Annotated in this window: 207 protein-coding genes, 7 tRNA genes and 2 pseudogenes (1 of these 216 cut by a window edge); 54 read left to right on the forward strand and 162 right to left on the reverse strand. The window is 49.1% G+C overall.

The features are described from left to right. Nucleotides 1-672 carry the 5' portion of an OmpW/AlkL family protein gene (locus tag KXJ70_RS01935; protein WP_219041771.1) on the reverse strand. The gene continues 162 nt to the left of window position 1, outside the view, so only the first 672 of its 834 coding nucleotides appear in the window; the start codon lies at nt 670-672; its stop codon lies beyond the left edge, outside the window. Nucleotides 673-1,268: 596 nt separating this feature from the next. Here KXJ70_RS01935 and KXJ70_RS01940 point away from each other — a divergent pair. From KXJ70_RS01940 to KXJ70_RS01950, 3 genes and pseudogenes are all read left to right on the forward strand, one after another. Further along, nucleotides 1,269-2,177: a LysR family transcriptional regulator gene (locus KXJ70_RS01940; protein WP_219041772.1), complete on the forward strand. Its 909-nt coding sequence runs from the start codon at nt 1,269-1,271 to the stop codon at nt 2,175-2,177. Between the two features lie 54 nt (nt 2,178-2,231). Beyond that, nucleotides 2,232-2,549, forward strand: coding sequence for a response regulator transcription factor (locus KXJ70_RS01945; protein WP_219041773.1), 318 nt, complete (start codon nt 2,232-2,234; stop codon nt 2,547-2,549). Nucleotides 2,550-3,224: 675 nt separating this feature from the next. Beyond that, nucleotides 3,225-3,458, forward strand: a pseudogene (locus KXJ70_RS01950) (IS66 family transposase); the annotation flags it as partial. A 279-nt stretch (nt 3,459-3,737) separates the two neighbouring features. Here KXJ70_RS01950 and KXJ70_RS01955 read toward each other — a convergent pair. From KXJ70_RS01955 to guaB, 3 genes are all read right to left on the reverse strand, one after another. Then, nucleotides 3,738-4,466, reverse strand: coding sequence for a methyltransferase domain-containing protein (locus KXJ70_RS01955; protein WP_219041774.1), 729 nt, complete (start codon nt 4,464-4,466; stop codon nt 3,738-3,740). 111 nt (nt 4,467-4,577) lie between these two features. Then, on the reverse strand, nt 4,578-6,161 hold the full coding sequence (guaA, locus tag KXJ70_RS01960) for a glutamine-hydrolyzing GMP synthase (RefSeq protein WP_219041775.1): 1,584 nt from the start codon (nt 6,159-6,161) through the stop codon (nt 4,578-4,580). Nucleotides 6,162-6,264: 103 nt separating this feature from the next. After that, a complete protein-coding gene (guaB, locus tag KXJ70_RS01965) occupies nt 6,265-7,731 on the reverse strand; it encodes an IMP dehydrogenase (RefSeq protein ID WP_219041776.1) in 1,467 nt (488 codons plus the stop codon). A gap of 109 nt (nt 7,732-7,840) precedes the next feature. Between guaB and xseA the strand changes: the two genes are divergently transcribed. Further along, a complete protein-coding gene (xseA, locus tag KXJ70_RS01970; RefSeq protein ID WP_219041777.1) occupies nt 7,841-9,193 on the forward strand; it encodes an exodeoxyribonuclease VII large subunit in 1,353 nt (450 codons plus the stop codon). Nucleotides 9,194-9,214: 21 nt separating this feature from the next. Here xseA and KXJ70_RS01975 read toward each other — a convergent pair whose 3' ends face one another. From KXJ70_RS01975 to KXJ70_RS02030, 12 genes are all read right to left on the reverse strand, one after another. Then, nucleotides 9,215-9,403 (reverse strand): hypothetical protein, encoded by a 189-nt coding sequence (locus KXJ70_RS01975; protein ID WP_219041778.1) that lies wholly within the window; start codon nt 9,401-9,403, stop codon nt 9,215-9,217. 302 nt (nt 9,404-9,705) lie between these two features. Further along, complete coding sequence (locus KXJ70_RS01980; RefSeq protein ID WP_219041779.1) at nt 9,706-10,359, reverse strand: Crp/Fnr family transcriptional regulator; 654 nt, start codon at nt 10,357-10,359, stop codon at nt 9,706-9,708. Nucleotides 10,360-10,516: 157 nt separating this feature from the next. Next, nucleotides 10,517-12,013, reverse strand: coding sequence for a lysine--tRNA ligase (gene lysS, locus KXJ70_RS01985; protein ID WP_219041780.1), 1,497 nt, complete (start codon nt 12,011-12,013; stop codon nt 10,517-10,519). Nucleotides 12,014-12,175: 162 nt separating this feature from the next. Further along, a protein-coding gene (prfB, locus tag KXJ70_RS01990; RefSeq protein WP_219041781.1) for a peptide chain release factor 2 occupies nt 12,176-13,274 on the reverse strand; the annotation gives its coding sequence in 2 pieces (ribosomal slippage) (nt 12,176-13,198 and nt 13,200-13,274; 1,098 coding nt in all). A gap of 125 nt (nt 13,275-13,399) precedes the next feature. Then, complete coding sequence (gene recJ, locus KXJ70_RS01995; protein ID WP_219041782.1) at nt 13,400-15,172, reverse strand: single-stranded-DNA-specific exonuclease RecJ; 1,773 nt, start codon at nt 15,170-15,172, stop codon at nt 13,400-13,402. Continuing rightward, nucleotides 15,135-16,532, reverse strand: a complete 1,398-nt coding sequence (gene thrC / locus KXJ70_RS02000; protein WP_219041783.1) for a threonine synthase — start codon at nt 16,530-16,532, stop codon at nt 15,135-15,137. The genes recJ and thrC overlap by 38 nt, the downstream gene beginning before the upstream one ends. Before the next feature lie 145 nt (nt 16,533-16,677). Continuing rightward, entirely contained in the window at nt 16,678-17,985 is a 1,308-nt protein-coding gene (locus tag KXJ70_RS02005) for a homoserine dehydrogenase (protein WP_219041784.1), read from the reverse strand. Nucleotides 17,986-18,247: 262 nt separating this feature from the next. Next, nucleotides 18,248-19,231 (reverse strand): NAD(P)H-dependent flavin oxidoreductase, encoded by a 984-nt coding sequence (locus KXJ70_RS02010; protein ID WP_219041785.1) that lies wholly within the window; start codon nt 19,229-19,231, stop codon nt 18,248-18,250. 27 nt (nt 19,232-19,258) lie between these two features. After that, nucleotides 19,259-20,494: an acetyl-CoA C-acetyltransferase gene (locus tag KXJ70_RS02015; RefSeq protein ID WP_219043061.1), complete on the reverse strand. Its 1,236-nt coding sequence runs from the start codon at nt 20,492-20,494 to the stop codon at nt 19,259-19,261. Nucleotides 20,495-20,526: 32 nt separating this feature from the next. After that, entirely contained in the window at nt 20,527-21,291 is a 765-nt protein-coding gene (locus tag KXJ70_RS02020; protein WP_219041786.1) for a crotonase/enoyl-CoA hydratase family protein, read from the reverse strand. Between the two features lie 54 nt (nt 21,292-21,345). Then, nucleotides 21,346-22,128 (reverse strand): enoyl-CoA hydratase/isomerase family protein, encoded by a 783-nt coding sequence (locus tag KXJ70_RS02025; RefSeq protein WP_219041787.1) that lies wholly within the window; start codon nt 22,126-22,128, stop codon nt 21,346-21,348. A gap of 64 nt (nt 22,129-22,192) precedes the next feature. Then, nucleotides 22,193-22,966: an SDR family NAD(P)-dependent oxidoreductase gene (locus KXJ70_RS02030; protein ID WP_219041788.1), complete on the reverse strand. Its 774-nt coding sequence runs from the start codon at nt 22,964-22,966 to the stop codon at nt 22,193-22,195. A 592-nt stretch (nt 22,967-23,558) separates the two neighbouring features. Between KXJ70_RS02030 and KXJ70_RS02035 the strand changes: the two genes are divergently transcribed. Beyond that, nucleotides 23,559-23,762, forward strand: a complete 204-nt coding sequence (locus KXJ70_RS02035) for a hypothetical protein (RefSeq protein ID WP_219041789.1) — start codon at nt 23,559-23,561, stop codon at nt 23,760-23,762. On the opposite strand, the gene KXJ70_RS02040 is transcribed toward KXJ70_RS02035, so the two are convergent. The 6 genes from KXJ70_RS02040 to ffh all read right to left on the reverse strand — a co-directional run bounded on the left by KXJ70_RS02040 (nt 23,759) and on the right by ffh (nt 28,480). Then, on the reverse strand, nt 23,759-24,697 hold the full coding sequence (locus KXJ70_RS02040; RefSeq protein ID WP_219041790.1) for a DsbC family protein: 939 nt from the start codon (nt 24,695-24,697) through the stop codon (nt 23,759-23,761). The two genes, KXJ70_RS02035 and KXJ70_RS02040, sit on opposite strands and share 4 nt — an antisense overlap. A gap of 113 nt (nt 24,698-24,810) precedes the next feature. After that, a complete protein-coding gene (rplS, locus tag KXJ70_RS02045) occupies nt 24,811-25,173 on the reverse strand; it encodes a 50S ribosomal protein L19 (RefSeq protein ID WP_219041791.1) in 363 nt (120 codons plus the stop codon). A 48-nt stretch (nt 25,174-25,221) separates the two neighbouring features. Further along, nucleotides 25,222-25,962 carry a tRNA (guanosine(37)-N1)-methyltransferase TrmD gene (trmD, locus tag KXJ70_RS02050; RefSeq protein ID WP_219041792.1) on the reverse strand — a complete coding sequence of 247 codons (741 nt, stop codon included), beginning with the start codon at nt 25,960-25,962 and terminating at the stop codon, nt 25,222-25,224. A gap of 26 nt (nt 25,963-25,988) precedes the next feature. Further along, nucleotides 25,989-26,534 carry a ribosome maturation factor RimM gene (rimM, locus tag KXJ70_RS02055; protein WP_219041793.1) on the reverse strand — a complete coding sequence of 182 codons (546 nt, stop codon included), beginning with the start codon at nt 26,532-26,534 and terminating at the stop codon, nt 25,989-25,991. After that, nucleotides 26,535-26,783 (reverse strand): 30S ribosomal protein S16, encoded by a 249-nt coding sequence (rpsP, locus tag KXJ70_RS02060; RefSeq protein WP_219041794.1) that lies wholly within the window; start codon nt 26,781-26,783, stop codon nt 26,535-26,537. Between the two features lie 317 nt (nt 26,784-27,100). Continuing rightward, on the reverse strand, nt 27,101-28,480 hold the full coding sequence (ffh, locus tag KXJ70_RS02065) for a signal recognition particle protein (protein ID WP_219041795.1): 1,380 nt from the start codon (nt 28,478-28,480) through the stop codon (nt 27,101-27,103). Nucleotides 28,481-28,681: 201 nt separating this feature from the next. On the opposite strand from ffh, the gene KXJ70_RS02070 reads away from it, so the two are divergent. Both KXJ70_RS02070 and KXJ70_RS02075 read left to right on the forward strand, forming a co-directional pair. Continuing rightward, the gene (locus KXJ70_RS02070) at nt 28,682-29,479 is read left to right on the forward strand and encodes a cytochrome C assembly family protein (protein ID WP_219041796.1); all 798 of its coding nucleotides are present in this window, start codon (nt 28,682-28,684) and stop codon (nt 29,477-29,479) included. A gap of 74 nt (nt 29,480-29,553) precedes the next feature. Next, nucleotides 29,554-30,822 (forward strand): HlyC/CorC family transporter, encoded by a 1,269-nt coding sequence (locus KXJ70_RS02075; RefSeq protein ID WP_219041797.1) that lies wholly within the window; start codon nt 29,554-29,556, stop codon nt 30,820-30,822. A 19-nt stretch (nt 30,823-30,841) separates the two neighbouring features. Here the strand turns inward: KXJ70_RS02075 and KXJ70_RS02080 are convergent, their stop codons facing one another. Genes KXJ70_RS02080 through queA form a run of 5 tightly spaced genes read right to left on the reverse strand, consistent with a single transcriptional unit; the run spans nt 30,842 to nt 34,084 of the window. After that, entirely contained in the window at nt 30,842-31,039 is a 198-nt protein-coding gene (locus tag KXJ70_RS02080; protein ID WP_219041798.1) for a DUF1289 domain-containing protein, read from the reverse strand. Next, nucleotides 31,036-31,566 carry a gamma carbonic anhydrase family protein gene (locus KXJ70_RS02085; protein ID WP_219041799.1) on the reverse strand — a complete coding sequence of 177 codons (531 nt, stop codon included), beginning with the start codon at nt 31,564-31,566 and terminating at the stop codon, nt 31,036-31,038. The genes KXJ70_RS02080 and KXJ70_RS02085 overlap by 4 nt, the downstream gene beginning before the upstream one ends. 27 nt (nt 31,567-31,593) lie before the next feature. Continuing rightward, nucleotides 31,594-31,905 carry a YqfO family protein gene (locus KXJ70_RS02090; protein ID WP_219041800.1) on the reverse strand — a complete coding sequence of 104 codons (312 nt, stop codon included), beginning with the start codon at nt 31,903-31,905 and terminating at the stop codon, nt 31,594-31,596. Beyond that, a complete protein-coding gene (tgt, locus tag KXJ70_RS02095; RefSeq protein ID WP_439655073.1) occupies nt 31,898-33,007 on the reverse strand; it encodes a tRNA guanosine(34) transglycosylase Tgt in 1,110 nt (369 codons plus the stop codon). The genes KXJ70_RS02090 and tgt overlap by 8 nt, the downstream gene beginning before the upstream one ends. An 18-nt stretch (nt 33,008-33,025) precedes the next feature. Beyond that, on the reverse strand, nt 33,026-34,084 hold the full coding sequence (gene queA / locus KXJ70_RS02100; RefSeq protein WP_219043062.1) for a tRNA preQ1(34) S-adenosylmethionine ribosyltransferase-isomerase QueA: 1,059 nt from the start codon (nt 34,082-34,084) through the stop codon (nt 33,026-33,028). A gap of 162 nt (nt 34,085-34,246) precedes the next feature. Here queA and KXJ70_RS02105 point away from each other — a divergent pair. The 4 genes from KXJ70_RS02105 (at nt 34,247) to KXJ70_RS02120 (ending at nt 38,040) form a co-directional block, all read left to right on the forward strand. Further along, a tRNA-Leu gene (locus KXJ70_RS02105) sits at nt 34,247-34,333 on the forward strand. Nucleotides 34,334-34,520: 187 nt separating this feature from the next. Beyond that, nucleotides 34,521-35,204: an SOS response-associated peptidase family protein gene (locus KXJ70_RS02110; RefSeq protein ID WP_219041802.1), complete on the forward strand. Its 684-nt coding sequence runs from the start codon at nt 34,521-34,523 to the stop codon at nt 35,202-35,204. A gap of 165 nt (nt 35,205-35,369) precedes the next feature. After that, nucleotides 35,370-35,963 carry a PaaI family thioesterase gene (locus tag KXJ70_RS02115; RefSeq protein ID WP_219041803.1) on the forward strand — a complete coding sequence of 198 codons (594 nt, stop codon included), beginning with the start codon at nt 35,370-35,372 and terminating at the stop codon, nt 35,961-35,963. A 31-nt stretch (nt 35,964-35,994) separates the two neighbouring features. Beyond that, the gene (locus KXJ70_RS02120; RefSeq protein WP_219041804.1) at nt 35,995-38,040 is read left to right on the forward strand and encodes a TonB-dependent receptor; all 2,046 of its coding nucleotides are present in this window, start codon (nt 35,995-35,997) and stop codon (nt 38,038-38,040) included. Nucleotides 38,041-38,263: 223 nt separating this feature from the next. On the opposite strand, the gene trpS is transcribed toward KXJ70_RS02120, so the two are convergent. Together trpS and KXJ70_RS02130 are read right to left on the reverse strand one after the other, a co-directional pair. Further along, nucleotides 38,264-39,268, reverse strand: a complete 1,005-nt coding sequence (gene trpS, locus KXJ70_RS02125; protein ID WP_219041805.1) for a tryptophan--tRNA ligase — start codon at nt 39,266-39,268, stop codon at nt 38,264-38,266. A gap of 118 nt (nt 39,269-39,386) precedes the next feature. Beyond that, entirely contained in the window at nt 39,387-40,490 is a 1,104-nt protein-coding gene (locus KXJ70_RS02130) for a tRNA-queuosine alpha-mannosyltransferase domain-containing protein (protein WP_219041806.1), read from the reverse strand. A 105-nt stretch (nt 40,491-40,595) separates the two neighbouring features. Here KXJ70_RS02130 and KXJ70_RS02135 point away from each other — a divergent pair, with 105 nt between their 5' ends. Next, the gene (locus KXJ70_RS02135; RefSeq protein ID WP_219041807.1) at nt 40,596-41,390 is read left to right on the forward strand and encodes an enoyl-CoA hydratase/isomerase family protein; all 795 of its coding nucleotides are present in this window, start codon (nt 40,596-40,598) and stop codon (nt 41,388-41,390) included. A gap of 83 nt (nt 41,391-41,473) precedes the next feature. Here the strand turns inward: KXJ70_RS02135 and KXJ70_RS02140 are convergent, their stop codons facing one another. From KXJ70_RS02140 to tsaB, 4 genes are all read right to left on the reverse strand, one after another. Continuing rightward, nucleotides 41,474-42,775, reverse strand: coding sequence for a M18 family aminopeptidase (locus KXJ70_RS02140; RefSeq protein ID WP_219041808.1), 1,302 nt, complete (start codon nt 42,773-42,775; stop codon nt 41,474-41,476). Between the two features lie 96 nt (nt 42,776-42,871). Continuing rightward, on the reverse strand, nt 42,872-43,765 hold the full coding sequence (locus KXJ70_RS02145) for an NAD(P)-dependent oxidoreductase (protein ID WP_219041809.1): 894 nt from the start codon (nt 43,763-43,765) through the stop codon (nt 42,872-42,874). A 21-nt stretch (nt 43,766-43,786) separates the two neighbouring features. Further along, nucleotides 43,787-44,587, reverse strand: a complete 801-nt coding sequence (locus tag KXJ70_RS02150; RefSeq protein ID WP_219041810.1) for an undecaprenyl-diphosphate phosphatase — start codon at nt 44,585-44,587, stop codon at nt 43,787-43,789. A gap of 25 nt (nt 44,588-44,612) precedes the next feature. Beyond that, on the reverse strand, nt 44,613-45,296 hold the full coding sequence (gene tsaB, locus KXJ70_RS02155; RefSeq protein ID WP_219041811.1) for a tRNA (adenosine(37)-N6)-threonylcarbamoyltransferase complex dimerization subunit type 1 TsaB: 684 nt from the start codon (nt 45,294-45,296) through the stop codon (nt 44,613-44,615). A 178-nt stretch (nt 45,297-45,474) separates the two neighbouring features. Here tsaB and mobA point away from each other — a divergent pair, with 178 nt between their 5' ends. After that, complete coding sequence (mobA, locus tag KXJ70_RS02160; protein WP_219041812.1) at nt 45,475-46,059, forward strand: molybdenum cofactor guanylyltransferase MobA; 585 nt, start codon at nt 45,475-45,477, stop codon at nt 46,057-46,059. 72 nt (nt 46,060-46,131) lie between these two features. Here mobA and KXJ70_RS02165 read toward each other — a convergent pair whose 3' ends face one another. From KXJ70_RS02165 to adk, 3 genes are all read right to left on the reverse strand, one after another. Continuing rightward, nucleotides 46,132-47,070 (reverse strand): histone H1-like repetitive region-containing protein, encoded by a 939-nt coding sequence (locus KXJ70_RS02165; protein ID WP_255558163.1) that lies wholly within the window; start codon nt 47,068-47,070, stop codon nt 46,132-46,134. Nucleotides 47,071-47,176: 106 nt separating this feature from the next. Further along, nucleotides 47,177-48,175 carry a ferrochelatase gene (hemH, locus tag KXJ70_RS02170; protein WP_219041813.1) on the reverse strand — a complete coding sequence of 333 codons (999 nt, stop codon included), beginning with the start codon at nt 48,173-48,175 and terminating at the stop codon, nt 47,177-47,179. Between the two features lie 105 nt (nt 48,176-48,280). Next, nucleotides 48,281-48,928, reverse strand: coding sequence for an adenylate kinase (adk, locus tag KXJ70_RS02175; RefSeq protein WP_219041814.1), 648 nt, complete (start codon nt 48,926-48,928; stop codon nt 48,281-48,283). 406 nt (nt 48,929-49,334) lie between these two features. Here adk and KXJ70_RS02180 point away from each other — a divergent pair, with 406 nt between their 5' ends. Then, nucleotides 49,335-49,670: a type 1 pili tip component gene (locus tag KXJ70_RS02180; RefSeq protein WP_219041815.1), complete on the forward strand. Its 336-nt coding sequence runs from the start codon at nt 49,335-49,337 to the stop codon at nt 49,668-49,670. A gap of 51 nt (nt 49,671-49,721) precedes the next feature. Here KXJ70_RS02180 and mazG read toward each other — a convergent pair whose 3' ends face one another. Genes mazG through cysM form a run of 3 tightly spaced genes read right to left on the reverse strand, consistent with a single transcriptional unit; the run spans nt 49,722 to nt 53,718 of the window. After that, the gene (gene mazG, locus KXJ70_RS02185; RefSeq protein WP_219041816.1) at nt 49,722-50,531 is read right to left on the reverse strand and encodes a nucleoside triphosphate pyrophosphohydrolase; all 810 of its coding nucleotides are present in this window, start codon (nt 50,529-50,531) and stop codon (nt 49,722-49,724) included. A gap of 3 nt (nt 50,532-50,534) precedes the next feature. Beyond that, nucleotides 50,535-52,766, reverse strand: coding sequence for a GTP diphosphokinase (gene relA / locus KXJ70_RS02190; protein WP_219041817.1), 2,232 nt, complete (start codon nt 52,764-52,766; stop codon nt 50,535-50,537). 46 nt (nt 52,767-52,812) lie between these two features. Next, nucleotides 52,813-53,718, reverse strand: coding sequence for a cysteine synthase CysM (gene cysM, locus KXJ70_RS02195; RefSeq protein ID WP_219041818.1), 906 nt, complete (start codon nt 53,716-53,718; stop codon nt 52,813-52,815). A gap of 204 nt (nt 53,719-53,922) precedes the next feature. On the opposite strand from cysM, the gene KXJ70_RS02200 reads away from it, so the two are divergent. Continuing rightward, complete coding sequence (locus KXJ70_RS02200; RefSeq protein ID WP_219041819.1) at nt 53,923-56,547, forward strand: ATP-binding protein; 2,625 nt, start codon at nt 53,923-53,925, stop codon at nt 56,545-56,547. Between the two features lie 44 nt (nt 56,548-56,591). Here the strand turns inward: KXJ70_RS02200 and recO are convergent, their stop codons facing one another. The 10 genes from recO to rpoE all read right to left on the reverse strand — a co-directional run bounded on the left by recO (nt 56,592) and on the right by rpoE (nt 64,851). After that, nucleotides 56,592-57,320, reverse strand: a complete 729-nt coding sequence (recO, locus tag KXJ70_RS02205) for a DNA repair protein RecO (protein ID WP_219041820.1) — start codon at nt 57,318-57,320, stop codon at nt 56,592-56,594. Then, nucleotides 57,320-58,243 (reverse strand): GTPase Era, encoded by a 924-nt coding sequence (gene era / locus KXJ70_RS02210; RefSeq protein ID WP_219041821.1) that lies wholly within the window; start codon nt 58,241-58,243, stop codon nt 57,320-57,322. The genes recO and era overlap by 1 nt, the downstream gene beginning before the upstream one ends. Further along, a complete protein-coding gene (gene rnc, locus KXJ70_RS02215) occupies nt 58,240-58,917 on the reverse strand; it encodes a ribonuclease III (RefSeq protein ID WP_219041822.1) in 678 nt (225 codons plus the stop codon). The genes era and rnc overlap by 4 nt, the downstream gene beginning before the upstream one ends. Nucleotides 58,918-58,919: 2 nt before the next feature. Further along, nucleotides 58,920-59,291 carry a DUF4845 domain-containing protein gene (locus KXJ70_RS02220; RefSeq protein WP_219041823.1) on the reverse strand — a complete coding sequence of 124 codons (372 nt, stop codon included), beginning with the start codon at nt 59,289-59,291 and terminating at the stop codon, nt 58,920-58,922. A 15-nt stretch (nt 59,292-59,306) separates the two neighbouring features. After that, complete coding sequence (gene lepB, locus KXJ70_RS02225) at nt 59,307-60,362, reverse strand: signal peptidase I (RefSeq protein WP_219041824.1); 1,056 nt, start codon at nt 60,360-60,362, stop codon at nt 59,307-59,309. A 15-nt stretch (nt 60,363-60,377) separates the two neighbouring features. Beyond that, the gene (gene lepA, locus KXJ70_RS02230) at nt 60,378-62,177 is read right to left on the reverse strand and encodes a translation elongation factor 4 (RefSeq protein ID WP_219041825.1); all 1,800 of its coding nucleotides are present in this window, start codon (nt 62,175-62,177) and stop codon (nt 60,378-60,380) included. A gap of 89 nt (nt 62,178-62,266) precedes the next feature. After that, complete coding sequence (locus KXJ70_RS02235; protein ID WP_219041826.1) at nt 62,267-62,758, reverse strand: SoxR reducing system RseC family protein; 492 nt, start codon at nt 62,756-62,758, stop codon at nt 62,267-62,269. After that, nucleotides 62,755-63,675, reverse strand: coding sequence for a MucB/RseB C-terminal domain-containing protein (locus KXJ70_RS02240; protein WP_219041827.1), 921 nt, complete (start codon nt 63,673-63,675; stop codon nt 62,755-62,757). Before KXJ70_RS02240 ends, KXJ70_RS02235 begins: the two co-directional genes overlap by 4 nt. Nucleotide 63,676: 1 nt before the next feature. Beyond that, nucleotides 63,677-64,258, reverse strand: a complete 582-nt coding sequence (locus KXJ70_RS02245) for a sigma-E factor negative regulatory protein (RefSeq protein WP_219041828.1) — start codon at nt 64,256-64,258, stop codon at nt 63,677-63,679. Further along, nucleotides 64,255-64,851 carry an RNA polymerase sigma factor RpoE gene (gene rpoE / locus KXJ70_RS02250; RefSeq protein WP_219041829.1) on the reverse strand — a complete coding sequence of 199 codons (597 nt, stop codon included), beginning with the start codon at nt 64,849-64,851 and terminating at the stop codon, nt 64,255-64,257. Before rpoE ends, KXJ70_RS02245 begins: the two co-directional genes overlap by 4 nt. Nucleotides 64,852-65,067: 216 nt before the next feature. Between rpoE and nadB the strand changes: the two genes are divergently transcribed. Further along, entirely contained in the window at nt 65,068-66,672 is a 1,605-nt protein-coding gene (gene nadB, locus KXJ70_RS02255; protein WP_219041830.1) for an L-aspartate oxidase, read from the forward strand. On the opposite strand, the gene KXJ70_RS19500 is transcribed toward nadB, so the two are convergent. Then, entirely contained in the window at nt 66,669-67,121 is a 453-nt protein-coding gene (locus tag KXJ70_RS19500) for a protein YgfX (protein WP_369409740.1), read from the reverse strand. The two genes, nadB and KXJ70_RS19500, sit on opposite strands and share 4 nt — an antisense overlap. Continuing rightward, on the reverse strand, nt 67,084-67,344 hold the full coding sequence (locus KXJ70_RS02260; protein ID WP_219041831.1) for an FAD assembly factor SdhE: 261 nt from the start codon (nt 67,342-67,344) through the stop codon (nt 67,084-67,086). The genes KXJ70_RS19500 and KXJ70_RS02260 overlap by 38 nt, the downstream gene beginning before the upstream one ends. Nucleotides 67,345-67,486: 142 nt before the next feature. On the opposite strand from KXJ70_RS02260, the gene ygfZ reads away from it, so the two are divergent. Then, nucleotides 67,487-68,530, forward strand: a complete 1,044-nt coding sequence (gene ygfZ, locus KXJ70_RS02265) for a CAF17-like 4Fe-4S cluster assembly/insertion protein YgfZ (protein ID WP_219041832.1) — start codon at nt 67,487-67,489, stop codon at nt 68,528-68,530. A 47-nt stretch (nt 68,531-68,577) separates the two neighbouring features. Here ygfZ and KXJ70_RS02270 read toward each other — a convergent pair whose 3' ends face one another. From KXJ70_RS02270 to KXJ70_RS02300, 7 genes are all read right to left on the reverse strand, one after another. After that, nucleotides 68,578-69,417 carry an SDR family NAD(P)-dependent oxidoreductase gene (locus KXJ70_RS02270; protein WP_219041833.1) on the reverse strand — a complete coding sequence of 280 codons (840 nt, stop codon included), beginning with the start codon at nt 69,415-69,417 and terminating at the stop codon, nt 68,578-68,580. Between the two features lie 15 nt (nt 69,418-69,432). Further along, a complete protein-coding gene (locus tag KXJ70_RS02275) occupies nt 69,433-70,968 on the reverse strand; it encodes a flavin-containing monooxygenase (RefSeq protein ID WP_219041834.1) in 1,536 nt (511 codons plus the stop codon). A gap of 3 nt (nt 70,969-70,971) precedes the next feature. After that, entirely contained in the window at nt 70,972-71,973 is a 1,002-nt protein-coding gene (locus KXJ70_RS02280) for an alpha/beta fold hydrolase (protein ID WP_219041835.1), read from the reverse strand. Next, on the reverse strand, nt 71,970-72,827 hold the full coding sequence (locus KXJ70_RS02285; protein WP_219041836.1) for a metal-dependent hydrolase: 858 nt from the start codon (nt 72,825-72,827) through the stop codon (nt 71,970-71,972). Before KXJ70_RS02285 ends, KXJ70_RS02280 begins: the two co-directional genes overlap by 4 nt. 100 nt (nt 72,828-72,927) lie before the next feature. Then, nucleotides 72,928-73,881 carry an alpha/beta fold hydrolase gene (locus tag KXJ70_RS02290; RefSeq protein ID WP_219041837.1) on the reverse strand — a complete coding sequence of 318 codons (954 nt, stop codon included), beginning with the start codon at nt 73,879-73,881 and terminating at the stop codon, nt 72,928-72,930. Between the two features lie 42 nt (nt 73,882-73,923). Continuing rightward, complete coding sequence (locus tag KXJ70_RS02295; protein ID WP_219041838.1) at nt 73,924-74,589, reverse strand: START domain-containing protein; 666 nt, start codon at nt 74,587-74,589, stop codon at nt 73,924-73,926. A gap of 93 nt (nt 74,590-74,682) precedes the next feature. Further along, the gene (locus tag KXJ70_RS02300; protein ID WP_255558164.1) at nt 74,683-77,091 is read right to left on the reverse strand and encodes a TonB-dependent receptor; all 2,409 of its coding nucleotides are present in this window, start codon (nt 77,089-77,091) and stop codon (nt 74,683-74,685) included. A 330-nt stretch (nt 77,092-77,421) separates the two neighbouring features. On the opposite strand from KXJ70_RS02300, the gene KXJ70_RS02305 reads away from it, so the two are divergent. Further along, a complete protein-coding gene (locus KXJ70_RS02305; protein ID WP_219041840.1) occupies nt 77,422-78,267 on the forward strand; it encodes a MerR family transcriptional regulator in 846 nt (281 codons plus the stop codon). Between the two features lie 18 nt (nt 78,268-78,285). Here the strand turns inward: KXJ70_RS02305 and ung are convergent, their stop codons facing one another. The 3 genes from ung to KXJ70_RS02320 form a co-directional block, all read right to left on the reverse strand. Next, on the reverse strand, nt 78,286-78,957 hold the full coding sequence (ung, locus tag KXJ70_RS02310) for a uracil-DNA glycosylase (protein ID WP_219041841.1): 672 nt from the start codon (nt 78,955-78,957) through the stop codon (nt 78,286-78,288). Nucleotides 78,958-79,020: 63 nt separating this feature from the next. Further along, the gene (locus tag KXJ70_RS02315; RefSeq protein ID WP_219041842.1) at nt 79,021-79,713 is read right to left on the reverse strand and encodes an EthD domain-containing protein; all 693 of its coding nucleotides are present in this window, start codon (nt 79,711-79,713) and stop codon (nt 79,021-79,023) included. Nucleotides 79,714-79,740: 27 nt separating this feature from the next. Then, nucleotides 79,741-80,517 carry an SDR family oxidoreductase gene (locus KXJ70_RS02320; protein WP_219041843.1) on the reverse strand — a complete coding sequence of 259 codons (777 nt, stop codon included), beginning with the start codon at nt 80,515-80,517 and terminating at the stop codon, nt 79,741-79,743. Between the two features lie 188 nt (nt 80,518-80,705). Between KXJ70_RS02320 and KXJ70_RS02325 the strand changes: the two genes are divergently transcribed. Both KXJ70_RS02325 and KXJ70_RS02330 read left to right on the forward strand, forming a co-directional pair. Continuing rightward, nucleotides 80,706-81,404, forward strand: coding sequence for a DUF1499 domain-containing protein (locus KXJ70_RS02325; protein WP_219041844.1), 699 nt, complete (start codon nt 80,706-80,708; stop codon nt 81,402-81,404). 376 nt (nt 81,405-81,780) lie between these two features. Continuing rightward, nucleotides 81,781-84,546: a putative bifunctional diguanylate cyclase/phosphodiesterase gene (locus KXJ70_RS02330; RefSeq protein WP_219041845.1), complete on the forward strand. Its 2,766-nt coding sequence runs from the start codon at nt 81,781-81,783 to the stop codon at nt 84,544-84,546. A gap of 26 nt (nt 84,547-84,572) precedes the next feature. Here the strand turns inward: KXJ70_RS02330 and glpK are convergent, their stop codons facing one another. After that, nucleotides 84,573-86,057, reverse strand: coding sequence for a glycerol kinase GlpK (gene glpK / locus KXJ70_RS02335; protein WP_219041846.1), 1,485 nt, complete (start codon nt 86,055-86,057; stop codon nt 84,573-84,575). A gap of 97 nt (nt 86,058-86,154) precedes the next feature. Beyond that, the gene (locus KXJ70_RS02340; RefSeq protein ID WP_219041847.1) at nt 86,155-86,904 is read right to left on the reverse strand and encodes an SDR family NAD(P)-dependent oxidoreductase; all 750 of its coding nucleotides are present in this window, start codon (nt 86,902-86,904) and stop codon (nt 86,155-86,157) included. 330 nt (nt 86,905-87,234) lie between these two features. Between KXJ70_RS02340 and KXJ70_RS02345 the strand changes: the two genes are divergently transcribed. Beyond that, nucleotides 87,235-88,425, forward strand: a complete 1,191-nt coding sequence (locus tag KXJ70_RS02345) for an acyl-CoA dehydrogenase family protein (RefSeq protein WP_219041848.1) — start codon at nt 87,235-87,237, stop codon at nt 88,423-88,425. Nucleotides 88,426-88,479: 54 nt separating this feature from the next. Next, a complete protein-coding gene (locus tag KXJ70_RS02350) occupies nt 88,480-89,601 on the forward strand; it encodes an acyl-CoA dehydrogenase family protein (protein WP_219041849.1) in 1,122 nt (373 codons plus the stop codon). Nucleotides 89,602-89,676: 75 nt separating this feature from the next. On the opposite strand, the gene gspN is transcribed toward KXJ70_RS02350, so the two are convergent. From gspN to KXJ70_RS02425, 15 genes are all read right to left on the reverse strand, one after another. After that, a complete protein-coding gene (gene gspN / locus KXJ70_RS02355; protein ID WP_219041850.1) occupies nt 89,677-90,399 on the reverse strand; it encodes a type II secretion system protein N in 723 nt (240 codons plus the stop codon). Next, complete coding sequence (locus tag KXJ70_RS02360) at nt 90,396-90,878, reverse strand: type II secretion system protein M (RefSeq protein WP_219041851.1); 483 nt, start codon at nt 90,876-90,878, stop codon at nt 90,396-90,398. Before KXJ70_RS02360 ends, gspN begins: the two co-directional genes overlap by 4 nt. Then, nucleotides 90,875-92,056: a type II secretion system protein GspL gene (gspL, locus tag KXJ70_RS02365; protein ID WP_255558260.1), complete on the reverse strand. Its 1,182-nt coding sequence runs from the start codon at nt 92,054-92,056 to the stop codon at nt 90,875-90,877. The genes KXJ70_RS02360 and gspL overlap by 4 nt, the downstream gene beginning before the upstream one ends. Nucleotides 92,057-92,061: 5 nt before the next feature. Next, nucleotides 92,062-93,045, reverse strand: coding sequence for a type II secretion system minor pseudopilin GspK (gene gspK, locus KXJ70_RS02370; protein WP_219041853.1), 984 nt, complete (start codon nt 93,043-93,045; stop codon nt 92,062-92,064). After that, nucleotides 93,042-93,668 carry a type II secretion system minor pseudopilin GspJ gene (gspJ, locus tag KXJ70_RS02375; RefSeq protein WP_219041854.1) on the reverse strand — a complete coding sequence of 209 codons (627 nt, stop codon included), beginning with the start codon at nt 93,666-93,668 and terminating at the stop codon, nt 93,042-93,044. Before gspJ ends, gspK begins: the two co-directional genes overlap by 4 nt. Beyond that, a complete protein-coding gene (gene gspI, locus KXJ70_RS02380) occupies nt 93,665-94,051 on the reverse strand; it encodes a type II secretion system minor pseudopilin GspI (protein ID WP_219041855.1) in 387 nt (128 codons plus the stop codon). Before gspI ends, gspJ begins: the two co-directional genes overlap by 4 nt. Nucleotides 94,052-94,054: 3 nt before the next feature. Further along, nucleotides 94,055-94,570, reverse strand: a complete 516-nt coding sequence (gspH, locus tag KXJ70_RS02385; protein WP_219041856.1) for a type II secretion system minor pseudopilin GspH — start codon at nt 94,568-94,570, stop codon at nt 94,055-94,057. Then, the gene (gene gspG / locus KXJ70_RS02390) at nt 94,545-95,027 is read right to left on the reverse strand and encodes a type II secretion system major pseudopilin GspG (protein ID WP_219041857.1); all 483 of its coding nucleotides are present in this window, start codon (nt 95,025-95,027) and stop codon (nt 94,545-94,547) included. Before gspG ends, gspH begins: the two co-directional genes overlap by 26 nt. Before the next feature lie 14 nt (nt 95,028-95,041). Then, nucleotides 95,042-96,262 (reverse strand): type II secretion system inner membrane protein GspF, encoded by a 1,221-nt coding sequence (gene gspF / locus KXJ70_RS02395; RefSeq protein WP_219041858.1) that lies wholly within the window; start codon nt 96,260-96,262, stop codon nt 95,042-95,044. Further along, on the reverse strand, nt 96,249-97,730 hold the full coding sequence (gspE, locus tag KXJ70_RS02400) for a type II secretion system ATPase GspE (protein WP_219041859.1): 1,482 nt from the start codon (nt 97,728-97,730) through the stop codon (nt 96,249-96,251). Before gspE ends, gspF begins: the two co-directional genes overlap by 14 nt. Before the next feature lies 1 nt (nt 97,731). Continuing rightward, nucleotides 97,732-99,789, reverse strand: a complete 2,058-nt coding sequence (gene gspD, locus KXJ70_RS02405) for a type II secretion system secretin GspD (RefSeq protein WP_219041860.1) — start codon at nt 99,787-99,789, stop codon at nt 97,732-97,734. Beyond that, nucleotides 99,786-100,661, reverse strand: coding sequence for a type II secretion system protein N (locus tag KXJ70_RS02410; protein WP_219041861.1), 876 nt, complete (start codon nt 100,659-100,661; stop codon nt 99,786-99,788). Before KXJ70_RS02410 ends, gspD begins: the two co-directional genes overlap by 4 nt. A 181-nt stretch (nt 100,662-100,842) precedes the next feature. Further along, entirely contained in the window at nt 100,843-101,010 is a 168-nt protein-coding gene (locus KXJ70_RS02415) for a DUF3012 domain-containing protein (protein ID WP_219041862.1), read from the reverse strand. Nucleotides 101,011-101,123: 113 nt separating this feature from the next. Beyond that, complete coding sequence (locus KXJ70_RS02420; protein ID WP_103684774.1) at nt 101,124-101,297, reverse strand: rubredoxin; 174 nt, start codon at nt 101,295-101,297, stop codon at nt 101,124-101,126. Nucleotides 101,298-101,421: 124 nt separating this feature from the next. After that, nucleotides 101,422-102,198 (reverse strand): hypothetical protein, encoded by a 777-nt coding sequence (locus KXJ70_RS02425; RefSeq protein WP_219041863.1) that lies wholly within the window; start codon nt 102,196-102,198, stop codon nt 101,422-101,424. Nucleotides 102,199-102,360: 162 nt separating this feature from the next. On the opposite strand from KXJ70_RS02425, the gene KXJ70_RS02430 reads away from it, so the two are divergent. Continuing rightward, nucleotides 102,361-103,332: a tRNA-dihydrouridine synthase gene (locus tag KXJ70_RS02430; RefSeq protein WP_219041864.1), complete on the forward strand. Its 972-nt coding sequence runs from the start codon at nt 102,361-102,363 to the stop codon at nt 103,330-103,332. Nucleotides 103,333-103,362: 30 nt separating this feature from the next. Here the strand turns inward: KXJ70_RS02430 and KXJ70_RS02435 are convergent, their stop codons facing one another. From KXJ70_RS02435 to KXJ70_RS02480, 10 genes are all read right to left on the reverse strand, one after another. After that, the gene (locus KXJ70_RS02435) at nt 103,363-103,836 is read right to left on the reverse strand and encodes a DUF2505 domain-containing protein (protein ID WP_219041865.1); all 474 of its coding nucleotides are present in this window, start codon (nt 103,834-103,836) and stop codon (nt 103,363-103,365) included. 113 nt (nt 103,837-103,949) lie between these two features. Then, the gene (locus KXJ70_RS02440; protein WP_219041866.1) at nt 103,950-104,360 is read right to left on the reverse strand and encodes a DUF6691 family protein; all 411 of its coding nucleotides are present in this window, start codon (nt 104,358-104,360) and stop codon (nt 103,950-103,952) included. Next, nucleotides 104,357-104,797 carry a YeeE/YedE family protein gene (locus tag KXJ70_RS02445; RefSeq protein WP_219041867.1) on the reverse strand — a complete coding sequence of 147 codons (441 nt, stop codon included), beginning with the start codon at nt 104,795-104,797 and terminating at the stop codon, nt 104,357-104,359. The genes KXJ70_RS02440 and KXJ70_RS02445 overlap by 4 nt, the downstream gene beginning before the upstream one ends. A gap of 249 nt (nt 104,798-105,046) precedes the next feature. Beyond that, nucleotides 105,047-106,537 carry a DUF3336 domain-containing protein gene (locus tag KXJ70_RS02450; protein ID WP_219041868.1) on the reverse strand — a complete coding sequence of 497 codons (1,491 nt, stop codon included), beginning with the start codon at nt 106,535-106,537 and terminating at the stop codon, nt 105,047-105,049. A gap of 146 nt (nt 106,538-106,683) precedes the next feature. After that, the gene (locus KXJ70_RS02455) at nt 106,684-107,979 is read right to left on the reverse strand and encodes a serine hydrolase domain-containing protein (RefSeq protein ID WP_219041869.1); all 1,296 of its coding nucleotides are present in this window, start codon (nt 107,977-107,979) and stop codon (nt 106,684-106,686) included. Between the two features lie 236 nt (nt 107,980-108,215). Then, nucleotides 108,216-109,889: a putative bifunctional diguanylate cyclase/phosphodiesterase gene (locus tag KXJ70_RS02460; RefSeq protein WP_219041870.1), complete on the reverse strand. Its 1,674-nt coding sequence runs from the start codon at nt 109,887-109,889 to the stop codon at nt 108,216-108,218. A 2-nt stretch (nt 109,890-109,891) separates the two neighbouring features. Beyond that, complete coding sequence (locus KXJ70_RS02465; RefSeq protein ID WP_219041871.1) at nt 109,892-111,115, reverse strand: sensor histidine kinase; 1,224 nt, start codon at nt 111,113-111,115, stop codon at nt 109,892-109,894. Then, nucleotides 111,112-112,095: a DUF3369 domain-containing protein gene (locus KXJ70_RS02470; protein ID WP_219041872.1), complete on the reverse strand. Its 984-nt coding sequence runs from the start codon at nt 112,093-112,095 to the stop codon at nt 111,112-111,114. The genes KXJ70_RS02465 and KXJ70_RS02470 overlap by 4 nt, the downstream gene beginning before the upstream one ends. Then, nucleotides 112,088-113,638 (reverse strand): ATP-binding protein, encoded by a 1,551-nt coding sequence (locus KXJ70_RS02475; RefSeq protein WP_219041873.1) that lies wholly within the window; start codon nt 113,636-113,638, stop codon nt 112,088-112,090. The genes KXJ70_RS02470 and KXJ70_RS02475 overlap by 8 nt, the downstream gene beginning before the upstream one ends. Before the next feature lie 309 nt (nt 113,639-113,947). Continuing rightward, complete coding sequence (locus KXJ70_RS02480; RefSeq protein WP_219041874.1) at nt 113,948-115,315, reverse strand: ABC1 kinase family protein; 1,368 nt, start codon at nt 115,313-115,315, stop codon at nt 113,948-113,950. Nucleotides 115,316-115,503: 188 nt separating this feature from the next. On the opposite strand from KXJ70_RS02480, the gene KXJ70_RS02485 reads away from it, so the two are divergent. Beyond that, complete coding sequence (locus KXJ70_RS02485) at nt 115,504-116,346, forward strand: acetoacetate decarboxylase family protein (RefSeq protein WP_219041875.1); 843 nt, start codon at nt 115,504-115,506, stop codon at nt 116,344-116,346. Between the two features lie 18 nt (nt 116,347-116,364). Here KXJ70_RS02485 and KXJ70_RS02490 read toward each other — a convergent pair whose 3' ends face one another. From KXJ70_RS02490 to KXJ70_RS02525, 8 genes are all read right to left on the reverse strand, one after another. After that, a complete protein-coding gene (locus tag KXJ70_RS02490; protein WP_255558166.1) occupies nt 116,365-117,027 on the reverse strand; it encodes a MarC family protein in 663 nt (220 codons plus the stop codon). Then, on the reverse strand, nt 117,027-118,052 hold the full coding sequence (locus tag KXJ70_RS02495; protein WP_219041876.1) for a quinone-dependent dihydroorotate dehydrogenase: 1,026 nt from the start codon (nt 118,050-118,052) through the stop codon (nt 117,027-117,029). The genes KXJ70_RS02490 and KXJ70_RS02495 overlap by 1 nt, the downstream gene beginning before the upstream one ends. Before the next feature lie 89 nt (nt 118,053-118,141). Continuing rightward, nucleotides 118,142-118,774: a phosphoadenosine phosphosulfate reductase domain-containing protein gene (locus KXJ70_RS02500; protein WP_219041877.1), complete on the reverse strand. Its 633-nt coding sequence runs from the start codon at nt 118,772-118,774 to the stop codon at nt 118,142-118,144. A 211-nt stretch (nt 118,775-118,985) separates the two neighbouring features. Beyond that, complete coding sequence (gene pepN, locus KXJ70_RS02505; RefSeq protein ID WP_219041878.1) at nt 118,986-121,649, reverse strand: aminopeptidase N; 2,664 nt, start codon at nt 121,647-121,649, stop codon at nt 118,986-118,988. 15 nt (nt 121,650-121,664) lie between these two features. Beyond that, nucleotides 121,665-122,507, reverse strand: coding sequence for a DUF2797 domain-containing protein (locus KXJ70_RS02510; RefSeq protein ID WP_219041879.1), 843 nt, complete (start codon nt 122,505-122,507; stop codon nt 121,665-121,667). Between the two features lie 3 nt (nt 122,508-122,510). Beyond that, nucleotides 122,511-122,789: a YeaC family protein gene (locus KXJ70_RS02515; RefSeq protein WP_219041880.1), complete on the reverse strand. Its 279-nt coding sequence runs from the start codon at nt 122,787-122,789 to the stop codon at nt 122,511-122,513. Between the two features lie 62 nt (nt 122,790-122,851). Then, nucleotides 122,852-123,703 (reverse strand): rhomboid family intramembrane serine protease, encoded by an 852-nt coding sequence (locus KXJ70_RS02520; RefSeq protein WP_219041881.1) that lies wholly within the window; start codon nt 123,701-123,703, stop codon nt 122,852-122,854. Then, a complete protein-coding gene (locus KXJ70_RS02525) occupies nt 123,696-124,589 on the reverse strand; it encodes an NAD(+) kinase (protein WP_219041882.1) in 894 nt (297 codons plus the stop codon). Before KXJ70_RS02525 ends, KXJ70_RS02520 begins: the two co-directional genes overlap by 8 nt. Nucleotides 124,590-124,732: 143 nt before the next feature. Between KXJ70_RS02525 and KXJ70_RS02530 the strand changes: the two genes are divergently transcribed. Further along, the gene (locus KXJ70_RS02530) at nt 124,733-125,614 is read left to right on the forward strand and encodes a DUF1853 family protein (protein ID WP_219041883.1); all 882 of its coding nucleotides are present in this window, start codon (nt 124,733-124,735) and stop codon (nt 125,612-125,614) included. Nucleotides 125,615-125,629: 15 nt separating this feature from the next. Here KXJ70_RS02530 and KXJ70_RS02535 read toward each other — a convergent pair whose 3' ends face one another. Next, the gene (locus KXJ70_RS02535; protein WP_219041884.1) at nt 125,630-126,514 is read right to left on the reverse strand and encodes a 1-aminocyclopropane-1-carboxylate deaminase/D-cysteine desulfhydrase; all 885 of its coding nucleotides are present in this window, start codon (nt 126,512-126,514) and stop codon (nt 125,630-125,632) included. A 36-nt stretch (nt 126,515-126,550) separates the two neighbouring features. Beyond that, nucleotides 126,551-127,924, reverse strand: a complete 1,374-nt coding sequence (locus KXJ70_RS02540) for a hypothetical protein (protein WP_219041885.1) — start codon at nt 127,922-127,924, stop codon at nt 126,551-126,553. A gap of 107 nt (nt 127,925-128,031) precedes the next feature. Here KXJ70_RS02540 and KXJ70_RS02545 point away from each other — a divergent pair. Beyond that, nucleotides 128,032-128,172 (forward strand): annotated as a pseudogene (locus tag KXJ70_RS02545) (transposase); the annotation flags it as partial. 41 nt (nt 128,173-128,213) lie between these two features. Here the strand turns inward: KXJ70_RS02545 and KXJ70_RS02550 are convergent. From KXJ70_RS02550 to KXJ70_RS02560, 3 genes are all read right to left on the reverse strand, one after another. After that, nucleotides 128,214-128,290 (reverse strand) — tRNA-Asp (locus tag KXJ70_RS02550). Between the two features lie 76 nt (nt 128,291-128,366). Beyond that, nucleotides 128,367-128,443 (reverse strand) — tRNA-Asp (locus KXJ70_RS02555). Between the two features lie 19 nt (nt 128,444-128,462). Next, a tRNA-Val gene (locus tag KXJ70_RS02560) sits at nt 128,463-128,538 on the reverse strand. Between the two features lie 260 nt (nt 128,539-128,798). Between KXJ70_RS02560 and queD the strand changes: the two genes are divergently transcribed. Together queD and KXJ70_RS02570 are read left to right on the forward strand one after the other, a co-directional pair. Continuing rightward, nucleotides 128,799-129,155, forward strand: coding sequence for a 6-carboxytetrahydropterin synthase QueD (gene queD / locus KXJ70_RS02565; protein WP_219041886.1), 357 nt, complete (start codon nt 128,799-128,801; stop codon nt 129,153-129,155). A gap of 618 nt (nt 129,156-129,773) precedes the next feature. Further along, complete coding sequence (locus KXJ70_RS02570; RefSeq protein WP_219041887.1) at nt 129,774-131,216, forward strand: OprO/OprP family phosphate-selective porin; 1,443 nt, start codon at nt 129,774-129,776, stop codon at nt 131,214-131,216. 96 nt (nt 131,217-131,312) lie between these two features. Here the strand turns inward: KXJ70_RS02570 and KXJ70_RS02575 are convergent, their stop codons facing one another. Together KXJ70_RS02575 and KXJ70_RS02580 are read right to left on the reverse strand one after the other, a co-directional pair. Next, complete coding sequence (locus KXJ70_RS02575; RefSeq protein WP_219041888.1) at nt 131,313-132,950, reverse strand: SulP family inorganic anion transporter; 1,638 nt, start codon at nt 132,948-132,950, stop codon at nt 131,313-131,315. After that, nucleotides 132,947-133,615 carry a carbonic anhydrase gene (locus KXJ70_RS02580; RefSeq protein ID WP_219041889.1) on the reverse strand — a complete coding sequence of 223 codons (669 nt, stop codon included), beginning with the start codon at nt 133,613-133,615 and terminating at the stop codon, nt 132,947-132,949. The genes KXJ70_RS02575 and KXJ70_RS02580 overlap by 4 nt, the downstream gene beginning before the upstream one ends. A 119-nt stretch (nt 133,616-133,734) precedes the next feature. Between KXJ70_RS02580 and KXJ70_RS02585 the strand changes: the two genes are divergently transcribed. Then, nucleotides 133,735-134,676 (forward strand): hydrogen peroxide-inducible genes activator, encoded by a 942-nt coding sequence (locus KXJ70_RS02585; RefSeq protein WP_219041890.1) that lies wholly within the window; start codon nt 133,735-133,737, stop codon nt 134,674-134,676. On the opposite strand, the gene KXJ70_RS02590 is transcribed toward KXJ70_RS02585, so the two are convergent. From KXJ70_RS02590 to KXJ70_RS02620, 7 genes are all read right to left on the reverse strand, one after another. Continuing rightward, the gene (locus KXJ70_RS02590) at nt 134,673-136,844 is read right to left on the reverse strand and encodes a PQQ-dependent dehydrogenase, methanol/ethanol family (protein WP_219041891.1); all 2,172 of its coding nucleotides are present in this window, start codon (nt 136,842-136,844) and stop codon (nt 134,673-134,675) included. The genes KXJ70_RS02585 and KXJ70_RS02590 overlap by 4 nt on opposite strands. A gap of 59 nt (nt 136,845-136,903) precedes the next feature. Beyond that, the gene (locus KXJ70_RS02595; RefSeq protein WP_255558167.1) at nt 136,904-137,410 is read right to left on the reverse strand and encodes a lysophospholipid acyltransferase family protein; all 507 of its coding nucleotides are present in this window, start codon (nt 137,408-137,410) and stop codon (nt 136,904-136,906) included. 204 nt (nt 137,411-137,614) lie between these two features. Continuing rightward, on the reverse strand, nt 137,615-138,445 hold the full coding sequence (locus tag KXJ70_RS02600) for a crotonase/enoyl-CoA hydratase family protein (RefSeq protein ID WP_219041893.1): 831 nt from the start codon (nt 138,443-138,445) through the stop codon (nt 137,615-137,617). Nucleotides 138,446-138,447: 2 nt separating this feature from the next. Further along, entirely contained in the window at nt 138,448-139,005 is a 558-nt protein-coding gene (locus KXJ70_RS02605) for a nitroreductase family protein (protein WP_219041894.1), read from the reverse strand. Then, nucleotides 139,005-139,523: an SRPBCC family protein gene (locus KXJ70_RS02610; RefSeq protein ID WP_219041895.1), complete on the reverse strand. Its 519-nt coding sequence runs from the start codon at nt 139,521-139,523 to the stop codon at nt 139,005-139,007. Before KXJ70_RS02610 ends, KXJ70_RS02605 begins: the two co-directional genes overlap by 1 nt. A 120-nt stretch (nt 139,524-139,643) precedes the next feature. Then, the gene (locus KXJ70_RS02615; protein WP_219041896.1) at nt 139,644-140,060 is read right to left on the reverse strand and encodes a PilZ domain-containing protein; all 417 of its coding nucleotides are present in this window, start codon (nt 140,058-140,060) and stop codon (nt 139,644-139,646) included. A gap of 131 nt (nt 140,061-140,191) precedes the next feature. Then, complete coding sequence (locus KXJ70_RS02620) at nt 140,192-142,069, reverse strand: beta-ketoacyl synthase (protein WP_219041897.1); 1,878 nt, start codon at nt 142,067-142,069, stop codon at nt 140,192-140,194. Between the two features lie 104 nt (nt 142,070-142,173). Between KXJ70_RS02620 and KXJ70_RS02625 the strand changes: the two genes are divergently transcribed. The 4 genes from KXJ70_RS02625 (at nt 142,174) to KXJ70_RS02640 (ending at nt 145,938) form a co-directional block, all read left to right on the forward strand. Then, nucleotides 142,174-143,163 carry a GlxA family transcriptional regulator gene (locus KXJ70_RS02625; protein WP_219041898.1) on the forward strand — a complete coding sequence of 330 codons (990 nt, stop codon included), beginning with the start codon at nt 142,174-142,176 and terminating at the stop codon, nt 143,161-143,163. Between the two features lie 156 nt (nt 143,164-143,319). Continuing rightward, entirely contained in the window at nt 143,320-144,498 is a 1,179-nt protein-coding gene (locus KXJ70_RS02630) for a thiolase family protein (RefSeq protein WP_219041899.1), read from the forward strand. A 144-nt stretch (nt 144,499-144,642) separates the two neighbouring features. Next, nucleotides 144,643-145,476, forward strand: coding sequence for a CvfB family protein (locus KXJ70_RS02635; protein ID WP_219041900.1), 834 nt, complete (start codon nt 144,643-144,645; stop codon nt 145,474-145,476). A gap of 45 nt (nt 145,477-145,521) precedes the next feature. Continuing rightward, nucleotides 145,522-145,938, forward strand: a complete 417-nt coding sequence (locus tag KXJ70_RS02640; protein ID WP_219041901.1) for a pyridoxamine 5'-phosphate oxidase family protein — start codon at nt 145,522-145,524, stop codon at nt 145,936-145,938. A 26-nt stretch (nt 145,939-145,964) separates the two neighbouring features. Here KXJ70_RS02640 and KXJ70_RS02645 read toward each other — a convergent pair whose 3' ends face one another. Then, on the reverse strand, nt 145,965-149,081 hold the full coding sequence (locus tag KXJ70_RS02645) for an efflux RND transporter permease subunit (RefSeq protein WP_219041902.1): 3,117 nt from the start codon (nt 149,079-149,081) through the stop codon (nt 145,965-145,967). Further along, nucleotides 149,078-150,307 carry an efflux RND transporter periplasmic adaptor subunit gene (locus KXJ70_RS02650; protein ID WP_219041903.1) on the reverse strand — a complete coding sequence of 410 codons (1,230 nt, stop codon included), beginning with the start codon at nt 150,305-150,307 and terminating at the stop codon, nt 149,078-149,080. The genes KXJ70_RS02645 and KXJ70_RS02650 overlap by 4 nt, the downstream gene beginning before the upstream one ends. Before the next feature lie 118 nt (nt 150,308-150,425). Here KXJ70_RS02650 and KXJ70_RS02655 point away from each other — a divergent pair, with 118 nt between their 5' ends. Continuing rightward, entirely contained in the window at nt 150,426-151,055 is a 630-nt protein-coding gene (locus tag KXJ70_RS02655) for a TetR family transcriptional regulator (protein WP_219041904.1), read from the forward strand. Between the two features lie 20 nt (nt 151,056-151,075). Here the strand turns inward: KXJ70_RS02655 and KXJ70_RS02660 are convergent, their stop codons facing one another. Continuing rightward, on the reverse strand, nt 151,076-153,445 hold the full coding sequence (locus KXJ70_RS02660) for a CHASE domain-containing protein (RefSeq protein ID WP_219041905.1): 2,370 nt from the start codon (nt 153,443-153,445) through the stop codon (nt 151,076-151,078). Between the two features lie 332 nt (nt 153,446-153,777). Between KXJ70_RS02660 and KXJ70_RS02665 the strand changes: the two genes are divergently transcribed. The 3 genes from KXJ70_RS02665 to KXJ70_RS02675 are packed head-to-tail and all read left to right on the forward strand — an operon-like array spanning nt 153,778 to nt 156,581. Next, a complete protein-coding gene (locus KXJ70_RS02665; protein WP_219041906.1) occupies nt 153,778-154,911 on the forward strand; it encodes an NAD(P) transhydrogenase subunit alpha in 1,134 nt (377 codons plus the stop codon). A gap of 9 nt (nt 154,912-154,920) precedes the next feature. Then, nucleotides 154,921-155,208, forward strand: coding sequence for an NAD(P) transhydrogenase subunit alpha part 2 (locus KXJ70_RS02670; protein WP_219041907.1), 288 nt, complete (start codon nt 154,921-154,923; stop codon nt 155,206-155,208). Then, nucleotides 155,208-156,581, forward strand: coding sequence for an NAD(P)(+) transhydrogenase (Re/Si-specific) subunit beta (locus tag KXJ70_RS02675; RefSeq protein WP_219041908.1), 1,374 nt, complete (start codon nt 155,208-155,210; stop codon nt 156,579-156,581). The genes KXJ70_RS02670 and KXJ70_RS02675 overlap by 1 nt, the downstream gene beginning before the upstream one ends. Nucleotides 156,582-156,650: 69 nt before the next feature. On the opposite strand, the gene KXJ70_RS02680 is transcribed toward KXJ70_RS02675, so the two are convergent. Further along, on the reverse strand, nt 156,651-157,118 hold the full coding sequence (locus KXJ70_RS02680) for a MarR family winged helix-turn-helix transcriptional regulator (RefSeq protein ID WP_219041909.1): 468 nt from the start codon (nt 157,116-157,118) through the stop codon (nt 156,651-156,653). After that, nucleotides 157,115-157,597, reverse strand: a complete 483-nt coding sequence (locus tag KXJ70_RS02685; protein WP_255558169.1) for a glutathione peroxidase — start codon at nt 157,595-157,597, stop codon at nt 157,115-157,117. Before KXJ70_RS02685 ends, KXJ70_RS02680 begins: the two co-directional genes overlap by 4 nt. Before the next feature lie 182 nt (nt 157,598-157,779). On the opposite strand from KXJ70_RS02685, the gene fliK reads away from it, so the two are divergent. Together fliK and KXJ70_RS02695 are read left to right on the forward strand one after the other, a co-directional pair. Then, the gene (gene fliK / locus KXJ70_RS02690; RefSeq protein ID WP_219041910.1) at nt 157,780-159,087 is read left to right on the forward strand and encodes a flagellar hook-length control protein FliK; all 1,308 of its coding nucleotides are present in this window, start codon (nt 157,780-157,782) and stop codon (nt 159,085-159,087) included. After that, entirely contained in the window at nt 159,084-159,368 is a 285-nt protein-coding gene (locus tag KXJ70_RS02695) for an EscU/YscU/HrcU family type III secretion system export apparatus switch protein (RefSeq protein WP_219041911.1), read from the forward strand. The genes fliK and KXJ70_RS02695 overlap by 4 nt, the downstream gene beginning before the upstream one ends. 13 nt (nt 159,369-159,381) lie before the next feature. Here KXJ70_RS02695 and KXJ70_RS02700 read toward each other — a convergent pair whose 3' ends face one another. The 18 genes from KXJ70_RS02700 to uvrB all read right to left on the reverse strand — a co-directional run bounded on the left by KXJ70_RS02700 (nt 159,382) and on the right by uvrB (nt 176,334). Continuing rightward, nucleotides 159,382-160,194, reverse strand: coding sequence for an energy transducer TonB (locus KXJ70_RS02700; protein WP_219041912.1), 813 nt, complete (start codon nt 160,192-160,194; stop codon nt 159,382-159,384). 22 nt (nt 160,195-160,216) lie between these two features. Beyond that, a complete protein-coding gene (locus KXJ70_RS02705; protein WP_219041913.1) occupies nt 160,217-161,176 on the reverse strand; it encodes a response regulator in 960 nt (319 codons plus the stop codon). 3 nt (nt 161,177-161,179) lie between these two features. After that, the gene (locus tag KXJ70_RS02710) at nt 161,180-162,943 is read right to left on the reverse strand and encodes a DAHL domain-containing sensor histidine kinase (protein ID WP_219041914.1); all 1,764 of its coding nucleotides are present in this window, start codon (nt 162,941-162,943) and stop codon (nt 161,180-161,182) included. A 412-nt stretch (nt 162,944-163,355) separates the two neighbouring features. After that, nucleotides 163,356-163,432 (reverse strand) — tRNA-Pro (locus KXJ70_RS02715). A 43-nt stretch (nt 163,433-163,475) separates the two neighbouring features. Next, a complete protein-coding gene (locus tag KXJ70_RS02720; protein WP_219041915.1) occupies nt 163,476-163,832 on the reverse strand; it encodes a MerR family transcriptional regulator in 357 nt (118 codons plus the stop codon). Continuing rightward, on the reverse strand, nt 163,813-164,115 hold the full coding sequence (gene ihfA, locus KXJ70_RS02725) for an integration host factor subunit alpha (RefSeq protein ID WP_103685879.1): 303 nt from the start codon (nt 164,113-164,115) through the stop codon (nt 163,813-163,815). Before ihfA ends, KXJ70_RS02720 begins: the two co-directional genes overlap by 20 nt. Before the next feature lie 4 nt (nt 164,116-164,119). Continuing rightward, nucleotides 164,120-166,483: a phenylalanine--tRNA ligase subunit beta gene (pheT, locus tag KXJ70_RS02730; protein WP_219041916.1), complete on the reverse strand. Its 2,364-nt coding sequence runs from the start codon at nt 166,481-166,483 to the stop codon at nt 164,120-164,122. Between the two features lie 65 nt (nt 166,484-166,548). Then, nucleotides 166,549-167,565, reverse strand: coding sequence for a phenylalanine--tRNA ligase subunit alpha (gene pheS, locus KXJ70_RS02735; RefSeq protein ID WP_219041917.1), 1,017 nt, complete (start codon nt 167,563-167,565; stop codon nt 166,549-166,551). 165 nt (nt 167,566-167,730) lie between these two features. Continuing rightward, the gene (rplT, locus tag KXJ70_RS02740; protein ID WP_103685876.1) at nt 167,731-168,087 is read right to left on the reverse strand and encodes a 50S ribosomal protein L20; all 357 of its coding nucleotides are present in this window, start codon (nt 168,085-168,087) and stop codon (nt 167,731-167,733) included. A 31-nt stretch (nt 168,088-168,118) separates the two neighbouring features. Next, the gene (rpmI, locus tag KXJ70_RS02745; protein ID WP_008247190.1) at nt 168,119-168,313 is read right to left on the reverse strand and encodes a 50S ribosomal protein L35; all 195 of its coding nucleotides are present in this window, start codon (nt 168,311-168,313) and stop codon (nt 168,119-168,121) included. A gap of 55 nt (nt 168,314-168,368) precedes the next feature. Continuing rightward, entirely contained in the window at nt 168,369-168,905 is a 537-nt protein-coding gene (gene infC / locus KXJ70_RS02750; RefSeq protein ID WP_219043066.1) for a translation initiation factor IF-3, read from the reverse strand. A gap of 2 nt (nt 168,906-168,907) precedes the next feature. Next, entirely contained in the window at nt 168,908-170,833 is a 1,926-nt protein-coding gene (thrS, locus tag KXJ70_RS02755) for a threonine--tRNA ligase (protein WP_219041918.1), read from the reverse strand. A gap of 129 nt (nt 170,834-170,962) precedes the next feature. Next, nucleotides 170,963-171,241 (reverse strand): DUF1488 family protein, encoded by a 279-nt coding sequence (locus KXJ70_RS02760; protein WP_219041919.1) that lies wholly within the window; start codon nt 171,239-171,241, stop codon nt 170,963-170,965. A 46-nt stretch (nt 171,242-171,287) separates the two neighbouring features. Next, a complete protein-coding gene (locus KXJ70_RS02765) occupies nt 171,288-171,689 on the reverse strand; it encodes a thermonuclease family protein (protein ID WP_219041920.1) in 402 nt (133 codons plus the stop codon). Nucleotides 171,690-172,135: 446 nt separating this feature from the next. Next, nucleotides 172,136-173,212 carry a helix-turn-helix domain-containing protein gene (locus tag KXJ70_RS02770; protein WP_219041921.1) on the reverse strand — a complete coding sequence of 359 codons (1,077 nt, stop codon included), beginning with the start codon at nt 173,210-173,212 and terminating at the stop codon, nt 172,136-172,138. 25 nt (nt 173,213-173,237) lie between these two features. After that, nucleotides 173,238-173,846: a hypothetical protein gene (locus KXJ70_RS02775; protein WP_219041922.1), complete on the reverse strand. Its 609-nt coding sequence runs from the start codon at nt 173,844-173,846 to the stop codon at nt 173,238-173,240. A gap of 279 nt (nt 173,847-174,125) precedes the next feature. Then, nucleotides 174,126-174,202: transfer RNA gene (locus KXJ70_RS02780), tRNA-Val, on the reverse strand. 107 nt (nt 174,203-174,309) lie between these two features. After that, entirely contained in the window at nt 174,310-176,334 is a 2,025-nt protein-coding gene (gene uvrB, locus KXJ70_RS02785; RefSeq protein ID WP_219041923.1) for an excinuclease ABC subunit UvrB, read from the reverse strand. A gap of 191 nt (nt 176,335-176,525) precedes the next feature. Here uvrB and KXJ70_RS02790 point away from each other — a divergent pair. Both KXJ70_RS02790 and KXJ70_RS02795 read left to right on the forward strand, forming a co-directional pair. Continuing rightward, a tRNA-Asn gene (locus KXJ70_RS02790) sits at nt 176,526-176,601 on the forward strand. A 149-nt stretch (nt 176,602-176,750) separates the two neighbouring features. Further along, the gene (locus tag KXJ70_RS02795) at nt 176,751-177,095 is read left to right on the forward strand and encodes a hypothetical protein (RefSeq protein ID WP_219041924.1); all 345 of its coding nucleotides are present in this window, start codon (nt 176,751-176,753) and stop codon (nt 177,093-177,095) included. A 1-nt stretch (nt 177,096) separates the two neighbouring features. On the opposite strand, the gene KXJ70_RS02800 is transcribed toward KXJ70_RS02795, so the two are convergent. The 14 genes from KXJ70_RS02800 to gyrA all read right to left on the reverse strand — a co-directional run bounded on the left by KXJ70_RS02800 (nt 177,097) and on the right by gyrA (nt 193,620). Further along, nucleotides 177,097-178,869: an SLC13 family permease gene (locus KXJ70_RS02800; RefSeq protein ID WP_219041925.1), complete on the reverse strand. Its 1,773-nt coding sequence runs from the start codon at nt 178,867-178,869 to the stop codon at nt 177,097-177,099. A gap of 1 nt (nt 178,870) precedes the next feature. Next, the gene (locus tag KXJ70_RS02805; protein WP_219041926.1) at nt 178,871-179,842 is read right to left on the reverse strand and encodes a DHH family phosphoesterase; all 972 of its coding nucleotides are present in this window, start codon (nt 179,840-179,842) and stop codon (nt 178,871-178,873) included. Nucleotides 179,843-179,884: 42 nt separating this feature from the next. After that, entirely contained in the window at nt 179,885-180,586 is a 702-nt protein-coding gene (pyrF, locus tag KXJ70_RS02810; protein ID WP_219041927.1) for an orotidine-5'-phosphate decarboxylase, read from the reverse strand. Between the two features lie 8 nt (nt 180,587-180,594). Then, on the reverse strand, nt 180,595-181,794 hold the full coding sequence (locus KXJ70_RS02815) for a lipopolysaccharide assembly protein LapB (protein WP_219041928.1): 1,200 nt from the start codon (nt 181,792-181,794) through the stop codon (nt 180,595-180,597). Nucleotides 181,795-181,800: 6 nt separating this feature from the next. Further along, entirely contained in the window at nt 181,801-182,094 is a 294-nt protein-coding gene (locus KXJ70_RS02820) for a lipopolysaccharide assembly protein LapA domain-containing protein (protein ID WP_219041929.1), read from the reverse strand. Nucleotides 182,095-182,171: 77 nt separating this feature from the next. Further along, nucleotides 182,172-182,468: an integration host factor subunit beta gene (ihfB, locus tag KXJ70_RS02825; protein ID WP_219041930.1), complete on the reverse strand. Its 297-nt coding sequence runs from the start codon at nt 182,466-182,468 to the stop codon at nt 182,172-182,174. A gap of 121 nt (nt 182,469-182,589) precedes the next feature. Next, a complete protein-coding gene (rpsA, locus tag KXJ70_RS02830; RefSeq protein ID WP_219041931.1) occupies nt 182,590-184,269 on the reverse strand; it encodes a 30S ribosomal protein S1 in 1,680 nt (559 codons plus the stop codon). 279 nt (nt 184,270-184,548) lie between these two features. After that, complete coding sequence (gene cmk, locus KXJ70_RS02835; protein WP_219041932.1) at nt 184,549-185,253, reverse strand: (d)CMP kinase; 705 nt, start codon at nt 185,251-185,253, stop codon at nt 184,549-184,551. Next, a complete protein-coding gene (gene aroA, locus KXJ70_RS19250; RefSeq protein ID WP_369409741.1) occupies nt 185,250-186,551 on the reverse strand; it encodes a 3-phosphoshikimate 1-carboxyvinyltransferase in 1,302 nt (433 codons plus the stop codon). Before aroA ends, cmk begins: the two co-directional genes overlap by 4 nt. 39 nt (nt 186,552-186,590) lie before the next feature. Beyond that, nucleotides 186,591-187,487 (reverse strand): prephenate dehydrogenase/arogenate dehydrogenase family protein, encoded by an 897-nt coding sequence (locus KXJ70_RS19255; RefSeq protein ID WP_255558170.1) that lies wholly within the window; start codon nt 187,485-187,487, stop codon nt 186,591-186,593. Next, entirely contained in the window at nt 187,477-188,595 is a 1,119-nt protein-coding gene (hisC, locus tag KXJ70_RS02845; RefSeq protein ID WP_219041933.1) for a histidinol-phosphate transaminase, read from the reverse strand. Before hisC ends, KXJ70_RS19255 begins: the two co-directional genes overlap by 11 nt. 35 nt (nt 188,596-188,630) lie before the next feature. Beyond that, a complete protein-coding gene (gene pheA / locus KXJ70_RS02850; RefSeq protein WP_219041934.1) occupies nt 188,631-189,776 on the reverse strand; it encodes a prephenate dehydratase in 1,146 nt (381 codons plus the stop codon). A 4-nt stretch (nt 189,777-189,780) separates the two neighbouring features. Continuing rightward, nucleotides 189,781-190,860: a 3-phosphoserine/phosphohydroxythreonine transaminase gene (gene serC, locus KXJ70_RS02855; protein WP_219041935.1), complete on the reverse strand. Its 1,080-nt coding sequence runs from the start codon at nt 190,858-190,860 to the stop codon at nt 189,781-189,783. Nucleotides 190,861-190,959: 99 nt separating this feature from the next. Beyond that, on the reverse strand, nt 190,960-193,620 hold the full coding sequence (gene gyrA / locus KXJ70_RS02860) for a DNA gyrase subunit A (RefSeq protein ID WP_219041936.1): 2,661 nt from the start codon (nt 193,618-193,620) through the stop codon (nt 190,960-190,962). Between the two features lie 271 nt (nt 193,621-193,891). Here gyrA and KXJ70_RS02865 point away from each other — a divergent pair, with 271 nt between their 5' ends. The 5 genes from KXJ70_RS02865 (at nt 193,892) to KXJ70_RS02885 (ending at nt 198,570) form a co-directional block, all read left to right on the forward strand. After that, nucleotides 193,892-195,220, forward strand: coding sequence for a TRZ/ATZ family hydrolase (locus KXJ70_RS02865; RefSeq protein ID WP_219041937.1), 1,329 nt, complete (start codon nt 193,892-193,894; stop codon nt 195,218-195,220). 1 nt (nt 195,221) lies between these two features. Next, a complete protein-coding gene (ubiG, locus tag KXJ70_RS02870) occupies nt 195,222-195,953 on the forward strand; it encodes a bifunctional 2-polyprenyl-6-hydroxyphenol methylase/3-demethylubiquinol 3-O-methyltransferase UbiG (protein WP_219041938.1) in 732 nt (243 codons plus the stop codon). Continuing rightward, nucleotides 195,953-196,618 (forward strand): HAD-IA family hydrolase, encoded by a 666-nt coding sequence (locus KXJ70_RS02875; RefSeq protein WP_219041939.1) that lies wholly within the window; start codon nt 195,953-195,955, stop codon nt 196,616-196,618. The genes ubiG and KXJ70_RS02875 overlap by 1 nt, the downstream gene beginning before the upstream one ends. A 15-nt stretch (nt 196,619-196,633) precedes the next feature. After that, nucleotides 196,634-197,398, forward strand: a complete 765-nt coding sequence (locus tag KXJ70_RS02880) for a YciK family oxidoreductase (protein ID WP_219041940.1) — start codon at nt 196,634-196,636, stop codon at nt 197,396-197,398. A 398-nt stretch (nt 197,399-197,796) separates the two neighbouring features. Then, the gene (locus KXJ70_RS02885) at nt 197,797-198,570 is read left to right on the forward strand and encodes an SDR family oxidoreductase (RefSeq protein ID WP_219041941.1); all 774 of its coding nucleotides are present in this window, start codon (nt 197,797-197,799) and stop codon (nt 198,568-198,570) included. Nucleotides 198,571-198,584: 14 nt separating this feature from the next. Here the strand turns inward: KXJ70_RS02885 and KXJ70_RS02890 are convergent, their stop codons facing one another. The 3 genes from KXJ70_RS02890 to KXJ70_RS02900 form a co-directional block, all read right to left on the reverse strand. Next, a complete protein-coding gene (locus KXJ70_RS02890; protein ID WP_219041942.1) occupies nt 198,585-199,427 on the reverse strand; it encodes an HDOD domain-containing protein in 843 nt (280 codons plus the stop codon). A 143-nt stretch (nt 199,428-199,570) separates the two neighbouring features. After that, nucleotides 199,571-200,749 (reverse strand): pyridoxal-phosphate-dependent aminotransferase family protein, encoded by a 1,179-nt coding sequence (locus KXJ70_RS02895; protein WP_219041943.1) that lies wholly within the window; start codon nt 200,747-200,749, stop codon nt 199,571-199,573. A gap of 119 nt (nt 200,750-200,868) precedes the next feature. Next, nucleotides 200,869-202,362, reverse strand: coding sequence for a 3'-5' exonuclease family protein (locus KXJ70_RS02900; protein WP_219041944.1), 1,494 nt, complete (start codon nt 202,360-202,362; stop codon nt 200,869-200,871). Nucleotides 202,363-202,591: 229 nt separating this feature from the next. On the opposite strand from KXJ70_RS02900, the gene KXJ70_RS02905 reads away from it, so the two are divergent. Continuing rightward, on the forward strand, nt 202,592-203,155 hold the full coding sequence (locus KXJ70_RS02905; protein ID WP_219041945.1) for a glutathione peroxidase: 564 nt from the start codon (nt 202,592-202,594) through the stop codon (nt 203,153-203,155). 12 nt (nt 203,156-203,167) lie between these two features. Then, complete coding sequence (locus KXJ70_RS02910) at nt 203,168-204,244, forward strand: DUF3080 family protein (RefSeq protein ID WP_219041946.1); 1,077 nt, start codon at nt 203,168-203,170, stop codon at nt 204,242-204,244. A 4-nt stretch (nt 204,245-204,248) separates the two neighbouring features. Here the strand turns inward: KXJ70_RS02910 and KXJ70_RS02915 are convergent, their stop codons facing one another. After that, a complete protein-coding gene (locus KXJ70_RS02915; protein WP_219041947.1) occupies nt 204,249-205,715 on the reverse strand; it encodes a RimK family ATP-grasp domain-containing protein in 1,467 nt (488 codons plus the stop codon). Nucleotides 205,716-205,934: 219 nt separating this feature from the next. Here KXJ70_RS02915 and KXJ70_RS02920 point away from each other — a divergent pair, with 219 nt between their 5' ends. Further along, nucleotides 205,935-207,044 carry a GNAT family N-acetyltransferase/peptidase C39 family protein gene (locus KXJ70_RS02920; protein ID WP_219041948.1) on the forward strand — a complete coding sequence of 370 codons (1,110 nt, stop codon included), beginning with the start codon at nt 205,935-205,937 and terminating at the stop codon, nt 207,042-207,044. A gap of 10 nt (nt 207,045-207,054) precedes the next feature. Continuing rightward, nucleotides 207,055-208,368: a flavohemoglobin expression-modulating QEGLA motif protein gene (locus KXJ70_RS02925; RefSeq protein ID WP_219041949.1), complete on the forward strand. Its 1,314-nt coding sequence runs from the start codon at nt 207,055-207,057 to the stop codon at nt 208,366-208,368. Between the two features lie 127 nt (nt 208,369-208,495). Here KXJ70_RS02925 and KXJ70_RS02930 read toward each other — a convergent pair whose 3' ends face one another. From KXJ70_RS02930 to KXJ70_RS02950, 5 genes are all read right to left on the reverse strand, one after another. Beyond that, on the reverse strand, nt 208,496-209,341 hold the full coding sequence (locus tag KXJ70_RS02930) for an OmpA family protein (protein WP_219041950.1): 846 nt from the start codon (nt 209,339-209,341) through the stop codon (nt 208,496-208,498). 305 nt (nt 209,342-209,646) lie between these two features. Then, nucleotides 209,647-209,928, reverse strand: coding sequence for a pyrimidine/purine nucleoside phosphorylase (gene ppnP / locus KXJ70_RS02935; protein ID WP_219041951.1), 282 nt, complete (start codon nt 209,926-209,928; stop codon nt 209,647-209,649). A gap of 78 nt (nt 209,929-210,006) precedes the next feature. Further along, entirely contained in the window at nt 210,007-213,120 is a 3,114-nt protein-coding gene (locus tag KXJ70_RS02940) for an efflux RND transporter permease subunit (RefSeq protein WP_219041952.1), read from the reverse strand. Nucleotides 213,121-213,199: 79 nt separating this feature from the next. After that, nucleotides 213,200-214,360: an efflux RND transporter periplasmic adaptor subunit gene (locus KXJ70_RS02945; RefSeq protein WP_255558171.1), complete on the reverse strand. Its 1,161-nt coding sequence runs from the start codon at nt 214,358-214,360 to the stop codon at nt 213,200-213,202. Nucleotides 214,361-215,177: 817 nt separating this feature from the next. Then, nucleotides 215,178-215,483, reverse strand: coding sequence for an NIPSNAP family protein (locus KXJ70_RS02950; protein ID WP_219041953.1), 306 nt, complete (start codon nt 215,481-215,483; stop codon nt 215,178-215,180). Nucleotides 215,484-216,138: 655 nt separating this feature from the next. Between KXJ70_RS02950 and KXJ70_RS19505 the strand changes: the two genes are divergently transcribed. Both KXJ70_RS19505 and KXJ70_RS02960 read left to right on the forward strand, forming a co-directional pair. After that, nucleotides 216,139-216,288, forward strand: coding sequence for an FAD-dependent oxidoreductase (locus KXJ70_RS19505; RefSeq protein ID WP_369409758.1), 150 nt, complete (start codon nt 216,139-216,141; stop codon nt 216,286-216,288). 953 nt (nt 216,289-217,241) lie between these two features. Continuing rightward, a complete protein-coding gene (locus KXJ70_RS02960; RefSeq protein ID WP_219041954.1) occupies nt 217,242-219,695 on the forward strand; it encodes a penicillin acylase family protein in 2,454 nt (817 codons plus the stop codon). A 1,043-nt stretch (nt 219,696-220,738) separates the two neighbouring features. Here the strand turns inward: KXJ70_RS02960 and KXJ70_RS02965 are convergent. After that, complete coding sequence (locus tag KXJ70_RS02965; protein WP_219041955.1) at nt 220,739-221,023, reverse strand: hypothetical protein; 285 nt, start codon at nt 221,021-221,023, stop codon at nt 220,739-220,741. Between the two features lie 257 nt (nt 221,024-221,280). Here KXJ70_RS02965 and KXJ70_RS02970 point away from each other — a divergent pair, with 257 nt between their 5' ends. Both KXJ70_RS02970 and KXJ70_RS02975 read left to right on the forward strand, forming a co-directional pair. Then, entirely contained in the window at nt 221,281-221,847 is a 567-nt protein-coding gene (locus tag KXJ70_RS02970) for a retropepsin-like aspartic protease family protein (RefSeq protein ID WP_219041956.1), read from the forward strand. A gap of 889 nt (nt 221,848-222,736) precedes the next feature. Further along, the gene (locus KXJ70_RS02975; protein WP_219041957.1) at nt 222,737-223,897 is read left to right on the forward strand and encodes a GGDEF domain-containing protein; all 1,161 of its coding nucleotides are present in this window, start codon (nt 222,737-222,739) and stop codon (nt 223,895-223,897) included. Between the two features lie 167 nt (nt 223,898-224,064). Here KXJ70_RS02975 and KXJ70_RS02980 read toward each other — a convergent pair whose 3' ends face one another. The 5 genes from KXJ70_RS02980 to KXJ70_RS03000 all read right to left on the reverse strand — a co-directional run bounded on the left by KXJ70_RS02980 (nt 224,065) and on the right by KXJ70_RS03000 (nt 230,676). Beyond that, nucleotides 224,065-225,135: an MraY family glycosyltransferase gene (locus KXJ70_RS02980; RefSeq protein WP_219041958.1), complete on the reverse strand. Its 1,071-nt coding sequence runs from the start codon at nt 225,133-225,135 to the stop codon at nt 224,065-224,067. A gap of 152 nt (nt 225,136-225,287) precedes the next feature. Beyond that, nucleotides 225,288-225,722: an arsenate reductase/protein-tyrosine-phosphatase family protein gene (locus KXJ70_RS02985; protein ID WP_219041959.1), complete on the reverse strand. Its 435-nt coding sequence runs from the start codon at nt 225,720-225,722 to the stop codon at nt 225,288-225,290. Then, nucleotides 225,719-227,188, reverse strand: coding sequence for an O-antigen ligase family protein (locus KXJ70_RS19510; protein ID WP_219041960.1), 1,470 nt, complete (start codon nt 227,186-227,188; stop codon nt 225,719-225,721). Before KXJ70_RS19510 ends, KXJ70_RS02985 begins: the two co-directional genes overlap by 4 nt. Nucleotides 227,189-227,913: 725 nt before the next feature. Continuing rightward, nucleotides 227,914-230,106: a GumC family protein gene (locus KXJ70_RS02995; protein WP_219041961.1), complete on the reverse strand. Its 2,193-nt coding sequence runs from the start codon at nt 230,104-230,106 to the stop codon at nt 227,914-227,916. Then, complete coding sequence (locus KXJ70_RS03000) at nt 230,107-230,676, reverse strand: polysaccharide biosynthesis/export family protein (RefSeq protein WP_219041962.1); 570 nt, start codon at nt 230,674-230,676, stop codon at nt 230,107-230,109. Between the last annotated feature and the right edge of the window lie 10 nt (nt 230,677-230,686).

Consider the following 230,686-nt stretch of genomic DNA (forward strand, 5'->3'; position numbering starts at 1 on the left):
TCTATCATCCAACTCCATTGCTAGACCAACATTAAATATAGGAGCGATATCAGAGTCTGCCTCGCTATCAATAAATGTTTCGCTCCCGCTTCCGGTCGCCAGCGCCAACACTGAGCCAAAGTTTTGCTTAAGACTTTGCTCAAAACTCTTATTAAGTTCAATATTGTCAAACCAGGTATACATAACACCGACCCCAATATACGGCCGCAAGCGGGCGCTAACATCTCCAAAGCAGTACTGCGCAAGTATTGCTGGGCTCCACTGCCGCACCGTTGCAAGCGGATTGTTCTGCACACCACCAAGGTCGACACTAAGCAACTCACCTGCCACACCGGTCGGACGCACAAGCCCCTGCCCCGACAATTCAAACTCAGCGGGAACGCCACCCTCCAACTTGATAACAAAGTGGTCCGTGAGAAAATACGATAAGGTTAACGCTGGAGTACTGGAGTCATTCACGGATAAAGATGTGCCGGGTGAGCTAAACTCTTGCTCTATTCCGAGCACACTACCAAGCAAGCTGGGGGCAAGTTTTGTATTAAGCGGCGTACTCGACTCCTGCGGTGAAAGAAAAAACCAGCCGCCCTGAACGACTACGTCACCCGCCTTAAGCGCCTGCGCCGTTGGCGCCGCAATAGCAAAACAACACCAGCACCAATTCCGAAGCTTCATTCTCACCCCCGAGCCTCTGCCTAAAGAGCTGATTGGGCGTCATATTGGCAAAGACTGAATATTTGCGAACCATATTATTCAGACCGCCTACTTAGAAATGGTTTACTGAGACACTAGGATTTTTCATTTTTCTATCTCTACCCCTACCGGGCGCATCAATCTGACCGAGTCAATGTGACCGAGTCAAACTAACAAAAGGCATACACTGAAGCCTCTCGCAGCAAGGTCTGCTCAGCACACACCCTGCTGCGCCCGCCAGACACGCAGCATTTGATTTAAATGACTGCTGATCCAATCTGCACTATTGACGATATAAGTATCGCAAACGTGCTACGTAACGATTGAGATGAAAGAACACACGAGTCGCCGATCGCACATCTTTTAGCGACTCACTATTGCTGGACTTGGCAAAACTGCGCGTTTATCCTGCTTATCCCCCTTAAACGGGGGGGTGAGGAGAACTAACGGCGCCCTGCGAGATGGCGGCACAAGCATTCCAAAATGATAAAAATCATGGGGTAGAAGTACGATTGTTTAATCGTCGATCTTCCAAACTTAAATAGGTCCACGGATAGCAAATCTGAGTTTTTCAGCAAATGAGTAATCAACACCTTCCCTCCCTGAATTTGATTCGTGTTTTCGAAGTGGCGGCTCGTCGTATGAGCTTCAAAGACGCGGCGGACGAGCTCTTTGTGTCGCCGCCCGCGGTCAGTCATCAAATTAGAGCTCTTGAAGAAAACCTTGGCGTTACGTTGTTCAAACGGGCAAACCGGAAAATCACGCTGACTCCTGAAGGCAAACGCTACTACCTGCACATTAAACGCGGACTTGACTTAATTCACACCGCGACCTTGGCTGTGCGCAAAGAGAAAAAGCAACGGCGCTTCGTGATTAATACCCTCCCCAATATTGCGAGCCTACTGCTATTTCCCAATATCCATGAATTCCAAGCAGAACACCCTGAATTAAACATTCAGATTGATTCCGACGTATCGAGAATCGATTTAGAGAATTCTGAAACCAATGTAGCCATTCGTCACGAATGTGGTAATGAGCCCGAGCTGACCTATCATCCATTAGTGCAAATTGCCCTCACGCCAATCTGCAGCCGCAGCTACCTTGAGCAACACCCTAAACTACGCAAAGGTGATTTCCGCAACTGCCGCCTCATCAAAATCTCGGGCGACACGTATCAGTGGCCTCGCTGGCAAACCCAATGGAACCTGCTTCCAGACACCCAAAATGAACTCGTTGTCAGCACCGTACAAGCCAGTATCGAAGCTGTTAAAAACAATATTGGCGTAGCGATGGGCTACCTCCCCACGGCGCACCAATTTATGAATAAAGACGACGACCTTGTGCTTCCTATGCCCGACAAGGTGACTCCCCACGGCGAGTGTTTTCTGACTTACTGCAATAGCAATGCTGATGACGAGATCATCAAAGCCTTCTATGACTGGATGGTAAGAATCATCGCCGAAGAATGGAAAGATAAGAAAAACTAACCCGAAGTGTGGTAACTTTTCATTTGTCAGCCCCTCGTTTGCGGGGGAAGATACTTGGCAATCGCAAACAGAAAAGTGATCGCCAAAATGCCCTTAGATAGCCACAATCCAATACAGCAACCGCTTCAAGCCCTCCCGCTCACGCCACGTGAACACGATGTCCTGAGGGAACTCGCGCAGGGTAATAGCAATAAGACAATTGCAAAAACCTTATCCATCAGCACCTATACGGTTGACGGGTATGTAAAGGACATCTTCAGGAAACTGGGGGTTAGAAATCGCTCGATGGCTGCCGTGGTCGCTTTTCATCACGGTATGCTCGAAATGGCGTCTCCGGTAAAACACACCACGCAGGCCCGCGCGAATCTGTAAAGTCAGCCATTTGCCGCTACGCGAAGAGCCAATCGCATCGCCGACGCTGCTAAGGCCATTGTTCAGCACTTGACTGGCTTGCTATAAATGCAAACCATCCGTTCCGACAGATACCTGAATTCATCAAGCGATGAATTGCACATGCGCGACCCGTCTCCCAAATACTTATTTTTACCGAGTGAAGCACACCTTATAGACCACTGTTGAGCTATCAAGTCTCTAAGCAAAAAAGAGGGCAATGCGTAGCTGTCTTATCTCCCACATTAAGCGATGAATCGATCTTAAGCCTATACCGACAGGGCTTTTCGTGCGAGCTGGCGCGAGCCTGAAGGTGCTGAACGTGAAAAGGTTTGGAACTATATGGTCGATTGTTAACCCTTTTATGCAGTCTACCAGACCCAAACCGAACGCATCATTCCTCTGCTGATGCTGAAACCTATAGCGTAAGTACCTGTGTGGCGAAACGTATTTTCAGCACATTTTCCCCATTCAACGCTCGTCCATGACCCACTGGCGCCACCGGCTAGGCGAAGACTTCTGTGCAAGCTTGATCAAAGAATGAAGGTCGCCCATCAAAGCACTTCACACTCGCCATCTCTACCGCGTGGTGGTGGATACCACGGTTCAACCAAAGGCGGTTACCTTCCCTACTGATGTAAAGCTGCGCTATCGCTGAAGTACGCCTGCAAAGTGTGTGAATCCACTGTACGCACCGCAGCATTACCTGCGCAGCCCATTCCAAAGAGCAATGCGAGCCTTGGGCTACTGGCCTATATCGCTACCGCGAAATACCAAGATGCGCTGCCACTGCACCGCCAAGAAAGTATCTTCAAGCGGATGGAGATAGACATTCCCCGCAACACCCTCGCAAACTGGATGATGCGCAGTGGGGAATTGATTGCACCGCTGATCGCCCAGCGTCTTTCACTAAGCACACAGATAACAACATGATGTTTACGCCCAACTATTTTCGGCAAACGCTAAGCACCTGCGGCCAGCGCCGCCGGTGATAAAGTTCTCTTTTCGTTATTATTTTTCCCAAGAATATCGGCACACTAGAGATAGAGTAGTTGAATGACCGCATCGTAACTAACACATGAAACTGTTAGGCTTACAGAAAATTCACGGCACATTAAAGCTGACAAGATATCGTAAGCAAATCATGCAAATTTAAATCGGCTAAGGAGCTTACTTCCTTATCGCAAAGTGAATCTCGCTCTTATTAGTAGAATCGAAATAAATAAGCTCGCCTCCACTGCGCTCCAGCACAAAACCTATCATGCCGATCACGTTTGTTTCATCGTAGGTATAGATATGATGATGACCATCATTATCTTTGAAAGCCTGAATTATATCGGCCTCAGTATGGTTATCGTAAACAACATGATTGTCCGTATTAACGTATACGTCTCGATACTCGTCTACGGTATAACCCCAATGGTTATGCACATATTTTTCTATTAAAACATCAACGTGAGTCGTCTCTCTTTTTCGGTCATAAGTGTATTTTTTATTAGGTATGATCGTGTACACAATGCCGCCAGACCTTAATACCCGTATATAGTCTATAAGGGCAGCTATCGGATTAGAAGAATGCTCAAGTGAATGCGCGGAGAACACGGTATCGACACTGTCCGATTTCACGCTAACAAGTGGAGGCTCGTTGGCGCCGAACACGATATCCACATCGACAAAGTCATCCTTGCGCTGGTGGTAATCAAAATATCCTATTTTCTCAAGCGCACCTGCAGTCTGCTCTTTACTACCAACATCAGCGTATCTAATCGATATCGCATTTGGAAAAAACGCTGGCGCAGAAAGTGCGCCGATCTCTATACACTCACCTCTGCACAACTTTGCGATCGTTTTATTAGCTTGAACTCGTAAACCAAGTCGACGTCGTAACCAATGTTTCATTTCAAGCTTCTACTCCCTCACCTGTTCTGGCTTCCATGCTGCAATACAATCCATATGCACCATTTCTTACTTTCTAATGGCTTTTTGAAAACCAATTCTATTATGTTGTCACTACTCCCATTCAATCGTAGCAGGTGGTTTACTACTGACATCATAAGCTACTCGCGACACTTGTTTGATTTCATTTATGATGCGATTTGATACCGTTTCTAAAAGCTCATAAGGCAAGTGCGCCCAACGCGCTGTCATGAAGTCGATAGTTTCCACTGCACGCAGCGCGATCACATATTCGTAGCGACGGGCGTCCCCTACTACACCGACCGATTTCACGGGCAGGAAGACAGCGAATGCCTGACTAGTCTTGTGATACCAATCTGCGCGGTGCAATTCTTCTAAAAAGATTGCGTCTGCTTCGCGAAGAATATCGGCATATTCTTTTTTTACTTCGCCAAGAATTCGCACACCTAAACCAGGGCCTGGGAAAGGATGGCGGTACACCATGTCGTAGGGCAAACCCAACTCCAAGCCAATGCGGCGCACTTCGTCTTTGAACAACTCGCGCAAGGGCTCTACTAAATCCATTGCCATATCGTCTGGCAATCCGCCCACGTTATGGTGGGATTTAATGACGTGGGCTTTACCGGTTTTTGATGCTGCAGATTCAATAACGTCAGGGTATATAGTGCCCTGCGCAAGAAAGTTAACGTCTTTAAGTTTGGTCGCTTCTTCATCAAAAATAGTAATGAAGGTATTGCCGATAATTTTGCGTTTTTTCTCTGGGTCAGCTTCGCCAACGAGCTTGCTCAAAAACGCGTCTTCGGCGTCGGCGCGAATCACCTTAACACCCATGTTTTTAGCGAACATATCCATGACCTGATCGCCTTCATTTTTGCGCAACAGGCCGTTATCGACAAATACACAGGTGAGCTGCTCGCCAATAGCCTTATGCAGTAAAGCGGCCACTACCGAGCTATCTACACCACCAGACAAACCCAATAATACTTTTTGCGTGCCGACTTGCGCGCGCACTTTTTCAATCGCGTCTTCGACAATATTAGCTGGCGTCCAAAGTGCATCGCAGCCGCATAGCTTTAATACGAAATGTTCAAATATACGCTGTCCCTGAAGCGTATGAGTCACTTCTGGATGAAACTGCACCCCGTAGAATTTCTTGTCTTCACACTGCATGGCGGCGATTGGGCAAGACGGTGTTGAGGCCAACACTTCGAAGCCTTCCGGTAGACGAATCACTTTGTCGCCGTGACTCATCCACACGTCTAATAATGTTTTGCCGTCTTTAGCATCAAGATGATCGGCAATATCCAAAGTTAAGGCACTGCTGGTTTCGAGTTTGATTTGCGCGTAACCAAACTCGTGTACTGGTGACCCTTCGACTTTGCCACCCATCTGCTCAGCCATGGTTTGCATGCCATAGCATATGCCTAATACGGGCACACCAAAATCGAACACTTTTTGCGGTGCGCGGGGCGAACCTAGTTCCGTGACTGACTCTGGGCCACCCGCCAAAATAAAACCGCTAGGATTAAATTCTTCAATATCTGCGTCATCGATATCAAAGGCGCGAATTTCACAGTACACCCCAATTTCGCGAATACGACGTGCGATAAGCTGAGTATATTGCGAGCCAAAATCTAGGATCAAAATTCGATGGGCGTGGATATCAGGGATGGACACAGTGATTCTCTCTACAGGGCTCACAACGATTGTGAGCATAAATAAAACAGCAAACCCGCTGCGTTAGCGGGTTTGTAAATTCCACACAAAAAAAACGGTTCCATTAGGTCGGGTAGTTCGGCGCTTCTTTGGTAATGCTAACATCGTGAACATGACTTTCGTTCATACCTGCAGATGTTACCCGCACAAATTCAGGAACGGTGCGCATCGCTTCCATATCAAGGCTACCTGTGTAGCCCATTGCTGAACGTAAACCGCCCATTAGCTGGTGCACAATGGCCGACAGGGGGCCTTTGTAAGCCACACGCCCTTCTATACCTTCAGGCACTAATTTTTCAGCACCGTCATCTGCGCTTTGGAAGTAACGATCACTAGAGCCCTGGGTTTTGGTCATTGCACCAAGTGACCCCATACCTCGATATGACTTATAAGTCCGGCCTTGGAAAAGTTCAACTTCGCCGGGTGCCTCTTCAGTACCGGCAAACATTGACCCCATCATAATCGCGCTAGCACCGGCGACCACCGCTTTGGACAGATCGCCAGAGAAGCGAATACCACCGTCGGCAATAAGCGGAACCCCTGTACCTTTTAAAGCCTCAGCAACATTGGCAATCGCACTGATTTGCGGAACGCCCACACCGGTTACAATTCGAGTGGTACAAATCGAGCCTGGGCCAATGCCCACTTTTACCGCGTCGGCACCCGCCTCAATCAAGGCGAGTGCAGCCGCGCCGGTAGCGATATTGCCGCCAATGACGTCAACCTGCGGGTACTTTTCTTTAATCCAGCGCACACGATTCAACACATTCATCGAATGGCCGTGCGCGGTATCGACCACCAACACATCTACACCGGCGGCAACTAAGGCGGCAACTCGGTCATCCGTGTCGGCACTGGTGCCCACTGAAGCACCTACTCGCAATTGACCCGAGCTGTCTTTGCAGGCAAACGGGTAGGTTTGCGCGTTGTTCATGTCTTTTACTGTGATCATGCCGGTAAGTTTGAAATCGTCGTTGACCACCAAGACTTTCTCGATGCGATGACGATGCAGCAACTCACGCGCTACCGCCATATCAACGCCTTCTTTCACCGTGACCAACTTTTCTTTTGGGGTCATCATGCTGGATACAGGGACATCCAGCTCTTCCTGAAAACGCACGTCGCGGCTGGTAACAATCCCAACCAGTTCACCCTTGTCTAAAACCGGTACGCCAGAAATTTTGTGGCGGCGACGCAGTTCAAATAATTCGCTCAGCGGAGCACTGGCTTCGATGGTAATCGGGTCTTTAACAATACCGCTTTCATGCTTTTTAACAGCGCGCACTTCTTGAGCCTGTTGCTCGACTGTCATGCTTTTATGGATAATGCCGATGCCACCTTCTTGGGCCAATGCAATCGCTAAGGCACTTTCGGTAACCGTGTCCATCGCGGCCGAAACCAAGGGTATGTTCAGAGAAATATTGCGAGTCAGCTGAGTCTTTAAGCTAACGTCTTTGGCGGTTACTTCGGAGTAACCAGGGAGTAGAAGTACATCATCAAAGGTGAGAGCTTCTTGGGCAATGCGTAACATATTTTGATTCCGGTGCCGGTGGCTAGAATCCTCGCAATTTTAATTGATGGGCGCCGCTGAGTAAACCGATACTTCGCGATCAAATCCCATATCTTGGTATAATGCGTCAATGACTACACAAGAACCGCCACAAACCCTAAGCGTCAGCCAATTAAACGGCTTGGCAAAACAATTGCTCGAAGACTGCTTTGCGCAGGTCAATGTCACCGGTGAGCTGTCTACCCTATCCCGCCCTAGCTCCGGGCACTGGTACTTCACCCTTAAAGATGACCGCGCCCAAATTCGCTGCGCTTTTTTTAAGGGTAAAAATATGCGGGTTAATTTTAGCCCCGAGCCAGGCCAACAAGTGAGTGTGCGCGGGAAAGTCAGCCTGTACGAGGGCCGCGGCGACTACCAGCTGATTGTCGACAGCATGCAGCCCGCTGGCGCAGGCGCCTTGGCCTTAGCCTTTGAGCAATTAAAACAAGAGTTACTAGCGGCAGGATGGTTCGATACCGACACTAAAAAGCCACTTCCCGACACCATTCGCCATATCGCCGTAGTGACATCACCAACCGGCGCCGCGATTCACGACATTCTGTCGGTATTACAGCGACGTTGGCCCAGCATGCAAATCAGCGTACTACCGGTCCTTGTGCAAGGCGAGCACGCCGCCCAGCAAATTGCTAACGCCATATTGCAAGCCAATATTTGGCAAAGTCAGGGCCGCAAAGACTTTGACGTTATCCTGGTATCTCGCGGTGGCGGATCGCTAGAGGATCTATGGCCCTTCAATGAGCGCATCGTTGCTGAGGCTATTCACAACTCCGCTCTCCCTGTGGTGAGCGCAGTCGGCCATGAAGTGGATTTTAGTATCAGTGATTTTGTCGCCGACATTCGCGCGGCAACCCCGTCTGCGGCTGCTGAATTACTCAGCCCAGATCAAAGTGAATTGGTGTCGAAATTACATTTACTCAAAGGCCGACTCGCCAATAGCCAGCTTCGCAGAATAAACCGCTGGCGAGAACAACTGCTCTCGCTAAGCCGACGTGTACGCGATCCCCGCAGCCAATTGCGGGAGCAAAGTCAGCGCTTAGACGATTTAGAGATTCGTCTTCAGCGCCAGTGGCAACAAACTCAGCGCCAGCGCCAGCAGCGACTAACTGCAGCCATTCAGCAACTGTCACTGCTAAACCCGGAGCGGCAACTCAAAGCGAAATATAAAGAATTGAGCACCCTGAACCACCGCATGCAACATGCGATGAAGCAGCTACTTCAACAACAGCGCCGCAATGTAAAAAACACAGTGCAACAATTGCGGGCACTGGGACCTGAACAAACCTTGAACCGAGGGTATGCCATTATCAGCAACGCCACCGGCACGATTGTTCGCGATGCAGCTATGCTAGAAACAAATCAGCAACTAAATGCAACATTTAGCAAAGGGAAAGCCGAACTGATCGTTCAAAAACTATCTAGCTAGAGTAAGTGCCAACCTTAATTATTATCGTTGGCGCAGTGCGCTGAAAACGGTCACAACACCGCCATCTGAAATCAAACACGGAGCGCCACAATAACTAGTGGACTCGGCCGGACAGGCGCACTCTCTAACGCCGTCACCACACACCTCAAACAAAACGTTCAAACCCAGTCCGCTGACGGTATTCGCCACGCCGGCAATATCGTAGAACACGGCAGTAAATCACGAATCAACAAGTTATCGCCAAGTGGCTCACCACAGCTGGGGGAACTTTCGATCGACCGACACCGGAAGGCATCTCTAGCGAATATCTATATTTCGAAACGAATACGCCACAAAATCTTCTGACCTCAGGGCACAAGACGCAGAAAGCCTTGGTATCGACTCGATGACGTTTGACGTGAAGGTTAGCTGGGAAGGGCTTTGAAAATACATAACGCGAACGTATGGCGCGTCAAAAAATTACGCGCCATACAAAAATTCAGCATATCTGCAATTAGCTATGCTGAATGAGTTTAGTAACTTTCTGGCAGCTTGCGTTTAATAATAATATGGCGACCATCAACATCGATGTATTCGCCGATGGTAAGGTCTTTCAAAATACGCGCTACCATTTCCCGCGAAGAACCGACCCGATCGGCAATTTCTTGTTGGGTGAGTTTTTCATCGATACGCATACTGCCATCTTCTTCCGCTGGCAGCGCCAAACCAGTCAGCACTTTTACTACGCGACCATAAACGTCTTGCAGCGCCAAGCTCTTAACATCGTTTGTTAACTTGCGAATTCGACGGGTAAGATTTTTATTTAAAATGCGCGTGATATTGGGATGCAGATCCAAAATCGCTTTGAAATCCTCTTTATAGATAATGCGAACTTTGCTGGCTTCCATAGCTCGCACCGAGGCCGAACGCTTATCGTCATCAAGCAAGGCGAGCTCGCCAAAATAGTCACCGTGCTCAAGAATATTCAGCACAAAGTCTTTACCACCTTTGTCACTGCAATAGACTTTAACGCGGCCGGACTCGACCACATAAAGTGAATCGGCAACGTCGCCTTCGTGTATTAATACGGTATTTTTTGCAAATTCACGAACCACACTGGTATCGCGTAAAATCTGAATTTCTTCCGGCATCAGACCGTCAAATAAATCGACGTTTTCGATACTCATTCCCACATTCCCCAAAGACGATAAAACGTGGAGGTCACTATAGCATAGTTGCGTAAGCAGCTGTCTAGACAGGTTTTAAGCTGGGCGTCAGAAGTCGAATGTCAGACGCGTGTAATGAGTTCTTTACACGTCCGACGCCAGACTTCCGACCTCAGTCTTACTCTGGTCGCATATGTGGGAACAACAATACATCTCTTATCGACGGCGCATCGGTGAACAGCATCACCAGACGGTCAATACCTATGCCCTCGCCCGCCGTTGGCGGCAGGCCATATTCCAGTGCAGCGATAAAGTCGGCATCGTAATGCATGGCTTCGTCGTCACCGCCGTCTTTTTCAGCAACCTGCGCCATAAAACGCTCAGCTTGATCTTCTGAATCGTTCAGCTCCGAAAAGCCGTTGGCAAGCTCACGGCCGCCCACAAAAAACTCAAAGCGATCCGTCACAAACGGATTATCGTCGTTGCGACGCGCCAGCGGAGATACTTCGGTAGGGTATTCAGTAATGAAGGTCGGCTGATCGAGCTTGTGCTCAACAGTCTCTTCAAAAATTTCGATCTGAATTTTCCCCAGACCCCAGCTATCTTTCACATCAACGCCGAGTTTTTTGGCAATGGCGGTGGCCTGCGCCATATCAGACAATTGTGCTGCGCTGATATCGGCATTGTATTGCAGTACCGAATCGAAAACCGAGAGACGGGTAAACGGTTTGGCAAAGTCGTACTCGCTGCCCTGGTAATTTATGGTGGTAGTACCCAGCACTTCCTGCGCGGTGTTGCGCAACATGGACTCGGTCAAATCCATCATGTCTTTGTAGTCAGCATAGGCTTGGTAGAATTCGATCATAGTGAATTCTGGGTTGTGACGGGTCGATAAGCCTTCGTTGCGGAAGTTACGGTTAATCTCAAAGACCCGCTCAATACCACCGACGACCAAACGCTTTAAATACAATTCTGGAGCGATACGCAAATACATATCCATGCTCAGGGCATTGTGATGCGTCACAAAGGGTTTCGCGCTGGCGCCACCTGGAATGACCTGCATCATTGGCGTTTCTACCTCGACGAAATCGCGCTGCTGTAAGAAGTTGCGAATCGAGCTGATCATTTTTGAGCGAATCGCGAAGGTGCGACGCGAAGACTCATTCATGATGAGGTCGACATAACGCTGACGATAGCGAATTTCTTGATCTTGCAGTCCATGGAATTTATCAGGCAAAGGCCGCAGGGATTTGGTCAGCAGCGAGGTTTCTTTCATGTAAACGTACAGGTCGCCCTTGCCTGACTTATGCACCGGACCGCTGGCAGAAATAATATCGCCAATATCCCAAGTTTTGATTTCGTCCGCTAATTCTTCTGGAAACTGCTTCTTATCCACATAGACCTGAATACGCCCAGTCATGTCTTGCAGCACCATAAACGGCCCGCGCTTAGCCATAATGCGACCGGCGATGCTGGCTTGACGATCTAAAGTCTCTAACTCTTCTTTGCCCTTTTCGCCCAACTCGACCAGCAGACGGTCGGCGTAATCTTCACGACGAAAGGTGTTAGGAAAGGCATTGCGCTTTTCGCGAATCGCACTTAATTTAGCGCGACGTTCAGCGATAAGGCGGTTCTCTTCCTGGGCATTTTCAATTTCGTTGAGATTGTCAGACATGTTAAGTTCCTGGGTCGGGCGTCGGAGGTCGAACGCCGGACGTATTAAAAGCAGCGTGCTGCTTATTTGTATTTGAAAACTAAAGCACCAAGCTTAGCGCTTCACTTAAAATCGTGCGTTGTTCTCGTCAGACATCAGACTTCTGACACCCGACTCGGCCTGTTAAAGACCGAACTTCAAACTTGCTTCAATAAACTGATCTAAATCGCCGTCTAGCACCGCACCGCAGTTACTGGTCTGCACATTAGTGCGCAAGTCTTTAATGCGTTGGTCGTCTAAGACATAGGAGCGAATCTGGCTGCCCCAGCCAATATCCGATTTACTGTCTTCCAGTTCCTGCGCCGCGCTGTTGCGCTTCTGCATTTCCAACTCGTAAAGCTTTGCTTTCAACATTTTCCAGGCGCTGTCGCGGTTCTGATGCTGCGAGCGCTGGTTTTGACACTGCACGACGATGTTAGTAGGAACGTGAGTTAAACGCACCGCCGAATCGGTTTTATTGATGTGCTGACCACCGGCCCCGCTGGCGCGGTAGGTATCGGTACGCACATCCGAGGGATTAATATCTATTTCGATATCATCATCAATCTCTGGTGAAATAAACACCGAACAAAAAGACGTGTGGCGACGATTGCCTGAATCGAAAGGAGACTTACGTACCAGGCGATGAACGCCGGTTTCTGTGCGCAGCCAACCAAAGGCATACTCACCCTGAATATGGATTGTCGCGCTTTTAATTCCTGCTACTTCACCATCTGACAGCTCAACTAACTCAGCTTTAAAACCGCGACTTTCACACCAGCGCAAATACATGCGCAAGACCATATTAGCCCAATCCTGTGCTTCGGTACCGCCGGAGCCGGATTGAATATCCAAATAGCAGTTATTGGGATCCATCTCGCCAGAAAACATACGGCGGAATTCTAATGTCGCTAATGAGGTTTCCAGGCGGTCGACATCAGCCTGCATACCGCTGATGGTATCGTCGTCGCCCTCTTCTACTGCCATATCCAGCAGCTCGCTGCAATCGGCGACGCCACTATCTAACTCGTCAATGGTCTCAACTACTGCCTCTAAAGACGCTCGCTCGCGACCTAAGTCTTGGGCACGCTTTGGGTCATCCCACACTTTTGGGTCACCCAGTTCTAGCTCAACTTCCGTTAAACGTTCTTTCTTGTTGGCGTAGTCAAAGGTACCCCCGAAGCACGTCGGTTCTTTCGCTCATGCTTTTAAGGGATTGGCGTATGGCATTTACTTCTAACATTAAGCAATATCCAGTCAGACGTGGAAAAGGCGGGCATTTTACCTGATGCGCGGCACTGAGCAAAGCGTAGCTATGAATCAGACGAGGCTACAAAGAGCGGAAGTAATTAGATGGCCCTAAAAGTCCTACAATACCACCCGCAGATGGTCGACCAATAATTGCACCGATAGGCGCTCTCTGAACAAATTGCTATCCAGCTTGTACACCAATTCCACTTCGTCAGCCTGCTGATTCGGCCACTGCGCGGTATCAATATTGAAGGCGATTGCATCAATTATTTGCTGATCAGCACCGATTGGAGATAACACCATTTTCAATTGGCGCTCACCCACAATGCGCTGCTGGACAAGGCGAAACCTGCCGTGGAACTTAGGCTCCGGAAAGTTTTGCCCCCACGGCCCAGCGCTGCGCAATAACTCGGCGTGCTCAATGGAAAAATCCGCTGGCAGTAACTCGCCATCGCTATGCACGGCGGCGGTGAGTTGTTCTTCGTTTGTCAGCTCCGCCACAATCGCGTCGAAGGCAATTTCAAATCGCGAGTAATCTGCCTTAGCCAAACTCAATCCGGCGGCCATGGCGTGGCCACCAAACTTATTCAGTAGGCCCGGGTTTCTCTTGGCTAAAAGGTCTAAGGCATCTCGTAAATGCAGGCCGGGAATGGAGCGCGCAGAGCCCTTCATTTCCTCGTCATCTGCGTCTGCAAACGCGATAACCGGTCGATGGTATCTGTCTTTAATCCGCGAAGCCAAAATACCGACCACGCCCTGATGCCAAGTGGGATCGTAGAGGCAAATACCATTGGGAATATGGCTGGCATCCAACTGCAAATGCGCCAACACACGCATGGCGTCATCTTTCATGCTCTGCTCGATGGCACGACGCTCGCGGTTTAAGTCGTCGAGTTCCGCCGCCAAGCTTAGCGCCACATCCTCGTCATCGGTGAGGAGGCATCGAATCCCCAAGCTGATGTCGTCCAAGCGGCCCGCGGCATTTAAGCGCGGACCAAGGGCAAACCCCATGTCGGCAGCAACTAAGCGAGCGGCCTCTTTGCCCGCAACGCGAAGTAAAGCCTTAATACCCGGACGGCAACGACCAGCGCGAATCCGTCGTAAGCCCTGGGTTACCAGCACTCTATTCACCTGCTCAAGTGGCACCACATCCGCGACGGTACCTAGGGCGACCAAGTCTAATAACTCGGCCAAGTTAGGCTCGGGGCGCTCACCAGAAAACCATGCCCGTTCGCGCAACTCGCTGCGCAAGGCCAGTAGCACGTAAAACATCACCCCGACGCCGGCTAGCGATTTTGCCGGAAACGGGCAGCCATGCTGATTGGGATTAACAATTGCCGCCGCATCTGGCAGGGCATCGCCAGGTAAATGATGATCTGTCACTAAGACCGGAATACCGAGCCTAGCCGCGGCAGCAACACCGTCAATACTGGAAATGCCATTGTCGACAGTAATAATTAAATCGGGTTGGCGCTCTGCTGCCACGGCCACAATTTCGGGTGTTAAACCGTAACCGTATTCAAAGCGATTGGGCACAAGGTAATCTACATGCTCCGCACCTAAAGCGCGCAAGCCCAACAGGCCAACACAGGTACTGGTGGCGCCGTCACAATCGAAATCACCCACGATCAACAGACGCTGATTATTTTGTATCGCGTCGGCCAACAAAGTGCAGGCCTGCGGCAAGCCTTTCATATCAGGCTTGGGAAGTTGCTCCAGGCCCGTTTCAATTTGCTTGTCGCTGACCACGCCACGCGCACCGTAGAGTTTTTGCAGCAAAGGGGGAACCGCCGCAGAAAAATCTGTGGCGGCGCTGGTACGCAAAATTATTTTAGGAAAATCAGACACCGACTCAGGCGCGGACGTTGGCAGCGATAAACGCGTGAACATCCGCAATTTTGTTATCGATTACTTCGTAGCGCTCATCCAGGTCGAACAAATCACTCATGTGATGTGGCAGCGCTGGCGCTGTCGGATAGCCCGCTTTCATAACCGCTTCAGGGAATTTCGCGGGATGCGCAGTCGCCAGAGTAATCATTGGCGTGTCCATATCGCGTCGACATTCGCGCGCCGCTTTCACACCAATAGCCGAATGTGGATCTAATAGATATTCACTGGCGTCGTAAATTGAGGCGATTGTTGCAACGGTTTCCGCGTCGTCAACACCGTAGCTGTCAAACAGACCACGCACCTTAGCGAAGGCACTGTCTGGAATAGAGACCGTCTCGGTATTCATGCGCTCCATTAGGTCCGCAATCGCTGCGCCGTCGCGGTCGTAGCAGTCAAACAGCATGCGCTCAAAATTACTGGACACCACGATATCCATGCTGGGCGACAGCGTGTGTTGCAGCTCATGCTTTTCAAATTTATTGCCGCTGATAAAACGGTGCAGAATATCGTTTTGGTTGGTGGCAACCACTAGCTGGTCTATCGGCAAGCCCATACGTTTAGCCAAATAGCCAGCGTAGATATCACCAAAATTACCTGTCGGCACAGAAAAACTCACCGAACGATTGGGTGCGCCAACAGCGTAAGCCGCATAAAAATAGTAAACGATCTGCGCCATAATCCGCGCCCAGTTGATCGAGTTAACCGCCACCAGTTGACGCCCTTCCGGCAGGAAACCTTGATCGGCGAAACTGGCTTTTACCATGGCTTGGCAATGGTCGAAATGGCCACGCAAAGCAATATTGTGAATATTGTCGCCAACCACCGTCGTCATCTGGCGGCGCTGCACTTCTGATACGCGCTGGTAAGGGTGCAGAATAAAAATATCGATATTCGTGCAGCGCTTACAGCCTTGAATCGCCGCAGAACCGGTATCCCCAGAGGTCGCCCCCATAATCACCACTTTTTGCTGTCGGCGCTCTAATACGTAGTCCAGCAAACGCCCCAGCATCTGTAGTGCAAAATCTTTAAACGCCAAGGTTGGCCCCTGGAATAATTCGAGTACCCATTCATTGCGATCAAGCTGCACTAAAGGCGCTATCGCAGGGTGGCGAAAATCCACGTAGGTGTCATCGATAATCGCTTTTAAATCATCGTCCGGAATACAGCCGCCGATGAATGGCTGAATAATCTGGAAGGCCAAATCGGTATACGACAGAGACGACCACGCGGCAATCTGTTCTTTGCTGTATTCCGGTAAGGTTTCTGGCACATACAAGCCGCCGTCTGGTGCTAAACCAGTAAGCAAAACATCTTCAAAATTCAGGGCGGGCGCTTTGCCACGGGTGCTTATGTATTTCACGTGCGATTAGCTCTCAATGTTCGTTAAAAATATGACTGAGCGTTGCGCTATTAGCAGTTGCTCAGTTAGCAAAATGCTTGATGGGAGACGGGAAACGCTAAAGCCGTCTTGGCGTCCGCCGTCTCCCGTCTAGCATAAAGCGAGCTTAGCCCGCCAATGACTCCACACGAATCCGTGTCACTTCGCCAACTATACTCTCTAGCCCTTCGATCTGAGTAACCGCTGCGGAAAGCTTGGCTTCCACAGTGCGGTTGGTCAGTATAATCATGGGCACCAGATTCGCGCCGTCAGCGGGTTCTTTTTGGATTAAGGCTTCGATGCTGATACCGCCGTCACTTAAAATTTGTGCAACTTTAGATAAAACGCCGGGCTTATCTACCGCAGCCATACGCAGGTAATACGCGGTCTCTACCGCATCTATCGGTAGTATTGGATGCGTGCTCAGAGATGCGGTTTGGAAAGATAAGTACGGCACACGATTACTCGGCTGCGCACTCAAGGTACGCGCCACATCAATAATATCCGCGACCACTGCTGATGCTGTCGGCTCACCGCCGGCACCAGCGCCGTAGTAAAGGGTTGGGCCAACCGCGTCAGACTGAACCAGCACCGCGTTCATCACGCCGTTTACGTTGGCGATTAAACGCTTTTCTGGAATGAGCGTTGGGTGAACGCGAAGCTCTATACCGTCGTTGGTATCGCGAGCAATACCGAGATGTTTAATACGGTAGCCAAGCTCTTCGGCGTAAATCACGTCTTCTTGGGCGATGCGGCTAATGCCTTCGGTAAATACTTTGTCAAACTGAAGTGGAATACCAAAGGCCAAGGACGCCAAAATTACTAGTTTATGAGCGGCATCGATCCCTTCTACGTCAAACGTCGGGTCAGCCTCGGCGTAGCCAAGCGCCTGCGCCTCTGCCAACACATCGGCGAAATCACGGCCCTTTTCGCGCATTTCAGACAGAATAAAGTTGCCAGTACCGTTAATGATACCCGCCAACCACTGAATTTTATTGCCCGCTAAACCTTCGCGCAGCGCTTTAATAATCGGAATACCGCCGGCTACTGCTGCTTCAAATGCAACGGTCACGCCTTTCTCAGCCGCCGCTGCAAAAATTTCATTGCCGTGTTCAGCGATTAGGGCCTTGTTCGCAGTAACAACGTGCTTGCCATTGGCGATTGCACGCAATACCAATTCTTTAGCAACCGTCGTACCGCCGATCAACTCAACGAGAATATCGATCTCTGGGTTATCAGCCACCGCAAATACATCGCGCTCGATGGCCACGCTACTCAAATCATATTTTGGATTATCGCGACGCGAACCAACCTGCGTCACCACAATATCTGCGCCCACTCGTGCCGCAATTTCTGTCGCGTTACGAGCCAATACCGCAAATGTGCCGCCACCGACGGTTCCTAAACCACATATTCCTACTTTGACCGAATCCACCGCTGCTCCTTAAACGTCAGGTAAACCATTGGGTGCGTCGCTCATGCTTACTCACGCAGATATACGTGGAAGCACCAGAGTATTTTGTACCCGAAAGGGGTGCATTTTAGTCAAGGTAAGGCGCTAAGGCTATGGGCTGTCGCAATTCAAGGCAGTTTATTCAGCCGCATCACCCCTGTGAGGTCAAAATATTCCTCAAATAGCAAAACAGCCACATGAAATGCAGCTGTTTTGCTAAAGGTGCTCCTTATAAAGAAGAGCGTCAATCTTCCCCACACAAACTCATGAGACGTCGGCTAATAATCGCTTCTGCCTCGCTAACCATGCGGTCTAACAGAACTTGGCAGCTTGGGATATCATTGATCAAACCAATGACCATACCGGCCGTCCAGATACCGCCGTCGACGTCGCCGCCTTCCAACACATTTTCGCGACCGCGTGCGCCCGCTACTAAAGGCTGAATATCGACAAATTCGGTTTTGCCGTCGCGCCCTTCTATCTCGACCACTTGCTCAGCAATCGCATTGCGAAAAACCCGCGCGGTATTGTTAAGACTGCGGAAAATCAATGCGGTTTGGCGCTCATCGGCGTCGACCATAGCCTGTTTCACATTATCGTGAACCGGCGCCTCCTTGGTCGCAACAAAACGCGTGCCCATGTTAATACCTTCCGCACCCAGCGCCAGTGCTGCAACCAGGCCTTGCGCATCGCCAATACCGCCGGAGGCGATCATGGGAATACTCAGTTTTGCCGCCGCCGCAGGTAGCAGAATCATATTAGTGACATCGTCTTCACCAGGGTGTCCTGCACATTCAAAACCGTCAACACTGACCGCATCGCAACCAATTCGCTCGGCTTTAAGGGCGTGACGAACGGAGGTGCATTTATGAATGACCCGCACGCCATTAGCTTTAAATAGCGGCATAAAGTCCTCTGGGCTACGCCCAGCGGTTTCCACTATTTTAACGCCACCCTGAATCGCGGCTTCAGCATATTCCATATAGGGAACGGGATTAATCGTCGGCAAAATAGTGAGGTTTACGCCAAAAGGTAAATCCGTCATTTCTTTACAGCGAAGGATTTCGCGGTACAGGTCTTCGGGAGTTGGCTGTGTTAGTGCAGTCAAAATTCCCAAGCCGCCCGCATTAGACACCGCCGAGGCTAGCTCGGCGCGTCCGACCCACTGCATACCGCCTTGAATAATGGGGTATTTAATCCCCAGCATCTCGGTAATACGAGTCTTCATTTGCTACATCCTTTAATCTACAAGCAACTAGATACGCTCAATAATGATTGCAGGTGCCATGCCGCCAGCCGCACACATGGTAACCAAACCGCGCTTAAGGCCACGGCGCTCTAACTCGTCTAATACCGTGCCAATCAAGATTGCACCGGTAGCGCCGATAGGATGGCCAAGTGCCATTGCGCCGCCGTTGACGTTGACCTTGTCACGATCCAATTTCAGGTCGCGAATATACTTTTCAGCAACAACTGCAAAGGCTTCGTTGATTTCAAATAGGTCGATATCATCAACGGTTAAACCGGCTTTTTTGAGCACTTTCAACGTTGCTGGTACGGGTGCATTTAGCATAAGGGTTGGTGAGTCACCCATATTTGCCATAGCAACAATTTTCGCGCGCGGCTTGAGGCCATTTGCTTTTGCATATTCTGGCGACGTCAGCAAAATAGCCGCTGCACCATCAACTACACCTGAGGAGTTACCGCCGTGGTGAACGTGGCTAATTTTTAGGTCTGGGTAGACTTTATTCACTAGACCCGCGTAGGTAGTACCCGCCTCATCTAGCGGGTAATAAGCCAGCTCAGCAAAGGCGGGCTTAAGCTGCGACAAACCTTCTAATGTCGTGCTAGGACGCGGAAATTCTTCCTTGTCCAAAGCAAGCGAGCCGTCTTCGCGGTATACGGGCACTAGGCTTTTGTCGAAGTGACCATTCTCTATAGCGTGGGCAGCGCGTTGCTGACTAGTGAACGCTAGCTTATCCAAGTCTTCACGCGTAATACCTTCTAAGGTGGCAATCGCATCGCCACACACACCTTGGTGAGGCTGAGGGTGGACCTCACGCAATACCATATTGCCGTTATCCAGGAACATAGACGGGTCGTTGCCGTTCTGCCCGTAGTTCGACATCATTTCAGTACCACCGGCAATAACCACATCTTCCATACCAGACATGATTGACGAGGCTGCCAAATTAACAACGGTGATACCAGAGCCACAAAAGCGATCTAGAGTTACTGCACTGCTTTTCACATCATAACCTGCCGTTAATGCAGCCATACGACCCAAATCGCCAGACTGTTCGCCACGCTGTGAACTGGTACCCCAGATAATATCGTCAACATCGGCCGTGTTTAATTTATTGCGCTCAGCAAGTGCCTTTAACACGGTAGCGCCCAGCTGATGTGGGTGAATACCAGCCAATGAGCCTTTGCCAACTTTGCCAATACCACGCGGAGTGCGGCAGGCGTCTATAATCCATGCTTCTTTCATCATTATTTCCTCGTTATAAGCCCTGCGGGCGATTAACAACCTTTCCAGTTTGGCGCGCGTTTTTCCGCAAAAGCTGTCGCCCCTTCAATGGCATCTTTACTACTAAATACCGGATCAACTATTTTAGCTTGCTCTGGGAACATGTCGTTTTGCTGCCAGTCCTGCGAGTTGATAACAACCTGCTTACTCGCAATAACAGCCATGGGGCCATTGGCTGCAATGCTACGTGCGAAGGCTTTCGCACCTTCTAGTGCGCCACCGGCCTCAACAACTTTATTGACCAAACCTAAATCATAGGCCCGTTGCGCGCTGATAAAATCGCCCGTTAAAGCCATTTCCATTGCTACGCGAGAAGGTATTTGACGCGGCAAACGCATCAGGCCACCCGCTGCCGCCGCCAATCCACGCTTAGCTTCAGGAATACCAAATTTGGCATTATCCGCAACCACAATCAGGTCGCAGCAAATAGCCAATTCAAAACCGCCAGCCAAAGCAAAACCTTCTACCGCTGCAATTAAAGGCTTCTTTGGGGGCTGCTCACACAAACCCGCGAATCCACGGCCTTTAATAATAGGCATTTCACCAGTAACAAAGGCTTTTAGATCCATCCCGGCGCAAAATGTATTATCCGCACCGGTCAAAATCGCGGCGCGAATCTCATCGTTGCTATCCAACTCTTCCATTGCCGCAGCGATGCCCTTGGCAACGGCGAGGTTCACAGAGTTTTTTGCTTTTGGACGATTGATGGTCACAATCATCACACCGTCTTCAACACTGACTAATACTTCATCACTCATCTTTCTATCCTCGTTTCAGCGCGGACGCTGTTATCAAAATAATTCTCAAAAAACTTACTCCCCGCGAAATACGGGCGGCCTTTTTTCAAAGAATGCTTGCATCGCCTCTTTAGCATCAGCCGTTTCAACACAAATTTTCTGCGCCTTTGCCTCACGCTTTACGGTTTCGTCATAACTATCATCTGCAGCTTGACGAAGTAGCTTTTTCATCTCACGCAATGCCACCGGCGCTCGCAGGGCAAGTTTTTCTGCCCACGTCATTGCGGTGTCAAGTACCTGATCTGCAGGAGCCAACTTATTTGCGATGCCGGCATTGAGACAGATTGATGCGTCGATGCGGCCACCCTCAGCCATTAAAGCGTAACAGCGCTGGTACCCTAAATAGCGCAGCAACTGCCAACTCGCACCGCCATCCGGTACGAGTCCGACATTGCTAAATGCCATCATTAAATTACCGGTCTCAGCCATCACCAGAAGATCGCAACGCATTGCGATCGCCGCGCCAACACCCGCCATAACTCCCGGAGATGCGGCAATGACAGTTTTATCCATTGCGCCGATTAATGACAGTATCGGCCCGTATTCATCAAGGATCTGATCTTCAACGGTTTGACCATCAAGAAACCCTTCAGCCAAATCCGCTCCAGATGAAAACCCCCGCCCATTGGCGCCGAGAACAACAACGCGAACATCACTATCTTGATTCGCGTGCTCAAGCGCGATTAGTAGCTCGCTACGCATCTGACGATTGAAGGCATTTAAGGAATCCGGACGATTCAAATGGATTGCCGTGACCATCCCGACCTTTTTATATTCAAGACATTGGTAGTCTGACATAGCAGCTCCTTTCTTTGGCGTCGCGCAATCGCTACGACGCCATATTCGGCTTGGTTAAGCGCAATTAGCGAGGCTGCATACGAATGGCACCATCCAAGCGGATAGACTCGCCGTTCATATATTCGTTTTCAGCAATCATGACTGACAGGTGAGCGATCTCATCTGGGCGACCCAGACGCTGAGGATTAACCACGCTGTTTTCCAAGGATTTGTAGGCGGCTTCTGGAATAGTCTCAAACAGCGGCGTGTGAATCAGACCAGGTACAATTGTGTTCACACGAATGCCATATGACGCCAAATCACGTGCCATTGGCAACGTCATTCCGACAACGCCGCCTTTTGAAGCACTGTAGGCAACTTGGCCAACTTGACCTTCATAAGCAGCAACCGATGCGGTGTTGATAATAACACCACGCGCATTGGCGCCATCGTAGGGCTCGTTTTTCGCCATCTGCTCGGCGACTAGACGCGCAACATTGAAAGTGCCAATTAAATTCACATTAATAACGGCTTTATATGCGTCGAGTGGGAATGCGCCGTTTTTGCTCAAGGTTTTAGCCGCACTGCCGATACCCGCGTAGTTATTGCAGATATGGATTGCACCAAACTTTGCCATGACTTCGGCGATGGCCGTCGACACAGAGTCTTCATCCGCGACATTAACATTGTGGAAGCTGACCTTATCCGCACCCAGCTCGGCAACGATGGCGTTGCCACGGTCGGCGTTCATATCAAAAATAGCGACCTTGCCGCCTTTCGAAACATAAGCGCGCACAGTACCTTCACCTAAGCCTGAAGCACCACCGGTGACAACTGCTACTTTCCCGTTAATATCCATCTGTCTTCTCCCATTTGTAAGGTGAGTTAAAATTTAGCGCCTTTCAAAAATTGAACGCGCGATGATTTTTTTCATTATTTCTGATTTACCGGCCAGTATTTGGTCGATACAGGCGTTAACTTAGAGATTACAAATTGCGTATTCCTGCATATGACTCGCACCGTCGCATAGCTGCACACCTTCATCCACCATGCGACCTTACAGCTCAGGACAATATAGCTTAGCCTTGGATGCAGAATCTGTCGTCAGGCGCCCATTATTGTGCTCAGTGACACACTGATCGATAAATGCCAAGCCTCCCACGACACAAATTAACGGCGAGCACATTAAAATCAGGAGGGCTATTCTGGAACAAAGAGATGAGGTGTAACCATGTCGATTAGCAACAAAAAAAATGACATTTGGTTACAAAGTTGGAGCGAAGAAAAAAGCAGGATGGAAATCAGCGCATAAAAAAAGGAGCTAATTGCTCCCTTTTAACGCTATTTGCTAGGGTCTGCTGCCGTTTCATCACCGCCTCTGTTGCGCCTGAAAGCGCGCCAATTTAGCGGAACCCCGCCGGGACGCGACGAGTGTGGTTTGGTGGTTCCAAATGAGCGAGGAGCAACGACAAGTGGCGCGCTTTCAGGCGCACCCCAAAGGGCCGGGCGGCGTTCCGCTGGGGCCATTTTTCCGTCTAGCAGCGTTATCAGTCACTTATTTGGAACCACCAAACCGCGTTCCTTCTGCCTTGCCAGACGGAAAAATGACCTCCAGCAGTGGTGGTGCTGAAACGGCAACAGACCCTAGCTATTAATTCAGTATCATCGGCCCTAACTGCTGAGCAGTTTTATAGCCAGGAATCATACTGCCGTCTTCCAGCACGATAGCTGGTGTTCCCGTTACCCCCATTTGAGCCCCAAGCTGATACTCTGCGGCAATGGGGTTAGTACATTTTTTAGGATCAATTGCAGCGCCTACCTTTAGCGAATCCATCGCCGCTTTGCGGTCATCTGCACACCACGCTGACACCATTTTATCGTAAGTCGGCGTACCTAAACCCGCACGTGGATAACCGAGATAACGCACCTCTATGCCCATTGCGTTTAATTGCGGTACTTCTTCATGAAGCTTGCGACAGTAACCGCAATCCACGTCGGTAAAAACATAAACAGCGCCCTTGGTTTCACCTTTAGGGCTAAAAACAATCATGTCCTCACGCTTTATTTGTGCAAGCAACTCCTTGCGCACCGGCTTAAGCTTTTTCTCAGCCACGCTTTCAATACCCGCCGCGCTGATTTCAAACATATCGCCGGCGATAAAATAACGGCCGTCCGCACTAGCGTAAACTGTAGGGCCGTTTTGCATGCTAACAACGTATAAACCAGGTATGCCACTGGCCTCTATTTGACTAATGACGATATCAGGTCGCGTTGCCTTAAAAGACGCACGAATTGCCGTGTCGGCGGCTTTATCAATCACGACCGACGCGGCGGCGTGACTGGATAACTGAAACAGCGCAGCACCAAAGGCCAGCAGCAAGAAAACACGACGCACAATAACTCTCATGTAATTATTCAAACAACTTCTCCAGATTCTGCGAATATCGAACACCTCAATATGAACGATTTTATCGCTACAAGTTTCATCCACCCAAGCACTATCAAACTTGTGTACCGCCTCAGGGAAGCTAGCGCGATCTTGCGGCGGGGACAGGCTAGAAAGTATGCGATGAAAATACACTCTACGCACTCGCTTTTTTCCACTTATTCTGATTTGTAATCTCACGCCGCGAGCGACTTAATTTACTCACCAAGAAAACAAAAAAGGCAGCCAATGGCTGCCTTTTTAGGACTATCAAAAACTTAGGCTTTTGCGCCCAACTTTTCTTTAATACGTGCTGCACGACCGCTCAGTTCACGCAAGTAGTAAAGTTTCGCTTGGCGCACGTCGCCGCGACGCTTAACCTCAATGCTGTCGATCAATGGGCTGTATGTCTGGAAAGTACGCTCTACACCGACACCGTGAGAAATTTTACGTACGGTGAAAGCAGAGTTCAGGGCACGGTTACGGATACCAATAACAACACCTTCAAAAGCCTGAAGACGCTCACGAGCACCCTCTTTCACTTTTACCTGAACGACAACGGTGTCACCGGGGCTGAATTCCGGCAGCTCTTTGGTGGCCTGCTCTGCTTCCAGTTCGGCAATAATTTTGTTGGTGCTCATGGCATGCTCCTAAATTCGAAAGTTTATAGCTTCACAGCTAGATGTCAGTTAATCGTCAAGCTCACGGATAAATTCCGCCAGCAATGTATTTTGTTCGCTACTCAGCTCTACTTTTTGCAGTAGATCTCTGCGCCGCAACCAAGTTCGGCCCAGCGACTGCTTAAGTCGCCAACGCCGTATCGCTTCGTGATTACCACTTAACAACACGTCTGGCACCGCTCTATCACGGTAATGCTCAGGCCGCGTGTAATGCGGACAATCTAACAATCCGTCGGCAAACGAATCTTGCTCCGCCGACAAGTGATGTCCCAATACCCCTGGTAGCAAACGACTCAATCCGTCGATCATCACCATGGCGGCCAGTTCACCGCCGCTTAGCACGTAATCGCCTATCGACCACTCTTCGTCGACTTCGGCCTCAATTAGGCGCTCATCTACTCCTTCATACCGCCCCGCCAATAACACCAGTGACGGCCTTTGTGCTAACTCCAACAAGCCCTGCTGGTCTAGTTGGCGCCCCTGCGGCGACAAATATATCACCGTCGCACCTAGCGCTACCTTCGCTTTGGCGGCGTGGATAGCCTGCTCAAGCGGGGCTGTCATCATCACCATTCCTGGGCCACCGCCGTAGGGCCGGTCGTCCACTGTCTGATGACGATCAGTGGTGTAATCACGTGGATTACAACACGAAATATTCAATAGACCCTTTTGAACTGCGCGACCGGTTACACCGTAATCGCTGACTGCAGCGAACATCTCGGGAAAAAGGCTGACCACCGATATGTCCAAAACGTCGTCCCCTTAGCCCTTTTTAACTAGAACTCAGGATCCCAGTCCACCAATATCATCCCCGTATCTAGGTTGATATTTTTTATAAATTGCTCCGGCACATAAGGAATTAAACGCTCCTTATCATCCAGACTTCCCATGCATTTCTGCACGACAAGAACATCGTTTGCACCCGTTTCAAGTAGGTGACTAACTTCACCAAGCAATACCGGCTCCGCCGAAGAGTAAAGTGTTGCCACTTTCAAGCCTGTCAGTTGATGCCAGTAAAAATCATCACCTTCAAGCTTGGGCAGCAGCGCTTCTGCAACTGACAACTCAAGACCGCAGTAGCTTGCAGCCACATCGCGATCATCAACCCCTTTCAGGTGGCCAATAATACCCTTGCCATGTGCACGGCACTCATCAAACTCTGCACGCTGCCACTTCTCAGCCCTGCAGAAGTACATATCGCTATAATCAAAAAAATTACTTATGGGATCGGTGAATGAATGTATTTTCACCCATCCCTTTACCCCGTACACCGCAGAAATCTTAGCGATAACAACCCGATTTTCCGGGGTAAATGCTGTCATTTAAGCGGCAGCTGCTGCGTCTTTAAGCAGTTTTGCAACGCGATCAGACACTTGAGCACCTTGCGAAACCCAGTGGTCTACACGCGCACTGTCAACGCGTAAACGCTCTTCGTTACCGCGAGCAACTGGATTAAAGAAACCAACGCGCTCAATAAAACGACCGTCGCGTGAAGTGCGGCTGTCAGTAACTGTCAGATGATAAAATGGGCGCTTTTTAGAGCCGCCACGTGCCAAACGAATAGTGACCATTCTTGTTTCATTTCCTAGCATTTGGGCAGGTTTTCATACCTGCTTATCGAAAAATTCGAAGCGATTATATGACCGAAGCCATAAAGGCGCGGAATTATAAGGGAAATCGATGATATATGAAACACTTAGCGCGCTTTTTCTTAGCGCCCCCAAATGCATGCTAAAGCTAGAGAATGGAAGGCAGTTGCAAACCTAAAGAAAAATAAAAATTTATTATATTTATCAATCAATTAACGGCAAAAATTATACGCGACATCAAGATAAGAACGGGCGATTATTCTACACAAGGATAACCGCACCAACCTTAGCTCAAGCCATTACATTCCAGGGAAGCGACCACCTCCGCCACCAGGTGGCATCATTCCACCCATGCCACGCATCATATTTGTCATACCACCCTTCTGACCCATTTTTTTCATCATCTTCGCCATTTGCTTATGCTGCTTGAGCAAACGGTTCAGATCTTGAATTTCGGTGCCAGAACCGACAGTGATGCGGCGCTTGCGAGAACCATTTAACAAATCCGGATTGCGCCGCTCGGCGGGCGTCATTGAATTGATAATCGCCTCCATGCGGGTGAACATCTTATTGTCCATCTGGCTTTGCGCCATTTGCGCCATATTTCCCATGCCCGGCAATTTATCTAGCAGGCCTTTCATGCCGCCCATATTCTGCATTTGCTGGAGCTGATCACGCAGATCTTCTAAATCAAACTTCTTACCCTTTTTAAGCTTTTTGGCGAGCTTCTCCGCCTTATCTTTATCGAGCTTGGACTCCGCCTCGTCGATAAGCGACAAAATATCGCCCATACCTAAGATGCGCGACGCAATCCGGTCTGGGTAAAAGGGATCAAGCGCATCGGTCTTTTCGCCAACCCCGATGAATTTAATGGGCTTGCCTGTAATATGGCGCACCGACAGTGCCGCACCACCGCGGCTATCCGCGTCTGCCTTGGTCAAAATGACACCGGTCAGCGGCAGTGCCTCGCCAAATGCCTTGGCGGTATTCGCCGCATCTTGACCAGTCATCGCATCGACAACAAACAAGGTTTCAATCGGCTTAATAGCCGCATGAAGATCCTTTATCTCGGCCATCATATCGGTATCAATATGCAAACGGCCGGCGGTGTCGACAATCACCACATCGTAAAAGCGCAACTTCGCTTCGGCAATGGCTGCATTGGCAATATCAACTGGCTTTTGATCAATGTTGCTTGGAAAGAAACCCGCACCAATATCATTCGCCAGTGTTTCCAGCTGCTTTATTGCCGCTGGCCGATATATATCGGCGCTGACCACCAAGACCTTCTTTTTATGCTTTTCTTGTAGAAATTTTGCCAGCTTGGCAACAGATGTGGTTTTACCCGCCCCCTGCAAGCCCGCCATTAACATTACTGCCGGAGGCTGCGTGGCCAGATTCAATGTCTCGTTCTGACTGCCCATGATCCGCTCCAGCTCCTGCTGGACGATCTTGATAAACATTTGACCTGGGCTCAGGCTCTTACTCACCTCCTGACCCACCGCCCGCGCTTTAACCGCCTCGACGAAATCCTTTACTACCGGCAAGGCAACATCGGCCTCTAACAGGGCCATACGCACATCGCGCATGGCATCGGCTATATTGTCTTCACTCAACCGCGCCTGACCAGTGACATGGCGCAGGGTCTGCGAAAGGCGTTCGGTTAAATTCTCAAACATGCGTAAACTCTCTGAAAGCTAAAAGTAATTAATATGGCAACACGGTTCAAGTCGACATACTATCGTGAACCCGCTTACAATCTGATCGCTGTGCTACACCGTAAATAGAAGGCGCGGCGTAAAATAATGTAGCAGTATAACCGAGTCATCAGGCAGACCCAACGCTCTTAAACAATACGGATATAACGGCCACACATAACGATGAATTTATACAGCAGTATCGCCGCCATTGCTTTTTATACTATTGCCGCAGGCATGCAATACCGCGACCTAAACCGCGATCTCAGCCGGCCCAGCCTACTGACCGGCTTGGCTGCCGTATTGTGTCACGCTGTTGCCGCAATTACCGCCATCCACACCGTCAACGGCATGGATCTCGGCGTTATTCAGGTTTTATCCCTGATTACTTGGTTGATTTGCTTAATCACCGTGAGTGCAAGCTTGCGCAGACCACTCCACAACCTGCTAATCCCCTTGTACCCACTCGCCGCGGTGAGCTTATTTGCAGAACTTTTAATCCCTGAGCGCCAACAATTACTTCAACACCAGCCAATTGGTGTCTTATGTCATATTTTGCTTTCGATATTGGCTTATAGCGTGCTTACCATAGCAGCCACTCAGGCCATAGTGCTTGCTCTCCAAGATCGCATGTTACGCGAACATCATTTAAAGGGCTTACCGAGCATTTTGCCTCCCTTGCAAACAATGGAGGCAATGCTATTCGAACTTATTTGGGCTGGCTTTGCACTGCTGTCTCTGGCCATAATCACCGGCGGCATCTATGTCGACGACATGCTCGCCCAACACTTGCTTCATAAAACCGCTTTTTCTGTTCTGTCGTGGATATTATTAGCGATATTACTCTGCGGCCGCGTGGCACTGGGCTGGCGCGGAAAAGTCGCCATTCGCTGGACCTTATGGGCGTTTGCCTGCCTATTACTAGGCTACCTCGGCACCAAAATCGCCTTGTCTATCATCATCCATGTGAGCAGCACCTGAGATTACGCTTGTCGCGCCCCCTTTTTTTGGTCAAGATTAGCGCTCTTTTAAGTAACTAAGGAGTTTTGGGCTTTTTGAACGAGGCACCGCTGGGTCTTCTTTTTGGCATTTTAGCTGCATTAATCGTCCTGTCCGGTTTTTTCTCCGGCTCAGAAACCGGGATGATGTCCCTCAACCGATATCGTATGCGTCATCGCGCAAAATCCGGCCATCGAGGTGCTAAACGCGCCGCAAAACTACTTGAAGAGCCTGACAGTCTGATCAGCACTATTTTGATCGGCAATAATCTGGTCAATAATTTAGCTGCGTCCATCGCTACAATTGTCGCAATTCGGCTTTACGGCGATAACGCCGTCGTTCCCGCGTCAATATTGCTAACCTTGGTTTTCCTTATCTTTGCGGAAATCATTCCCAAAACCATCGCTGCGTATAAATCAGAAACCGTCGCCTATACGGTCAGCCATGCATTGCTGCCACTGAAAGCCTTCTTGTTTCCTGTGATTTGGCTAGTCAGTCACGTCACCCAGTTTGTGCTCCGCCTAACGCGCATAGAAAAAAACGACGGAACAGAACATATCGGCCTAGACGAGCTGCGGACGATTGTGGGGGAAGCCGGTCATTTAATTCCCAAACACCACAAAGGGATGTTAATGAACATCCTCGACCTCGAACAAATCACGGTGGACGATATTATGATCCCCCGCAACGAGGTCTTTGGTATCGACGTCGATGCCGACACCGACACCATCATTCGCAAATTGCGCGACGCCGAATTCACCCGTATTCCAGTCTATCAAAATGACATCGACAACATTGTCGGCATTCTGCATCAGCGCGACATCATTAACAGTGTAGATGCCCAAGGTCGCGTTCAGCGCGATGCTTTACTCCAGGCGATTAGAGACCCTTACTTTATTCCAGAAGGCACCCCACTCAATACTCAGCTATTTAATTTTCAGAAACAAAAACGCCGCATGGGCATAGTCGTTGACGAATACGGCGTGATGCAGGGAATTGTGACCTTGGAAGACTTGCTGGAAGAAATTGTCGGCGAATTTACGTCGAACCTAAGTACTGACACCGAGGATATCGTGCATCAGGCGGATGGTACTTACCTGGTAGACGGCACCACAACAATCCGAGACATTAATAAAAGTATGAAGTGGGACTTACCTACAGATGGGCCAAAAACCTTGAACGGCCTGCTGCTAGAGAAATTGGAATCGTTTCCAGAAGGCTCAGTCGGGTTAACCATAGATCGCTACTACTTTGAAATTCTCGAAATGAAAGGCAATCTAATCCAGTCCGTTCGAGCTTATAGCAAGGGCAAAAACCGGCGCTAGTGCGCCGGCAAATATCGCCCTAGCCCAGATCGCCATAGCGATTGCGGCAGCGTTTATTTGCCAGCACAATCACTTCACGCTTGCGCACATTATCCATTTCCGACCAGTCGCCAATCTCTTTTAGCGTTCGGTAGCAGCCGGTACACATGTCGTCATTGTCCAATGCGCAAACCGAGACACAGGGCGACGCTACCGCTTTTTCTTTGCCATCACTCATGCCATGTCCTGAGGCTTTAACTGGGCGGCGAAATGATGACCATTTTCAACATAATGCGCAGCAGACATCATCAGTGCCGCCTGTTCTTCAGCGCTTAAGCTACGGCGTATTTTAGCCGGCGACCCCAACACCATTGAGCCATCGGGTATTTCCATACCTTCTGTCACTAACGCGTTTGCACCGATCAAGCAGCCTTTGCCGATCTTGGCACCATTAAGCACGACTGCGTTTATTCCAATTAGGCTGCCTTGACCGATAGTGCAACCATGCAACATCGCCTTGTGACCCACCGTGACGTCGTCGCCAATATGCATGGGAAAACCCGCGTCGGTGTGAAGAATCGAGCCGTCTTGAATATTGCTGCGCGCGCCGATCACGATGTCATCGACATCGCCGCGAATGACCACGTTAAACCAAATACTGGCATTTTCTTTTAGCGTCACCGAGCCGATAACGGTCGCGTTATCCGCGACAAAATGACCACTGCCCTCAAGCTGAACACGGCGCTCACCCAATTGGTACAACATAGTGAATCTCCTTAAAAAGGCAACAATTCAGATCGATGCCAGCTGATACAACTCGTAAGCCGGCTCTTCGTAGGGATGTGCGTTTTTCAACGCAGCAATCACGTCGTTAACACACTCTTCGGGGCACAGTGTTTCCACCCTAAACTCGTCTACTATTTCCACTTCTCCCAGCCCACCTATAAAGGGCTGGCTACCCGCCAAGGGCATGAATTGTCCCTGACCCAATACCTGCCAGCTACAGTGACCGTAATTACCTTGCCCACCGGCACCGGCATCAAACACCGCATTCTTCACCTGTTCGCAGTGCGCGGCAGGTACAAAAAACACTAATTTATACATCGCCCCTTCCATCTTGTTCGCGATAAAACTCTTCCGCAAATTGCGCTAGGCGCCCTTCTTCAATAGCTTGGCGAATTGCCGTCATATGGTTTTGATAATAACGAAGATTATGAATCGTGTTTAGTTGTGCGCCTAAAATCTCCTTACACTTATCGAGATGATGTAAATAGGCCCGCGAGAAATTCTGGCACGTATAACAATCGCATTTAGCATCCAAAGGTGCATTGTTAAAGCGGTGGCTCGCATTCCGTATTTTAATCACACCCGTAGACGTAAACAGATGACCGTTGCGCGCATTGCGAGTTGGCATCACACAATCGAACATATCAACGCCGCGCATAACTGCCTCTAGAATATCTGACGGCTTGCCCACCCCCATTAGGTAACGGGGTTTGTCTTCAGGCATATGCTCCGCTAGCGAATCGAGCACCATTAACATTTCATCTTTTGGCTCGCCGACGGATAAACCGCCAATCGCAAAACCATCAAAATTAATATCTTTTAACCCCTGCAAAGATTCTCGGCGCAACTCGGGGTACATGCCACCCTGCACAATACCAAACAAAGCCGCGTCGTTGCCGGCATGCGCGGTTTTACTGCGCTCAGCCCAACGCAAGGACAGCTCCATAGACGTTCGCGCTTCCGCCTCGGTGGCGGGATACGGCGTGCACTCGTCAAATATCATGACGATGTCCGCCCCCAAATCACGCTGAATTTGCATTGATGTTTCTGGGTCTAAGTACACATCGCTGCCATTTACTGGCGATTTAAAGGACACCCCCGCTTCACTAATCTTGCGCAGCTTACCGAGACTCCAAACCTGAAAGCCGCCGGAGTCGGTTAGTATCGGCCCCTGCCACCCCGTGAAATCATGCAGATCGCCATGGGCTTTTACCACCTCTGTACCCGGCCGCAGGCTAAGGTGGAAGGTATTGCCAAGAATAATCTGCGCGCCAATTTCCTTAATGTCACGCGGCAACATGCCCTTGACGGTACCGTAGGTACCCACCGGCATAAATGCGGGGGTTTCCACTTTACCGCGCGGAAAATCCAGCGTTCCGCGACGCGCCAAACCATCGCTGGCCTTCAAATCAAAGCGCATTCGGCACTCAGTCATAAACTAATCCTGTTTCTCGGTATGACTTGATGGGAATACCAACATGGCATCACCATAACTAAAAAAGCGGTATTGCTCGGCCACAGCCTCGGCGTATGCACCAAGAACCGCATCGCGACCGGCAAAAGCGCTAATCAACATAATCAAGGTTGACTCTGGCAAGTGGAAATTGGTGACGATCAGATCAACGCTGCGGAACTGGTAACCCGGATATATAAATATGCGACTGTCGCCAGAAAAGGCCGCTATCTCACCAGACTGTGAGGCTGACTCCAAGCTGCGCACACTGGTTGTCCCTACCGCCACAACACGACCACCGCGTGCCCGCGTTGCGCGTACCCGCTCACAAACCTCTTCACTCACCTCAATGTACTCGGCGTGCATTTGGTGATCGCGAATATCGTCTGCGCGCACCGGCTGAAATGTGCCAGCACCGACATGTAAAGTAACAAACGCAATATCAACGCCCTTACGACGACATTGCTGCATCAAACCATCGGTGAAATGTAATCCCGCGGTCGGAGCGGCGACCGCCCCATCACGGCTAGCGTATACCGTCTGATAGCGCTCGCGATCGTCCAACGCATCCTCACGCTCTATATAAGGTGGAAGCGGCATGTGACCGATACGATTAAGCACGTCTAACACTGGCGAGGCAAAAGTCAGCTCAAACAAGGCATCGTGACGGCCCAGCACAGTAGCGACATCATCAGTTGGCTCCGCCTCTGCACTCGCACACAAACTCAGCTCAGCACCCGCCTTGGGCGATTTACTCGAGCGCACATGTGCCAACACTTTATATTGGTCTAGCAAGCGCTCAATGAGTATTTCTATCCGACCGCCGGTCGCCTTCACCGCAAACAATCGTGCCGGGATAACCCGAGTATTGTTGAAGACCATCAAATCGCCCGCCTGCAAATAAGACGGCAAATCTTTAAACTGCCGATGTTGACAGCGCTGTTCATCATCTAAAACCAATAGACGACTGCCATCGCGCTCAGGCATGGGATGATAGGCAATTAAGCTTTCAGGAAGCTCAAAATTAAAATCACTGCGCCGCATAATGTCTGCTTTCGTTCGGAAGGGCGCAAGATTAGCGGAAAATGGCACGGGACTCCACCAGAGTAGATCAATATGCATACAGCCTTTGCCACATTAACAAATAAAATGTCCCAGTCGATTGACCCCACAGAAAAGCTTGTTATAATCGCGCCCCACTTACATGCCAGTGTGGTGAAATTGGTAGACACGCTAGATTCAAAATCTGGTTCCTTTGCGGGAGTGGCGGTTCGAGTCCGCCCACTGGTACCATGTAAGACGATAAAAACAAGCCGCTAAACCTCTTTTGAGCAACTAGTTTTACACAGTTAGCAATGCGCAAAAAATACCCCAAGTTCAATGCAAATCTTAAAACTCCGCCAAACAATTAACCCTAATTTTATTTGCGATTCGCCTTAAGTCGTTTTAGCCTTGCACGTCTCCTAAGATGAATTGACTCATGTGCGGCTATCTCGGCAATGCCATAGATTCACCACTCGCCAAAACCTTAATGCTTATTCTGGGCATTGATCTCGGCTTGCTCCGCGACAATACCGGAACGGGGCCAGCAGCAAATATCGACATTATTCTGAGTAAGTATGGCCAGCGTACTGTGACGCGTGCAATTTGGTGGCTTTTACTTGAGCAAACACCAGACGGCCCAAAGCCTTCTAAATACACTAGTTTCAACACACGATCAGATAAATTAAACACGCTCGGTAGCGCAGGGTTTCATGCTTATCGTGAAAGCCGTTGCATTATACCTGCCACCTACATAATAGAAGGCAATGGCGCGAAAGGGTCGCGACACTACCATCGCATTGAGCCAACTAGTACTGCATTTGCACTTGGCGGGCTCTACAGAGAATGGATAAACCAAAAAACTGGCGAGCAAATTCGCTCCTGCAGCGTGATTACCCTTGCACCACACCCGAAATGGCAAACGATTCACAACAAGTCGACGCCGCTGTTTTTACCGCCAGAGCAAAGTATTTTGGAGCGCTGGTTATCTGAAGACATCATCGACGTAACGGAATTTAATAGCCTACTGGTGCCGTCGATTCCAGAAAGACTGCATTGCACCCCCATCGAACGACCGAGAAAACAAACACCGACTGGAAGCTGCTTTGAAATTACAGATTAAGCCCTCCGCAAACCTGCAGTTCATGCACTGATTCCACTCTTTATCGCCATTGGCAACGAAGCTAAGATGAGAAAAATACGGCTTCTAGCTTAGGTTTGCTTTCCATCAAGGCAAGCTCCTATTACACTCTTGCGCTACTTCATACCGCCATGGGGCAATTAGTAGATGTTGGCCAGCGATCAACAACGTCAGCAACTTCGCGATATCTGTGAACAACTCAGCGAGGCACTAGAAAGCAGCCAAACGCTAGGAGGAAGCGGCGAGGAGCTCACCCAAATACAGACAACCCTCTTGCAACTGAATCAACAGATGGCGGCGTTACGTAACCGCAAAATGATTGAGTTCTATTCACCGGACTACCAAGGAGACTTTCGCAATATATTACCTTGTAGCCCCATCACCGGTTACTTTAATCCGATTGCGCCGAACCTTCGCATCTGGCAAGAGAACAACAACGTATACGCGGAAGGTAGCTTCGGCAAAATTCACGAAGGGCCGCCCAACTGTGTTCACGGTGGTATCATCAGCGCGGTATATGATCAGGTCTTAGCGTTTACCGCTATTGCCAATGATTTGCCCGGCTTAACAGCGAGCCTGACAATAAAATATCGTAAACCTACCCCCTTGTTGACACCGCTTCGTTTTACAACGTGGCTAGAAAAGCAAAAAGACCGACAGATTGTGATTCATGGCGAATGCCATAGCGGTGACACCTTACTTAGCGAAGCCGAAGGGCTTTTCATTCTATATAAAAAATAAGCGGCGAAGACCACAAAGGAATAGCTTAAACATGATTAAAAAATACGCTACCCCGCTGGCAATCAGTATCAGTCTGGCGTCCGGCCTAAGTATTGCGGCAAGTGACAAGCCAAACAAGCCTGAAACCGTCGCGGTAACCGCTGACCGAATTGAGAAACAACTCGGTGACCAGAGCCTGGCAATTAGCGTTATTAGCCAAGAAGACATAGAAAGCATTGGTCATACCCATATCAGCCAAATATTAAGCCAAGTACCTGGGGTATCAATTAGTCGCGGCAACGGCCAAGAGAATTTAACGGCTATTCGCTCCGGCGTATTAACCGGCACTGGCAGCTGCGGTGCATTTTATTTTGCCGAAGACGGCATTCCACTTCGCGCTCCCGGCTTTTGCAACGTAAATCAACTATTCGACGTGAATGCCGAGCAAGCCTCACGCATTGAAGTTATTCGTGGGCCAGGAACAGCGGTCCACGGTTCCAATGCATTAAATGGCGTGATCAATGTGATTAGCCGAGCATCTTCTGCCGAACCGGAGACCCACCTATCATTTGAAGCAGGCCCGGATAAGTACGGCCGCATCAAGGCGAGCCACAGCAATACAACGGGCAAACATGGCTACCGCATAAGCCTGCAAGGCAATCACGACGATGGCTTTAAGGATGAATCAGGTTACGATCAGCAAAAAATGAATTTGCGCCACGACTATCATGGCGAAACTTGGAATATTCAATCCATGTTGGCGGCAAGTAATCTAAACCAGGAAACCGCCGGCTATATTTTAGGCGAAGATGCCTACAAAAATGATGATCGCAAAAGAGAAAATCCAAATCCGGAGGCGTTTCGCAACAGCACCAGCGTTCGTTATTACAGCCGCTTTGAGCGCGACGGCGAAAGAGACAGCCGCTTTGTTGTGACACCGTATTTACGCTACACCGAAATGGAATTTCTCCAACACTTTTTACTCGGTACTCCACTGGAAGAAAACGGCGAGCGCACCGCCGGTCTACAGACCGCGTTTTATCAAAACTACAGCGACAATGTCACGCTCTATAACGGCTTCGACATGGAAGTAACCAAAGCCTATTTAAAGCAGTCCCAAAGCCAGGCCACGTTTGGCTCATTTCCCACCGGTCAGCACTACGACTATGACGTAGACGCCCTGTACGGCGCATGGTTTATTGGTGGGGATTGGCAGGCAACTAGAAGCACAAAAGTCAATTTCGGCGGCCGCTACGACGTTCAATTTTACGACTACGACAATTTGATGATCGACGGTAATACCGCGGCAGATGGCAGCGCCTGCCCGTCCGGTACCTGCCGCTACGCGCGCCCTGCGGACGACAAGGAACGCTTTCGGAATAGCTCATTTAATCTTGGCGTCGTTCAAAACTTGAGCGATCACACCGACCTAATTGCCAATGCCGGCCACGGCTTCAGAGCACCTCAAGCCGCTGAACTATACCGACTGCAAGCTCAACAGCTCAATGCAGATCTCGATGAAGAATCGCTCAACAGTATAGAACTAGGTTTACGCGGCAATTGGGAGACTTTTCAATATCGCGTTTCAGCCTATGTAATGCATAAAAACGACGTGATTATTCAAGATAGTAATCGCAGCAATATCAACGGCGGCAAAACCATAGACCGTGGACTCGAGGCAAATTTCAGCTGGCAAATTGCGCCTAGCTTGCTTTGGCAATTACAGGCTAGCTACAGCAAACACCAATACGCCAACGATGCGCTTACTGCAGAGGGCAATGAAATAGACTCAGCACCGCGCCAACTAGCAGGTACATTGTTGCGCTGGTCGCCGCTTACCAATACTCGCTTCGAATTAGAAATTCAGTATCAAGGTGAATACTTCTTAGAAGAAGATAATTTATATCGCTATCCAGGTCACACTCTTAGCAACCTTCGCTGGCGCCAGCAGTACGGCAAGCAGCTCTACTCTGTTGTTAGAATCAACAACCTGACAGATATTGATTACGCAGAAAGAGCCGACTATGCCTTTGGCAACTACCGTTATTTTGTAGGAGAGCCACGCGCAGCCTATCTAGAAGTGGGCTTCGATTTCTAATCTGACTAAGCCGTCAGGCAATAGCGCTTCATTGCACAATACTGTGTGATGAAGCGCTTCTCTCAGCTCTGGTATTTAATAAATACGCAATAGCTGACACTGAACTGAAGTCGATGTCCATTTGGCTTACCCGCCAAATGGACATCGTGTCATCACCAGAAAAAAAAACGGTTCCCACCATCAGCCCCGTCGGCACTTCCTTTGTGTCGACACGTTAAAGCGCTTACTTAAACGCGGCCAAACCAACAGCTTTTCGAACCGCAGCCAGCATTGGCGCCGCTTGCGATCGAGCTTTCTCGGCACCTTTTTTAAGCACTACCTCCAAGTACTGACTGTCTTCAAGAATAGCCTCATAACGCTCGCGAGCGGGGGCTATATGTGAGTTAATTAATTCAAAAAGCTCCTTTTTTGCCTGTCCCCACGCTATACCGTCAGCAAATTTTTGACGCATATCGGCCGTTTGCGCAGGCGTTGCAAAAGCCTGCCAAACTTCGAAGACAGTCGATTCGTCAGTATTTTTTGGCTCACCCGGCTCTAAAAGATTGGTTTTGATTTTATTGATGTGTTTCTGTAATTTTTTCTCAGGCAGAAACAAGGGGATGGTATTGCCGTAGCTTTTACTCATTTTACGACCATCAAGCCCACTTAATACGGCAACATCATCAACTACCGCTTCTGGAAGAACAAAGGTGTCGCCGTAAAGATGATTGAAACGCTGCGCCATATCACGCGCCATTTCAATATGCTGAATTTGATCACGCCCCACCGGCACTTTACTCGCGTTGAACATAAGTATGTCGGCGGCCATTAATATCGGGTAGCTAAACAACCCCATCGTGACACCAAAATCGGGATCATCACCGTTTTGCTCATTGGCTTGCACCGCGGCTTTATAGGCGTGCGAGCGATTCATTAAACCCTTTGCGCAGACGCAGGTCAGAATCCAGCTCAGTTCAGTTATCTCGGGCACGTCAGATTGACGATAAAAGGTGCTGCTGTCTGTGTCCAAGCCCAGTGCCAACCATGTCGCAGCAATCTCGCGACTGGATTGATGCACCATTGCTGGCTCATGGCTTTTTATAAGCGCATGGTAATCGGCAAGAAAAAAGAAGGCGTCAAATTCGCCGCGCTTACTCTCGGCAATCGCAGGTCGAATTGCGCCGACGTAGTTTCCCAAATGCGGTGTTCCGGTTGTGGTAATGCCGGTGAGTACCCGCTGCTTTGCCATAGTATTTTCCTGTTTATGTCGGCTGCGAGCGAACAATATTCTCTCAGCGTGTAATAAAGGCGCTTATGATACTGGCTCGCCCCAACGCTGTCAGTATCCACCTAAGTTCAAACAATGCTTACGAGCTTAGCTCTTCAAATATACTCAAGTATTTCGGTGCTAAAACATCCCAATCCAACATCGATATATCGACCGAGGACAATCGCCCCGCCTTTTTTTGCACAAGGAGCTCAGCTAGCTTTGCGCAACAGGCCGCCGCTTCCTCAGTAAGATTATCACTGCTCTGGTAACGGTACTCCGCATTAAACCACTGCGGGTAGCAAAGGCGATCTGGTACCAGCGGAACACAGCCTGCCGCAACCGCTTGCAAGACTGACAAGCCCTGAAAGTCATGAATAGCGGTAGATAGGGCAATATCACAGCTCGCCAAAACTTCAGCGTACTGAACCGAGTCTGCTACATAGCCCCACTGTGCCAACACTAAATTATCGCTCGCTGATAGTATTGTCTCGATTTGCTCAAATTCGTCAGGGGAGTTTCGAAACTGTTGGCCAGCGATATAAAAGTCGATAGCCAAGCCCTGCCGTTCGCACTCTTTGACTAGTGCTAATAGGCGATCCGGCCCCTTGTCGTACTCCCAGCGATGATTCCATAAAACTTTCAGCCGAGCTCCGGCGGATAGTCTTCTCGGGGCATTGAGGTCGAGGTCGATACCCACTGGTAACACGTCGCAATTTGCCAAGCCGGCAGCAACCTCCGCGCGGGGCGCGAAATCAGGTAAGCGTGCCATTAGGGTATCTACACCGCTTAAAAATGTGCTGCGATTGTATTCGCTGTTAAACAGCACTCTGTTGGCTGCTAAGGCAGTATACAAATTCAATATCTGCGGTTCGACGCTGTCGCGCTGCAGCGCGCTTTGCGGGTAACTAAATTGATTCTCATGAAAATACACCGCCGTCGGAATTTGGCAAAGCGCCGGCACTAAGCCGCGCAAGGCAGATAGATCCGTCATTGACGTTGCTAGAACCACGTCATAAGCGGCACTTAACACCTCTCCTTGTTGCATTGCCCAAGTCAGACTGTTACCACGGATGCGCCAACTGAAATAACGGGCGGGCAAACTCAATACTGTCCACTCGATATTTGATAGATGCGCCATCAGACCGTCCAGCCAGCAGCGATGGCTGTCTGCATGGTAGGCCGACAAGACCAATATTCTCATTCGTTAAATATCCATTGGTGAAACGATAGTTTTGTGAATTGACGCATGATTACCGCTCCATTACCCTCTTCGCCTTAATACAATTACCGGGATCACACTACCGCTATGCGCGAATACAATACCTTACAGTGGGAAAATACCAACGGCATTGCCAAAATCACCTTAAATCGCCCCGATGCAGCAAATAGCGTCAATTTAGAAATGGCGCAAGAGTTGATGCATGTGGCAATGGTGTGCGATGAAGATAGCAGTATTCGCGCAGTGATTCTCACCGCCACTGGCAATATGTTTTGCGCAGGTGGCGACGTCCCTAGTTTTCTTGCGGCGGGCGACGATGTCGGGTTACTCCTTAAGGATGTAACCGCTTGCCTGCACTCAGCTAATGCCCGCTTCGCGCGTATGGCAGCCCCACTTATTGTCGCTATCAACGGCACCGCCGCCGGTGCTGGCTTTAGTCTCGCAGTATCTGGCGATATTGTAATCGCCGCTGAAAAAGCAAAATTCACCATGGCCTATACGGGTATTGGCGCTAGTCCCGACGGCGGCTCCAGTGTTTACTTACCCAGATTAATCGGCTTGCGCCGTACCCAGGAGCTTATGTTAACGAACCGCGTTCTTTCTGCTCAGGAAGCACTAGACTGGGGATTGCTGACAAAAGTTGTTGTCACAGAAGAGCTCATGAGCGAAGCGGAAGCGCTTGCCAACAAACTCGCCAGCGGCCCGCAAATGGCGCACGGCCAAATCAAGCAGCTGTTGCTTGGTAGTTATTCAAATTCCCTGGAAACCCAGCTGGAAATAGAAAGTCGCGGCATAGCCCGGTGCGTTAGCAGCCCAGAAGGACGCGAAGGCTTGCTGGCGTTTTCTGAAAAGCGCAAACCCGATTTCAAGTCAGTAAAGTAGTTCGCAAGCGCCGTTGAAAATCGGGGTGACCTTCAACGGCCGCTGCTTTCAATGGCGCTCCACTAGCGACAATCAAATACCAATTAATCCGTGCCTGAAACGGAGTCCAGTTGGAAATATGCGGCCAGTACTTTCGTCAAATTAAACGCATCCTGACTGCCCGCCAACTCTCTAATCGAGTGCATAGCAAAGGTCGGCACACCGATATCCAAGGTCTTCACACCAATTGCGGAGGCCGTCAAGGGCCCTATCGTGCTACCACAGGCCATATCACTGCGAACTACAAAGCTTTGCACTGGCACGTCAGTTTTCACGCACAGGCGGCGAAATAACGAGCTAGTTTCACTGTTTGTCGCATAACGCTGGTTCACATTGTTCTTAATCACCGGGCCGGCGTTTAGGAGAGGGCCGTGATTACCATCATGCTTATGACTAAAATTGGGGTGTATGCCGTGGGCATTATCCGCTGAAATCATCATTGAATTGGCAATTGCGCGCTGCCAAGAAACTTCATCACCCGCTATTCGACGCAGCACCGACTCTAACATAGGGCCTTGTGCACCCACCGCGGACTGGCTGCCCACTTCTTCGTGATCATTGCACACCAACACCCTGTGCTCGCCGCCACCTGCCGCTAGCAAGGCCTCTAGGCCGATATAACACGACAGCAAATTATCCAGGCGAGCACTGGCAATAAAGTCTTCATTCCAACCCACCATCGCCGACGGCTGACAATCGTAAAAACTCAGTTCAAAATCGAGCACCTTAGCAATATCAATGTGTTCTTGACGAGCCAGTTCCACGGCAAGCATATCGCGAAAATCCTGCGAGTTTTCGCTTTGCAGTATCACGACCGGAAGGTCTTTTTGCGGATTAACCGAATGCGCATTATTGGCTTCGCGATCGAGATGAATCGCCAGGCTGGGGACAACGCCGACCGGGCGATTAATATTAATTAAGGCGCTACATAACTGCCCCTGCGTACTCTCGTAACTTACCCGCCCAGCCAAGCCGAGATCACGATCAAACCACGGGTTGAGTAAGGCGCCGCCATACACTTCAACACCAAGTTGAAAATAACCCTGACGATGTAACTCTGGGCTTGGTTTTACTTTTAAATTTGGACTGTCGGTATGCGCACCTACCATTCGCCAACCGCGCTCTTGGATCGGATTTTTACCGCAGTGAAACGCAACAATAGAAGACCCATTACGAATAAGGTAATACCCCTTACCCGCCTCCAACTTCCAATCATCACGCTCATTCAGCGCGATATAACCCGCATTAAGTAAACGCACCCGCATCTCTTCAACGGCATGAAATGGTGTCGGGCTGGCATCTAAAAATGTGCGCAAATTTTTATTAAACAGATTCATCTCAGACATTAGGGCTCCGCTGAATAACTAGAATATTTTTTGTATCGACAAGAGCGCACAACGCGGACGCCGCTATGGCGAAAACAGCTTCGAATACAGAGTTCACTAAACCTTTCCATCGCACTGATCTGGCCTCGAACTTTGCAACGCAAGTAATAAGCTGGAAGTATCTTTACGCCCGCCACCTAAATTCTGAACCTGGGTATAAAACTGATCAACTAATGCAGTTACTGGCAAGTTGATTTTGCGCTTACGCGCTTCATCCAATACGTAGCCGATATCTTTTCGCATCCAATCAACCGCAAAGCCAAAATCGAACTCATTGGCTAACATGGTTTTCGCGCGATTATCCATCTGCCAAGATTGCGCTGCTCCGCCGCTAATAACATCGATAACCGCAGGCATATCTAATCCGGCCTGTTCACCGAAGTGCACGCCCTCGGCCAAGCCTTGTAACAAGCCAGCGATACAGATTTGGTTTACCATTTTTGCGAGCTGCCCAGACCCCACCGGCCCCAGCAGCTGAAAACGAGTCGCATACGCAGCAAGAATTGGCTCGATGGCATTAAACGCTGTTGAATCACCACCTGCCATCACCGTCAGGCATCCCTTCTCTGCGCCAGCTTGGCCGCCGGAAACCGGGGCATCAATAAAGTGAAGTTGACGTTCTTGCGCGGCGTCTGCCATGTCTCGGGCAAGACCCGCTGATGTTGTTGAGTGGTCTACGACAATGCCGTTAGCTGGCATTGAATCAAAAACACCCTGCTTTTCGCATAATACCGCTCTCACGTCTTCGTCGGCGCCCAAACACACGGCGACAACTTCCGCTTCGGCAACCGCTTCTGCGATGGTTTCGCTCGCGTCAACGCCAAACTCCGCGGACCATTTTTGTGCTTTCTCTGTGCTGCGATTAAAAACCGATACGGAGTACCCAGCACGACATAAATGCCCCGCCATGGGGTAGCCCATTGTACCTAAACCAATAAACGCGACTTTCATTGACCGTAACCCATTTCAGATTTAAGACGCTAGGACGGCGAATAAGACGCCCGCTAGTAAGACACGATAGATCGCAAACGGCATCATCCCCATACGCTCAACCCAACGCATAAAAACATGAATACAGGCGTAAGCAGTTAGCGCAGATACCGCCGCACCAATGGCTAGATAATTCCACGCCACCGGGTCACTACTCTCAATCAATTCCAATAATTTATACGAACCTGCCGCGGCGATAATTGGCATAGATAGTAAAAACGAAAACCGTGCTGAATCGCTGCGATTAAGCCCCAGCATCAGTGCCGCCGTGATGGTAATACCCGAGCGAGAGGTACCGGGAATAAGAGCGATGGCCTGAGCAAGGCCAATGATAATGGCAATACGCAGGCCGATATCCGCCAGCTGCTTGCCATGTTTAGCATAGCGATCAACCACACCCAGCAGCACCCCAAATACCAGCGTAGTACTGGCGAGAACGTAACCGGACCGCAAATGCGCTTCAATAATGTCGTTGAAGATCAGCCCCGCCAACACAGCGGGAATCGTCGCAACGATAACCATCCAACCCAAACGGCTATTTTCCGTTTGCTGCTTAGACACCAGGCTAACAATCCAATCGCCCAAGATCGCAGCGACTTGTAGACGGAAATACCACAACACCGCCAACAGAGACCCGACGTGCACCGCCACATCAAAGGCGAGGCCTTGGTCTTCCCAGCCCAGCAGGGTTTGCGGCAGAACGAGATGACCGGAGCTGGAAACCGGAAGAAATTCTGTTAATCCTTGAATGGCGGCAAGAATTACCGCTCGTAATGAATCCATCGTCATCAACGCCCTAGAGATTTATTTAAGATTTTTGCCACGCGACGCTGTCGCGCAGGTAAACCGGTTGCGCCAACTCCGCAGTCACGTACTCACCGCGCTGAAACGCCAATGTCGCCAGTTTAAGCACCGCCTGAGCGCGGGGGTAAACATCGATATCGATGCTATTCAAAGCGCCGTCCACGGTAAATCGCGAAATATAATTCCAACCATTACCAAATCCATATACCGAATTTTCGCCCGCAATGACCGATATCGACTCAGGTGAACGCAGGCTATCCGCAGTTAGCGGTTCGGCAATGCCATTGCGATAACAATACTCGCCCCAATATACCTCGTCCATTCGCGCATCTAGGCTCGGTAAAAGTACGTTGCCCTCAGCTAAGCCAAGCCGATCAGCCTCGCCCTGAGCGATTGCCTGCAATGTCGACACCGCGACAACCGGCTTGTCTGCTGCAAAAGCAAGGCCCTGAACTAGACCCGCGCACACGCGTAAGCCTGTAAACGAACCCGGACCCGCAGAAAATCCAATAGCATCCAAATCAGCTACACCAATGCCATAATCAGATAATATTTGATCAACCATTGGCAATAAATAGCGGGTGTGAGCTCGAGGTAAAAGGCGAAAATCTTCACTTTCTTTGCCGTTATAGATCAGCGCCACAGAACATGCTTCTGTTGAAGCCTCAATCGCGAGTAAACTTGTCATTAAATCTGCCGTTGAGCGGGGTTACTATTCAGAGTTTTCATGCGGCAGAATAATAACATAAGGCACATCGCGGGGTTTAGCGGAGTTATCCACGGTCACAAAAATAGCATCAGCAGAGGGGATGCCCAAACGTCAACAGCCCCTAGACCGATCTAGATGTTTCAAACTGGGAATAAACATGTCAAAAAATAGTATCTGCGCAAGAGAGGTTACCGCACTTATTTTAGCCGGCGGCGAAGGTCGCAGAATGGACGGCCAAGACAAGGGCCTACTTACCTGGCGGCGGCGCCCACTTATCACATATATGTTAGACGTCATTCCCAAAGACATTGCTCACCTCATTATCAGCTGCAACCGCAACATCGAACAATACAATGCCTATGGTACAACAGTGCAAGATACTAACTACGAGGGTCCTTTAGCCGGTATCTACGCGGCAATGCAAATTGCTAACACCTCCTACTTACTAGTATTGCCCTGCGATAGCCCCTTAGCCCCACTAGACATTTACGAACAATTAGCGGTGTCGCTAACCTCAAACAATGCCGACATTTGCTACGCACATGATGGCGAACGAGAACAATATTTATTTGCACTAATAAGAATACAGCTAAAGGAATCTCTTCAAGAATATTTAGAAGCGGGTAATCGACAAGTACATCGTTGGTATGAGCAGCACAAAATCGTAAAAGCGGACTTCCGCGGGCAGCAATTTGCATTTAAAAATTGCAATAGCCAAGCCGATTTGGCAGAACTAAATTAGACAACTTAATAAGCAGATATTAAAAAGGAGGCTTTCGCCTCCTTTTTAATTCAAAGCAGAATAATCAAGTGATTATTCTGACTTCGGTGCCTCTACTACAGCTGGTGTAACAACGGCTGCTGGCGCTTTTTTCGCCGGAGCTTTCTTCGCAGGTGCTTTCTTAGCTGGAGCCTTCTTGGCTACTGCTTTTTTAGCCACTGCTTTTTTGGCCGGCGCTTTTTTAGCGACGGCTTTCTTAGCTGGCGCCTTTTTTGCTGCTGCTTTCTTAGCTGGAGCCTTCTTGGCTACTGCTTTTTTAGCCACTGCCTTTTTGGCCGGTGCTTTTTTAGCTACGGTTTTCTTAGCTGGCGCCTTTTTTACAGCTGCTTTCTTAGCTGCAGCCTTTTTGGGTGCTGCTTTTTTGGCGACGGGTGCTTTTGCACTTACTTTAGCAACGGCAGCCACTTTTGGGTCGCTAATCTTAGCACTCATCTGTTTTACTGCTTGCTTATGCTTAGCAACCAATTTTTTCTCAATAGCTGCTAACTTCAGCTTATTTGCAGCCAAACGCTTTTTCTTGAAGCGCTGTTCAAACAACTTAACTGCCTTCGCCAAATCTGCGTCAGCTTTGCTAGCCAGTGCAGTAGAACGCTCAGCAATTTTTTGCTGAACTGCGGTTTCCGATGCCTTAATGCGAGCCAGGGCTTTAGCATTGGCAACAGCTGCTTTAGTAGCTGCAGCCTTGGCACGAGTTGCTTTCAATTTTGCGTTAAGTTTGTCAGCTGCAGCAGCCGCACGCTTAACTGCATTTTTATCAGCAGCACGTGAAGTTTTCTTAGCTGTTGCACGAGCAGCATCAACTTTGGCTTTTGCCGCAGCAAGCGACTTGCGCTCTTCTGCAACCATTGCCTCAACCTTTTTCAAACCCTCTTCGGCTTTCGCTACAACAGGGTTTGTTAAGATTGCATTTTTAGCTCGCGGCTTGCGCTTGGCTGGCACTTTTTTCACACTGGTTTTACTAGCTGGCATCATTTATTCTCCTTGACGATTACGATGCTGGTATTTATGGCAATAAAAATAGCACATAAAATAACCAACGCAAAAAAAAGTCTTTTAATTAATGCCTTTTTCTTAATATTTATCGAAAATTTACGTTTTTTTCTTCCAAAAAAGACCTACAAAGAGAAATTAGGAGATTTTGGTGCGCCTCACCGTCATTTAGACATGGAATATAGCGAAGCTCATTTCCGCCATTTTCGACAAAAAACTCACGCGCCTCGCCTGCAATTTCTTCTAGCGTTTCTAAACACTCAACAGCGAAAGCCGGACAGATAACATCTAAAGTTTTGCTGCCATTCCGCGCAAGACTGATCACGGTTTTATCAGTATATGGTTGCAACCATTCCGCCTTGCCTAAACGGGATTGAAATGTACTTATCCACTCGCCGTCAATAAGACCGAGTTCAAGTGCTAACGCCTCGGCAGTCTTTTCGCAATGCGCCTGATACGGATCCCCTAATTCAACATTGCGCTTAGGAATACCATGAAACGACATCAGCAATAATTCAGCTTTGCCGTTTTCAGACCAATGCTGACGAACCGTACTCGCCAACGCTGAAATATATGCAGGATGATCATAATAGCTTTTCACCCAACCCCACTGCGGTATATCCCTAATCGCAGAAAAGGCTTTGCAAATTTGGTCATGCACCGCAGCGGTTGTAGTTGCCGAGTACTGGGGATATAAAGGAACAAAAAACAATCGCTCGCACCCAAGATCGATCAATTCGTCGATAGTGCTAGCAATACTGACATCACCGTAAGTCATCGCTAAACGCGTATGGATATCGGCATCTGGATAATCTACCTCCAACTTTCTGCCGGTACCATCTACTAAGCGCTGCGAGAAATAGCGCAGAGGCGATATATCATTCATCCACACCTGTTTGTAATTGCGCACCGCACGGGGCGACCTAAACGGCAGGATAATCAAATAAAGTATCAACACCCAAATGACACGCGGCACCTCTACCACCCGTGGATCCGATAAAAACTCACGCAGAAATTTTCTTACCGCCGCCGTATCCGGTGAATCAGGTGTGCCCAAATTGATAAATACGATGCCTGTTGATTTCATTTCAAGTCTACTGATGTTTTGTCGATATACGAATTATCGCTACAATTCGATTAATTAAAACAAAAAAGGCACCCGGAGGTGCCTTTTTTATTTGTGATCCGATTTTCACGAATCGAGGGCGCTGAACACCCGCTGAGTAATTTCGGCAACGCTACCGACCCCTTCAATACGAGAATACTTAGGAGCTTGATCGCCCGTTAAGCTACCGTAAAAAGAAACCAGTGGTTTGGTTTGCTCGTGATAAACATTCAGACGATTGCGAACGGTATCTTCCTGATCGTCCTCTCGCTGAATTAGCTTCTCTCCGGTGACATCATCAATACCTTCTTGCTTCGGCGGATTGTATACGATGTGGTACGTTCTGCCCGACCCTTCGTGACTGCGGCGTCCACTCATGCGCATTACGATCTCTTCGTCGGCGACGGCAATTTCAACCACATGGTCAATAATCACCCCAGCACTAATTAAGGCTTCGGCCTGAGGAATAGTGCGTGGAAACCCATCAAACAAAAACCCATTTTTGCAGTCATCTTGGGTAATTCGCTCTTTAACAAGGCCGATAATCGTCTCATCTGACACCAAACCGCCAGAAGCCATTACCGCTTTTACCTGAAGCCCAAGCGGTGATCCCGCCTTTACGGCTGCTCGCAGCATATCTCCAGTAGAGATCTGCGGAATCGCAAATTTTTCAGAAATGAACTGAGCCTGAGTGCCCTTACCTGCCCCAGGTGGCCCTAATAATATAACGCGCATAGCGGGAAACTCCCCAAAAGGTTACGAAATCATAGCCTGCAGCGTAGGGGCCGCCGCAGCAAAAGCGCACAACGATACACAGCAATGGCCCGCCACACAAGACTTGCCGCCCTACTAACCACTATAGATAGCCGCTGAAATAGATAATTAGAGGCTATTTAAGTGCTTGCAGTCGCAATTGCTGTGCCAAACCTACGGCCCATGCTCGAAAATTATACGCATACTCAAATTAGCTACTAAACTGAAATAGCGGCAGAGATAAATGGTGGGTAAAAGCACAGAATAGTTCCACGCTGTCTCACAACACTATTTACGCCATTCATGCTAGCAAAAACATACACTAAATAGGTATTATTTCTTGGCAGGCAACATTTTCTACAAGGCCTCAAAAGACAGGAAGCTATTTATGAAAGTGCGAGAATTATTATCGTTATGGGAACAAACAGCTGCTGGTACCCTAACTGCAGACAGCTATGATGTGCGACTTTCTATTAAAGATGCCGCCAGATTAAATGCACTGGCAGAACTATATCCGCGTCGTAATATAGAAGAGCTCATCACGGACCTGTTGACCGCCGCTCTCGATGAGATGGAAAGTGTCATGCCCTACCAGCAAGGCTCAAAGGTAGTGGCCTTCGACGAGCAAGGTGACCCTCTCTATGAAGATATCGGCCCTACACCGCGCTATCTGTCTTTGACTGAAAAGCATCTCAGCCGATACAAGCGCTTAGACAATCATTAACTACTAGGCCGCACTCTGCGCCCGGGCTTTTAAACCGATGCGCAACACAAATTAGAGGCCGGCGGCCTTGGCCTCATTCCAAAACAGATCTAACTGGGGGTCTACGGTCCCGCCTTCCCCAGAAACTCCCATTTCCTTACAACGCTGCTCAACAAACCGAAACCGTCGCTCAAATTTTTTGCTCGCATTTCTAGTTTCGGTTTCGGCGTCAAGACCGAGATGGCGACTTAGATTCACGGCAGAAAAAAGCACATCACCCATTTCATCGGCAATGGCCGCTGCCTCACCGAGAGCTATTGCTTCTTCAAGCTCCTCAAGCTCATCTCGCAATGAGGTAATTACATGAGAGAGCTCACGCCAGTCAAAACCACTTTGTGATGCACGTTTTTGTAATTTCATAGCTCTAGTTAGTGCTGGCAGCGCCTGCGGGACATCGTCTAGGACACTGTGTTGTGATTTTTGCTGGCGCTCGTCTTGCTTGATCTCCTCCCAACGCGCCTTAATCGCCGCATCATCAGGAGCTATGGTGGCTCGTCGCGAGGTTAAGCTTCCATCTGGAAATACATGTGGGTGGCGTCGCAACAATTTTTCGACGATATCATTCACGACATTTGAAAAATCAAAACTGCCTTGTTCAGATGCCAACTGACTATAAAAAATCACTTGGAATAATACATCACCCAGCTCTTGCTGAACCTGCGCTGAGTCACCTTGCTCTATGGCGTCCACTAACTCATAAACTTCTTCTAATGTATGCGGAACCACTGTAATTGGGGTTTGCTTAAGGTCCCAGGGACAACCCGTTAGCGGATCACGTAACCTCACCATCAGATATTGCAAATCCGCGATCGTATAACTCACCTATCAGCTCTCCCGTATGCGCTTCACGCTTACGACATTCGGTAAACCGTTCAAGCGGCTCAGTACATCTGACAATGTCGCAAGATCTCGTATTTCTAACCTGATGTTCATCGTTGCCATATGGTTAGCGGTATCCGTGACGGTATTAAGTGACACGACATTGACCTTTTCAGTAGCCAATTGCATCGTAATATCGCGCAACAAGCCCTGGCGATCATAGGCTGTCAGCTCTATATCGACAGGATATGTATCAATTTGTGCATCAGCCCAATCTACGGCAATAATCCGCTGGGGTTCTACGCTTTGTAGCTGAAGTAATTTATTACAATCTTGGCGGTGAACACTGACGCCACGACCTACAGTGATATATCCAGAGATCGCCTCACCCGGCAAAGGCTTACAGCAGCGCGCAATGTACGTCATCAAATTGCCGACGCCGCTAATCCGTACCTGACTACCGTCGTTACCTTTGCTACTTGCAGGCCGCAATCTCAGTATCGACTGACTATTGTCTTCATCTCGGCCAGCAAGGTTATTTGCAGCACGTATCAACTGGAACATGCTAATTTCGCCTGCGCCAACCGCCGCGTACATGTCGTCTACACTCGCGCAATGCATTTGATCAGCGAGAAATTTGTAATCAATACTATTTAAAGCAAGGCGTTTAAATTCTTTATCTAAAAGCGCGCGACCAGCAATAATATTGTCTTCTTTTGCCTGCTGGCGAAACCAGTGCTGAACCTTAGTTCTCGCCCGAGATGTTTTTAAGTATCCGAGGTTACTTTGCAGCCAATCCCTGCGCGGCTCGCTGTCTTTGCCGGTAAGAATCTCTACTCGTTCGCCGGTTTTAAGCGTGTATGTTAATGGTACAATTCGGCCATTAACCTTTGCACCCCGGCAGCGATTGCCCACTTCGGTGTGTATATGAAAAGCAAAGTCCAGCGGTGTTGCGCCATTTTGTAAGTTCACCACGTGACCATCTGGAGTAAAGACATAAACCCTGTCTTGTGCACGCGTAAACTGTTCGGCAACGTCGCTGTTACTGCCACTCTCCTCATGCCAGTCAAGAACCTGTCGCAACCACGCAATTTTTTCATCGTAGCTGTTTGTGGTTTTGGCACCGCGGTCCGTTCCCTTATACATCCAGTGAGAACACACCCCAAATTCGGCTTCATCATGCATGGTGCGAGTGCGAATTTGAATTTCCAGCACCTTGCCATCTGGTCCAATTACAGCTGTGTGTAAGGAGCGATAGCCATTTTCTTTGGGATTGGCGATGTAATCATCAAACTCGTTGGGAATATTGCGCCACAGCCCATGCACCAAACCTAGGGCGGCGTAGCAGGACTTCGCATCTGGCACCAATACTCGCAATGCACGAATGTCATACACCTGCGAAAAGCCAATGCCTTTGCGCTGCATTTTTCGCCAAATGCTGTAAATATGTTTCGCTCGACCAGCAATATCAGCCTGAATATTGTCGGCTTTAAGCGCTTTATCCAGAATATCAATGGCATCTTCGATGTAGTGCTGGCGATCTAACCGCTTTTCATCCAGTAATTTGGCGATCTTTTTATACGCCAATGGCTGTAAATAGCGGAAGGAAAGGTCTTCTAGCTCCCATTTTATATGCCCGATCCCAAGCCGGTGAGCCAAGGGCGCATAGATATCAGCGACCTCTCGAGCAACCCGGTAACGCTTGTCCGGCTTATTCTTGACGGAGCGAATTGCAGATGTCCGCTCAGCAAGCTTGATTAGCGCAACGCGCACATCATCAACCAGCGCGACCAACATTTTTCGAATCGTTTCGCTCTGCGCCTCTGACTGCCCCAGAACCGGCGTATCGAGCTCAGCATTCACTTTTGAAATAGCTGCCATGCCCAGTACACCGTCGACCAACTTTGCCACCGGTTTACCAAAATGCTGTTCAAGTTCAGCGAGGCTAAGCCTGTTTTCCCGAACCGCCCTAAACAGGGTTGCGGCAATTAAGCTATCCTGATCAAGATGAAGATCAGCTAATATCTCCACCATTTCTAATGCGGTGTAAAAGCTACTTAAATCTTCACCACCCGCAGTGGACAATTGCTTTGCCGCGCACTGCTCAGCCAGTTCAAAAGCGCGCTGAAGCTGGTCGGTATGAATAACTTGGGTATCGACAGGTAATCGCGCAATCCACGCAGCAATATCAACGTGTCCACCTTCCAACCGCGGAAAGTCTTCCCTTACCTTTACCATCGCTGATTGCCCACTGCCATATACATCCTAAAAAACTCGTATTCGCTCAATTAGCCAAAGACGCATCAAAAACACCAGTAGATAAATATCGATCACCGCGGTCGCAAACAATAGCGACAATCAGCGCATTTTCAACCGTCTCACTGACACGAAGTGCCCCCGCAACAGCGCCGCCCGATGACACACCACAGAAAATACCTTCTTGTGCCGCCATTGCACGCATCGTGGTTTCCGCGCTGCGCTGGTCCATATCAATGACACGATCAACGTGAACAGCGTCATATATACTGGGCAGGTAGGCCTCAGGCCAGCGTCTAATTCCAGGAATACTTGAACAACCGTCGGGTTGCAGGCCAATTATCTCAATAGCTGAATTTTGTTCTTTCAAGTACCGGGAAACCCCCATAATGGTTCCCGTCGTCCCCATCGAGCTAACAAAGTGCGTAATACGCCCGTCGGTTTGACGCCAAATTTCCGGCCCTGTTCCCTCGTAATGCGCCTGAGGGTTGTCGCTATTAGAAAATTGATCAAGTACCTTCCCCTCGCCCTTCGCCTGCATCGCCAAAGCCAAGTCTCGAGCCCCTTCCATGCCGGAAGCCTGCGAGACCTCGACTAATTCAGCGCCATAGGCAGCCATCGCCAATTTACGTTCCGCACTCATGTGGTCAGGCATAATCAAGATCATCTTATAGCCCTTGATGGCGGCCGCCATAGCCAGGGCTATGCCGGTATTACCACTGGTAGCTTCAATCAAGGTGTCACCGGGGGTGATGTCGCCCCGCTGCTCTGCTCGCAGAATCATACTCATGGCCGGGCGATCTTTAACCGATCCAGCAGGGTTATTGCCTTCTAGTTTGACCAAGATTGTATTACTGGTCGCGCCTCCCAAGCGCTGTAAACGCACCAATGGGGTGTTGCCAATAAACTGATCAATCGTCGGAAACTCTTTCATAAATACAATCTGTGCCCAGTAGATAAATATCGCCTGCTGATTTTAACACTTTTAGCATTACCACTTACGTAGTAATTTAGGTTCTAACTTTGCAAACCTATCTTCAAGCCTCATGGCAGCGGCCGCAATTTTCGGTCATGATAATAACACCGCAACAGTAAAAGGCTCCACCAAGCGATGCGCGCTCGATTGGGAATAAGAAAATTGATCTTGGTTATGGGCCTGTTACCCATTCTCGCTTTATCAGTGGCGCTAAGTGCCTACCTGATGTTCAGTCAGATAAATGAACTGCATAATCTGATGACTGAGCGGGCCAAAACCTCAAGCCAACAACTCGCGGTCCTCACTGAGCATGTGCTAGCAGATGGGCATCATGACACTCTCGCCCATATTACTACCGCATCACTAGAAGAAACCGCAGTAAAGGCAATCGGAATATACTCCGCCGATAGGCAGCTCATTACCCACGCGGGCCCAAAATCTAACTTATCAATTACGGCTATACGCCCTGGCGAGCAAGAAGCTCAGTACCAATTGTTAGACGACGGAATGATAATCCGTCAGCCCATTGTTTCTCCTGCTATTAATACATCAGCGGTGTCACCGGTAGTAGGCTGGATCGTCATGCAATTTGACTGGCGTCACTTAAAAATACATCTATACCAAACGCTATTATTAGGCACTGTTTTTTTGGTGCTTGCGTTTATTATGTGCGTCAGCCTGACGAGTTACATTAATCAATCCTTGGCATCAGACCTCGCCACTCTGCGTCAAACCATTCGCAAGATGGCAACGGGCCCCAAAAACTTCCACGCCCACATACCCGAAAATGGCGAATTTAACGAGATTGCCGAAGAGCTCAATCAACTCAACAATGCGCATCAAAGAGAGCTACAAGAACTTCAACGAAATGTTGAACAAACTAATATCGACCTCCGAGAGACGCTAGAAACGGTGGAGGTTCAAAATATCGAACTAGATTTAGCACGTCGCGAAGCCGTGAATGCAAGCCGCATAAAATCAGAGTTCTTAGCCAACACCAGCCATGAGATTCGCACGCCATTGAGCGGCATAATCGGCTTCAGTAAAATTTTGCTAAAGTCGGAACTAGAAATTCGGCAACGCGATGCCATCGAAACAATACACAACTCTGCCAATAGTTTGCTTACTATCATTAACGATATATTGGATTTCTCTAAGTTAGAAGCGGGGAAGCTGGTTTTAGACAATGCCCCAGTCAACCTTCGTGAAGCCGTGGAAGATACCCTGCAACTTCTCGCTCCTAGTGCCAATGAAAAAAAACTGGAATTTGTATTAATTATCCAGGAAGGAACACCCGAAACTGTCTTCGTTGACGGCCTCCGTCTGCGACAAATCCTGACCAACTTAATTAATAATGCCATTAAGTTCACACCGGCAGGACACATAAAAATCGCCATTTCAAGCAATCAAATAGATGAAAATAATGTCAGCCTTACGATTCAAATTAGCGATACCGGTATCGGCCTATCCAAGGACCAACAGCAGGAAATTTTCAAAGATTTTAGTCAAGCCGATGCGTCAATTACCCGGCAATACGGTGGCACCGGCTTAGGCTTGGTGATCGTAAAAGGCCTAGTGGAGCAGATGGGTGGAGAGATCGGTATTGTTAGCGAACCAGGCCATGGCGCCACGTTCTGGTTTACTTTAAATCTGTCTCCCTGCAGTAACGCCATCAAGCTTCGTGAATTTAGCGTATTGAAGGGTAAATCACTCACCCTGTACGACACGAGCGAGTTGCACTATCAAGCACTTAACTCGCTATTTTTATCGTGGGGACTCAATGTTCAACACTGCACCAATATACGAGATTTAAAACTTGCCGATTACTATGTTATTAGCGTCGATGCACGCACAGATTTAAGCAAACTACTCCCAGAGGTCACTCAAGCAGCCGTGATTATCACTGACTATAACGAGCAATCTAGGGACGACACTAAACACGTTTACTTGAACAAACCTTTTTCTCATATAAAGCTATTTGACGCGCTTTATAAAGGCTTTGAGTACACCACCAAAAAGCAAAGCCAAATCCCAAGCTTCCCCAACGCCAATATTCTTGCCGTGGATGACAACCCATCAAACTTACATATTTTGGGAAATTTTATGGCTGATATGGCGATCCATACCCACTTTGCTCAAAATGGAGCAGAAGCGCTTCAGCAATGTCGCGAAAAAACCTTTGATCTCATTTTTATGGATATTCAAATGCCGCAAATGGACGGCATCGAAACCAGCAGACAGATCCGAAACAGCGGATTAAACACCGACACACCGATCATCGCCTTGTCCGCTTACTTATCGCCTGAAAACCCATCGCAGCTGCGTAAGGCAGGTATAAATGACTACTTTAGCAAACCAATATCCGAGTCTCAGCTCGCCACCCTACTCAGCAAGCATCTGAAATTACCCATTGTAAATGATGACTTAGATACTCCTAGACCCGTAGATATTGGCGAATGCCTTCGTCTAACAAAAAATAGACCACAGCTGGCGGCTGACATGCTTGGGATGCTGTTCGAAGCGCTACCGCAACAGCGGCAAGACTTGGTAAACGCAGCGCAAAAAGGTGATCAGGAAAGGCTTCGCACTATCAATCACACCTTAAAAGGAGCTTGCTGTTATACCGGCACACCTTCACTAAAAAAGCAGGTTTTAGCATTTGAACAACTGCTTGAAACCGCAGAAAACGGAGTAGACGGACAGGACGTATCCGCTTTAATTAATGCGATAGACGACTTATTGCACTGGCAGGATCAACACGACTTAAACGTGGTCTTTGAAGCTTGATGTTGCAGATCACAATTTACTATTTGAATACATAGCAATCAAACTCAGAGATCCACTTTTGTCGACACCCCACTATTAGCGAATAATGCCCTACTTTGCAGTGGTTTGTCGCCAAGCAAGGGCTGCAATAATTGGCGGCTTAATTTTTTTGCTGCACGTAAAGTGGTGTCATTATATTCATCGACCGCCAACTGTAATAAATCGGCCCCAGAAAAGATAAGCCCCGGCGCATCCCTTGCTACGTGTACAAAGCCCTCTCCCGCATCAAACCTGTAATGCGCATCAGAATGCACAGCCTCGCCATTGTGGGCGCAAAACGTCAAATTCACGCCGTAGCCTAAGGACTCTAAAAGACCAAATTCGAAACGTCTCAGTGTTGGCTCCAGCGGCGCATCGCGCTCAAGCTCACTCAAGCAATGGGTATAACTGAGGAATACATCAGGGTGCGGGTCATGTCGGTAGAGCAAGCGCTCTAACAATTCATTCATATAAAACCCGCAGTATAAAGATCGGCCTTTTAAGGCGTAACTGCGTTGATGTTGCGCATCGAGCAAAGATTTTAGTTCCCCTCGCCCCTGCCAACTTACCGATACTAAATTTAAAACCTGCAGTGCCGCACGCCACTGCTGTCGCGAGCGACTCCCCCCCCGCAAACCTTTCGCTACACAGGTAAAACGACCGTGGTCTAAACTAAATAACTCAACAAGAGCACTGGTATCGCGGTATGGTCGCAAATGCAAAACAAAACACGGCGCGCCATCTACCCTATTCATTACTTTTTAAAGTCGTTATAACCAAGGCTGCGCAAGGCGCGCTCATCATCAGCCCAACCGGATTTCACTTTCACCCACAAGCGCAACATCACCTTGTTATCAAAGGCAATTTCCATATCTTTACGAGCTTCTGTACCAATTTGACGAAGGCGACTGCCCCCCTCACCGATGATAATTTTCTTTTGGCCGTCCCGCTCAACCAAGATCAAGGCACTAATTTCTAGCAGTCGAGGTGACGCTTTAAACTCTTCAATCTCAACAGTCATTGAATAAGGGATCTCTTCCCCCAATTGACGCATAATTTTTTCGCGCACCAACTCTGCCGCTAAAAATCGTTCACTGCGATCAGTAATTTGATCCTCAGGATACATATGGGCATTTTCAGGCAAGAACCGCGCAATAACGGCTTCTAACTCTTCTCTATTATGACCACGCAAAGCGGATACAGGTACCACGTGATCAAAGGTATGTCGTGCCTGTAGCGTTTCAATCATGGGCAAAATTTGCCCTTTATCGTCGAGACGATCAACTTTATTGATAACTACTATCACTGGGCATCGCGCATTTTTTAGATTGCGCAGAACCAGCTCGTCGTCATCCGTCCACCGGTCTCTATCCACCAGGAACAGGACTAAATCGACATCCTTCATCGCCGAGCTTGCCGCACGATTCATATAGCGATTCAGAGCCTTTTCTTCTTTGAGATGCAAACCCGGTGTATCAACATAGATAAATTGATTCGCACCCTCCGTCTTTATCCCCAGTACTTGGTGCCTAGTAGTCTGTGGCTTGCGCGACGTAATACTGATTTTCTGACCCAAGATATGATTCAACAACGTCGACTTCCCAACATTAGGGCGTCCAACTATGGCGATAAAGCCACAGCGTTGGGTATTGTTGTCGTTTACTACATCGTTACTCATTCGGCATCCTTTAAGGCGACCAGCACCTTGTCAGCAGCAGCTTGCTCGGCCTTGCGACGGCTGCTACCCGAGGCCGATATCGTTGATTTCAACAGCGATACCGAACAGCTCACTATAAATGTTTGTTGATGATCGGCGCCTTCCGTTTCGAGAAGCTGATAATCAGGCAATGGCAGCTTTCGCGCCTGTAAGAACTCTTGCAGCCGCGTTTTAGCATCTTTATGACTAGATTCTGGGTTGAGCGCCACAAGTCGAGATTCAAACCAGGACAAAACCCGTTCGCGGCAGGTATCAAAACCTGATTCAATGTAAATCGCGCCTATCAGCGCCTCAACTGCATCTGCAAGGGTTGAATTACGGCGATGACCACCGGTATTCTTTTCGCCAGCGCCTAAGCGCAGAAAACTGCCTAAGTCGAATTCTGTGGCCAGTTCAGCCAAGGTCTTACCGCTGACTAACAAGGCGCGTATTCGACTGAGTTCTCCTTCCCTAAGATCTGGAAAGCGACGATATAAGGCCTCAGCAATGATCATATTGAGCAGGGAATCACCCAAGAACTCAATTCGTTCATTATTATTTGCACTGAAACTGCGATGAGTAATGGCCATTGCAAGCAAGGACTCATCTTTGAATTGGTAACCGATTCTCTGGCAGAGCTCGTCAGGAGTTTTCAAACTTAACTCCGAGGCACCACAAACAGTGCTTCATCAAATCGAACCACTGCGTCGATATTAAACATAATCGGCGTTCTCTTTTCGTAGCGAGCATCAATAACAACACCCTTTTTATCATTGCCGATTTTGATATCGCGCAAAGAAATCGCCTCTACACGATTGGTGATAAAGCGACTAGATAAATCGCGACGAATACCGGCTGGGGTTGGATCCTCATCCCGGTCTTCAGTAACGACGTCATTAATAATCCGCGTCAATGTCCAATAATCCACATAAATCGGCATTAATTTTACGGCAATCGTCGCAAAGATGATCACCGATCCTAAAACCAAAAATGCGGAAATCATCCCCATACCAACTTGCTTTTTTCTCATGATTTCGCCCTATCGCTAACGTATACGACCAACACGATTAAAATTAGGTAACTCTTTAAAGGAGTGCCAATGCATCCAAATAGCAAATGCCTGCCCTACAATATTTTGCTCTGGCACCTGCCCCCAAACTCGACTATCGCTACTATTGTCACGGTTGTCACCCATCATAAAATAGTGTCCAGCCTCAACGGTAGTGACAAAATCACCTCGGTAAATACGCTTATCATGGTGTATCAAATGATCAACATTACCCAATTGCTCACTTAAGATCTGTGTCACCGGCTGCAACGGCGGTACTTCTGCAATCAGTGTCCGCTGGATTAAATTACCATTGATAAAAAGCTGTTTATTAACATAGCGAATTTCATCACCGGGTAGGCCGACAACACGTTTGATAAAATAGCGGCTGTCGTTCGGCGGGAAAAACACCATCACATCACCGCGCTTCGGCTCGCCAACTTCAAGAATTTTCGTGCCAATAACCGGTAGACGTAATCCGTAGTTAAATTTATTCACCAGAATATAATCGCCAACTTCTAGACTAGGTACCATCGACGCCGACGGAATCTGAAACGGCTCAATCACGAAGGAGCGCAAGACCAATACCACCAATAATACGGGAAAAAATGATCTCGCATTTTCGGCAATGGGCAGCATTCCACCAAATTCAGATTTTAGAGAATCTTGGTCCTGTTTTACAAAGTAGGTTATGTAAACGGCAACATTTCCTGCGTTTACGTAGGCCTGGCGAGCCTTTTCAAATACAAAACGATCTAAACCAGCAATGATGCCGGCAACAATCGTTAACACGACTAAGGCAAGTGCGAAATCTCCGTCCTTAAGCAATACAACGCTTGCAATCCACGCGAACCAGGCAAAGACGACTAAACGGTATGTCCACTCAAGCCAGCCCGGTAATACTTGCTGACGCAAGCTATCTGCATCGCTTGCCGTGCGTTTTTCTGCACACCACTGCAGCGCTTGCTGCATTTGCCGACGGCCTTTTATTTCTTGAATCAACCAAACGACTAACGATATAGCCGCAACTACCATTAGAATCAAATTCACCATGCGGCTATTCTTCCTTTAGCTATCAATTTTAAGTACGGCCAAAAACGCGGTCTGTGGAATTTCAACATTGCCCACCTGCTTCATGCGTTTTTTACCCGCTTTTTGTTTTTCTAGTAGCTTGCGCTTGCGGGACACATCACCGCCGTAACACTTGGCTGTTACATTTTTCCGCAATGCCTTTACGGTTTGCCTGGCAATAACGTGCCCGCCAATCGCAGCTTGAATCGCAACATCGAACATCTGCCGAGGAATTAACTCCTGCATTTTATCAACTAATTGCCGGCCACGATTTTGAGCTATGTCACGATGCACAATTAGCGCAAGGGCATCTACTCTATCGCCGTTAATCAAGACGTCTAACTTGACTAAGTTTGCCGCTTCAAAGCGATCGAAACTATAGTCCAAGGATGCGAAGCCACGACTCACGGACTTAAGTCTATCAAAAAAGTCTAGCACCACCTCACTCATGGGAATTTCCCAATTTAGTGAGACTTGCTGACCTAGAAATTGCATATCTTTTTGAACACCGCGCTTTTCAGCACACAAACTAATCACGTTACCCAAGTGCTCTTGTGGCACAAGAATATTCACTCTCGCAATTGGCTCTCGAGTCTCTTCAACCTCACCGGGATCTGGCATCGACGAGGGATTATCAACCATCACCACCTCGCCATTCTTCTTCAGCACCTCATAGATTACGGTCGGCGCAGTGGTAATTAAATCAAGGTCATACTCACGCTCCAAACGCTCCTGAATGATTTCCATGTGCAGCGTGCCAAGAAAGCCACAGCGGAAGCCAAAACCGAGTGCGTCTGAACTTTCTGGTTCATAGAACAAAGACGCATCATTTAGAGTTAGCTTACTCAAGGCAACTCGAAAATCTTCGTAGTCTTCTGTCGACACCGTGAACAATCCCGCATAAACCTGCGGTTTCACCTTTTTAAAGCCAGGCAGTGATGCAACTGTTGGCGTAGATGCGTGGGTAAACGTATCGCCAACAGGGGCGCCGTGAATATCTTTGATACCCGCTATAACAAACCCAACCTCACCGGCGCGCAATATGCCTGTCGCGGTTTGCTTGGGTGTAAAAATACCGCACGAGTCCACGACTTGCGACTTACCAAGAGACTTAGTAATTATTTTATCGCCACGTTTGAGCGTGCCGTGTTTAACACGTACCAAGGAGACGACCCCCTGGTAATTGTCGAACCACGAATCAATAATCAAGGCCTGTAACGGTGCGTCTGGATCGCCAACCGGCGGTGGAATCTTGGCCACCAAATGCTCTAAAGCATCAATAATACCCATGCCCGACTTAGCTGACACCGCAACAGCCTCACTGGCATCAACACCAATAATCTCTTCGATTTCATGCTTTACCTTATCAGGATCAGCTTGCGGCAAATCCATTTTATTTAAGATAGGCAGTACTTCTAAGCCCTGCTCTATCGCCGTATAACAGTTGGCAACCGACTGGGCCTCCACGCCTTGCGCGGCGTCAACAACGAGCAGCGCACCCTCACAGGCAGCCAGTGAGCGCGATACTTCATAAGAAAAATCGACGTGGCCAGGGGTATCAATAAAGTTAAGCTGGTAGGTTTTGCCGTCAAGAGCGGTGTAGTTAAGTGTGACCGACTGGGCTTTGATGGTAATACCGCGCTCGCGCTCGATATCCATTGAATCCAATACCTGAGCTGACATTTCACGTTCAGTCAAACCGCCACAGGTTTGGATGAACCGATCAGCTAAAGTAGATTTACCGTGATCAATATGAGCAATAATTGAGAAATTGCGAATTAAATCGAGACTAGACACGCTCGGCTTGCACCTCAGAGAAACTAAATTGATGGAATTTCAGAGGCGCGATTGTATCGCAAAGCCACAGCTCTAGGCTATGAATAGACTCACTCAGAATGGGGACTAACGGTAATAGCAACAGAATTAGTTGCGGCGGGGGTAAATTTAGCCACCACAGTTGCTTGATATGCCGGTTTATTCTGAATATACATGGCGTGAAGCCGAACTAAAGCCATGCCAAGCAAGAAGCCTCCTAATGCACCAAGCGCCGCTGCAACGTCGCCAGACGCATAATTGGATACTAGCCCCATACCAGCAATCATGGTGATCAAAGGCAGTAAATACACCATCATAGCGCCACCTATCAGTGCACGCTCGGGAATACTAATTTCGACTTCATCGTTTAAATGGAAAGTATCGACAGACAGCGAGCCTAGCAAGACCCGCAATTGATTTCGGCGACCATCAGTGAACTTATTCATTAAGCCCTGACCGCAGCCCTTTTGGGCCGCGCAGCTGCCACAGGTACTGCGTCGAATGGTTTCTACCCACAGTGCCTTATCTTCAATTCCGACAACGCGACCTGCTTCAGTAATCACCGCGGCTCCCAGCTCAATGATTTTGCGACCTGCTTAGCCGTGAGCATTGGCACCTCACCCACTACCGTAGCAAACATGCCATTTTCGGGGAAAGCCACCGTGTAGCTAACTGACGCACCGCGGCGCATTCCACCTTCGCTTACGCTTATGGCATCAGATTCCGTTTTCAATAAGGGCTCAACAAACACTGACATCACCGCAAGACCATCAGTATAGGTCAGCGCAGCGTTTTCTTCGCCAGTGTCTTTTAAAGGAGTAAAACCGGCAGGAATCCAATTTGGTCGCCAAACCCGAATTCGTGCGGTCGTCGCGCCCGCTCCGAGAGCAACATGTTTATGCTCTACTTCAATGGCACCATCAACAATCAACTCGTCATCAGGAATATTCAGATCGAGCATGACGTACTGAAAGCGCTCAAGCACCTTTCTCTGCTGGTTCACAATATCTGAACGGAGTAATAAACCGGTTTCTTTATCTAAAGACAAGGTGTAGCCCAGCCTGTAAACATCGCGGGGCTTTATTGACAAGGTCACTGTATCGCGGCCCGCTACACGGCCTTCACCCTCAATATCAACATCATAATAGCGATAAAACCCCTGCTCCTCATCGGCGTTGACTAGACGTATCAACTGAGGTCCCGGATGGACGCAATTTATATCGTGGCCGTGATGAACTAAGTCTTGATGGTCACCATCTAGTGACTCCAAGGCCTCGAACTCTTTGCCATCATGAACGGTATGGGTAATTCGATAACTACTTAGCTGGTCGCCCAATTGATAGGTCACAATGGCGCGATAATTAAGCTCACGATGACTGTGTGTCATCTTATTTAGTAGTTCACTACCTGAATCTAAGCTAAAAACGGGGGCACTAGCTAAAACAGCAGCTAGCGCCGCACAAGTGAGCCGAACGATCACGCTATTCAGACTCCTGCGACACTACGCGTGCGTAGGAAACCATACCTTGCCCGTTATTAAATGCCGCACGGTCCGTATGTTTACGCAAATATGCCTCGAAACGCTTACGCGCCTCAGCGTCATTATTTAGCAAAGGACCGGCAGGTGACGCTTGCGCCTGAGCACTTACCGCAACACCGCCCACTGTGGCAGATGATGTCTGAGCAGGATAGACACGACCACTGACACCATTATTATCGGCAACCATTTGTGATGAGCCACCAAACATATTGCTACCAAGCGAGCCAACAACTACTACTGCGGCAACACTAGCTGCAATAGCGAGCCCTGAAACCGCCTGCTTCCAGCCTGTTCCCACACTATTAATGAGCTCATCGCCCTCAATCTCTGCCATCACTCGAGCTGAGATATCCCAATTCATATAGGGACTAACCTCATTCTTAAGTATTTGCTGAGATCGGTGCAAATCAGCCCATTCTGTGCGAATTGCGTGTTCATCGGCACTCAAAATACGACGAAGCTCAAGCTCGCTGGCTTCGCCATCCATCAATGCAGATAGGGATTCTCTGACGGTATCGTTCATACTTCCACCTCTTCGCCACTTATCTGGGCTTTAACTCGCAGATCGACTGCCTCTCGGGCGCGGAAAATACGCGACCGAACCGTACCGACCGGACAATCCATTACCGATGCAATATCTTCATAACTCAGGCCATCGAACTCACGCAGGCTAAGTGCCGATCGTAAATCCTCTGGTAGAGCTTTTATAGCGTCCTGTACCACTTTCTTCAACTCCGCGCCGTACAGTTGATTTTCCGGGGTTTCAATATCTTTCAGACCAGATGGTCCCTCAAAATATTCCGCGTCCGCAACATCAACATCTACACCGGGTGGACGACGATTTCGTGCTACAAGATAATTCTTTGCAGTATTAATCGCTATCCGGTAAAGCCACGTATAAAAAGCACTATCACCCCGAAACTTAGGCAGGGCACGATACGCTTTTATAAACGCCTCCTGCGCCACATCCTGAATTTCGTCGTTATCTTTCACGTAACGTGAAATTAAGCCGAAGATTTTGTGCTGATACTTGAGCACGAGCATATCAAATGCGCGTTTATCGCCTTTTTGTACCCGCTCAACTAACTGCTGATCGGTTTGCTTAAGCTCGGCCATATTGCCTCACCGCAAGCCATTCGGCAGCATCATTTGAGTAGACCGCCGAGGCTAAAAGAAGTTCTGTCATCGTATCCCTTTTCAGCGTGTAAACCGCTTTATGCGGTGACAACGCAGGCAAATATTGGTAAGGCGACTTTCTATCAGTATACTTTGCGCCAATTTAGATCCCGAGCGGCATATTATAGCCGCACTGCGGCAGGAGCAAATAACAAAATGACCCACTACCATTCACATGATGTTCTCGTGATAGGCAGCGGCGCCGCAGGTCTCACTTTAGCACTGCAGCTTGCCGATACCGCGCGCATTGCGGTAATAAGCAAAGGTGAGCTCAACGCCGGTTCCACCTATTGGGCCCAAGGCGGTATTGCCGCTGTGCTTCACGACGGCGACACAATCGACGCTCACGTTGCAGACACGTTAGTCGCCGGCGCCCAACTCTGCCACGAAGACAGTGTACGCTTTACCGTCAAAAACAGCAGCGACAGCATAAAATGGTTGCTATCACAGGGTGTGCAATTCAGTCGCTACGAACAAAGCAGCGAGACATTCCACCTCACTCGCGAAGGTGGCCATAGTCAACGCCGCATCATTCACGCAGCAGATGCCACCGGCCGCGAAGTGTCTGAAACCCTCACTAACCGCGCGCGTGAAAATGCCAACATTGAAATATTTACCCGTCACGTCGCAGTAGACCTAATTATCGCACAAGATCGCTGCCACGGCGCCTATGTGCTGAACAGAGACAGCGGCCACGTTGAATTGTTCCACGCAAAAGCCATAGTGTTAGCAACCGGAGGAGCGAACAAAGTCTATTTGTACACAAGCAACCCAGACGGCGCTAGCGGTGATGGCATTGCGATGGCTTGGCGGGCCGGGTGCCGCGTAGCAAATATGGAGTTTAACCAATTTCATCCCACATGCTTGTATCACCCCAAAGCAAAGTCCTTTCTTATTACTGAAGCTATTCGGGGCGAAGGTGGCAGACTTATCTCAGCAAACGGCGAGCGTTTTATGTTCCGCTACGATGAACGCGGCGAACTAGCCCCCCGCGACGTCGTTGCCAGGGCCATCGACCACGAGATGAAACGTCTAGGTAGCGATTGCGTTTATCTCGACATCAGTCACAAGTCGCCTGAGTTTTTACTTGAGCACTTCCCCACTATTAAGGCGCGCTGCCTTGAATTAGGAATCGATATCACCCGTGAACCAATACCTGTGGTTCCTGCAGCGCACTATACCTGCGGCGGCGTAATAGTGGACCAGCACGGCAAAACCGATATTCCTAGCCTGTATGCGATTGGCGAGACCTCTTTCACAGGCTTGCATGGCGCCAACCGCCTCGCTAGTAACTCTCTATTAGAATGCTTTGTCTATGGCACCTCGGCCGCGACTCATATAAGAGAACAGCTCGCGAACTTACCGGCGCCAAATATCGCACTACCCTGGGATGAATCACAGGTAACTGATTCTGATGAAGACGTCGTCATTTCCCATAACTGGGATGAGTTACGCCGTTTTATGTGGGACTACGTCGGGATTGTGCGCACAAACAAACGTCTGCAACGCGCATTAAACAGAGCCGCCCTGCTTCAGCAGGAAATAGACGAGTATTATTCCAATTATAAAGTCAGCAACGATTTACTTGAACTGCGAAACCTTGCCATGGTGGCCGAACTTATTATCCGCTCGGCGATGCAGCGCACTGAGAGCCGCGGTTTGCACTATACTCTCGACTATCCCGCCCAACTAGACAGTGCAGAAGACACTATATTGACGCCCATTAACTACAAACCAGGGGCTTATAATAGCTCGCTCTAAGAAAGACGAGCAAAATTCGCGACTTGACGCAATTTCCGGTATTGCCCTGACCTTAGCTGGTCAGGCATTACCACTATAGAGCGGGACCGCCGATAACCCTGCGCGCGAAATCTTAATAGTACGGCGAACGGCAGCACAGTTGCATCGACGCAATCCACTGGTTGAACGACGATATCACCGCTGCGAACATCGCCGCGATAAATCCGCCACCGATTTTCAGAAAAGGCAATTCGACTGACAGCCTGATCACCGAAAAAACAGGTATCGCGAAAAACGTAAAACGCCAGACTTAGGAGCAGAAGAAGCGTACCTATTGAGGCTATGAGCCACGGTAAAGCGAGCCATGCACTAATCGCTACAAGCCCATGTAGACCGATAAAATATCCACACAAGTATCGTGACGACCTAAACTTAAGATCGAGGGGTTTTGGAGAACGTATTGATGTCATCAACAATTATCGCCAGATCTCGATCTTCAGGTAGATGCCTACCTAAAAACCACTGAAACAATTCCGTGTCTTCGCACTCCAATAAACGAATAAAGCGCTGTTGATTTTCGTCATCTAGCACCCGAAAACGATGCTCAACATAGGGCACCATCACCAAGTCTAACTCCAGCATGCCACGACGGCAGGCCCAGCAAATTCGCTTGAACTCGTTTTCCGAAACCATTATTTTCCACTTCGTAACGGTAGCCTGCACATAGCGGCTACAAAAACGCGTATTATAGCGGCAATCGACTGCAATCACACCGCAACAATCTGTATCCTGCGGAACGAGCCTCGAAATACCAACCGTTTAGCCTTGAGACACTATGAATACATTTTGGGAATTTTTAGCAGCACAGTATCCAGCAAGCAGCATCTCAAGCAAGGGATACTGGCGAGTTACATCCAAACCAAGCAAGGCCGAAAACGACTGCCATATTACCGCGCTTAGTCAATATGGCTTCCTTGCCGTAGAGGGGCCAGATAGCAGTAAATTTCTGCAGGGCCAAACCACCTGTGACTGGCGAAAAATTGATATTGAAAACGCCTCCCTCGGCAGCTATTGCAATATCAAGGGCCGAATGGTCATTAGTTTCATAGCTGGGATGCGCAACAGCGAAGCTGCACTGCTTAGACTACGCAGTGACACTGCGGACACTGGCTGCGCGACACTGGCAAAATATATCGTGTTTTCAAAAGCAAAAATTCGCAACGCGACAAACGAATATATTGCCATCGGAATTAGCGGTAAGTGCGCTCGCGAACAGCTACAACAATATTTTGGCTTCGCACCAACGGCAATGATGAGACAAGCCACCGACGGCGATACCACACTCGTTCAGCTGGACTCAGACGGCGAGCAATTTGAATGCTGGACCCCAGCAGCATCAGCGAATGTAATATGGACAACACTTAGCGAAAATGCCTGTGCGATCGACTCCTGCGAGTGGGAAGCACTTAACATTGCCGCAGGTATCGGCGAGATTTGTGCCGACACGCAAGATATGTTCATTCCACAAATGTTGAACCACCAACTCATAGGTGGCGTTAGCTTTAATAAGGGATGCTACACAGGGCAAGAAATCGTCGCTCGAATGCAATATCGCGCCAAACTCAAGCGGCGCCTATATAGAGGGCGCCTAAGCCCCTCTGCCAATGCAGCGAACTACAAACCCGGTACTGATTTGTTCAGTGGCGACGAACCACAGAGTATTGGCAATTTGGTCTCGGTGGTAACACGGGGAAGTGACGTAGAGTTATTAGCTGTACTCACCGACGAAGCGGCTGCTACAAACCAAGTTCATTTTGCTGGGGAAGCTACCGCGTTAGAAATACTAGCGTTGCCGTACAGCGTACCCACTGCTGACTAACATTATTGGCGCAAAAAATTCTGCGCCAATAATGAACTCCCACACCCTTAGATTCGCTTCAATACCAAACGTGTTCCCACATTCATTAATGGCACTAGTAAACGATCATAGCTCGCGGGGAACAAACGCTGAATAATATCTAGCAATCGCGCATCGCTGCCAATTAATACTCGCACCTTAGATTTGCGCATACCACGCATGATGACCGCCGCTGCTTTCTCTGGCGTCGTCGCCGCAATACTATTAAAAATTTCGGCTGTTTTAGCCACATCAGCTGCATTGCCGGTAATCGAGTTAAGATGTCGGCCATTATTTGCGATATTGGTTTTTATGCCCCCCGGATGCACTGTCACGACCTTCACCGCAGTGTCACGCATGTCTTGGCGCAGGGATTCTGAATAACCTCTCACCGCAAATTTCGCGGCATTATAGGAAGATTGTGAGGGAACCGAAAGCAAACCGAACAAAGACGATATATTCACCACACATGCTTCGGGACGATCAAGCAATTCAGGCAAAAACGCCTCTACGCCATTAATAACGCCCCAGTAATTCACGCCAAACAACCACTCCATTTGCTCGCGCGGCTGCTCCGCTGCGTGGCAGCTTAACGCCACACCGGCATTATTGATAATACCGTCAACCACTCCAAAATGGCTTTTCACAGCCTTTGCCCAAGCCTTCACAGCGGCATTATCGCTAACATCTAATTTTGATAGCAGTAGCTCAGACTCGCCACCATACTCTCGAAGTGCCTGTAAATTCCCCTCGACAATATCGGAAGCGGCAACACGAGCACCTGCGGCTCGCAAACCAATCACTAGAGCTCGACCAATTCCAGATCCCGCGCCCGTTACGGCGATGACTTTATTGTTAAAATTTTTCACCACACACCTCTAAATTTAAGCCGTCGTCACTGCATTTCGATCTGGCGCTGCAACTTCACTTGAGGCAGTTATACATTCATACTCTGACACCGAAAAATGACGCGTCGTTAAGCGGTACTGCCAAGAAAAACTGGGCCACAAGGTGGTGTTTTTGCCGTCTTTGGTTAGATACCAACTATTACAGCCAGAAGTCCAAGTGGTACCTTTAAATCGCTCCTGGATATCAGCATTAAACTCCCGCTGCACCATTGGTTTAAGATCTAAATACGTATTCTGATTTCTTCTCAGCGTCTTCAAGTATTTCAAAATGTAATTGATCTGCGATTCTATATAGAAAATAACTGAGGTATTTCCCGGTCCAGTGTTCGGGCCCATCACATAAAGCATATTCGGATAGCCCGATACGGCGACGCCTTTATACGCTTCGCTACCAATTGCCCAATCCTTTTCAAGCAGTCTCCCACCAACCCCTCGAATGGGGACCGGCGCACCCGAGACTGGCACTTTAAATCCAGTTGCAAATACAATGGCATCCACTTCGTGACGTTTTCCATCACTAGTGCATATCGCCGTTTCATCAATTTTATCGATGCCCTCAACGCAGACATTGACGTTGCGCTTTGCCAGTGCAGGATAATAGTCATCCGACAATAAAACGCGCTTACAGCCCATGGCATAATTAGGAGACAATTTTTCTCGCAAGACCGGATCGCTTATCACTTTTCCTAAGTAACGACGCCCCATCGCCTCGCCAAAGCGAGTGAGAAAACTGTCCCACATAAACGCCGGCACCAAGCTTTCCATAAACAGATACTGAAGATTGCGCACCATGCGCTGAACGATTGGCCAGCGTCTATACAAGCGCTGCCGAGCTGGCGTAACGGGCTTGTCGGACTTTGGCATGACCCACGGCGGCGTGCGCTGAAATACATGTAGATCACTAACCACGCTTTGAATGGACGGTATAACCTGAATTGCACTGGCGCCGGTACCAATCACAGCGACCCGCTTGCCATCTAAACTGTATTCCCGATCCCACTCCGCGGTGTGCATCACTTTGCCGCCGAAGCTATCGACCCCTTTAATTTCGGGATACTGCGGAACATTTAAGGCGCCAATTGCCATCACGACGGAGCGTGCTCGGCGCTTATTGCCATCGGCAAATGTTAATTTCCATGTTCCGCTGGCTTCGCAAAAAGTCATATCACTTAAGGAAGTATTAAATTTTATTTTTTCGCGTAACTTATATTTATCGGCACAATGTCGCAGATACCTGTATATCTCCTGTTGCGGGCCGAAAGTTCTGCCCCAGTCAGGCTTAGGTTCAAACGAAAAAGAATACAAGTGCGAAGGCACATCACAGGCCGCGCCAGGGTAGACATTATCTCGCCACACACCACCGACATCCCCTGCCCGTTCGTAAATAGCAAAGTCATTCAGACCCTGTTGCTGCATACGAATAGCGACACCCAATCCGCCGAAGCCAGCGCCAATAATAGCGACTTCATCAATACTGTCGTTACGCTTGGTATTATTTTTATGTTCCGTCATTGTCTATATCACTCTCGTTCCAGCACACCAGAAATCACTTAGCACTCTGGCTGTTAAGGCCGGCTCTTCTATCATGGGTAAGTGCCCAACGGCGGGTAAGATCATCGCCTTTGCATCAGAAATTTGGTCGCAAAACTGATCGGCACAGCTCACATCCAAGACCTGATCAGAATCCCCCCACAGCACTAATGTTGGGGCGGTAATCTTGTTCAAGTTCAAAAATGTATCTTTTAAAGAGTCGACTAAGTGCGAAAAAATAAAATCATTTACGCGCTTGCGATGACTCATCGCTCCCGCGAGAAAAAAGCTTAAAATCATGCCAATGAAACGTTGACGCCGGTGTAAGGCAATGGCAAAAACCAGCCATGTATCGCGCGGCGACGACGGAGCGAGGTAGTTCTTACCCGCCGCTAAACCGCTTTCCAACTGACTAAGATGCTTTCCGGGCACGCCAGCCGAATTCATTAAGCAAAGCGTTTCGACAAGCTGCGGATGTCTCGCCGCTAGCTGCGCCGCAATTGCGCCGCCCATCGAGCTACCGGCGAAATGCGCTTTCTCTATCCCCAAGCCTTTCAGCCATGACGCAACCCGGTCCGCCTGGGCCGCCATTCGGTAATCCGCATCGGGGTGAAAATCACTATCACCAAAACCCGCCAAGTCCGGTACTAATAAGTAACAGTCTTTGCGCAGCCTTGCCGCCAAATAGCTCCAGTTCTCTTTGCTAGAACCAAAACCATGTAGCAAAACAACCACGCGACCCGCACTATTTCCGCCTGCCCAATAACATATATTGTGGTCGTCAACCTTGGCCACACGGCGCTTTAAGCCCGCCTGCAGGCTCATTAAGGGTTGCAGACGCTGCCACAAACTCCCGCTAGGCTGCCACCTAGCGAGTGCCGCTTTATCAATATCGGCCAATGGCGTTGCCAAATACCGATCTCGCATTGCGTCCAGCTCGGTCAAAATCGCAGCATTTTCAGCTACGATTCCATTTACCGCATTCATGCAGCAGCGCCAACGGCTGAATCGCCATACGCCGTCACTTCATCAACTAGCGAGTCGACTTCCGCCAAGTACTGGGCATTGTCATGATCCCAAGGATGGAATCCTGGTTTAAAGTAATCCAACCAGTCAGGAATCGTTCTGCGCAGCATTCCTGGCGATCCCCACAAGAAATTCATCACCTTAATCCAACCCATCACGTTGAAAAGCTGACCTTCACGTCTCACCAAGCCAATATGGAATGGAATAACCATTAGCCAGAAAATACTCGTCGCAGTAATCAACGCGAAACAGCGATGTAAATAGCCAATCAATCCGCCACCCAAAACCTCCTGATATACGTCATAGGCAACCGCTTTGTGCTCGGTTTCTTCAAGTGCGTGCCACTTCCACAATGCACCATAGCGGGGCTCTGCGCCCTCCAAGCTGCGAGGCTCACTCAGCACCATATTGGCTAAAATCGCCGTTAAGTGCTCTAAGGCAATCGTCCCTGCTAACTGGGCAGACTTAGGTGAAAATCGAGTAAGGAACTTCAAAAGGCGAACAACAATACGGCCGTAACGATCAGCCGGCATACCTTTTTCGACCAAGGCATCGTTGTATTCTTCATGCTCGCGGCCGTGCATTGCCTCTTGGCCAATAAACCCGCGTACAGACTCTTTTAATTCGGGATCATGAATCCGATCGCGATAGTGGCGTACGCTATCAATGAAAAAGCGCTCACCATCTGGAAAGAAAATCGACAAGGCATTAAAGAAGTGAGTAATGTGCGCACCGCCGGCGTGCCAATCGCCAATGCGGTCTTTTGGCAAATGAAACTCAAGATTACGGCGTACCGGTTGAACTATCGTTTTCATAAAGCATCTCCTTATGAATCATTTTATTATGTAACACCAGGTGATGTAACATTAATCTTGACATCAATTAATGTCAAGTACAATCGAATGAATATTTACCCTAAGTTCTTGCAACGGCTGAATCGGCCTGAAACGCCCCGTCAGCTATGAAATCCGCCACAAGGCGCGCCAACTCCTTAGGCCTGCTTAGCGGCAACCAATGTCCACCCTCGATGTGTCGAATACAGAGATTTGGCGCCCACTGCGACATTCCGTCGTATAAATTTTTGCCAAGAAAGCGATCATTCATTGGAATAACAAGTTGTACCGGCACAACACTGCTGCGCCGCCGCGGCGCGCGAAAACGAGGAAGGCAATTCGCCCTGTAAAGCTCAATCCCATTGATCCCGTCACGCTTGCGCTGAGCGCTTGTCACTAGGGCGTGCTCATCAATATTTACACCTTCCACAAAGCGCATTAATCGACGCCAATTTCGACCCAGAGCAACCCGCCAAAGCATGGGTGCCAACAAGGGAAAATGAAAAAACCAGATATACCAGGAGCGAAAAATTTGATGAATAACTAATTTAGTACTGCCACTCTCGCCCCAACACTGGCGAAACCAATAGCCAACATGATCCAGACAGGGACCGGAGATAGAGGTATACGATAAGATTTTGTGCTGGGAGTTCGGTGAGCATACAGACTCCCAACTTTGCACAGAGCCCCAGTCATGACCGACAAGATGAAACTGGGGACGACTACAAAACTGTGCAGTAACCGCTGCTAAATCCGCTTGCAATAACGCGAGTGAATAGCCATTGCGATTGGAAGGCGCCGACGAAAGCCCGGCCCCCCGCACGTCGTACCTAATAATATAAAAGTCATCTACCAGGTAATCTACCAACAGGTCCCAAACAGAGTTGTTATCTGGGTAGCCATGTACCAACACTATATTGGGCTTACTCGACTGCCCCTGACAATAAACTGCTATGCGCACGTCACCGGAGTAACAAAATTGCGGGGCTGGCCGCCTTGCATCTATCCGAGCTGCATCAGAGCCAGCAACATCCATTTTTATCTCTCGCCGAATGTTTGAATCAGGGGACTTCGGGTCTTAGAAGGGATTAAAGTTTGCGTATTCCGGCAACACAACTCGATTGCGCATTGCCTTTAGTGTTTCAAATGGATTATCTACTATCATGGCATTTACCAGGCCTGAGGGCAGCGCGCCAACCGGGTTCAAATGCAATTGAAACACTACCTTGGTCTGTGCATCACTTAGTGGCGTCAACTCAAAAAAGCCCTCTACTTCCTCTACCCTTACAGCATCCGATTTCTTAGGTAGGGCCGCTTTAGCTGACTCTGGTAGCGCCTGCACATCCACACCTGTCAGCTTCACTAGAGTAATTCGGCTAACTGGATCTTGAGATATTTCATTGCGTAGAATCATGTCTCGATCCGCCGCCGGCCAGGGAAAATCATTCTGCAAATACTGATAGCGATCCAATAAACTCGCCTTGTATAAAAGTTTTGGATTTTTACAATTAAACATCCAGTGAACAAAACCATTGGTGTCATCCAGCAAGGCCATCACTTGGTTCAACTCGGCATTAATAATGGCTTCACCACGAAACTCTTTATAATTAGAACCCTCAACAGCCCGCGTATAAACTTGGATTCCGTCCTTGTCTTTTTCTAGCTGCCACTCGCCTGCACAAAGCGAGACACTCACCAACAGCATGGCAATTAACGCGAGGCACTTATTCCCTAACGTTTTCATCTTGCATCTCCAGCATTCAAATCAATCGCATGCCTAAGCATCGTCATCACAAGTTACCACCAACAAGCTGTTAAGCTTTTGGCGGAAATCAGGCTACATCCGGTACGTGAATTGCATCGCTATAGAGCGTGGCGGCTCAACGAATGCAGTGTGGCTGGTGGCACCAAATATGGTTTTCGATAAGGGGGTATCAGCGGCATACACCACAACCACTTTATCCGTTAAGTTCTTCCCCACCAGCGCCAACTCCCACTGTTTATCGATCGGACCTATGCCAATACGGCCATTCACCTTAACAAATCCATCTTGCTCGACACGTTCATCAAGATTAGAAGATGGGTTGTAATTATCTGTGAATACAAAATCTAAGCCCATACCAATACCCATGGTTGGGCTAATTGGACGAACATAGCCAATTAAGAAAGTACCTGACCAGTCAGCGACATACTGATTGCTCTGACCGGTGTAATCGCAGTACAAACCATCATCAGATGTTGGCACCTGATCCTGCTTACACTGGCCATTCTCAAAGTCAGTGAATTCAAAATCTAAAATCGCAAGGGCGCCGCCCAAGCTGAAGTAATCGGTAATCTGCCAGCGCCCATCCATTTCTATGCCCATGGTGATAGCTTCTTTGGCGTTGCCGACGTTAAATCCTAATGTGCCATCAAAAAGACTAATCTGAAGATCGTTATACTGGGTGTAGAAAGCGGCGATGTTAAATTCAGCTGCGCCGTCCAACAAACCGGTTTTCAGGCCTAGTTCAAGACTGGTCGCCTCCTCCTCTTCATACTCAAAGGTACCAATCAGAACCTGCTGATTTGAGATCGCAGCATTCGGATTCCGCGGCGTAGGATCGGCACTAGGTGACATATTTGACCGCGCATCAAAGCCACCGGCTTTAACACCCTTAGTGGCAGTGAAGTAGGCCATACCCTCATCTGAGTAATCCCACTGAACATTCAACAAAGGAGAAAAGGACTTTTCGGTACGCTTGCCCTTCAAGTCGTGACGCTCAGCCGAGAACGTAATAGCCGCTACCGTATCCACTTCACCGATGGGCAATACATTGCCCTCTAAATCAGCAAATTCCAACTTGCGACTACCGGTTTTCTGCTCTAAGGTTCCGCGCCCGCCTAGGGTCAAACGAAGACTGTCGCCAAGATGGAAAGTTGTTTGCAAAAATGCAGAGAAAATATTCGACGTACTCAAGAATTGTCGAGGAGCTGTAATATCGGCCACAGCATTACCGGCATCACCAATACCGGCTATCTCCTCAGGACCACCACCAAGCTGCAGTGGGTCGATATCACCTCGAGCACCACCTTCTGTTAAGTCTGCTGCATTCAGTAACTGCACAACTGTCGCCGAGTCTTGAATTAATTTGTCACGAAAATCAAGTTCGTTGCGCTGCATATACAGACCACCGATATATTCTACATCTTGATCTGCCGGCGAAACCCAACGAAATTCCTGACTGTATTGAGTGTAATCTTCACCCAAAGCCAACTTAAACAATTCAGCAGCAGTTGCATCACAGTCACAAAGGTCACTGTACGTGTAATGTAAATAACCTGTGATTGCCGTGAACTCATGACCACTATCAGTGACTCTAGTAATATTTGTCGTTAAATTAATAGTGTCATTATTGCTGAAATCGCCATTTGAGGTGCGTTTAAAATCTTGAAAGTTATTCAGCACAGAGTCGTCGATATTTACGTTAACGACACCAGGAAATTGTGTGTTATTTAGTATTTCGGCTTCTGTCTTACCTGTAAAAAGAAACACATCTGAAGTCGATGGTTCATCGTTAACAATTTCGGCTTGGCGACCCAAGCTATCAAACTTGCCAGTTTCAATTTTCGCTAGCAACGTTGTCCTATCATCTATCTCCCAAGCTGCTTTTAAACGAAAAGTCGCCTGATCATATTGAGGTTCATCACGGTCCAAAAATAAATTTTCGACAAAGCCGCCGTATTCGCGCACACGAGCAGAAAAGCGCAGGCCCAAAGTATCCGTGACAGGACCAGACAGCATAACATCGGCAACTTTCTCGTCGTACTTCGGTTCATATAAAGTCGAGAACAAGGCTTCGAAATAATCTGAGGGATTTGCTGTGATAAGATTTACCGCACCGGCAATACTGTTTTTACCATGGAGAATATTCTGCGGCCCACGCAATACTTCCACCCGCGCCAAATCCAAAAACGGCGCCCGAGCCAATTGGGCACGACCATAGTAAATACCGTCGACATACATCCCCACCGACTGCTCAAACCCCTGATTCATCCCAGTACCGATACCACGAATAAATATGTCCGTACTAATCCCACTCTCGGTCACCGTGAGGTTAGGCACGTAGGCTTGTAAATCTTCCATGCGATTAATACCAGCTTCCATCATTTTCTCGCCGCCAATGGCGCTGACAGAAACCGGAACATCTTGGAGACTCTGGGTTCTGTGTTGAGCAGTAACTACCACCTCCTCTAACATTGCAGCCATTGCCCCCGATGAGGCAAAAGAAAGTAGAAAGAGGAAATTCGAAACGGATGCTTTAGGACTAACCATAATTCAAGACCTACAATTGCTTTATTGTTATACTACACGCCACTATGTGACATCAGATGATGAGACATTAATCGCAGCAAGGCTGTATGTCAAGAAATATGTTGACGATGACACCATTGATTCATTTTCATTTACAGCCACAGGAAGCAAATCAAGCACCGCGCCACGAATTCAGAACAAGTATTCGTGGAAATAGCCGAGTAGAACCAGTCTTCTATTACTGGCTGCACTTAATAAGAGAGGGCGCGACGCGCAGTGAAGAGCATGAAATTCCCAGAAGAAACAATCAGCAACATGGCACAGCTACTCCCGCAAACGAATTTAGCCAACGACACAGCGAACACCGAACACCAACGCAACTACTCGGTTGAAGAACTGGCCATCGCCGCCAACACCACCGTTAGGAATATTCGCGCCTATCAAGATCGTGGCGTTCTTCCCCCCCCAGCCTTACAGGGGCGAAAAGGGATCTATAACAACGTCCATCTGTCCCGACTGCGCCTGATTGCCAACTTACTTGACCGCGGCTACACCCTTTCGAGCATCAAAGAGTTAATTTCTGCGCTGGAAGAAGGTGTTGGTCTTAGCGAAGTCTTAGGTATTGAATCAGCACTGAACTCGCCGTGGACAAACGAGGCGCCGACAACAATTGCCATGACCGAACTGGTTAAAATGTTCGGGACAAAACTAACCCCATCGGCGGTAAAAACGGCTCATGATTTAGGTTTGTTCAGTATTTCAGGCACTCAATTGAGGGTCTCAAGTATGAATACTCTGAAGGTGTCTGAAGAATTATGTGCGACCGGCATTCCGTTAGATGAGCTACTCGATATATTGCGAATGATGCGTGGCAACGTTCAACGGGTCGCCAATGAATTCGTGAAACTGGTTTCGCGACATGTATTAGAGCCTTACGCGGAACAGAAATTACCGCCGCCAGAAGAGCTACCCAAAATTGCGGAACTCATTTGGAAGCTGCGACCGCTAGCCGAAAAAGTGGTAGATGCAGAACTAGGCAGGGCGATGGAGATCGCCGCAAGTCAATTCTTAGCGGACACCTTAGAATCGATTATGGACGACCTGCCAAAAGACTCGCCTTACAAGCCCTAGGGTCCGCCGCGCGCTGGCCTAAAGCCGCCAATCTAGCGGCGATTGGCCACGCGCTTGCAGATATGCATTTGCTTTAGAGAAATGACCACAACCCAAAAAACCGCGATGCGCTGACAGAGGTGATGGGTGAGGCGCCTCTAAAACCAAATGGCGCTGTCGATCGATTGACGCACCCTTCTTTTGCGCATGGCTTCCCCAGAGTAAAAACACCACACCTTCTCGACCGGCATTTAATCGCTGAATTATCACGTCGGAAAATTTCTCCCAACCCCGCCCTTGATGTGAGCCGGCAGCGCCATCCTCTACTGTCAACACGCTATTGAGCAGCAATACTCCGCGCTCGGCCCACGGCTGCAAGCAACCATGCTTAGGGATATCAATGCCCAAGTCAGCATGCAACTCTTTATAAATATTTCGCAAAGACGGAGGAATTTTTACCTCTGGTGGCACCGAAAAACTAAGGCCATGCGCTTGGCCAAAACCGTGATAGGGGTCCTGCCCTAGTATCACTACTTTTACGTCATTAAAAGGTGTGTAATCCAGGGCAGAAAACCATTGCTCTAAGGGAGGATAAACCGCTGCGGATGAAGCTTTACGGCTTTCTATATATTGAAGCAAGTCTTGAAAATACGGCTGACTAAGCTGTTCGCCAATCTCGACCCTCCACGAGGGTTCTAACATTAATGCCATAACACCGGCCTGTAATTATCGATAGGAAATCGAAATGCATTCCAAGCCAAGTTTAACAAACTTTCAGTAGACGTACTCGCTCGTTGGCACCACATCAATTTCATCAAAATCGATAAAATTAACACAGCTATCTATCATCCGCTTCATATTGTCTTGTTGCTTTTGACTGTTTCCCTCAGCGTTGTAAAACACCTCTGGATTCGTCATCGCCAATGCGGGAAAACACTCCTCGACTATCGCGTGATAACACCCGACATCTTTTCCTGCGACGTCACTGACAATATTCTGCACATAGCGAAAGGTTGACTGGGTTTCTAAAGCCACTGTGGTATGTGTATTTTGCCAATAATCCAGCCACGCTTGATATTCCAACCGTCGCGGGCAACGCAGCAACGCTATTTGACTAAACCCTGGCGTTCGCTGTCCCGCTTCTGTTTGGTGCTGGGTATTTGGCAGACGTTCAATTTCATTGACATGGTAGCGACTAAACTGTGCGCAAAATGCCTGCACCTGTTTATCAATAGTCGCGCCACTAACCGTGTCGTCCAAGTAGACACTGCACATGGCATCAAAGGCTGCAGCGGAATTTTCCATGCGCAACTCCGCAGCTGCTTCGACATCACTATCGACGATATTAAGCTGAATCCTGCACACTCCCTTGGTTTCCCTTAAACGGGGAACCAATTCCCTGTGTAGGGCATCTGCAAATCGTTCTTCTGCAGTTTCAAACCACAGCAAATAAATAAGCTTCCGCATTACCACTCCGTGCTGTACCTATTTCGGTTAGATACCGATTGGCGGCGTCGCCGTAGATGCATTATCAATCAGCATTTCCGCAGCGTTTATAAAGCGCGACTCATCTGATGCCAAGTAAAGCACTAATGACGCAATATCTTCAGGTTCACACATCGGATTTGCTTCGGTAGACAAAGATTCAATTTCTTCCCTGCTCGCCGTTTCTTGACCGGTAGCCACTTTAAACACCATTGGCGTTTTCACACCATCCGGGTGAATAGAATTACAGCGGATGCCGTTGCGCTTCTCCCGGCAATATAGCGCTACCGACTTGGTCAACGCCATAACCGCGCCCTTACTCGCGCTGTATGCTGCAACAAAAGACATACCGTGCATCGCGGCTACCGACGACATATTTATAATGGAACCGCCGTTTCCCGCGGCTTCCATCGCGGGAATTGCGGTCTTACAACCCAAAAATACCCCTTCACTATTGACTGCATTAACCCGTCTATAATCTTCCAGGCTACACTCAACCACATTCCCCAGCGCCATCATGCCAGCATTATTGACCAGCACATCTAAACGACCGAAACGCTCAACGGCGGTACTAACCACATGCTGCCAATCAGATTCGCTGGTCACATTGTGCTTAATAAAAATCGCGCGCTCACCAATCTGCGCCGCCACCGCCTGACCGTCTTTTTCATTCAAATCGGTAAGCACAACAAATGCGCCCTGCTCAGCCAGCATCACCGCATCGGCCTTACCCATACCGCTAGCGGCGCCCGTAATAATACATACCTTACCTTCAACGCGGCCCATACCTTACCTCAACATTGTTATTGGTTTCTAAATTTGCGTGACGTGTTTGTCATAGCAAGCACCTGTATTCATTATCGCAACAAAAGTTACAGGATTCTAACCGCAAGTAAATCACGCATTTGATCAAAAAAAAAGCGCAGAGTAATTACCCTTTGGTAAGATTAGTCAGACATCGACTTGGAGCCACTATGAATATCCCCTCACTGACCAATAAAATCGCGATAACCTCATTATTACTATTAGCTCTAGGCGCAGCTGGCGTTCGATTCCATTGGTATACCTTTCAAATTGGTTTACTGATGTTTAGCCTTGCCGCCTTGCTAGGTTTTATCAGTATTTGTGCCTCCGCGCTCTTTACTCGACGCACGTCAGATCCAATCGGCCGACGCCAACTCAGCCAAGCTGCCATCATCGCGCTGCCAGCCATCATTTTTTTTAGCCTCAGCCTATTTCGCGGCGCCGGCGCACCACTCATCCACGATATTACGACAGATACTGAAAACCCGCCGCAATTCATAGCAGCCAAGCAAAACCGTCTGCCAAGTGATAATAGCCTGAACTATCAGACGAGCAACTCATCGCTTCAAAAGCAAGCTTATCCGGACGTGCAAACAATCCCTAGCGTACTGTCAATTGATGAGGCACAAGGAAAGGCGATCACCATTGCCAAAGAACTAGGCTGGGACATCAACTACCAAGAACATGGACATATAGAAGCTAGCGTCAGAAGTTTTTGGTTCGGCTTTACTGATGATATTGTAATTCGTATAGCGCAAACGCCTAGCGGATCGATCATAGATCTTCGTTCATCCTCCCGAGTGGGCAAAGGTGATCTTGGCGAAAATGCCAAACGGATTCGACAATTTACCGAGCTCTACCTAAAGTAAGCTAGCGAATAGATAGCTCACAAAAATAAGGCGGCAGGTGCTCGACAACAGGACTATACTTCGCTGGAAGTTTACGTTTACCCTGTTCAGCTATGTCTTACCATTAATGCAAACTAAGCATAGACAACATTCAGAATAACAGTTGTATATGGGGGGACTGGCGATTCAGATGTCAAACGCTCAGGCTAGCCTAGTGGCAAAACTAACTGCTGGTAGATATAGCAAAATAGGATAGATCTCAAATGACAGCAGCAGTAGGTGGGTTCTTATTCTGAAAAACAATACATCAAAGCCAACATCGAGCCGAAGCCAAAAAAATGGCAAAGGTAGCGGTAAATACCTTGGTCTGCAGCGGAAATTAAGTAGCGTCCTATTTTTGGCAATTGCCTTAGTCATGGGTGCACGCGGCTACTACACATATGTACAAACCAGTGCCGACCACCACGAAGCTATCAACGACGATTTATTGCAACTTGAGAACACCCTCTTATCATTGCAGCGTCACGCCAATGACGAGCTGTTCCGCGTGGCATACAGCCAAATTATTCCAGATATACGAAACCTTGAAAACTCAGGCCTAGACGGCCAAACCACTTCCCACGAAGCGCATGCGCTATCACTGTCTGGCATTGATTCAATTAACTACCTCACGATTGATGGACAGCTCATTTCAAGCTCTCGCCAAGCTTCATCCATGTTAGAACTAAGCCATACCCAAATTCAGCGTGCGCTTAAAGCTATAGCGAACAACAAACACCCATTCGCCACCTTAGATTGCAATTCTCAGTGTTATCAACAGGTGTTCGTCCCCAGCGCAGATCACAATGGTATAAACTTTATTATTAATATAAATCGCCCCGTGAAAATTTTGATAGACGATTTTTGGGATATTACTGGCTCAGAATTGGCCATAGTCGGGATTGAGAATAGTCACGGCAGCCTACGAAACCAGCTAACGATGCTAGCCAATCGCTCTTCCAATACCAGTGAACTTTTGCAAAAATTCGCTAAAAATATTGATCGCGGAGATCTGGTGCGCCGCAATTATATCGGCCACAAGGAAAAACACAGCGCACGCTTTTTTCCTCTCCCGCCAAGTGCTTCGGGGCAATTTTATGTCGCCATAATAAAAGATAATGCTCAGGTTCACGGACATGAACTTAAAACAGTAAAAGAAATATTTTTAAGCTCTCTAATAACCCTTGCCTTAATCATGCTACTCATCGCGGTAATTCTAAGGCCGTCCCTAAACCGGCTACTAGGGCTGGCCAAAATACTGCCACTACTACCTCAAGGTCGATTTGACGACGCCCGACAATCACTTAACAAACTTGAGTCGAACTCTCGCTGGGGCGACGAGATCGATATCCTTGCGACCACTTTTGAGAAAGTGATTACCTCGCTAGATAGCATGGATCAGATAGTAAACGACCACAGGAACGAACTCGCTTCAAAAATTGACGCCCTGACCGAGGCTAAGGTATTCAATGAAACCTTACTAGACAGCTCCCCCCTCGCCATTATTATCCACGACGCCGAGGGCCAAATTCGCAATATCAACAAATTGGGGCGCCAACTCTGCGGCTTAAGTGAACAAACACCACCCGATGCCAATATCAATAGTTGGGTAAAGAACGATCGTCAATCAACGAGTCTCACCAAGTCATTGCACCCTATTTTGAATTCTGAGGGCAAAAAAACCCAAGGTGAGACGTCATTTTTTACCAGCGACGGCAGGAAACTTGATTTTCTATGGACTCACAGCAGCCTGTTTATAAGCGGTGAACTCAGCATATTGTCTCTTGGCATAGATATCACCGAACGTCGTGAAGCAAGCGAAAGTTTGCGCTGGCTGGGGCAGCATGACCGAGTAACCGGCTTGCTAAATCGCAACAGTTTTACCGAGGATGCGAATAACTACATCAGTCGATATCAAAAAGTGATGTTAATCGAACTTCTGATGATCGATATCGACGACTTCGCCATTTTTAATGACCGTCATGGCTTTGAGGCGGGCGACAAACTACTCAACGATCTTGCAGCTCATCTCCACCAGTCGCTGCCGCAGGACACCCTGCTATCAAGAACCGGTTCAGGTGAGTTTTGTGCATTGATTCACCATGAACTAGACACTCAACTTAGCGCCAGAGACCTGTGCCTAGACCATCTTATGAGTTACACATTTAAGTATGGTGACGACGAAGAGCAAATAAGCTTATCTGGCGTTATTGATTCGTTTAATGAAAATCTGAGTGGGATCGACGAACTCATTTCAAACACGACATCAACAATGTTGAGAGTCAAAAACAAATTCCGCGGTCATTTATTCTATGCCGATGGCGAGGACGACGACAGCAGTCGCTCCTCTCGGCACAAAAAATACCAGATGAAGGAACAATTGCTATCCGCATTAAATGACAATCGTTTAGTGCTATTTTACCAACCGATTTTGGACCTAAACACCAACACGATTAGTCACTGTGAATGCTTAGTCCGCTTACTCGACAACGAAGGTCAATTTATCGCGCCGGCAAAATTCCTTGGCATTGCCTCTGAATCAGGGCTGCTTCCCAAGCTCGATTATTCGGTAATTGAAAAAGCAATGCGCCAGCAATATCTTTGGGAGGAGTCCGGAATCACTACCGGCTTAAGTATTAACATTACCGCGCCGACCTTAGAGCAAGCTGATTTCAAAGAGCGTATCGAAGAACTGATTCATTTAACGGGCGCTAATCCACACCGACTTATTTTTGAAATTGTCGAAACCGATGCCATTTCAAACTTACATGTTACCCACGATTTACTAAACCACTTTAAAGACATCGGCGCCAAAATCGCCTTTGACGATTTTGGCATAGGCTTCACCTCTTTTGAGTACGTTCGCGATCTGCCCGTTGATTATATTAAAATCGACCAGTCTTTTATTCGTTTTATCCACGAGCGGGAGCAAGATCAGGTTCTCGTTAAATCCATGGTCGAAATGAGCCACAGCCTCGGTAAAAAAGTGATCGTCGAGGGCGTCGAGAACAAAGCGGCCCTCAAAATAGTGAAAGATATGGGTGTTGAGTATGTTCAGGGATACTACGTGTGCCGCCCCATGCCAATAAGCGCGCTAGATCTGTCGCTACACTTACGTCACTAGGGTGGCGTACACCGGCCCTGACCTGCTCAGTGCGTGCTACGTACCCTGGACACGGCATTCTTCCAACCGGTATACCGCCGGGCTCGGTCCACTTCATTCATCGCAGGATCAAAGCCGCTTTCGCAGCGCCACAATGCCCCAATTTCGTCTAGAGACTGGTAAACACCAAGCTGCAATCCTGCTAAGTATGCGGCACCAAGTGCCGTGGTTTCGGTAACCTGAGGGCGTTCGCAGCGACAATCCAAGGTATCAGCCAAGCGCTGCACAACCCAGTTATTCGCAACCATGCCGCCATCAACGCGCAAAGTCGTAAAATCAGCACCATCGCCACGCATAGCTTCTAGTAAATCTCGGGTTTGATAACAGACCGATTCCAATGTCGCCCTTGCGATATGGGCGATACCGGTATCACGGGTAATACCCAGAATAGCGCCGCGAGCGTCGGGATCCCAATACGGCGCGCCTAATCCGGTAAAAGCCGGCACCATATACACGCCGTTGGAGCTCTCAACACTTTCCGCAAGAGGCTGGGTTTCCGCCGCCGACCCGATTAATTGTAAACCGTCGCGCAACCATTGCACCGCCGCACCAGCAACAAAAATACTGCCCTCTAGGGCGTAGCACACTTCACCACGGATACGATACGCAACCGTTGTGAGTAATCTGTGCTCGGAACGCAATGCCACTGTTCCCGTATTCAAGACCACAAAGCAGCCTGTTCCATAAGTGCTTTTCGCCATACCGGGCTCAAAACATGCCTGACCAACGGTCGCGGCTTGCTGGTCGCCAATGAGAGCGCAAATGGGAATATCTGCGCCAAACCACTGACTGTCACAGCGGCCATAATCATCACAGCTATCTTTTACTTCCGGCAACATGGATTCAGGGATATTGAATAATGCCAGCAGATCGGCATCCCATTGCTGGCTATGAATATTAAACAACAGCGTCCTGGAGGCATTAGTCGCATCAGTGGCGTGTTCAGCGCCGCCAGTAAGCCGCCAAAGTAAAAAACTATCCACGGTTCCAAAAGCGAGTTCACCGGCTAGTGCGCGCGCTCTCACGCCACTGACATTATCTAAAATCCAGCCAACTTTACTGCCAGAGAAATACGGGTCTAGGAGTAATCCACTGCGCTGCGAGACAATGCTCTCAACGCCCTGTCCCTTAAGCTCTGCGCACCGAGCGGCCGTCCTTCTATCTTGCCAAACAATCGCCGGATACACCGCTTCACCGGTTTTTCGGTCCCAAACAATCGTGGTTTCTCGCTGATTAGTAATCCCGATACCAGCGATATCCGCAGCGCTAATGCCAGCCGCCGAAATCGCTTTGCGACAACTATTTAATGTGGTTTCCCAAATTTCTTCTGGGTCGTGTTCAACCCAAGCATCTTGAGGGTAATACTGGGTAAACTCCTGTTGACCAACACCGCAAATTTCGCCACTTTGATTAAACACGATGGCACGCGAACTCGTGGTGCCCTGATCAATAGCCAGAATAAAATTATCCATTCGCCCTCCCCTCCTTCAAGTCATCATCGCGCTATGATGGCAGAGACAAAGGGCGGCGACCAGAAGCTAAGCCGCCTGTGGCATCAAGAATCTAGGTTTAAGCGAGAATTCCACCGTCAACACGAATATGTTCACCCGTAATATGGCAGCCGTCTTCAGACGCAAGCATGGCAATAACACCCGCCACCACCTCAGGCCCTTTTGCACCCGTTAGCGACGTGATTCGCGTTAACAAATCAAAATCTGCGTCGGCGGGAAAGGTCACACCCTGTGCCATATTGGTATTAATATCGCCGGGGCAAACACAGTTAGCTCTTACACCACGCTTAGCGTATTCCACCGCAATGCTGCGTGTCATCGACAACACCCCGCCTTTGCTGGCGGCGTAAGCCACGCCCCAAGGCAAGCCTTGCAGCGATGCGGTAGACGCCGCATTGACGATATTACCCTTGGTTTTTAGCAACTCCGGCAGCACTGCTTTGCACAGCAAAAACGTGCCAGTAAGGTTAACAGCAATGACCTGCTCCCACACCGACAAATCTAACTCGTGACAGTTAGAAAATCGCAAAATACCAGCCATGTTCACCACCGCATCAAGCCGCCCGAATTCATTGACGCAAGCTTCAACACAACGCTCTGCGGCGCCGGCTTCACTGATATCAAAACGGTGGGCTACGGCGCGTCCGCCAAGCGAGGAAATGTCATCAACCAAGCTTAGTAAATCGGCCTCATTGATATCTGTACACCATACACTAGCGCCCTCAGCGGCAACTCTCAATGCGCTCGCCCGACCTATCCCAGCCCCTGCACCCGTGACCATGACTACTTTGTTTTCAAATCGATTCATTTTTTTACCTTTTATTATTGTTACGTCACCACCATTCCCAGCGGCACAAACCGGTCGTAACATGGCAGACAATTGCCTCTGTCGTCTACCCTTACCACATCACATGAATGATAAGTTCAAAAATACATACCAGCCAGCCACACCAAGTAAGGTCCATACCATTCAACAACTGACCGCTTTTGATAGTCTGTATGACGTGTTTCGTCCTTGTCTTTAAAGCCCCGTCGGCTAAGCTAATCTCACATTTATTGCAGACAAAATTAGCCGAAAACAGTCGCATTGGCGACTGCTAGGTTCTGCGCGTCAACCCACTATGTTAAGGAGACCGACGTGAGCGATCTCGATCAATTCCGCCAAACTGTTAGCGCTTGGCTGGAAGAAAACTGCCCACCTTCACAGCGCACTCCCATCACGCGTGAAGAACAAGTTTGGGCAGGCAAAAACAAAGCATTCCCAAGCAGCGATGCCAAGCTGTGGTTTGAGCGCATGCGCGACAAAGGCTGGACTGTGCCCGAATGGCCACTAGAACTAGGTGGCGGCGGCCTAGACGAGCGCCAAGCTAAAATACTAAAAGATGAAATGAAGCGATTGGGATGCAGAACGCCGCTATTCGACCTGGGCATTTGGATGCTAGGTCCCGCCGTGCTGGAGTTCGGCAACGATCAACAAAAGCAGCAGCATATTCCCGCAATTGCACGGGGCGATGTTCGCTGGTGTCAGGGCTATTCGGAACCCGGCGCGGGTTCCGACTTGGCCAGCCTGCAAACTCGCGCAGAAGACAAAGGCGATCACTTTTTAGTAAACGGTACAAAAATCTGGACCACCAATGCCGACAAAGCAGACTGGATTTTCTGCTTGGTACGCACCGACCCCAACGCTAAAAAACAAGAAGGTATCAGTTTTTTATTGATCGATATGGACGACCCCGGCGTGTCTACCACGCCCATTGAACTCATCAGTGGCGAGTCAGAGTTCTGCCAGACGTTCTTTGACAATGTCAAAGTGCCCAAGACAAACCTGGTTGGCGAACTCAATAAGGGCTGGTCGGTTGCTAAAGCCCTGTTAAAACACGAACGCAAGCTCATGGCAGAAATTGGTGGCGATACCCCCGGACCAAGTTTCAGCCCAGTGCAAGCTGCCCTTGAATACGTGGGGGTGGATGATAACGGCAAACTAAAAGATGTCGGCCTGCGCGATCAGTTGGTCAGGCACGAAATGGCTTTTCGCGCTATTGGTCTCACCCATTTCCGCAGCTTTGAAGAGCGCATGAACGGCGTAGCCGACAACAATGTGCCCTTGATTATGAAATACGTGGGCACTGAAGAGAGCAAACGTAAGGAAGAAGTGCTGATGGCGGTACTCGGACACCGCGCTTTAGGCTGGAACGACAGCGAGTTTAACGACGATGAACTCCTAACCAACCGCGGCTGGCTATTTTCTAAAGCACTCTCAATCGCGGGTGGTACCTCTGAGGTGCAGCTCAATATTATTGCAAAACGTGTGCTCGGCTTACCAGATTAACGCTGACCCAATACTGCCCACACATTGACACCGCGAACAAACCGGAGAGCAAATATGACACTGGTATTAAACGAAGAGCAGCGATTACTCAAAGATACCGCAAAAGATTTTTTGAATCGCATTATGCCGGTATCGGCACTGCGTCAATTGCGAGACCAAAAAGATTCACTAGGCTATAAGCGCGAACACTGGCAACAAATGACTGATCTTGGCTGGGCGAGCATGGTGCTGCCCGAAGCCTACGATGGCCTGGACTTTGGTTACTTAGGTTTGGGCGCCGTTATTGAAGAGAGCGGCCGCACCCTTGCCGCTTCGCCCCTGTTTTCAACCGTTGTTCTCTGCTCAACTATTCTTATCGATGGTGGCGATGAAGAGCAAAAGTCTGCCCTGCTTCCACGCATTGCCGCTGGCGAGCTCAGCCTCGCACTGGCATTGGAAGAAAAGCCACACCACCAACCAAATGCGTTCACAACGACCGCGACGACCGGTGACGGTGGCTATGTCATTAATGGTAAAAAACTCTTTGTTCTCGATGGCCATAGCGCTGACCAACTTATTGTGGCCACAAGTCTTGCGTCAGGAGTAGGTCTCTTCATTATCGATGCGAATACCCCTGGTATTGTACGTCGTCGCCACCATCTAATTGATAGTCGCAACGCCGCAAGTATTGAGTTCAATCAAGTAAAGGTCAGCCAGTCAGCCCTTATTAGCAGTCCAGAGCAGGGGCAAGATATTCTGAATAAGGCTTTGGACTATGGTCGTATTTGCCTCGCCGCAGAAATGCTGGGCTCGGCAACTGAATGCTTTGAACGCACCGTTGCATATCTAAAAGAACGAGATCAATTCGGCGTAAAAATTGGCAGCTTCCAAGCCCTGCAGCACCGCGCTGCGAAAATGTATATCGAATTAGAACTTTCAAAATCTGTGGTGTTGGATGCGCTATCAGCCATAGATGATAAACGCGCAGACCTGCCCCAGCTGGCGAGTCTTGCCAAAGCGCGGCTAAACGATGTATTTGAATTGGTAAGCAATGAAGCCGTACAAATGCACGGTGGCATTGGCGTCACTGATGAGCTCGATATTGGCTTTTTTCTAAAGCGCTCGCGGGTCGCAAGCCAAATACTTGGCAATAGCAGTTTTCATCGCGATAGATATGCAAGCTTGTGTGGATACTGATTAGCTAATTTTACACTGCGTAAAGACCTTGTTTGTACGTTGAATTAAAGCCATCAAGGTCTTTGCAAATTACTTTTAGAGCCGCAGTACGAAATCTTTACCGTTAGACGGACGCCCCATAAATTGCGTCAAACTTTTAAACAGTGGCGTACCTGGATCAGGTGTTAATAATAGCTGGCCATTCATATGACCTTTGACAGAAATCCGAACGACACCGCGCACCTTCGCACTATTATTTTCGTCAATATCTAAAACGATTCGCTTATTTTCACAGCGCAATGCGGCGCTGACTGGTGCAATGGTTTCAACGCCTTCGACATCACCCGATAGCGAGTTCAAGGTTAATGTGCCGCTTAAAGATTGACAGCCATCTGCATTTATCTGGGCTTCATCCAGTACCAATGTAATCCCACCATCAAAGCCCATACTCGGAAAATTCATCGCATTAAGCAGTCTCTCGAGCTGCCCATCTACACTCACACTATGCAAGTGCAAGGTTTCGTCACTGCCAATTCCGATATTCCCTTCACCGGTCACCGGCTCAGTTACTGCAATGGCCAGTGGCAGGCCACTGAAAATACCCCATGGACGGAGAGTCCAACTAATGCCGCTAAGGGTAATGCCCTGATATTGAACGACATCTAACTCGCCGCTCCAAACCCGCCCACTGACATTTCCCACCGCCATAGCGGGCTGCTGTTTGATCAGTATGTCGCGCACAATCCAAGCCGGGGTAGCCACAACTAAACAGGCAACAAAAAATAGCAGGCCCGTGAAAATCCAAATACGACGCGTCATTCGGCGACACCCAAGGACGCCCGTAGCGAAACACTACCCGGTGAGTCCAATAAGGTCATATTCGCTGAATACAAAGTCATACCTGCCACTGATAAGGTTTCTATAAATTGAACCGCACTGCTGTAATCTGTTTTGGCTACCCACACACTGTAGCGCCCGCCAGACTGCGGCTCGATACGATTTATATTGACGGCTAAGGCAGCCGCGGCACCGGTAATTTGCTGCTGCGGAGAACCTGTTAACGCGGCCGACTGGGACACACTTCCGCGCATCGCTGTCACCGTCGCTGCGGCCTGCTGCATCCAGGCATAGGACTGACGACGCTGATCGAGACGCGCCTCAGCTGCTTCATTGGCTTTTAGTAATGGCTGCCAAATGAGCATCCAAATAATAAGCGGTATCGCGACAATGGCACCGATAATTAAGATCTGACGTTCACGCTCGTTGCGCCCTTCCAGAAGTCGGTCTATCAATTTCATTGCGCCGCCCCCCGGATACTAACCTGACCAGCAATACCGCTACCTTCCTGCCCAAAGGCACCGCGCTCCACCGCTAAACCCTGTGCCTTTAAAGCGGGTAACCACTGATCAACCTGCTCATAAGACTTGGCTTTTACCAATAGTTTCATCACCGGCGGGTCATTTTCAAAATTTAACTGACTTAAACTAATTTCGCTGCGGCCGCGCGTGGCCGCCGCCACTTTGTCTAACCAGGGCATCATTGCACCGCTGGTTCCGGCATTTTCCAAAGCATTCAGCTGGCTGCGCATTTGGCTGCGCGCATTGACGACCCGTGCTCCCGGGAATGCCTGCTGATAGAGTTCGACCATTGCTTGATCAAGGGCCTCAGCTTCACGCCCCATTGTTCGCGTTTGCACAGCCAAACCAAACCAATGCACAAACAACAATGCGGTTAGTAAAATTAAGGGCCAACGCAAGCGGCCTAAGGCTTCGCCGCTCTCATCTTTAAGCAAATAGTCCCCGCTTAATAACGACAGCGACCACGGCGTAAAGTTACACGCAAAGGCCTGTAATCGGTTCGGGCAATGAATAGCATTAGCAGGCGCCTGCTCAGTTAGTTCGCCTTGGTAATCGCCGCTAAAGTACCATTGCACCTCTTGATCTGCCTGTTCACCCGCAGTGGCCAATTGCTGCCATACCGCAAAATTAGCGGTAGTGGTGCCGGCTGATTTGGCGTGATAATTTGCTGCTACTTGCTGACCTGTTACAACGACGGCGTTTTCAGCCAATACCGCATAATCTGGCAGTAGTGCCTTGATCCGCAAGCCACTACTGCGCAACACATCTAAGCAATACGCGGCAAGATCGCGCGCCAGAACAAGCACATCCGCCGCTTGATTAGCCTTTATCACTCCCGTCGCGATATGAACACTATCAAGATCACTACAAAGCTTATCTTCTAGCTGAAACGGGAGCGCAGACAAACCCACTCGCCCGCCTTTTGGTAACACAACGCGATGCGCGCTAACCGCTTCCCCCGGTATTATCACATAGCAAGGTAGGCCTGAAGCCTTATCTGCTAAGCTTGCCAGCTCACTACTATTCGCCAATACACCCTCAGCGATCACATTGCCGTTATCCCAATGCAACCACGCGACCGGCGCTTCCGGGGTCAGCGGTAAATCTATTAACAACATCGCAGTCAAAAAACTTCTCCATACTCACGGCCGTAAACAAGGGCCTTGCCGTTTTTTAATACCACTCGACTAAACAAACGCATTTGACGTTGCTCGTAAAACACATCCGCCAAACCTCTAAAATAATGCGATTTCACACCAATGCCTTGTAAAAGTTTACTCGGTACGGTTTCGTCGGCTGATAAATTCAAGGCGGTTACGAAACTGGCTATATCCGCCCAGCCATTTTCTGGACGATTTTCTAGCACCACTCGAAGCTCTTCCGGAGACAACACATTACCAATCGCCGCTGCCAGCAAGGCCGATTTATCTACTGTTATCGTATTCACATTAATCACTGTATTCACTTCTGGCAAAGCACATAAAAAAGGCGTGATGCGCTTTTGTTCACCTTCTTCAAACTCTGCGTATAGTGTCATTTCACTGATCGAATCTAATAAACTATTGGCCGGCAGATACGGATAATCTAAAGCGGTGTAGGTCAAGTCTTCGGCGCCGTAAATACCCTCAGGCGAAAAATCTTCATCAATCCAGTCCTGGGTGCGACCAATAATAAACTCCGCACGCTGCGGTGAAATCTCCAGATTTTCCAACAAGGCGGTAAACACTAACTCCGCTGCGCTAACGTCTTCTACTTCCCCATTTGCGGGCTCTGCTCGATACAGCGAATTCATATTAAAACACGCTTGCTCGTCGATGATTAAACCCGCAATGGAGCCGCCATCGATAGGGAAAGCAATGTCTTTTCTCGCCCAATCTTGATTTAACGCTGTAACCACGTCACTGGCGACATCTTCTAGTGCAAACACTGCAATACGCTCTCCACCAAGCGCATACCAGTAACCTTGATCCATCAACCGCTGGTTCAACAAACGCTGGCTGCTATAGCGCACTCCGTCAGTTAAACCGACCGCAACAACAACCATAATGGCAACAATGAGCAACACCATAATCAACGCAGCGCCGCGCTGCTGCTGAGGTATTTTCATCGCCCTAACTCTGGCATTAACACATTCAGCTGGATGTCTGGCCACATACTGGTCGATACCGTCATCCGCAAAGATCTCGGCTGAGTCGCATTTACTTGTGTACTAGGCGGCCAAAATACTGACCACCGGCTACCGTCATAGAGCTCTACAATAAACTCACTGACATCTTTCATTAACACTTGACGCTGCCATGTGGTATTTCCCGCCGGATCGGCTACCGCTGCGCTATAGCGAATGAGTTCATTTTCCTCTCGCACGTATCGCACACGCTCAAGGGTACTCGCTAACCCTCGGCCGGGCAGCACTCGTTTGCCACCATGTACAAACTCCAACTCGCTATTTTCCCCAACCTGCTCGGCGACGATATTGGCTGCCATTGCATCGCCCTGTGAATCGCGGGGAATACGCTGGGTTATCTGCTCTACATCCCGCCTAAAAATCGTAAGTGCTAAAGCTACTCGCTCTAAAGCCTGCTGCCGCGTCTCAATGGCCGCTTGATTCTCCAAAGAGCTATTAAGGAGTAACGAGCCGATTGTTCCCAGCAGCGCCATGATGCCCACCGCAATAAGCAGTTCAACCATGGTGAAGCCGTTCTGGCGCTTAACGCCCCTATGCACTGTCATTTGCCGAGGAACGCAGATCTACTCGCGAGAAGATCTTTGCCAGTGTTTAAATACACCTCAACATCGACGCGGCGTATATTGGGGTGCGGTGTTTGTTCGACATTACGCTGCCACCGGTAGTCGAAACCGGCCAAGCTCACTTTGCCACTATTAGTATTGCCGTAGCCATCTCGCAAAATATCCACCAACACGTTGTGAGCCACCAAATCAGCAAACTGACGCTGCTCAATCTCACCAACATTGTTCGCGCTCTCGCTTAAGCTTTTACTTAAGGCCACCGCCGCCGTTGCAAAAATGACCAAGGCCACCATCACTTCTAACAAGGTAAATCCCTTGCTGCGGCAGTTTACGAATTGGCTATGGCGCTTGCGAATTAACAACATAGCTTAGCGTTCAATTGTGAGCTGTTCATCTAGCACCACCGACTCAGCCCCCTCGGATGACAAACGCCACTCAAAAGGAGAAATTTGTCCGTCACCGAGAAAGACTATTTGGGGCGTGGTTTCTTGTGTTTCATCACGCTTAGCGGAGTCATCGTCAGTCACGTTTTTGATTGGCTCACCCGCCACGGTAATCAATGACCTGACCCGCTCATCTAGTTCCAGCTGTTTTGCTAGCACACCTTCCTGAATAACTTGCCAACCCTGTGCACTTAACACATAAAAACGTCCGCGCTGGCCCGACCACCCAAGGCCAAGACTGCGGCCGCTGAAAACGGCTTCAGCTTTGGCACTTCGCAATGTGCCGAGCAGCTTAAAGCGCTGTTCTAGTAGCAGCGCTCCGCCATCTTTACCAGGCAAGGTCAGTGCGGCAACACCACTGAGTAAGCCGATAATAAAAACAACGACCAACAATTCAAGCAGTGAAAATCCGCGATTATTCCTGCCAGTTGACGATATCACTGGCAAGCTCCTCGCCACCTTCTTCTCCGTCTGAACCGGTTGAATACAAATCAAATGCACCATGCTCACCTGGCTGAATGTATATGTACGGATTACCCCAGGGATCTTCCGGAAGACGTTTTATATATCCATTACTGCGATAGCTTTTAGGTGATGGCCCAGTCTCAGGACGTTTTACGAGCGCCTGCAAGCCCTGATCAGTACTGGGATAAATATGATTGTCGAGCTTATACATATCTAGCGCCTGCTCTAATACAGATATATCAGCGCGCGCCTTCTCCACCATGGCCCGATCTTGGTTTTGCAGTACGTTTGGTGCCACTACTGCCACCAATAATCCCATAATGACAATAACAACCATGATCTCCAGCAGCGAGAAACCTGCCTGCTGCGCCACTCGCAAACTATTGCCAGTGGCGCTCTGACGAGCCTTTCTCTTACCTTTAGATACCAACATACCGGCAATACCTCCTAAAACTGTGTCAGATTATTTAACTGCAGTATTGGCAACATAATCGCCAATACAATTGATAAGACTACGCCGCCGAGCACCACAATTAAAAGGGGCTCAAACAAACTTACAAACATCTGAACCCGAGCTTGTAACTCGCGCTCCAAATTACTTGCTGCGCGCTGCGTCATGGCTTCCATTTCACCACTCGCCTCGCCGCTGGCGATCATATAAATCGCTAATGGTGGAAGTTGTGCTTCATCTTGCAGACAGCGACTAAAACTCTTGCCCTCACGCACCTGCTCGCGAACACTTGCCATGCTCTTTTTTAAATGTTCGTTTGCCAATGTGTCGCAAGCCACTTTCAAGGTCTCTAAAAAGGGCACACCAGATGACATCAAAATCGACAGGGTTCTGAGCATACGCGCCGAATCTAGTTCCAACATCAACAATCCCCAGAGGGGTAGTTTTAATATTGCCTTGTCGGCTTTAAGACGCCGACCGGGATCGCGCAGCCACCACTTGGCGCCGAAGGCAATGGCAACAATGGCAATCAGAATGTAGTACCAGTTAGCGGCCAAACCGTCGCTCAAGGTAATTAATATGCGCGTCAGCAGAGGTAATGCCTGGTCGTAATGCGCAAACTGCGCGGTCACTTTGGGCACAACATAAGTCATTAGCGCTGCAATGACCGACAGCGCTACAAACATTAATACCAGGGGGTACATCGCCGCCTGAACGATCACGCCACGCAGCTTTTGACTGTCTTCGGTATATTCCGCAAGCTGCTCAAGAATAAGCCCCAAATCACCGGACTTTTCACCCGAGCTAACCAGCGCCCGGAATACTGGATTAAACACCTGGGGGTGTTCATTTAGACCGTCGGCCAAAGAATGTCCTTCTAAAACCCGGGCTCGCAAATCCAACACGACACGTTTTAAATAGGCTTTCCGTGTGTGTTTCGCCGTCGCCGCCAAGGCTTCTTCAAGGGGTATACCAGACTGGATTAAGGTCGCAAGATGCCGCACGAACAGCGCCAAATCTGCAATACTCACCCGCGAGCGACCATAACTTCGACGCGCATTTTCAGCGCGGGTTTTTTCGCGTGTTTGTTTTACGTCGAGTGGAAATAATTGCTGGTCACGCAAGAGCTGACGCGCCTGACGACCGGAGTCAGCCTCAATAATGCCCTTCTTGTTGGCGCCACCAGAGTCAAGCGCGCGATACTCAAAGGCCGGCATCACCGCCCTCTCGCACGCTTCTCAACAATTCGTCTAAACTGGTTTGTCCCGCTAATACCAAGCGCCTACCCTCACCCATCAACGAAGGCATCTCGTTACCAACCTTGCGCAAAATATCTTGTTCGCTGGCACGGTTGTGGATTAACTCCGCCACTTCGCGGTCAACAACTAACAGCTCATAAACACCTTGCCGGCCTTTGTAACCGGTATGCTGGCACTCATCGCAACCGGCCGCATTGTAGGCCTTGCGCCCCTCTAAGGTCGGATCTCCCAGCAGGCGCGCTTCGGTTTTATCCAGCACGATTTCATGACGACAGTGCTGACACAATTTACGCACCAAACGCTGCGCCAGCACACCTTTTAAACTTGACGCAATCAGGTAGGGTTCTACCCCAATATCCACTAAGCGGGTGACCGCACCAACTGCGGTATTGGTATGCAAAGTCGATAGCACCATATGACCGGTCAACGACGCCTGCACTGCGATTTCTGCCGTCTCTTGGTCGCGCACTTCGCCGAGCATGACCACGTCAGGATCTTGGCGGAGGATGGCCCGCAGCCCCCGCGCAAAAGTCATACCCACTTTAGTATGAACCTGGGTTTGACCAATACCGTCAATGTCATACTCAACGGGATCTTCGACGGTGAGTATATTCCTGCGACGATCATTCAATGACATTAGACCCGCATAGAGCGTTGTCGTTTTACCGGAGCCCGTCGGACCGGTAACTAAGAGAATTCCGTTAGGTTGTTGCAGCAAATCTTTTAGGGTCTTTAGTGTTTTTTCTGGCATTCCCAGCTGATCAATATCGATCCGCGCCGCTTGTTTGTCTAAGAGTCGCATAACGACCCGCTCACCGTAATTGGACGGAATCGTCGACACCCGAATATCTACCGAACGTCCCGCAATTCGCAATGAGACACGGCCATCTTGAGGAACTCGTTTTTCCGCAATATCGAGTCGCGACATTACTTTAATTCGCGACACCAATAACGGCGCTAAACGCCGACTTGGGGTGAGCACTTCCTGCAAAATACCGTCAACGCGCAGTCGCACCGACATGGTTTTCTCGTAGGTTTCTATATGAATATCAGACGCGTCACGTTTGAGCGCTTCGCCAAATAAGGCGTTGATTAGGCGAATGACCGGCGCGTCATCCTGGGCGTCCAGCAAGTCTTGAGACTCGGGGATTTCTTCTGCAAGGCGGTCAAGATCAACCTCGCTGGAAATATCGCCCATCGCCGACATGGCATCGCCTTGTTGGCGCTGAAAGGTTTCATTAATTTTATCTTGCAACACTTTTTCGTCGCAAAGCTTGAGCGTTACGCTACCGGCTAACACACGCTGCACTTCTGCCACCGCGGACGACGGTGTCTCTTTGCAACACAGCAAATCAAAGCCACTTGTAGTCTCTTCGACTAAGACGCGATTACTGCGCGCAAAGGCGTAGCTCAGGGGCTGACTCATATTATTGTTCAGCCGGTGCCGGCGCTGCGTCTGAAGGCGGCGCTTTAATCATTTTCTTTTCAACCGCCTCTTCAGCCGGGGTCATCGGCGGCGGCATTGGTTTGCTTGGTAAAATACCTGCCGGAGAGGGGCCCATTCCGGCCCACTCAGGTAGAACCGCCAGATCTGTGAATGGGAATAAATTGATTCCCTGCTCAGCTTTTACCAGTTGCTCGGCGCGAATATAGTTATATTTGCGTGCACTCAGCTCTGACAACGTCACCTGATCGCGAACAATCGTTGGACGAATAAACACCATCAAATTAGTTTTAACCTTACTGGTATTATCAGAGCGGAATAGGCGGCCAAGGAGAGGGATATCGCCGAGCAATGGCACTTTAGCTGACTGCTCTTTTACTTGGTCATCAATTAAACCACCGAGCACAATGGTCTCTCCATCATTCACTAATACGGCGGTTTTGATGGTTCGCTTATTGGTGATGACGTCCGCCGCATCCGTTGATGGACTGAGCGACGATACCTCCTGCTCAATATTCAACTGAACCGCGTCCCCCTCGTTGATTTGTGGCGTAAACAATAGCTTTATACCGACTTCCTGACGGGTAATAGTCTGGAACGGGTTCGCATTGGTTGAACTTGCAGTCGAGCCGGTAACAACAGGAATCTCCTGCCCTACCAAGATGGATGCCTCTTCGTTGTCCAAGGTTAATAAGCTTGGCGTCGACAGAATATTAGACTCCGTATCACTCTCTAATGCCGTCAGCAGCGCGGCAAAACTGAACGCGCCATCTTTAACTTTACCTAAACCAAACGCGGCGCCTCTGATACCACTTGCTGCCGCCGCGGCAGCTTCCTCTCCCGCCAGTAAACTGATAATTCCCGGCGCGCTGCCGCTTCCGGAGGCGCCACCGCCGAAGTTGATTCCGCCAGCAGGCGTATTGCCCGATGAGTTGCCCCTAAACAACCATTGCACACCTAATTCTTTGGCGCGACTGTCTGACACCTCAATAATAATCGCTTCGACAAGGACTTGTGCGCGACGAATATCTAAATCCGCAATGACCGATTCTAGGTTGTCGATAATATGCGGACTACCTGACATCACGATTGAGTTAGTTTGATCGTGGGCTTCGATATTAATCATCGAAGTTTGACTATTATTCCCCGCTGCTTTACCAATCTCGTCGCCTTTAATCAGGGTATCGCTGATACTTTTGAGTACCGGTGCGAGATCTGCAGCCTTGGCATATTTCAAATAGCGCACACGAATATTGGACTGATTACTCACCTCGCTATCGAGGTCTTTGACTAGTCGGCGCAGGTAAGAACGCGAATCGTCATCGCCGAACAAAATTAAGGTATTGGTGCGAGGGTCCGCGGCAACCACGGGCTTCGCAGCCCCACGCTTGCGCGTTTGCTGAGACAAAACCTTGGTTAAGATTCGTTCAACTTCCTCAGCAGAGGAATGTTCTAGCACTACCGTTTCCATTAACTGGGTGTCAACGGAATTCACGGCATTCACAATCGACATTAAGCGCCGCACATTCGATTCACGATCAGTAATCAAAATAATGTTTGAATCTGCATAGCTCGTGATGACCCCGACCTTATTGTCGACCAAGGGACGTAAAGACTTCACTAATTCATCGGCATCGGCGTTTTGTAACTGCGCGATACGCGTGATAATTGATTCACTACGCCCCATTGAGGAGCGGTCTGATTGAACACTGATCCCTTCGATTTTAGCGGCCTGATTCGGAATAACCTTTAATATGCCATCACCCACTTCAATCGCTGAATAGCCTTCCACGCCAAGCTGCAGTAAAAAGATTTGGTAAAGCTCGTCAGCATCGAGTTTACGATGGCTCTCGACACTGATTTTGCCTTTAACCCGGCTATCAACCACGATAGTTTTACCGGTTAATTTTGCCACCGTGTTTATAAACTCGCCAATATCGACATTTTGCATATCGAGATCAAAACGTTCCGCGAATACACTGCCCGAGAGCAAGACAAACAGACCTAGGGCAAGACAGGATTTACGCAGTAGCAATTTCATATATCAAATCTTTTGGTGAGGATGGTGTCAGCACGTTGAACCAGAAGTTCAAAGGATGTGGTGGTTTGCATGAGCTTAAACAATTCTTGGGGTTGCAGATCTGCAACCGATTGGCCATTAACAGAGAGAACAACATCCCCCGGTTCCAATGAGAGCTGGTCAAATAATCGCTTGTCGCGCCCCGGCTTTACTTCATACCCGATCAAGCGTCCGTTCTCGTTTACCGGGGTCGCAGAGAAAAATCGAGCCAGCGTTAAGGGGCTGTTTTGAACCGTATCTCGGGCATCCCCAATGAGCTCCTGAATCTCCGGCTTGTTTAGGTTTACGGTGCCGTTGTCATCGGCACTAGGTGACGCAGCACTCGAAATGCCAGCCAATTGAGACTTTTTGTCGAGTTCAATTTTTTCCCGCTTGCGATTGTTCTCAATAATGATGTATTCAGAAAACACCCCAAGCAAACGAACTGAGCCAGGCACCTCAATTTTTTCACCCACACTGTAGGCCTTGGTCTTACTGCCGTGACGCAGTACCGCCACACCTCGCTCATCGCTACCGGCAACCAAGCCGATAACGGTAATTTTCAATGTGCTGCGACGCAAATCCTTTTCAGACTCGGTCGCAGCGACTGGGGTTACGGGCGGAGTACCAAATAAGGGCACAGCGAGTAGACTTTGAACATCGTAGGAAGACTCCCCCGACAGCGTTGCAGATAACGCGCCGTCGTCACTAACGATGACACCAGGAAGGGCTGGTCCTCGTAACCACGTCGAAATCTGCCAGCACAGACTTGCCAAGCAAGCCAATAATACTGCCCATAGGAGGATATTGACGTATACCGCTACGCGAGGTGGGAAAAACCTTATCAATGTCACAGAGCGTTCCACGTCTCAGACTTACCCCAAAAATACTGCGAAGCGCCGAATAGTAGACGAACAATATGACATTTTTCTTACGGAAGCTGCGGTGACAGCCCAAATTCCGCTTTTGTCGTCATAAAATTGTCGTACTAAATTAGCAGAACTAGCCCATTTCAGGACTGCGCATAATTGACTGCTATTTAAAAACACAGTTCTTTGCGTAGTCCGTTGCTTCATTCCCGGACCAATCTCCCTTGGCCTTTTTATCCATTCCGGCACACCAGGCATCACTACCGACTTCTGGAGCGCATGCCGACACTAGGTACGCTAAACTAAGTAGCACTAACAATTTTATTGTTTTCATAACGTTAACCTTAGCTATTAATCTATTCCAGAAGTGTAACAGAGGGCGGCCTGATCAGGCACAGTCTAAGCGCAATTTTCAACAAAAAGGCCAAGTTCGGTGCCTGAGCTAGTTCAAGCCGGTACCATATCAAAATCAAACTTACTTATGCCGCAATCTGGGCACTCCCAGTCTTCAGGCACGTCAGCCCACAATGTACCTGCTGGAATGCCATCATCTGGTAAACCCTCGGCCTCGTCATAAATAAAGCCACAGATAACACATTCCCACTTATTGAACTCACTCACACAAACCTCCTACTCGAAATAAGCTTGCCACATGCCCCTTACTATCGAGGCGCCAAATAATCAGCTGAGTATACTACTGGAAAAGCAATCGAAATATTAAGGAAATTCAATGATATGACTGTAATTAAAATTCGGTATCACCGCCACCAAAATCAAGCAACACCACCCAGTCCTCGCCATTTCGCTCCAGCGTTAGCGCCACATGCTCAGCTTCGTCTAAGCGCTCATACATTTCGGTTGGCGCGTCGCCGCTGCTTAAGTCCACCCCATCAAACGCACGCACTCTATCACCCGACTTCAAGCCGAGCGTGGTGAAGATCTTTTTATCGCGGCCGGGCGATAGGTAATACTCTCTCTTACCCTCTCTAGTTAGCGTTTTAACGTCTATTTCACCCAACAAAGACAACGGGCGATCATATAGACGACGACGATAATCCGACACCAAGGCTTGAATAGCCGCATCGCCTCTCAAATCTATAATACGCGGCCCCTGCTCCACCAATGCTACCGAACTGGTATTTAAAACTCGCAAATTGATACTGGCCGCCGACGGTTCTGCAAGTGACAGCAAGGCATAACTACCACAATGATCAAGCAATACGGCTTTATCGAGTAGCTTACTAAGTGACAAACACGGATGCAGAATGACATCGCCGGCGCGGATCTCTCGCTCATCGCCGTCAATACTCATCCTGACAAAGCCGCCACTGGCGTCCTCCCCCATCTTAAGTAGCTTTATTTGGGTGTAAAAGAATGGATCTTCGCCAAATAAATCCGCATTTTCAGCGTTAAAAATACGTTCCTCTTCAAGGCTGGCGCGCATGGACGGGAATTGCGACGCAATAATCGCCAGCATCAACACGGTGACGACGGCATAGCCCGCCGCTCGCAACACACTCACTACCACCACCCACCTCCGAATACGCCGTATTCAAACAAAACACCAACCTCAAGCCCAGAATCTAGAAAACTGGCCAAAATTGCCCAACTGATCAATTCAGCCATTTGCTCATGCTACGTTACAATAGCTCTTTATTGGCTGATCTAGAGCTTCGCTTAAGCAATGCAATTACATCTCGCCCCGATGGAGGGTGTCGTCAATGCGCGCATGCGCGCCCTGCTGACAGCCATCGGAGGCATTGATCGCTGTATCACCGAATTTGTGCGAATCACCGACCAGCTATTGCCCGCTAGAGTATTTCATCGTCTCTGCCCAGAACTAGATCACGGCTGCAAAACCCCTTCCGGAACACCTGTTTATATTCAACTGCTTGGCGGTGAGCCAGGTCCAATGGCAGAAAACGCTGCTCGCGCCGCAAGCTTAGGTGCTATCGGGATCGACACCAACTTCGGCTGTCCTGCAAAATGTGTCAATCGTCACCGCGGCGGCTCAGTACTGCTAGAAGAACCCGAGTTACTCTACCAGATCATTAAATCGATGCGCAGCGCTGTTCCAGCGTCTATTCCTGTGACTGCAAAAATCAGATTAGGTTTTAATGATGACAGCAAGCTAATAGACATTGTCAGCGCAATAAACGAAGCCGGAGCAAACGGCCTCACGATCCATGCTCGCACCAAGTCTGATGGCTACAAACCGCCTGCACACTGGCATCAACTCGCAAAACTACACGACTTCAACAGAATACCGCTTGTCGCAAATGGCGAAGTTTGGAGTCCCGACGATTACCAAGCTTGCAAACAACAAAGCGGCTGCAGTGATGTCATGCTCGGCCGCGGCCTGCTCGCTAGGCCCGACCTTGCGCTCGCGATTAAAACCCAGTCGCTTGGCAAAAAATACTATCGCGATGAATGGGCGAATATCTTACTGTTAGTTGAAGCACTTTTTAACGACAGCGTAGCATCATGTGCGCCACGCCATGTAGGTGGACCGATTAAGCAGTGGTTGGGATATTTACGTAGAGAGTATCCGCAAGCCCAGCAGCTATTCGACAAAATCAAACGCTTGAACAGCGCCGCGGATATCGCCTCGGCAATCAATGAACATCGCGACTATCATTTAATAGTCGCGGCTTAACCTAACCACCAACAAATTTCAAATCTACGCTTACGCCAAGGCTTTCTTTAGGTAGCTCAATTCGTCTAGCGCGCCTGAGTCAGTCTGAGAGAGAATAAATTTCTCAACCTTCCCGCCAACCAGCGGAATCTTTGCCTTGCAACGATGCGATACGCTGTATTCACAGCCATCGGCTGTCGCCAATAATGAGATACTGGCGCCTAATTGCACCGGTTGATTTTTAATTTCGATTTCCATACTCCCTTCCCAGCCGTTTTTTACCGACTGCCAGGTCTCAACGAACTTTAAGGTTTGCTTAGGATTAAAAATTTTTGCTAATACCGACGGAAGCTCCCGCACCACTTCTCTAACCATATGGATTTTAACGGTACCGCCGTCTTCCTCAATATCGCATTCGGCGCTTAACTCACCCAAAGCAATACTTCTATCGACCCGAAAATCGGGGTCACATAATACCGCCCAAACCTCATCCACACTTTTTGAAAATTTACATGTTACAGCCATGTCGCTTCCCCATCATCGTTATTGTTATCGCTCACCCTTGCTAGAGAGGGCTTACACGACAAATATTAGCCTATAACATTGTCGTACTCTATGTATTAAACGATACACAGAAACTATGACTCAAATATAAAGCGATACAAAATCATTCCCGCAACCATAGCTAATAAAAATATAAAGAAACCCGACACTCCCGTTAAGGTCGCTACCAAAGCTGGCGCAGGACACAATCCGCTCAAAGCCCAACCTATGCCAAACAACAAGGCGCCTAACAGCAATTTCCAGTCAATGTCTTTTCTAGTTGGCAGAGCAAACGCTTCCGCATACTTTGGCGCAGACATTTTAAACACAAAGAAAAATCCTGGCGTGACGACAAGCAAGGCAGCTCCCATCACCAGCGCCAAACTAGGATCCCAGCTACCGGCGACATCGAGAAAGTTCTGCACTTTAGCGGGATTAGCCATGCCCGATACGGTAATTCCGGCGCCAAATAAAGCGCCAGCTAGACCAATGAACCAAGGTTTCATACACCCTCTCCAAACAAGTGACGGATAACAAACACCGTCGCAGCACCACTAGCCATGAATACCGCCGTTGCGACTATCGATCGCTGCGAAAACCTTGAAATACCGCAAACGCCGTGCCCCGAAGTGCACCCTCCCCCCATACGTGTACCAATACCAACCAATAGGCCAGCCATAATTAATACGGGTGTACTTGCAATACTGCTAACGTCATCCAAGGCACCTGTTATGACAGATGCGATCAACGCACCAACAAATAAGCCCGCTAAAAATAGTAGACGCCAATTTCGCTCATCCTCAGCTTCTAATATAGCGCCAGCCACGATGCCTGATATGCCAGCGATCCGGCCAACGGACCACATCAGTACAAGCGCAGCTAAGCCAATCATCGCGCCACCGATAATTGCTGTCACAGGTGTAAAAGCCGTCTCTACAACCATACTGAAACCTCTTAAACTTTTCTAAGAACGCGGAATACAATCATGACATACCTTCCCCAATAGTAATCCCAAACTCACACTAAATATACCCCAAGGGGTATCCCTGGCACGATCAACAACATTTGCTAGATCGAGGCTAGAAACAAAACTCATAGAGTTGGTATTAAGGAAAACAAAAGCGTTGGGATAAACGCCATGTACTTATAGATAAGACTAGGGGTAGACGTACTACCCCATAAAAACAGCTCACTAAGCCCGCAAGGAACTCCTGGGCATCTCCGCACCAAGATGATGATGGCTTTTCGATAGCGCCCCAAGCTCTTCGGCTTCATAGTTCGCGAGTACTTCCGTGAGCTTGCGACTTATCGTTGTACTGGCTCTAATCATTTCAATTTTAGGCCAGGTCGCACGCTCACCCTCGGCAATAAAAAACTGCAACTCTTCGGGTGTTAATTCAGTGAGCAATTTACGCGGATCAAAAAACCGGTAGCGCGGAATGATATTAATATCACCCGTGTACTCCTGATTAATTACTGAGTAGACAATATTACTCACTCTGCGCACACGCGGCGAGTTTTTAAAGTACTTCCGCGCCATACTACTGCCAACTTTGGAGAACTCCTTAATACTCCTCCCGCCAAGCTGCCGAAGCGAATTCAGTAAGCCACTATTTTCGATTTTAGTATCGCGGACAGCCCACAACACGATGGGGTTTGTCTGACTGACAATAAAGTGATTCACGCCATACAGACGCGCCAGTCGCTTAGCAGGGAGGTCATCACTCAAGGAGCCATCAATCCAGCGGCGGGTCGCCAAATAAGGCTGGGGATGACCGTGCACATTTTTAGCTTCTAGCATCACCGGAGGGTAAATGCCGGGTATCGCGCAGGAGGCTAATACCGCCTTACGGATGTAAACGTTCGGCGATGCGATGGCGTTTAGCAACCGCGAAGTTTGATGAACGTCCGACGGAGAAATAGAGATGTTTATATGTCGACCCGTGCGCTCAAATGCCTCTTGGAAGGTAATATCTGGAATCAGTTTGGCAATTTTTTCTTTCAGCACTTGATGATTAATTCTGGGAGAAGACTTCGACATCCGGCCATTGGCAAGCTCCACCTCAGCCAACAGCAATTTGCCCAGATTTTCCGCCACCAAAAAGTCTTGTAACTCCTCATCGGTTCGGGTTCCCAGCACCGCTGCAATTAAGGAGCCGGCACTAGAACCGGAAATAACATCTGGCAGCAAATTTTGCTCTACCAATGCTTTTACGACACCGATATGGAAATTACCCAGTATCGCCCCACCGCTCAACATCAGCGCAGATTGGCCATAACATTTATTCGCGCGACGAAAAAAGTCCAAACGCTCTAGAAAGCTCGGAGAATCGGTATCTAATTTTGCCAAATGATCAAGGGCGTCACGAATACCATCAACGTAATCGTGGACAAGCTGCTTGGTACCAAACTTAGCCCGCGCATACAGAACTGGCTTACCCATACCGCCCATATTGCCGTGAATTCCCTCATTTAGGGTAAACAACAGGCCAATATTGTCATTGTTGTCACGGAAATAGCGCAGACGCTCTAGTCGCGAACGAATCGATGCATAATCATAAAGACTTGTTTTATCAATCTTTTTCCAATGCTCTCTACCCGAACAGCGATCGTGTTCCTTCGCTAGCGCTTTCCACTCCTCATAGCTGTTGGCAAGACGCAGTTTATTTTCGAGTTTTTTCACAATTCAACCTACTCGTTATTCCCAAAGGAAAGGACAGGGACTTCATTTACCCTTTACAACACTCTAACCAATCACCAAGACGCTGACCATAGGCATTTATCATTAATTTTCAAGCCGCCAAGTAATCCAACCACTTTCACAGTAGATCAAAGAACTTTGCTGTAAATATACTCCATATCTACGCAAGGTTTGCAGGTAGAGCTTATTCCCGCCAATAACTTAAACAGGCTTACAATGTGGTTCCCGATTACCGGCTTACCCGAGGAAACGATTGAAACGGCAATATCCCTCTCGGGATCCGCCCAACAAAGAATATTCGAAAACCCTAAGTGCCCGTAGGCGTAGTGGGTCTTAGGGCCGTATAAACCAACCGGATTCATACCCAGCATCATTCCAGCACTGTAGCGCATCGGCAATACAATAAGAGAGTGATCAAACTGAGGTTTGCCCATTTCACGCACCGCTCGGCTAACGGTCAGCGGCGTAAAAATTCTCTTTCCCTGCCATTCACCGCCCTGCAACAACATTTGGAAAAAGCGGCTCGCCTCCTCCGCTGTCGCGTATAAATTAGCAGACCCAATCTCGGCATTTAAAAATGCCTCACTATTAGAAATATCGACAACATCGGAAACACCAACACCGAGGATTTTTGTCAATTGTCGCTCAACCACCCCAATGTTTGGCAATCCAGTTGCGTAATTTCGAGCAACGTCAGCGTGATCCTTTGACTCCAACCCATATCGGAAATACTTCATTCCCATTGGCTTGCGAACGACTTCGTCCAGATACTCATTTAACGTCTTGCCGGTGACAACGCGGATCAATTCCGCCTGTATGAAGCCACCGGTAATGGCGTGATAGGCGAGCACTCGCCCATCATTATGCAAGGCTGGCTGCTTGCAAATCTGCCGGACAGCAGCCTCGTGATCAAAAAGCAGCTCAATTGGTACATCATCTGGAATTCCCGGCACGCCAGCTCGATGGGCTAAAAGCTGGTAAACCGTAATTAACGCCTTACCCTCCGCCGCAAATGCCGGAATGTAATGACTGACGGGATTCAATAAATCTATCAGACCATCTTCCGCCAGCTTGTGTATCAGCATTGCCGATACCGCCTTCGATGCAGAAAATAAGCAGACAGGCGTCTGTAAAGACGCCATTTTCGGCTGCGTGTGATTTGCCCCATCCGCGTAGCCTATAGAGCGATTCAAAATCACATCGCCGCCGCGCCTAAGACAAATACTTACCATTGGGTGCATACCGGACTGAAAAATGGATTCAGTGTGCCCCCAGAGTGCCTCGACATCCTCCTGCGAAATACCGTGTTTGGCGGCATCAACTTCTTTTGGGTCAATATCAACCAAGCCAGAAACATCTTCTGGAACCGAGATACCTCGAAAGACCAAATTTCGACAGTCGCGATACTGCTGCTTTAACCACATAGCCAAGCTCTTCAATAAAAAATCAGCCGGAACTTATAGCACGACCACGCACCGCACACTATGACACAAATGACATGGACGACTAACGTTATGGGTCACTCACAAGGCTGAGCAGCGATCGACATGTAGATATGCCGCGAAGAAGTAGGGCCAGCTGTATTACATTCAATGGCCTTTACATTCACCCCGACATGTTAAAGTACTTATCTCTAGACCGAACTGCCAGCTAGCAAACGCTAACCGGCACTCTCACTACATAAATCAACCAAATCAGTGGGGCGCCCATGTAAGTAGCCCTGGGCATAGTCAACGCCTAATGCCTGCAGCTGATCGAATACCGATTCCCGCTCGACAAACTCGGCAATCGTGCGCTTGCCTAGTACATGACTAATATCATTGATCGATCGCACCATGGCCTCATGCACCGGATTTTTATCCATATCGTGGACAAACAGACCATCTATTTTGACAAAGTCAACCGGAAGCTCCTGCAAGTAACCGAAAGACGACATACCGGTACCGAAATCATCTAAAGCGAACTTCCCACCCAATTCATGTACACGATGAATAAACCGAGTCACCACAGAAAAATTTGTAATTGCAACGGTTTCGGTAATTTCAAAACATATAATCTCTGGATTAACGTTGCCCCTGCACAAACAACGATAAACAAACTCGAGAAATGACTCCTGACACAAAGACTGACCAGAAATATTGATCGAATACATCACATCGCGATTATTCAAATCTGAATTGCGTTGCAGGTAACTAAAAAAATGCTTAATTACCCATCGATCAATTTGAGGCATTAAACCAAAGCGTTCAGCGGCCGGCATAAATTGCCCAGGTCTCAGCATCTCGCCGTTATAGCGCATACGAACGAGAATTTCGTTATAGATAGTTGTGCGGTTTGACTGGTCAACCAGGGGCATTATCCGCTCGGTCACCAAACTAAAGTCATCTGCCGCGAGAGCCTTATTAATACGATGCACCCAGTCCATATCATCGTGTAAACGACTGAGTTTTTTATCGCTTTTGTCATACATATGGACTCGACCTCGGCCATTTTCCTTCGCCGAATACATCGCCACGTCCGCCTGACTCATCACACTTTCTCTATCAGAAGTGTGCTCATCAACTAGGACCACACCGATACTGATAGAAGCCTTATGCGATATTCCACTCCAGACGAAGGACATACGCTTAATAGCCTTAACGAGACGATTTGCCACCGAGCGTGCTTCAAAAGCATCCACATTGCTTAACAACACACCGAACTCGTCACCACCTAAACGACAGAGCATATCGCCAATAAACAACTCCGTTTTAAGCGCATCGGCAATCACTTTAATTAAATTATCGCCTGCACCATGGCCGCTGGTATCGTTTATCAACTTAAACTGGTCGATATCTATATACAGCAATGCATGCGTGCGTGAACTGGTTGATGCATCATTGACCAAATTTGCCAAACGACGCTCAAATTCCTGCCTACCCATCAACTCTGTCAACGGATCTAAATGGCTCTCACCATCGCCGTAATGCACCGCTAAGGCCTGCTCATCGCTTATTAACAGACTACGTCCAGCTATCTCACCAGCATCATCAACTATATCTTTTATAACAATCTTATACTGATTATCTTTGGTATGCGGCAGTACAACTCGACAATCCTTTAAATCACCATCGCTGCAACGGAGCAAATCGGCCAACGCCCTTTCGCCATCGCAAACAATGAATGGCAAAAAATCCGCAAGGGGATTACCTTGCTGATATTCATACTCACTAAGAGATATAGCTGCTGCATTTGCGTAGATAACTCGACCACAAAGGTCCACACACACCAGTTTTTGCTCTAGACTTTTTAGTATCCAGCTTGAATCAAATTCGCGGATTTCAGAAAAATTCATACTTACTCAGCCAAGGGAATTGTAAAATAGAATGTTGATCCCTTGCCCAGCTCAGACTCCAACCAAATTTTACCCCCGTGCCAACGGACAATTTTTTCACAGATGGCTAAACCAACACCTGAATCCCCCGCTACCTCGTCTCCCGTATTACGATGAAACAGATTAAACAAACCACTGTGATTCTCAGGACTAATGCCAACGCCGGTATCGCTAACGGAAAAAAGCCAATTGCGTTCATGCGTCATGGCATTGATATAAATTTCAGGTTCGCGATCTTTGGTATAACGAATCGCATTACTAATAAGGTTTTTAAATAACTGCATAAGCTGGCGCCGACACCCAAACACTGTCGGCAGCGTCTCACAGTGAAGATTGGCATGACTTGACTGAAATGCGCTATCCAAGTCGACCAAAACCTCAGTAACTATCGCATTGCAATCTACCAGTTCTCTGCTTTCGTTAAATCGCCCTACCGACGTCAATGCAACCAGTTTATTCAAAGCCGATTGCATCGCGTAAACATTTTCCCTCACCTCTAAAAAGTCCTCCGCCAAACTTGGCGGCGTCAAATCCTGCGCCTTACCCCCTATTCTTCGCATGGCTGACACCACGCTATTCAAGGGCATTTGCAGGTCTCTCGCGGCTAAATGAGAGAGCTGTTCAATCTCATTCACTAGACCAATCAACTGATGACGACTGCGCGCCAACGCCACCAAATCCCGATATGAGGACAACGCGGTGTAAATTACCGAGAACAAACGATCTTGAGTAAGCTCCGTTTTAGCTCGATAGTCGTTGATGTCGTAAACCTTTAAAACACGACGCTCCGGTGCCAAGCCAGGCTGACCGGTACGCAATATAATTCTAACAAAATGATTACCTAATTCTTGGCGAATATAGCGAGCCACTTCTAAACCCGCGTCATCTGTTTCCATCACAACGTCGAGCAATACAATCGCAGTATCCGGATTTTCTTGAATCAACTTTCGCGCCTGCTGACCGGAATAGGCACTGACAAACTCCAAATGACGGCCACCGAAGTTGAAATCATGGAGTGCCAACCGGGTAACCACATGAATCTCTTCTTCGTCATCTACAATAAGAACTTTCCACGTCGTGTTTTCTACACTCGAGTTCTGGTTAAGCATGACGCTATGTTCATTGGCTAGAATTAAATCGTCATTATCAGCCATTTTATTGGGAACCTTATTATTTGTATCTGTCATTTTTGGCAGCTCTCTAACAAAGCGATAGTTTCGTGCGCTATGGCTACGTTTTTGACGAAAAGCTCAATCATCTCGATATCAGGCACTGAAAATGTATCCTTAGCCGAGAGGTAAAGCAATTGCTCTAAGCCAGATTTAGTGACGTAGTAACTCAACCAATAGTTTTCGCCGTAACTACTTTTCTTGTTTTTCAATACATAGCGAATCCGCTCGACAACCTCGCTACAGAATATCGAGATGTCAACGTCACCGTAACAATCTTTAAATTTTCCAGTGCCAGCAAGTATGTGCAAATTCTCCATTTCCGGATGAGCGAGAAGGCCGGATGTATTAATTAGCACCGCGTCATTATCTAAATATAAAAGCGAAGTTAGTTGCTCCAAAACACCCTGTGAAAACTGAGAAATATCTCTTTCGTCAAATATCGTCGCTGACGCAGAAATTACTTTCATGAGGCCCTTTCTATTTTGCTCCAGGGCGTATAAATCCGCGTAGGATCGCAGGCTTGTGTAAACAGCGGAAAAAAGCTTTTGTCTGGTTAATTCAGTCTTCTCTTTGTAATCGTTAATATCATACTGCGTAATCACTTCCTGCTCCGGCGACTGCCCCGGCTGACCTGTTCGCAAAATAATTCTAACGAGCTTGTTCTTCAATTCACGTCTAATAAAATGAACAAGATCTAATCCAGCTCGATCTGTCTCCATGACGACATCGAGTAAAATAACAGCGATATCTTTATGCCCTCGCAAAATAGTGCGCGCTTCCGCGCCAGAATAGGCACTAATAAATTCCAAGCCTTGACCATCAATTTCAAAACCGTCAAGTGCCAAGTGTGTTACTGAATGAACCACTTCTTCGTCGTCAACAATGAGCAGTTTCCAAGGTTTAGCATGCTGACCGATAGAGTTTGTTATTGGTTCTTCAGCAAGACACAACTGATCGCTACCATGGTCAACTATTTTCTCTTCAGAATTACTCATAAGATGTTACCTTACCGACATCCCTAGGAAGAAATAAACTAAATGTAGTTCCTTTACCTTCGTCACTTTGAATCTCAATATTTCCACATAACTGTTGTGTCACTAGATTGTAGACAATATGTAAGCCTAAACCGCTGCCACCTCCGCTGCGGTTTGTGGTGAAAAACGGGTCCCACACTCGACTAATATTTTCGACAGAAATACCTTTACCGTCATCACTAAATTGAATACAAACATCGCCAGCTTCACCTTCACTGACCTGAAGACGAAGCGTGCCTTCACTATCTTTGTCATACGCATGTACAATCGCATTCATCACTAAATTTGTGATGATTTGTGAGATCGCGCCGGGATATGATTGAATTCCCAAATCACTGGGACAATCAAACTCGCACTTTAATTTTGTCATTCTCAGCTGCGGATTTAAGCTAAGCAACACTTGATCTAAATAGTCCTTCAAAATGATGAGGCGAACTTCGCTATTACTTTGGTCCACAGCAACTTGCTTAAAGCTCTGGATAAGATTCGCTGCACGATTCAAATTACTCATAATAATATTCGCTGCTGAGGTCGCCTGCTCTATATATTGCAGCAATGCTGAGTTTGTGAGCTCACCTTTCTTATATTTCTCACTGACACTACGGGTGCTTTCCAACAAAGTAGAAGACGCAGTTACCCCGACCCCCACAGGCGTATTAATCTCATGGGCAACACCGGCAACCAACGCTCCGAGTGACGCCATTTTCTCGTTATTAATTAGTTTCTGCTGAGTAGATTTTAAACGCTGCAATGCGCTGCTCAATTCACGATTGCTAATGTCGACTTCACGCACTCGAACTTCTAGTTCACGACGCGCTTTAACAATCTCTTGATTTCGGCTTTCGATCCCCTCAATCATGCCGTTAAAGTCTTGTGACAGCACACCAAGGGCGTCATCACTTTTAACATCGGCGCGCAAAGAGTAATCCCGGCTTTCCGTCACCATTTTTATTACATCAAGCAGACTGTAAACGGGGGCCATCATTTTTCGCGAAGCGATGGTCGATAGCCGCCACGCCACCACCAACAAAACACCCAAAACCAGCACCCACCACGCGCTTATTTCAATGTATGACACGAGGCTTCGATAGTTTGGCTTTATTAGTAATTGCATGGGATTAAGATCACCGTCCGCATCAAGAAATTCTAGCGTTTTTTGGTAATCTGCTTTTTCGACTTGATATTGGGAACTGCAGTATGGCCCATTGAGCTTACTCTCATAGCGACTTAGCAACACACCATTGCTGTACACACAAATAGCAGCGATTTCGCGATCAAATTCTAATTTGGGGATTTCGATGGCGTTATCTCTGACGCCATTACTTTGACGCAATAATTCGCCAATTAGCACACCATAATTATCAAAATGGTCGTCCTGGCGATCATTGCCATCAATCAGGCGGCCCAAAATAAGCACAGCGATGCAGCACACCAGAGTATTGGCAACAAAAAACACCATAAGCCTTCTTTCAAAGGGCATCGTGTTATTCGCTTGATTCAACACGAATGTATGTCCAATTCATCTTATCCCCGTCCTCCAGCGCTTTAATTCCTGCTGTTTCGGCATGGATACTGACCTGCCGTCCCTGAACTTAAAAGTCTATCGACAGACTTTACCGTTAATATACGTAAGGAATGAATAGTGTGATCTACTTACTGAAATACGTTAGCTTTGCTTCGATATTGCAACTAAATGTCACAAAATGAGCGACAACAGGAGAGAACCGCCGCAGAAATGAGCGGCGTAGTGTTGAATAAATATAGCCGCTTATTCGCGATTAAATTCGCCCATCGCCGGTTTACCATAGTCCGGCTACTGTAGATAGAAGTCGACGCGGTCATCCTGGAAGATATCTGCACCCGGCGCCAATAGCTCCATATATCGATCAAAGTACAAGAATTGCTTCAGTAGCATGGTAAATGCGCGCGGGAAGCGAATACCGTATTTCCGCGCAATACTTCCCAGCTCACTGAGCATTGAGTTGATACCATCGCCCTGACGATTCTCCAGTACTAGCTTGGGATCTAAGGCATTTAAGCCCTCAAATAAGTTCTGAATATCGCGTGTGAGCGAGTTCACGTCCACTTTGTCTCGCGTTATACCCACACTTACCATGGATTCCGCCATAAGGCGGTAATTTTGCTCACTGATGGCCATAAACAAACTAAAAATGGCCTGCCACGCCTCCGGCTGTATTCGGCCAACCATACCGAAATCGATAAAGCCAACCTTGCCATCGTCCAAAATCATCAAATTGCCGCTATGCAAATCGGCGTGAAAGAACGGGCACTGGGTCAAACTCGCAAACCAGGTATTCAGAGCATTAAACAAACTACTTGCGGGATCGAAATTACCCTCAGTCATTGCTAGCTTATTGGTAAGAGCAACGCCGTAAAAGCGCTCCATGGTCAGCACTTTCGCGCCAGAGGCGTTGGTGTAGGGCTTTGGCGCCTTCACCAGCTTATTGTCGCTATCGACAAGAAATTTCCTAAAGACCCTGAGGTTGTCCGCCTCTTTTAAGAAATCACACTCATCAATCATGGATTGATACATTTCTTCGACCAGCCCCGCCACCGCATCTTTATCCGTGTTGGGAAGGATAAGCTCAAACAGCCGAATCAACAGATAAACGGCATTCATATCCGTGGTCAAAATAGCGTGAACACCTGGCTTTTGGACCTTTACCACAACATCTTCGCCGCTCAGCAATTTCGCAGCATGTACCTGCGCAATAGACGCCGATGCCAAGGCCGATTCCTCAAACTCAGCGAAAACAGCCGAGATAGGCCGCCCCAGGTCTTGCTCAACAATTTGCCGGATTTTACTAAATGGCAGCGACGGCGTTTGATCTAGACAATGCTGAAACTCGTCGACATATTCTTTGGGGAAAATAGAAGGTGAACTCGCGATAAACTGACCAAACTTGATATAGGTTGCGCCCAGCGATTCAAATAGCTCTCGCAATTCAGCTGGGGTGGGCTGGCGCCGCTGCAGCAACCATTTTAACGCGCGAGGATAAACCGCTAGCGTAGTCTGCAAAATTCGCCACGATCCTCTTACGCCAAATTCGGCCATACTGATTCTGCGACCCGACGTGTCGGTCGCAGCACTCAATCCCCGCGCTTTTGACGCAGCGAGTAAAACCCTTTCCTTCACGCGCACAGAGATGCTATTAGCCATATTAATCTTTTCCCAAAATTGCGAATTACATTACAAACGATGCTCCAAAAAAGCTCTGAAGCAATACTCAGGCCGTTTTCCACGCTCAGAAATTACGCCATTGTAATCAGTGTTCACCTGTCACTAGGTTACACTATCATTACCATTACAAGCCGTCCGCACCCATAATAACAAGGAGATGTTCTCTTATGCAGAATACCGCAATTATATGTCAGGAAGAGCCAGTTCCGAGCCAAATTGGCGAACAAATTACCAATGAACAATGCTCTAAATTAGACGAGAAGAACTACCTGATCGCTGGCGAAAATATTGCACTTCCGGTCAAAGTAGGTGCCGCCGCGATGTTGATGAATATCTTTGTGGTTGATGCCAAAAAAGCACAAGCCCTCATTGCCGACAGTGGTTTCAAGGTCGTTGAAATATGGCCCGGCAAGGCATTAATGCAATTACTCGGGGTCGACTATCAACAAAACGACCTAGGTGACTACAACGAGGCAGCTATCGTCTTCCCCGTCACTACGCCAGGCGAATGCAAGCCGCTTCCCGTGGTAGGAAGCATTTGGCGGATGATCAGGGGCTCACTAAACAATTATGTGTACCGTATGCCCGTGAATCAAAGTTTCACTACCCACGCAGGGCGCTTTATTTGGGGATTTCCAAAATGGGTATGTGATGTCGACATCCAATTTGGGCAAAAGGCGGCATCGGCAACATTTAAGGATGACGGCGAACTCGTATTTGGCATTAAATCTGCGACCGGTGGTACAAGCGTGGCTAAACCTCAGGCGGCGCCCTCTTTAGCAATTCGCGACGGTATGGCGTGGAAAACCATTGGCACAACTGAGGGTGAAGGCTTAACCTTTAAACTTGGCGGTGACAAACCTGAAATTGGTGAGCGCCACCCTCTCGCTTTGCAGCTAAGAGAGCTAGGCCTGCCAAAAAAGCCAATGTGCACCATCTCTATGACAAAAACAAAAATGCAATTTGAGGGCCCAGAAGCGGTCAAAATTGGCACGCCCTTCTCGTCGTAAGCTGCGGCGCAGTATGCCTTAGCCTCCAGCGACGCCTGCAAGCAATCCGCTCTGAGCAATGCCGTCAAATAAGAACTGCATCGCCAGAGCACAAAGCAACACACCAAATACACGACTAATCATGTGCATGCCGGTAACACCCAACCAGTTTTGTAAACGGCTGGCGAGCAATAAAGAAATCAAGGTCATTGCCAAGACTAGGCTAAGTGAAAGAATAACCGCAGTCTGCTCGAGAAAATTGCCATCGGCATGAGCCATTAACAGGATTACCGCCCCAATCGCACCGGGCCCCGCAATCAACGGCGTAGCTAAGGGAAACACAGCGATATCGCTGCGCTCTTCCGCCTCTAAGTCTTCGTCGGTCGTCGTGGTGGTGGCGCCACTGCCTTTCACCGTGACCAAATCAATACCAATCAACAACAGCAATACGCCGCCCGCTGCCCGCAGGGCCGCCAGCGAAATCCCCATGGCATTTAAAATAAATTCTCCAAGCAAGGCGAACGCAAATAAAATAGCGCCGGCGATCACCACTGCCCGCAGCGCTGTGTTACGCCTTTTCTTTGCCGATAAACTACCGGTCAACGCTGCAAACATGGCCGCTACATCAATGGGACCAATGGTCGCAAAGAAGGTAGCGAGCGACACACTAAACGCTTCGATCAAAGCGCTATCTAAAGACATTAGCTCACCCTTTGGCTGGCAATTGCCGACGCGGCCTCGGCAATAAGTGCGGGACCTCGATAAATAAAGCCAGTGTAAATTTGTACTAGCGATGCACCGGCGGCAATTTTCTCAGCAGCAGACTCGCCGTCACAGATGCCGCCCACGCCGATAATCGGTAAACGTCCCTGCAGTGCATCTGCCAAAATACGAACGACGGTTGTCGAACTATCTCGAACTGGCTTACCGCTTAAACCACCTATCTCTTCGCCATGCGGCAAACCTGCCACAGCGTCACGCGCGATGGTGGTATTCGTTGCAATAACGCCGTCAATACCCTGCTCGACAAACACCTCAGCAACACGACGGATATCATCTTCCGCCATATCTGGCGCTATTTTAACCGCCATTGGCACGTAGCGACCGTGCTTCTCGGCCAACGCAAGCTGCGCTTTTTTTAAGGCTGCAAGTAAATCGATCAAAGGTTTACCGAACTGCAAATCACGTAGGCCGGGTGTATTGGGTGAGGACAAGTTCACCGTGACATAACTTGCATGAGGATAGACCGCGCGTAAACCAATCAAATAATCATCAACCGCTTGCTCGGCTGGCGTGTCTTTATTCTTACCAATATTAATACCCAGAACCCCTTTGAACCCAGCCGTTTCAATTTGGCTAAGTAAATTATCCAGGCCCAAATTATTAAAACCCATACGATTAATAATGGCTTCCGCTTCCGGCAGCCGGAATAGGCGCGGTTGAGGGTTTCCAGGTTGCGCTTTGGGTGTGACTGTACCAACTTCGATGAAACCAAAACCCAAGGCCGCCAATCCGTTGATATGTTTTGCGTCCTTATCTAAACCCGCCGCTAAACCGACCGAGTTTGGGAACTCAATCCCCATGACAGTCTTCGGCGACAACACCATTGGCTTTGCAATCAAGCGGCTCAAACCCAGTTTTTGAATTAGAGACACCGAGGTCAGCGAAAGATGGTGCGAGGTTTCCGTGGGAAAACAAAATAACAAACGGCGCAGCAAAGAATACATGGTAGACAACCTTGACTTAGAAACAGCAGGATACCGAAAAGCACAGGATGGCAAAAGCATTGTCGGCCGGCGAACGCCGGCCTCAGAGTTTAGGCAGAGGTGTGTAATCCACACTCACGATTTTCCGCCACCTTGGTCGGGTCAAAATAATGTTTAGCAGACGGCAACTTGTGCTCGGCCATAAACGCTGACACATCGGTCTCATTCCAATAAAAAATGGGCGCCACTTTTAATATACCGCGACCATCCCAAGACAAAATATCTAAATTCTGCCGGAATGCAGTTTCCTCTTTGCGAATTCCTGTCACCCAAATTTTGGGAGCCAAATCAGCGAAAGCGCGATTAAACGGCTCAAGCTTAACCTGCCTAGTAAACTCTTTGTGCAAATCGGGATTATCATCTGGGTGCGGAATGCCACCCATGATCGCGTTGCGATGTTCAGCAGTGATTTCTGGAATATACAATTTCAAATTAGGTTTGAGCAATTTGATTAACTGCTCTGCGACCCGATAGGTATCAGGCACATTGTAACCGCTATCAGCCCAAACCACTGGCATGTCGGGCGCAGTATCGGTAATGAGCTTTAACATTACCGCTGCGTTGGGAGCAAAACTCGTCGAGCCCATTATCGGTTCACCAAGGGATACCGCCCACCGAATGATATCGGCAGCCGACTTATGGCGAAGCTCCGCGTTTAATGCATCTAGGTCGAGATCTTTCATTTTCTTCGATTCAGTACTAATCCGGGCGGCAACTGTAGCACAAGATAGCCAAAAATAAGAATAAATTCTTTAAAATCATACGCTTATAACTTAAGCATATATTGTTATAACAATTTAAACACTTATTACGACCTCTCCTTAGGAGCTACTCCAAGGGCAAGTACACGATAAGCACTTAGCGTCAGAACGACGCTAAGTGAAAGCCATTTTGCTATGAATAGTCCTGCAGACTTTTCGAGACCACCTCATACACATCGCTGGACAGCTCTGGCTCCGCCAAGACACGCTGCAATTCAGCGCGCATTAACTGCTGAGCCGCAGGCAAGTATTTGCGCCACTTGGTTAGCGGCACTAACAAGCGCGATGCAATTTGTGGATTGCTGCGATTAAGCACCAACACTTGGTCAGCCAAAAAGCGATATCCCGCACCGTCTTCACGATGGAAATTAACGCCGTTTTGACCACAGAAAGCGCCAATCAAAGCCCGTACTTTATTTGGATTACGAATATCAAACGCCGGATGCGACATCAAGCCCTGCACAGTTTCCAAGGTTCCTGCCAAACGACACATTGCCTGCACTTGGAACCACTGGTTTATCACTAAGGGTTCGTGCTGCCACTGCTGATAAAAACGCTGCAATGCCTTAGCCTTGTACTCAGACTCACTATTCACTATATACGTCAGTGCCGCCAAACGATCCGTCATATTGGCGCTACTTTCAAACTGTTGAATTGCCAGGGCGATAAACTGTTCTTCCTCAAGCAACATCAAATACGCGAGCGCGGTATTCTTTAAACTCCGGCGGGCAATTTGCTCGGCGTTGGCAGCGTAGGCTTCATCACTTTCACAGCGCGAATAGCAAGCGCTCAATTCGCCTTTCAATGCTTGCGCCAAAACTTTGCGCAAGGCTTCACGGGCCTGATGAATACCTTGAACATCGACGGGATGAATAATCTCTGCCAAATAAGCCTCTGAAGGCAGCTGCAACATAAGCGCCACCATTGCCGCATCTAAAGACGTGTCTGCCAGTAGCTCGCGACAGGCATTGATATACTCAGCATCAGGGGAAACATTCTGGCCCGCCGCTAGCGCGCTTATCGCGCGTTTAATTTCCGCCAAGCCTAACTGCTGGCTGGCATCCCAGCGACAAAAACCATCGCTATCGCTCCGCATAAGACGCAGTAATTGGTCACGGCTATAATCAAAATCCAGTTTCACCGGCGCGGAAAAGCCGCGCAATAAGCTGGGCACCGGCTCCTCTTTGATATTATTAAATACAAACTGCTGTTCTGGCTGGCTGACGCTCAACACTAATTCGGTATTGTCTGCTGACTCGGTATTTATTTCAGCATCGGCTAACTGCAACGGCAGCTGCCCCGCATCACCAATCAAGGCAACAGCAAGGGGAATATGAAACGGTGCCTTCTCGGTCTGCCCCGGAGTTGGTGGGCACGACTGCTTGACCGCCAAGGTGTATGTCTGCGCTCGCTTATCGTAACTACCGCTAACTTCCAAGCGCGGCGTACCCGCTTGAGAATACCAATTACGAAATTGCCTTAGATCAATACCGCTGGCATCTTCCATTGCCAGCACAAAATCCTCACAGGTTACTGCTTGACCGTCGTGGCGCTCAAAATACAGATCACTACCCTTGCGGAACAATTCTGGCCCCAACAAAGTATGAATCATGCGCACAACTTCGGCGCCCTTTTCATAGACCGTCACGGTATAGAAGTTAGAAATTTCTATGAAAGAGTCTGGCCGGATGGGGTGCGCCATGGGGCCGGCATCTTCGGCAAATTGTGCTGTGCGCAACAGGGTGACATCTTCGACCCGCTTAACCGTTGGCGAACCCATATCAGACGAAAACTCGGCATCGCGAAAAACCGTGAACCCTTCCTTTAAACTCAGCTGAAACCAATCTCGACAGGTAACACGATTACCCGACCAATTATGAAAATATTCGTGGGCAACAACGCCTTCAACGCGCTGGAAGCCGGCGTCGGTAGTTGTTTCGGGTTTTGCCAAGACACAGGAGGTATTGAAAATATTTAGGCTTTTGTTTTCCATTGCCCCCATATTAAAATCGTCAACCGCAACAATATTAAAAATATCTAAATCGTACTCACGACCATATACCTCTTCGTCCCAGCGCATCGCATTTTTTAAAGACAGCATCGCGTGATCGCATTTATCGAGATCTTTTTCTTCGACGTAGATTTTTAAATCCACGCCGCGGCCACTGCTAGTAATAAACTGATCTTCCACTACCGATAATTTACCGGCGACTAAGGCAAACAAATACGCGGGCTTGGGAAATGGATCCTGCCACACGGTTTTATGGAAACCGTCGGCCAGTATTTCGGTCGCTACGAGGTTGCCGTTTGACAGCAAAACAGGGTAGCGAGACTGATCAGCAACAATCTCTACGGTAAACACCGACATCACATCGGGGCGGTCTAGGTAATAAGTTATTTTTCTAAAGCCCTCTGCCTCACACTGAGTGCAAAACATACCGCTAGACTTATATAGCCCTTCAAGAGAGGTGTTGTCTTGTGGGCGAAGTCGGGTTTCGCAGCTCAAACTAAACGCCGCCGGCACCTTGGCAATACTGAGCTGTTCGCCGCTCTGCGACCACTCACTCGGGGCTAATTCGCGGCCATCGATCGACAAGGAAACAAGTTCCAGCTCGGTGCCATGTAGCTGCAAAGGTGCATCTTGCGAGTCAGATTCGGGATTGCGTCTCAGCTCAAGTACCGAGCGCACAATGCTGTTGGTTTCACCTAATTCGAACTTCAGCGTAGTGCTATCGATTAAGAATTCGGGAACACGATAATCACTTAAAAAGATGGTGCAAGGCTGCGCGTCGCGCATGAAACAACTCCTGAATCACAATGATTCACTGCTTAGTTCAATGTGGTATCCGGCGTACTTACGAATATTAATCACACCAGTGTCAAAAATCAGATACTGCCCTTTTATGCCCATCAAGGTCCCTTCGACTAAAGGGTCTTTGTCCAGATTGAAGGACTTAACTTTTAATGGGTATGTTTCAACCGGAAAACGAATATGCTGCACGGGAATATCGGTAATTGGCTGAATCGCCTGCAGACCATAGCGCTCTTGCAGCTCTGCAATACCTGGCTGGCAGAGCGCGCTAAGTTCGTCGCGACGCGCAGCCAAATCCACCTCGCTCGGCGCGCCTTTTAACATTGCCTGCCAACTGGTTTTGTCGGCGACATGGGCTTTAAATAAGGTTTCTACCAAGCCCGACTGCAGACGATTACTCACCCGAAATATGGGCAGGGCCGCGACCGCCCCCTGATCAATCCAGCGAGTCGGCACTTGAGTGCCGCGTGTGATGCCAACTTTGACACCCGACGAATTCGCCAAATAGACAATGTGATCAATCAAGCAGTGGCTTTCGCCCCACTCTGGCTCCCTGCAGGTCCCTTCAAAATAATGGCATTTCTCGGGGCTAACAATACAGCTATCACACTGTGCCAGTCGCTGAAAACAAGGATAGCAATAGCCTTGATTGAAACTCTTTTTGGTTAAACGTCCGCAGTGCAAACAATTAATTTGTTGGCGAAATTCCATACGCACAGTACTGCCAATTAAGGCATTTATCTCACGCAGCTCATCGCCTATGGGCATGCTGTACATCGCCAAGTCATCGACCAAGCTGGTTTTCATTTTTGCTACTGGGCCGACCAAACTAGAAAGGCTCATTAATTACTCCGCCCACTTCAAAACTTGATCTTGACCTGCTTCGTCGTGGCTGTGGTCATCGCCACAAACTTCGCCCTCAGCTTTGCTACCGCGATCTATAAAACCGACCCGCTCACTCTCTGCATTCACTTTTAAATCGTAGGCGATGACGCCAGCCATGCAGTGCTCACGCTGTTCGACTGTTAACACCCGCCCATCAGGCCATTTACCAATTTCCACAGCGCGCTTCAGGCCTTCGTAAATCGCCGGGGTAATATTGTCGACTAACTGTTCAAAATCCATCACAACTCTCACTATCGTCGCTCACCACAATGAAAAAGTGGCCGGCGATTATATACCAAAATTCACACCACTTTGCGGTCGAGTAGCGCTGCGGCCAAGCCTAATACGATACCTAACAGAAGGCCGCTAACGTGGGCAGTATTAGCAACGGCACCCACCCCTAACAACTCAGTAAAACCAGCGATACAAAGCAATAGCCACACGATCATCACCACCGCAACACCATTAGCCAACGGGAAGGCTTGCGCAGGCCGGCAACGATTCCAGATCACGATATAGCCCAACAAGCCATAAATCACGCCAGACATACCACCAAATAAAGAGACGCTACTGATCGCCTGGGCAATATTAGAACCCGCCGCAACCAGCACAAAGAGACCCAAAATACGGACCCTACCCTGGCGACGCTCTATCATCCCGCCGAGCTCCCACAACCAGAGACTATTAAATACAATATGCATAAGGCCAAAATGCAAAAACGCTGGGGTAATTACTCGCCACAACTGCCCTACCGGCCAATCACCGCGCAATCCGCCGTCAACAATATAGAGCTGATAAAAACTAAGATACGGCAGATATTGATAATTGCGGTCAAGCACCGGCAACAGAGCACCTAGCAAGCTCAACACCAGCAAGATCGCCACTACCGGCACGCTGAAAAATCGACGATACCACTGGTCACGTACAGGACTTGGCACCCGCTCGAATGTCACCGACGCCAATTCTGGATCGCCAGCTTGGATACGTTCGAAAAGCGCTTTAGCCTGAGCAGCATGATGCTCTGAACCAACCCACACCACCTGCATACCTCGCTCTTCGGCGATACGATGTGGAACTGAGCTCTGCCAAAGCAGCAAGGAGAATTTCTCTAAGTCTGTACTTAAGGGTAACCGCAAACTCACTATTTCAGTCATCGGACTCCTCTTTACCGATATGCGCTCCCCACCCAAGTTTATCGCGGCAACTTGCATAAAAGCTGTGATCCAAGGGGTGCACCAAACGTAATTTATGCGGCTTTTTACGCACGTAGATAACATCGCCAGGTTGAGATGTTATTTTTACTTGGCCATCGCAGGTCACCGGCGGGTGCACGATATTACTCCGACCAACCACCATCTTAATTTCACTTTTTCCGTCAATCACAATCGGACGGCTACTTAGGGTATGGGGAAACATTGGCACAATGGCGACGGCATCTAATCGCGGGTGCATAATTGGGCCGCCAGCGGACAAGGCATATGCCGTGGAACCCGTGGGAGTGGCAATTATCAATCCGTCCGAGCGCTGCCGGTATACAAACTCACCATCGATAAATAATTCGAACTCCATCATGTGACCCGAGGTGCCAGAGTTCAATACCACGTCGTTTAAGGCGTCGCCACGACCCACCGGCTCGCCATCTCGAAGGACTTCAACATCTAAAAGAAACCGCTTTTCTAAGCGATAGTGGCCATCCAGTACCGCGCCAACCTGAGTCTCAATATCATCGGGTGATATATCTGTTAAAAAACCTAGCCGACCACGGTTAACACCTAACACCGGCGCATTATGTCTCGCCAGTGTTCTCGCCGCACCGAGTAAACTTCCATCACCACCAACCACTATAATCAGGTCGCAAACTTCGCCGATCATACGGCGAGAACTTACCCGCAAACTGTGTCCAGGCAGCAGTTCCGACACCGCTTCATCAAGCACAACACCTAGCTCGCGAGCCTGCAGAAAATCTATTAAGCGCTTAAGGGTTTCGGCAACACCGTTGCCTTCCCGCCCTATCACACCTATATTGCGAAACTGTTCCATAATACCTACTGCCGACTATCGGGCGCTTATTATACTAAAAGAGCGGGCCTTTGGGCGCCAGTCGGGAGTTTGGAACAGAACGACGCTAGGCCGCAAGCAAAATTAAGGGCTGTCGAAGCGCCCACACTGTTAATGAATGGAGCTTGACCATCGCAAGCAAATTACCTCAATTTAAGTCATCACTTGTACGCGCCCTTGCGTGGAGCTGCTTTAGCGAAACCTTAATTAATGAAGTCTCTTGCGCGACGGGGCCGGTTTATCGTCCCCGCCTAGCGTTAACAGGTCGGCGTCTCGAATGGCTAATGCAACTTGATGCGGATACCCAATCCCTTGAAGAATACTTGGATAAGCACTGCCACAGCACTCGCCTAGGTTTGGTCTATGAAAGCCTTTGGCATTTTTTTCTAGACCAAGATCCCGACACCGATCTCATTGCCCACAATATCCCCGTGCGCGATGGAAAAATCACCTTGGGGGAATTTGACCTAATTTATTTCTGCAGAGTGTCAAAACGCCATATCCATCTTGAACTCGCCGTAAAATTCTTTCTGGGAATACCGAACACGAACGCGCCACCAAATTTAAATCAGTGGTTTGGCCCAAATCGCGCAGATAGATTAGACCGCAAATTGGCCAGACTCACTCAACATCAACTACCGCTCGCTTACACCGAGGCAGGACGCCAAGTCATTCGGGAATTGGGTATTGATAATGTTGAACAAGAACTTCAAGTAAGCGGTATTTTGTTCCACTCCGATCACGACAAGCGCCAAACCCCGTCGCTCAATACCGATCACCAACGCGGCGATTGGCTCAGCGTAAGCAAATTTCGAGAAGAGCAAACTCAGCCGTCAAAACAGTCTGACTGGCGATATATTGAAAAACCCCGCTGGCTGGGCGCTGAGTTTAATGACGCCACCACGCTCAGCGACGCACATATAGATTTAGCCCAAAAAAAACCTATCATGCTGATTAATGATCAGCAACAACGTCGGTTTTTAGTTGCAGATAATTGGGCTGATTAGTATAAACAAGGCGTGTCATTCTGGATTCAAACCAAAGCCGCGCCGGCCCTGCAGTCCGCCAGTGTGAACAAGTAACACCCGAATACCTGCGGCAAATTCATTATTATCCACCATACACTGGAGCGCATAAGCCGCCTTTGCCGTATATATTGGGTCAAGATAAACTCCGTACTCAAGCTCGAATTCCTCCATATATTGGGCCATCTGCTCAGGCAAGTGCGCGTATGCCCCGCCGTGAAACCGATGATCCAAGCGCCAATTTCCTCGATCACCCTTAAGCGACTGAAACATTGCAGTTATGTCTGAGGCCATAAATTTTTCGGCCTTTAATACTGGCACGCCGATAACACTGACACCCTCAGCCACTTTTGATGCAATCCCAACCAGCGTTGTGCCCGTGCCGCAGGCCAAAACTATTGCGGCATAGTCTCCACCGGCATTGGGTATTAAGTCGACAATACCCGCACAGCCTTTAGCACCAAGAGTGTTTCCACCGCCCTCGGGAACTATGTAAGCACTGGGATATTGAGCCTGTAGCTCAGAGATAAAGTCTTGATCATGGCGGCGTCGATACTCGCTGCGGCTTAAATAGTGCAGCGACATTCCCCAGCGCTTTGCGTCTTGCAAGGTTGGGGTGAGCTCCGAGCTTGAATCGGCGCGCACACAGCCTATCGTCGCAAACCCTTTCGAGAAGCCAACGGCCGCCAATGCATGTAAATGGTTAGAGTAAGCGCCACCAAAACTGAGTATAGAATCAGCAGCGGCATGCTCTGCCGCCTCAATATTCAATACTAACTTGAACCATTTATTACCCGACGCGGAGCTTTCGACGGAATCTAATCGCAGTATATCGACACCCACTCCGCTCGACGAAGTGAACAAATACTCTATCAAGCTCATCTCAGAGCGTGCGAATTAACAAGGTTGCAAAGAGCATTACGACAAACCCGACGTACTATGTTCATGGCAACGATCGCTCTCACCAGACCGAAACAACATAGGCCGCATCACTTTTTTAATAGGTTGACCGCAATATTGCATATCGTCATCTGTGGCACGACAAATCGGTAATCGATAATGGGCTAGCCACTCACGATATTGAGCATCTGACACCTCACAGCGCGAGGCAACATAGAGCAGAGGTTCACGAAGGTACTCAGGCATTTCTTCTTGCGATATCACCAAGTGCTCCACCCCGGGATGATAAGCAATAAACACAACACCTTTTTCAACCATTGTTTTCAAAAGCTTGTCGTCACTGTCTACCATCAATGTTCTATTTTGTTCGCGCAAGGTACTTAATTCGCCACGCAGCTCAACTATTTCGGTCGAGCGGTCATAGAGCTCCCGTTCACGCCGATGTAATGTATCTTCTAATTGAAGCGCCTGGTCTTTTAAACGTCGCTCCAGCTCCTCGGCGTACTCCTTACGTAATTCTTCCATTTGCACTTGATAGTCATGTCCGCCTCGAGATAATAATGCCTCTAGCTCTTCTGTCTTTTGGTGCAATAGTCGCTGCTGCCTACCCAAGCGCGACTGCACTTCCTGCTCCAACTTTGACAAATCCTCCAACTTCGCCTTTTGATCTTTTATTAGCAGTTCGCGCTCACGAAGTTGACGCGTGAACTCCTCTGCTTGTGACTCTAAGGCACTGCTGTATGTTTCCGCCTGGGTGGCAAGTTTTAGTTGTTCCGCGCTTCTTATGGCAAGTAATTTACGGCGATAGCGGCGATGAAAAATGGGGCCAGACTTGGGCTGGGGCTCTGATGGGCGCTGGGATTTAGGCTGCGCTTGGTCGAGCGGAACGGAAGTGGTCTGAACCTCTGCCTGGGTTTTAAAAAAATCAGACACATTGCCGCGGGGAATCACACGGTTACCACTCTCACTAATGATACCTAGACGGTTGCGAGTCGCTGCCGCGCTAATCCTACTAAATGTACCATGTGTGCCCGTGTCTGGATCCCACAGCTGCCGACGATACCATGCGACTGGACACGCACTGCGACAGGCAACACGAATGGGGCCCGCCCCTAAATCAGGGCCATAGCTGGCGTGGTCAAGTAAATGCCGAAGCGGGATATTCCAATGACCAGTAACTCTGCCTCGACCGTCAAAACTGATCATAAAGAACACCACACCAGTAACCACCAGCGTATCTTCTATTTGAACAAAAGCGGCCTGAATCTCGTCGCTCGCAAAATCAGGAATGCCAACCACGTCATCCAGTACAGCTTCAAATTCGGCAAAGAACATCTCTTTAACGACGTCACTACCTTTAAAAAAAACCACCGCCTCAGTTAATGCGCCCAAATAAACCTCCACTCACATTTTAAATATGCCGGCGACAGTTAAAAGTAGTACAAAAAAACCAATCGCAATTACGAAAGACATTATAGGTGAGAAATCAATTGCAACGAGAAAAAAGTGGAATAACGGAGGGCTTCCACAACAAAATGGAAATGATGACACGACGAGCGTATGGTTTTAGAAACTTTGAAAATTACAGTATGACAGTGCTGGCCCACTGCGGGTGGGACGGTGTGATTAACAGGGTTTGATGAGTGCCATCCCCCGTTAATGGGGTAGAGCCAATAAATGTTGGCGGACCGGACGGGACTCGAACCCGCGACCTCCGGCGTGACAGGCCGGCATTCTAACCAACTGAACTACCGGTCCAGATATAAACATAGATCACAAGCATCTGGCGATGAGTGCAATATATGAGAAAAACAAGGGAGGCCTGACTAAAAGTTGGCGGACCGGACGGGACTCGAACCCGCGACCTCCGGCGTGACAGGCCGGCATTCTAACCAACTGAACTACCGGTCCGCATACTTTTACACGATTATGGTGGGTGATGACGGGATCGAACCGCCGACCCTCTGCTTGTAAGGCAGATGCTCTCCCAGCTGAGCTAATCACCCTCTCAATCGAGTGAGGCGCATTCTACAGTAATCGCTTTCGGTGTCAAATACTGGACGCTGTTTTTTTACATTTTCTTTATAAAAAAGCTATAACACTGATTTTGTTCATTTTTTATCCAAGAATTGAACCTCTGACTAGAGCCAACAAATCAATGAATTAAGGCGCGCTGTACAGCGTCGCCAGAGCTGATTACCATTAGCGCCAATCTTGAATCAGATTCCCTGCACGCCCTTTTGATCGTTAAAATTGAGACTGAAACGTGGAAATTTACAAAGAGTTCACCTTTGAAGCCGCACACCGGCTTCCCAATGTCCCCCGAGGTCACAAATGCGCCCGACTTCACGGACACAGTTTCCTAGTGAGAATCGTTATCGAAGGTGATATCGATCCCCACACTGGCTGGCTCATGGACTTCTCTGAGGTAAAGAAAGTGTTCGCACCTATCTACGATCAACTAGACCACAATTACTTGAATGACATAAAGGGGCTCGAAAACCCAACGAGCGAGAATATTGCAATCTGGATTTGGGACCAACTCAAACCACTGCTAAGCGCACTAAGTCGGGTCGAAATTAGAGAAACATGCACCAGTGGGTGTGTTTACAAGGGCGGGTAATTTTTAATTGCCGCACCGTTTTCGATCAAGCCGCCGCGAATACCCAATAATAAGTAGAAATACGTAACAGGTAACATTATTTAAGCCTTGACGTAACACTTATTCACAGTTAGGGGGCAGATGACCAAAATACAGCGCTTAAGACTACAACATCATGAATGAGATGCAGATGTTATCGTAATACATTGTTTTAATTGAATTTTTTAAAAATGACTATTTTTTGAACAATTTGTTAAAGTCCCGATTAGCCCTCTCTCTCCTGCCACAACATACAAGTTACCCACCAAGTTATCCACAGATACTGTGGACAAGATTGTGGCCCAATAACAGTAGCGAGACGTTACTACAAGAACTTTTTTCCCTTAAATTTATCGGCAGAAGGCTTGCAATTATTTTCTCCTATTACACAAAAACCTTGGTTTGCCAACTCATACCGCATAGGCTTTACATCCTAAATAAACAGCTAGTCACAAAATCAGAAATGTAATAATTCCGTCACAAAAAAACACAAGTGTCATATTTCTGTAATATAAATATCGCAGAATTGCGACCACAATCACTACAAAGCTACCGGCACGACACCTTTGCTTACCGCAGAAACTGCTGAACGAGGACGCAATGACAAAATCTATCGCTAATTCACTAGGTGAATTGAAGAGCACACAAAAACACTCCCGCGCACAAATACTAGCCATGCTGTGTCTATTCGCGACTTGTGTCAGCACTAACGCAGCCCCATCCGGTCAACTAAATCTGTACGTCGACCGCGAGACAAAGCAGGTATTTACCGAACCAGGTGCCAACAGGGTCAAACTAGGTACATTCGAGCCAGCCAGCAAAGAACTCACCCAATCAGATAACAACCAGGCGCTCACCAAGCTCGAGGTAGGTAACAAAGGCTTAGTAGTTACGTCAGGTAATGGCGACTTTGCCATCAGCCTAGGTGGGCGCATACATGCAGACAGCACAACCCATTTGAATGACGAGCTGCAAAAGCGCAGTAATGGCGACCCGGTTGAAGCCGTATCTGGCACAGAGCTTCGCCGCGCGCGATTGGCATTGAAGGGCAGGTTCAATAGAGATTTCACTTACACCATTGAAGGAGACTGGGGCGGCAACAGTGTCTCTATGAAAGACGTTTTGATGACCTACCATGCCAACCCCAAACTCGAAATCACCGTTGGCAACCAGAAGCATGCGGTAAGCATGGAGGTGCAAGAAAGCTCCAATGACATTATGTTCAATGAGCGCTCGCTGCTTACTGCACTGACATTGCCACATTTCGACCGTGCGATGGGCGTAAATGTAAAAACGATGGGACAAAACTGGTCATTTCAAAGCGGAGTATATGGCGATGCAATATCAGCCAGCGGCGACGGTGCTGACGAAGGCGGCGGTTTCGGCGCTAGAGGAACCTTCGCACCCATTAACGAAGCTGGAAAATTACTCCACATCGGCGCCAACGTCGGCCTCCGCAAGGCTAACGACAATAACAATTTGAGCAATAGCAAAACGCCGCGCCTGCGCTATGAAACCACCAACATGTCAGACTTTTACCTCAGCGATACCGGCAGCATTGCTGGCTTTGAGGAAATCCAACTAACTGGACTTGAACTCGCCGCCATGAGAGGTCGTTTCTCAGCACAGGCAGAATGGGGACAAGCAAACATCAAACGCGACGGCGGATCAGACTTACGGTTCGATGCCCATTACCTTCAATTTGGCTGGACATTAACGGGAGAAACCCGCAACTATAAAGGCTCAGACGGTGAGTTCAAAATGCTAAAGCCCCGCAATAATTTTGACCTGTCTCAACACCACTGGGGCGCGTGGGAGCTCGCTTTGCGACTCGACGAGGTAGATTTAAAAGATGAGGAAATTGAAGGTGGCAGCCAGCAGCGAATTAGCCTCAATCTAAACTGGTATCTAAACGCTAATCTACGCATTCTCTTCGGTTACAGCCGCGCCTACGAACTAGATGCTGGCCCACTGATTCAACCTAGTGGCAGCGAAGCGGACAATGTAGATGTAATTTCTCTACGCACACAAATCGCACTATAAAAAAAGCGGCCTCGCGGCCGCCTTTAAATCACTTTCATTTCAAACCATGAACGACAACAGCAACGGGTGGATAAACTCCACCCGAGTGCTTCATACTTACATAGCAGCAGCGCCGATTACCGAACCTACACGGTTATCGTTCGCCTTAATCGCAGACTGCGCGGCCTCTAGCGCTTCTAAACGCGTTGCATAAACACCGTTACCAGGCATACCCTTGTTCATCCCAGTAAGAATCTTTTGCACAGCAGCATTCATTCCAGCCAAGTACAACAGCTTACCGCTGCTAGCGGCATCGCTCGCAATGGTCTCTACGGCCAAAACCGCGGACACATCAAGGAAGGGAACACTAGAGAAATCAAGTATTAGCACTCTTGAGCCAACCTCACTGTGCTCTCGAACATGATGACCTAGATCAGCTGCCGCGCCAAAGCTCAGCGGGCCACTAAACTCAAACAGTGCGACTCGATCTCCGCACTCCGCTAAACACGCCTTCTCCACTTCGGAATCAAGATGTTCAGGCATATTTTTAAGACTGGCAATCTGCAGCTGCCCCACTTGCTTCACAAATGCTAAGGCGGCCAATACCACGCCTGCTGCAACCGCGGTAATCAGATCAACAAATACTGTGAGCGATAATACCAACACCATTAAAGCAAGATCCCAGCGCGGACCATGATTAGCGCGTTTGATATAACTCCAGTCGATTATGTCTAAACCCACCTTCACCAGAATACCCGCTAGCACAGCTAGAGGAATATTAGAGGCGAGCGGCCCCAAACCAAGCACAATGGTTAGCAGCAGCAGCGCGTGAACCATACCCGAAACCCGAGTTTTGCCACCGGAACGAATATTTACCACGGTGCGCATTGTTGCACCCGCACCCGCGATGCCACCAATCAGCCCTGCAACCGTATTACCAATACCCTGACCAATAAGTTCGCGATTACTGTCATGGCGTTGACGGGTCATATTGTCGGCGACCAATGAGGTCAGCAAACTGTCAATTGAACCCAACACCGCCAAAATAAATGCGGCCTCCATGATCAAAAGCGCCTTACTTTGCTCGAAGACCGGCCAGTGCAAGCTTGGCAGCCCTGACGGAATATCACCTAATACGGGAACATCGAATAAGAAAAATGCCGCCAATGTGCCGATAATTAAAGCGGCGAGTGGACCCGGCAAATATTTCCCTATCCGAGTTGGCCAAAAGAACACCAGCGCTAATGTACCCAAACCCAGTGCAAGATTGGCAAAATTGATATCCATTATTGCATTCGGCAACTTCGCCATTGCACCTAGCGGATCCCCTGGCGAGTCGTGCCCCAACAGCGGCCCCATTTGCAGAATTATAATAATAGCGCCGATACCCGTCATGAAGCCTGAAATGACAGGATAAGGAACTAGACGAATATATTGCCCAACACCGAGGAAGCCAAACACAATTTGCAGCACCCCGGCCAACATAACGGTAGTAAATATCAGGGCAACATCACCTGATAGGCTAGCGAACAAACCCGCTAGCACCACGACCATTGGCCCAGTTGGACCAGAGATTTGCGACGCTGTACCACCAAACAAGGCCGCAAAAAAACCAACCGCAATAGCGCCATAGATGCCAGCCATTGGCCCCAATCCAGATGCGACACCCAGCGCCAAAGCCAGCGGCAGAGCCACCACCCCCGCTGTTATACCACCTGTGATATCACCAGCTATGGTGTCTCGATTAAATGTCATACGGCCACTCCCTGCTTGGCAGCTAACTGACCATCAATCAAATGACTGTAGGCGGAGTCCATTAATTCAAACTGCTTCCGCTCTTCGTTGTAACACTCAACCTCACCGCTAGCGATATTATAAATCCAGCCGTGCAGGCGAACTTTTCCACTTGCGAGCTTTGCCGCTACAGCAGCGTGGGTGCGCAAATGCTGTAGCTGAAGGAGAACGTTTTCTTTGGAGACTTCGTCTAAATGGCATTTATCAATATGGCCGTGTCGCTCTTTTACAACCTCGCGGGCTGCCCGACAATGCCCCAGCCACTCTTTGACATGCGGGAGGTTGTCTAGGGCGCCAGGATCTATCGCGCCCTTCATCGCGCCGCAGTCACTGTGCCCACACACCACAATATGCGATACCCCAAGCGCCGCAACAGCAAACTCGATTGATGCTGTCATACCGCCCGTTTGATTGCTGTGGGGCGGCACCACATTGCCGGCATTACGGCAGATGAACAAGTCCCCGGGTTGGGTTTGAGTTAGCATGCCTGGGTCAATGCGCGAGTCGGCACAAGTGATAAACAATACTTCAGGATTTTGGCCATTCGCCAGTTTTCGAAATGCAGCCTCCTTGCCTGGATACACCTCGTTTTGAAACTTAGCAACACCTTGAATAAGTTCTTCCACAACCACATCCTCGTTAATGAACAATCTGGAGTCAATTTCGAGATGATTATCCTTTGATAGTTTAATAACAAGGTATAGTATTTGCTGATATCATTAAGTTATCAGAAAAAGGCGCGATCATGGCATCAAAAATAAGCTCCCCCAGCATAAAGCAGCTAAATTATTTTGTTGCAGTAGCCAAGCATGCGAGCTATCGGCGTGCCGCCGAAGAACTGAGAATGAGCCAGCCGGCCCTCACAAACCAGATAGCGATCCTTGAATCCACGCTCAATACTCAGCTTTTTGAGCGCTCCAGAGCGGGGACATTGCTTTCACCTAGCGGCAGAGATTTACTCGACGCCGCGCGGCAAGTGTTACTCAGTATGAAAGAGTTTGAAGACATGGCCGCAGCCAAAATCGACGGGCATCAAACAACCTATCGCCTTGGCGTGCCACCAACCGTTGGCCCTTATTTACTGCCCCACGTGCTACCAGATCTGCATGATCTGCACGTAAACTTAAAACTATACGTTCGCGAAGCGACCCACCGAGAATTGCAAAAAGATTTATTAGATGGGGTTTACGACTTAGCTATTGTTCCACTGCCGCTGACAATCCCCCAACTTGCGATGACCCCATTATTCATCGAGCCACTAAAATTTGTCGTCCCGATAAACCACCCCCTCTCCGGACAGAAGAGCATTACACCAAGTAAATTACGGGGGGAGAAAATACTAACCCTCGAAGAAAAACATCATTTTCATTTACAGGTGCAAGAGATATGTGAACGTTGGGGCGCCGATCTTCAGCGCGACTACGAAGGCACTAGCTTAGACACATTAAGGCAAATGGTCGTTATGGGAATGGGCGTAGCCTTTTTACCAGGATTATATGTGCACTCCGAAATGCACAACCCAGAAGCGCTCTATGTATGCGAGCTTCGCAATATACCGATTTTGCGAAAGCACGCCTTGGTGTGGCGGGCCAATTCGCCGAATCGGGTTTTTTACAGAGAATTGGCCGCCGACCTTCGCACAATCATTAACAATCGATTGTGCGATGTTATCGTCGCAACGCGTTAGCTAAAACTCATCGCAAAACCAAGCAATTTTGCGACAATACCGTAAAACCACGTTTTAATAGAAATCAACCAACTTGGCTGTGCGCGACTTTCTTTGTCGACGTTGGCTTGCTCTATAATATACGCGTGCAATGCAAAGGCATCGTCTTCACTTAACACATCAGAAAAGCCCACCATACCGGCTTTTTTCATCACCCCATCTAAAACTATGGCGTTAAAATTATCATGGAACGCCTTCGGCAAATGGCGCAAATCTGGAATCGCACCGTTAGAAATCGCTTCTGTACCATGACAGGCATTACAGTAGGCATAGTACAAACCACGCCCCTTCTCCAAAATTGCTTCGTCATCTGTTAAACGCGCAGGCGGCTCAAACTTTTGCTTGAGCGGATTCGCAGGTAGCTGCGGCGCACTGCCACCTAATTTAAATGTCAACACTCTACTTGGTGGCGGAGCAACATCATTTTCCAGACCGGCAATCAGACCAAATGCCCCCCCCCAACCCGCCAGGATCGTCACATATTGCTCACCATCGACGGTGTAAGTTACCGGCGGTGCCATAACCCCGGTATTCGCTTCAAAGGACCAAAGCTTTTCGCCATTGTCTGCACGGAAAGCCAATACCTGACCTTCTGCAGAACCCTGAAATACCAGACCACCGGCGGTCGCTAGTAAGCCGCCATTCCAAGTAAGTTTATGCGGCACCTCCCATGCTGCCTCTTGCTTTACCGGATCCCATGCCAATAAAGAGCCCTGGGTGATTTTGCTTGTTAGAAACTGCGCAAGAATTGGGTCAGAAACAGATTGCTGTTGCAAATATATACCTAAATTCCACTGCCCCCACTCATGCAAATATTCGTCTACCGCCTTATATTCAAACAAGCTATTAATTACAGGGATGTAAACCAAGCCGGTTTGAGGGCTATAAGCCATCGGCTGCCAATTATGCGCCCCCATAGATGAAGGTCTTATAATTGTTGGCTCATCCAAAAACCGGGCGTTTTCAGTTTCCACTGGGCGCCCCGTTTCAAGGTCATAATGACTAGCCCAATTAATATCACCATAGGGCTCAGCAGAGAGCATTTTGCCACTCACCCTATCTATAACGAAAAAGAAGCCATTTTTAGGGGCATGCCATATGACTTTACGTTGCTCGCCATTTACATCCATATCTGCAAGCATGATGTGTTGAGTTGCGGTGTAGTCCCACGATTCCGCCGGCGTTTCCTGATAGTGCCAAATGTATTCGCCGCTATCAGGATTCAAGGCGACAACGGATGACAAATATAAATTATCCCCCCCTTCTGGGCTGCGAATTTTCGCATTCCAAGGAGAACCGTTACCCACACCAATATACAGTTGATCTAATTCGTTATCATAAACAATGGAGTCCCAAACTGTGCCACCACCGCCGTACTCCCACCACTTACCGGTCCAAGTTTTAGCGGCAGCTTCCATTGCATCATTTTCGAAACCGTCCGCGGGGTTAGCAGGTACCGTATAAAAACGCCAAAGTTGCTCACCAGTATTTACGTCATAAGCACTTACGTATCCACGTACACCGTATTCAGCACCGCCATTGCCAATAAATACTTTGCCTTTGGCGACACGAGGTGCGCCAGTAATGGTGTACGGATAAGCCGTGATATCAGCCGTTGCCACTTCCCAGAGGTTTTCTCCGCTGGCCGCATCTAACGCGATCAGACGCGCATCAAGAGTGCCAAATATAATCTTGCCTTCATAGGCCGCCACACCGCGATTCACCACATCGCAACACGCCATTTTTGCCCATTCTCTGGGCACCTGCGGGTCATATTTCCAAAGTAACTTTCCGCTTCGCGCATCGAGTGCATAGACCACACTCCAATTACCTGTTACATATAAAACACCATCGATAACAATTGGGGTAGCTTCTAGGCCGCGGTTAAAATCTGTATCGAAAGACCATGCCAAACTTAAATCAGCGACATTGCCAACATTAATTTTATCAAGTTCGCTGTAGCGCTGCTCTTTGTAATCTTTGCCATAAGACAACCAATTATCTGGCGAATTAGCGATAATGCTTTCGGTATTAACTGTCGCCGAAGTGTCCGCGAAGACAAATAACGAATGGAATATTGCGGCAACACAGAGTACCGATGACACAATATTTCTACTCAGTTTTAACATGGTAATTTCCCGCATTTTTTATTTAATTTTTTCATATATATTTCGAGCAAAAACTCAGTTTAAGCCATCTCGGGGTTAAATCCGACCTTGTCTTTATAAAACGACTTTATTTCCGCGATATCTTTTTCGTAGTCGCCGGTCGGATAGAATGCCTTTGCAATACCTGTCGTTCGGGTCTTGGTATCAAGAAATCCCAAATAGATCGGCACACCGGCACCAACCGCAATGTGATAGAAGCCCGCCTTCCAATTTTCAACCTTGCTACGAGTGCCTTCAGGCGCAATCAAGACCATTAACTCATCGCGAGCAGTATACTCCGCCACCATTTGATCAACTGTATTGTGTGCCGTCCGGCGGTCTATACCGATACCACCCAGCCAGCGCATGACCACCCCGAGAATCCCCTTGGGAAACAAGGTGTGCTTGCCCACCCAGTGCGGGTCTAAACCTAACACAAAGGCAACTACCATCATGGTTGGGAAATCCCAGTTACTGGTGTGCGGCGCCGCAATCAGCACGTATTTTTTCTCAACGGGCTTTACACCTACAATTCGCCACCTGATCAAGCAAGTAAGCGTTTTAAATATCACACGAAAAAAGCCGCTCACTATAGGCGTGTTAAAAATTGTACGGGTTTGCATGAGTCGCGGTCGCTCAACATAGACAGAGGGCGAATCCGTCGCTGTATTTATTTTGGTTACAGGGAGTTTACCAACTAGCAGGGCCAGTACAAGCACCCCGCTGTTCGGCGGAGGGAAATTAAACGATTCTTAATCTTTAAAGTCTGCGGTCTTGCCTTCGCTGGTAGCTGTAATGGCTTGCATCACGTCTTCAAAGCTGAGCATGCCACCATTCCATGTGGCCTGATAATCAAGAGCGTCAGACACACTATGATCGCGACTATAAAGAAGCATTTGCTTGCTGCCACGGATCGCCAAAGGGGATTTACGGGCAATATCCTGCGCCAGCGCGGATACGAATTCGATCATTTCTTCATAGTTGTCAAAACGGCGATTCACTAAGCCAATTCGTTCGGCTTCAGTCGCATCGACATTGCGACCAGTGTAGGCCAGTTCGCGCATCACACCAGCAGGAATGATATGCGGCAGGCGCTGCAACGTGCCGACATCAGCAACCATACCAATGTCGATTTCTTTAATTGAGAATTTGACGCCATCGCTGCAATAGCGCATATCACACGCGCTGATAATATCGACACCACCACCCACACAACTACCTTGTATGGCCGCCAGCACTGGCTTACGGCAGCGCTCAATAGCCGTCAAATTACCCTGCAAACGCAAAATAACGGCTCTAAACCATTCAACAAAGCGCGACTTCTCCATGCCCTCAGCTGATTGCGCCAATCCAGCAAACATGGCTAGATCAATTCCTGCACAAAAGTGTTTACCTTCACCACACAAGACCACGGCGCGGACGAGGGGCTCTTGATCCAACCACTCAAAACACGCTTGAATCTCATCCCACATGGCTTCATTCATTGCGTTTGCCTTATCTGGACGATTTAAGGCAACCCATGCAACGTGTTCTTCCATTCGCACTTTTAAGGTGGTGTAACTCGGCGGAACGACACTGTTCATTATTATCTCCACTCTTTCATAAAATCAGTCGGCAGCATTTCAGGTAAAGGCTTGGCTGATCCCTCACGTGTCCCCATGTACAAAAAGCCGGAAATCTCTTCGTGGCTCTCCAGCCCCAACCCCTTGTGAACGACGGGATCAAATGCATTTTCGCCCGTCCGCCAGATGGCAGCATAGCCTAGGGCTTCGGCTGCGAGCAATGCACCGTGAGCGGCACAGCCGGCCGACAACTGTTGTTCGATAACCGGCACTTTGGGGTGGTCTTTGATACAGGCGATCACCACCAAAATCAGTGGCGCACGCAAAGGCTGCAGTCGAAAGCGCTGGCAATCAGCTTCACTTAATTCCCTGTTGCGTTGCATAGCGGCAGTGGCAAACAGCTCACCCAAGGCGCTCAAAGACTCCCCTCTCACCACTAAGAATCGCCAGGGACGAAGACGACTGTGATCTGGCGCGCGGCTAGCCGCTGCAAAGATCTCTTCCAAGTCTTCATCCTTTGGCCCAGGCGCACACAGTTTTGCCGCAGAGTTACGGGTCTTAAGTAATGTTAAGGCTTCCATCAGGCGGCTTGCCTTGCGTTAATCCGCAGTTGCTTCAATTGCTCTGGCTTCACCGGTTCTCCAGTTTCATAAAACTGCTTCATGCTAATTGCCACGTCGCGAATAACACCACGAAATGTTTTATGTAATAGCCGCGAGTGTAAAAACCGGCCCAATGCGCCCCAGCGCATGTCAAACATTAAACTCGTAGTCAGCGCAGTACAGTTATGCCCGGCATCGTCAAGACGGTAGCGAAATGCCGCATTAGCAAATGGCGGCGGCGCGCCTTTTTCGCCGCGATGAAGCCGAATTAGAAAGCCGTGGCCCTCATTCCACTCAACGATAGTCTCATCCATGCCCTTGCCAGACGACTGAAAGACTCGCCGGCTTGCACCAGGGCCCTCAGCCTTCTCTGTTGTAATTTCCGTGTGGGTAATTCCAGGTACATAGTTATGGGCAAGTGATAAATCTTTGAGCAAACTCCAAGCCTGCTCCCTCGGCATATTTATCACGACTCGCGCAGCCGCCTCATGTTTCATTGTCCATTTCCTCTGGGCAAAAAAAATCCCCCGAACTTGCGGGGGACCTATTCAACCATGAATTTAATTAGCTGTCTCGACTTGATAAACATCTAGCCACAGTGCAAGCCTTTCATGAACTTAAGAAAATCGTCGGTCAAAATCAGCTGCGTAGCTCTCTATCCACTCCACGGCAGCATCTTCGGGCTCGAGCACTCGCCCTTCCAACTCCTTGACTTCGCGCCGGTAGTTTTCAATTTGACAGACTTGCTCAACCATACGCGTGCGATAGGCATCTTGCTCCGTCTCGAATTCAACGCCTAAACGATAACTCGCACGCAATGGGCGGCACCACACCACATGACCCCGGCCAGCGGGCTCATCTGATAGCGACGGCACATAAAAATTAATCTTGCTGCCAACATCAATTTTACTGGCAACGTCAAAAGATAGCCCAGCAACGCTAAGGTCTCGCAGACAGCCACGACGGGATCCGGCTTCCCCTGTCACCTTAATGGCGACGGGAAATTCGCTGGAATGACGGATAAATTCCCGCATACCTCCTCCCATTTGACTCTGTTAAAAACACGGTAATTTACCAATGAGTAAGCCACACAGCCTGGGCTTAACCTATCCGTATTTACCCCTGCTTTGCACCACAGCCAAGAATTGGGCTACGGCTCGGCGACTTATTCCTTCGAATCCAGCCAATTGGCATACGGTGACTCAAACTCCAGCGCGACTTTTTCGGCCCAGCCTTTAATGCCAATTCCAGCACGACTTAGTGCAAGGTCGCCACCATCAAGTACATTTTCGCCAAACTGGTACTTAACGCTGAAGCCCGTTTCACAGGCCGCATCATCATAAGCAGCCGCTTTTGTCTGCACTTCCTCGCGCCGCCCCAAATAAGACTGCCACACATGATTGCCGTGGCGCCCCTTGAGCATTTTCTCACTCAATATGGGTGACAGCAGCGCAACGCTAGCATTATTGCCGCCGAACCCCTTGGCATTAAGGATACCGACATCAAAGCTGTCCGGCTCAAACTCCATGTGCTCCTTTTGCAGACGTAAATGACTCTGATGAACATCATCTGCAATATGATCGATGGTTGCGATACCCGGTAATATATTGTCGTGCCAAATCCCAAGACTAGCGATAAGTTGGTCCCCGGATGCTGCACCAATGCTATGACCGATATAGGCTTTGATCGCCGCCACCGGCCAATTCTCGATACCAAATATTTTGGCGGTCTCATTCAAAATATGTGATTCAGTGACGCGATTCTGCGGGGTGCTGGTGCCGTGCGACTGAACAAAGCTGCGGGTCTTTATTGCCTTGTCACCAATAATACCAGCCGCTGCAGCAACTGCCTTTGCCATGGTTAAATAATTGCCGATACCCGGTGACGATATTGATTTTTTATATCCGTCAGCATTGGTAAATACATCGGCTACAGAGCCATGAATTTGTGCGCCGAGCTGCAAAGCCAGCTCATCGTCGAACAGCACAATAAACTGCGAGGACTCAGAAATCGTAAAACCGCAATTACTGCTAAAAGGGCGGCTAGCGCGGCGATAATCCGGCTCTGTTAAGCCTTTTTCAGCATCGAGCTTTAACAGCTCGGCATCAGATGCCAGGGCACCCATTGTGTAGTAACCATCGATAACCCGCGGATCAACACCGGATTCCGCTACGCCAACCACGGCCACTTTAATAAGACCATTGCGAATGTCGTTAACCGCTTGACGCAGATTATAAAAGAAGGTCGCGCAGGCACCCAAGCTTGGCCCACTGGTACCAACGTTACCCAAGACATAGGCGCTCACAAAATCGGCCGGCATATCGGCCAAGCCCAAAGCGAGCTGCTTAGAACTCACGCGACCGCCGTTGGCGCGTGCGCCTAGTAGGCCACCGAAACCATTGTCATCCAACTGTGCCATTGCCGAGCTTGCGTACACCCCCATTTGATCTGGGCGAATACTGTCCATCACCGTCTGCCACTCTATCCCCATGGATTTTAGGGCGTCAGAAGCGCCACAAATGGCCATTTGCAAACCGCGCGGATGGTTTCGCGAACCATACAGACTAGCCGGATCAAAACCAGTAGGTAGCTGCCCAGCCGAAGACACTTCGATTTTACGCGTGGTTGGCAACAACATATTGCAGCCATCGCTCACGCTTACAGACACTTTGCCGTCGCCTAATTCTGTGACTTGCCAACCGCTTGGCAAGCTGTCAGGCAAATCTCGCGCACGGGTCACAAACTGCAACACGCCCTCCGCGCCAGATAGCGCCATACGCTTATTCCACGCAACATGCTCGGTATCAAAAATATTACCCTCGATCTTGCGAATTAAGGTATGGTCGCGCATGTACTGACGCTGTGCTTCCGAATCGATTTGATCACTCGGGACGCCCATTATCGCGGCCAAACTTTGGTAAGTTCGCCTCGCCTTATCACCGGGTAATGCATCAACCACCATTCGGCGGTAGCCGTGATGAAATGAACTACGACCGGCAGCATTAACCCCGCCAAAACCCACGATAACTGGTAACTTACTCACGCTAATTCCTTACCGACAGCACAATATAATAGAACGCTAGTCTATCGATGTTATGTACTTTGAAATAGAATATAACCGCCAATAAATGAGATGATTACGCCAACATGAAGCAAGTCGCCCTGCTCGCCTTTAACGACGCACTCGCCACCAGCATCAGCCTACCCAGTGAACTGCTGACAGCGGCAAACAGCGTGTCGAGGCTAGATAGTCGGAAAGCTATCATCAGCTCCGAGTTTGTTGGTCTTAACCGAAAGCCAATAAGTGTTTCCGGTGGCATGGAAATGCTACCCGGTACCGACATCAGTAACGGCAAAGAATACGATTTGATCATTATTCCCAGCCGCTGGCGTCACCCGCATCGCGGCGCGCCCACGCAACCCGATGTGCAACGATGGCTACGCAGCCACGAAGCCCGTGGTGCAGAAATTTGCGCGGTGGGTAACGGCAGCTATTTCCTCGCTGAGGCGGGTTTATTAGATGGCCGTGTCGCCACCACCCACTGGCATTATTTCGATGATTTTGCCGCCCGCTACCCCAATGTAGTCTTGCATCGCGACTATCTGATTACCCAAGCCGACAATATTTTTTGCACTGGCAGCGTCAACTCCGCAGCTGATCTGGTCATTCATCTCATTGACCGCTATTGGGGTGCATCGATTGCCAGCCGTGTCGCCCAGCAATTTTCACCGGAAAGTCGACGGCCTTTCTCTCGCAATAGCTATCGCGTCAATCGCAATGACTTACACCGCGACGAAACCATCGCCTTGGCGCAAAATTGGTTGGCGCGTTATATCGCCAACCCGCTTAATATTCCCGAATTAGCGAAACAAAGCGGCCTCAGCGAGCGCAGCTTTCACCGCCGCTTCCGGCAAGTTACCGGCCTACCACCTTTACAATATTTACAGAAGTTACGCATAGAGCTAGCTAAAGATTTACTACAAAACAGCAACTTAAGCGTCGAAGAAGTGGGGCAACAGTGTGGCTATAGCGACGCCAGCTATTTTTGTCGTTTATTTAAACTACACAGCAGCACCAGCCCTGGTGAGTATCGCCGTGCCGTGCGCCGAAAACTCTTTGAAGTGAACAAATCATAATACCCGCTATTCCTCAGCGAAATGCCGCCAAGCCTTGAAAATCGGGGCTTGGCGTGGCTAAATGTGCCGCCTCTAAAAATTCCTTCTTCTTAAAATCGACGCCTGAAGATCGCTTTATTTTGCATCTCGGCGGCAAACCAACAGGGAAATCATCCTATGTCTGACTCCGTATATATTGTCTCCGGTGCCCGTACCCCCATGGGTGGCATGCTCGGCTCGTTAAGCTCTCTAACCGCGGTAGAACTCGGCACAACAGCCATTGCCGAGGCGGTTAAGCGCGCCAATATTGATGCAGGCAAAATCGAAGACGTCATCATGGGCTGCGTATTGCCCGCAGGCTTAAAGCAAGGCCCAGCGCGTCAAGCCGCCATCGCCGCGGGAATTCCAAAATCCACCGGTGCTGTTACCGTCAACAAGCTGTGTGGTTCAGGCATGCAAACCACCATTTACGCCCACGACCAAATTAAAGCGGGTAGCTGCGACATCATCGTCGCCGGCGGCATGGAAAGCATGACCAATGCGCCACATATTGTATTGAACGCCCGCAAAGGCGTTGGTACCGGTGCCAAAGGCTTTGAAGACCATATGTTCTTTGACGGTTTACAAGATGCCTACTCGGGCCGAATGATGGGCAGTTTTGCGCAGCAAACCGCCGACGATAATGAATTTACCCGCGAGCAAATGGATGCCTACGCGATTGAGTCGCTAAACCGCGCCTGCGCCGCGATTAAAAATGGCTCACTGAAAGCAGAAACCGCGCCGGTAACGGTTACCTCACGCAGCGGCGAAACTATCGTCACTGACGACGAACAACCGCTCAAAGCGTCCATTGAGAAAATTCCGACCTTGCGCCCCGCCTTCGCGAAAGACGGTACCATCACTGCAGCAAATGCCAGCTCAATCTCTGATGGCGCATCAGCAATGGTATTAATGAGCGAAAAAGCGCTCAAGGAAACTGGTGCAACGCCAATGGCACGCATCGTTGCCCACACTCGCCAATCCTTAGAACCAGCGCTCTTCACCACCGCGCCAGTGGGAGCAATGCAAAAACTATTGGCAAAAACGGGCTGGAGCAAAGACGACGTCGACCTCTGGGAAATAAATGAAGCCTTTGCCATGGTAACCATGTTGGCGATTCGCGACTTGGAACTCGACCACGCCAAAGTTAACGTCCACGGCGGCGCATGTGCCCAAGGCCACCCCGTTGGGTCTACCGGCTCGCGTATCATCATCAGCCTGATGTACGCACTGAAGCAATACGGTAAAAAACGCGGTGTCGCCTCACTTTGCATTGGCGGTGGTGAAGCCCTTGCGGTTGCGATTGAACTGGTCTAATTAGCAAGCCCTTATGCGGCCAGTGATTTTTCTGGCCGCGCTTTGCAATACTCCTCTTATTTCCTCAGCTAGATTTTCGCTCACACCTACGCCAGCTAGCGTATAATCCCAACACACTTTTCATCCCCGCATGAGGACTACCCCATGACCGCGATCGGTCGCACTAGCCGTCTTAAAATTAACCGTCACACCCCAGCAGGATTTTATTTAGACGGCGGCAAGCTAGGGGATGTTTTCTTGAGCAGGAAAAATGCACCGGAAAAATGCGAGTTAGGCGATGAGCTAAACGTATTTATTCATCATCACAGCGATGGCAGTTTAATCGCCACCACTAAAACACCCCTTGGACAACTCGGCGATGTGATATTGCTTAAGGTGTCGCAAGTGAACGATACCGGTGCTTTTCTAGACTGGGGTTTAGAAAAAGAATTGCTCATGCCCTATGCGGAACACATGGGTGAGGTCGTTGCTGGCAAAGACGTACTGGTCAAAATCTACCTTGATAAAAGTTATCGCATTGTTGCCTCAATGAAGCTTGACGAATTTATTGAAGACACCGCGCCACATCTTCAACGTGGGCAATCTTTCACGGTCACTGTAGGCAACAAAACTGAACTGGGCTACAAGGCCGTGATAGAAAACCAGTATTGGGGTTTACTCTACGACAGCGACCTAGTTCGTCCACTGCGCCGCGGAGAAACCTTAACCGCCTATGTTAAAAAAGTCCGCGATGACGGTCGCATCGACCTAAGCATGCAACCCGTTACGGCGGTAACAAACAATGATATTGCCAGCAATATCATCGCTCAACTAGAAGCCAACAACGGTTTTCTAGACGTGGGAGACAAAAGTCCGCCAGAGAAAATTTACGCCCAATTTGGCGTCAGTAAGAAAATTTTTAAACAAGCTATTGGTCGTCTTTACAAGCAACAACGTATAGCGATCGAAGATGGTGGGATTCGACTAGCGAAAGCTTAAATTTCGTCCTGCCCGTACACAATAATCAGAGCGAGAAACCACGACATGGATGCACTGGCATTTTTGAAGGAGCAACACAGTCCGCTAAGGTTGGCGGTTATAGATAGCGATGGTTTTCCAATAGTATGTTCGCTTTGGTATATCGTCGATGGCGAGCAAATTCTTTGTGCGAGCCATGCATCTGCAAAAATCATCCGCGTTTTAAAAAACAATCCACACTGCGCCTTCGACGTGTCTGTCAATAATTCACCGTATCGGGGCGTAAGAGGCAAAGCCATTGCCACTCTCGCAAAAGACAGCAATGGACTGGTACTGACTAAGCTGATCGATCGCTATGTCGGGGACTCACAGCCCAGCTTGAAGAAATGGTTGTTGAGCAGAAGTGCTGATGAGTATGTCATCAAACTTGAAACGAAGACCCTGTCTGGCTGGGATTACGGAGATAGAATGCAGGGCAGCTAGACCGCCCTGCAGGAATTACCCTGACATCATTTACTGCGTTTTACTTTCTCGCCGAGCGTCGCAAGCAAGACATAAAACAGCGGCACAAATACCGTCGCCAAAAAGGTCGCCAGCAACATGCCGCCGATCACGCCGGTACCTAGTGATATGCGACTAGCAGCGCCCGCACCACTGGACAAAGCCAAAGGTAAGCAGCCCAAGGTAAATGCCAGTGAAGTCATCACGATGGGACGGAAGCGCAATCTAATTGCCTCAACGGCTGAATCCGCTATAGTCATTCCTTGTCGCTGTTTTTGCATGGCAAATTCAACTATCAATATGGCATTTTTACTCGCCAAACCGATCAAACAGACCAGGCCGATCTGGAAATAAATGTCATTTTCCAAGCCTCGCATCCACGTTGCCAATATGGCGCCCAACAACGCAAACGGCACAGCCAAAATAACCGCTGCGGGAATGATCCAGCGCTCGTACTGGGCCGCCAGAATTAAAAACACCATCAACACCGCTAATACAAAAGCTTGACTACCAGACCCACTAGACGCTTTTTCTTGGTACGAGCTGCCCACCCACCCCAAATCAAAATCGGGACCCAAGGCTTCGGCCGCAACTCGCTCCAATGCGGCTAAGGCGTCACCAGAACTATAACCTTCCGCCGGGCTACCCATCACTTTCGCGGCGGAAAAACCATTAAAGCGGCTAACCGTGTCAGGTCCGACAATTCGCTCAACCTGCAGCAGCGAGCGCAGTGGCACTAAACTGCCCGAGTCTGCCCGCACAAAGACCTTTCCTAAATCATCCGGCGAGGTTCTAAAGTCCTCTTCTGACTGAAGGTTTACCTGGAAGCTGCGGCCATACAAGGTGAAATCATTGACGTATAAGCTGCCGAACGTCGCCTGCATTGTGCTGAACACATCCGCCACTGGCACGCCCAAGCTCAGGGCTTTCTCACGATCAAGCGTCAGTCGGTATTGGGGCGTATTAATATCGAAGGTAGTGTTTACACCAACCAATTCAGGCTGTTTATTCGCTAAAGCCAGAAAGGCTTGCAGCTGTTTATCCATTTCAATGAAGTCACTGCTACCGCGATTTTGCACATAAAATTCAAAGCCCCCCGTACTACTCAAACCAAGAATCGGTGGCGGATTAAAGGCGAACATTTGACCATCTAATAGATCGTCACCGAGCCGAGGTAAACTTTTGGCCATCCCATCCGAGCTCTGCCTTGCCTCTCGGCGCTCATCCCAATCTTTTAGCATAATAAATGACACGCCGGCATTGGTCTTTTGTGCCGACGCCAGTAAATCAAAGCCGGAGAAAGTTATTAGACTGCGCACTTCATCCTGTTCAAGAATGCGCGTGTTCATGGCATCGGTCACCGCCATAGTCCGCGACAACGATGCGGCCGGTGGCGTCTTATACGCCATCATGATGTAACCTTGGTCTTCGCTCGGCACTAAACTGCTTGGCACAATACTGAACAAATACCACAGCCCCAACATCAAACCGGCAAACACACTTAAACCAATGAGACGGCGCTCTATCATCGCCCTGGTAACGTTCACATAGCCGTTACGAAGCACAGCAAACCAGCTATTAAACCCGCCCAGAAAGCCAGCACTAGCCGGTGCGTGCACCTTGCTTTTTAACAGCATTGAGCACAGCGCAGGCGTCAAGGTTAACGCCACAACTCCCGACAGAATAACGGAAACGGAAATGGCCACAGCAAACTGGCGGTACATCTCTCCAGTTAAACCATCCATAAAGATAACCGGTAAGAACACCGCGCACAGGACCAGAACAATTGCTACTAATGGTCCAGAGACTTCTTCCATGGCCCGCTTAACCGCCGTGTCGGCGTCTACGTGCTGCTCTTCCATTATTCGCTCGACATTTTCGATCACGATAATAGCGTCGTCGACAACGATACCGATAGCGAGTATCAAGCCAAACAGCGTCAATAAATTAATAGAAAATCCGACAATATAAAGCCCTGCAAATGTACCAATGATTGACACTGGAATCGCCAGCAGGGGAATAATAGTTGCGCGTATGTTTTGCAAGAAAATAAACATGACTAGTACAACCAGTACCAGCGCCTCTATGAATGTAATAATGACTTCTTTAATCGAATGCTCAACGAAGACCGTTGTGTCAAATGCCAACGTTAACTCAATTCCCGGAGGTAACTTTGCTTGCACATGCTCTAACACCTCTTGAGCCTGCTTCGCCGTTTCTAAAGCGTTAGCGCCGGGCTGCAAATACATCGCCACCGGCACAGCGGGCTGGCCATTAAATGCCCCCTGGAATGCGTAGTCCTTTGCGCCCAGTTCGACACGAGCAACATCTCCCAAATGCAAGGTGGCACCTGAATTATCTGTACGCAAAATAATATCTTCAAATTCGGATACCGTTGCTAAACGCCCCTGAGTCGTGACCGTATAGGTGAACGGCGTATCTTGAACCAGAGGTTCAGCTGCGAACTTTCCCGCCGCAAAATTCGCATTTTGCTCTCGCACCGCTTGCGCCACATCTGCAGGTGTTAGGGCAAACTCTGCGAGGCGATCTGGCTGCAGCCAAATCCGCATCGAGTAATCTTTTGCACCCAATAAGCGAGCGTCACCAATACCAGGTAAACGACGCAGTTCGTCAACAATATTTAGCAGAGCGTAGTTACTTAGATAGATTGAGTCGTACTGCGGATAATCTGATGTCAGCGCGTAAATCATCAGAATATTTGAAGAGCGCTTACTGACTTGAATACCCAATCGTTTTACCGCTTCCGGCAAGCGATTTTCCGCTACCGCAACGCGGTTACTCACGTTGATGGCAGCTTGATCCGGATCTGTTCCTGTCGCAAATACCACGCTAATACTCACCGAGCCGGAGGCCGACGCTTGCGTAGACATATACAACATACCGTCAACGCCGTTTATTTGCTGCTCTAGCGGTGCGGCTACGGTCTCAGCAATTGTCTCCGCATTGGCGCCCGGATAGTTAGCTGAAACAACAATTTCTGGCGGCAAAAATTCTGGGTATAAAGAAATGGGCAGACGACTCATTGCTGTCGCACCACCAAGTAAAATCATAAGGGATATAACGATTGATAGTACCGGGCGCTCAATAAAGAAACGTGCGTTCACTCCGCCTCCCCCGCCACCGCAGACGCGCCCGCTCGCGGGGAATCTGGCTTACTAGAATCTATTACTACCGCCTCGCTCGGTATCGGGTCCGCCGCTGGAACCTCAAGCTCGTTGGGCGAAAGCACTGCGCCGGGCTGAACTCGCGAGACACCGTCGATCACAATAAGATCACCGGCTTCAATACCTGACTCAATAATGACGCCGTCCTCTGCGTCCATACCTAAGGTAACACTGAGCATTTCTGCCTGATTGTCACTACCCACTTTATAGACGTATGTCCCCTGTGCGCCCTGCAATATTGCACGTGCAGGTAACACTATCGAATTTAGGCTTATTAAACCGTGCAACTTAACGCGTAAAAACTGCCCGGGTAATAAGGTGCCATCAGGGTTGGGAATAATGGCGCGCAACTGCACCGTTCCTGTTCTGCGATCAATGGCACTTTCGGTGAAATTCACTTGGCCGTAATACGGATACGTCTCACCTTGGCCAACAAGGATCTCCACTTCCCGCTTGCCTTCAAATGCCGCTTCGCCACGATCAATCATTTGCCGTATGCCGAGCACTAATTTATCTGGCAATGACACATTAATCCACAGCGGGTCAAGCTGGGTTATGGTCGTTAATAAGCTATTTTCTGGACCGACCAAACTACCTTCTGAAACGGCCTCGCGACTGGTGATTCCCGCGATGGGCGCTTTCACCTGGGTGTAATCAAGATTAATTTTGGCCGCCTGCACTTCTGCTTCAGCCAGCTTTACCGCGGCCTTAGCAAAATCCAGATCGGATTCAGTATCGTCGCGTTCACGACGACTAATGGCATTGGTTTTAATCAACTCCTGCGCACGCTGCCAGCGACGCTCAGCGGCTGACAAACTGGCATTTGCCTGGGCCAACTGCGCTTTTACACGGTTCAATGCCACCTCAAACGGCGCAGCGTCAATCTCGAATAACAGCTGTCCGGCCGCGACCGCCTGCCCCTCGGTATAAGCGCGGCGCAATAAAATACCTTCGACACGCGCTCGAATTTGCACTTCCTTAGAACCCACGGTCCGCCCAGGGTAAAGTCCACCAATCGGCACCGAGTGCTCAACCGCGCGAAGCACATTGACCTGAATAGGAGGATGAGCTTGCTGAGCGGGACTCTCTTTACTGCAGGCAACAAGAAGACAGAGAGTAAAAACTGAAAGTAGGATGGTGGTAAAACGGGACGAAAAAGAAAGCACTAGCAAACGCCTCACACATAAGGAGATATGAACACCACTTTACATACATGCACGCATGTATGTAAAGTGGTGTTTCTGTAAAACATAGCACTACACATAATAATTGGGTTAGCCAGAAATGAGACGATCTAAAGCCGATGCGGAAATTACTCGCGCGCGCATCCTTGACGCCGCCGGCAAACTCTTTGCAATTCAAGGTATTACTCGTACAAGACTAACTGACATTGCAGGCGAGGCTGGAGTGACCCGCGGCGCAATTTACTGGCACTTTAAAGATAAAGAAGCATTAATCGAAGCAATGATGGACAGTGTGGGCGCACCCACCAATGCCGCCTTAGAGGCGCTAAGCAATACTAAAAAAAACGAAATTGCGTCTTTAGACATGTTGAGAAACGTGATTGTTGATGCATTTAAGCGCACTAATGAACTCCCTGCCCTAGAGCAAATAACGCGCTTTATTTTTAGGTATTCTCTATGTAATGAAAGTGAGTCACTGAATAAGCGGATCAATAACGACCGAAAATTGGCGTTAACCCGACTGCAACGATTTATAAGAAACGCACAACAAGCAAAGTTAATTAGAGCCGATTTGGAAGCCGAATACCTCGCTATTCATATGCACACACATATAATTGGCCTATTCCACCACCATCTTAGCAATCCTTCCCGCAACCTTACGGCCGAGGACGTCGCAACTTCACTCGACCTATTATTTGAAGGGATCAAAGTAAAACCGTGCGCACCATAAGTCACCACAACTTACCCTGCCTAAGCTAACACCACACCCGACCCGTCATGTTCATTAATCACAAGAGGCAGTACCACTTCGAAAACAGCGCCATGATCAGGCTGACTAGCTACCGAAACTCGCCCTCTGAGCTGCCTCCTCACTGTGTTATACAAGATGTGCAAGCCCAAACCTGTTCCACCGGCACCGCGACGAGTTGTGTAAAAGGGCTCAAACACTTTTTTCTGATCCGCAGTGGGGATACCGACGCCATCATCACTGAATCGAAGGACAACGTGATCATTCTGTTTTTGCACACACAATTGAATATTGCCTTTTTGACCATTGGGGAAAGCGTGAGTAAGGCTATTGCTCAATAAATTTATAAGCACCTGTGCAATTCCACCCGGCACGGTTTTAATCCTAATATCCTTAGGACAATCTAGTGACACATTGTGCCCGCTGCTGCGGTAACTGGGCGACAAATGACTTAGCACATCCGTTAAATATTCATGTAAATTTATATCACGGATCTCGGCTGTCGCTTGATCAACCGAGACTTGTTTAAAACTCATAATGAGCGCGCCGGCTCGCTGTACATTAGAAAGTACAATGCGAGACGCCTCCTGCATTCTCGATAACGTCTCGGCGACCGGGGCTAGTGAGTCTGGGCCGTCCAATGCCGCGCGCAATTTCCCAAGGTCGGACTGCAAGGTTGACTCCGCGGTGATCGCAATACCGAGCGGCGTATTTAGTTCATGAGCAAAACCAGCAACTAGCCCACCTAAAGATGCCATTTTCTCGGACTCCACTAAATGCTCTTGGGTCTCACGAAGCTTAAGCAACATCTCTTTAAGCTTCGCACCAGCAACATCGGATCTGTGCTTTTGCCCGGTAAGCACTAAAAATGTCATCCCCAATAGGCCGGTAAACAGCAAGCCAGCGACCAACATAATCCAAGGCACCATGGAGCGACTACCAACCAGAAAACCTTGGTCAGCCTCCACCTCAAAAAGCCAGTCAATATCAGCAAAATGCAAAACTGCAGAATCCGAAAACAAGGCATGTTTAGAATCTAGCGAATTAATAGAATATATTTTCCCAGTACCATCTAGACTCGACACCGACGCAGAAATATTTCTTAAATCAGCCCCAGGCAACAATACTGCCATTAGATCCGGCACTCTAAAAACACCTGCAACATAGCCCGCCAAACTACCGCTCCCCATCATTGGCGACACTGTATTAACGGGCAGATAAACTACCAAACCTAATTGACCATCTCGCTCCTGCACCAAAGAAATTGGCCGAGTCGTTGCCGGCGCTCCAGACAAAGAAGCCCGAGCCAGCGCATTGCGAACCACCTCCGTTGAGCTAATGTCGTAAGATAAAGCGCCTACATTTTTTGCCATGGGCTCTATATATCGAATGACGAAATAATCGTCTTTGACTGACTGCACAATCATGCTGCCACCTTGATCTCGACCCATTATACTGACCGGCGCGCCGAGCTCATCGCCCATTGAGGCCTCGAACGCCAAACGCTCTGCAGCGCCGACTCTCTGCACCCAGACTATGGCCTGAAATCCCGCATTACGGTCTAAAAACCCCTTCACGAAGGCATCATAAGTCTCACGCGAAAGCCCGCCAGACACCTCGATAAAAGCCTTTACCGCATGTAAGTCATCAATATGAGTATCAATTTTCGATTGTGCTGCGTTAAAAATTTGTTGGCTGTATCGCCTAAACTCACCCTGCTGGCGTGACAGCTCCCAGCGACTGCCCAAAACATACAAGGTAACGACAACCAGAGAAACACTGACAAGAACCAATGGTAGAACCCGTCTTCTGCTGCGCCAAACGGCTCGGGGCTCCCCAAAATACACAAAGATCAGAATTGAGGTAATCATCACCCCGAGACCGTCGCCAACCCACCACGTAAACCAGTTGAATATATAGTTTTCTGCAGGCAATAACCCTGCGGCCAGCAAAGCAGTGGTGCCAATACTGGCGCTCGTAGCACAACTTACTCCACACGCGAATATTAGAAACTTAAAAACCTCACTAATACTGTCAAGACAAATTCTGCTGCCTATATATCTACGAATTAGCCAAGCACCAAGCACTGCTTGAAGAGCAGCGCCGGCAGCGATAACCATGGGTACGAAAAAAGAAGTTAAAAATGACGACGATAGGCTTGGCATTCCGTCGACATTTACTAAAAACGAGCCCAGCAAAACACCCGGCCAAAGACGGTAGCCCTTCAAGAGAATGACAGATAAGGCAATACCTGCCGAAGGCCAGATTGCCGTGGCATACCCAGGGGGTATAGCGAGGAGCAGTGCCAACTTGCCAATAGCGAAGTAAGTTAAGGCCAGCGGGATTATCAAGATCAAGGTGCGATTAGGCATTTACGACCCAAGTGGGTAACTGAGTGAGATTCTGGACACAAACAAACTAGCTCTCTTTAAGCTTGTGCCCCGACCTCACTCAAAATAGACAAATTACCTCACCAGTCTAGTTCGCTGAACGATGCGACCACCATAAGTACATCTGCCTAACATCAAACGTCCCGAACAGTACTATTGAATAAATACATGGCGTTATCACCTTAATTTATGGAGCTTTTTATTGGAATTGACTACTGAGTTAAACCACACTTTTATCGCTTCTTAAGGCGAGTTGTAATATCCTACGCGGTTTTACCCGAAACCAAATTGTTAACCACAATGGATCTACAACAATGCTCATAGGAATCCCAAAAGAACTCGCGAGCGGCGAAAACCGCGTTGCGATCATTCCGACAGATGCCAAAAAGCTAATCAGGGCCGGTGCAACGATTCAAATCGAAGCGGGCTTGGGCTTAGGCAGCGGCTTTAGCGACGAGGAATACACCGACGCTGGCGCCACTGTTATCGCTGACCGCAATACCGTGTTGTCTAGCGCCGATATTATTTTACGTATCAGCAAGCCAACGCTCGATGAAATCGGACAAATGAAATCTGGCTGCATCCACGTCAGCTACCTGGATCCATTTAACGAACACAGCTTAATTAAAGCGTTTCGCGATCGCGGCGTTAGCGCCATCAGCATGGAAATGATCCCACGCTCTACGCGCTCACAAAAGATGGACGCACTGAGTTCGCAAGCAAGCTTGGCGGGGTACGTGATGGTATTGCTTGCCACCACAAGATTGCCCCGCATTCTGCCTATGATGATGACACCAGCGGGTACCTTGAAGCCTTCTACCGTCTTCATCATCGGTGCTGGCGTTGCCGGCCTGCAAGCCATTGCAACCGCAAAACGCCTCGGCGCCAAAGTGGTTGCGTTTGACACCCGCTCAGTTGTTGCCGAGCAGGTCCGCTCACTGGGCGGCAAATTCCTCGATATCGATCTAGGCGAAACAGGCCAGACCAAAGACGGTTACGCGGTTGCCCTCACAGAAGAGCAAATGAAACTGCAGCTTGAAGGCCAAAAGAAGCAAATTGCAGACTCGGATATCGTGATTACCACGGCCCAGCTGTTTGGTCGCAAACCCCCTGTGCTTATCACTAGCGACATGATCAAGGGTATGAAGCCCGGTTCTGTGATTGTCGATATGGCAGCGGAAAGCGGCGGCAACGTTGAGGGTTCGGTAGCAGGCCAAACCGTGGTGGTTGATGGCGTGACGATTATCGGCGACGGCAACTGGTCTAACTTTGTTAGCCGCGATGCCAGCCAAATGTATTCGTCCAACCTCTTCAACCTCGTTGATGAAGGCTGGAACGGCGATGACAAGAAAATGGTTATCGACATGGAAAACGATATTCTGCAGGGCTGTGTGATTACCCACGGCGGCGAGATCGTTAACGAAACCATTAAAAACCTGATTAACTAGGAGAAGATGATGGAAATAGTATTTCTCGCTTTCATCTTAATGCTGTCTATATTTTTAGGCTTTGAGCTGATCAATAAAGTCCCTGCCACCCTGCACACACCACTGATGTCAGGTTCAAACGCGATCTCGGGTATTACCCTCGTCGGCGCACTGACCTCGGCTGGCGCTGAACACGCGGTACTGTCCACTATTCTTGGCACCATTGCGGTGGCAATGGCCACCATCAACGTGATCGGTGGCTATATGGTAACCGACCGTATGCTGGCCATGTTCAAGAAAAAAGGGAGCGCTAAGTAATGGGTATCGAATTACTGGTTAACCTGTCCTACGTGGCAGCGGCCGTGCTGTTTATTTTTGGTCTTAAAATGCTGGGTTCACCAGCGACCGCGCGCAAAGGCAATTTGATCTCTGCGCTAGGTATGTTTATCGCGGTTGTTATCACTCTGCTTGATCAAAGCATTATTGACTACAAATGGATTATCGCCGGTGTTGTGGTCGGCGGTCTCATTGGCGCCCTCGTTGCGCGCCGCGTCGAAATGACCGGCATGCCGGAAATGGTGGCGCTGTTCAATGGTTTTGGTGGTGTTGCGAGTTTGTTCGTGGGCTGGGCGGCACTTTACGGCTTTGAAGCAACGACCTTTGAACTAATCATCATTGTCCTGTCGATTCTGATTGGCGGCGTGACGTTCTCGGGCAGTATGGTTGCCTGGGGTAAGCTCAGCGAGCGTATCTCTGGCAAAGCGATGGTGTTTCGCGGTCAGCGTATTTTTAATATTTTGCTGATTATCGCTATCATTGCGGCGTCTGTGATGTTCACCATTAGCACTGGCCCCGCCACCTCCATATATCTGTATGTGGTGATTGGCCTGTCATTGCTACTGGGCATCATGCTGGTTATTCCTATCGGCGGTGCCGATATGCCGGTGGTTATCTCTCTGCTAAACAGCTACTCAGGCTTAGCGGCCTGTGCGGCGGGTATCGCGATCAACAACATCATCCTGATCGTAGCCGGTGCCCTGGTTGGTGCCAGCGGGATTATCCTGACGCAAATCATGTGTAAGGCGATGAACCGCTCGCTGAGCAATGTCTTGTTCAGCGGCTTCAGCGCCGTCTCTGCAGGTGGCTCGGCTGCTAAGATCGAAGGCGAAGCCAAGGCTATGACAGCTGAAGACGCCTACTACGTGCTCGAAGCGGCTGCTAGCGTTGTTATCGTGCCCGGTTACGGCATGGCGGTTGCACAGGCACAGCACGTGGTCAAAGAGCTACAAGAATTGCTGGAAAAGAATGGCGCCGAAGTGGTTTACGCTATTCACCCTGTTGCTGGCCGTATGCCGGGTCACATGAACGTACTGCTTGCAGAAGCTGACGTGTCTTATGACCTGCTACTGGAAATGGATGCCATTAACCCGCGTATGGACACCTTCGACGTGGCGATTGTTATCGGCGCCAACGACGTGGTTAACCCCGCCGCTCGCGAGATGGAAGGCAGCCCAATTTACGGTATGCCTGTCATTAACGTCGACATGGCGCGCAACGTGTTTGTGATGAAGCGCTCAATGGCATCAGGCTTTGCCGGTATCGACAATCCCCTGTTCTTTAAAGAGAACACGCGGATGCTGTTCGGTGATGCGAAAGAAATGCTGGGTAATATTATTAAAGCGTTTAGCTAAGCACTTCGCTTAAGACGAAACGAGAAACGGGCTCCCAGCAGGAGCCCGTTTTTTTATGACTACGGTTTGCTAATCGTCATTAACGCCAGCGCTGAGTATAGGCAACAGCCGGCTTAATAAATCCCGAAGCTGCACAATATCGTTCTCGCTCACCGCCAACTTATTAAGCAAAGCCTGCGGCACACATTCACAGTCGTCACGTAACCCCCTGCCAAGCTCGGTGAGATGCAACATGACAACCCGCTCATCGTCAACACTGCGACTGCGACGAATAAAGCCCTGCTGCTCTAATCGCTTTAACAGCGGCGTCAGAGTATTAGTGTTCAGCATCGCATGCTCACTTACCACCTTCACCGCACACGGTGCGCGCTCCCACAGAATCATCATCACTATATACTGTGGATATGTTAGGCCCAGCGGCGTTAATTTATCCTGATATAAACGCGTGATCATTCTTGAGGCAGCATACAAAGGAAAACACAATTGATTTTCCAACTGCAGCTGCGGTGGCACGGTATCGACCAAGGCCTGACTCATACCGCTAATGCAGCCTCTATATCGGCGGCAATGCTCTCGGGCTTCGTTGTTGGCGCAAAACGCTTTATCGCCAACCCATCTTTACCCACCAGAAATTTTGTGAAATTCCACTTCACCGCGTTACTCAGGGTCCCCGGTGCCGCCTTTTTTAAATAGGCAAACAGCGGATGCGCATTTTTGCCATTCACATCAATTTTCTCAGTAATGGGAAAACTGACCCCATAATTGATCAAACAGCTACCCTCAATGGTATTCGCATCGCCCGGCTCTTGATTGGCAAATTGATTACAGGGCGCCCCAAGAATCACCAAACCCTGATCCTTGTATTTATCATACAAAGCCTGCAAACCCTCATACTGAGGGGTGAGACCACATTTGCTAGCGGTATTCACCACAAGGACCACTTTGTCTTTATATGCAGACAAGTCTATAGGTTTGCCTTGTAAATTCGCTATTTCAAAATCGTATAGTGTTGTCATTTTCATTTCCCTCGGTTCGCTACCAGTGCAACAGTACAAATCTCATTCCCGACCATTAGAACAGATATTTATATCTCAGGCAATAATATCGCACACGACATAAAACAAATAACCCTAAAGCAGAGAGATTTCCTGCCGATAAGGTGTACGTACCCCATGAGATCTGCGGACACGATATAGAAATGGTCATTATCAATCCCAGCTTTGCCACCCAGCCCGCCGCATTTAATAGGCCAGCGGGACCTGCGCCCGTATTGGCTATTGATCGCGTGTTAACAGCCGTTGTCGTGGGCCAGCGTGCAGAACATCTCTATGAGTTAGCGTCTGGGAATTTAAAGCTAATGGCAGAAAGCCAAACGGCGCTTCGCCATGGCGAAAAACTATTACTACAGGTTACCGGAAAAGATCATAAGCAAAGACCTCAACTACAAATACTCAAAGGGGAGATCGGCCTGATCCAAAGCCAACTGCGCGCCGCGCTGCCTCAACAACAAAGCGTAAGCCATCTATTGGCCAACCTTGGCAAACTAAGCAATTTACCCAAACAGCACCCGCTGGCAACACTAGGCAAAGAGTTCATTGAAGCTATTGCGAGCAAAGCGCAATCGTCCAATCCAGCCGAATTACGCCAAGCCATCATGCAAAGTGGACTGTTTCTAGAGAGCCAATTAGCGCAGGGTAAAACACCTACTGGAGATTTAAAGCAGGCCCTATTAAAACTCAGCCGGCAAATTACTACCCAGCTGGCAGCTAGTAAACCAGCCACTGAATCTACCATTCATGGCGACGGCTCGATAACAAAGCAATCAACGCTAGCGAAGGAATATGCGCCGCAATCAAGGTCAAGCCCACTATTGAATTCTGGGTATCCGAACAACAAGACAAGCGTCGAGCACTACCCCCAGAACGTCGCAGACAAGCCCACGAAGCCCGAATTACCCGGTGAGCTTCGTCCGCAAAGCCGTCAAGGAGCAAGTATTCAATTTGCCGATGCTGAGCTTGAGGTGCTGCAGCAGGTATTGCGAGATGTGCGAGGCAGCCTAGCCCGCCAAGAGTCTCATCAACTATTGCACCTACAGCAGAGCGATAAATCACAAACGCAATATATGGTGGAGCTTCCGGTGCGCGGCAATGACGGCATTGATGTATGGCAACTCCATTTGCATAAATTTGAACAAACCGAGCACGAACAGCAACACGCCGAGAAGTCTGCGGATAAGCCTCAACATAGCTGGGCTATTAACTTGAGTTTTGACTTACCCGGTCTAGGGCCTATTTGCGTCCGAGTATCACAAACACCCGAGCTCGATATTCGCTTCACTGCCGAAAACAAGGCAACCAGTGAATTGATAGAACGAAGGCAACACGAGCTTGTACACGCCCTAGAGGCACAAGGCGTCAGCACGCAAACCATCCAATGCCGCAGCGAGAAGATCACCATCAATGCATCAGAAGCCTATGCAAACGCCTTACTGGATACCCAAGCATGAGCACGAATAAATCTGGTGAAATTGCCGTTTCGCTACACTACGACGGACAAAATGCACCTATCGTCAGTGCCAAGGGCGAGGGAGACGTTGCGCGCCAAATACTTGAAATTGCGACACAACACGACATTCCAATCTACCAAAATAGTCAGTTGATACAATTGTTATCGCGGGTTGAGCTCGACAATGAAATACCGAGAGAACTGTATATCGCAGTAGCCGAAATTATTGCCTTCGCCTACCGCTTAAAAGATCAGCTACCCAATACATGGCAGCAAACCTGAAAACTACCGCCGTTTAACGCGTCAGCTTCCAGGTAAAACGCACTTGGGCCAAGGATGCTACCGCGGTGCCATTTACCCGCTCCGGCTCAAACTGACAGCGTGATAAAGCAGATAAAGCGCGATAATCCAGGCGTCGCGTCCCGCTAGAATCAACGACCTTACCATCGCTAGGATTACCTTCAGCGTCAACCGAGAACGACATAGTTACCGTACCCTGCTGACCAAAACGAATTGATTCATCAGGGTATTCCGGACGCGCACAACTACTCCAATCAATACTTGCCGGCACCGTCGCGGTATTCACTGCCGGCGCAGAACTAAGAGGTAACGCCGCCGATGCAAGCTTGGGCTGACTCTTTACTTCAGCCGCCGCTATGTCAGCAGGTTTTTCGCGCATTTTAGCTAAGGCCGCTTGGCGCTCTTTCTCAGCATTTTGTGCCCTCGCCTCAGCGACTTCAGCAGCACGAGCTGCAGCTTCCGCCGAAGCTTGCGCCATTGCCAGAGCCTCAGATTGCTGCTGCATAGTCACCAATTGCGCCTGTTGCAGTAAATTTTGCTCGCGCTGACTAAACTCGCCATCTAAGCGATTTTGCCATTCAGCCAGTACCGCCTGCTCTTCAGACTGCAATTTTTCATTGCCCTGCACAGTCGCAACCTTCGCGACCACACTTTTATCGGTGCTAAACGCAGGTGCCTCATCGCCGGAAAGCAACCACGCAGCCAATCCCGCCGCCGCGCAAACGCACAGGAGGGCGATCGCGATCACAGACTCTGCGGACTGCCCCAAGCCCTGCTTTTGCTCAATTGTGCCTACTGCATCATTCATTCAGCAACTCCCCAAAAATTGCTCATGCCGTCATACCAAACAAGCGCCCAATTCTCTGGAACACACCGCGACGATCAGACTCTGGTGGTGGCGTCGGTGTAGCTTCTGCAGCAAGACGCAAGGTTTGCGCGGGATGCTTTTGTAATATTTCAAATCTTCGCATCGCCAAATTAACGCTGCCACGCAATAAACCCTCGCTGACCGGCTTACTGAGAAAGCGATAAATCTGGCCACGGTTGATAAGATCAATACCCTGCTCAGCATCAGATTTTGCAGTTAACACTATCGCCACTAAACTAGGATGGTGTTGGCGCAAGGCGGCCAGCAAATCAGTGACAACCTCCCCCCCCACCGCAATCTCGGTAACAATGACACCAATCTTATGCTGTTCTAAAAGGGTTAAGCCCTCATCTAGATTCGATGCGGTATACACCGAGCGCTCGCGACCCAATACACGCTGTAAGGTGTTACGAGTGGATTCATCGTCATCCAGAATCAAGGTGCCGACATCATCGACACCCGGGACGTGGACGCGCTCCGTTAAATCTTCTTCGGCAGCAACCGCCTCTTTCACATAATCAACAGTCGATGCCTTAACCGCAGCCGCAATAGTTGATCGCAAATCAACATTTGACCAAGGCTTATTGATAAAACGAAAAATCTCTCCGTCATTTATCGCAGCCAGGATCGCACTCAGATCCGAGTAACCCGTAAGCAAAACTCGAATAGCGCGCGGGCGAAGATCCTTAGCTTTACGTAAAACCTCCACGCCAGTCATCTCTGGCATACGCTGATCACTGACGACAACGTCGACATCACCCTGCCGGAGAATCTCCAGAGCGGCCTCACCCGAAGAGGCGGTAACCACATCGTAGTCCCGCCTAAACAACGCTTTCAGCGCTATTAAAATACGAGGCTCATCATCCACAAATAGAATTCGCGCGCGGGGTTCTTCTGTCGCAGTATCAACATTCATATTCATACTTTATGCATCTCCAAGCACCACCACATCTTGCTCTGATATAACGTCTGCGCTTTTGCTCGCTCCCACTATCGGTAGGCGAACAAAAAACTCCGTTCCTTTACCTAGTTCGGATTCCACTCGAATTGTGCCACCGTGATCTTCGATAATACGAAATACAATAGACAAGCCAAGGCCCGTGCCTTTACCCACCGGTTTGGTCGTAAAAAACGGCTCAAAAATATGCGCGCGAGTTTCTTCATCCATACCACTACCAGAGTCACTAATCGCCACTTCCACATTGTCATCAACAACACTGGTGCGAATACAAATTTGACCCTTGCCGTCCATTGCCTGAGCGGCGTTGGTGATAAGGTTCAGGAACACTTGATTTAATTGCGACGGCGCACAGCTTATTTCTGGTAGATCGGCGAACATTCTCGTGACTTTAACGCCGTCTTTAAGCTGACTATTACAAATCTTAAGCGCGGTCTCGATGCCTTCGTTCAAATCAAACAGCTGCGATTGCGAGCGATCAACACGACTGAAGTCTTTCAGACTCATGACCAACTCAGCAATTTGTTTTAGACCGTACTCGGTATCTGCAAGCAGGGTATCGAACTCAAGAATACTCTCGGCATCAACCTCCCCATCCATAGCTTGCATCGTCTCCCGGACAATCTCGACATTACTCGATGCATAACCTAGGGGGGTATTAATTTCGTGCGCCACACCGGCTACCATTTGACCTAGCGAAGCCATTTTTTCTGACTGAATTAACTGCCCCTGCTGCATTTTCAGGTCGTCTAGCGCCTTGCTAAGCGCCTGCGTACGCTTATCAACTATCTGCTCTAGATTGACGTTGGCATTTTGCAACTCACTGTTCAAACTGTCCAAGGTCGAGAAACTCGAACGCAATCGAACCGCGATCACACCAAAGGCCAGCAGTAACGCAACCGCGTACACGGCAAGGGTCTGCCGATAGCTGCGCGCTGTACTCTGCAAATTATAGAAATGTTTTTCGTAAGCGGTCCGCAAATCGTACAGTGCTGGTCCGCTGGGCACGGCATCAAATTCTTCGGTCAAAACTTGAAGCTGGTCAGCGGCGCTACGCAAAGAATCAACCGTACTCAATAAATGTCTGACTGCACCGCGCTCGGCGTCATTTGCCAAGCCTTCTTCGGCGGCAACAATTTCTTGACCAAGCTCGTCAATATAGCCGCCATTCGTTGGCGACGATTGAATGCCATAGGCCGTCGCTTCACGTAAAATAGACATCACATTTTTACGCAACTCCTCCGAGGCATTCACAGATGGCGCACTCAATAGTGAAATACCCGCGACGCGTAACACGGTAAAATGCTGAGCTAAACGCGCCAGCTTGGCAGAATAATCATTGAGAAGACTAAGTTTGGACTGAGCGACGGTATTGTAATGCGTAAGCGCCGTATCAATCGGTTGCGCCAATCCCGCCAAACTCGCTTGGCCACTGCTGACAGCCTCCTGGGCAACCGTAAAGCGATCTCGTGACAGCTCTAGCTCCTGCGGCCCGGAATCAAGGGATAAACGCCCTCTGGCGATCTGCTGATTGAGCTCGGCATCCGCTTTGGCGGCGGTGTCCAATTGCTCTAATCGAATGATGTGCAAGCCCGTTTCGAGCGGATTTCGCAATGTTTTCCACAATAAAAACGAAATAACACCAAGAGCCAGCGCAATCGCTAACAATGCAATGAGACGCTGAACAGAAAACCCCCGCGCGGTACGGCGGGACACACCCATTTGAACCATAAAATTCTTCTTATTATTTTGTGTATTACTCTACCGCCACAATGCAATTAAGGCATCACAAAAGCAAGCGTATGCAACGCAGCGAGCAATACACGTGTTCTTTGAAGTAAGCACCCAAGGTATTTTTATATTTTTAGTCTGACGAAGAATAAAAGCTGCTAACGCAAAAGTCTAGCACTTCACCAAAATCATATAAATGACAATACTATTGACTTAACAGTTACTTAGCGAAGGTTACTATATTCAAAGACAAGCAAAATCAATTGCCATGGCCTATTCAGCCAAGGTAGAAAGGCCATCATTCGCACTAACTAGCACACAGATAGGATAGATATCAGGGAAAAGTAACGAAACAGGAGTGAAATACAAAAATTAGCGAAAAATATCAGGGGCTAATTCAACCCCTAAATATTGGTCGGAACGGCAGGATTCGAACCTGCGACCCCCACACCCCCAGTGTGGTGCGCTACCAGGCTGCGCTACGCCCCGACTTGAGGGGCAGCATCATACCCCAAGATATAAGTTGAGTGAACTATCTTTTCAATAGTTTCAACACTTCCTCAAGCTCACCGAGCATTTGCCGAATAACTTGGCGGGTTTGTGAGGATTCATCTTTAGCTGTATCGCCCGACATACGCTGACGAGCTCCGCCGATGGTATAGCCCTGCTCGTATAATAAACTGCGAATCTGTCTGATCATTAGCACGTCTTGGCGCTGATAATAGCGGCGATTTCCGCGTCGCTTCACCGGCGTAAGCTGCGGGAACTCTTGCTCCCAGTAACGCAGAACATGGGGTTTTACCAAGCACAAATCGCTGACTTCACCAATGGTGAAGTAACGTTTTCCCGGTATGGGTGGTAATTCGTCGTTATGACTTGGTTCCAGCATAGTCCTCTACCCTGGATTTCAGTTTTTGCCCGGGCCGGAACGTCACAACTCGGCGAGCAGAAATGGGAATCTCCTCACCGGTTTTGGGGTTACGTCCAGGACGCTGACTCTTATCCCTAAGATCAAAATTCCCGAAGCCAGATATTTTTACCTGCTCGTTATTTTCCAAGCAGTGCCGAATTTGTTCAAAAAACAATTCCACCAGCTCCTTGGCCTCACGCTTGTTAAAGCCCAGCTCTTCGTATAGTCGTTCAGCCATTTCTGCTTTCGTGAGGGACGTCATCACACTAGTTCCTTAAACTTGCGCCAAATGCCTCCTTCAAGGTCTGTACAACCGCGTCAACCGATTGACCCACCTCTTCTTCGTTAAGGGTGCGCGATGAATGGCGGAAGGTCAAGCCCAGCGCCAAACTTTTTCTTTCAGGATCAATACCTTTACCCTGATAAATATCAAATAGCTTCAAGTCACTGAGGTTTTCGCCCGCAGATTTTCTGACCGCACTCAGCACCTCTGACGCCGCCAATTGTCGGTCTACTATCAAAGCGAGGTCTCGGCGAACCTCCGGGTAACGCGACAACTCAGAAAACACCGGAACGCTGCGCTCTAGAATCGGTTGCAAATCGATCTCAAACAAATACACCGGATTGACGAAATCCCAGCGCGCCTGAAGACTTGGGTGCAGCGCGCCAATTCGGCCTATACGCTTATCGTTGCAGTAAACATCAGCGGTTTGCCCCGGATGCAGTGATGTATATTTCGCGGCGCTAAAGGATATTGCGCCTGGCGATACCGACAACAGGCTTTCTAGATCTGCTTTTAGATCAAAAAAATCGACTAATTCGCCATTCTCACTCCAGCTTTCGGGTTCACGACGGCCAGTGAGTAAAGCAGCAACGGTCGGTATTTGCTTCATACCATCAGCGCACTTGATAAACCGCAGACCAGACTCAAACAGACGAATACGCGATTGCTGGCGCTTGGCATTATGCATCGCAGTCTTTAACAAGCCGGGAAGCAAGCTTGTCCGCATAATAGACATATCGGCAGAAATTGGGTTTAGCAGTTCAACACCAACTTCACCCTCTGACAGTGCCGCATGCATGTCAGGGTCGATAAAACTATAGGTAATCGCTTCCTGGTAGCCCCTCGCCACGAGCTGCTGTCTAACCAGCGGCAAGCCACGCTTGCTCTCTGGCGCCGTGCGAATAGTTAAGGTATCTCTGATGGGTGTTATCGGCAGTCGGTTGTAGCCATAGACCCGCGCCAGCTCTTCAAGTAAATCCACTTCGATACTTATATCGAAACGCCAACTTGGCGCGATAACTGTCCAGCCGCCCTCGGTTGGGCTTACCGACATACCCAAGCCCGTCAAAATCGACTCGACGTCACTTGTACTTAACGCCATACCTAATAGCTTCTCGATACGCTTTTCACGCAACAAAATAGGCTCGCGCGCTGGCAGCTCGCTATCTACGAAGCTAATTGCACCGGCTTCGCCGCCACATATTTCGATAATGAGGGCGGTTGCCCGCTCTATCGCGCGCGCCGGCAACTCAAAATCTACGCCGCGCTCAAAGCGATGCGACGAATCGGTATGCAGTCCATAGGAACGAGCTCTACCCGCGACCTTGTCAGGCGCAAAGAACGCCGCCTCAAGAAATAAGTGCTGGGTCACATCGGTAACGGAAGAAAGCTCGCCACCCATAATACCAGCCAGAGCCAAAGGCTGTTTCTCATCGGCAATGAGCAGCGCACCCTCGCGTAGCTCGAGGTTCTGGCCATCTAACAGCGCGACCACTTCGCCAGCAGCTGCATGGCGCACGTTAATTCCGCCATTTATTTTATCCAGATCAAACGCATGCATGGGCTGACCTAATTCCAATAAAATGAAATTAGTGACATCGACCACAGCATCTATGCTGCGCAAACCACAGCGCCGCAGTTTTTCCTGCAACCACAGCGGACTGGCCGCGGAAACATCGACATTGCGAATGACACGACCAACATAGCGCGGGCAGTCTTCCGCCGCTGACACGACCACAGGCAATACGTCGTCTATGGTGGCTGCCACTGCAGAGATAGCTTTGTCTTCAAACGCTAACTCACTCAGCACCGCTGCTTCACGGGCAATACCGCGAAGACTCAAGCAGTCCGCGCGATTTGGGGTTAGACCAAGCTCAATGACCGTATCATCTAAATTCAGGTAGGCACGGATATCCTGCCCAAGCGGTGCGTCTGCTGGCAGCTCCATCAAACCGTCCGAACTTTCCGCCAGACCTAGCTCCTGCTCCGCGCACAACATGCCAAAAGATTCCACACCGCGCAGCTTAGCCTTTTTAATTTTAAAGTCGCCAGGCAATACCGCCCCCAATGTCGCCAGGGGAATTTTAATACCTGCACGGGCGTTTGCAGCACCACACACGATTTGGACTTCACTTTTGCCATCGCTTACCTGACAAACCTGCAACTTCTCTGCATCGGGATGCGGGTGCACGGCAATGATTTGCGCCACCACCACGCCCGAAAATTTGCCCGCCACGGGGTCCATTGCGTCGACCTCCAAGCCAGCCATGGTCAACCGTGCCGCTAGCTGCTCGGTATCGACTGCGGGATTCACCCACTCACGCAACCACTGTTCACTGAATTTCATATTCTTTCCATCTATAAGCTTTCGGTTAGCAGGTACTTAAGTTGTCTACAGACTCAGAAACCGGCCTACTTAAATTGGGCGAGAAAACGCAGATCGTTTTCAAAAAACAAGCGCAGGTCATTCACGCCATAACGCAACATTGCCAAGCGCTCAACACCTAGACCAAAGGCAAAGCCCGTGAAGCGCTCGGCGTCGATATTTGAGGCCTCAAACACGCTCGGATGCACCATGCCGCAACCCAGTATTTCAATCCAGCCAGTGTGACTGCAAACTCGGCAACCTTCCCCACCACACATAACGCACTGGATGTCGACTTCTGCCGAAGGTTCAGTAAATGGAAAATACGAGGGCCTAAAACGAACGCTAAGCTCTTTTTCAAAGAAGCTCCGCAAAAAGGATTCAAGCATACCTTTCAAATCGGCAAAGCTGGTGTCTTCGCTTATTAATAACCCTTCCACCTGATGAAACATCGGGGTATGGGTTAAATCCGAGTCGCAGCGATAAACTCGCCCCGGACAAATCAATTTCATTGGCGGTTCACTACTCTCCATCACACGAACCTGCACCGGTGATGTATGCGTTCGCAGTACCGTTGAGTCATCAACGTAAAAGGTATCGTGCATGGCGCGCGCCGGGTGGTGAGCGGGAATATTTAGCGCTTCAAAATTATGGTAATCGTCTTCAATTTCTGGGCCTTCAACAACCTCAAAACCGATGCTGCCAAAAAATTCACTGATGCGCTCAATGGTGCGAGTTACTGGGTGGAGGCCACCAGCATGCTGACCTCGCCCAGACAGGGTGACATCGATTTTTTCAGCTTCAAGACGCGCATCGACAGCGGCTTGATCGAGGCGCAGCTTCGACTGAGAGATCTGATCAGACAGAGCCTCTTTCACGCGGTTAATTTCCGCGCCCGCGGCGGGCCGCTCTTCCGCAGACAAGCCACCGAGCCCTTTTAATAATGCAGTGATGTGACCTTTTTTACCAAGATACTCAACTCGTACCTGATCCAGCGCCTGCGCGTCTGTTGCGGCACTGATTTTTGCCGCCGCTTCCGCCGCCAAGCCTTCAAGATTTTCCATTCTGCGCTCCCAATCTCTGCGCTACTGCCCCGCTAATGAGCCTCACGGACATCATTAGCGGTGACTTAAATTAGTGTCTTAAAAACAAAAATAGGGAAAGGGCGCTAGCCCTTTCCCTATAATAAAACTAAGCACAATGACCGCCACGCAACGGTCAAACGCTTTTTAAGCTAAGGCTGATTTCGCGCGTTCTACGATCACAGCAAAGGCTTCTTTGTCATGTACTGCCAAGTCAGCCAATACGCGACGGTCTAAAGCGATGTCTGCCTTTTTCAAGCCAGCGATCAAACGGCTATAGCTCAAGCCATTAGCACGTGATCCTGCATTGATACGAGTGATCCACAAAGCGCGGAATACGCGTTTCTTGGCACGACGGTCACGGTAAGCATATTGACCTGCTTTAATTACCGCTTGTTTCGCTACACGATAAATACGTGAACGAGCGCCGTAGTAACCCTTGGCTTGTTTCAGAATCTTTTTATGACGACGGTGTGCGGTCACACCACGTTTTACGCGGGGCATAGTATATTCCTCTTAATCTCGATGACGTTTATCAGATGGCGCGCAACATGCGGTCTACTAGAACTTTGTCCGACTTATGGACAGCACTAGTACCACGTAATTGACGCTTACGTTTGGTGGTCATCTTGGTCAAGATGTGGCTTTTATGAGCGCTTTTACGCTTATAACCGCTACCGGTTTTTTTGAAGCGTTTTGCCGCCCCGCTGTGTACTTTTTGTTTTGGCATCGTTAGATACTCCGCATTCTCAATGTAAATTAAATCAGTAGGCCCTAAGAGCTCGCTACTTTTTCTTTTTCGGAGCAATGACCATGGTCAATTGACGACCTTCCATTTTAGGAAATTGTTCTACAGAACCTAATTCAGCAAGGTCTTCTTCAACCCGCTTCAACAGCTGCATACCCAATTCCTGGTGGGCCATCTCGCGACCACGGTAACGCAGGGTTACCTTGGCTTTATCTCCGTGTTCAAGGAAACGTGTCAGGTTGCGTAGTTTTACCTGATAGTCCCCGTCTTCCGTACCTGGGCGGAACTTAATTTCCTTAACCTGGGTTCGAACTTGGTTTTTTCGGGCCGCAGCCTGCTGCTTTTTGGCCTCGAAAACATGTTTGCCGTAGTCCATCACTTTACAGACGATTGGGTCTGAGTCAGTGATCTGTACTAAGTCTAATGTCGCTTCTTGCGCAGCTTTAAGCGCTTCCGCAAGGGGTACAACGCCAACCTGGTTGCCCTCAGCGTCGATCAAGCGTACTTCATTAGCTTCAATTTCTTCGTTTATCGGCGCACGTTTGCTGCGCCCTTTTGCGTTATCGCGTTTAATTGCTAGTTCTCCGAATTTGCGCGGCTACGTTTAGCTACGCTATCTGCGAGGAGTTTACTGAGGTCATTAATTGATACCGACCCCAAATCTTCGCCACTGCGTGCACGCACCGAAACAGTCTGGGTTTCGATCTCGTTGTCACCTACAACAAACAAGAACGGAACCTTCTGAATTGTGTGCTCGCGGATTTTAAAGCCGATCTTCTCATTTCTCAAGTCCGCATCGACTCTAAAGCCACTATCTCGCAATAAATCTTGCACATTACTCACATATTCGGCCTGTTTGTCCGTAATATTACAAATTACGGCCTGCACGGGAGCCAGCCAAACCGGAAATGCACCTTCGTAGTGTTCGATTAAAATTCCGATAAAACGCTCAAAGGAGCCCAATATTGCGCGGTGCAACATGACAGGGACTTGGCGCTGCCCTGCTTCATCAACATATTGCGCGCCCAATCGCCCTGGCATTGAGAAATCGACCTGAATCGTACCCAGCTGCCATACCCGACCAATACAATCTTTAAGTGAGAATTCGATTTTGGGGCCGTAAAACGCACCCTCACCCGGAAGCAATTCCCAAGGCAAACCCTTACTGTCCAACGCTAGGGCTAAAGCTTGTTCGGCGCGATCCCAATCTTCTTCACTACCGACGCGCTTTTCTGGACGCGTAGACAGGCGATAAATCACCTCGCTAAAGCCAAAGTCTTCGTATACCTCGTGCAGGAAATCGATAAATGAGGCCACTTCTGGCTGGATTTGATTTTCAGTACAGAAGATATGCGCATCATCTTGAGTAAAACCACGCACTCGCATAATGCCATGCAGGGAACCGGAAGGTTCATTGCGATGACAGGAGCCAAACTCGGCCAAACGCAAAGGCAGGTCGCGATAGCTTCGCAAACCCTGGTTAAACACCTGCACGTGGCAAGGGCAATTCATGGGCTTAACAGCGAAATTGCGCTCATCCGCTGTTAAGGTAAACATGCCGTCACTGAACTTATCGGCGTGACCCGATTTTTCCCACAGAGAAATATCGACCACCTGCGGCGTGCGTATCTCTTTATAGTCATGTTTACCCTGCTGCTTGCGCATATATTGCTCAATCGCCTGGTAAATACTCCAACCCTTGGGGTGCCAAAACACCATGCCCGGCGCCTCTTCCTGCATATGAAAGAGATCCAGCTTTTTAGCTACTTTACGGTGATCACGTTTTTCAGCTTCGGCAATACGATTTAAATAGGCTTTCAGCGCCTTTTTATTACCCCACGCCGTGCCATAGATACGCTGCAACATGGCGTTAGCTTGATCACCACGCCAATAGGCGCCTGCTACCTTGGTCAACTTAAAGGCATTCAACTTACTAGTGCTCGGCACATGAGGACCGCGACACAAGTCCATCCACTCGCCCTGCTTATAAACAGAAATGTCTTCATCGCCAGGCAGATCTTTAATAATTTCGACTTTGTATTCTTCGTCAAGATCGCTAAATGCTTTTACTGCGTCTTCGCGACTCATCACTATACGAGATATCGCCAAGTCCGCAGAGGAAAGCTCGGTCATTCGCGCTTCAATTTTCTCCAGATCTTCTGGGGTAAACGCGCGCTCGTATGCAAAGTCATAATAAAAGCCGTCTTCAATAACGGGGCCGATGGTCACCTGTGCGCCAGGAAACAAATCCTGCACAGCCATCGCCAACAAATGCGCGGTCGAATGCCGAATAACATCAACACCTTCTTCGTCACGCTCAGTGATAATTCCCAGTTCGGCGTCGTCAGTAATCACAAAACTGGTATCAACAAGCTTGCCATTTACCCGGCCAGCGAGTGCAGCCTTAGCGAGGCCAGGACCTATATCAAAGGCCACATCAGCAACAGAAACGGGGTGATCGAAAACACGCTGACTTGCATCAGGAAGGGTAATTACGGGCATTGCACTTTCCTTTCAGTGGTGACCCCTACTAAAGGCCACGTGAGTAATTGAAAAACATAGAGATTTTAGGTGGAGTATTATGCGGATTGTGGCTGCGAGCTGCAAGCTTATCTAGGCAAACGGACACCGCTAAAGTTGATACTCGATGCATCGCAACAAGGTAACCACGACAGGGCCATCATCGTGAGGCAAGCGTTCCCCAAGAACAAACCGTTCGACCATACTTTCAAAGCGAGGCCGATTCTGCTCAAAGTTCTCAATCGCCTGCTCAACCGTATCTGCGGTCTGGAAAAAATCTACCAATGCAGTCCGTGATATCGCAAACACATAGCGCTTACCGTGAATAGAACCCGCAAATTTCAAACCGCTAAATTTGCTATCCCACCAAAAGTCCGCTTCAAACTCCATAAATCCTACTCACTGCAAGGCTAATTTTAATAAGACGTACTAACACTCAGCACCAGACGATCTTTTTGCCGCCAGTATAAGGCACCGCAAATCCTTGGCTTATCAACTGATCACCAAGACTCATACCGTCAATCCAAACCTCAGCCAATAGACGAAAATATTTATCCCGCTCGATATAGCGCAACTCAATGACCCGCCCCTCTCTAAGCCGACCAACCGAGAACTGCTTGGCAGCTCGCGCCGCGTCTTTTTCGGACTGACACTTGCCACGCAGCTCTGGCGTATCAACCCCTTTTATTCTCACCGGCATACTCTCGCCAACCACCGACGGCCAACCGGCAATATTTACCCGAAAGGTATCTCCGTCGTAGATAGTACGCACTTCCGCCACAGTTGCACTGCCAAACTCGGCGGCACCGAGACCGGATGTTAAGAGGACGGCAAACAAAAAAACAGACAGGCTTAGCGGAAAAGCTTTTAGTAAATAGCGCTAATTTAATTGACGTATTCCCGACTAATGACAAAGCAATTAAGCGAGTCGGGAATCCCTTTTCCGAGGCTGGCTAGTGATGGTTATTTCGGTAGCAAGTATAACAGTGATTCTTAAAGTTCTGCTCCAGTGAATTGCAGGATTCACGCGGCATAGGCAGATCGAAACACCCAAATCGCAATAATCGCTTCAGAAGAATTTCGTTCAAATCAGAAAACTAATGCTCACTATTGCCCAATCCGCCAAAGCGAACCTGCAACACACTAATTTTAAGGAAGAATTGGTACGACCGAGTGGATTCGAACCACCGACCCCCACCATGTCAAGATGAGATGAACACCACCCTAATCAATTGATTTTATTAGATTAATTAGGGCATCTAACAAACTAAAAACCATCACACCTTACTTCACAACAGCCAAACGCCGCACTGCACCTACAGCCAAACCATAAATAGCCTTAAAGTCCTCAGCGTTTACCTTAAGTAACTCTTGGAGTTCAACTACCGAATATCCAAGATCAGATAAATGTAAGTTTTTCACTTGCTCAAACGTAACAGGAACCTCATGGGGGAATTCTGTAGACGCGGGCTCGCTCCGACGATAGCCGTGCTTGTTTATCAATTTATTTAAATAAACATTCTGATTATACGAAATAACCTTTAAAGAACTTAACCGGTAAAGAGCTGCCTGCATTGAAACCTTCCAAATCTGCTTCAAACGCGCCAACTCAGCTAAATCCACTCGTTCTGAAACAGAAGCAACAAACTCTCTTGCGGGTAATAGCAGCTCAGCAGCAAATTCATTAGCCTCCTGCTCCATAGTACTACTTGGCTGCCGATGCATAACGAGATGACCCAGCTCGTGTGCTATCGAAAACCGAATTCTATCGGCAGGCTTATTTCTATTAAAAAATATACAGGGAGGTAAATCAGGAACCGACAAAGTAACAGCATCAATACTTGCCCCCTGCATATCGAGCGGAAAAACAATAACACCGGCATCTTCGATAGCCTGAATTAAATTCCGAATAGGCCCATTTGGTAACTGCCAGGCCCGCCGAACATTCTCCGCTATATCTCCCGGCGACATTTCATAATCCTCTATGTCATAACGAGGAAGTACAGCTGCCGCCTGTAAATCAACAGATTTTAGCAGTGCACGTAAACCCACCAAACACACATTTAATTCGGCAATGACGGCCTCTACTGACTTTTTCCCTACATCTGCCTTTTTCCGAAACATCGCATGGACACTCATTGGTGCACCATAAACTCGATCAGGAGAATGCAATAGAGCTGCAGGAACGTCCAACACTGTCGTCATAGCGTTCAAAACTTTTTCATCCGGCGCAATTATACCGTTCTCGATCTTGCTCAGATGGCCCTGCGTAATACCTAAACGCGACGAAAGCGCGGTCTGACTAAGACCGCGCCAATTTCGAGCCACAACGAGCAGATCGGGATTAATTCCCATCTGCATCTAACTCTCCTATGCCTAATATTTATTATTTTTCGATTCTACTATCCAACGTTTCGAAAGAATCTGCCAAAGGCTTCTTCAAAACAACGCGTGTGCGGCCTTCCGGCAACTGAACCTGTCTCGGAATCTCCACCATCTCAGCCAAACTTTCGCGCAACAGAGAAAATGACCAACTAATTTTGCTACCATTACGGCAAACAACTCGAATATCTTTAACTTCAGAATTAGTCTCGTCGGTTATATATACAACATCCACCTTTATCACTTCAGGCAAACCATCCAACTGCCTATCTGGCTCATGGAAGTCTAATGCCGACTGAGTTGGGTAATTTTTAGAGTATCCGTCATCACCCCCTTTTTTAAAACGAAATACGACTTTACCGTCAACTAAAAACCAAGTCGTATGCGTCCCACGATGGATAGGCTTTACCCTCGGGTCTCCAGAAAATTCTAAAAGAGCAGTCTGAACAGACCAGTCCCAAATCGTATTGGCAATAGTTCGTTTATTTTTTACCGGCTTCTCACTACTAAGCAGCCAACGATAGTTCCCCCATGCTTCTCTGACACATTTTTCAATGCGCGCGCAGTGAGGCAGCAGAATCTCATAAACATCAGATTTAGTTGGATCACTCATATTCCGAATAGCCCTTTCCTAATTTCTTAAACAGTATATCGCAATTTCCTAAATAATCAAAAAATTATTCATATATTATGCATTTATAAAGTTTCAGAAATAAGAGCACCACTCGCACAAAATGCGCAAAAGAACATTTTATGCTTTAATTTCAATTAGTTACGGACGACTGAGCAACAAAGAAGGAAAATGAACAAAACTTGAACAAAAATATTAGTGTTCGAACAAAATCAAGAAGCGGAAAGCGAGAAACTAACCTATTGATTTCATTGAGTATATTGGTACGACCGAGTGGATTCGAACCACCGACCCCCACCATGTCAAGGTGATGCTCTAACCAACTGAGCTACGGTCGTACAAAGCGTGCTGGCAATCGTCGAATCGCTTGCCTAACACGGACGCGCATTATAATCACGCGCTTACATCAGCACAAGGTTTTAACCCAGATTAATACATTGCCGATTCAGCTAGCAAAGAAGCGCTGTTTTATCTCTGACAATTTATCCCTTACATTCGCCGCCGCTTCAAACTCAAGATTCTTAGCGTGCTTCTGCATATCCTGCTCTAGGGTTTTCAGCAGTTTTGCCAGCTCGGCATTCGACATACCCGCCGCGTCTAACAAATAGTCACCTGAAGGCTCAGCAACCTTCTGCACATTGCCACGCTGCTTTTTCTTGGAGCCCGGTATCGCGCCGGCGTCGAGAATATCTTCCACTGACTTTATAACGCCAATGGGAATAATATTATTTTTGAGATTATGCGCTATCTGCTTTTCGCGACGTCGAGTGGTCTCGTCTATGGCTCGCTGCATAGAACCGGTAATTCGATCGCCATATAGAATCGCCTTGCCATTCAAGTTTCGCGCAGCACGGCCAATGGTTTGAATCAGTGAGCGCTCCGATCGCAAAAAGCCCTCTTTGTCCGCGTCTAAAATGGCGACTAGCGAGACCTCTGGCATATCCAAACCTTCACGCAACAGGTTTATTCCCACCAAGACGTCAAATTTACCTAGGCGCAGATCACGAATTATCTCAACCCGCTCGACGGTATCTATATCCGAGTGCAAATAGCGGACCTTTACGCCGTGCTCATCCAAATACTCAGACAGGTCTTCCGCCATGCGTTTCGTTAACGTCGTCACCAGCACGCGATCGCCGACCGCCGTGCGCAACACAATTTCTGACAGCAAATCATCTACCTGAGTACTCGCCGGCCGCACCTCTATCTCTGGGTCAATCAAGCCCGTCGGCCTTACCACCTGTTCAACAACGCGGGCGGAATTCTCTGCCTCGTAATTCCCAGGCGTGGCAGATACTAAAATAATTTGCGGTACCAAGCGCTCCCACTCATCAAATTTCATCGGCCGATTATCGAGCGCCGACGGCAGACGAAAGCCATATTGGACTAAGGTTTCTTTGCGAGATCTATCGCCCTTATACATCGCGCCTATTTGCGGAATAGTCACGTGGGATTCGTCAATCACGACTAAGGCATTTTCGGGCAAATAATCAAAAAGAGTCGGCGGTGCCTCACCAGGATCTCGACCAGATAAATAACGAGAGTAGTTTTCGATGCCGTTGCAATAGCCTAACTCGCGAATCATCTCAATATCATAGCGCGTGCGCTGCTCAAGACGCTGGGCTTCAACTAGCAACTCATTGCTGCGCAAGTGCTCCAAGCGCTCGACGAGTTCCTCTTCAATGAAGTCGACCGCTTTTAACAAAGTTTCGCGCGGTGTTACGTAATGGCTCTTGGGATAAATGGTGATGCGTGGATATTTGCCATAGGATTCTCCGGTGAGGGGGTCAAATCCTGTAATTGACTCTATTTCGTCATCAAACAGCTCCACCCGAACCGCATTCTTATCACTCTCGGCAGGGAAAATATCAATCACATCACCACGGACACGATAAGTGCCACGCTGAAAGGCAATGTCATTGCGAGTGTATTGCAGCTCCGCTAAACGGCGAAGAAGCTTGCGCTGATCAATGCGCTCGCCACGCACTAAGTGCAAGATCATTTTGAAATACTGCTCTGGATCACCTAAACCGTAGATTGCGGATACCGACGCCACGATAATCGCATCGGAGCGCTCCATTAACGCCTTAGTCGCCGACAATCGCATTTGCTCAATGTGGTCATTAATCGAGGCATCTTTCTCAATAAACGTGTCTGAAGCGGGAACATAAGCCTCCGGTTGATAGTAGTCGTAGTACGACACAAAATACTCAACCGAATTATTGGGGAAGAACTCTTTAAACTCGCCATACAGCTGTGCAGCTAAGGTTTTATTAGGCGCCATAACAATGGTTGGGCGCTGAACTGACTGGATAACGTTTGCAATCGTAAAGGTTTTACCTGAGCCGGTCACACCTAGTAAAGTCTGTGCGTGCAAGCCCGCATTGATGCCTTCGACTAAACCGGCGATCGCCGCTGGCTGGTCCCCTGCAGGCGCAAATTTCGACACAACCTGAAATGGCTTACTCATAAACTTGACCGCAGCAAAACCCCCATCTTAACGTGCAGCGCCCCCTGCTGCAAAGCAGCTCACCAATCATAATAAACGCGCTAAACAGCGGAAATTGCTCACAAAATCACCAAAACAAGAAATTCTCACCTCAGGGGTTGACGACCCCAAGAAACATCCTTAATATGCGCGGCCTCAGCTGTTAAAGCTGTTCCGCCTTAGCTCAGTTGGTAGAGCAAATGACTGTTAATCATTGGGTCGCTGGTTCGAGCCCAGCAGGCGGAGCCAAATCAAAAAGGGCTTATGTGCAAACATAGGCCCTTTTTTTCGCCTGGACAAATTCCAATTTAAACAAAGCGAGACAGGCTATACTGCACCCACGTCATGATTAAATAGATAAAATGCAACATAAATCCAGCTAACAACGGACACACCATATGAAAGCGCGATTTACCTGCAGTGCAATTATTCTTACGCTGCTTCTTAGCAATCATTTATATGCGCAGACCCGTGATTTCAGTTCCGCGCACAAAAAAATAGAGCGCGCACTTGAAGGCGCCGTTGGCTTCCCCGGTAGCGATGCTATTTGGGTAAAACACAACGCACTATTAATTGCTGTCGCCAAAGGCGCCGTCAATGAGAAAAAATATGCCAAGCAGGTGTGCACGTTTCTCGGCGCGAATGGTTTCTCTAGCCAAAAGGTGTCGGTAATTATTGTCGATCAAGCAGAGCTTCGAAGCCACAACCAATGGTCGCAGCTCGCCGAAGCTCAATGTGAGTAAATCAGAACGGCCACACTAAAGGAGCGATAAGTACCGTACCCAGTCCGACTATAAAGGTGAGCGGTATACCGATCTTAAAGAAGTCACTAAATCGATAATCCCCGGGACCATAGACCATTAGGTTGGTTTGGTAGCCGATAGGCGTCGCAAAACTGGCCGACGCCGCCATCATCAAAGTCACCGCAAACGGCAACATACTAACGTCAAGCTGCTGACTCGCGGCCAAGGCAATGGGGAAGACAATCACCGCAGCGGCCAAATTAGAAATGACCGCAGAAAATAACGTTGTCACGATAAAAATAGCCGCCAATGTCGCCATAGGGGACCCGGCAGCCGCGCCGACGATACTACCAGCAATGACCGAAGCCGCCCCCGTGGACTCCAATGATCCACCCAGGGCGATAGACGCGGCAATAACCAACAATATCTGCCAATCAACGCTACGCCTTGCATCAGCAGCACGAATACATCTGGTCGCTACCATTAAACCCGCAGCCAAGAAAGCCGCCTTTAACATTGATAGCCAGCCTACTGCCACCACCAACACCATTGCGACCATGATGACGCCAGCACGGCCACGATGCTCGTGACGCACAGGGCGTGAATTCTCGATAGCACTGACCAGCAAGAAATCACGCGAGTAACGCTGATTGGGAACAAAGTCCTCATAAGCCTCGAGCAATAATGTATCACCTGGCTCTAACTCAAGATCACCAATTCGTCCCTTGAGGTGCTCGCCATTACGAGAGATAGCGATTATCGCCGCACCGTAATTATTACGAAAACGCATTTCGCGCACTGGTCGACTTAAATGGGGGAAATTGGGTGATATCACCACCTCGACTAGGCAGCGAGATAAATTATTGTCGCCAAGTTTGAAGGCCTGATCCTCAGCCAATCTTAGACCATGAAAGTTTTTCAAGTCGACAACCGAGCGCACATCTCCAGCAAAGATCAACCGATCGCCACCCATAAGAATTTCTTTGGGTGAAACTACCGTCATCAATCGTTCGTCGCGGACAATCTCAATTAAGAACATCGCCGGTAACTGCCGCAAGCCAGCCTGTTCAATAGATTGCCCAATCATTGGACTGCCGGGCTCAACCAACATTTCGATAATATACTGACGGGTATCACCAAACCGCTCTGCCTTACCGTTGCTAGTCGGCAACAAATAGCGGCTCGTTATGATGGTAAACGCGACAACCAAAATCGCGCAGGGTAAACCAACCCACGCTAAATCAAACATGCCCAACGTTTGCTCGGGCAAGCTATCCAACATCATGCCGTTAACAACCAGGTTGGTACTGGTGCCCACTAAGGTGCATGTACCGCCGACAATGGCCGCATAGCTCAGGGGAATCATCAACTGTGATACCGGCAAATTATTACGCTTGGCCCAGTCTCGCACTGCGGGAATCATCATCGCCACCACGGGCGTATTATTTAATATCGAGCTAAATGCCGCGACCGGCGCCATTAGCCGAAACTGGGCCATGCTCACGGACTTTGGACGGCCCAATACATTCAGGGAAATCCAACTCACTGCACCGGTTTCAGACAGTGCCTGCGCTACAATAAATAATATACCGACAGTGACCATACCCTCATTAGCCATACCCGCCAAGGCTTCTTTGGGCGAGAGAACACCAAGCAAGAGTAAAATCACAACACCACCGCACAAAATAATATCGGGTGGCCGCCGGGTAAAAATCAACGCTAATAAACAACCTGCAATAACACTCAGGGCAATCCATGCATCAAGGGTGAACATATTAGTTCGATAAGCTCCGATAGAACTCTTGGAATTTCTCAACAAACGTATTAAGACTCGTTACCGGTAAATCATTTATGCCAGCAGCGGCGGCTCGACCACCACCTGTTGGAAATTGCCGGCAAAATTCGTCTGCGCCACGCTTATTATTAAGCGGCGCGCGAATACTTACTAGATAGTTACCATTATTTTTTTCAGTTAATACAGCGTGCGCACGATCCGGAAAATCATTTGCCAAATCATTGCTGTAAACCCCACTGACCCGTCGCGCCCAGCGCTCATCCGGAAGAATAAATACTGCACTTACTTCATCTGCATGAACAGCAGGTAATTGCGCAGCCGCACGCATATCATTGTTATAGCCTTCTTCCAACTTAGAAAAAGTCTCTGCTGCCTCTTTCATAAACAGTCGCGGGCTGGCAAATGGCGCAATACGACGATAGAGCTCAGCCGGCGGAAAATGCAAATCTTCGATACTGGCGCCGTAACCATTGTAGTTAAGGTAGATACCGAGGTTCTCTAACTGCTGCAACTCCTCATCACTTAGCTCTAAGGTTTTTGCAACCGCCATTGCGCTATTGCGAAGGTTGTCACCAAAGGCACCAACTATCGCCCATTCGGCAAACTGTCCTTTCAACATACCGTTAACCAATAGACTGGTGCACACGTCGGCAGCTGGGTTGATATTCACGGTGAGATTAGCGTGCTCAGGAATGTCGCCGGCAAAATGGTGGTCTACGTAAGTCACCTCTGCTCCAGCTTGCAAGGCGGCATTTAGGCCATCGCGATTTTTATCGAGCGAGACATCTAACACCGTCATAATATCGCCTGCTTGCGCGGTCACTTTGTCGAGTAAATTTATATCTCGCTTTACACCGGTAACCAGCACACTGTCCTGTGGGTTTGCGTTGCGCAACTGAATCAAGGCGCACAAACCGTCTGCATCACCGTTAAAAACATCAATTACTGCCATTTGAATTATTTCCCTCTTTTTAAAAATGTAGTCGGTAAAACATCAATAACCAAGCGAAGCATTAATCTGCTTTAACATCGCCAAAGGATCTGCACAGCGAGTAATGGGACGACCAATGACTAAGTAGTCGCTACCCATCGAAATCGCCTCACTCGGTGTAGCAACACGCTGCTGATCACCTAAGGCACTGCCTTCTGGTCGAATACCCGGTGTAACGAGTAAAAAATTATCTGGAATTTGGTCGCGCAATATAGACACTTCTTGCGCCGAGCACACTACCCCATCTAGACCACTATCCGCCGTCAATTTAGCAAGGCGCCCCACCTGCGAGACCGCGTCATCGTTAACCCCAATACTGCCAAGTTCATTACTTTGCATAGACGTTAAAACGGTTACTGCAATTAATAAGGGGGCATCCTTACCAAAAGGTGCTAGCGCGGCTTTCGCCGCTGACATCATTTTTCGGCCACCCGAGGCGTGCACATTGACCATCCATACACCCAAATCTGCGGCAGCGGCAACCGCTGCCGCTGTGGTGTTGGGAATATCATGAAATTTTAAATCCAGAAAAACCTCAAATCCGCGTCGCTGAAGATCTCGTACCACCTCAGGGCCGAATAAAGTAAAAAGCTCTTTTCCTACTTTTAGGCGACACAGCGAAGGGTCAAGCTTGGCAACCAGAGAATCAAGTTCAGAGCGCACCGCAAAGTCCAGCGCAACAATCAGCGGGGATTTTTCAGCCATAATGTAATTTAATCACCTTGTATTCCACGAATGGGCGCAATGGTACCCCACTGCTCACAGCTGGGACACAGCCAGTGCAGTTTTTGACCCGAAAATCCGCAATGTCGACACCGGTACGTGGGACGCTCAAGCTTAAGCTGATCTAATAGCTGTCGCACTAATACCACGCTCGGCCCCCGGTCCTCCTCAGACCTATCGATCACAGCTGACAACAGTGCCAAGGTCGGACGCTGCATTGCCGCATCGCACAGGTAACTGAGTGCTTTGTCGTAACCATCGCGCTCGGCCATGATGGCAGTAGCCTCAATAATAAAGGCGGCACTATTTACCTGTAAGGCAATACGCTGGAGTGCATCGAGGTAAGCGCTGCGATCCCCAAAACCTGAAAATGCTTTCCTAAATATTGGCAACACTTCACTCGCATACGCGGGCTGACGCTCGATGACAGTATGCAAAAGATCCAATGCTTGCTGTGGCTTTTTTTGGCTAATCGCCACATCAGCTGACAGCAAATACGCCCTGACATTGCTACTGTCATACCGACGCGCCATCTCGAGCTCTTTTGAAGCCGACTTAATATTGTTAGCAGCGAGCAAGGGCTGAGCTTTTTCGCAGTAATAGTGGCTCAGTGCGCACTCGACCGCCCTTTCGTCAGCTGTCGGTGCGGCTTGTTTTTTTAACCAATGGCGCTGTGGTAAACGCAAGCGCGCAATAGCAATGGCTTGATCCCATTCCTTTTCACTTTGGTAAATGTTTTGCAGGTGCGCAAGGGCGTCCATACGATATATCGTCGACTCATCAACAACATCTCTCAGTAAGCGCTCGGCACGGTCTAGCAAGCCTGCAGATATATAGTCTCTCGCCAGCTCCAGATGCACCTGGTACAACTTATCTTTCGGTAAGCTAGGTCTCGACAATAAATTTTGATGGATACGAATCGCTCCATCGACCTCACCTTTACTGCGCATTAAATTGCCCAGTGCTAAGTGGGTCGGCAGCGTTTCGATATTCACAGGCAACTCATTGATGACGGTCATTACCGCTGCGCCCGCCTGCTCGCTAAGCAGATAATTTAAGCCCTTGTAATAGGAACTCGCATTTTCATCAATACTGCTGGACTTTTGCTTTGGACGATACCAATAGCCAAGTAGCCAGCCGCAGGCAACCGCGAAGAGAATAAATAGAAATTGAAGCAGCTCTGCACTCATTCCAAATTAACTACTTATAACTTGGTTTCGGGCAAGTTTAGTTTTTTCAGAATTTAAAAGACGGCGCAAACGGAGGCGCGAAGCCTGTAAACGCAAAATAACGATTGAGCTAGCTGCCACTCCTGCTAAGCCACCAACAAAGAATGCCAGTATCACCCAAGTAGATAAGCGCTGCGCAGGAAGCTCAGCAACAAGGACATTTAAAGGCACCAGCACATCATTTTGAATGGTAAACAAAAGACCGAAGGCCAAAACTAGCAGCAGTAATAGAAATACTAAAATTGAACGGATCAGACGCATCTAACCTTTTTCCAAAAAAAAACGGTATGGTCAATGACCATACCGTTTCTTTAATCATAACGCTAGCCGAACCAGCACTAAGTGCCTGACTCTAGACTCAAATTTACGCGTTCACGCAATTCTTTACCCGGCTTAAAATGCGGTACATATTTACCGGGCAACTCAACCGTATCACCGGTTTTAGGGTTGCGCCCCATACGAGGCTCCCGATAATGCAGGGAGAAACTACCAAAACCCCGAATCTCTATTCGATCACCCGTCGCTAAAACCGTCGACATATGTTCAATCATGGTTTTAACCGCCAACTCAACGTCTTTATGAGACAGCTGCGGCTGACGCTCGGTAATCAATTCAATTAATTCAGATTTGGTCATTGCTTGTTCCCGTTGTTTCCAACAATCAAGCCTAGCTTAGCATTTTTTTGCATATAAGCCAGATAGTTACGAGCAATTACTCAAAGTAAGTGCCCGTAACCTAAGACTCAGACAAAAGACCTTAGTCTTTATTTTCCATCTGAGCTTTGATCAAGTCGCCGATTGTTGCAGGAGCAGCAGTTTCGACTTCTTTTTCACGCAGTGACTTAACAGCTTCTTTCTCGTCATCAACGTCCTTGGCTTTAATAGACAAGGTCATTGCGCGGTTTTTGCGATCTACACTGATGATTTTAACTTCAACAGCATCGCCCACTTTTAAGACGTTACGCGCATCTTCTACTTTATCGCGGCTAATTTCAGACGCTTTCAATACGCCTTCCACTTCTTCGCTCAGTACAACGATAGCGGCTTTCGCATCGACTTCTTTAACTACACCATTAACAATGGCGCCTTTGTCGTTTTCAGCAACGTAGTTAGAGAACGGGTCGTCTTCAAGCTGCTTAATGCCTAAAGAAATACGCTCACGCTCGGGGTCGATAGACAGAATGACAGTCTCGATCTCGTCGCCTTTCTTGAACTTACGCACGGCTTCTTCGCCAGTTTCGTTCCAGGAAATGTCTGACAAATGAACCAGACCGTCGATGTTGCCATCTAGACCGATGAAGATACCGAAGTCAGTAATAGACTTGATAGCGCCCTTGATCTTGTCGCCTTTGGTGAATTGACCACCGAAAGCATCCCATGGATTCTGCTGGCACTGCTTGATGCCTAGAGAAATACGACGACGCTCTTCGTCGATATCCAGGATCATCACTTCTACTTCGTCGCCAACATTAACCACTTTAGATGGGTGAATGTTTTTGTTAGTCCAATCCATTTCAGAAACGTGAACCAGACCTTCAACGCCTTCTTCGATCTCAGCGAAACAGCCGTAATCAGTCAGATTAGTGACCTTAGCTTTAACGCGAGAGTTCTCTGGGTAGCGCGCTTTGATAGCAACCCATGGATCTTCGCCAAGCTGCTTCAGACCCAATGACACGCGATTGCGCTCGCGGTCGAACTTAAGGATACGCACGTCAATTTCTTGACCCACTTCAACGATTTCACTTGGGTGCTTAATACGCTTCCAAGCCATATCGGTGATGTGCAACAGGCCGTCAATACCGCCCAAATCTACGAATGCACCGTAGTCGGTCAAGTTTTTAACGATACCTTTAACAACCATACCTTCTTGCAGAGATTCCAGCAGCGCTTCGCGCTCTTCGCTGTTTACGCTCTCAAGAACGGCGCGACGAGAAACAACAACGTTATTGCGTTTCTGGTCCAGTTTAATGACCTTGAATTCAAGCTCTTTGCCTTCTAGGTGCGCAGTATCGCGAACCGGACGAACATCAACCAAAGAACCGGGCAGGAACGCACGGATGCTGTTGATATCGACAGTAAAACCACCTTTAACCTTGCCATTGATAATACCAATAACCGATTCTTCAGCTTCAAAAGCTGCTTCAAGGGTAGTCCACGCCTCAGCGCGCTTGGCTTTTTCACGTGACAGTTTGGTCTCGCCGAAGCCGTCTTCTACCGACTCCAGAGCAACCTGAACTTCGTCACCGATAGACAATGTAAATTCGCCGCTATCGCTTAAGAACTGCTCACGGGGAATAACACCTTCAGATTTAAGGCCTGCGTGAACAGTTACCCAATCGCTATCAAAATCAATAACAACGCCGGTTACGATTGAACCGGGTTTCATATCAATGGTTTTTAAACTTTCTTCAAATAGATCAGCAAAGCTCTCGCTCATTAGTCATTACCTGAGTATTTAATAGTGGCAACGCCACCGTATCGCCGTGTATCCAGCTTACACGGGTCAATTCATATTGCCTCAATACAACGCCAGCTGGTGTTTGCGCTGCATGCGACGGTTTTTAGTTAGTCTTCGAGACATTGCACGATTGCTGCTTTATTCTCTGGCGGCGTTGAAAACGTACTCAATCGGTCATTTATAAGTATAAATTCCCTCATTCCGTGCGCTTTCGCCTTGCCAGAAAACAAAACCTCGGCTCGTAGCGAAGATCTCAATTTACAAACTAACAAGACGAGCGTTAACTTCCGTCAACACTCGGTTAAACACTTCTTCTATGCCCAAACCACTGCTATCAATGTGCACAGCGTCGTCTGCGGGCTTTAAAGGAGCTAATTCGCGCTCGGAATCACGCTTATCGCGGGCGCGTATCTCCCCTAAAAGGGTCGCGAGGTTAACATCATCGCCACTTGATTTCAACTGATTGTAGCGGCGCTCGGCACGCTCCTCAGCGCTTGCGGTTAAGAATATCTTGACCGGCGCAGTGGTGAATACCACCGTACCCATGTCTCGACCGTCAGCAACCAAACCTGGCGCCTTGGCAAAATCACGCTGGCGGCCTAATAACGCACTTCGTACAGCAGGAAGAACAGCAACTTTAGACGCTAGCATACCGGTCGCTTCTGTACGCAAATCTCCGCTTACGTCTTCACCCTCAAGAAGCACAAGAGTCGGCTCACCTGCCTCTCCGGCAACAAATTCAACGTCTAGATTTGCCGCCAATATGGCGATGGCTGCTTCGTCGTCAAAGGCGCAGCCGTGTTTATCAGCCGCCATACCAACCAAGCGGTACAAGGCGCCGCTATCTAATAAATGCCAGCCCAGGTGACGTGCTAATTTTTGGCACAAGGTACCTTTGCCAGACCCGCTGGGACCGTCGATGGCAATTACCGGTGCAGCTAGCACTGCTATTGAATCACTCATGCCTGCACTTCTATATTCATACCCAGCCCTGCGGCCAGGGACACAAAATTGGGAAAAGACGTCGCCACATTATCGCAGCCTGTCACGCGAATAAGCTCGCTTGCCCGCAAAGAGGCAACTGCAAATGACATGGCGATACGGTGATCGTGATGACTCTCAACCGTTGCACCGGTGATCTGCCCACCTTGAATAACGATACCGTCTTCGGTCGGCACGGCGCTGATCCCCATGGCTTGCAAGCCATCAGCCATGACCTGAATACGGTCGCTTTCCTTTACCCGCAACTCTTCAGCTCCGGTTAATATCGTCTGCCCTTCAGCGCAGGCAGCAGCCACAAACAGCACCGGAAACTCATCAATCGCCAAGGGCACCTGATCCTCAGGAATATTGATACCTTTGAGCTTCGCGTAACGAATGCGGATATCCGCCACCGGCTCACCGCCGATTTCGCGCTCATTAAATACCGTAATATCGCCACCCATCTCACGCAAAATATTAATTACGCCAATGCGGGTCGGGTTAATACCGACGTGCTCCAGCGTTAAATCTGCATTCGGTGTAATGCTCGCCGCCACCATAAAGAAGGCAGCCGAGGAGATATCAGCTGGCACATCTATATGTACGGCTTTTAAACGTCCGCCGCCCTGCAGCTTGGCAACCGGCCCATCAACTTCAACATCGTAACCAAAGCCACGCAGCATCCGCTCGCTATGATCGCGGGTTGGCGCTGGCTCAGTAGTACGGGTTTCACCTTCGGCATACAAACCCGCCAACAGCACACAGGATTTCACCTGCGCACTCGCCATTGGCAGCACATAGTCAATACCTTTCAAGGGCTGACCGCCGCGCAAGGTTAACGGCGGACGACCACCTTCAGCTGTTTCTACCACCGCGCCCATTTCACGCAGTGGTTTAGCAACGCGCTCCATCGGACGTTTACTCAAAGACACATCGCCGGTCATGGTCACGTCAAACTTTTGTCCTGCCAATAAGCCCGCCAGCAAACGCATTGAGGTACCGGAGTTACCAACATAAACATCACCCACCGGCGCCTTCAGCCCGTCGCGACCGACACCGTGAATACGCACTCGGCCATTTTCTGGACCTTCAATTTCAACACCCATCGCCCTAAATGCATTCAGCGTCGACAGCGCATCTTCACCTTCTAAAAAACCATCCACGGTGGTCACGCCATCGGCGATCGCCCCTAACATAATCGAGCGGTGCGAGATTGACTTATCTCCCGGAACTCGGGCCGTGCCGCGCATTTGACCACCGGGTTGTAACAAGAAATCCACGATAAAATTCTCTTTATAGGTAATCAGAAAAATAGGAAGTTACGATGAAGGGGACTTTTTTTGCCGAGCGAGATACTGCCCCAAAAAATGTTCATCGCGGGCGTGCTTGGCGCGCTCAAAGGTATCTAAAATCACATCACCGTCGCCGTCGGCAATCGCCCCTCGAACCGTATTTAAATGGGCTGCAAAGGTATCAATACCCTGCAGAATGGCGTCGCGATTTGCCAGCGCAATATCGTGCCACATGGTCGGATCGCTAGATGCGATGCGGGTGAAATCCCGAAAACCACCGGCCGCAAAACGAAATATATCCGCCGCAGCGCCGTTCTGGGCAAGCGCATCAACAAGGGTATAGGCCAAAACATGGGGAAGATGACTGGTTGCTGCAAGCACCGCATCGTGCTCGGCAACATCCATACAAACAACTTCTGCGCCGCAGGTTTCCCACATCGATCGAACTAGCAATAGCGAGGCGTCAGACGTATTTGCGAGTGGTGTCAAAATCACCCTATGGTCAAGAAACAAGTCTACTGCCGACGCTTCAACACCACTTTGCTCCGACCCTGCAATGGGATGACCGAGCACAAAATTCGGCGGTACTTCACCAAAAATTCGCTCCGCCGCTTTCTGAATATTGCCTTTTACACTAGCTACATCCGTTACAACCATATTAGCCGTCATCAAGGGCGCTAATTCGGCCATAACTTTTTCGGCCACTAGCGTAGGCGTGGCAATCACCACCACGTCGGCACCCGCAACGGCCTCGGCCATATTCAATGTATAGGAATCAATCACTCCAAGCTGCAATCCGCGCTCGAGTGACTCAGCACGCCGCCCGGTAGCGACTACTTCACCGACCGCACCCTGTGCTTTTAAGGCCTTGGCGAGGGAGCCGCCCATCAGCCCCAAGCCAATAATGGTGAGCTTATTGATCAAGAACACCCTCACTTTTTAATTTTTGCAGTGCGCTTAAAAAACGCGCATTTTCATGTTCTAAGCCAATTGAAACTCGTAAATGCTTAGGCATTTGATATACCCCCACCGGCCGCACAATCACACCTTCTTTTAATAAGGCTTGATAAATCGGCATAGCGTCACAGGGCAACTCAAGAGCAACAAAATTTCCTACCGAGGGAATGTAAGTCAATCCCAGCGCATCGAAGCCCGAACATAGCTGCAGCATACCCGCGCTGTTGACCTGCTGACTGCGAGCTAAATAGTCCTGATCGTCCAACACCGCCACCGCCGCCGACATCGCCGGAATACTGACATTGAAGGGCGCGCGCACACGGTTTAATAAATCAGCAATTTGCGGACTGCTAACGCCGTAGCCAATTCTCAGTCCAGCCAAGCCATAGGCCTTGGAAAAAGTCCGCGTGACAATAATATTGGGATAATCGCCAAGAAACGTCAGTCCATCGGGGAAATCCTCGACACCGGCAAACTCCACATAGGCTTCATCGAGAACGACGATGACGTGCTCAGGCACTTTGGCCAAAAACGAACTCAGGGCCTCGCGACCAAGGTAATTACCCGTGGGATTATTGGGGTTGGCAATAAAAACAACTTTGGTATCTGCCTCAATCGCCGCCGCCATGGCGTCGAGGTCATGTCCCCAATTCTTTGCCGGCGTGACAATCGCTCGTGCACCGACAGCCTGTACCGCAATAGGGTAAACAATAAAAGCGTACTGCGAAAATACCGCTGAACTGCCGGCACTCAGAAAGGTGCGGGCAATCAAATCCAAAACATCGTTAGAACCATTGCCGAGGGTAAATTGGTTTTCATGCACAGCCAATTTAGCTGCGAGCTTTTTCTTTAACTCAAAACCGCTTGCATCAGGGTAGAGATGAGACTGCTTTAACGCAGTTTGCGCGGCGGCCATTGCCACGGGCGACGGCCCCAAGGGATTTTCATTACTCGCCAGCTTAACGACGCTGTCCAAACCCAGTTCACGCTGCAGCTCTTCTATGGGCTTGCCAGGCTGGTAGGGATGCAAACCCTGAACGCCGACATTTGCCAATGCAAACACATCACACGCCACTCAATTCACCCTCTACAAATAGGCCAAACACGGTGTTATATCGCCGCCTTGGGATAAGACCCCAAGACTTTAAACATAATGGAATGCTGCTCAATATCTTTCAGAATATCGACGATAATGGCATCGTCGCGATGGCCTTCAAACTCGATAAAGAAAACATAAGTCCAGGGCTCGGTTCGCGACGGTCGCGTATCGATACGGGTGAGCATCACATCTGCTTTCTGAAAAGGCTCCAATAATTTAAACAGGGCGCCCGGACGATTGCGCGCCGACACTACCAAGGAGGTCTTGTCACGCCCGCTGGCGGCCACATCTTCACGACCGATGATTAAAAAGCGCGTCGTGTTATCAGGCTGATCTTCAATATTTGCCGCCAATTGCGTCAAGCCATACTGCTGCTCAGCCAACTCACCGGCAACAGCGGCAACGCCCTCTTCTTCCGCTGCCATTCTGGCAGCTTCACCGTTACTGCTCACCGCCGAACGTTCAACACCTGGATAGTGTGCGTCTAACCAGCGACGACTTTGTGCCAAAGCTTGTTGATGCGCACAAATCCGCGTTATTGGCTTATCTTTTCCGTCTTTACTCACCAGCAAATGCAAGCGAATACGCAGCTCTAGCTCACCACATATTTTTAATGGGGAGTTGATAAACGCATCAAGAGTGTGAGAAACCATGCCCTCGGTAGAATTTTCTACCGGCACCACGCCGTAATGACACTGGCCATTGGCGACCTTTGCAAACACATCATCAATAGATGCTTGTGGCACGCTGACAACAGCATGGCCAAAGTGCTTGAGCGCCGCCGCCTGACTAAAGGTACCCAGCGGCCCCAGATACGCCACTTCCATCGGCTTCTCTAGAGCCAAACACGCCGACATAATTTCGCGAAAAATAAACGCCACGGTGTCATCTGCCAGCGGGCCTTTATTCGCCGCCTTCACCCGCGCCAACACCTGCGCTTCGCGCTCGGGCCGATAAAATAGTAATTGCTGTGAACTACTGCTATCGGCACTCGACTCAAATTGCTGGGCCGCAGCAAACTCCCGCAGCTTAACCTCGGCAACTTGTTGGGCACAGCTTGCGCGCCGATTTAGCAGATCATGAATCTGGGTATCGATGCTATCAATGCTTTGACGTAAATCATCAAGACTCACTGGCGGCGTTTTAGATTCGCTCATAGTCTCAGCCGTTTTGTTGTGCAAAATCTTTCATGTAAGCAATCAGCGCGTCGACAGCTTCTTCCGGCACAGCGTTATACACGCTTGCCCGCATACCACCTACCGAGCGATGACCTTTCAAATTCAGCAAGCCGGCCTCTTCTGCACCGGCAAGAAACGCCTTATCCAAACTTGCGTCCGCTAACACAAAGGGGATATTCATTAAAGAGCGGCTAGCTACCTCAACGGGGTTGCTGTAAAAACCGCTGGCATCAATATAGCTATACAACTTTTCTGCCTTGCGACGGTTAACCACTTCCATCGCCTCCAGGCCACCCTGCGCCTTCAACCACTTAAAGACCAAGCCAGCCAAATACCACGCCAATGTCGGCGGCGTGTTGTACATAGAATCGTTATCGGCGGCGGTTTTATAATCCAACATGGTCGGCGTAATCGAGCTGGCTTTGCCCAGAAAATCTTTGCGAACAATGACGATCGTCAAACCCGCAGGCCCAATATTCTTTTGTGCGCCAGCGTAAATTAAGCCAAATTTATTTACATCAATTGGACGCGACAAAATGGTAGACGACATATCGGCAACCAGTGGCACCTTGCTTTCTGGCGTCCAGAAAAACTCCAGACCGCCAATAGTTTCGTTTGGCGTATAGTGCAAATACGCCGCATCTTCACTAAGCTTCCAAGTGTCAAAAGCCGGAATAGTTGTGAAGTTAGTGTCTTCGGAGCTGGCAACCACATTCACATTGGCGTAGCGCTTGGCTTCTTTTATGGCCTTTTTAGACCATTCGCCGGTGTTGACATAATCAACGACCTTGCCTTCACCCATCAGGTTTAACGGCACAGCAGAGAACTGACTGCTGGCGCCGCCCTGCAAGAACAATACGGCGTAGTGGTCAGAAATTCCCATCAGCTCGCGCAAATCGGCTTCCGCCTCGTTGGCGATACCGACCATTTCATCGGAGCGATGGCTCATTTCCATGACCGATAAACCTCGGCCCTGCCAATCCATTAGCTGCTCGCTGGCTTCTTTCAACACTGACTCTGGAATTGAAGCCGGACCTGCACAAAAATTAAAACGACGCGCCATCTTGAATCGCCACTCCGAAAGATTAAAAAATAAAAAAACAAACGGCGCCAGCGGCGTCGCTACTCATTACTTAGCTAGAACAGGGAATAGTGCCAAGGATTACTCCTCGCCGCTATCATCCGCAGGCGCTGCTGCATCGTCACCGTCAGTGCTGACGGCTTCGCCGGCAATCACATCGTCTGTGGTCGCAGTGTCAGTGTCAGCATCTTCATCGACCTGCAGCAATTTCTCGTCTTCTTCCTCAACGCGCTGCACACCCACCAGATGTTCGTCTTCTTTCAAACGAATAACCCGAACACCCTGGGTGTTACGACTGAGAATCGAGACTTCGTCAGTGCGGGTACGCACCAAAGTGCCTTGATCACTAATCAGCATTAAGTCGTCGCCCTCGAAGACCTGAACCGCACCGACCAACGGCCCGTTGCGCTCGCTCATCGCCATGGCGATAACACCGCGATTACCGCGGCCTTTTGCTGGGAAGTCTTCTACTAATGTGCGCTTACCGTAACCGTTCTCAGAAACGGTCAGCACCCGACCGCCTTCTTGCGGAATAATCATCGCAATAGCACGCTGATCTTCGTCCATACGAATACCGCGCACACCGCGCGCTGTACGCCCCATCGCCCGAACAGCCGCTTCGGGGAATCTAGCCGCTTTGCCGGCGCTGGTTAATAACAAAATATCATTTTCGCCGTTGGTGATTGCAGTGCCAATCAGCACATCACCTTCGTCCAGTTCAATCGCGCGCAAACCGACGCTGCGCTGACGAGAGAAGGCTTCCAATGGCGTCTTTTTCACGGTACCGAAACCGGTAGCCATAAAAATGAAATAGCCTTCAGTGTATTCATTAACAGGCAAAATTGATGTGATGCGCTCGTTGGCGTCTAACGGCAATAAATTTACCATCGGACGACCGCGAGAGTTACGACCCGCTACAGGAATTTGGTAGGCACGCAACCAATATACTTTACCGATATTCGAGAAACACAAAATCGTGGTATGGGTATTCACCACCAATAAATGTTCAACAAAATCTTCATCTTTAACCGAGGTTGCCGACTTACCCATACCACCGCGGCGCTGGGCTTGGTAGGTATCTAATGGCTGCGACTTGGCGTAACCGCCATTAGAAATAGTGACAACGCGGTCTTCTTCTGGAATTAAATCTTCGTGATTAAGATCAAGTTGTGATGCAACGATTTCACTGCGACGCTCATCGCCGTAATCGGCAACCACTTGCTCTAATTCACCGCGAATAACCGCGATAAGCACATCGGGATTCGCCAGAATATTTAAGTATTCTGCAATTTCCAGCAGACGCTCCTGGTACTCGCCCAGCAGTTTTTCGTGCTCAAGGCCAGTCAGTTTTTGCAGACGTAAATCAAGAATCGCCTGAACTTGCACAGGCGACAAATAATACTGGCCGTCACGCATACCATACTGATCTTCAAGATCGTCAGGGCGGCAGGCGTTTTCGCCAGCGCGCTCTAACATGCCAGCTACATCGCCCAATTTCCAAGGGCGCGAGATCAAACTGTCTTTGGCTTCTTGCGTGGTTGCAGAAGCTTTAATAGTGGCAATAATTTCATCAATATTTGAAATCGCAACCGCCAAACCTTCCAGCACATGACCGCGTTCACGCGCCTTGCGCAATAGGAACACGGTACGCCGAGTAACCACTTCGCGACGATGGCGAATGAAATACTCAAGCAGCTGCTTCAGGTTTAAAATACGTGGCTGATTATCGACCAGCGCCACGATATTGATACCAAACACATTCTGCAATTGGGTTTGGGCGTAAAGGTTGTTCAAAATGACTTCGCCGCTTTCGCCGCGTTTCATTTCTATTACCACGCGCATACCGTCTTTATCAGACTCGTCGCGCAGTTCAGAAATGCCTTCGATCTTCTTCTCTTTAACCAGCTCGGCGATCTTCTCAATCAAGCGCGCCTTGTTTACTTGGTAAGGCAGCTCGTGAATAAGAATGGTCTCGCGATGGGTTTTTTCATCGACGATCACTTCAGCGCGGGCGCGAACATAGATACGACCACGGCCCGTTCTATAGGCTTCTACAATACCAGCGCGGCCATTGATGATCGCCGCCGTTGGGAAATCTGGACCAGGAATGTGCTCCATCAACTGGTCAACCGTAATCTCCGGGTCGTCCAGCAAGGCCAAACAGCCGTTAATGACTTCGGTTAAATTATGTGGCGGAATATTGGTCGCCATACCAACCGCAATACCCGAGGAGCCATTGATCAATAGCGCGGGAATTTTAGTGGGCATCACCGCCGGAATTTGCTCGGTGCCATCGTAGTTAGGCACCCAATCCACGGTTTCCTTGTCTAGATCGGCGAGAATTTCGTGGGCGATTTTGCGCATACGAATTTCGGTATAACGCATGGCCGCCGCATTATCACCGTCGATAGAACCGAAGTTACCCTGCCCATCGACCAGCATATAGCGCAGCGAAAACGGCTGCGCCATCCGAACGATGGTGTCGTATACCGCAGAATCGCCATGCGGGTGGTATTTACCAATGACGTCACCCACCACACGGGCGGACTTCTTATAGCCTTTATTCCAGTCATTGCCGAGTTCGCTCATGGCGAACAGCACACGGCGGTGAACTGGTTTTAGACCGTCTCGCACATCGGGCAGTGCCCGGCCGACGATAACGCTCATTGCATAATCAAGGTAGGACTGCTTTAGCTCGTCCTCGATATTTACCGGCAGAATCTCTTTAGCTATATCAGCCATGAACGGGGTAGTTCCTTATTATGGATAGTCGTCACGCGGCAGTGTCGCCTCGAAATCGGCCTTATCCGGTATTAACTCACCACTGCCACCGTCTCCGCCGACGGCGCAGCTGGTCTAAGCGGAAAATAAAGCGGCAATGATAGCATAAATCTCAAGCCCGTAGACAGTTCAAAATCGCCGTAAATCAATGTGCTACCGCAACAAAGGCGACCACAGTCGCCGCGTTAACAGGTATACTTGCGCCTTTGCATAAACAGATACGGACAGCCTCATGCCTGCCCAAAGCCCACAAGTCGTCGACACCCTTATATTTGCACGCTGGATTATTCCCGTCGCACCCAATTGCACACCGCTAATTAACCATGCGCTAGCTATTCGCAATGGTGAGATATGCGCCCTGCTGCCCGCTCAAGACGCGGAGAGTATTGAAGCCGGCGAAGTGCTGCGACTCAGCAATCACGTGCTCATGCCCGGTCTTATAAACGCCCACGGGCACGCAGCCATGAGTTTATTTCGAGGTATGGCCGACGACAAACCGCTGCACACCTGGCTCAATGACCATATTTGGCCCGCCGAAGGTCGCTGGGTCGACGAGGCATTTGTTCGCGACGGCTGCGAGCTCGCCATTGCTGAAATGCTGCGCAGTGGCACCACCACATTTAGCGATATGTACTTTTTCCCCGAGGCCGCCGCTACCGTCATTCGCAAGGCAGGCATTCGCGCCCAGCTCAGCTTTCCTATATTTGACTTCCCCTGCGCCTGGGGTAGCGGCCCCGACGACTATTTGCGCAAGGGTCTCGCCCTGCGGGACGAGCTAAAACACAGCAAACTGATTACGGTAGCCTTCGGCCCCCACGCGCCTTACACAGTGGGTGACGACGCCATGCAGCGGGTGGCCACCCTCGCCGCCGAGGCTGACGCCGCCATTCAAATTCACCTGCACGAAACCCAGCAGGAAATCGACGACGCCGTCGCCCAAACCGGCAAGCGCCCCATCGCCCGCCTCGCCGAATTAGGTTTGCTCGGGCCAAAAACCCAGTGCGTACACCTCGCGGCGTTAAACGACGAGGACATCAACACCCTCGCTAACTATGGCTGTCAGGCAATTCACTGCCCAGAATCAAATATGAAATTGGCCAGCGGCTTTTCTCCCGTAGAGAAAATGCGCGCAGCCGGCATTAATGTCGCGCTCGGCACCGATGGCGCCGCCAGTAATAACGACCTCGACCTATTCAGCGAAATGCGCAGTGCAGCGCTGCTCGGCAAAGTCGTGGCCGGTGACGCCAGCGCCCTACCCGACCACTTCGCACTCACAATGGCGACTCTAAACGGCGCCAAAGCGCTAGGCATAGATCACCTAGTCGGCAGCCTGGAAGTGGGCAAACAGGCCGACGTGATCGCCATCGATCTATCAGCGCTGGAACAGCAACCTATTTACAGCCCTGTTTCACAACTGGTTTACACCAATATCAGTCATCAGGTTCGCTATAGCTGGATCATGGGCCGCAAGGTACTGGATAATGGCGAACTGACCACGCTAGACCGCCGCGACATCATTACTCGCGCTGAACTCTGGCGCACAAGAATTAGCGGAGAATAAAATGCAGCACGCGGAATCGCAGAAACAGCATAGAAACAACGTCGACCCAGCAGAAATTGCCAAGTTTGAAGAACTGGCTCACCGCTGGTGGGATCGCAACAGCGAGTTCAAACCCCTGCACGACATCAATCCGCTGCGCGTCAATTATATCGACGAGCGCTCACCGCTCGCCGAACGTCGGGTCGTGGATGTGGGCTGCGGTGGCGGCATTTTATCGGAAGCCATGTTTCAGCGCGGCGCCCGCGTTAAAGGCATCGACATGGGCGAAACACCCTTGAGCGTTGCCCGCCTCCACCAGCTAGAGTCCGGCGCCAAGGTCGAATACTTTCAAACCACCGCCGAAGAACTCGCCGCCGATGAACCCGGCAGCTACGACATCGTGACCTGCCTGGAAATGCTGGAGCACGTTCCCGACCCATCCTCTGTTATTCGCGCCTGCGCAGCGCTGTGCAAACCGGGTGGCGACATTTACTTTTCTACCATCAACCGCAACCCCAAAGCCTTTATGTTTGCGATTGTCGGCGCCGAGTATTTACTGAAAATGCTGCCCAAGGGCACCCACGACTTCAGCCGCTTCATTCGCCCCGCCGAACTGGGAAACTGGGTTCGCGATGCCGGCCTGCAAATGCAACATATGACGGGGCTCACCTATAACCCGCTGCTGCGCACTTATCGACTTAACGACAAAGACGTCGATGTAAACTATATGATCCACGTTAAGAAGCCCGCCTAATGCTGCACGGTGTATTGTTTGATCTAGATGGCACGCTACTTGATACCGCTGCCGACTTCACAGCGGTGTTAAACAGCATGCTCGACGAGCACGGCCGCGCGCCGCAAAGCTATGACGCGGTGCGCCGCAAAGTATCCGACGGCGCTCGCGCCGTCGTTAGCTTAGGATTTGAGCAAACGGAAGACAGTGATGGCTTTGCCGATTTGCTGAATGATTTCCTCGACCGCTATCTTGCCCAACTCTCGGTAAGCACAACCCTCTTTCCTGGCATGGCAGAGGTGCTGACACACATAGAATCACTGGGCTTAAAGTGGGGGATCGTCACCAATAAGCCGTCGCGCTTTACCGAGCCCTTGCTCTCAGCAATGCAATTATCAACGCGCTGCGGCACCGCTATTTGCCCCGACCACGTAACGCATCGCAAACCTCACCCAGAACCGATCTATTTAGCCTGCAAAGAAATTGACTGCCTGCCAGCAAACACCATCTACGTGGGCGACCATAAACGCGACATCGACGCCGGTCGCAATGCCAGCATGCGCACCGTCGCCTGCCGCTATGGCTATATCTCTGAAAATGACAGTGCAGATAACTGGGGCGCCAATTATATTGTCGACACAGCCAGCGATCTTATTCCACTGATCAGTCAATTACAGCAGTCATAAATCCGAGGATTCTACGTGCCTTTAAGCCTTCCCCCAGAATATATCGCCGCGCCGCAATGTCTTCAGAACAAAATCATTCTCGTGACCGGTGCCGGTGACGGTATTGGTCGCGCCGCCGCACTAAGCTATGCCCAACACGGCGCCACCGTGATATTGCTGGGACGTACAGTCGAGAAATTGGAAGCGGTTTACGACGAAATCGAAGCCGCGGCTTATCCGCAGGCGGCCATCTACCCTCTGCACTTACGCGGCGCAGTGATGAAAGATTATGAAGAATTGGCAAACACCATAGAACGGGAATTTGGACGCCTAGATGGCTTGCTGCACAACGCAGGTGTACTTGGCCAACGTCGTACCTTGGCCCAAACCACCGTCGACAGCTGGGACGAAGTTTTACACGTCAATTTAAGTGCGCCATTTATGATGACCCAAGCGCTCTTACCAATGCTAGCCGCCGCAGAGAACGCATCCATCATTCTCACCTCCTCCAGCGTCGGCCGCAAAGGGCGCGCCTTTTGGGGAGCCTATGCCATATCGAAATTTGGCACTGAAGGCATGATGCAGATCTTGGCTGACGAAGAATTTGACCTTAACAATACGCGCGTGAACAGCATCAACCCCGGCGCCACCCAAACAGTCATGCGCCGTACCGCCTATCCAGGCGAAAACCCGCAGGACAATCCGCTACCAGAAGTGATCATGCCGCTATACCTCTACTTAATGAGCGACGACAGTAAAGCTGTCAATGGCCAACAATTTGATGCCCAGCCAAAGGCGTAATGGTATAAAGGCACGACATGGCTTACTGCATTATTAAGGGCAGCTCTATAAATTGCTTGCGGCCTCTGGCTTACGGGCATTTTCTCCAGTAAGGCGCGCGATGCAGACGGGTGGGGCGGCCTTCCGCTGGTTGCCCGTCGAAGCAGCGCAACGCCGCTGGGGGAAATGCCCGTAAGCCCCGAAGGGCGAGCAGAGGCTACAATCAATTTATAGAGGTGCCCTAAGACTGAACTGCTGTGCATCGTGCCTGAATCCTAGCAGTAAAAGACAATAATAATTTACTAAATCTCAGCCTCCTTTTAATTGCCGTCATCGAAGCAACAAAGCATATAGCGCCTGCGAATAGACTTGAACCGGCACGAAAAACCAAAAGTCTCCTAAGTAACAAGGAAAATAAAATGAACGCAACGACGAATGTCTCTTTTGATCTTAGCAACAAAATCGCCTTGGTCAGTGGTGGTAGCCGCGGTATTGGTAAAAGCATCTGCAAAGCGTTGGCAGCCCATGGTGCGCACGTAATTGTGGCGAGCCGCAAAGCAGCCGACTGCGAACAAGTTGCAGAGGAAATACGTCAGGAACAGGGCAGTGCCGAAGCCATGGCTTGCCACATCGGCGATATGGAAAATATTGAGTCGGTATTTGAAGCAATAGAACGCAAACACGGCCGTTTAGATATATTAGTCAACAACGCCGCCGCCAACCCCTATTTCGGCCATATCACCGACACAGATTTAGCCGCCTTCAATAAGACCATAGACGTCAATATTCGCGGCTACTTCTTTATGTCGTCCATTGGGATCAAACTGATGGCCAAAAATGGCGGCGGTAGCGTCATCAATGTCGCGTCGATCAACGGCGTCAAACCCGGCGCCCTGCAGGGAATCTACTCGATCAGCAAAGCCGCCGTTATTTCAATGACCCAGGCGTTTGCAAAAGAATGCGCGACGATGGGTGTAAGAGTAAACGCCCTTTTACCTGGCTTAACGGACACCAAATTTGCGTCGGCTTTAGTTAAAAACGACGAAATTAGGGAAACTGTTCTGAAGGATGTGCCACTTCACCGCGTCGCAAAGCCAGACGAAATGGCCGGCGCAGTGCTGTATTTAGCATCCGCTGCATCGAGCTACACCACGGGAAGTTGTATTACCGTCGACGGCGGCTACTTATCCTAAACGGCAAAAATCCACTAGCCGCGCAAGGCGCCCTGCATCGCTTCAATTTGCTGATGATAATCGTCGGTCGCATCGAGTGTGACCGGCAATCCCAGCCGTTCGAATGCCGTTACGGTTGACCAGTCCACACTCGCTAAAGGATGCTGGGTGCCAAAATAACTGTGCAAATTGGCGACAGTGACTAAATCCACATAGTCGCCCTCCTTCGCTTGGCGGTTAAAATCCATATGCTGAGTCGGCACGATAACCAACTCATTGGCAAAACCCCAAGCCTCAAGAATGCGACTGCCCACCTCCGGGCTCAAACTGATTAATATTTGATCAAGCAATTCCGGATGATCACGTAAAAAGCCTCGACCTACTGCATAATTCAATACCGGCAAGGTGCCGACTTGGTGAACAATACCGGCAAGGGTCGCCATCTCAGGTTTTAGTTTAGTTTGGGATTTAGCAAGGGTGTGGCAAATGGCGGCGACATCTGTGCTGTGCATCCAGATGGCACGCATTCGCTGATTGAGCGCTTCTTTAGTCGACAAAAATATCTGCTGCATCGCTAGGGTCGTTACCAGCGTGCTGGTATAACCGAGACCTATGCGCCCAATCGCCGACTTCACATCGTGAATAGGCTGAAAACCACGCAATAAGGAGCTATTAGCAACGCGCAGAATACGCGTTGCGATTGAGCTGTCATTTTCGATAATCGTCGCCAACATCCCCACGCTGACATCTGGGTCACTTGCGGCCTCACGAATTTCTAAGGCGACCTCTGGCAATGTCGGCAAGACGATGGAGTCATTTTCAATCGCGTCCAACAAATCAAGCCGAACCTGTTCGATTAAGGGATTACTTAAAGACACATTGACGCGCTCGCAAGGGGATATAGAAAGAGACTAGCAGATGCCTAGCAAAGCCATCAGTGTTAAAAATACTTATGTGCAAAACAAAATGCCGAGACCTATTAAAAGGCCTGGCATTTCAGGTAAACACACCATTACTACAGTTAGGCTAGCGTGGCTTCAGCGGCGGCAAGCGCGCTTGCGGCATCGCACGTATAGCCTTGTGCGTTCATTGCCTCAGCCAAAGCCTTAAGCAATAAGCTGATGTTTTCCATTCTGGCACTGTAACCCATCAAACCGATACGCCACACTTTACCCGCGAGGTCGCCTAGACCTGCGCCAATCTCCAAATCATAGTTCGCAAGGAGATATTGACGAGTGGCGGCGTCATCCACACCCTCTGGGATATAAACACTATTCAACTGAGGCAGACGCTGTTCTGCCTTAACCACAAAACTAATACCAAGCGCTTCTAAACCGGCAGCTAAGGCGCCGTGCATCGCCGCGTGACGCTGCCATGCATTGTCCAAGCCTTCGTCTTGCAACATGACCAATGACTCGTGCAAGCCATAAAGTGCGTTGACCGGCGCGGTGTGGTGGTAAGCGCGCTTGCCACCCTCGCCCCAGTAACCCAGTATCAGGTTCATATCCAAGAACCAGCTTTGCACGGGATGCTTGCGCGCCTTTATAACGGCAACAGCGGCGTCACTAAAGGTCACCGGCGACAAACCCGGCGTGCACGACAGGCATTTTTGGCTGCCTGAATACACAGCATCCGCCTGCCACTTATCTACCAGCAAGGGCACACCACCCATTGATGTCACCGCATCTACAATGCTCAAGGCATTATACTTCTTGGCCAAAGCGCACAGCGCTTGCGCATCGCTCAGGGCACCCGTTGACGTCTCGGCGTGCACAAAGGCGAGAATTTTAACGTCGCTATTCGCTTTAAGCGCCTCTTCCACTGCAGCTGGCTCGACCGCTGCACCCCAGGGAAAATCAACACGCACTGCGGTGGCGCCACAGCGGGTCACGTTTTCAATCATGCGATTGCCAAACACCCCGTTTACACATACCAATACTTTGTCCCCCGGCTCGACCAGGTTTACAAAACAGGCCTCCATACCAGCGGAGCCAGGGGCGGATATCGGCAGGGTCAATTCATTGCTGGTCTGAAACGCATACTTAAGCAGGGTTTTGGTTTCATCCATCATGCCAATAAACAAGGGGTCCAAGTGCCCCAGCGTTGGCCGCCCGAGCGCCTCAAGAATACGTGGATGAACATCGGACGGACCCGGCCCCATCAGAGTACGACGAGGAGGATGGAAAGAGGAAATTGCCATAGTAAAATCTCACTGATCTGCCACGCCCAATCACATCGATGCAGAATAAACTGGGCCAAGAAAGTTGACGGTGATTATACCTGAAGACGGGGCCGTTTTAGAAACCGCCCTGCCTGTACTTATATTTCTGCAAACGCAGATAGTGGCCGCCATTCTAGCTCATTCAAAAAGGCCCGTAGCAATCGGTAATGGTCGTAGTGGAAGTCCAGTTGTTGCTCGCATCTCGCGGCCGCCTCAGCAAGACTCAGCGCCGCCGATCCATCTACTTCCCCGCGCTGACACGGCGAAAGTGTTTGACGATTCGCATCCAAGATAAACGAGCCGTAATGCCGCCAGTCATTCACCAGATGCCACTCGGCGAGGCCCGCGTCATTACACTCGTAAATTAACACGGCTTCCGCAAAAGGCCAGGGGGTATATAGATAGTCGGCGAACGCAGACGTTAGCCGTGAAATCGGCACAGCTAAATCAGCGGGAGCACTATTCTCAACATCCTCTTTACCATCACTATCACGACAATCAATGTCATCACAAACAGAGCAGTCACAGCGCTGCACCTCGCTTAGCAGCGCCAACTGCGAAAGGCATAAATCATGGTCTTTTGCTAAGACTACAAGACGGGCTTTGGCCTGTTTTCGATCGCGAAACAACACCACCGATTCACCACTCTGAGCAATATCGTTTGGCAGTCCCGAGCGCAAACGCAGACTATGGCCGCCGCTATCAATGCTCACAAAACGAACACAGCAGGGCTTGCCCACCGCCTTGGCACTGCGCTGCATTTGCGGCTTTTCATGCCGCAAGGCAGCGCTTAGGTAGAGCCCTGCCGACAGCTCACCGGCGTGCGCCTGCCACTGCAGTCCGGCCACCTTGCGCGCTAACTTTGTCGCCTTGCTATCGCCGGCACTATTGGTGAAATGGCTAAGTATCTGCTCTTGCAGAGAGCTGGCAGCGCCCAAATACAGCAGCTCCCCCGCCTCTCCCAGCAATCGATACACACCTGCCCGGCTGGGAATAACATCAAATTCCGTTTGGCTAATAGATGGCGGCAATACTGGCAGACCTAGCAATAAACCGACCTCAAAATTAAATACCGCTTCGCCAACATCTCGCCGCGCAAAATCCAAAAACGCCTTCATCGCATCGACATCGGCCATGGCGCGGTGATGAACTTCGGAATGAAAACCAATCCGGTGACAAATGGCTTCTAAGCCATGCTTCGGCCACTCTGGGTAAAGGGTGCGCGCAAGCTTTAGCGTACACAGCACAGGCGGATCATATTGGCGACCAAAACGGGCAAAGTTAGCGCGTAAAAAACCCGCATCAAACCGCGCATTGTGGGCAACCAATATTGCATTCTCTAGGTGAGACCACAGCACATCCTGCACATCACTGAATACCGGTTTGCCCCTAACCATGGCGGGAGAAATACCGGTTAGCCCCTGAATAAAAGACGGAATACTACACTGCGGATCAATAAGTGACTGCCACGCCCACTCTTCGCCGCCACTAAAATCGATTTGGCGAACCGCCACTTCCATGATTTGATCATGGGCAGCTTGGCCCCCGGTGGTTTCTAAGTCGACCAGCGCAAAACGCACATCATCTAGCACGCAAAACCTCGTCGACAGTTACACGCATGTTCATCGAGCAGCAAACTAAGCATCTATTTTCCAGTCATTCACGTATTAAAACGCTATTATGAGTAATCGGTATCTAACTCACCAGCCTTGGCATATCGACGTGTTGAGTTGCGAATTACAGAAAATGCCAAGAAGATGCTCCTTTCGGTAGATTAAGACATGGCTATCGAAATTATCAAACCAACACGGGATTAACACTATGCGCCAACTATCAGTGCTGCTATTCATTTTGATCGCCATCTCTTCACGCTCCCAAGCCGCAGAGAAAGGCTGGCAATGCCCCGACGATCTAAAGCAATCTCGCCCCACCCTTGAAGCCGGCGATCTCAATTTATGCGACACGGTAAAAAGTGCGAAAGCAATATTGGTAGTCAACACCGCAAGCATGTGTGGCTTTACTCCTCAGTTTGAGGGCCTTGAAGCGCTATACCAGGAATTTAAAGAACAGGGTTTACTGGTATTAGGTGTACCCACCGCCGATTTTGGTGGCCAGGAGTATGAAAAAGCCGAGAAAACTGCCAAAGTTTGCCATGCGAATTACGGTGTTAGTTTTCCTGTTTTTCATAAATCCTGTATTCGCTGTGACAAGCCAGATCCACTGCTAAAACTGGTAGCCGATGCCAGCGGCACCCCGCCCAAATGGAATTTTTATAAATACGTCTTTGACCCTGCGACTGGAGAGACAGAAAGCTTTAGTTCAATGACAACCCCAGACTCAAAATCACTACGCGCCGCCGTAAGCAAGTTACTGCCGAGCGAGTAACGCAGCGGAATTATGTTCAGCTACCGCCAACCGTTCTGGAAATATGTTGCCGCCATTGCTTTTTGTTTGCCCCTTTTCCTCTCTGGCTGTTCAGATAGCAGCGAGCTAGAAAATCACTGGCGAGACTATCTCACCAGGCTTGCTCGCGTTCTCGACAGAGAGGCGAGCGCGTCGCCGCAAGAAGCTTCTCTGCACTTCCCTCGGCCGCGGGACATCGCAATCACCTTTGCCGATAGCAATATCGATCTCTTGGACTTCCTTCGCATGCGGCAGTGCGCGCTGCGGGAAACTATCGCGGAACGCAACAGCATCCTTGGCCGACACGGTGACGCGAGTGCGAAACTGATATTTGATTTGCGCTTTCTCAGTGAGGCAGAAACGTGTATTGACATTTTACACAGCGAAGGCAAGGCATCCCTTGCCGCAACGCTGCGCGAGGCCGCAAACCTGAAACAGCGTGAGCTTCCAAACCGGCTCTTTGCCGCTGGCATCGCCGGTGCTGAGTTTCGTGAATTCTGGCAGGCACCGCCAGATTTGCGCAGCTACCACCCCGATCGCGGAGACGATCCAAGTATAGCGGCGCTGGCGCGTTGGAATCGCTGGCAACAGCAATGGTTAGCAGGCAATTGGCAGCACGACACGGACGAGATTCTCAGCACCTTGGGAAAAATAAGGCTGGGAGATGGCGGCGCGCTGCTAAAAGCCCAGCAACTTAACACCGCCAAACTCAAGGCTGCCGCAGATATTATTGAGCAGCGTCTAGTGGGTCGCCCGCTATGCTTGAAAGCGTCGCCAACTCCCGCCGCCAATCAGTTTCGCAATGTCTTAAGCAGCTATTTTATTACGCAGATTCAACAGCAAGCCAGCCTGATAAATCGCCATCAATTCGCCATACTGAGCGAAATGACGCCAATCGAAAACGAATTGCTGGCGGCCATGCGCGCGAATGAACTGCCTGTCCCCACCGCTTACCTAGACTGGCTTAAGAAACGCAGCGAGCTCCTGGACAAGGCCACCGACGCCCAGCGCCAACATGTAGAGCGCGCCGGCGCCCTGCTGAGCCAATGCGGATTGGCTCCGGGCACCTAAGGATTTAACGCCGACGCTGTTCCATCCGGCGCAGAAAAACCTCCATCACCGAGTCGTAAAGGCCGTCGCCCAGAAACAGGTCTTCCACCCCTGAATCAATACTAGGATTGTCATTCACTTCAATCACCACAACGCGGTTTTCAGACTGCTTTACATCTACGCCGTAGAAACCATCGCCAATTAATTTGCACGCCTTTACCGCTACATCGATAACCTTCTTTGGCGCCTCGTAAGTTGGCATGGTGTCAAAGCCACCAGACTGACTTTTGCTGCTGCTGTGCTTATAAATTTGCCAGTGATTGCGGACCATATAATAGCGACAGGCGAACAAGGGCTTGCCGTCTAACACGCCAATACGCCAATCGTAGTCGGTGTACATAAATTCCTGAGCGAGCAGCAGGGCCGATTTATCAAGTAAGCGCTGGCTTTCACTGACGAGGCTAGCCCAATCTTCCACCTTTACCACCCCGCGAGAAAACGCGCCATCTGGCACCTTCAATACAATGGGATAGCCCAAAGTCTCGGCGATGCGCTGCAGCTCCTCAGGATTATCGCGACGCAAAAATTCGGTGCGTGGCGTCGGCACTTTGTGGCTGCTAAGCAAGTCAGCCAAATAGATTTTATTGGTGCAACGCAAAATAGAGGTGGGATCATCCATCACCACCAAACCCTCTGCCGCCGCCTTTTTAGCAAAACGGTAGGTGTGATGGTCTACGGATGTGGTCTCGCGAATAAAGAGACCGTCGTACTCAGGCACACGCAAATAATCCTTTTTGGTAATCAGCTCCGCCGATATGCCCAGCTGCGCCGCCGCCTTGGTGAATTTGCGCAGTGCGCCTTTATCGCTGGGGGGCAGTTTTTCTTCAGGATCAACCAGTATCGCCAAATCGTAGCGAAAGCTTTTTCTGGCTTTGGGCTTGCGCCACATCTTGCTGCTGAAACGCTCAAAGGTCGACGCGAAAGCTTCCTGTTCACCGCCGGGCTTAAGTGATTTGAGTCCAATCATTTGCAGTTTTTTAATCTGCCAGCGGTGTTTATATTCTAAGGAAATTTCAATTAAGGGTGACGGGAAGCGCTCAAATACCGCTTTGGCTATCGCGGCATACTCTGGAGCCAAACACTCGCCGAACCAGCTTCTGACACTCAAGGTGTCACCGCTCTTGGCCGCAGGCAATTTGGCGAGCAAGGGTTCCACCCCCTCCAACAAGATATCCGACAGCGATTTTCGCGCCAGCTCACTCAGGGTATTCACCGATGGCAACACATTGTGGCTGCGAGCTTCCGCCAATAGCGAACAATAGTAACCGGTGCCTAAATAGCGATAGCTTTTGCAAAGATTAATGACCCGCACCCGCTCACCGCTACTCTGCGTCACGCGCTCTAGATAGTCATCAAAGGTGATAACATCCTGACTGGGATAGTAGGGAGACCAATCTTTTAGGTCATCAACTACAACAAAAAAACGCGACATCCGGCAAATCCTAAGGGAATAAACAATGACCGGCATTCTGCGACCAATTTATACCATTAACAATATGCCGATGATGATTGTGTCCAGTAAATATTGCGCAGTATGATCCACTCTTTAGCGGGGCTTATGCGTACGATGTATTTAGGTTTATTCACGTCCCCCTGCCAACACTCTTCCTAATAGCGGCGAACTTCTTATGCGCTCATGTACTATTGCCTAATGAATATTATTCGCGCCGCCACCAAAGAAGATCTCGATGCCCTCGAAGCCATAGAGCAGCGCTGCTTTAGTGGCGATAAACTCTCGCGCCGCAGTTTTAAAAGCCTCATTAAACCTGGCGCTCATTCCAGTTCCGTCATTTTAAGTAACGGTGTGCCAAGCGGTTACAGCATCGTTTTATTCCGCACCGGAACCAGCCTGGCGAGACTTTACTCCGTTGCCTTAGATCCCGACTTTCGTGGCCAAGGGCTTGCCCAACAATTATTAGCCCACGCCGAAACCCAGGCCCGCGAACGCGACTGCCTGTTTATGCGCCTGGAAGTCCGCGTAGACAACCCCGCGGCCATTGCACTCTATGAAAAGCTGGGCTATTTGGCATTCGACCGGATTGAGGACTATTACGAAGACGGCTGCACAGCGCTGCGCTTTGAAAAACGCTTACAGGCAGAAACCGGTTCGCTTATTACCGAGCCACCGGTCTACTACCGGCAAACCACCGAATTCAGCTGTGGGCCAGCCGCGCTGATGATGGCAATGCGCAATATCGACACGACATACCCCATCAGTCGCCGTGAGGAATTACAAATATGGCGCGAAGCGACCACCATCTTCATGACCACCGGACACGGCGGCAGCTCGCCCCACGGCCTGGCGCTATCAGCGTTAAAGCGCGGCTTTAATGCGCGTTTATATATTAACCGCAGCGGCACGCCGTTTATCGACAGCGTGCGCAGCGAAGAGAAACGTCAGGTCATCGAGCTAGTACACCAAGACTTTAGCGAGCAGCTGCAGCACTACCCCGCCAGCCTCGAAATTAATCCTTTGGGGCCAGCACAGTTTCGCGAGATTCTCGAACGTCACGACCACGTCATTGCCCTTATCAGCACTTGGGCCTTAAACCGCAATCGGGCTCCCCACTGGGTCTATGTCAGTAAGTCAGACCAACACTTTGTGTATATCAGTGACCCAGATACCAATGATAGCCGCTGGCAAAGCGAGACTGACTTTATGCATGTGCCCATCAGCATAAATGCCTTCATCAATATGGCCAGCTTTGGACGCAACCGGCTGCGCTGCCTGCTCGCCATTCAAACCCCGGACTCGGAGTGACCCATAGCGCATGAGTAATCAATTAGATCGACAGTATCAAGAGTCGCTCAAGGAGCTTTCTGAATCGCTCATTGCTATTCAAAAGCCCATCCTCATTCTCGATTCAATTAAATGGCCACAAACGATTGAGCAGCAATACTTTAAAGACAAGGCGGAGAAATTACCCGCCGTGGACAGAGACTACTATCTACGCAACCCGCTAAATTTTGACCCTGCGAGTAAAAGTGCTGAGCTTAGCCAGTTGCATAAGCAAGTTGAACAGCGCCTTGGCAAGAATGATCCGCTGGGCAATATACTGGCGGAAACCATCGAACAGTACCTGACGGTAATCAAGCTGGTTGAGAATCGCGGCAAGCCAGAATTTTTGCAGGCCAGTCGGGAGCTGTACGGCTCGGCACGCGACCACTTGCGCGGCGATAAACTGACCCTCATCGAAATGGGGCAGCGCCTCTGCCATATTTTCTCACTGCCCGCTGCCAAACACCTCGCGGCCGCCTACCCTAAAAATATCAACGCCGAGGCGGCCGTGACCGCCCTGCAACAGCGCTTACAACCTTACTTTGCCGAGAGTGCATTTACCGTTAGGGAAACCGATGGCATCGTCTCCGACGCATCGGCGGGTGGCGACTGCATCAAGGTCAACACCCACTCATCCTTCTCCACCCTGGATTTGCAGGTACTCGAAGTACACGAAGGCTGGGTTCACGTCGGCACCACCTTAAATGGTCGCAATCAGCCCTGGGCAACGTGGCTAAGTGTTGGGTCACCGCGGATTACCGCCCTTCAAGAAGGCTTGGCGGTATTAATTGAAACCCTGACCTTTAGCTCCTTCCCTGATCGCGCGCGGCGGATTAGCGACCGTGTCGTCGCCATTGATATGGCGGAAAACGGCGCAGATTTTTTAGAGGTTTACCGCCACTTTGTCGCACAGGGCTTAAGTAATCACGACAGCTACAAAATCGCACAGCGGGTTTTCCGCGGCGGTATGGTCGAAGGCGGCAGCTGCTTCACCAAAGATCTGTCTTACGTAAAAGGCTTTGTGGAAACCGTGAATTTTATTCGCAGCGCCATTCTCGCCGACAAACCAGAGTTACTCCCCATGCTCTTTGTCGGCAAAGTTGCACTGGACGATATACCCGTACTCCATCAATACCAGCAAGCTGGCTTAATCAAAGCGCCCCGCTACTTACCCCCCATGTTTCGAGATATTAACGGTCTATACGTGTGGTTTGGATTTTCGAGTGGCATGTCGCTATTGGACTTGGAGCGCGTGCAGATACATTTCAAAAATTTATTTGAGCAAACTAATTTCGTACCTCAATAGCCAATAAAAAAGGCGGACTAAGCCGCCTTCTATTGCCCCCAATGTGGGGCATTAATCTACATTTTAGTGCAAATTCATAAAATCGCACTCAGCTTATACGCACCAACTTGCTGCATTTAAACCGTCATTAGCCACCTACTCGCTGGACAGTTTGCTTTGCCTCATAGGAACTCGTAGTTTGACCTGGGTAGATTGGCGACTCAGTAGTCACGTATTCATCAACCGCCGACTTAACCACGATTCGACCATTCACATCTTTATGAACATCGCAGTGGTAGCTATAGGTACCCGGATTATCAAACTGCAAACTGTAGGTGTCGCCCTTCCAGCCTTTAGTCCAAATACGAGTGCCCGGTACGCCGTCAAAGGTAATGTCGTGGGATATCTCATCGTAGTTCGTCCACGTTACCTGTGTACCAACCGGCACCACCAATTCCATTGGCTTGGCGTGGAAGGTAGAGATATACACATTCGTTGGTTTGGGCTCAGAAAGTACCAAAGTGCCGACCAGTTTCAACTCAACACGACGGTTGCTGGCTCGGCCCTGCGACGTCGCGTTATCAGCCAAAGGTTCCGTTAAACCAAAGCCTTGCGCGACTAACTGATTGGGGTTAACCCCCGCAGAAACAAGGTAATATCGCACAGATTGCGCCCGATTTTGCGACAGGTCCATATTGTAATCGGCGGCACCAATTGAATCGGTATGGCCCTGCACCGCGACCTTAATCGTTGGATTTTCTTTTAGCTCACTTGAGACCTTATCAAGAAACGCAAAGGACATTTCTTTTATACGTGCAGAATCCGTATCGAAATGTATTTCGCGCAAGATTAAGGTGTCACCCTGCTTGCAACCATCGAGTTCCAGCGCCGAATTCGCCGTTGGCGCTTTGCACAAACCACCAGCGGCAAAACTAAACGGCGCCCACGCGAACACCCCTGCTACTATCAATAACCCAAATTTCATTTTCTTCATATGACCCCCGTCATGAAGCGCCGCCGCCGATTACGTGTAAGCAAACGATAATCTGAACGACTTAACGCACTAAAAAGCTTCAAATAAATTGTGACTAAATGTGTGACCCAATGCAGATCACAACCGGGGATAGCAAAATACGAGCCGACTTCACAAAATTAGCCCTTCGTGCCTTAAGCAAGGGTCAGAAAGCCAGCAGAACTTAACAAGGTAGGAGTAGCACAAGCAGCGTTGGCGAGACTCAAAAGACGCGAGTCCAAGAGCAAAAAAAGCGCCTAACCAAGGCGCTCTTTGATTCAGAATATTTAACCGTATATGCAAAGGTAAGCGGTGTTAACACCCACCTGCAGATCAAAATGACTATTAGCCGGAACATCAAAGCCCTGGCCTGCGCCAAAAGTCTGCCAGTCGCTTTGCCCCGGTAGTAACACGGTTAAGGCGCCGCTAATCACTTCCATACGCTCGGCCGCCTCGGTACCAAAACGATACTCGCCGGCTGCCATCACGCCAACTGAAGCAGGTTTGGTTTCTGTCGCAAAACCCAGAGACTGAACTTTCTCATCAAAATAGCTATTGTGCTTAATCATATACGTATCCTAAAGGGACAAAAAAACCGCGTCATCATACGCGGCCTTTTCCTCAGGCACCAGTGCGCGGCGACGCAACTATTCGGCGGTCACGGCCGGCATTGGCGCTGCGACAGCGTGATGATCACGGCCGAGATACATATACATCGCGGGCACCACAAACAAAGTAAACAAGGTACCTATGCTCATACCAGAGGCGATAACCATACCGAGTGAGAATCGCGATGCCGCACCTGGCCCGGTCGCCAGTAACAGCGGAATCATTGCCACAACTAATGCTGCAGTGGTCATCAATATCGGCCGCAAGCGGATAGACGCCGCGTCCTCAATCGCGTCACGCTTAGACAAACCCTGCTCCTGCAGACGGTTGGCAAAGTCGACAATCAATATCCCGTGCTTTGAAATTACACCGATGAGGGTTACCAAACCAACCTGGGTGTAAATATTCAAGGTCATACCTGAGAAATTGGTTAGCTGCATCCCGTTGGTCATAGCAAAAATATTCAGCGTAAGGAGAGCCCCACAAATCGACATTGGCACGGTAACCAGGATGATCAAGGGGTCACGATAAGACTCAAACTGCGCCGCCAATACTAAATAGATAATGATTAAGGCAAAACCGAAGGTCGCCAGTAACGCCGACCCTTCTTGCTTAAACTGACGTGAACTCCCCGCGTAATCGATTTTAAATCCGGCGGGCATTTCATCGCGGGCAATTTCTTCCAGCAGCGCTAAGGCTTGGCCCTGCGAAACATCAGGGCGTGGTACCGCAACGATGGTATTCGAGCGCAGCTGCTGTGCATGAGATAAGAATCGCGGTTTGACCTTATCACTAAACGTGGCGATGGTTGATAACGGCACTAAATCCCCGCTACCAGTGCGCACATAAAACTCACCTAACTGCTTAGGGTTTAATCTGGCATCTCGAGTGACTTGGGTAATCACCTTGTAAGACCGTCCTTGAAATGCAAAGCGATTCGCTTCAGCACCCGCCATCATGGCGGCCAGGTCTGCGCTCAAGGCATCCATATCGACACCTAGCAGCGCTGCTTTATCACGATTAATATCAATGGCGGCCTCAGGGCGATCAATATTCAAACCGGGAGCGACGAAGAAAAATCGATTACTCGCCAAAGCCCTTTCAACAACTTTATTGCCGACATTCGCCATGGTTTGCGCGTCGGCAGTTGACTTGAGTACAAACTCAACAGGGTAGCCCTGACCAGGCGTTGGCAGCGGCGGCGGCTGAAATATTGCCGCTCGAACGCCAGGGATTTTTTGAAATTCCGCGTTCACCTGATCGGTAATCTGCCCCATGGATTTATCGCGATTATCCCACTCGTCAGCGATCATTCCCATAAACGCGGTATTCGTGCCACCACCGGTGTTCATAGTAAAGGCAAAAATATGTTCTACATAGTCATTGCCAAGCGCAATTTCCTGGCTCTGCTTAAAGTAGTGTTCCAGGTACTGCTGCGATGAATAACCGTCTGTTTCATGTAAAGATCCTGCAAAACCAAAATCCTCCGCGGGAGCTAATTCGGACTGGCTTGACGTGAAAAGGAAATAGCACGAAATCAACACAATTAAGCCGAAAACCCCAATAACATGCCGCTGATCTAGGGCGCTGTGCAATTTCCGCCGATATCCTTGCCGCCAATTTTCAAATTTTTCATCGAGGAAATGCACCAGACGGCTACCGGAAGTATCGTCTCTGGACGGCTGTAAAATCTTCGCACACATCATCGGGGTCAGTGTGAGCGCGATAACGCCCGAAATTAAAACAGCGCCCGCCAAGGTAAAGGCGAACTCAGTAAACAAGGTGCCCGTGATACCCGTTAAAAAACCAATCGGGGCATACACCGCAACCAGAGTAATGGTCATTGAAATAACTGGCCCAACCAGTTCTCTCGCACCTATCAACGCAGCCTTTTCCGGCTCCAAGCCCTCTTCAATATGTCGGTGAATGTTTTCTAATACTATGATGGCGTCATCCACGACCATGCCAATGGCTAAGACCATCGCCAACAGTGTAAGCAGGTTTATCGAAAAACCCATGCTATACATCAAAAACAAGGCGCCAACCAAAGATAAGGGAACCGTAACGGCGGGAATTAAGGAACTTCGAATTGAGCCGAGGAATAGGAATATCACCACAATTACAATCAAGACTGCTTCAATCAGCGTGGCCCTAACGTCACTGATGGCGTTGCTGACGTAGACTGTACTGTCAAAGCCAACCTCCCCCTCAAGCCCCTCTGGAAGCGCTCTAAATATGGCCGGAAGTACTTCTCGCACCTCTGCCATCACATCGAGCAAATTGGCGTTGGGGCGGACCGTCAACGCGACAAACAAGCTGGGGCGACCATCCCATCTAGCACTGCTATCGTAGGTTTCCGAACCTAATTTTACATCGGCCACATCCTGAAGACGGACCAAGGCATCGTCGCTTGAGCTGACTACCATTTGCCGAAACTCATCGACATTGCGCAGATCCGTTGCCGCCGACAAACCCACCTTCACGTAATTACCATTGGTTGTACCAACCGCCGACAACACGTTTTGTTTACGGATCTCGGCAAAAACCTCGCTGGCAGTTAAATTGTAGGCCACTAATTTTTCCGGCTTCAGCCACACGCGCATTGCGTAGTTTTGTGCACCCAAAATCTGGGCCTTTTCAATACCGGCAATAGCGGCAATTTCAGGCTCAACGACTCGAACCAGATAATCGGTAATCTGGCTCTCACTTAAAATGTCTGAGAAAAACGAAATATACATAGCGGCGGTGGCGCTGCCGTCCGCCAATTGAATAATTGGATCTTCAGAACCTTCCGGCAACTGGTTGCGAAGCTTACCCACTTTTGCAGATATTTCAGTTAAGGCTTCATTGGCATCTTTATCTAAGCGCAAATTTGCAGTGATAGTTGAAATACCTTGCCCAGATTGTGAGGTTAAGAAGTCAATGCCATCCGCAGACGCTATTTCTCTCTCTAGCGGCGTGGTCACAAACCCTTCAACCAGCTCTGGGTCAGCACCGGGGTACGCAACCGTTACGGTAAGCTGGGCGTTCTGTAACTCTGGGTATTCGCGCACGGTTAAATCTAGTCCCGCACGCAGACCAAGGAACAAAATAACCAGGCTCACCACCACAGCGAGCACTGGACGTTTTACAAAAATATCTGTGAAATTCATCTATTCTCTCAGCTTACTAGCGCACGCAATGCTCGGGATTTTATGGTGTGCTTACCACGCACCGTATCAACGACCCACCTCAGCCCTGAGGTGGGCTCGGATTTAACTGGGGCGCTAGCGCATTGCTATTATCAATAATAACCGGTTGTTTATTTCGCAATTTAAGCAAACCACTACTAGCTACTTCGTCACCCACTTCAAGTCCCTTACTAACCGCTATATAGTCGCCTCGGGCATCGCCCAAAGTGACAAAGCGTTGAATGACTTCAAGATCCGTATAAGGGCCCATCATAGGATTGGGCTCATCTGGCGGCGGTAGCGCTTCGGGATTTTTTTGCACCACAAAAACAGAGTCACCATAGGAGGTATAATTCACCGCAGAACGGGGGATCACCGTCACCTCATTGCTGTTTGGCAAATTCACTACCACGGTGGCAAACAAGCCAGGCTTTAGCTTTCCTTCAGCGTTCGATAAACGCGCACGAACGTCCACATTGCGTGTCTGTGGATTCACTTTTGGCTCGATTGCTAGCACTTGGCCTTCATATGTTTCATCGCCGTATGCATCTACCGTAACGGCAACTGTTAAGCCCGGCTCCAAGATAGACAAGTAGCGCTCGGGAATTGAAAAATCAACATCAATAGGGTCCAATTTCTGCAAAGTGGCTATAGCGACACCCACACCTAAATACTGACCAACATTGACCCGACGTATACCCAGTTGGCCATCAAATGGCGCTTTAACCGATTTTTGTTCCAAGCGACCTTTTTGCGCCTGTACGGCTGCGAGCGCGACATTGGTTTCTGCAACTGCCGTGTCGAACTCAGATTTCGAGATCGATTTACCCTTATACAACTGCTCGCTGCGCTTACGGTTCAATTCCGTCAACTCAGCCTGCGCCTGTAATCGCTTTAAGTCACCCTGCTCACTGGCTGACGCCATACTCAGAAGAAGATCACCCTGTTTGACCTTATCGCCAGAATCGAAATAAATATTGGTGACAACACCATCCACTTCCGCGGTGAGATCAGCGCCATTGACCGCCACTAAACTACCAACAGATTGCAAGCGGCTCTCCCAGGTCATCGCCTCGGCTTTCGCACTAGATACCGTCACCGCGGCGGGCGGCATAGCATTTAAAAATTCGTTCATCTGCTTCGAGCCGAACCACTGCATGCCGAATACGCCGCCGAATAATACTGCGCTCAGCAGCAGCATAATAACCATCCGCCTGCTCATAAACTTTCCCTATACAATCTAAAGTTTGGAATTTTCGAAAAATGTTGTACACAAAAAAAACCATCTGTCAGCACTTTTCATCAAAAAATTAGTTAATTAAAACGCTGGGTTAGACACTTTTAAAATTGGCTCAAAAAGTAGCACTGTCTTGCAGAAAGGTCGAGCACTGCTGACTTTTATTACCACAGCGTAATCGTTAATACACAGTAACTTAAATGTGTGCGATCGGTAAAAACAACGCGCTAAAGCGCACTTTCGCCACCGATCTGCACGGAAGAATTTAAACCAAATCTTCAAGGGCTTCATCCAGTTCGTAGCTTGGAATGAGGAACGACATGCTTTCAGACTGGACGCCCGTCAGGGTGTCCCGAATGGGTTTATCAAACCCAACATGGTGAGATGCTCTCCACTGCTTGTTGGGTATGACTCGGCGCATCCGCGCCTCGACCTAACGGCCAGCAGAGCTGCCCAAATTTGTTCCACACAAATTTGTCGCTACCGCTCCACCCAAGCTACCGAGTCACACGTCATTTTCAATTTGAAGGAGTACTGGCACCATACCAGACACTTTCATTACTGATCTGTTCGAAAGCATGTAAAACTAATCATCGAGGGAGTCATCTAGCACGGCAGGCGTCAGTTCCTTGGTGCGGTACTTCATCTCTGCCGAAAACCTGGCCATTTTGTGAATCGTCATCGCTCACAGCACGATGACGTTTTTTGAAATTTAGAAACGAGTCTTTAATCTGACCATTCCAAATACAGAGTTTATCCAGTTAGCTATTACTGCATAAGACTGATAGCAGGTACCCAAGATCTACTGAAATACCGGGCGGAAAAAACTGCGCTCATAGCTGACAATGCATTTTGTGGTGCGAGCATATTCGAATGCCTCTTTGCAGGCCACATCTTGAAATGATTTATTCCGGTACACCTCATACTCGGCAAAACTAGGAAATGTAAACAAGGCTAAGGCGACATTGTTCGCACCTTCCGACGGCAAAAAATAGCCGTGATGACTTCCACCAAACTTTTCAACCAAGGGAATCCAGAGTTTGCCGTAATGCTCAAACTCAACAAGTTTCTCGGGATCCACAACGTAACGGATATAGCAGGTAATCATTGGTTGGCCCTGTAGCTCAAACTGATATTTAGTATCTAGTCGGCGGTACGCCTAATCCCCATACACGAGCTTCTTTATAACCATCCGTACCACACGAAACAAGCCTATCTAGTACCTTCACACCACTTTAATTATCTCTGCTGCGGTCATTTGTTTGCCCAGCGAGGCAGAAGAAGTGCAGCGTAGCGAGCCTATATAAAAGAAGCGAATGTGTCCTTAGCGTCAGGCGTCGGCGCAGCGTGATGCGACGTACTTCAGAGCCCAGGGCGACGGGATCCTCAATCGAGTTAAGGAGAACGGCTTCGCAAGTTGAAAATGACGGACAGGAAGGTTGAGGATAACGGCAGTGCTGAGGAGAACGGCGCCACACCAAGTCATCCCCGGCGTCGATCGTGGATCCAGCGACAGCGAATGCTGTGGGTACTATGCCTTCGAGAAAGCGCCTCGCAATGAACCTCGATAGGGCTAACTGAATACCGCAAGATCATGCTGCCGGAGCACTCGTGGTCAACAAATAAGCTCAATAGATGCCGCAGCGGCAATGTCCGGTGATTCTTCTTATATTAAATACCTGCACGCACTGCTCTACTTACAACCTCTATACAATGAAATGTAGGCGCATGAAAAGTGCTTAGAATCATCAGAAATCCTCGTCATCGGCGCCGGTGTAGTTGGACTCTGCACCGCCCATTACTTATACAAAGCAGGACATGCCGTGCTAGTTTTAGAGCGGCGCTTAGGCTCCGGACTGGAAACAAGCTTTGCCAATGCGGGCATGTGCACACCCAGCATGTCCGATCCATAGAATGCGCCGGGCGTTCATTGGACGCTATTGAAATACCTGGGCCGAAACGACGTGCCCTTATTATTGCGCCCCACTGCGATGCGGCAATACCTGTTCTGGGGTTTACGCTTTCTAAAATTCTACACTCCACAGCGTTTTGACAACGCCATGCGCACCAACTTTGCCTTGTCGTCATAAAGTCTGCAGCGCTTGACCGAAATGCACACCAAGCCGAGTCTAGACTATGAGCACCGCACGACCGGTACCATGAAGGTTTTTCGCAGCCAGACTAGTTTCGACAGAGCGGCAAACGACTGTGAAAAACTGAAGGACTTTGGGCTGTCGTTTGCCCTTACGAATCAACAGCCGGCATTGAACCTAGAATCAGTTCTGAACTGGCAATGCTATCGGCATGTCTCGACGTTGACAGAAAGCTAATCTGCCGACCGAGTTATCCAGAGGTAGTGGCACAGTAGACGCATTAAGCGCAACGTCAAGATCGCTGACATGCCATTGGGAGCCAAGGTATCGCGCAGCGCCTGAACGTCATAAGGCTTGCGACTATAATTAACGGCTTTCACCACTCCATCTAACCAACACCTATAGCTCTAACGGTACAACGTTGCAGCGTTTACATTTGCTTGCAAGACTCGATCTCTAAAAATATCTTGTCCGCCGCCGCGAGGGTGATGTATAGGAAGGCTATGAACTAAACAGCAACATAACGGCTAGCTTTAGTATTTCTTTGCTCACGACTCATTTCATGTCATCGCCTTAGCCCAAGTCCGCGCAATACAGACCAAGGCGATCGCAAATAAAATTAGCCGCCATCTGGCCCGCATCTAGCCGATATCATCAACACAAAATGACCGAGTCTAAACCTTTTATAACGTGACATTCCCATTGGGGACGGCGAGTATAGAGACTATAAGAATATCAACGTACAGCATAAGATAGTTGAGGGGAGAAGCAATATGCGTATTCACGCGTTAATTATTACCTGCATCAGCCTATTAATCGTGAGCGGCTGCGGCGGCGGAAGTAGCTCTCGCGGCGCGGATAGCGGCAATGGTGGAGATGGCAACGCTAGCCCACAGTACAACGTGGAAGTGCGTCGCACATCCTTCGGCATCCCTCATATCAAGGCCAGCAATTACGCCAATATGGGCTACGGCTACGGCTACGTTCATGCACAAGACAACCTCTGCATTCTGGCTGAAGACCTGTTAACCATTCGCGGTGAACGCGCCAAATATCTGGGCCGCGACGGCACTTACACCATTGTGGCTAATGGCTCCACAGCCAATAACGTTGATTCAGATTTCTTCTGGAAGTTCATCGCCACCGATGAAGCCATCGCGCCACTAAAAAACAGTGATCAACAGGCGATCGACGCCACTGAGGGCTTCGTGGCTGGCTATAACCGCTACGTGAAAGAGCTTAACGCTGGCGAGCACCCCGGTCGCCATTTGGCGTGTCGCGATGAGGCCTGGCTTACGAAAATAACCGCGGACGACATGTTCCGCCGATACTTTCGGCTTACGCTGCTGGCCAGCTCATCTGTGTTTGTAAATGAGGTCTCTCAGGCCAAACCACCGGGGCCAGACAATCTGCCCCTTCCCGTTGACCTGGACGATATTCTCGCACTGGACCCCGGGGCCTTGCCGCTCTCAGGCGGACTACCTATTGGCAGTAATATGTATGCGCTAGGGCCCGATGCCGTCAGTGAAGAGTCCCTGCTATTGGGCAATCCACACTTTCCGTGGACAGGCACCGAACGCCTCTATTTAACGCACCTAGAACTACCCGACGCTGAGATTATGGGCGCATCCTTATATGGCGTGCCTGCGGTATTAATCGGTTTCAATGAGCATTTTGCCTGGAGTCATACCGTCTCCACCGCCTACCGCTTTACTTTTTACGAACTGACCCTGAACCCAGCAGACCCCACCCAATACCTCTATGACGGCGAAATGCGAGATATGGAGTCGAGCGAGGTATCGATCGACATCTTAGAAGACGACGGCACAAGTACTAGCGAAACCCGCACATTGTATCGTTCGCATTACGGCCCCATGCTTGAACTCGCGGTCTCCGGTGTACCAGTGCTTGAATGGTCCCCCCTTAAGGCGTATACCCTGCGCGACGCAAATGCTGAAAACGACAGTCTTATGAACCAGTTTTTTAGCTGGAACAGGGCGCAAAGCTTTGAGGAGTTTGTTGACCTGCACGGCAGTGTTCTCGGCGTACCGTGGGTCAACACCGCCGCCACTGGCCCCGGTAAACCAGCCTATTACGGCGATGTCACTGTCGTCCCCAATGTCTCTGATGCCAAGGTACAGACCTGTGGTGCTCTGCCCTTACAAGCCGTGCTGGGACAGCTAATGCCCGGCTTACCCATCCTCGATGGCTCGCGGTCAACCTGCGAATGGGACAGCGATGAAGACGCTCCTCGGCCGGGCATTTTTGGACCGGCAAATCTCCCCAAAATCACTCGTAATGACTGGGTCCACAACTGCAACGACAGCTACTGGATCAGCAATCCTGCAGAACCACTGACTGGCTTTGCCGCCATCATTGGCGATGAAGGTACCGAGCGCACCCTGCGCACCCGGCTGTGTATGCAGCAAGTCATCAAACGTCTGGATGGCAGCGATGGCCGCCCCGGCGACCGCTTTGATTTGGAAACATTGCAGGAAGTCGCGCTGGACAGCGCCGTTCTATCTGAGCAGCTTGCACGCCCGTCGTTGCTGAGCAGCTATTGTGCCCTGCCGTTGCCACTGCTAAGCACCGGGGGAGCACCGGTAGACACCAGCGCGGCTTGTTCAGTACTCGCGACGTGGGATGGCAAAAACAATCTAGATTCTGTCGGCGGGCATATCTGGCGTGAATTCTGGCGTAACACTGGTGGACCGTTGCCGATCGCCACCCCTATCGATGACCTGCTGTGGTTAACGCCGTTCTCCGCTAGCGACCCAGTTAACACCCCCGCCAGCTTGAACGTACTCAATCCCATTGTGGCCACCGCCTTCGCCGATGGCATACAGAAAGTCCTCGATTCATCCTTCGAACTAGATACACCGATGGGCCAAATTCAGCACTCGGGAGTGCACGATAGCATCATCCCCATCTTTGGCGGCGAAGGCTTCGAAGGCTCATTCACCATTGCCAACGCGCGTAGTGGTGGACTAGAAGAAGACGGCTACAACATCACTTATGGCAACAGCTACATCCAAACTGTTACATGGGATAATGCCGGTAACCCAGTTGCCGAGGGCTTCATCACCTACTCCCAATCTGCCGATCCAGCCTCGCCGTATTATAAGAATATGACCGAGGCCTATTCCGCCAAGCAGTGGATCAAATTCCCCTATTTAGAAGCAGATATCGCAGCAGACACCGTCGAAACACTTAATTTATCGGAATAAATTTTACGACATCGGCAGCCGTCTGAAGCACCAGCCGTCGGAGATCCACCCGACGGCTTTTTACAGTAGCCTAACATTGAGCTGTCCCCAATAAACGCATCCACCGCCAGTTAAGGACCAAACTCCAAAGGTTTACGGCAAATTGACAAAAATCAAAGTTGAGAACGATGGCAGTAATAATGAATAGCTGGGGATTTGAAGATGAGTGAACGTATAATCTGGACCTTAGTCTGGGTACCGCAAGGTCCCTGAGATTTGAGGCTGAGATGGGTCTGCCAAGACCTCCAATATCGGGTACACACCGTTCCCTTCGAAAATCGCGCGTCCCACCATCTCTGACATTAACAGTTTGAGCAAGCACCATCTTACCGCGGAGAGCTCACGCTTGCCTGCTGCACCTAGCGCAAAATCCACCACGCGAATACCAAGCGATACTGGTAGCGAATCGCAAACTCCGCAACGGATTATTGCAACTCTCAAATCTATTGAGATGCTCGCTCTACCTTGATGGTTTTTGCAGACTTCCGAAAAACAAGATAACGGCCTTACCCACTGGATGAATTCTCGCCGTCAACAGCTGGAAAGTGTTCTGGGCCGGCACTCGCAGCAGACCGTTTCACCGCTGCTATTGATGACCGATGTTTTGCACCTGGCCAAGCTTCGCTTTTTTTGCCCCCGTCTAAGAACCGAAGCTTACGCTCCAAGCGTGCCATTAATCGGCCAAAAAGCTTCCACCGATCAAGTAGCGCATTCCTCTCCAACCTGCCTCACTGTGTTAAGGTGTCCCTCAAGCGAAGGTGGCAGACAGGAAATAATACTCAGCGGTAAGCTATTGATCAGCTTTGAATAACCACTGCACCGAGCGAACCATCTATTTTACAAGAAGGATAATTTTCCGGTTTGCCGGTGCCTGCCGAGGCAAGAGTCCTTAAAGCGAGAATATTTACACAATCAACTCGTCGATGATCGCGATGGCGGCAAATTGAACGCCATAGCGCCGGCAATGAAGCTTGTCGGCGGAAATACTGGCGCAAACAACTTACCTAGTTCACTCGATCGTGGCGGAAACTGCGACGTGTTTTATCGACGGGTTCACCCTGCACTTCTTCAAATGCCGCAATTTCGGTCTCAGCAACAGTATTGCGCTCTAAATAAGGGCGATATTTATCAAGGCGACGCTCCCCAGCATTTTGGCTGATCGCAGTTGGCCCCAAAGCAGATTCCTTTTCATAGGACAGTTCGGTCAGAAATGGGGGTTTGGCCTGAACCGAGACGGCAAATAATGCGCTCGCAGCGAGTACGCCAAAAAGTTTAACCGCTTTCATCATTACAGCTCCTCTTTACTTGGTAACAGCTGGCATTATAGGTGCTGAGCCATTGATTCGCTTATAGATTGCGCGGTAATTGGTGATAGGTTTTAGTGATCACGTGCAGACACTATCTCAAGCATTTTTTGTGGCCCTACCGACTCTGACTGATAGCGGGCCACAAGTTCCTAATTACCACTTCTGTTGTTTGGCCTCATAATTGCAACTCCCCTACTTAAATGACCGGTGATCGCTGGAAATGCAGTGGTGGTGGATTTATGAGTAATATAGATAGCAATAATCAAAGTCTTAGTGCAGCGAATTGCACCCGGAAGGTACTGATCCTGCTTTCAGCGCTCTTTTTTAGTGCAAATTCTCTCTCGGAGGAAGCGTCCTCCGCCATAGTTACGCCCTCAACCGCACCCGCGACAGAAATTCAATTAGTTGAAAAAGACACCGATGTGTTTTACCTGGAAGCCAAACTGGGCAATAGCGCTGCATCCGAATTCCTTTTTGACACCGGCTCAGGATACCTGGCCATCAATGTAAAAGTTCTTGACCGCTTGAAGTCAGAGGGTGATGCCCAATACCGACGCTCTATTCGCGCCCGGCTAGCCAGCGGCGCAATCAATTCGCTCGCGGTGTATTCCATTGCCAGTTTGGATTTGGGCGGCGGATGTGTGCTGCACGATGTGGAAGCGGCCATACTGCCAGGCTCCACCCGCAACATTTTGGGAATGAATGTGCTCAAAATGGTGGACAGTTTTAGCGTCTCCTTTAAACCCGCCAAACTGGTATTGAGCGGTTGCGGTCAGCCTGCTCCTGAGGTTGTTGCAACGCTGTGAAACGTTCTGTTATTTAAACGCAATTCAGATCTACCAATAAAATAGCGAACAAATCTAGCGCTTAAGTGGGCTTATTTTCACATTCAAAAAATCATCCCTGGAAACAAACCCGCTCAGTGTAAAAGGCAGTTTGCTAGCTGCATTGTAGCCGATCCGAAACACTGGCTTACTTTCCGTTTTTAACAAGAGAAGCTACCACCGATTTAGGCTTTTGCAGCAACAACACGCACATGAAATCACTTTTCAATAGCGCAATAGAGGGCCTAAGCCTCGGTCGACAACTCAATAATGCTGACTCACCTTGTCGTCATACGTTGATGGATTTTACAACTGTACGCAAACTCAGGCAGTGCGAATACCAAACTGATAATCTACGAACACCTAGCCGCTTAACATGTGTCCGTCTTATCGGATGACAGTCATGCAAAAGACGCGCGACCGGGTGGTACGTTGGAAAAGAAGCGCAATATATATAAAAATACTACATCTGAAGTGTTTCAAAAACCTCGCAACCCGATTTTAGAATTAAAAGTAATTGGTGCAACATCTACTCTTTTCGATCGCAGTTTCGTTCTTGTTTTCTTGCAGTAGTATCCGAGCCGATGCCAGCCAGCTTACTCTCTATACCGCTCATCTCCGTCAAAATGGAAAGGATCCGTCACAAGAAAGGAGTTTTGATCATATTGAAGAACCAAAGGCACAAACTTTTTCCCAAGGAAATGAGTCTTAAAAAAATACTGGGTTGCAATACAAGACCTAAGCATGACAAGTACATCTTTTTTTCATTGCTTCTTAGTGGTGAGAGAATGATCTTTTGCTAAGCTGAAGTTAGTGGAAACAATAAATATAAGCTCTGCTGAGCCGACCAACTCATATACAGGCGTTTACAATGGATATGATCCGACTTTTCGACATTCGCACCATATTTTTATTGTTGCCGCTCACCGCCATGCTTCTAGGACTCGTACTCTGGCTCGGGCCTAGGCGCGATCGGAACGAAGGCTTGCAACGCTGGATTATTGGCCTCGTCTGCGTGGGGGTATCATGGTCGCTGATGGCAACGCGTGGGCATCTCCACCCTGCAATATCAGTCGCCTTTGCCGATGGATTGATGGTGGCCGCGCTGTCTGCACAGGCCGGCGCATTTTATGAGTTTAAATATCAACGCCCACCCTCTCGCATGACATTAATACCTGCCGTCGTTCTATTTCTCATATTCCTCACCACCCCGCTGAGCTACCGCACGTACTCCCTTCTCGGCTCCTTCACGATCTCTGTACCGCTGCTGATAATGGGATATCTTTCTTGGGGGCTAGGCAAGACCGCAGCAAGAATTCCGATGGCAGTATTTTACACATTAGGAGGATTTCTACTTCAAGCACGGGCATTACATATCTGGTTTTCAACAGAAACTAACTTAAATTTTTTTACCGCGCACCCTCTGCACGTTCTCACCTTCTTGAATTCGTTTGCCATGACCATCAGCGGCAGTATCGGCTTCCTAGAATTACAACGCTGGCGAGCCGAAAAAAGCATTCGGCACTATGCCATGCATGACGACCTTACCGGCCTTTTAAACCGACGTGCGTTCTTTAAACTCGCGCAACGGGAACTGGGCCGTGCCAAACAAAAACACTCAGCAATGGCTGTTATGATGCTTGACATAGACCATTTCAAACGGATCAACGACAATTACGGCCACTTTACCGGCGACATAGCGCTAATCGAAATAGCCAATGCATTTCACCAATGTTTACGAGAAGCAGACCTGCTTTGCCGGTCGGGCGGAGAGGAATTTATGGTCCTTCTCGTGGGTGTATCAAAAGAGTCAGCTTTAGAAATTGCTGAACGTATTTGTGACAGCGTAAGTAAGCTGAAAATAAAGGGGGTGGAACACGCCGTCACACTGAGCATCGGCCTCACTATGTGCGATGCTTCTTGCGATAAATCAATTGACGAAGGGTTGCAAAAAGCTGACGAAGCGTTATACAAAGCAAAACATAGTGGCCGCAACCGAGTTATCGTAGCAGAGGAGAACCTCGAACGTTAGAACTGAAAGTGCTTGCCATCGCCCAAACAAACTGCGCGTCTGGGCGACATAGCTCCATTCTGAGGATGAACTAAGAATATATGCATCAAATGGAACAAGCTGTAGAGGCCCCAGAAGAAGCCACCACTTTGCCATGCACCTTATAACAACGAACTTAGTACAGAATTTTAAGCACTTTTACGAGCGTAACGAGTAGACAGTGACAGTAATTTCTCGACTTTCACAGAAAGCTGATCTGCCGACCGTGTTATCCAGAGATAGCTGCACAAAAAACCCAAGTAGATAACAAACGCCACCCACTCAGGGAGATTACTTTGAACTAGCTTTACCCCAAGTAGAGCAAAAAGCAGGGTACTTAACTGCAACACAAACGCCACACTGTTAGTCGACATACCCGCATCTTTTAAAATGTGATGCATATGGTCTCTGCCCGCCAATGCAGGAGAGCGCCCTGCTAGTCGCCTACGGACAATTACGCCAGCGGTGTCAAACAAGGGTATACCGAGTAGATACAGTGCCGTTATTGGATGAATCACACCGCTTTGCGCTAGGTCGATCATTATCCAAACGACGGCGAAACCTAGGGCGCCGCTGCCCGCATCACCTAGAAAAATTCTCGCTTTACTATTCCAAGGAAAACGTGAATTGAAGAGCATAAAGGCAAAAAGTGACGCCGAAATGACGGCAGTTACCAGCGCCTGAATTTCCAAGCCAGCCTCAGCAGAGAGAAAACACATGATCAACATCGGAATAAAAACCATACCCGACGCAAGCCCATCGAGACCATCGATAAGGTTGAGTGCATTGATGCCGCTTGCGACAGCAAACATGGTTGCACCCAAGCCCATTAGGCCAAGGTAAACTACCCCAAGTCCGAGCAAATCCCCCAAAGACGACAGCACATTACCAGCGACGAGAGCCATCATTAAGCCAGCCAGCATATGAGCGATGAAGCGAACCCGATAGTCTATGCCGAAACGATCGTCAAACAGCCCCAGCGCGACAACTACAGAGCTGATTATGGGTAGCCAGAAATAAGACGAGTCCCAGAATGAAGGAACCAGCAACAATGCCAACATACCAATTTGAATGGCCAGCCCGCCAACAAGAGGAGTCGGTTTAGTATGCTGCTTACGCCCGCCGGGATGATCTAACAAGCCGATAAGCGGGGCAAATTTGATAAGTAAAAACAACGAACCAAAACACAGCGAGAACGCGACGAGTACAATCTCAGTCATAGTCCACCTATATATTTATTATTATTGCTCTTTTAAGAATTCCAGCTCTAGAGGCAGAGACTCAAGTTCCCAAAATGCTTGGATAAAGACATAGTAACTGCGATCAGGGTATTAATAAAGTTACAATTTGTCACTTTTGTGACACATATCGCTTATAAGGCGAGCCTTTCAGCCCAATATTGGCAGCCTTGGTCGATCAAATCGAAGCTCTTGCGGTAGATATCGGGGCTTAAACCGATAGGATCAGCAACCTCCAGTTCTTTTCTGCCAGAAACCATAACAATACGGCCGGCAACCGCAGGAAATCTGTCAACAATCCAGGTTTGATGACGAGCCTCCATTACCACCACTAAATCATGTTGATAGAGCAAGCTACGAGTAAGTTGAGTTGCTATATGCTCTTGTAGATCCACACCTCTTTCACGTGCAATTTGAGCCGTTAGTGTGTCAACACCATGTCCGAGCACCGCTGATACGCCGGCAGATGACACAATCATTTCTGGCATCTGACGCTTGATAAAAGCCGCTGCGTAAGGGCTTCGACAAATATTTCCAGTACAAACCAGAATCATACTTTTGAACTTCACTCGCTAGCACCTCTTTCCGGCACGCGCGCTGATTCGCGCTGAATAAAGCAGGTGAACGGAAGCGCCATTATCGCGACTAGAGTAAAAGCGATTCCGGGGATCTGAAGATTGAAATCAACCGTACTATGGATCCCGAGCACAAGCAGTGAAAGGAGCGAGGCAAACGCCGCCCCACACACCAATCTGTTCTTACGCTTTGCCATAAGGATCACACTACGTATAGCGCTTGTTGCGGCAAGACCGGCCAGAAAAAACGCCGCGACACCTACTTCAATCAAGAACTCCATATAATCATTGTGTGCATGATCAAAATAGTAGACGAGTTCGCTAGGTCGATAGGCGGGAAACACAGCATAAAATGATCCTAAGCCCGAACCTAAGGGCCAGAAATCCCGCGCCATTGCAAGTAAATGAGGAAATACAACAACTCGAATTTCTTCATGTAAAGACGTTCGCGCAATGCGGTCAACAACCTCCGCGACACCAAAAACATTTCCGACAAGCCATAGATCCACCAGAAAAAAGGTAATTAAAATAAGAGCGGCTCGCAGAAATAATTGCCGCTCCCTAAGGAAAACATAAAGTAAACCGATTACTGATAGGGCGGAAAAGAACGCTAGGTTTGCTCCCCGTGAACGACTAAAAATTAAGCCAACTAGAATGACACTAACAAAAATGCGATTTCGAAAAGTATCACTCATGAGAAACTCGATTAACGCCCTCGCCCGGTGTCGCCAACTGCTTACTTGACTTGACGTCAAACTAGATAAGATCAGTCCAATTCCCGTAGCACCACACAGCGACAGATATGCGCCATAATGGTTTCTATTTACAAAGGTTCCGGTTGCCACCTTCAATGGCGAAGCCTGTTCGAAAAACCAACCTACCTCAAGGCCTGAAAAAAGAAAAAACACGCCATAGGCAGCCTGAAAAACCCCCGAAACCACAATCGCAGACATCATTAACTTAAGTCGTTTATGACTATTGACCAATAGTAGTACCAGTAAAAAATTACAGAAATAACTAAATGTTTCCAAAAGATGAAGGACAGAATCACCTCGTGACACCGAAATATACACCTGTTGAAAAGTCTCTCCTGTGTAGTTAAAAGCCTCTTGATAAAGCGCTAATTGCCGTGGGAAGTATTGGATCGCAACTGAGTCAGGTAAGGGAATTATCTGTACGACCAGACAGCACAGCCAACAGACCCACAACACAAGAGGCAGTATCCAACTTCGTGCTAAGTTACTGACTCGAACCCTCGAAAACGCCCATAAAAGCAACCAGAGTGCCAGAATCAAGAAACATAATGACTCGGCAATCGATAGCACCCACAGTCTGTTCGCACCCCTGACTAGAGGAAAAGAAACCAATAAGAAAATATAAAGACCAAAAAGGAAGCCATCGGCACCGGAGAACGCACCTGCGTGGCTAGAGCGCTCCCATTTCGACGGGTATGACTTCACTATGACGACGCCTTGCTAGCGTTGAGGGACCCCGGAGTTCGCCCCTGTTTTGCCCAGCGCTTACAGACATCGCGACTATACGTCGAGACATCATAAAACCGTCGACACAGCATCCTCTCTCGCTTGTACTTCTGCACTAGCTCAAAAACCCTTTTTGACTGAGCCCTATTTTTTAACAAAAATCGAATGTCCTCGGAATAAATATCATGCAAGTCCGCAGAGAGCCGATACCAATTCTCAATCGCAAAATTGGCATAGTAAAAGTGGATAGCAATTTCGTTAGGACCGAGAACTGCTAAGCGAGATCGTATTTCCTGAAGGCGGTGATTCGAATTAAGATTACTCAAATCAGCCTGACCCGCAAGAGCCCAGGCGTAAGGCCACGTCGGTCTAAACACTATTGCTTTGCGAATTGCGCTATCTGAGTGGCTTCCCTCCCCACGACTAAGTGATGCGTAATGCCAGTAATCAGCTGCCCACGGATTAAGTGAGATGGCCTCAGCGACAACGCGCGAAAATGACGACGCCGAAATCCTACTCTCTGGTTTGTGAAGATAAGTCGTATAGATTTCGGCTAGCGCAATACGACCAGAAATAAAAGCCGTAAGTATCAAGGCAAAGAACGCAGTTAACGAGAAAATAATCTTGATTAATTTCAAACTGAATCACCAGCAGTTTGCAAGTGCATTAGAACCACATAAGCACGACGGCGAATCAAAGTAACGCTATTGCCCGTAGTAACCTCGGCCATAATAGTAGATATCTTGCCCTTTCATGGCACGTCGATGATCAACTCGATTCAATACCTGCCCTAATAAAGGCGCGTTAATTTGACTAAATCGGCGATGAAGTGACGAAACAATTTTCGCCGCGGTACTATCGTACTTAACAACCAACAAAACGCCGTCTGCATATTTCGCTAGTATAAAACTATCACTTACAGGAACGCAGGGGGCCGAATCTATTATTATTCGATCGTAATATGTCGAGACTGATTGCAATAGCTTTATAAAGCGAGGATTACTCAAAACCTGGCTAGGACTATTACCAATATCACCAACCGATAAAAACTGAAGATTTTCAGACACTTTCTGCACCGCGTCCTTGAACGTAGCCGTCTCCTGCAAAATCTCACCCGTACCTACGTGGTTAGCCTTTAGGTCCAAGTATTTAGCTAATTTAGGCTTCCTAAAATCAGCATCTATCAGCAACACTTTCTCAGACTCAGCAAATGCATAGGCTAGATTGAGCGCAATACTACTTTTGCCCTCTTCTTCCAGCGCCGACGTCACCAGAATACGTTTACGACTCTTATCAAAGTCCGACAACACAATTCCCGTGCGAATGCTTCTGATGCCTTCAGAGAAGGAAGATCGCGGATTCTCGAGTAACATTTTTGAAACAGACGCGGAAAACAAGCCCTTGCTTACATTGGGAATACTCGCAAATACAGGTACGTCCGAGAGCAATTCCAGTTCTGCTGTAGATTTTATAGAGGTGTCAAAATGACGCCGTAAAATCGCAAGCCCTATCCCCGCTATTAATCCCAGAATGATAGCGTATACAACACTTTTTCTTTTACGAGGCAAGTATGGCTTTTCAGGCAATATTGCTTCGTCAACAATTTGTGCCTTTAGGGCGCGGAAGTCACCGGCCAGATCTGTTTCCTTAAACCGCTTTAGCATTGCGTCATAAAGATCGCGATTCGATTCTGAATCACGAGTAAGCATTTGTAGCTTGTAGCCCTTCCTATCAAGTGAGCGAATATCTGTTTTTGTAATACTCACCGCTGATGACAAGGAGTTCACCATTTCATTCGCGACATTAAATTCGCTACGAATTCCCCTCGCTGCATTTTTAAGCTGATTTTCAAACGCCGATTGCGCTTCGTTCAGTCTCGCTTGCGCCTGAATCATCTTAGGGTGCTTGTGTTTATATCGGGTCTGAACATCGCTCATATTCTGCTGGGCGGCCAAGTAGCCCTCTTTCGTTTTTCGAACGAGATCATTACTTAATAGCGCTGGCAAATTCTGTAGTTCTAGTACATTGCCCCTCGCTTTTACAATCTGTTCATAGGTATTACGTAGCAGCGTCGCTCGACGTTGAGCCTCTCGTAGCCTTTGTAAATTGTCGTTCAGCTCATCTTCGAGGACGCCGCGCCCCCCTCGTACATTTACAAGATCTTGATTTTCGCGAAAACTCTGTAGTGCGCTTTCAGATTCAACCAGATCATCGCGAATAGTACCTAGCCTTTCATTCAACCAATCAGTAGCGCGTTTGGTGGCATCGAACTGAGCTTCAAACCCGCTATTGATATAAACAGTAACGAGCGCGTTAGCCGCTTCCATCGCTAGCGCAGGATAAACTGACAAAAAATGTATATTCACGATCTGGGTCATCGCCACCGGCTCGACTACCGTGGACGCCATGAACTGGTCGACAAATTCCCGCCGAAGCGTCAGGTCGGTGCTTTCAGCTATAGCTGGAGCGGCGATTTCCGCATTCAAGTCACCGAGTTCAAAAGGGAGGTATTTTTCTACCCACTTCAACCAATTCCGGCGCTCTTTTTTTTCTGGAAGAAAGTTCGGATATTGGGACCAATCTATCTGATCGACAACCTTTTGCGCCAAAGAGCGAGATTTGAGAACCGCAATCTGAGTCGCATAATAGCCTTGGGTTGCAGAACCCGTATCGTAATTTTCACCAACGCTCTGCACACTGCCCTGCCTAAATTCGATCTGCAAAGAACTGGTGGCGCGATATACAGGCGTCTTAATGGAAACCAGCACGATTGAGATCAATGCGAAGATCAAAACAATACCAGCAATATTCCACTTATATTCCAGCAGTTCTCTCAATTGGAATATAAGGCTGTTATCTTCGTCTTGTAGCGTAGGGTTGCTCAATTCTTGTGGCACTTAAAACAAGCCTTCTTCAATTATCAATGTATCACCCGGTGCTACTTTGGAATCCAGCCCCACCGACAACCGCTTCTTATTGTCCGACCCTTCCGGTACTAAAAACATATTTCTCTTAGATGCCAGCTGAGTAAAACCACCCGCCAGAGTTACTGCTTTTTGCACCGTTAATCCTGGAATATACGGATAACCACCAGGCTTCTTCACTTGTCCGTTTACATATACTGGTCGATATTCCACAACTGAAACACGAACATCAGGATCCACTAAGTAATCCCGTTCTAAACCGGTGTATACAAGAGACTCAAGCTTTTGGACCGTAACGCCCGCAACACGGATATCACCGAGAAACGGGTAACTCAAAATTCCGTTTTCTTCCAAGCGAAATTTAATAGTAAGTTCGCTCTCTCCATATACACTTATCTCAATTAAGTCGCCGGGACCCAGCACATAACTCGCTGTATCCCTAGGAGGAACGCCCTTCTCTGCAGCGTGAAGTTGAGGTGCTACACAGATTAAAAAAGCAAAAACAACCAGAAGAAAATCTAGTTTACTAGTAAATCTGAACATAGGTTATTTC

Source organism: Zhongshania aquimaris (assembly GCF_019312595.1).
In the GTDB taxonomy this organism is placed as follows: Bacteria; Pseudomonadota; Gammaproteobacteria; order Pseudomonadales; family Spongiibacteraceae; genus Spongiibacter; species Spongiibacter aquimaris.

Coding starts and splice junctions, on each gene's coding strand:
- KXJ70_RS01940 (WP_219041772.1), top strand. CDS start 1,269: ATGAGTAATCAACACCTTCCCTCCCTGAATTTGATTCGTGTTTTCGAA.
- KXJ70_RS01955 (WP_219041774.1), bottom strand. CDS start 4,466: ATGAAACATTGGTTACGACGTCGACTTGGTTTACGAGTTCAAGCTAAT.
- guaB (WP_219041776.1), bottom strand. CDS start 7,731: ATGTTACGCATTGCCCAAGAAGCTCTCACCTTTGATGATGTACTTCTA.
- xseA (WP_219041777.1), top strand. CDS start 7,841: ATGACTACACAAGAACCGCCACAAACCCTAAGCGTCAGCCAATTAAAC.
- KXJ70_RS01980 (WP_219041779.1), bottom strand. CDS start 10,359: ATGAGTATCGAAAACGTCGATTTATTTGACGGTCTGATGCCGGAAGAA.
- lysS (WP_219041780.1), bottom strand. CDS start 12,013: ATGTCTGACAATCTCAACGAAATTGAAAATGCCCAGGAAGAGAACCGC.
- recJ (WP_219041782.1), bottom strand. CDS start 15,172: ATGTTCACGCGTTTATCGCTGCCAACGTCCGCGCCTGAGTCGGTGTCT.
- KXJ70_RS02010 (WP_219041785.1), bottom strand. CDS start 19,231: ATGAAGACTCGTATTACCGAGATGCTGGGGATTAAATACCCCATTATT.
- KXJ70_RS02015 (WP_219043061.1), bottom strand. CDS start 20,494: ATGAAAGAAGCATGGATTATAGACGCCTGCCGCACTCCGCGTGGTATT.
- KXJ70_RS02020 (WP_219041786.1), bottom strand. CDS start 21,291: ATGAGTGATGAAGTATTAGTCAGTGTTGAAGACGGTGTGATGATTGTG.
- KXJ70_RS02025 (WP_219041787.1), bottom strand. CDS start 22,128: ATGTCAGACTACCAATGTCTTGAATATAAAAAGGTCGGGATGGTCACG.
- KXJ70_RS02030 (WP_219041788.1), bottom strand. CDS start 22,966: ATGGATATTAACGGGAAAGTAGCAGTTGTCACCGGTGGTGCTTCAGGC.
- KXJ70_RS02035 (WP_219041789.1), top strand. CDS start 23,559: ATGAGCGAGGAGCAACGACAAGTGGCGCGCTTTCAGGCGCACCCCAAA.
- rplS (WP_219041791.1), bottom strand. CDS start 25,173: ATGAGCACCAACAAAATTATTGCCGAACTGGAAGCAGAGCAGGCCACC.
- rimM (WP_219041793.1), bottom strand. CDS start 26,534: ATGACAGCATTTACCCCGGAAAATCGGGTTGTTATCGCTAAGATTTCT.
- rpsP (WP_219041794.1), bottom strand. CDS start 26,783: ATGGTCACTATTCGTTTGGCACGTGGCGGCTCTAAAAAGCGCCCATTT.
- ffh (WP_219041795.1), bottom strand. CDS start 28,480: ATGTTTGAGAATTTAACCGAACGCCTTTCGCAGACCCTGCGCCATGTC.
- KXJ70_RS02070 (WP_219041796.1), top strand. CDS start 28,682: ATGAATTTATACAGCAGTATCGCCGCCATTGCTTTTTATACTATTGCC.
- KXJ70_RS02080 (WP_219041798.1), bottom strand. CDS start 31,039: ATGAGTGATGGCAAAGAAAAAGCGGTAGCGTCGCCCTGTGTCTCGGTT.
- KXJ70_RS02085 (WP_219041799.1), bottom strand. CDS start 31,566: ATGTTGTACCAATTGGGTGAGCGCCGTGTTCAGCTTGAGGGCAGTGGT.
- KXJ70_RS02090 (WP_219041800.1), bottom strand. CDS start 31,905: ATGTATAAATTAGTGTTTTTTGTACCTGCCGCGCACTGCGAACAGGTG.
- tgt (WP_439655073.1), bottom strand. CDS start 33,007: ATGCGCTTTGATTTGAAGGCCAGCGATGGTTTGGCGCGTCGCGGAACG.
- queA (WP_219043062.1), bottom strand. CDS start 34,084: ATGCGGCGCAGTGATTTTAATTTTGAGCTTCCTGAAAGCTTAATTGCC.
- KXJ70_RS02110 (WP_219041802.1), top strand. CDS start 34,521: ATGTGCGGCTATCTCGGCAATGCCATAGATTCACCACTCGCCAAAACC.
- KXJ70_RS02115 (WP_219041803.1), top strand. CDS start 35,370: ATGTTGGCCAGCGATCAACAACGTCAGCAACTTCGCGATATCTGTGAA.
- KXJ70_RS02120 (WP_219041804.1), top strand. CDS start 35,995: ATGATTAAAAAATACGCTACCCCGCTGGCAATCAGTATCAGTCTGGCG.
- trpS (WP_219041805.1), bottom strand. CDS start 39,268: ATGGCAAAGCAGCGGGTACTCACCGGCATTACCACAACCGGAACACCG.
- KXJ70_RS02130 (WP_219041806.1), bottom strand. CDS start 40,490: ATGAGAATATTGGTCTTGTCGGCCTACCATGCAGACAGCCATCGCTGC.
- KXJ70_RS02135 (WP_219041807.1), top strand. CDS start 40,596: ATGCGCGAATACAATACCTTACAGTGGGAAAATACCAACGGCATTGCC.
- KXJ70_RS02140 (WP_219041808.1), bottom strand. CDS start 42,775: ATGTCTGAGATGAATCTGTTTAATAAAAATTTGCGCACATTTTTAGAT.
- KXJ70_RS02145 (WP_219041809.1), bottom strand. CDS start 43,765: ATGAAAGTCGCGTTTATTGGTTTAGGTACAATGGGCTACCCCATGGCG.
- KXJ70_RS02150 (WP_219041810.1), bottom strand. CDS start 44,587: ATGGATTCATTACGAGCGGTAATTCTTGCCGCCATTCAAGGATTAACA.
- tsaB (WP_219041811.1), bottom strand. CDS start 45,296: ATGACAAGTTTACTCGCGATTGAGGCTTCAACAGAAGCATGTTCTGTG.
- mobA (WP_219041812.1), top strand. CDS start 45,475: ATGTCAAAAAATAGTATCTGCGCAAGAGAGGTTACCGCACTTATTTTA.
- KXJ70_RS02165 (WP_255558163.1), bottom strand. CDS start 47,070: ATGATGCCAGCTAGTAAAACCAGTGTGAAAAAAGTGCCAGCCAAGCGC.
- hemH (WP_219041813.1), bottom strand. CDS start 48,175: ATGAAATCAACAGGCATCGTATTTATCAATTTGGGCACACCTGATTCA.
- adk (WP_219041814.1), bottom strand. CDS start 48,928: ATGCGCGTTATATTATTAGGGCCACCTGGGGCAGGTAAGGGCACTCAG.
- KXJ70_RS02180 (WP_219041815.1), top strand. CDS start 49,335: ATGAAAGTGCGAGAATTATTATCGTTATGGGAACAAACAGCTGCTGGT.
- relA (WP_219041817.1), bottom strand. CDS start 52,766: ATGGTAAAGGTAAGGGAAGACTTTCCGCGGTTGGAAGGTGGACACGTT.
- cysM (WP_219041818.1), bottom strand. CDS start 53,718: ATGAAAGAGTTTCCGACGATTGATCAGTTTATTGGCAACACCCCATTG.
- recO (WP_219041820.1), bottom strand. CDS start 57,320: ATGAATAGGGTAGATGGCGCGCCGTGTTTTGTTTTGCATTTGCGACCA.
- era (WP_219041821.1), bottom strand. CDS start 58,243: ATGAGTAACGATGTAGTAAACGACAACAATACCCAACGCTGTGGCTTT.
- KXJ70_RS02220 (WP_219041823.1), bottom strand. CDS start 59,291: ATGAGAAAAAAGCAAGTTGGTATGGGGATGATTTCCGCATTTTTGGTT.
- lepB (WP_219041824.1), bottom strand. CDS start 60,362: ATGGTGAATTTGATTCTAATGGTAGTTGCGGCTATATCGTTAGTCGTT.
- KXJ70_RS02245 (WP_219041828.1), bottom strand. CDS start 64,258: ATGAACGATACCGTCAGAGAATCCCTATCTGCATTGATGGATGGCGAA.
- rpoE (WP_219041829.1), bottom strand. CDS start 64,851: ATGGCCGAGCTTAAGCAAACCGATCAGCAGTTAGTTGAGCGGGTACAA.
- nadB (WP_219041830.1), top strand. CDS start 65,068: ATGACCCACTACCATTCACATGATGTTCTCGTGATAGGCAGCGGCGCC.
- KXJ70_RS19500 (WP_369409740.1), bottom strand. CDS start 67,121: ATGACATCAATACGTTCTCCAAAACCCCTCGATCTTAAGTTTAGGTCG.
- KXJ70_RS02260 (WP_219041831.1), bottom strand. CDS start 67,344: ATGGTTTCGGAAAACGAGTTCAAGCGAATTTGCTGGGCCTGCCGTCGT.
- ygfZ (WP_219041832.1), top strand. CDS start 67,487: ATGAATACATTTTGGGAATTTTTAGCAGCACAGTATCCAGCAAGCAGC.
- KXJ70_RS02275 (WP_219041834.1), bottom strand. CDS start 70,968: ATGACGGAACATAAAAATAATACCAAGCGTAACGACAGTATTGATGAA.
- KXJ70_RS02280 (WP_219041835.1), bottom strand. CDS start 71,973: ATGAATGCGGTAAATGGAATCGTAGCTGAAAATGCTGCGATTTTGACC.
- KXJ70_RS02285 (WP_219041836.1), bottom strand. CDS start 72,827: ATGAAAACGATAGTTCAACCGGTACGCCGTAATCTTGAGTTTCATTTG.
- KXJ70_RS02290 (WP_219041837.1), bottom strand. CDS start 73,881: ATGGATGTTGCTGGCTCTGATGCAGCTCGGATAGATGCAAGGCGGCCA.
- KXJ70_RS02295 (WP_219041838.1), bottom strand. CDS start 74,589: ATGAAAACGTTAGGGAATAAGTGCCTCGCGTTAATTGCCATGCTGTTG.
- KXJ70_RS02300 (WP_255558164.1), bottom strand. CDS start 77,091: ATGGCTGCAATGTTAGAGGAGGTGGTAGTTACTGCTCAACACAGAACC.
- KXJ70_RS02305 (WP_219041840.1), top strand. CDS start 77,422: ATGAAATTCCCAGAAGAAACAATCAGCAACATGGCACAGCTACTCCCG.
- ung (WP_219041841.1), bottom strand. CDS start 78,957: ATGGCATTAATGTTAGAACCCTCGTGGAGGGTCGAGATTGGCGAACAG.
- KXJ70_RS02315 (WP_219041842.1), bottom strand. CDS start 79,713: ATGCGGAAGCTTATTTATTTGCTGTGGTTTGAAACTGCAGAAGAACGA.
- KXJ70_RS02320 (WP_219041843.1), bottom strand. CDS start 80,517: ATGGGCCGCGTTGAAGGTAAGGTATGTATTATTACGGGCGCCGCTAGC.
- KXJ70_RS02325 (WP_219041844.1), top strand. CDS start 80,706: ATGAATATCCCCTCACTGACCAATAAAATCGCGATAACCTCATTATTA.
- glpK (WP_219041846.1), bottom strand. CDS start 86,057: ATGGATAATTTTATTCTGGCTATTGATCAGGGCACCACGAGTTCGCGT.
- KXJ70_RS02340 (WP_219041847.1), bottom strand. CDS start 86,904: ATGAATCGATTTGAAAACAAAGTAGTCATGGTCACGGGTGCAGGGGCT.
- KXJ70_RS02350 (WP_219041849.1), top strand. CDS start 88,480: ATGACACTGGTATTAAACGAAGAGCAGCGATTACTCAAAGATACCGCA.
- gspN (WP_219041850.1), bottom strand. CDS start 90,399: ATGACGCGTCGTATTTGGATTTTCACGGGCCTGCTATTTTTTGTTGCC.
- KXJ70_RS02360 (WP_219041851.1), bottom strand. CDS start 90,878: ATGAAATTGATAGACCGACTTCTGGAAGGGCGCAACGAGCGTGAACGT.
- gspL (WP_255558260.1), bottom strand. CDS start 92,056: ATGTTGTTAATAGATTTACCGCTGACCCCGGAAGCGCCGGTCGCGTGG.
- gspK (WP_219041853.1), bottom strand. CDS start 93,045: ATGAAAATACCTCAGCAGCAGCGCGGCGCTGCGTTGATTATGGTGTTG.
- gspJ (WP_219041854.1), bottom strand. CDS start 93,668: ATGACAGTGCATAGGGGCGTTAAGCGCCAGAACGGCTTCACCATGGTT.
- gspI (WP_219041855.1), bottom strand. CDS start 94,051: ATGTTGTTAATTCGCAAGCGCCATAGCCAATTCGTAAACTGCCGCAGC.
- gspG (WP_219041857.1), bottom strand. CDS start 95,027: ATGTTGGTATCTAAAGGTAAGAGAAAGGCTCGTCAGAGCGCCACTGGC.
- gspF (WP_219041858.1), bottom strand. CDS start 96,262: ATGCCGGCCTTTGAGTATCGCGCGCTTGACTCTGGTGGCGCCAACAAG.
- gspE (WP_219041859.1), bottom strand. CDS start 97,730: ATGAGTCAGCCCCTGAGCTACGCCTTTGCGCGCAGTAATCGCGTCTTA.
- gspD (WP_219041860.1), bottom strand. CDS start 99,789: ATGAAATTGCTACTGCGTAAATCCTGTCTTGCCCTAGGTCTGTTTGTC.
- KXJ70_RS02415 (WP_219041862.1), bottom strand. CDS start 101,010: ATGAAAACAATAAAATTGTTAGTGCTACTTAGTTTAGCGTACCTAGTG.
- KXJ70_RS02430 (WP_219041864.1), top strand. CDS start 102,361: ATGCAATTACATCTCGCCCCGATGGAGGGTGTCGTCAATGCGCGCATG.
- KXJ70_RS02435 (WP_219041865.1), bottom strand. CDS start 103,836: ATGGCTGTAACATGTAAATTTTCAAAAAGTGTGGATGAGGTTTGGGCG.
- KXJ70_RS02440 (WP_219041866.1), bottom strand. CDS start 104,360: ATGAAACCTTGGTTCATTGGTCTAGCTGGCGCTTTATTTGGCGCCGGA.
- KXJ70_RS02445 (WP_219041867.1), bottom strand. CDS start 104,797: ATGGTTGTAGAGACGGCTTTTACACCTGTGACAGCAATTATCGGTGGC.
- KXJ70_RS02455 (WP_219041869.1), bottom strand. CDS start 107,979: ATGTGGTTAAAGCAGCAGTATCGCGACTGTCGAAATTTGGTCTTTCGA.
- KXJ70_RS02460 (WP_219041870.1), bottom strand. CDS start 109,889: ATGAATTTTTCTGAAATCCGCGAATTTGATTCAAGCTGGATACTAAAA.
- KXJ70_RS02465 (WP_219041871.1), bottom strand. CDS start 111,115: ATGACAGATACAAATAATAAGGTTCCCAATAAAATGGCTGATAATGAC.
- KXJ70_RS02470 (WP_219041872.1), bottom strand. CDS start 112,095: ATGAGTAATTCTGAAGAGAAAATAGTTGACCATGGTAGCGATCAGTTG.
- KXJ70_RS02480 (WP_219041874.1), bottom strand. CDS start 115,315: ATGGCTAATAGCATCTCTGTGCGCGTGAAGGAAAGGGTTTTACTCGCT.
- KXJ70_RS02485 (WP_219041875.1), top strand. CDS start 115,504: ATGCAGAATACCGCAATTATATGTCAGGAAGAGCCAGTTCCGAGCCAA.
- KXJ70_RS02490 (WP_255558166.1), bottom strand. CDS start 117,027: ATGTCTTTAGATAGCGCTTTGATCGAAGCGTTTAGTGTGTCGCTCGCT.
- KXJ70_RS02495 (WP_219041876.1), bottom strand. CDS start 118,052: ATGTATTCTTTGCTGCGCCGTTTGTTATTTTGTTTTCCCACGGAAACC.
- KXJ70_RS02500 (WP_219041877.1), bottom strand. CDS start 118,774: ATGAAAGATCTCGACCTAGATGCATTAAACGCGGAGCTTCGCCATAAG.
- pepN (WP_219041878.1), bottom strand. CDS start 121,649: ATGCGCGACGCGCAGCCTTGCACCATCTTTTTAAGTGATTATCGTGTT.
- KXJ70_RS02510 (WP_219041879.1), bottom strand. CDS start 122,507: ATGAGCCTTTCTAGTTTGGTCGGCCCAGTAGCAAAAATGAAAACCAGC.
- KXJ70_RS02515 (WP_219041880.1), bottom strand. CDS start 122,789: ATGGATTTTGAACAGTTAGTCGACAATATTACCCCGGCGATTTACGAA.
- KXJ70_RS02520 (WP_219041881.1), bottom strand. CDS start 123,703: ATGACTGAAATAGTGAGTTTGCGGTTACCCTTAAGTACAGACTTAGAG.
- KXJ70_RS02525 (WP_219041882.1), bottom strand. CDS start 124,589: ATGGAACAGTTTCGCAATATAGGTGTGATAGGGCGGGAAGGCAACGGT.
- KXJ70_RS02535 (WP_219041884.1), bottom strand. CDS start 126,514: ATGAGCTTGATAGAGTATTTGTTCACTTCGTCGAGCGGAGTGGGTGTC.
- KXJ70_RS02570 (WP_219041887.1), top strand. CDS start 129,774: ATGACAAAATCTATCGCTAATTCACTAGGTGAATTGAAGAGCACACAA.
- KXJ70_RS02575 (WP_219041888.1), bottom strand. CDS start 132,950: ATGACATTTAATCGAGACACCATAGCTGGTGATATCACAGGTGGTATA.
- KXJ70_RS02585 (WP_219041890.1), top strand. CDS start 133,735: ATGGCATCAAAAATAAGCTCCCCCAGCATAAAGCAGCTAAATTATTTT.
- KXJ70_RS02590 (WP_219041891.1), bottom strand. CDS start 136,844: ATGTTAAAACTGAGTAGAAATATTGTGTCATCGGTACTCTGTGTTGCC.
- KXJ70_RS02600 (WP_219041893.1), bottom strand. CDS start 138,445: ATGAACAGTGTCGTTCCGCCGAGTTACACCACCTTAAAAGTGCGAATG.
- KXJ70_RS02605 (WP_219041894.1), bottom strand. CDS start 139,005: ATGGAAGCCTTAACATTACTTAAGACCCGTAACTCTGCGGCAAAACTG.
- KXJ70_RS02610 (WP_219041895.1), bottom strand. CDS start 139,523: ATGAAACATGAGGCGGCTGCGCGAGTCGTGATAAATATGCCGAGGGAG.
- KXJ70_RS02615 (WP_219041896.1), bottom strand. CDS start 140,060: ATGCGGGAATTTATCCGTCATTCCAGCGAATTTCCCGTCGCCATTAAG.
- KXJ70_RS02625 (WP_219041898.1), top strand. CDS start 142,174: ATGAAGCAAGTCGCCCTGCTCGCCTTTAACGACGCACTCGCCACCAGC.
- KXJ70_RS02630 (WP_219041899.1), top strand. CDS start 143,320: ATGTCTGACTCCGTATATATTGTCTCCGGTGCCCGTACCCCCATGGGT.
- KXJ70_RS02635 (WP_219041900.1), top strand. CDS start 144,643: ATGACCGCGATCGGTCGCACTAGCCGTCTTAAAATTAACCGTCACACC.
- KXJ70_RS02640 (WP_219041901.1), top strand. CDS start 145,522: ATGGATGCACTGGCATTTTTGAAGGAGCAACACAGTCCGCTAAGGTTG.
- KXJ70_RS02655 (WP_219041904.1), top strand. CDS start 150,426: ATGAGACGATCTAAAGCCGATGCGGAAATTACTCGCGCGCGCATCCTT.
- KXJ70_RS02660 (WP_219041905.1), bottom strand. CDS start 153,445: ATGCCTAATCGCACCTTGATCTTGATAATCCCGCTGGCCTTAACTTAC.
- KXJ70_RS02665 (WP_219041906.1), top strand. CDS start 153,778: ATGCTCATAGGAATCCCAAAAGAACTCGCGAGCGGCGAAAACCGCGTT.
- KXJ70_RS02670 (WP_219041907.1), top strand. CDS start 154,921: ATGGAAATAGTATTTCTCGCTTTCATCTTAATGCTGTCTATATTTTTA.
- KXJ70_RS02675 (WP_219041908.1), top strand. CDS start 155,208: ATGGGTATCGAATTACTGGTTAACCTGTCCTACGTGGCAGCGGCCGTG.
- KXJ70_RS02680 (WP_219041909.1), bottom strand. CDS start 157,118: ATGAGTCAGGCCTTGGTCGATACCGTGCCACCGCAGCTGCAGTTGGAA.
- KXJ70_RS02685 (WP_255558169.1), bottom strand. CDS start 157,597: ATGACAACACTATACGATTTTGAAATAGCGAATTTACAAGGCAAACCT.
- fliK (WP_219041910.1), top strand. CDS start 157,780: ATGGTCATTATCAATCCCAGCTTTGCCACCCAGCCCGCCGCATTTAAT.
- KXJ70_RS02695 (WP_219041911.1), top strand. CDS start 159,084: ATGAGCACGAATAAATCTGGTGAAATTGCCGTTTCGCTACACTACGAC.
- KXJ70_RS02700 (WP_219041912.1), bottom strand. CDS start 160,194: ATGAATGATGCAGTAGGCACAATTGAGCAAAAGCAGGGCTTGGGGCAG.
- KXJ70_RS02705 (WP_219041913.1), bottom strand. CDS start 161,176: ATGAATATGAATGTTGATACTGCGACAGAAGAACCCCGCGCGCGAATT.
- KXJ70_RS02710 (WP_219041914.1), bottom strand. CDS start 162,943: ATGGTTCAAATGGGTGTGTCCCGCCGTACCGCGCGGGGGTTTTCTGTT.
- KXJ70_RS02720 (WP_219041915.1), bottom strand. CDS start 163,832: ATGCTGGAACCAAGTCATAACGACGAATTACCACCCATACCGGGAAAA.
- ihfA (WP_103685879.1), bottom strand. CDS start 164,115: ATGACGTCCCTCACGAAAGCAGAAATGGCTGAACGACTATACGAAGAG.
- pheT (WP_219041916.1), bottom strand. CDS start 166,483: ATGAAATTCAGTGAACAGTGGTTGCGTGAGTGGGTGAATCCCGCAGTC.
- pheS (WP_219041917.1), bottom strand. CDS start 167,565: ATGGAAAATCTTGAAGGCTTGGCGGCGGAAGCGGCGGCAAAAATCAGT.
- rplT (WP_103685876.1), bottom strand. CDS start 168,087: ATGCCCCGCGTAAAACGTGGTGTGACCGCACACCGTCGTCATAAAAAG.
- rpmI (WP_008247190.1), bottom strand. CDS start 168,313: ATGCCAAAACAAAAAGTACACAGCGGGGCGGCAAAACGCTTCAAAAAA.
- thrS (WP_219041918.1), bottom strand. CDS start 170,833: ATGCCCGTAATTACCCTTCCTGATGCAAGTCAGCGTGTTTTCGATCAC.
- KXJ70_RS02760 (WP_219041919.1), bottom strand. CDS start 171,241: ATGGAGTTTGAAGCGGACTTTTGGTGGGATAGCAAATTTAGCGGTTTG.
- KXJ70_RS02770 (WP_219041921.1), bottom strand. CDS start 173,212: ATGCAGATGGGAATTAATCCCGATCTGCTCGTTGTGGCTCGAAATTGG.
- KXJ70_RS02775 (WP_219041922.1), bottom strand. CDS start 173,846: ATGAGTGATCCAACTAAATCTGATGTTTATGAGATTCTGCTGCCTCAC.
- uvrB (WP_219041923.1), bottom strand. CDS start 176,334: ATGAGTAAGCCATTTCAGGTTGTGTCGAAATTTGCGCCTGCAGGGGAC.
- KXJ70_RS02795 (WP_219041924.1), top strand. CDS start 176,751: ATGAAAGCGCGATTTACCTGCAGTGCAATTATTCTTACGCTGCTTCTT.
- KXJ70_RS02800 (WP_219041925.1), bottom strand. CDS start 178,869: ATGTTCACCCTTGATGCATGGATTGCCCTGAGTGTTATTGCAGGTTGT.
- KXJ70_RS02805 (WP_219041926.1), bottom strand. CDS start 179,842: ATGGCAGTAATTGATGTTTTTAACGGTGATGCAGACGGTTTGTGCGCC.
- pyrF (WP_219041927.1), bottom strand. CDS start 180,586: ATGGCTGAAAAATCCCCGCTGATTGTTGCGCTGGACTTTGCGGTGCGC.
- KXJ70_RS02815 (WP_219041928.1), bottom strand. CDS start 181,794: ATGAGTGCAGAGCTGCTTCAATTTCTATTTATTCTCTTCGCGGTTGCC.
- KXJ70_RS02820 (WP_219041929.1), bottom strand. CDS start 182,094: ATGCGTCTGATCCGTTCAATTTTAGTATTTCTATTACTGCTGCTAGTT.
- ihfB (WP_219041930.1), bottom strand. CDS start 182,468: ATGACCAAATCTGAATTAATTGAATTGATTACCGAGCGTCAGCCGCAG.
- rpsA (WP_219041931.1), bottom strand. CDS start 184,269: ATGAGCGAGAGCTTTGCTGATCTATTTGAAGAAAGTTTAAAAACCATT.
- cmk (WP_219041932.1), bottom strand. CDS start 185,253: ATGAGTGATTCAATAGCAGTGCTAGCTGCACCGGTAATTGCCATCGAC.
- pheA (WP_219041934.1), bottom strand. CDS start 189,776: ATGAGCGAATCTAAAACGCCGCCAGTGAGTCTTGATGATTTACGTCAA.
- serC (WP_219041935.1), bottom strand. CDS start 190,860: ATGGCGCGTCGTTTTAATTTTTGTGCAGGTCCGGCTTCAATTCCAGAG.
- gyrA (WP_219041936.1), bottom strand. CDS start 193,620: ATGGCTGATATAGCTAAAGAGATTCTGCCGGTAAATATCGAGGACGAG.
- KXJ70_RS02865 (WP_219041937.1), top strand. CDS start 193,892: ATGCCTGCCCAAAGCCCACAAGTCGTCGACACCCTTATATTTGCACGC.
- ubiG (WP_219041938.1), top strand. CDS start 195,222: ATGCAGCACGCGGAATCGCAGAAACAGCATAGAAACAACGTCGACCCA.
- KXJ70_RS02875 (WP_219041939.1), top strand. CDS start 195,953: ATGCTGCACGGTGTATTGTTTGATCTAGATGGCACGCTACTTGATACC.
- KXJ70_RS02885 (WP_219041941.1), top strand. CDS start 197,797: ATGAACGCAACGACGAATGTCTCTTTTGATCTTAGCAACAAAATCGCC.
- KXJ70_RS02895 (WP_219041943.1), bottom strand. CDS start 200,749: ATGGCAATTTCCTCTTTCCATCCTCCTCGTCGTACTCTGATGGGGCCG.
- KXJ70_RS02905 (WP_219041945.1), top strand. CDS start 202,592: ATGCGCCAACTATCAGTGCTGCTATTCATTTTGATCGCCATCTCTTCA.
- KXJ70_RS02910 (WP_219041946.1), top strand. CDS start 203,168: ATGTTCAGCTACCGCCAACCGTTCTGGAAATATGTTGCCGCCATTGCT.
- KXJ70_RS02915 (WP_219041947.1), bottom strand. CDS start 205,715: ATGTCGCGTTTTTTTGTTGTAGTTGATGACCTAAAAGATTGGTCTCCC.
- KXJ70_RS02920 (WP_219041948.1), top strand. CDS start 205,935: ATGAATATTATTCGCGCCGCCACCAAAGAAGATCTCGATGCCCTCGAA.
- KXJ70_RS02925 (WP_219041949.1), top strand. CDS start 207,055: ATGAGTAATCAATTAGATCGACAGTATCAAGAGTCGCTCAAGGAGCTT.
- KXJ70_RS02930 (WP_219041950.1), bottom strand. CDS start 209,341: ATGAAGAAAATGAAATTTGGGTTATTGATAGTAGCAGGGGTGTTCGCG.
- ppnP (WP_219041951.1), bottom strand. CDS start 209,928: ATGATTAAGCACAATAGCTATTTTGATGAGAAAGTTCAGTCTCTGGGT.
- KXJ70_RS02940 (WP_219041952.1), bottom strand. CDS start 213,120: ATGAATTTCACAGATATTTTTGTAAAACGTCCAGTGCTCGCTGTGGTG.
- KXJ70_RS02945 (WP_255558171.1), bottom strand. CDS start 214,360: ATGAGCAGGCGGATGGTTATTATGCTGCTGCTGAGCGCAGTATTATTC.
- KXJ70_RS02950 (WP_219041953.1), bottom strand. CDS start 215,483: ATGATTACCTGCTATATCCGTTACGTTGTGGATCCCGAGAAACTTGTT.
- KXJ70_RS02960 (WP_219041954.1), top strand. CDS start 217,242: ATGCGTATTCACGCGTTAATTATTACCTGCATCAGCCTATTAATCGTG.
- KXJ70_RS02965 (WP_219041955.1), bottom strand. CDS start 221,023: ATGATGAAAGCGGTTAAACTTTTTGGCGTACTCGCTGCGAGCGCATTA.
- KXJ70_RS02970 (WP_219041956.1), top strand. CDS start 221,281: ATGAGTAATATAGATAGCAATAATCAAAGTCTTAGTGCAGCGAATTGC.
- KXJ70_RS02975 (WP_219041957.1), top strand. CDS start 222,737: ATGGATATGATCCGACTTTTCGACATTCGCACCATATTTTTATTGTTG.
- KXJ70_RS02980 (WP_219041958.1), bottom strand. CDS start 225,135: ATGACTGAGATTGTACTCGTCGCGTTCTCGCTGTGTTTTGGTTCGTTG.
- KXJ70_RS03000 (WP_219041962.1), bottom strand. CDS start 230,676: ATGTTCAGATTTACTAGTAAACTAGATTTTCTTCTGGTTGTTTTTGCT.